This is a genomic window from Pseudomonas sp. TWR2-1-1 (assembly GCF_049897045.1).
GTDB classification, from domain to species: Bacteria; Pseudomonadota; Gammaproteobacteria; order Pseudomonadales; family Pseudomonadaceae; genus Aquipseudomonas; species Aquipseudomonas versuta.
In genome coordinates this window covers 740,447-968,947 of sequence record NZ_JAFCVM010000001.1, presented here as the reverse complement: position 1 = coordinate 968,947, position 228,501 = coordinate 740,447, and the positions used below count along the sequence as shown (strand labels likewise).

The following is a 228,501-nucleotide window of genomic DNA, read 5'->3' as shown; positions in this document are numbered from 1 at the left end:
GATGGCGATTACCAGTCCAGATGTATCCGGCTTTCAAAGTAGCGCTCCTGCCCCGTCAACGGGTCAGCGAAGCGCAAGCTATGGGCCAGCAGCTTCAGCGGGTTGGCATAGTCATCAAGCGCATCCTTGATCACGTCGGGGTAGAACGGGTCATTGCAGATACCCGCCCCCAGAGCCGCCATGTGTACCCGTAGCTGGTGCTTCTTGCCCGTAACCGGATACAGCGCATACCGCCACAAATCAGCGTTTTTCTCACACACTTCGACCCGGGTTTCGGTATTGCTGGCACCGGGGCCTTCTTGCATGCGGAAAAACGGCTCGCCCGCAACCAGACGGCTTTTGTGCACAAGCGGCAGATCAAGGTCAGGTAAGGCTCGTGCAATGGCTTCGTAGCGTTTTTCGATCTTGCGCGTAGGAAATAACGACTGATACGCGGCACGACTCTCTGGATTGGCCGAGAACAACACCAGGCCAGCCGTATGCCGGTCGATGCGATGCAGCGGGACCAGATGCGGGTTATCCAGCGTGCGAATCAAGCGCCTGAGCAAGGTTTGCTCAACGTACTCACCCGCAGGCGTCACCGGCAGAAAATGCGGTTTGTCCGCCACCACCAAATGTTCATCGGCATAGAGAATGGTTTCCTGCACCGGGATTGGCGCCTCATTGGGCACTTCGCGAAAATAGTGAATGCGCAGGCCTTCCTTGTACCGCAACTGCGCACTGATCGGCGCGCCGTCAGCGTCCAGCACCCGGCCACGAGCGATGCGATCAAGCCATTGCTCGCGGCTGATGGCGCGAAAGTGCTCGCACAAGCAATCGAGCACCGTAATCCAGGCACCGGGAGGCAGGTACAAAGTGCTGGCTTGGTGCTCGGCGGCGTTGAAAGGCTGGGTCGACATAGATAACTCGGACGATAAATGCAGCCGGTGATTATCGCGCAGAGCACCTGCCCAGGGCTATTGGAGAAAATTTACCACTTGGGCTGCATCGAACGGCCAGTCCAGCTCTTCGCCGGTATCGACCCGACGCAGCACCGGAATGCGTAAACCGTAGGCCTCGAACATCGCCTCACTTTCAGCAATATCGACCAGCTCGACCAACAGTCCATGCTCGACCAAAGGCATTAACTCTGCCTCGGCCAATTCACACAAGTGGCAGCCCAGGGTGCCGAACAATTGACATTCGGGAGGCATAATTAATGACCTTGATTAAATAAGCGTCCATTTTAAGAGCCTTGCCCAGAGACGTCGAGGTGCCTGGAAGCGCCCTTGCATTCCCGCGCGAATCCCTGCGAGCAAGAAGAATACAATCGCCCCCCTTGCTTGCGACTACGCTGGACCTGTGCCGGCAAAGCACCCCGCGCTATCTGTGGACTGACAACAAAGCATGATGCACATCAGCGCCCGCACTTGCAGTTTGCTGGATGCTCGCGACTTTTTTACTCGAACTGACAAGGAAGACTTTCGTGTTCGCCAATTTGTTAATCATCCTTGCCTCCTCCCTGGTAGTGATCGCGCTGTTTCGGCGCCTGCAATTACCCCCGGTACTGGGCTATTTATGTGTCGGCCTGCTAGTTGGCCCGACGGCGCTGGACTGGGTCAATGACAGCCCGGACCTGCCTGACCTGGCAGAGTTGGGGGTGGTGTTTTTGCTGTTCTCGCTGGGCCTGGAGTTCTCTCTGCCCAAAATGCTCAAGCTGCGTCACGTGGTGTTTGGTCTGGGCAGCCTGCAAGTACTGCTGAGCACGGTCGTCCTCGGTGGTTTGTTGTATGCGTTCGGGATGAGCGCCAGCACCGCATTTTTGCTGGGCGCAGGCCTCTCTCTGTCATCCACGGCCATCGTGAGCAAGGAACTGACCAGCCTGGGCGAAATTTTCAGTCGCCACGGGCAAAACGCCATAGGCGTATTGCTGTTTCAAGACGTGGTCGCGGTGCTGTTGCTGACGTTGGTACCGGTGTTTGCCGGCAGCAGCGATCAGGCCTGGTATTGGGCATTGCCGGTCACCTTGGGTAAGACCGTTATTTTGTTTGTTGGCCTGCTGTTTGCCAGCCGCTTCGTGCTGCCGCGACTGTTTCATGAAGTGGCCGCCTCCCGATCGGCCGAGCTGTTCGTGCTGCTGGCACTGGTGATCGTATTACTGACCGCCTGGCTAACCCACCTGCTCGGTTTGTCGCCAGCACTGGGCGCCTTCCTGGCAGGCATGCTGCTGGGCGAAAGCCACTACCGGCACCAGATAGAAGCCGACATCCGGCCATTTCGCGACATCTTGCTGGGGTTGTTTTTCGTCAGTATCGGCATGCTGATCGATCTGCAATTGTTCGTTCACGACGGCTTGCTGATTCTGGGCCTGACCCTGGCCTTGATGCTGATCAAGGGCGCAGTCGTCGCAACCCTGGTCAAGCTGCGCAGCAGCGATGGCGAAACGGCCTGGCGCAGTGGCCTGGCGCTGGCCCAGGGCGGTGAATTCTGCTTCGCCCTGATGGCACAAATGCAACTCAACTCGCTGATCCCGCCCGATATTGCTGCCTATCTGCTGGCGGCCACTTTCTGTTCGATGCTGTTAACCCCCCTGCTGCTGCGGGCGGCACCTAAAATTGCCGCAGCCCTGCACCGCAAACCTAATGAAGAAGCCGAGCTGGAAGAAATCGCCGCACAAAGTGCCGAGTTGCATGGCCATGTGGTGATGTGCGGTTACGGTCGTGTTGGCCAGTCCATCGGGCGTTTTCTGCGCAGCGAGAACAAACACTTCGTGGCTCTTGACTACGATCCGGACCGGATTCAGGAGGCGGCCAAAGGAGACAGCAGCGTGCACTACGGCGATGCCCGCCGGGGTGATTTGCTACGCGCAATCGGCCTGGACCGGGCTCGCCTGCTGGTGATCGCGGTGGATAACACGGACGTGGCCATGAGCGTGCTCGAGGAGGCCCGGCTCATTACCCTCGAAGTGCCCATTCTGGTCAGAACCCGCGACGACAGTAAGCTCGCTGAGCTCAAGGCTGCGGGGGCGACAGAAGTGGTACCTGAACTGCTGGAGTCGAGTCTGATGCTCGCCTCCCATGCCCTGATCATGCTTGGGCTGTCAGAAAAAGCCGTACAGCGCCGGGTGGATGAAGTGCGGCACAACCGTTATCACTTGCTTGAAGGCTGCTTCGAAAGCACAGACCCACGGGAAGCTTCGGGTTTCCCCCGCGAAGATGAATAAATTGAGGTAAGGTTTTAAATCGCTCAGTGGGAAATCTCTGACATTTACGTTGGGCAATCCCACAAGGTGTCAGAGAAAAGCAGTGAACCTTCACCGAATGCCTACACTCGAACCATCAACAAGCCACTAACGGAGTTACTCATGGCCCGCATAAAAGCAAAGAATGCTCAAGAAATCCTGTTGGCCGATTTCCAGGCCTTGGTCAACGACACAGAAAGATTGCTGGAGCACTCTGCGACTCTGGCCGGCGATGGCGCTGAGGAAGTGCGCGCCAAAATCCAGGACAGCCTGCTCAAGGCCCGCGAATCCCTGGCTGATACCAAGGAATCGTTACAGGAGCGTGGCCAGGCTGCCGTAGTGGCCACCGAAGATTATGTCCAGTCCAACCCCTGGCAGTCCGTTGGCATCGCGGCGGGCGTAGGCTTTTTGATTGGCCTGCTGGCCACCCGGCGCTGATATGACAACTGAAGAATCCGGCTCCTCCCGTTCCACACCGCGGCGCCTGGGTGCCGCGGTTCTGGGCCTGTTGCATAGCCATGTCGAGTTGCTGGGCATCGAACTGCAAGAGCAGAAAGCGCGCACGGTCAGCCTGTTGTTATTTGCCGGGCTGGCACTGGTGTTCGGTCTGTTGCTGCTGATCGGGCTGTCGGCGCTGGTCTTGATATTGCTCTGGGACAGTTATCGCCTGAGCGGCATTATCGGGCTCTGTGTGTTTTATGCGCTGGCGGCGGTGTTCTGCGGCGTGCGCCTTAAAGCGGCCGTGTTCGATGAGTCTTCTCCTTTCAACGCCACGCTGGAAGAGCTGGCCAAAGACCGCGAGCGATTGATGCCATGAGCCATCCTGAAATGCCACAAAACGCCTCACGGCGCGAGATGCGCAAACTGTTGATCCGTCTGCGCATGGAAATGCACCGCCAGGAGATTCGTCATGAATCGCAACAGCTGCTGCAACCGCTGCAAAAAGTACGCGGCATGGCCAGCAACTGGCAAGAAAACCTGGGGATAAAGCACGGGTCGCTGTGGGCCGTGGGGCTTGTCAGCGTGCTCGGCTTTCTGACGGGCAGAAGTGCAAAAAGCAAAGGCAGTGATGGAACATCACGCTGGATCGGCTTGACCACAGGCTTGTTGCCTCTGATCAAGATGGTCATCCAGGCTGCCTCGCGCAAGCCTTGAGGGGCGCGGTGTCCTCGCAGGAGCGAGCTTGTTTCGCTCCTGCAACTGTATGGCCCCGGACATGCGTAGAACCATCTGCGGCTTGCGCCATCCTGTCTGAAGCGAGAAGCTGAGGCATCAGTCACTGACGGAGCACTGCGCCTTGGATTGGCAAACCCTGCTTAACCGCGAACGCCTCGGAAAACCTCACCACAGCCCCGAAGAACTCGGACGCAGCCCTTTTCACAAGGACCATGACCGGATTATCTTCTCGGGCGCATTCCGCCGCCTGGGCCGCAAAACCCAGGTCCACCCGGTCAATAGTAACGACCATATCCATACCCGGCTTACCCACTCCCTGGAAGTCAGTTGCGTGGGGCGCTCGCTGGGCATGCGCGTCGGTGAAACGATCCGCAGCGCCCTCCCCGAATGGTGCGACCCGGCCGATCTGGGCATGGTGGTACAGTCCGCCTGCCTGGCCCATGACATAGGCAACCCGCCTTTTGGGCACTCGGGTGAAGATGCCATCCGCAACTGGTTCCGGCAGGCCGCAGACCGGGGCTGGCTCGATGACATGAGTGACGCCGAGCGCAATGACTTCCTGAATTTTGAAGGCAATGCCCAAGGTTTCAGGGTGCTGACCCAGCTTGAATACCACCAGTTCGATGGTGGTACCCGCCTGACCTACGCCACTCTGGGCACCTTTCTCAAATACCCGTGGACCGCACGCCATGCGGACGCCTTGGGCTACAAGAAGCACAAGTTCGGCTGCTACCAAAGTGAACTGCATCTGCTCGAAAATATCGCCCACAAGCTCGGTTTGCCACAAATGGAGGACCAGCGCTGGGCACGGCACCCACTGGTCTATCTGATGGAAGCAGCCGATGACATTTGCTATGCCTTGATCGACCTTGAAGATGGCCTTGAGATGGATCTTCTGCAGTATGACGAAGTGGAATCACTGCTATTGGGTCTGGTGGGCGATGACTTGCCAGAAACCTATCGCCTGCTCGGCCCCAAAGACTCTCAACGGCGCAAGCTGGCGATCCTGCGTGGCAAGGCCATTGAGCACCTGACCAACGCAGCCGCACTGGCCTTTGTCGAGCAGCAGGAGCAACTGTTGGCAGGCACCCTGCCAGGTGATCTGGTGGAGCATATGCACGGTCCGGCCAAGCGCTGCGTACTGGATGCCAAAGACATGGCGCGCAAAAAGATCTTCCAGGACAAACGTAAAACCCTGCACGAAATCGGCGCCTACACCACACTCGAGATTCTGTTGAATGCCTTTTGTGGCGCGGCACTGGAACAGCATGGCGGCCGGACACCCTCTTTTAAAAGTCGTCGTATCCTCGATTTGTTGGGCAACAACGCTCCCGACCCGCAATGGCCGTTACATCGTGCGTTTATGCGGATCATCGACTTTATCGCGGGGATGACCGATAGCTATGCCACTGAGATGGCAAGAGAAATGACCGGTCGTTCAAGCCACATCTGACCAATGCCTGCCCTTGTAAAAAGGGCAGGCAAGCCGAGTTTGAGAGCCGCACAGTGCTTAATAAAACCTGTTTCGCTATCCATGTTTAAACACCTGAATCCACCTGCTTAAACATGAGCACACAGAATCTTCTCTGCTGTAGGATTATTTACTAAATACGAAAGAAAACACACGCCACACAAAATCTCACTTCTGCAAATAGTTTTATTCCATGAGCAAACCGCCACAACAGTTCAAGTAAATCGTGAGCCAGTGCCTTATTTAATGTAGGACTATTCCCATACTACCCTTGTAGACCTCTAGCTTCGTGCCCCCGCCCATATAACTGGGATAAGGTGCGCGCACTCTGTGCCGTACTTTATGGAAACTTATATGAACACCGTATTTATTGTTGACGACCATCCGGTGATCCGACTGGCCATTCGCATGCTCTTAGAGCATGAAGGTTATAAAATAGTCGGTGAAACCGATAATGGTGTAGATGCCATACAGATGATCCGCGACTGCATCCCGGACTTGATCGTTCTCGATATCAGCATTCCAAAACTCGATGGCCTTGAAGTGCTGGCGCGCTTTAACGCTATGAACAAAATCTTCAAGACCCTGGTATTTACGGCCCAGCCACCGGCCATTTTCGCCATGCGCTGCTTGCAATCAGGAGCCGCCGGGTATGTTTGCAAACAAGAAGACCTGAGTGAGCTTGTCAGTGCCATCAATGCTGTCGTATCCGGCTACAACTACTTTCCCAGCCAGGCATCGATTTCTGAAAAATATGAAAACGACAACTTGTCCGACATCGAACTGTTCAAACTGGTCAACGACCGGGAACTCATGGTCCTTAAGCTCTTCGCACAAGGAAAAACAAACAAGGAAATAGCCAGCGCCATGTTCATCAGCAACAAGACCGTGAGCACTTACAAAAAACGGCTCATGCAAAAACTCAACGCCAGCTCACTGGTCACCCTTATCGAACTGGCCAAACGCAACGCTTTAGTATGAAAAGACCAACTACCTGGCGGTTAAACAAGTTTCCATCGTTAATTGCGCTCCTGTGCACCTTACTGTTCACTACCCTGGCCCGGGCTGAAAACCTTTTACTGCTCAGCCGTTCGAGCACCTCCCCCATGGAAGTTGCGCTGGATAAACAACAACGCGACTGGCTCCAGCAAAAACGTGAATTGCAGGTCGGTATTTCAACCCCTGACTATCTGCCGTTCGACATGACCGCCAGCGCTCAGGATTACGAAGGTTTGACCGCCGACTATCTCGGTATTCTGGCCAACGCCCTTGACCTGCCAATCAAGATCCAGCGTTTCCATTCCAGGAACGCTGCCATCAAGGCACTTGAAGAAGGCAGGATCGACTTGCTTGGGACCTCTAATGGCTTCGAAGCAGCCAACCCCAAACTGCTGCTGTCCATTCCATATGCAATCGACAAACCGGTCCTGGTAACCCGTGAGGGGGATACTCGTGCGCTCTCCCCTGACCTTGCCGGCATGCGCCTGAGCATGGTGTACCACTACTTGCCTCTGAATGAGATCAAGGCCCTTTACCCCCAGGCCATCATCCATTCATACCCGTCCACCCAAAACGCCCTTAACTCGGTCGCCTTCAATCAGGCAGACGTGTTTATCGGTGACACGGTGTCGACGAATTACATGATCAACAAGGGCTACCTGAAGAACATAAAAATGGTCAGCTTCGGCAAGCAGCAAGCCCATGGCTTCAGCTTTGCCGTACGCCGCGACAACCCGCAGTTGCTCGATATTATCAATGCGACCCTGCGCGCTGTGCCCGCCAGTGAGCGGGACAGCATTACCAGGCGCTGGAGTGCCGGAAGCGATGTTTTACTGAGCGGCCAAAATCTCCATCTGACTGAGCGCGAAGAGCACTGGCTGAGCCAGCACCCGGTTGTCAACGTGGTGGTCAATGAAACGCTGGCACCGCTGACTTTTTTTGACACTGACGGGCATTTCAGAGGCATCACTGCTGACTTGCTGGAGGTCATTGCCCTGCGTACCGGGCTGCGTTTCAAGGTACAGCGTGCGCGCAGCATCGGGACCATGATCCAGATGATCAACAACAACGAAACCGACATTATCTCAGCCATTAGTCCGTCTATTTACCGTGATAACACGCTGAGTTTCAGTCGACCTTATCTTGAGAACTCATTTGTTTTGCTCACAGCAAAAGGCTCGGATAAAAACGCCAGCCTTGATCAACTGGCTGGCAAAAGACTGGCGCTGACCCAAGGGCACTCCCTGATCGACTACTTGCGCACAGAGCATCCGCATATAGACCTGGTCGAAACCGACGACATTTATAAAGCTACGGAACTCCTGGCCGAGGGCAAAGTACAAGGCGCGGTCAATTCGCTGGTCATCGCCAACTATCTGCTTGCTTCAAAAATGTTCCGCAACCGGTTGCAGATCAGCGCCTCACTGGGAACCCGACCCTCAACGTTTTCCCTGGCCACTGCTCGCAATGCAACAGAATTGAACGCCATCCTCAACAAGGCTCTGCTCAGTATTTCACCTGAAGAACTGGGCATTATTAACAGTCGCTGGGGAGGACATGTTCCGGCGTCAGACAGTTACTGGCGCAATTACCGCCGCCTGATTTACCAGATCATCATCGGCAGCAGCGTTTTACTGCTGCTGTCATTAATCTGGAACGCCTGCATGCGGCGGCAAATCCGGCAACGAAAAATAGCCGAGCGCGAACTCAATGATCAGTTCGAGTTCCTGCAGGTTCTGGTCAATGGCACCCCGCATCCAATTTATGTACGAGATCGGGATGGCGTGCTGCAAACATGCAATGACAGCTACCTGGAGGCCTTATCAACCAAACGCGAAGTGGTCATCGGTAAAACCCTGATGCAAACCGCCGGCCTTATAAGCAACCAGTACGAAGCCCAGGATTATCAGGCGGACTGCCTGCGAGTCATGCGAGAGGGAGCACCGCATATCGTCGACCGCACACTGCATATTGGCGACAAAACGCTCACCCTCTATCACTGGATTCTTCCCTTCCGCAATTCCTTGGGCAAAGTACAAGGCATCATCGGGGGCTGGATCGATATCAGCGAACGCCTTCAGCTTCTGGATGAACTGCGTAGCGCCAAAGAGCAGGCCGATGATGCCAACCGGGCGAAAAGTACATTCCTGGCAACCATGAGCCATGAGATCCGCACGCCGATGAATGCCGTCATCGGCATGCTTGAGCTGACCTTGAAGCGCGCTGACCAGGGGCATCTTGATCGGCCCTCGATCGAGGTTGCCTACACCTCGGCCAAAGACCTGCTGGAGTTGATCGGCGACATTCTCGATATCGCCCGCATCGAGTCCGGGCGGATGAGCCTGACCCCGGAGCGGGTCAATCTGCGCGACCTGGCCAACTCGGTAATCCGGGTGTTTGATGGTCTGGCGAGGCAGAAATCCCTGAACCTCTCACTGACGTTCAAACCTGAAGGCAGGGCGCCGGATGTAATGATCGATCCGCTGCGTTTCAAGCAAATCATGACCAATCTGATCAGCAACGCCATCAAGTTCACCGAGCGCGGGCAGGTGACTCTCGAACTCCACTTGCTGGCAAGCGATACCCCGCACCAGATTGAACTGCAGTTGAGCGTAAAGGACACCGGTATCGGTATCAGCCAGCGCGACCAGCAGCGCCTGTTCCAGCCGTTCTCTCAAGTGGAAAACAACGGCAAACAGGCGCTCAACGGTACAGGCCTCGGTCTGGTGATCTGTCGCAGCCTCTGCGAAATGATGGGCGGTACGCTCAACCTCAGTAGCCAGCCCGATGCAGGCACTCAGATTCAAATATCGCTCAAGCTACCCGCCCTGGAGCCGTGTCTGGCTGGCGTTGTGCCGGAACCGCAAATCAGCCCTTCAACTTATCAGTTGAATGTACTGGTGGTGGACGACCACCCGGCCAATCGTCTGTTGATGTGCCAGCAGCTGGGATTTTTAGGCCATCGGTTTAGCAGTGAGAACAATGGGGCAAACGGATTAAAAGCCTGGATAAAAGGATCATTCGATCTGGTCATCGCTGACTGCAACATGCCCGTTATGAACGGATATGAATTGACCCGGGCAATTCGTCAGTATGAGCAGGCAGCCCAGCGTGCGCCTTGCACGATACTGGGGTTCACGGCCAATGCTCAGCCTGAGGAGCGTCTGCGCTGCAAGCAGGCCGGAATGGATGACTGCGTGTTCAAACCCATCAACCTGAGCGTGCTGAGTCAACGCCTGAGCGCGATTGTGCCCAAGTCCACACCAGCCGAAGAGCTCGACATTGATAGCTTTTACTCACTGTCAGGTCGAGACAACTCACGCGTCAGAAAGCTGCTTGAAGAGCTGCAACGCAGCAACCGGGAGGATCTCAAAACATTGCTTGAACTGCACATGGACGATGGCCTGCAATCTTTTGTCCAGATCGCACACCGGATCAAAGGTGCAGCGCGAATTGTGGGAGCCAGCGAACTGATCAAACACTGTGAGGCACTGGAGCAGGCAACCCGCTCGACGCTAGAGCCCTGCCGCAATGCCGTGCAATACGCCATGGAGTCTCTGGAACAGGCGTTGAGCAATGAACTGGCCAAGCGCAACAAGGATGCCTGAGGAGTGATCTTCAATGGTCCTGATAAAAATGCAATCCGGCCCGGATTCACTATGCTTTCAGGCATTCTCGCCCGCGGTGACCCAGCCATGTTTCCAACTGCCCCAGCCATAAAACGTCAGTACCCGCTGCACTTTCATATCAGTGCGGTATTTACACTTTTACTGGTGCTGATGGCTGTTGCTCTTGGAGTGTTCAATTATCTGCAAACTACCCGGATCATTCTCGACAGCAGCCAGAAACTCTTTAGCCGGATCGAACAGGATGTACAACTGGATCTGCTGAACACTTACCAACCCATTCGACAAACATTGAACCTGCTGGCACTCAACCCCAATGCCACTACGGCCGCGTCAGAAAATCAAATGGGACTGCTTCAACCGTTCGTGCAAGCGCTGAAGGATCATCCCGCGTTATCGGCACTGTTCATGGGTGATAATCAGGGTAATTTTTTCCAGGTACGCCCCCTGAACAATCAGGCCATCAAAATCCGGATGAAGGCTCCCGATCAGGCGTCTTATGCCGTTTGGTCCATTCAGAGATCTGCCAACTCCAACGAAATCGAGTCAAAAAAGCTTTTCTTTGATGACTCTCTAACCTTGCTGCAAGAGCGCGTTGTACCCAATGAAACCTATGATCCACGGGAACGCAGCTGGTTTATCCCGGCGCGTGGCAATATCGACCAGACCACCACCAGCCCTTACCTGTTTTTCTCCACACAAGAAACGGGTACTACGCTCTCCAGACGCAGCTCGGCTAAATCCGTCATAGGTGCCGACCTGACCCTTTCGCAACTGTCCAGCACTCTGGCTGAACACCTGGTCACTCCCAATACGCAAATTGTCTTATTCGATACCGATGGCCGAGCGGTGGCGTACCCACACCTTGGCAAACCAGGGGACGGCAAAAACTCAAGGGAGTTGCCCCTCGTTACAGAGCTGAGTCCGGCCCTGAAACTGTTGCTCGACCAAGGTAGTCACGTTGGTCAGAGTCTGAACGACGGCAAGCACAACTGGATCGTTTCGCGAACAGATGTCAATGACGGGGGCGCCAACGGTCTTCAATTGGCCTTGATGGTGCCTGAGGATGAGTTACTGGCTGATGCCTACGAGCTTCGCTGGGAAGGTGCCCTGATGGCACTTGCCATACTTTTGTTATGCCTGCCTGTGGGCTGGCTGACTTCCCGAATACTGGTCAAGCCCTTGAAGGCCTTGGTGGAAGAGGCCGATGCCATTCGCCGCTTCGACTTCAACTACCCGGTCAATCAGCAATCGCCGGTGCTTGAAATTGACCAGCTGGCTATTTCCATGAGGCGAATGAAACAAACCCTCGCGAGTTTTTTCGAAATCACCGCAAGCCTCTCGGCCCACACCCGGTTTGAACCGCTATTACAGTCGGTTCTGGCTGAAACCACCAAAATTGGCCAGGCACAGGCGGGGCTGATCTACCTGACAGAGAGCGAAGGCACGCACCTGGAATTGAAAGGGGTGATTATCAATGAACAGCCTCAGGAGCTGCCCACCCATAGCCCTGTTAACCCGCAAAGCACTGAGTGGCTGCACACGTTGATAGAAGGAGGACATGACAGTGTCGTGCGTACTCTCGACTTCGATCAGGCTGGCGATTTGCAGTTCGTGATGAACGTGCTGGAAAGCACCAGCATCCACCTCATTGGCATCCGCCTGCATAACCGGCACGACGAGACAGTGGGTGTCCTGGCGCTGGTGTTAAATAACAGCGGCAAGAGTACTGATAACGATAATTTGCGATCCGACCGCATTGCGTTTATCCAGGCCGTTTCGGGCGCTGCCGCAGTCTCAATAGAAAGCCAGCGCCTGCAAGAGCGCCAAAAGCAATTGCTCAAGGCCTTTATTGAGCTGCTGGCCGGAGCTATCGACGCTAAAAGCCCTTACACCGGCAACCATTGCCAACGGGTTCCGGCACTCACCTTCATGCTGGCCGAAGCGGCTGCCGCGAGCCAGCAACCGCAATTCAGGCAGTACAACCCCACTGATGATGAATGGGAAGCGCTGCACATTGCCGCCTGGTTACATGACTGCGGAAAAATCACCACCCCCGAATATGTGGTCGATAAAGCCACTAAACTCGAAACCCTGTATGACCGCATTCACGAAATCCGCACCCGCTTTGAAGTCCTGAAACGCGATACCTGGGTTAACTACTGGCAAGCTCGGGCTTTGGGCGGCGATGAGCAACGACTGGCTGAATTGCGCGATACCTGCTTGCAGGAGCTCGATGATGACTTTGCATTTGTCGCCCACTGCAATGTGGGCGGCGAGAGCATGGCCCAGGAAGATTTGCAGCGTTTGACCCGCATTGCACAACGAACCTGGCTCCGTACCCTGGACGATCGGCTGGGCGTGTCCTGGGAAGAAAATAAACGCCAGGCATTGCGCGAAGAACACCCTCTTCCGGTCACGGAGTTGTTGCTCTCGGACAAGCCCGAACATTTATTCGTGCGCGATGAATCCGAAGTCATCACAACTGAAAATCACTGGGGTTTCAAACTTGATATACCGCGCTCCAAGTTCAATCGGGGCGAGTTATACAATCTGAGTATCACCCGCGGCACACTGACTGCCGAGGAACGCTACATCATCAACAATCACATCGTGCAAACCATCCTGATGCTCGACCGCCTGCCTTTCCCGAGCTATTTGGGCGACATCGCCGAATTGGCGGGTGGTCATCATGAAAAAATGGATGGCAGCGGTTATCCAAAACGCCTGAAGCGCGAGGACATGAGCCTGGCGGCCCGAATGATGGCAATTGCCGATATCTTCGAGGCATTGACCGCCTCGGACCGTCCGTACAAACGGGGCAAAACCTTGAGAGAGGCGTTGAACATCATGGCGGGCATGTGCCGCGATGCCCATATTGACCCTCAACTGTTCGAGCTGTTTATGCGCGAACAGGTCTTCATGCATTACGCCCGGCAATTCCTTGAGCCTCAACAGATCGACCAGGTGGATGTCGATGCCTTGCTGCTCAAGGCCGGGCTGACAGGCTAACGATCAGCAATCACTCAAACGCAAGAAGATCGCTGCCAGAGCTTCAACGCCTTGCCGGTCCTGCTCGGAAAACCTGCCGATGCTCGGGCTGTCCAGGTCCAGCACGCCGATCAGGCGACCGTCCTTGATCAAAGGCACCACCAGTTCGCTGTTGGAAGCACTGTCACAGGCAATATGCCCTGCGAATGCGTGTACATCCTCAACCCGCTGGGTTTGTCGGCTGGCGGCAGCAGCCCCGCAAACGCCACGCCCGAATGGAATACGGACGCACGCGATCTGGCCCTGAAATGGCCCCAACACCAACTCTTCGTTGCGGTTCAGGTAAAAACCGGCCCAATTCAAATCGTCCAGCTGGTGGTACAAAAAGGCCGAAAACTGTGCGGCGTTGGCAATAAAATCACGCTCATCCGCCAGTAAGGATTCCAGCTGCGCCTGTAGCAAGCCGTAGCCCTCCAGGCCTGCGCCAGTAGCATTCAAATCAATCATTGTTCTGCTCCAGTAACTTCAATCCAACCCAGTAGCGTGCAAACTGATAAGCGCAGCGACCATTACGGTTGCCACGTCCGGTCGCCCAGCGCACGGCCAGAATGTCCAGCGCTTCGTCACGCTGGCACTTCAAACCGGCTTTACCTGCCAGTACCTCGATCCAGTGTTCGACCACATTCAAGAAGTGCTCCTGGGTAAAGGGGTAGAACGACAACCAGAGGCCGAAACGATCCGACAATGCAATTTTGTCCTCCACCGCCTCGCTGGGGTGAAGCTCGCCATCGACGTTCTTCCAGTTCTCGTTGTCGCTTTCTTTTTCGGACACCAGGTGCCGGCGGTTCGAGGTCGCGTAAAGCAGGACGTTATCCGGAGCTTGTTCCAGCGAGCCGTCGAGCACACTTTTAAGTACCCGGAAGTCGCCTTCACCGGCGTCGAACGACAGATCATCGCAAAACAATATAAAACGCTGTTTCAACCCCTGGATCTGCTCGACCACACGCGGCAAATCGGCCAGGTGATCGCGTTCGATTTCAATCAGGCGCAACCCGGCCGGCGCGTACTCGGCAAGCAAGGCACGGATGATCGAAGACTTGCCCGTTCCGCGCGACCCCCAGAGCAAAGCATGGTTGGCCGGCAAACCGTTGAGAAATTGTTTAGTATTGCGGCCCAACTGATCGCGCTGGGTATCCACCCCGATCAGATCCGTAAGACGCATATCAAGGCTGACTTGCAACGGCATCAGATAACCCGAGCGACCTTCGCGCTGCCAGCGCGCGGCCAGGCAATCGTCCCAGTCAATCGGCTCGCGCTGCGCAGGCAGCAAGGGTTCGAGACGCGCCAGGACCGCTTCGGCCCGCTCCAGAAAGGCATACAGTTTAGAATCCACAACATCTCCTCTGACTGATACACAGTGATAGCGCATTGATATGGAGAGCGCCTTGCGCCCGACCATGAGGTGATTGATACAACCTGCCCGTAAATACTGCAGCTATGCCTGCCTGTTAAGCGGCTAATCGACTACTCTAGCCCGCCGAAGGGAAATGGAATCAGGTGCTGCACCCATGGACATAAAACTCACCCACCGCCTGTCTTTCAAACAGGCCAGGCTGACAGTGCTGGTCGGCTTTGTCCTGGGGACAATACTCAGTCTGCTGCAAATCGGTATGGATTATGCCAGCGAAAACGCAGCCATCAATCGTGAAATCGAATCCCTTTTAGATATCAGCCATAACCCGGCTTCACGCATTGCCTACAACCTGGACTCAGAACTCGCACAAGAGCTGGTTATGGGTCTGCTGCGCGCTCCTGCCATTACCGGCGTTCAAATCAGCGACAACGATAAAAACCTCCTGGCATCAGGCCAGGACCAGCCTGATACCGGCCGTTACCGGGCATTGAGTGATTTCCTGTTCGGCTCCATGCGCACCTTCGACGATCGGCTGTACTTCAGCCACTTGCCCGAACAAAGCGTGGGCGTATTGCACCTGGAGGTGGATACCTACCCGTTTGGCAGTCGCTTCCTGCACCGTGCCGAGCTCACACTGCTCAGTGGTTTTGCCAGAAGCCTGCTGCTGACCTTCATTCTTCTAGCGCTGTTTTACGTCATGCTGACCAAGCCGTTGGTACGGGTGATTGGCGAGCTCAGCAGGAGCAAGCCCGGTACCCCCAACCCATCGCGCATCGAGTGTCCGTGCGGGCATGAAGACGACGAAATCGGTGTATTGGTCAACGCAGCCAATCAGCAGTTTGACGCCGTAGCCCGTGAAATCGAACAGCGGCGCAACGCAGAAAACCGCCTGACCGAGTATTCGTCGCAGCTCGAAGACATGGTCAAGGCGCGCACCCAGGAACTGGAAGCCATCAATTCACGCCTCAGCCAATCCAACCAGGAGTTGGAAGCTGCCCGCAGTACAGCGCTGAAAATGGCCCAGGCGCGGTCGGCGTTTCTGGCCAACATGAGCCACGAAATACGCACGCCCCTAAACGGCCTGCTGGGCATGCTGGAGCTGTGTCTGGACAGCCCGCTCAACGCCGAGCAACTCCAGCAACTGTCCATCGCCCACGACTCGGGCAAGGTCCTGGTCGAACTGCTGAACGACATTCTTGACCTGTCAAAATTCGACGCCGGTAAATTGGAGCTTGAGCATATTGCCTTTGATCTCGGCACGCTGATTGAAGACACCGCCAACCTGTTATCGCAGAACGCAGCGCCCAGTGTAGAACTGACCTGCCTGATTGATCCGCTCTTCCCGACACTGGTTCTGGGGGACCCTACGCGAGTGCGCCAGATCGTCAGCAACCTTATGTCTAACGCGCTCAAGTTCACCCGGTTCGGACGCGTTGATGTTCGTCTCAGCGCGCACAACGACCAGGTAAGAATCGAGGTATGTGACACAGGCATCGGCATTGCCCAGGAAGCTCAGGCACGCATATTCAAGCCCTTCACCCAGGCCGGGGCCGGGATTACCCGGCAGTTTGGCGGCACAGGCCTGGGCCTGGCGCTGACCCGCAGCCTTTGCGAAGCCATGAACGGTCGCCTGACGATCAGTTCAGAAATAGGTTTCGGCAGCCAGTTTTGCGCCGAGTTGCCTTTGCCTTGCCACACGCCTGCTATCAAGCCAAAACCGTTGTCGGGCCGGATCATTGCCGTGAGCCCATCAGGTAGCGGCCTGGCTGAGTTGCTGAGCAGCTTTTTGCCTTTTTGGGGGCTGGAGTACCGGCGTTATTCCCTCGATGAATCACTGGCGGGTGTCAAACCGGATTTACTGATTACAGATTGCCCCGAATGCCTGTTTGGCCTGCGACCCACCATCAGTACCCCGATCTTGTTGGTCACCGCCTATGGCAATTTCATGCCGGGCGATCAGGTCAATGCACTGGCCCCCCTGCAACAAAAAGCCCGGCCTCTATCGCGCCACGCGCTGTATCAAACCTTGCAGCAGCTGCTGCAAAAAGAAGACGACTCTCATCCAAACAATCATTCCAGACGCTCGTTCGTCCCGCATCGCGCGCAGGTCTTGCTGGTTGAAGACAACCCGGTGAACCAGCTGGTTGCCAAGGGGATGCTCGGCAAACTTGGCTGTGACGTAGTGATTGCGGCCCATGGCGGCGAAGCCCTGAGCCAGCTGGAGCGCAGCAACTTTGATCTGGTGTTGATGGACTGCAACATGCCCGTCATGGATGGCTACGAAGCCACCCGGCAGATTCGCCAGAGTGGCCGCTGGCCGCAGTTGCCAATCGTTGCCTTGACCGCCAATGCCATGCCCGAAGAGCGCGAGCGCTGCCGCACGGCGGGGATGAACGACTACCTGGCCAAGCCCTTCCGCCGCGAAGAGCTCGAAGCCCTGCTCGACCTCTGGGTACCGTTGAACGCCTGAGCAGTGCAGGAGATTCAGGCTGTGGCAGTTTTTTGTAGCAGCGCTTCAATATCGGCCTTCAGCGCTTCGGGCTTGGTGGTCGGGGCGTAGCGTTTGACGTGCCCGTCCTGGCCAATCAAGAACTTGGTGAAATTCCACTTGATCCTTTCGGTCCCCAGTACCCCCGGCGCACGCTTTTTAAGCGCTACGAACAGTGGATGAGCCTGGCTGCCATTGACGTCGATCTTCTTGAACAGTGGAAAGCTCACACCGAAGTTCAGCTCGCAAAATTCGGAAATGGCTGCGTCATCACCGGGTTCCTGTTTGCCGAACTGATTGCAGGGAAAACCAAGAATCACCAGCCCCTGATCCTTGTATTGCTGCCACAACGCTTCAAGTCCCTTGTACTGGGGAGTGAATCCGCACTTGCTGGCGGTATTGACCACCAGCACCGCTTTACCCGGGTAGTCCGCCAGCGTCTTTTGCTCACCCCTGAGGGTGGTGCAGGGAATGTTGAGCACGTTGTCAGTCATGACGGAGCCTCTCCAGGTAGATTCAGGTGCGCGGAACCAGATCCAGGCATACCGAGTTGATGCAATAACGCAGCCCGGTCGGTGGCGGGCCATCAGGGAATACATGCCCGAGGTGGGCCTCACACTTGGCGCAAACCACTTCGGTGCGAACCATGCCGTGACTCACATCACGAATCTCGATCATGGCGCTGTCGCCAATCGGTTGATAAAAACTCGGCCAGCCGCAACCCGAATCAAACTTGGCGCTGGAATCAAACAGCGGTTCATTGCAGCAAACGCAGTGATAGACGCCATCGGTTTTGGTGGCGTTGTATTTACCCGAAAATGGCCGCTCCGTACCTTTGAGCCGGCACACGTTGTACTGCTCGGGGTCGAGCATGGCCTTCCACTCGTCGAGCGTTTTGTTCAACTTTTCCATGGTTCTGCCTCTGTAGCTGAAAAACCCTGCCCGGTGGCTTTTACAGGGGTCGGGGGGCACGTATGATTGCGCCTCGTTATTCGCCAGTCTGGCACCCGCTCTATCTGCATTCAAACGGATTCTTGAAGCAATGCGGTGTTTGCAAGGCAGGATTACCCAGTGCCGGGATTTCACGCGGCCTGGATCGTTCATTTTCGGGATCACATCGCCATGCAGGTCAGCAAATCAAACAAGCTCGCCAACGTCTGTTATGACATTCGCGGCCCAGTGCTCAAGCACGCCAAACGACTGGAGGAGGAAGGTCATCGCATCCTCAAGCTGAATATCGGCAACCCGGCGCCCTTTGGTTTTGAAGCGCCGGACGAAATCCTTCAGGACGTGATCCGCAATCTGCCCACTGCACAAGGCTACAGCGACTCCAAGGGTCTGTTCAGCGCGCGCAAGGCGGTCATGCAGTACTACCAGCAGAAACAGGTAGAAGGTGTCGGCATTGAAGACATCTATCTGGGCAACGGCGTCTCCGAACTGATCGTGATGTCACTGCAGGCACTGCTCAACAACGGTGACGAAGTTCTGGTGCCGGCACCGGACTACCCGCTGTGGACTGCGGCCGTGACCCTGGCCGGCGGTCATCCTGTGCACTACCTGTGTGATGAGCAAGCCAACTGGTGGCCTGACCTGGCTGATATCAAAGCCAAAATCACTCCCAACACCAAAGCCATGGTCATCATCAACCCGAACAACCCGACGGGTGCGGTGTATTCCAAGGAAGTGCTGCTGGGCATGCTGGAACTGGCGCGCCAGCACAATCTGGTGGTGTTCTCGGACGAGATTTACGACAAGATCCTGTACGACGACGCCGTGCACATTTGCACTGCCTCCCTGGCACCGGACCTGTTGTGCCTGACCTTCAACGGCTTGTCCAAGTCGTACCGGGTGGCGGGCTTCCGCTCAGGCTGGATCGCCATCTCCGGCCCCAAGCACAACGCACAAAGCTACATCGAAGGCATCGACATGCTGGCGAACATGCGCCTGTGCGCCAACGTGCCCAGCCAACATGCGATCCAGACGGCACTTGGCGGCTATCAGAGCATCAATGATCTGGTATTGCCCAACGGTCGCCTGCTCGAGCAGCGCAACCGCACCTGGGAACTGCTCAATGACATCCCCGGCGTCAGCTGCGTGAAGCCGATGGGCGCCCTGTATGCGTTCCCCCGCATAGACCCAAAAGTGTGCCCGATCCTGAACGACGAGAAATTCGTCCTGGACTTGCTGCTCTCGGAAAAGCTGCTGGTGGTTCAGGGTACCGCCTTCAACTGGCCATGGCCTGACCACTTCCGCGTCGTGACCTTGCCGCGAGTCGATGAACTGGACATGGCTATTGGTCGAATCGGTAATTTCCTGAAGTCCTACCGTCAGTAATGTCCTCACATGCTGTGCGAGCTTTGAAATGTCGCACAGCATGTGTCGAGTTAAATTTTATTCACCTGCGCCTCTCCACTGCCCTCGCACACCGCCCTGTCCACGCCCTGAAAAAACTTGCACCTAGTGTTTGCTGGGGCCCGATTGAATTTATACGCATAAAAAAACTCAATCGGGATTAGGAAATGACTGGCTTGTTACTAGAATCAATCTGCAGGACACAGTTTGAAATAGTCGCCCGGTTGAATAGCCTGTGGCAGCACCTTATATACCCGCATGCGGCAATACCTTTAAGACGAGGAGATTCTTACAACCATGATGCGCATTCTGCTGTTTTTGGCCACTAACCTGGCGGTCGTGCTGATTGCCAGCATTACCTTGAGCCTGTTCGGCTTTAACGGGTTCATGGCGGCCAACGGGGTTGATCTGAACCTCAGTCAGCTGTTGATATTCTGTGCGGTCTTTGGTTTTGCAGGGTCTTTGTTCTCGCTCTTCATCTCCAAATGGATGGCGAAGATGAGCACCAGCACCCAGGTGATCACCCAGCCCCGTACCCGCCATGAACAATGGTTGATGCAAACCGTTGAGCAACTGTCCCGCGAAGCAGGGATCAAGATGCCTGAAGTGGGTATTTTCCCGGCATACGAGGCTAACGCCTTCGCCACTGGCTGGAATAAAAACGATGCGTTGGTCGCTGTCAGCCAGGGTTTGCTGGAGCGCTTCTCGCCCGATGAAGTAAAAGCTGTATTGGCCCACGAGATCGGTCACGTTGCCAATGGCGACATGGTGACTCTGGCACTGGTGCAAGGCGTGGTGAACACCTTCGTCATGTTCTTCGCCCGCATCATCGGCAACTTTGTCGACAAAGTTATATTCAAGAACGATGAAGGCCGCGGTATTGCTTACTACGTCGCGACCATCTTCGCCGAACTGGTACTGGGCTTCCTCGCCAGCGCCATCGTGATGTGGTTCTCGCGCAAGCGTGAATTCCGGGCTGACGAAGCCGGCGCACAACTTGCCGGCACAACGGCCATGATCAGCGCCCTGCAGCGCCTGCGTTCCGAACAAGGCCTGCCAGTTCACATGCCTGACACCCTGGCGGCTTTCGGCATCAACGGCGGGCTCAAGCAAGGTCTGGCGCGGATGTTCATGAGCCATCCGCCTCTGGAAGAACGTATCGATGCACTGCGTCGCCGCGGCTGATAGCACGGCAACGTAAAAAGGGCGACTCCGGTCGCCCTTTTTCATGCCTGCAATTCAGGCGGTCTTGCACAGCCGGTACACCCTCTCCACCAGACGCGACGCCCCGCCTTTAAGGAACTTCCAGTTCTGACCCAGAACGTCCGGCTGCTCAACGATCTGCAGTGACCAGGCAGGCGCCAGCAATTGCTGTACCTCATCATCAGGCACCGAGAACGGAGGGCCTTTCATCTCGTGCTGATCGTAATCCAGGGTGATCAACAACCCCCTGCAGTCCCGGGGCAGGATTTGCGTCAGGTGCAAGGCATAGGCCTTACGCATTTGCGGCGGCAAAGCAATGATCGCCGCACGGTCATAAAGGCCTGCGCACCCGGCAACGTCTGCCGCACTCAAGGCAAAGAAGTCGCCGCACATGATCGTCACCGGGCCCGCCTCATACACCTTGAAGCCGCCTTGCTCACGAACCTGCGGCGTGACCCTCTGTTCGCTAAAGAACTGCTCCACCGCCGTTTGCGACAGCTCTACACCCAAGACCTCAAAGCCACTGGCCGCCAGCCAGCTCAGATCCAGGCTTTTACCGCACAAAGGCACCAGAGCCCGAGCGCCACGAGGCAATTCAAGTTGGGGCCATAGCCGTTCAAGGCAGGGATTGACTTGCTCCTGGTGGAAACCGATCTGATTACGCTGCCACCGGTCGTGCCAAAATTCAGGCTGCATGATTCACCTTTAAATTCGATCAATAAGCACTAAAACTTATATTGGATTTAGATCAATACCGGGTTGAAGATGGCACATCTTAACCCTGAGGCCCCATCCCATGCTGCCCAGCCTGTATATCTCACATGGTTCTCCCATGCTCGCACTTGAGCCCGGCGCCAGTGGCCCGGCACTCAAACGCCTGGCAGCCGAGCTACCCCGGCCAAAAGCCATCGTGCTGGTTTCTGCGCACTGGGAAAGCACCGACCTGCGGGTCGCAGGCAACCCCGAACCCGAGACCTGGCATGACTTTGGCGGCTTCCCGCCCGCTCTGTTTGCCGTGCAATACCCAGCCCCGGGTGATCCTGCCCTGGCCGCGCGCATTGTGGAACTGCTGGCCGAGCATGGCTTGGCGGCCCGTCTGGACGCACAACGGCCCTTTGACCACGGCACCTGGGTGCCCCTCTCGTTGATGTATCCGGCAGCCGACATTCCCGTAGTCCAGGTTTCATTGCCCAGTCAGCTCGGGCCTGCAGGCCTGACTGAAATCGGGCGCGCGCTGACAACCTTGCGTAGCGAAGGGGTCCTGATCATTGGGTCCGGCAGCATCACTCACAACCTGCGCGAGCTGGACTGGCACGCGGGCCCGGAAAGCATAGAGCCCTGGGCCAAAGCCTTTCGCGACTGGATGATCGAAAAACTTGCCGCTGACGACCAACCGGCGCTGCACCAATACCGGCAACTGGCGCCTTTTGCAGTTAAAAATCACCCCAGCGACGAACATCTCTTGCCGCTGTACTTCGCCCGCGGCGCAGGTGGCTCTTTCAGCATTGCCCACCAGGGCTGGACGCTGGGCGCGTTGGGGATGGATATCTACCGGTTCGGGTGACACCACGCACACCTTGCAATAACCGCCTTGCTTGCGGGGGAATCGCGAGCCAGCCCGCTCCCACCGTTTTATGGCGTTCGCCCCTCAAATTGCAGGCAAAAAAAATCCCCGAACCAGTCGGGGATTTTTTTAGCGATCAATCACAGCCAGGCAGTGATTAATCTTCGCGGTAGCGACGCAGCTTGAGCTGCTTGCCGGCAACGCGGGTGTCTTTGAGTTTGGCCAGCAAACTTTCCAGACCGACTTCCGGCAGCTCTACCAGGCTGAAGCTGTCACGCACCTGGATGCGACCGATTGCTTCACGTGCCAGGCCACCCTCGTTGAGGATAGCGCCCAGCAGGTTCTTGGCAGCGATACCATCACGCGCACCCAGCGCGGTACGGCAACGTGCACGGCCTTCGGCCAATGGAACCGGAGCACGACGCTCACGATCACCACGGTCCGGACGGTCGCCAGTACGCTCGGACGAACGCTCACGCGGTGCGCTGTTCGGCACCAGTGGACGGTCGCGTTCGATCGCAGCCAACGTCAGAGCCTGACCGTTGGTAGCTTTGCGCAACAGAGCAGCGGCCAGAGCACGCGGGCTGCAACCGATATCGGCAATCAGGCGATCCAGCAGATCACCGTGAGTCGATTCAGCGTCAGCAACCAGTGGCGTCAGGCTGTTGGTCAACTTCTTGATGCGGGCATCGAGAACAGCTTGGGCATCCGGCAGGCGGACTTCAGCAACCTTTTGACCGGTTACACGCTCGATCACTTGCAGCATGCGGCGCTCACGAGGAGTTACCAGCAACAGCGCGCGACCTTCGCGACCTGCACGGCCAGTACGGCCGATACGGTGAACGTAGGACTCTGGATCGTAAGGCATGTCAACGTTGAACACGTGAGTGATACGTGGAACATCAAGACCACGAGCCGCTACGTCGGTCGCTACAACGATGTCCAGACGGCCATCCTTGAGGGATTCGATAACGCGCTCACGTTGGTTCTGGGCAATGTCACCGTTCAGCGCAGCAGCTTTATAGCCTTTGGCTTCCAGGACACTTGCCAGATCCAGGGTCGCTTGCTTGGTACGTACGAACATGATCAGGGCGTCGAAATCTTCGACTTCCAGCAGGCTCAATACAGCCGAGGTCTTCTGGTCAGCGTGAACCAACAGGTGAGCCTGTTCGATCGCGGTAACGGTCTGAGTCTTGGTCTGGATTTTTACGTGTTGCGGATCGCGCAGATGGCGTTCGGCAATGGCACGGATCGACTGCGGCAGGGTAGCCGAGAACAATACGGTCTGACGGGTAGCAGGCAAAGCCTTGAAGATCGCTTCAAGGTCATCCATGAAGCCCAGCTTGAGCATTTCGTCAGCTTCGTCGAGAACCAGGTGGTTCACGGTTGCCAATACTTTTTCGTCACGACGCAAGTGGTCGCACAGACGGCCCGGAGTGGCGACAACAATCTGTGCGCCATTACGGATTGCTTTCAGTTGTGGACCCATAGGGGCGCCGCCGTAAACGGCCACAACGGTAACGCCAGGCATTTGCTTGGCATAAGTTTCGAAAGCGGTTGCTACTTGCAGCGCCAACTCACGGGTTGGCGCCAGGATCAGGGCTTGCGGCTCGCGCTTAGCAGGATCGATGCGATGCAGGATTGGCAGAGCGAACGCGGCGGTTTTACCCGTACCGGTTTGCGCCTGACCAATCATGTCGTGACCGGCCATAATGATCGGGATCGATTGCTGCTGAATAGCCGAAGGTTCTTCGTAGCCAGTCGCAATGACAGCTGCAAGAATGTTCGGATTAAGATTAAAAGCGGCGAAGCCGCCGGTTTCCTGGGTCATGGGTCTGCCTCTAAGTGCATCCGCAAAGACCCATGCTCCAAAGCTGCGCATGCCGTGTAAGACTCAAGAGTCGCCCTGGCTGCTTTGTCGGCGGGGATTTGCGAAAACGTTAAATGAATGGAGCGTTCAGGGTTGTCCGCGAAACGGACGAGCAGCCGAAGCGTGCTTCGGGAAATGCGACACCTAAACGTGGCCCGGCTAAAGGCCGGCGCGCACTATACCGGATTTATCAAAAAAAAGAAGCGTTTTTTTAAGACAAACTCGTCTGTATGCCTCTGCATACCGGGCTTCGGCGATATTTTCGCCCTTGTGAAATCGTTTCGCGCCTGCCCCTTCTGGGGCAAACGCTAAAACGTTTCATCGCCGGGCCTCAGGTCGCCGGGCGAATCGCCTTGATCAGCGAGTCCAGCGAGTAGCCCAGACGCGGGGCCAGGGCCTGGGCCCGGGCAGTGAGCGCATCGATATCCAGGGTCTGATCCAGATCGGACGGCACCAGCAGGATGACGTTGCCCTCCTTCACCGGCAGCTCCCAGTAATGGCGGTGATACAAACCACGCAGCAAGGCGGCACCCAGAGGCTTGCCGTCATCGGTCGCCCACTGATTGATCACCAGCCAGCCATTGGCGGACAGCTTTTTCTGACAGTCTTCGAGAAACTTCCAGGCCAGGTGCCCGGCTGCCGGCCCCAGGTCATTGTAGAGGTCGACGAAAATCAGGTCCGCAGGCTCCGCGCTATCCAGCAGTTCAAGGGCATCACCGATCCGGATATACAACCGGGGGTCATCGTCCAGCCCCAGGTATTCGATGGCAAGGCGCGGCACATCCGGGCGCAGTTCAATGGCTTCAACATCTTCAAGCGGCAAAAATTTGAGACAGGCTTGAGTCAGGGTTCCGGCGCCAAGCCCTAAAAACAATGCGCTTTCGGGCGCCTCATGACACAGCGCGCCAATCAGCATGGCGCGGGTGTAGTCGTACTCCAGCCAGCAGGGATCAGCGGTGAACACGCAGCTTTGCTCGATCGCATCGCCAAATTCGAGGAAGCGGTAATCAGCCACCTCCAGCACCCGAATCATGCCGAAGTCATCATGAACTTCAGCGAGCAGACGCTCAACGCGCTCCTCAGACATTTCCTCTCCTTGCCGCGCCCCGGCATACCCCGGGCAACGCTCTAAAAAACAACCACTCGGCGCCGAGCAGAAAGCGCCGATTGTCGGCCATTGCGACGCAACAGGTCACGCACTAATTGCTGCTAACATGCGCCATCCCCTTCCAATACTAGAGTCTGCAATGAGCCAACCCTGGAGCCCTGACAGCTGGCGCGCCCTGCCGATCCAGCAACAACCCCATTACCCTGACGCTGCTCACCTGCTACGCGTAGAGCAAAGTCTGGCGAGTTATCCGCCACTGGTGTTTGCCGGTGAAGCCCGCGAGCTGCGGCGCCAGTTTGCCGAGGTCACTGAGGGTCGGGCGTTTCTGTTACAGGGTGGCGATTGCGCTGAAAGCTTTGCCGAGTTTTCGGCTGCCAAGATTCGCGACACCTTCAAAGTGCTGCTGCAAATGGCCATCGTCATGACCTTTGCTGCCGGCTGCCCGGTGGTCAAGGTCGGGCGAATGGCCGGGCAATTCGCCAAGCCGCGCTCAGCCAATGATGAAACCATCAATGGCGTGACCCTGCCGGCCTATCGCGGTGACATCGTCAATGGCATCGGTTTTGATGAAAAAAGCCGCGTACCCGACCCGGAGCGCCTGCTGCAGTCCTACCACCAGTCCACGGCCACCCTGAACCTGCTGCGCGCCTTTGCCCAGGGCGGCTTTGCCGACCTGCACCAGGTCCACAAATGGAACCTGGACTTCATCGCCAACTCGGCGCTGGCAGAAAAATACAGCCAGCTGGCCAACCGCATCGATGAAACCCTGGCCTTTATGCGTGCCTGTGGCATGGACAGCTCGCCGCAACTGCGCGAAACCAGCTTCTTTACTGCCCACGAAGCACTGTTGCTGAACTACGAAGAAGCTTTCGTGCGGCGCGACAGCCTGACCAACGACTACTACGATTGCTCGGCGCATATGCTGTGGATCGGTGACCGCACGCGTCAGCTCGATGGTGCCCACGTCGAGTTCCTGCGCGGGGTCAACAACCCGATCGGGGTCAAGGTCGGTCCAAGCATGAACACCGACGATCTGGTGCGCCTGATCGACATCCTCAACCCTGACAACGACCCGGGCCGTCTCAACCTGATCGTGCGCATGGGCGCCAACAAGGTAGGCGACCATTTGCCACAACTGATCCGTGCGGTTGAAGGCGAAGGTAAGAAAGTGCTGTGGAGCTGCGACCCGATGCACGCCAACACCATCAAGGCCAGCAGCGGCTACAAGACCCGCGACTTTGCGCAGATTCTTGGCGAAGTGAAGCAGTTCTTCCAGGTCCACGAAGCCGAGGGCAGCTATGCCGGCGGGATTCATATCGAGATGACCGGGCAAAATGTCACCGAGTGCATCGGCGGCGCCAAGCCCATCACCGAAGATGGCTTGTCGGACCGCTACCACACCCACTGCGACCCGCGGATGAACGCCGATCAGTCGCTGGAGCTGGCATTCCTGATTGCCGAGACGCTGAAACAGGTCAAGCGCTAATCCACCTCAATTGCACCAAAGCGGTGGGAGCCGGCTTGCCGGCTCCCACAAGAGCAGCCCTTACATGAGCCGGCTCATTTGTTGAACGGATCATCCCAAAAAGCCCGATGGCTTTCAGTTTCGATATCCGCCCTGCTCAGCCCCAGATCTTTAAGCCCCGCATCACTGATCCGTCGCAGATGTGCCCTCTGGCGCGACAGCTGGTACCAGCGGGCAATCTGACCCGCCATGCGTTGTGCCCAGGAATTCTGACTGACTGCCCGGACGACCCGGACAAAACCTTTTTGACCTTTCATCACTTGAGACCTCCGTGGGGATGGCTCAAGTTTCTGCCCGGGCTTAAGATCAATCCAACGAATGTTTCTTATGCGATACATCTGCGAGATTGATCAATGGCCGAATTTCCGAGCATCGATACCGACCTGCTGCGCACCTTTGCCGCGATTGCCGATCACGGTGGTTTTACCCGTGCCGCCGAAGTGGTCAACCGCACGCAGTCGGCCGTCAGCATGCAGATGAAACGGCTCGAAGATGACGTGCTCAAATGCGCACTGTTCCAGCGCGACGGGCGCAATGTCAGCCTTACTCCCGAAGGCCATGTGTTGCTCGGCTATGCGCGGCGCATCCTCAAACTGCACAGTGAAGTGTTCAATACCCTGCGTCAGCCGCATATGGTGGGCACCGTCAAAATCGGTTCGCCGGATGATTACGTCATGCGTTTTCTACCCGGTGTGCTGTCACGGTTTGCTCAGGATTACCCGCTGATCAACGTCGAGGTGCATTGCGAACCGTCGGTGCAATTGCTACAGCGAAATGATCTGGACCTGACCATCGTGACCCGCAAACCCGGCTCTGAAATGGGCCAGGTTTTACGTCAGGAGCGATTCGTGTGGATGGTGGCACAGGGCTTCTCGCCCCATGAACAAACGCCCTTGCCACTGGCGATGTTCAACACTGACTGCTTTTGCCGGACCTGGGCCTGCAATGCGCTGGATATCATGCAGCGCGAATACCGGGTCGCCTATACCAGCGCCAGCCTGGCGGCGATCAATGCCGTGGTCAGCACCGGGCTGGCCGTGACGGCCCAACTGCAAAGCCTTCTGACCCCCGATTTGCGGATTATTGGCGAGGCCGAAAACCTGCCGCTATTGCCCTCCGCCAGCATTGTGCTGTTGCGCAAGCCCAACAACGCGTCCTCGCCCATCATCGAGTGCTTTGCCGAGTACATCGTCGAGGGCTTTAAGCTTTAATTGCCAGCAACCCGGCGCACAGCAGCAAAAAGGCACAATACAGAACGCGCAGCCTGCGCTCTGGCAGGGCGTGGGCGACCTTGACCCCCCAACTGATGCTTAACAGCCCACCGACAGCCATCGGCAAGCCCATGATCCAGTTGACCTCGCCATGCACCGCGTAGGTCAACAGAGTGACCGCGGTACTGGGTGCGGCCAGGGCCAGCGACAACCCCTGGGCCACCACTTGCGAAGTGCCGAAGACACTGGTCAATACCGGCGCCGCCACCACGGCCCCGCCGACACCGAACAGGCCTCCCGTGGTACCCGCTACCGCCCCCAGTACGCCGAACCATGGCCAGCCATAGCGTGAACCGGCTACCGGCCGTGCAGGTGCGCTATACAGTTTGATCAGGTTGTAGAGAGCGATCGCCAGCAAAAAGGCGATAAAGCCCCAACGAATGCTGCGCGCATCCACACCCACGGCGAGCAAGGCGCCCAGCCAGGCGAAACAAAAACTCATCAGCACCAGTGGCAATGCCTGGCGCAGATCGATTTTATTGCGCTGGTGGTAGCGGTACAGCGCGAGAAACACATTGGGCACCGACATGACCAACGCCGTGCCTTGCGCTATCTGTTGATCCAGGCCGAACCACAACCCCAAAACAGGGATCGCAATCAGGCCGCCACCAATCCCGAACAACCCGCCCATCGCCCCTAGAGCGATGCCCAGGGTGGCGTACATTGCAAAATCGATCAGCATTACGCTACCTCTTGATGAGCGCCCATGCTAACCAGTCCCCCGCCCGCGGCAAAGCTCTAAACCGGGGCTTTTTTGACCGGCAAAAAAAAGCCCGACCTTGCGGCCGGGCTTTTTCATCGTGCGATTGACGCCAGGTTTAAACCTTGGCGCGGCCCTTGTAGGAGCCACCGTCACGGGTGTCGATCTCGATCATGTCGCCGATTTCAACGAAATCTGCAACGCTCAGCTCGGTACCGTTTTTCAGTTTGGCAGGCTTCATCACCTTGCCCGAAGTGTCGCCGCGAGCGGAACCTTCGGTGTAGTCAACCTGACGCACGATAGTGGTCGGCAGCTCTACGGAAACCAGACGCTCTTCGAAGAAGATCGCTTCGCAAACGTCGGTCATGCCTTCTTCGATGAACGGCAGAACGGCTTCGATGTCTTCAGCGTTCAGCTCGTACATGGTGTAGTCAGTGGTGTCCATGAACGTGTAGGTGTCGCCGCTGATGAAGGACAGGGTCGCTTCTTTGCGATCCAGGATCACGTCTTCGAGCTTGTCGTCAGCGCTGTATACGATTTCAGTCTTGTAGCCAGTCAGCAGGTTTTTCAGCTTGGTCTTCATGATTGCGCTGTTACGACCGGACTTGGTGAATTCAGCTTTCTGAACCAACCAAGGGTCGTTTTCGAGCTTGATGACTGTACCGGGTTTAAGCTCTTTACCAGTTTTCATTGCGAGTATCCGAATTTGGAATGAGATTTACAAAAATCTAGGCCGCGTATCATATCCAATTTCTATAAAACAGTACTAGCGCTTGCGCAAGATCTGCCTGCAATGACTGTTCCAGACACCACTGCTCAGCGTGCGCAGTGATCTCGGGCCAGTGTTCAAGCAGCAAATTCCAGCTTTGCGCCATGTCTGACCCGGCATTCCAGGCATGCCACAAGCCGGTAAATGCACGAGCAGCGGGCGCAGAGAGACCTTTTACATACAGAGCCAGGAACGCATTGAGTTTGACCCAGTGCGCGTCTTCTTCCTGCTCATAGATGTGCCAAAGCAGCGGCCGCCCGGCCCACTGGGCCCGCACAAACGAGTCTTCGCCGCGCACCGCGTTGAAGTCACAACTCCATAACAGGTAGTCGTAATCCTGTTGGCGCACGAACGGCAAGGCCTGGATGCTCAAGGCTCCCCGCTGCTCGACCTGACCGGGCACAAGCTCATTGACCTCGAGCCAGCGCAGCAAGTCGCCCATGATTCGCCCCTGGGGCACCAGCAGATGGGTCGGCACACTGCCCGAGGCCATGGCGTCCAGCCAACTGGCCAACCCTGCATTTTCATAGGCGAACAACGAAACAAGCCGGGCGTTACCTGCCGCAAACACCCCCAAACCCTGCAAAAACGCCAACCTGGCCTGGGGATCTTGCTCAAAGGCACGCCGACGGGCGAGCAAATCAGCTTCACGCAACAGCCCACCCGTGCCTTGACCAAAGCCCGGGAAAAAGAACATCCGCTTCAGGCCGTCCGCACGCATGGAAGGCAAACCGTGACAGCCACTGACCCAGTCTTCGGCGCTCAAATACTCCAGATTGATCCACAACGCAGGCCTTGGGCGCGCCTTCATGGCCTGCAAATAGCCCTCTGGCAGCTTGCAGGCGAAGGCCTCCACCACCACATCGGCGACGTCCACCGATTGCCATTGCACAGGCCACTGACGCACCTCGACTCCCTGCTGCACTTGTTGCGCCGCCGAAGCATCGGCCTCCGGGCACAACGGCACGAAGGCCTGCAAATCATCGACCCACAAACGCACGGCCTGCTGATGCTCGGCGACCAATTGCCTAGCCAGGCGCCAGGTCACACCAATGTCGCCGTAGTTATCGACCACACTGCAAAAAATATCCCAGGAGGCTTTCATTCCGGGCTCCTACATTCAAAGGGCTGATTGTCCGCATTATTCAGTGCGTACAGAAGGCTTCAGGCGGATTAATCTGCCGGGCACTCGTGCGACAATCGCCGATTGCCGTCATGCCCACGTTGAAAACCCCCGACCTATGAACAAGAACGCTGTGTACCTGTTGATGCTGGAAAAGCTCGCAATCGATCTGGATGTACTCCAGCGGGCAGCACAAACCGCCTATGAAGCGGCCACCCACGCCGAAAACATCGCCGAGAACAAGTACGACACCCTCGGGCTTGAGGCGTCCTATCTGGCCACAGGCCAGGCACGCCGGGTTGAGGAAATCCGCCAGGCGCTGAAAAACTGTCAGGCGATGACCCTCGCGCCCTTCGACCCCGCGCACGGCATTCAAGTGGGGGCACTGGTCCATCTGGAAGCCGGGAGCGGCAGCGGGCAATGGTTATTTCTCGCCCCGGATGCCGCGGGGCTCAAGCTTGTCCATGACGGGCACACCGTGACCGTGATCACCCCGCGTTCCCCGCTGGGCGCGGCGTTGCTGGGCAAGCAGCCGGAGGATGAAGTGCTCATCAATATAGCCGGGGTCGCACAGGGCTTTACTGTCTGCGAGGTCGAGTAAGCAGCTCTGGGCGCTGGGCAAAATCACTGTTGCCACTCGATACCCGGGGGAGATGCGGATGCCCATCACAGGGTGGCCGAGCGGAGGTGCCGGTAGATCTAGATCAAAAGCCGGGCCGGGCGTTACTTGGCGGCCATCAGGCGGTTCACTTCGCTGCGCACCATGTTCGCGTATTCGGGAGGCGACATTGCGTCCAGCTCAGAACGCACCCACTCCGCCCATTTGCCCTTGCGCTTGGCACGCTCACCGAACAAACGCGCAGCATCCCCTTTGGCTTTACCCAGATTGCTCTGCCAAAGGTCATACAGACGGGACTTTTCATCTTCAAGCGCAGCACGCTCAGCGAGGGGTTTGTTGGCGAGATTGAAGCTCATGGGAATTTCCTGCGGCGTAAATTAGAAGACATCTTACACCGTCGAAAGAAGTGTCTTAGTCCGGTTTTTGACTACGCTCTCACCTCAGAAGCACAATCGGCCCCAAAACAGATGCAACTTTTTAGCATTGGGTTGACTCCATTACTCATCTCCCCTTTTCACCTGCAAGGAGTATCGCAATGGCTCGAAAAAATGCCGTACAAGCCGCTGAAGATCAAATCAAGGATCAAGCATTCAGCGAGCTGCAACTATTGATTGCCGAATCTGAAAAGCTGCTCAAGGACAGTGCGTCCTTGGTCGGCGAAGAAGGCGAAACCCTGCGCGCACAGGTAGGCCTCAAGCTCAAGCAGGCCCTCGACTCGGTGAGCAACGTGCGTGAACGCACCAAGCCCGTGGTCGATGCCACCGAAAACTACATCGGTGGCCACCCGTGGCAGACGGTGGCCGTCTCGGCCGGCTTCGGGCTGGTGGTTGGCCTGCTGCTGGGGCGTCGCAACTAACTCCAGCGCGCAATCAAACAAAGCCTCTCGCTGTCATGGCGAGGGGCTTTGTTGTTTAAAAATCAAAATTCCGGACATATTCAGTGACATCCATGACGGGCAGTCCTGATACTTGATCGTCTTCCCCATGCCAACGAGACAGTCAATGTCCGCTTCCACTGCTGCTACAAAACCTTTAAGTACTGCCCTGATTCTGTTGATGGCGACCGCCACCGGCCTGGCCGTCGCCAGCAATTATTACGCCCAGCCCTTGCTGCATACCATCGCCCAGGAACTGGGCCTGAGCATGAGCAGCGCCGGAACCGTGGTGATCACCGCGCAATTGAGCTATGGCGCCGGGTTGTTATTGCTGGTGCCGCTGGGCGACCTGTTCGAGCAACGCCGACTGATCGTCAGCATGACCGTGCTCAGCGCCCTGGGCCTGTTACTAAGCGCATTCTCACCGTCGCTGCCCTGGCTTTTGGTCGGCACGGCGATGACCGGCCTGTTTTCGGTTTCAGCCCAGGTGCTGGTGCCCATGGCTGCCAGCCTGACGGACCCGCAGAGCCGGGGCCGGGTGGTGGGTACGTTGATGAGTGGCCTGCTACTGGGGATTTTGCTGGCCCGAACGGTCGCCGGCGCGCTGTCTTCGGCAGGTGACTGGCGAACCATCTATCTGGTGGCTGCCGCCCTGATGACGATCAGCGCCATCGCCCTGTTTTGCGCACTGCCCAACCATCACCAGAGCGCCGGCCTGAGCTACCCGAAATTGCTGGGGTCGGTGTTCAAACTGTTTGTCGAAGAACCGGTCCTGCGCCTGCGCTCAATCCTGGGCCTGCTGACCTTCTCGCTGTTCGCCCTGTTCTGGACGCCACTGGCTTTTCTGCTGGCCGTACCGCCTTACAGCTACTCCGACGCGATCATCGGCCTGTTCGGCCTGGCGGGTGCCGTAGGAGCGATCGCCGCGAACTGGGCCGGACGTATGGCTGATCGCGGCAAAGGCCAACTGGCAACCACCGTCGGCCTGCTGGCCCTGCTCGCATGCTGGTTGCCCATGGCGTTCGCCGGCCACTCATTGATTGCATTGTTGATCGGCGTTCTGGTGCTCGATTTTGCCGTGCAACTGGTGCACGTGAGTAATCAGAACGCAGTGTTTAAAGTCCGTCCGGCAGCCCGCAATCGCCTGAACGCCGGTTACATCACCTGTTATTTCATTGGCGGGGCACTGGGCTCGCTGGTGGGCGCGCAGACCTATCCGGTCTATGGCTGGAGCGGGATCGTGGTTGTCGGTGCAGTGGTTGCGACTCTGGCACTGGCGGTGTGGGGCTATGCCTTGCAGCAGGAAAGCAGGCTGCAGCCCGTCGCTTAAGCGTGGGTGCAGCACTTTTCATCACCGGGTGAACTCGCTAGGATGCGTATCCCACCTGAAAGCGGCCCGCCCATGCGGGCCGTCTTATTGCTTCGAGACGCCGCATGATCCCTAAAGAATCCCGTAACGAACTGGCCCTGGACACTTTTATCAAGGCGCACCCCGAGCTGCTCGAAGAGATGAAAGAACTGAGCGCCGAAGACCGACAGCAACAAATTCTCTGGGCATTTGAGAGCGCTGCCGACGATCAGGGAATCGAAGCCTGGGAACTGGCGCTGCAACTGATCGCCCGCTCGCCAGAGGAACTCGAAGCCATGCGCCTTGAAGTTCATCAAGAAGTAGCCGAAGCCCTGGACATGAGCTGGGAAGAATACTGCGGCTTGAATGACATCGCGGTCTGAGCCGACCCTACCCGCCAGCGGTGCACGGTTAATCCGCCACCGCTCGTCGTTTGCATCGCACTAATCGCCCGCGCCGGCACACCAATATCAGGTACGACTCCCCATTGTCTGGAGACGCAACCATGATCAGCTCATCGATAAAAACCTTGTCCTTTGCCGCCGTGCTTTGCGTGGTGTCCGCCACCAGCCTGGCCGCCTCCTCTACTGGCCCGACCGTGCCGACACAACCTGCCGACCCGCCTTCCGGCCAGGACGTCAGGTCCACCATAAACTCCGACTCCAAAATCCATAACGATGCCGACATTCCGACCCACCCATCAGTGGATCCCAGAGTGCAGGGCAACGACCCTGGCCGTCAGGGCGGGATGAATACAGACGGTAATGGCCCGATTGGCAGTGATGACGACACTTCTGCACCTGCTACAACACCCGCAATACCCAAACCCTGAAATCAAAAAGGCTGCACCCCATGGGGCGCAGCCTTTTAAGCAGCGCAGTGCTACTAGATGCGATGTTTAACCGGGTGTTGATTACACGCAAGCTCGTCACGCAACTCGCTGATCAACTGGTTAATCGCATGGGCACTGGACAGGTTGCTTGCGCAGATCCCCGTCACCAGCAACTCTACTCTTCCCGTCGATGCGTCAAACACCCGCACGGTTAAACAAGCGTCAGCGGTGACCGTACATTGGCAGGTAAAAGGTGAAAAACTGCCTTCAATAAGGCTGCGTAACTCGAGATTGGAAATCACGGGTATCTCCTGAGTATGTTTAAAGTTGAGCACGCAAACGTCTGTGACCGAACGGCCAGCCTCTACGGGCTGGTGGGGGCATGGAAATAACCGGCGCCATCTAGCTGATGCGCTGAAACCCTCTGCAGGAGCCTGGCTTGCCAGCGATTGCATCACTGCGCAGCAACACACACTCCCTGTTTTTCCCATGCAAAAACCGACATAAAACCTTCATCACTATTCAACAAAACAAGTGTAAGAAAGAATTTCTATACCGGCCAGTGGTCACACCTGTACACCCCACTTACTGGACGACCGGCAATGAGCTTCGACAAACTTTCCCAAGGCCTTGCGAAACGCGCAGGGAGCCCGCGTACCTTTCAGGTTGCCTTGTTTTTGATCGTGTTATGGGCGGCTACAGGGCCGTTCTTCCATTACAACGACACCTGGCAACTAATCATCAACACCTCAACCACCATCATCACTTTCCTGATGGTATTTGTGATCCAGAACACGCAAAACCGCGACAACGATGTGCTTCACATCAAGATCGACGAATTGCTGCGCGCGACAAAAGAGGCACAAAACGCAGTGATCGGCCTGGACCGAATGACGTCGAAGGAGTTAAGGGCTATTCGCAAGCAATATCAGCATATTGGCGAAAATGGGGAAGTCGAGGTAAGTGTGGTAGACACCACTGTCAGCGCCACCGCCAGCAAAACGGACAGTGCGCCGCAGTAATTGTCAGCTCCGCAGTCCGCCTGCGCTAATGGCCGCCGGCGGACTTACAGAGCGCTGCTCAAGACTTGTGATGCGCGTCCACCAGCTTCTTGGCCATCACCAGATGCATCTCGAGTTTCGGCAAATACTTTTCGGCAAAGGCCTTCAACTCGGGAGAACCGGGATCTTTGATCTGCTGTTTAAACAGCTCGATCGCATCTTCATGGGCTTTAACCTGATTGGCGGCATAGGCGGCATCAAATGAGTCGCCCTCTTGCACTTGCAGCATCAGCTTCTTGGCCTTGCTCAGTATTTGCTCATCGGTCGACACTTGCAGATCATGCTTTTGCGCGATCTCTTTCAAGTCTCGATTGGCATCCGTATGGTCCTTGATCATCTCCACGGCGTAACTCTCAATGTCCGTCGAAGAGGTTTTGCCAATCGCCATACGGCTGGTTTCAATCTCGGCTATCCCGGCCGCAGAGGCCTCATCAACAAAGTTGGCCGGACTGGCTGCGACAGCGGCACCCGCCACCACCAGGGCACACGCCAGGGCACATCCTGCGACGAAGCGTTTAGGGCCAATCAGGTGTTTCATAACGTCCTCCAGAAAAAGGCAGGTTTATTCCCTGCAATGAATCTGAAGGCCCATGGCCGCAAAGGTTTAGATAAAGGCTTTTTTTCTGACCGGCGGTGATTTCGGGCATCGAGCAAGATCAGCTCCCCGCCATTTTCCGCCACCATCAGCACCGGGGACAGGTAGGACTAATTAGAGGGGTTCAAAAAGGGCAGAACATCGTTGATATCAGCCATGAGGGTAACAGGCCCTAAAAGGCCAACGTCATCGGCATGGATTCTTGTTCGAACCGTGCAGCCGCCAATTGGATAGGAAGATGCGTAATCAAAGAACCAGCAAAAATGCCCGCCAGAACATGGCGGGCATAAACTGCAACCGCACTCTATATATGGCCGTGATGCCTTAAATGGCATTTACACAACGTCAGAGTGGCAATCATCTGCTGATAGGTATCTGCGCCCAGAAACGCACTGAGCCCCCCTTGCAGACTAAAAACTGGAGACTTGAGTGCCTGTACGGTAAGTATTCTTGCCGCCTTTTGACTGCGCACACCCGCTTGGCAGTACAGCACAATCGGCCGGTCATCCTCACAGCATAACGACCAGGTTCCAACCTCACTCAAGGGAAAATGATCACCACCGATAGACACTTGCTCACGCTCGTGCCCTTCACGCACATCTATCAAGTGGATCGGAGTTTCACCAATTAACGCGGCAAAATCCGCGATACTGATCATGAAATCATTACTGGCACTCGACGCACTGCAGACCTGCGCTACTTCTTCAAGTAACCCCGAGCGCACCGGGTCGCGCAACGGATTATCGTCGATACTCGAATAACCAATTTCCCGACTTGTGGCCTCAAGGGCGTCATAGACCATTAGACGGTTTATCAGTGGCTGCCCGACTCCAGTGATCAGCTTGATTGCTTCGTTGGCCTGAAAGCAGCCAATAATACCGGGCAAAACACCCAACACTCCGGCCTCCGCACAGTTCGGTGCCAAAGCGGCATCCGGCAGGCCATCGTACAGGTCCCGGTAATTAGCGCTGCGTCGCCCCCCAGCGTCCAGCGCGTTAAATACCGTGACGTGCCCTTCAAACTGCATGATTGCTCCGTACACCAAGGGCTTGCCCCCTAAGAAGCAAACGTCATTGATTAAGTATTTGGCCGTAAAGTTATCCGTGCCATCAATGATGATGTCGTATCTGGCAACGAGGGCTTGAGCATTTTCGAGGCTGAATCGCTCAAGATAGGTCTCGATCTCGATATAGGGATTGAGCTTTTGTAGACGCATTTTTGCCACATCCGCCTTGTTTCGTCCTTTATCGGTAATACGAAACAAGACCTGGCGATGCACATTGGAAACATTAATTTGATCGGCGTCGATAATTCCCAGACGGCCCACACCCGCAGCTGCCAGGTAGAGCAAGGCAGGACATCCCAACCCACCAGCACCGACCATCAATACACTGGCATTTTTCAACGCCAACTGCCCCTTCATTCCTATCGACGGGATCAGTAAATGCCGTGAATACAGGCACATTTCTTCGGCTTCAAGCCGGTCATAACGAGTCCTTGCCTCCGTGCTCATCGTATTGCTCCCTTCACATTTCAGGATCGGGTTTACGCGATATTCGATTCAGCAGTGTTAAAACTCTTCAATCACAATGGCCGCAAGGGTATTCGCGCGGGTGATATTGTAAATCTTATGAACAAACACTAGCGCATCAATATGTTTGTAGGCAGTGGTAGTTACGACCCCTTTATCAAGAAGATAGAAAGGGCATCGCCATTCCATCGTGATGGTTTTCAATGGGTACCCAAGAGAACTGCAAAGTTCATGAGGATCATTTTCTAGCGCATCTATCAAACTCTCTCTGCTTTCAGCCCCCAAGGTGGGTAATTCATTAAATGCCCACTGATCAGCCACTTCACAGCGATGACGATACAACGTAAATGGATGCTCAAAAGACGTCAAAATCACGCCTTGCAATTCAATTATTTCGAGCTTTTCAGGCAAAGGTCTCTTCACCCGTGACGGGTTTATTTCCGAGGGTAGAAACTGCTGCAGCAAAGCCTCTCTAACAACACCAGACGTGGCTGATAATGCGTCATCACCGTCCAGCACAACTAGTTTCCAACGAACACTAACCCGTGCGATGTTTATGCCCGCAGCCGTAATAGTGTGCAACATATCAAACACACTATTAGCCTGACGCACATGAAAACGCTCTACCGTAATCGAAAACTCATCGGCATCAAATACTTCAAAGGGTTCTAAATATTCAACCTCGGCACCCACCGCAACCACGGCTTGCGCGTAATCTTTGATCATGCTTGGAAAGGAAACATGTAGACAGTGCTGCCCCCAGGACCACATGGAGCTATAACTCATCTGCATCAACGAGTGCGCGTGAAACTGATAAGGCCCGAATAATACGGATTCAACGGGATGAGTAATGCTAATCGTCCTGTCTTTCATGGCATCAACCTCCTGCTATCGCGGTAAAAACATCGATACAATCCGACTCAGCGATTTTCTCGACATGCGTATTAGGATCTACCCGCTGACCGTTCAATGAAATTAAATATCCATTCTTAACCCGCCCCGCCTTATCAAAAACTATGTCTTTTAAAGCGGGATAGGTTTCTACCAGTTTCAATAATGCATCATGAACGGTATTCAGCCCTGCCGTCGCCAGCGAAAGCTCTTTTTTATAATTTACAAAACGCGCAAGATTTCCAGATAATTTAACTTTCATTGTTCAAACTTCCTTGTATTGATCCCGTTGTTGAATCATGTCCAGTTCATGAACCATTCGTAAACCCAGATCTACTTTAAGTTTCTCTTGCGGGTCGGCACCAGCGATCAACGCCGTAAAGTCCCTGTGCGCGCGACCTATACCAATGCTTTCGGTGTACCCCCACCCTCCCGTCAATTTCAACGACATCGTCGCAATAAAGTTAATCTCTTCGACCGCATGGTATTTAGCAGTAGATGATATGACGTCCCAATAGGGATCGCTTTCTCCACGAGCCTGACGTTCCAAAGAATGAAAAACTACCGTGCGGGCAGTTTCCAGCGCTATATACATTTCACCAATATTTGCCTGTACATGTTGCATGTCTACAAGAGGAACACCGTACCGTACTGTCTTTTTCAAATAACCGATGGTTTCCTCAATGACAGCCCGCGCCCGACCTAGAAAAAGCGTAGTCTGCAAAGAACGACGACAATTAAGAAAATAACGCTGTGCAAAACTTAAACCGTCCGTAGCGACTAACAACCGTTCTTTACCAAGCACGACATCACTCATACTCAACGTCGCCATACCGAATGAGCGTACACCGTGCATAATACGTGGAGCAACCTCTACACCTGGATCATCAGACTTCACCAGAAAAACTTGCATATCACTGGTTTCACTCCTGACAAACACTATAAACAAATCAGCTGTTTCTCCTCCGGTCACTAAATGCTTAACACCATTCAATATATAACTTTCGCCGCCCTGCTCAGGACGCGCATTACTTTTAAAGGAAAAAGCATCGGCATTTTCTGTATAAGCAAATGCCCCCCCTAACGCACCCTGAACCAAGGGATCCACAAATTGATCAACAATACCTTGTCGATCTACTGCAATCAAAAAAGTAATAACGGACATGCGCACAGAAATCAAAAATGGAAATGATGTATCCTGCGACAGGTAACCCAACTCCTCTAACACCTTCCCCCATTGGTAGTAGCCAGCATCCCGCCCACCAAAGCGCCCCGGAAGGTTATATTTATAGAGCCCTAGACGTGCAAATTTCTCTATCACTTCATTGGGAATAACAATTGAATTTTGATCCCGCTCTTTCACATGCGCATTAAGTTCGTCTTCAATCAGCGAGCCAAAAATACTCTGAACATCGCCTGCTCCTTGCCAATCAATATTCATACTTAATCCTTCAAGTATTAAAAGTAGCCGACATCATCCGGACGACGGCGTCGTAGTGCCATGCTCATATAATGTATTTCTATGGATTCAAGAGAGACCGATCTTTCACATAGACGCCCCCCACCTATTACTCAGTAAGTTGGATGTTAAGGAAAGTTAAAAATCTGCCACAGCTACTACGCAATAAAGTGTAACAGGGTGAATTCTGGCTGCACCTGAGAAAAATCATAAAAGAGAAAAAATCTCACTTACATACTAGCCCTCGAGCAGGTCAAAAGCTCCAGGCGCTCACGCCGGAAATGTTGTACCAACACTCCATATTCACTGCGGACAAGCGTTCCACCGTCCTAAGACTGGTAATGCTCTGCCAGATAGTCGACAAAAGCCCTGACCTTGGGCGCCTGATATCGGGATTGGGGATATATCGCGTAGTAGTGGCGCTCGCCCAGGCTGTAGTTGGGAAGAATAGAGACCAGCCGCCCTGTGGCTAGATCGTTGCGCACAGTGGCAAGGGTGAAGCAGGCGATGCCTGCCTCAGCCAGTGTCGCAGCATGCAAGGCAATGATGGTGTTGGTCTTGAACCGGCCCGATGGTGTGACCTTGACCGAAGCTCCCCGACTGGTACTCAATTCCCAGTCCGAGGATGCACCGACAAACGTCAGCAAACGATGTTTACTCAGATCCTCAGCCGTACGCGGCAGCCCGTGGCTGCGAATGTAGCCGGGGGCCGCAACCAGCATCAGCTTTGAGATGGTCAGCGTGCGGGCAACCAGCGTGGTATCGCTTAACGGGCCGGCGATACGGATTGCCACATCCACTCCCTCGGCGACCAGGTCAATGAATTGATCGTCACAACACAGTTCAAGCTCGATATCGGGATAACGCTTCTGAAAACCTGGCAGCCATTGCGGCAAATCAAGGGTGCCGACCACCAAGGGTACGCTGACCCGCAGCAAGCCCTCAGCACGTTGATGCCCTTGTGCAATGGCCTGCGAAGCCGCTTCTACACGCTCAAGAATATCGACACAGGCTGCGTAGTATTGCTCGCCCGGCCCGGTAAGACTGAAGCGGCGGGTGTTGCGGTTGATCAACTGAACACCCAGTTCAACTTCAAGCTGCTGCAGTTGCCGCGAAATCGTCGAATGGGTGGTATCCAGACGCTCTGCGGCGGCAGAGAACCCCCTGGTTTCGACGATGCAACGAAAGGCGCGCATGGCAGACAACTGATTCATGAAACGGGCGGTCCGAAGTCAGGTGAAACATCTGGTTGATCAGTCGACCGTCAAGCCGAGGACCTGTGAGCTGGTGAGAACAGAACCGAAGGTGTCTTCAATTTCAGCCAGGGACGAATTTTGCAGTTCATTACCAGACACCGACTGGCCATTGGCGCGGGTGATGGCACGGGTTGCCGTGGCATCGGATGCTACCACGACGTTATAACCCAGCGGCACCGCGTCACGGGCAGCGCCGGCGACGCAGGCATGGGTCATCAAGCCGGCAATAATCAGAGTGTCGATCTTGGCTTTCTTCAACTGTGCGTCCAGGTCAGTGCTGGCAAATACGCTGACCGACGTCTTCTGTACAACTTTGTCCTGCGCCCGCGGCTTCATCAACGGGTGAAAATCGACCGTCTTGCCATCCACGGCAAACACCGCCGCGCCTGCCGGCGAAACATGCTGTACGTGAATAACCTGGATGTTTGCCTTGTCCGCGAAGTCGATCAGACGCCGGGTGTTGTTCAGTGCGGTCATCCCCTCCGGGATCGGCATGCGACCGGTGAAATATTCATTCTGGAAATCAATCACCAGCAGCGCGGTAGATTTGGCAACCAGATGATCTGCAGGCCCGACACCGGACATTGCACGGATGGTCGGATGGGCATTGGCTGGTGCATCGGCGGCGGTCGCGAACTGGCTACCCACCATCATCAAGCCTACGCCGGCCAACGTGGACTTGAGCACAGCAGGCAAAGTCATTTTAAAGGGCACGAATTTGGACAGAGTGGCGAGTGTTGTCATTAGAAGGCTTCCTGATTGTGAAGTGGGCTTGGGAGGCCAACTTTAGGAGCCTTGCACAAGGGGAACAACGCACTGAGGAACACAATATTTGTTTGGAAAATGCACAGATCACAGCGAAATCCCCGCGCTTGGGGGATACGTAATCCAGGCTTCAAGTCCGGGCATCCGCTATTTTCCAGACGCCAGAAACCACAAACCCCCGACTTTCTCTAGGAAAATCAGGGGTTTGTGTTTACTTAATGTGGCGGTGAAGGAGTCCGCCAAATCAACATCCGTCTACAGCCACGAAAATTCTATAACCCTTTATTTTTAAGGGCTCTAAAGCCTATCATCGTCTCAAGACATCCACCAACGTTCGTCACCTTCCTAGCCTTTGTGGGGGAACAAATGGGGGGACAGAATCGATAAAGGAATACTCACTTGGGAAAGCTGACCGCTAAGCAAGTTGAAAATCTAACGACCGCGGGTACCTACGAAGATGGAGACGGCCTTCGCCTACTCGTCAAACCCAACGGGAAGAAATATTGGGTGCTGCGCTTCCAGCTTGCGGGAAAGCGCAGGGAGATGGGTTTAGGTACCTATCCAGCAACTGGCCTTAAGGAAGCCCGACAAAACAGCAGCGATAAACGCCGTCTACTGCGAGAGGGTATTGACCCCTTACAGGCTCGTGACGATGAACGAGCGGCACAGGTCGCTGCTGAGCAACAACGCAAAAACAAATCCATCACATTCCAGGACGTATCATTCGATTACATAGAGGCTCATCGTGCGGGCTGGAAAAACGTCAAACACGCTCAGCAGTGGACGAACACACTGGTTACTTACGCCGCTCCCATCATCGGCGACCTAGCTACAAATCAAATCACCACGGAGCACATTCTCGAAATCTTGAAGCCCATATGGGGCAGCAAAGCCGAAACAGCTAGCCGGGTGCGCAACAGAATTGAACTGGTCCTTGATGCGGCCAAAGCGCGCGGGCTGCGAGACGGTGAAAACCCGGCACGCTGGCGCGGTCACCTGGACAAACTGTTACCACCGAGTTCCAAGGCGAAGCGCACCCAAAACCACCCAGCATTGCCCTACTCGGCTTTGTCTCGTTTCATGCAGGCACTTAATAGTGTTGAAGGACTCTCTGCCAGCGCCCTCAAAATGACCATTCTCACGGCCTGCCGAACCAGCGAGGTTCTCGACGCCGACTGGAGTGAAGTAGACTTGAAAGCCAAGCTATGGTCGATTCCAGCAGCGCGCATGAAAGCGGGCAAAGGCCATACCGTGCCACTCTCCGATCCCCTTATTGCGCTGCTGGAAGGGCTCCCACGCATCAAAGGCAGCTCACTACTATTCCCAGGCACACGCAAAGGTCGACCGATTAGCAATATGGCCATGCTGATGACCCTGCGTCGCATGGACCAAAAGGATCTTGAAGATGGGGGTAAAGGCTGGCGCGATAGCAACGATAGAGTCATTACAGCTCACGGCTTTCGCAGCACATTCAGAGATTGGGCGGCTGAATGTACTCACCATGCGCGCGAAGTCTGCGAGATGGCTTTGGCTCACGTTGTCGCCAACGGCGCAGAAGCCGCCTACTGGCGCAGTGACTTGTTGGAAAAACGCCGTTCGCTGATGAATGAGTGGGCCAACTTTGTAACCCTCAACGTAAATGGGTCAGCCATTCCTTAGGAACAGGGCGCTGAAGCGTTCTGATGTCGAGGGATGCCTGGTAGGCATGGATGCGCTCAATGGCACCATTCAGAACGATCACGGCGCGGATTCCGAATTGGTCAAAGTGGTACTCGCCCACATCTACAAAGACAAGGTTCGTAGCGCATACAACCGGGCAGACCACATCGGACGCAGGCGACCAATTATGGCTTGGTGGAATGAGCACAGTCATGAAGCGGCTACCGGAAACCTGTCCGTGTCCGTGTCCGCAATCAAAAAACAGGACATGAAAGTCGTTTCGATACGCTGATTAACGCGCAACTAACTCAAAGCAGCCGGTCGTAACAAGCAAAAAGCAACCAGAAACAGCTGCTCGGCAACTTCGCCGCATAGCAGTCATATCACTGGTTTGCCTATTTTAATTGCAAGGCCCGCTTCCATTCGGGCGCCTGCCATTCCCACACATGAATTTCCTCGAACGTCTTAGGTAGCAACATACGACCAATTTCGATGCTCGCCGATAACGGTGTCGCGGGGTAGACGTGCACCACACGAGCACCCGCTCCTGTCAGCCGCTGAAGGAAGCCATCGAATTCACGGCGGAAGTTCAGCAGGTGCATTTCCTTGCGGATGATGCCGCGGTTAGGCAATTCGGCTCGGAACTCGATGACCTCACGGCCGACAGGAAATGCGACCTTACCCGAAATGCTGACAACCACCGATACCTCGCGCGGCAGCACTTTTGGCACGTCGTAGATGTAGCTGGGGTCTGTGCACGTCTCGCGCTTGTCCCATAGCCAGCCCTCGTTGGGTAAGTCCATGACGTTGGCACGGGTTTTGTCGCCAATCAGCGCGCCAAGCTTCATCAGCATCGGTATCGGCGCAAAGCCGGCAATGGTTAAGTGCGCGCTGCCGTTACGGTCGACGAGTTCGGGCTGAATGCGTCGGTCGTAATGGTCGGTCAGCGCCTTCTCCGCACGAAGCCAGAAGTCCGGGTCGTTGTCCTGGAAGTCGAAATCGCTGCGGTTGATGTGGATATGGCTACCCTGAGGAAACAGCTTATAGTCGCTGTTCTCCAGCATCGCAAAATGGATCTGCTCTACGTCGATGTTGGTCACGTGTGGCCCAATGGGGAACGTCATCAGCAGCGGCAAACTCTCCACCACGCCCGTGGCAGAGTAGATGCGCTGGATACGGGCCTCATGCTCGCGCTTCATGGCTTGGAGCTGCGGTGTGGTGAACTTGTTGTTCCTGCCATGCCGGTCGATACGAGCGTGGCAGTCATAGCAAGCCAGCATCAGATTGTTGACGTCCTTGGCTAAGCGCTCCGACTCGCCCTTCACACCCCGTGCGCCTCCAGGACTGTCCGCAATGATGTGCGCGTGCTCACCGGTGAAGGCGCGTTCCTTGGTCAAAAAGTCGCGCCCCACTAGCTTGCAGCAGCCGCGGAATTCGCAGCGCCCGGCAGCCGCCACCCAAAGGTCGCGCCGCACATCGACGGGAATGCGAGCGCGATCCTGCGTTCGAGTTTCTTTCGTCTGAGCGGTAGCTTCTAACGTCGCTTTAGTAGGGGCCATGGTTTTCTTCCTTGTCAATCTTCTTCTCCAGCTTCAATTCTCGAAACGTGCCTCGGCGGCTCAGTGTCCAAATGCGGATGCTACGCGTGCCAATGATGGGAAAAAACAGGCGATCGCCTTCAAACGTGTCCCCGGACACGGCCTGCTCCCAGTCTCGGCGGTCAATACTGCTGGGCGTCGGATCGAGCTCTGGGTGCGTGTGCCACAACCCGAGGTAGGCCGATGTGTGCCCCTGCTCTAGCCAACGCTGGCGCGCGATGTACTCGTGTGTGGACGATCGAAAGAAACTTAACCTACTGCGGCGGTCGCTGCTCTGGGGCGTAGACACCTCGTCGACGACCACATCGTGTGAGTCCAGTAAGTGGCGACCTAGCAGGATTCCTCCGGCCTCGCAGTGCCACCAGCGTCGCTGCGTGAACGCTTGCATCTGCCGTAAAGCGTTCTCGACGATGATGAGTCGCTGGCTCGGCGTGACACGATAAACCAGCCTCATGCCGACTCCTCAGGCGCACGGCAGTGGCGGCACGCGCGACCGAACACCTGCCGCGTCGCGTCTTCGGGAAGCGTTGCTCGTGCGGCCTGGAACCAAGGCGTCGTGCGTAGACCATGTTGGGCAGCTGCACGGCCCTCTCCTACCCAGAACCGATAGGAAGGATCTCGGTCTTGATTACCAGCGGTCACCGCAGTCATCGCCGAAAGGATGTGCTCAGTCGCCAGCAATCCCGTGCGCCTGGCCTGGATGGGGCCGAATGGAACGAAAGCCCCGGCACAGCCCGTGAGATTGCGTGTGACGGGCTGATTAGGTTCCAGAAAGGACGTGCGCGACGCCAGGGATGGCAGCCCCTCATCGTCACGATAGGCACAGTCTAAGCAGCCTTCACCTTTAGTCCACATCAGCACCGAGTGCCCCCCCAAGTCCAAGGCCTCTAGCCAAGTAAAGACGATAGGCAGGTCAAAACGCTTGTCCTTGAGCACCCGCGAAAATGATCGCTCGATTGACGGCACACCGAACGCGAGAACAATGCCGTCATATTTGCTGATATCAGCAGTTTTGAGCCAGTTTTGGGCTGTAGTGCAGACCGGAGTGATGTTTAGGCCTGGGTAACGCCGCTCCAGCGCCAGCTGTAGGCCAGTTGGCTTGCCAATATCGATGTACAGAGGCTGCAGAAGGTGCCGAAAGACGTTGTCCTCCGAATATTCGTCGTGGTCCACCACTGTGATCTTGCCCACTCCCGCCGCTGCCAGAGTATCGACTACGACACAGCCGATGGCACCAGCTCCCAGCACGACCACGTGCTTCCCGAGCAAGTCCAGAGACGCGCCTCCTCGCTCGCGCATATAGCTAGGAGTATGGCGGCGCATGGTCAGCGGTGTGACCGGTGACTTCCCGTCAACGATCCCGCGGTGAGCACCGAAGGCAATACCAACCAGCGAGCGGCCGCCGGCTTGTCGAGGCACCGACACCAGTAGGGCCAGCCGTTTGGGTCCGTTATTAGACGGACCGAACAACTCGCCCCATAACTGCAGTTGGTCAGGCGACAGCCTCTGGTGAACATCCTCGATGAACGATGTCGTCAGCAGATCCGGCCGCGCGGGTGGCAATGCCAGCGAGTCGACGTGTACATATAAGGCCCGTTGCCCCGCGAGCTTGTTGTTATGCACCTCCCAGGGCAACTCAGCGTCGCGCTCCACGAAGTACCACTTCGGTTTGCCAAGTTTCGAATTCACGAACCCCTTGACCATGCGCGAGTTGCCGTCGACCTCGAAGTAGGCGCGGGAGCGCAGTGAGCCCGGCAGGTGCAGCCAGTACCCCTCGAGCTCGTTGAAGAACTCCATGTGGCCAGTGTTTGCATCCGCTGCTGAGTTTTCGAGCAGGTCACATGCTTTGAGGACTGTGTGCGCGACAATGTCAGCGCGACGGCTAGGGTCGATCGACAGTCCCTGGCCGTCGTCAATGCACACCACGCCGGTGTAGCTAACATGTGCGAGCGGCTCCTTCGGGGGTAGAGTCCAAACCTTCGGCAGGCGCAACAGCTCCTCGTCGCAGTCGACGTACACAGGCCAAGTGCGCGTTGCACCTGTGAGCTCGACCCCCAGGCAATTCGGTGCAGGGTCGTCTAGGCGCACAACCTCGATGCCACGCAAGCCGCAAACAGTCATGACAGCCTCGAACGCGGCATCGACCTTCGAGGGGGCGGCCGCCTCGATGGCGGACTCCGTCATGCAGAGTTCCCGGTGCTAATTACTGCGAGGGAGACTGCCCTAGCTGTCTCGGACTTCTCCGGCACCTTGAAGTCGTCGCCGAACTGCTTCTTCAAGTGCTTGCAGGCGTCTTCAGGCAGGTCCTCGTCATACGCCTTCTGCAGGGCATCGCGCAGCGCCTCGAGCTTCTCCTTGAAGTTCGTCATCTGCGTGGCGGTTCGCATTGCCATCAGGTCGGAATACGGCTCCACCGGCAAGGCGACCTTCAGACGTAGGTGCAGGCCATCGTCCTGACTGAGTCCGTAGGTGAATTGGCCCAGCATCGCATTGACCCAATCAAGCATCGCCAACAAGTCCACCGGCTTCCCGGACGTGCCGAAGTTTGGCTTGAACCAGTGAAGTGCAGCCACGGTGAGTGCAATGCTCAGCGGTGCGCCGGCGCCCTGAAACTGAACCTGCCGCCAGCGTTTAAGGTAGCGGATGCAGCGGCGGTACTGGGCCAGCTTGTCGGAGTCCTCGAACGCACCGCAGACACGCTTGGTCAGCTCCTTCGGATCGGCGACCTCCCAAATGCGGTGCTCCTCGGCCGAATTCTCCTTGCCCTTGGCCAGGTAGAGCTTGCCGTCATCGCCCTTGGTGTAGATGGCCAAGTCGACGTGATACGCAATCTCGCCACCGCTCATGTAGTTGACGGTCACGCAGGGCCGACGGATGAGCACGGTGCGGAAGTTCGAGTTCACCGCATCACGCACCTTCTTCTTCAGTGTCACCGGGTCACGGTACTTATCCTTTGTGCAGTCGAAGATGAGGCCAATGTCAATGTCGAAGTTGCCATCCAGCGGTACTACACCTGTGTGCATGGAGTAGCTGCCCTGATTGAAGTTGACGAACGACGGCACGTCGGCGTCGAGTTTCTCCCTCAGCGCCTTAACGATGGTATCGCGCTTCTCGCGGAGGGTCGCCTTTTCATCGTCCTCGTCGAAACAGATGGCGCTGTGAAAATTTTCGAACTGTTTTTGCACTGACGGCATGCGCCCTCCTGGATCCATGGTTTGTGACCGCCTTGAAAACTGGCTTCTGCGGCTTACCTGTATGTGAAGACTTATCCCGGTATTTCAAGGGCTACTAATTGAGCATCTGCTTACAGCTGCAGAGTTCTCCGTTGGCTTTGCCCTATATAGGGTCAATTGCAGCCGAATTTGGCGCGGGATAAACCGCTCGCAACACAACCATTCGATTCGATTCGATTCGATTCGAAAAAATCTCAACCACACATAACTGCAATGACATCACCACCAAAGAGGTTCGCCCCATGTCATTGCAGTGCCCCCGCTGTAACTCACCCAAAATCGCCTCTTTCCACCAAGCCATGAAAATTGCAGCTGCCATCGGCACGGTCGGCGGTGCAGCACGTGGCGTCAGTGCTGCATTGGCAGGCGGCCAGTTCGGAGCCACTGTTGGCGCTCTCGCTGGCCCACTCGGAATAACTCTCGGAACTGTTTCTGGCGCCATTCTCGGTGGCCTTGTAGGTGGCGCTGGTGGCTGTGCACTGGGCGCTCAACTCGGCGACAAACTTGACCGCCATGTCCTCGCCCACAATCTCTGCCTGATCTGTGGGCATCGGTTCAATCTGCCTGCTTAAACCGTCCTCCCCTTCTCTCTTTTAGTACGTCCGGACAGTGCCGCGCGATGCGTGGCATTTATGCCGGCTTGCACCCTAAGGAATCGTAATCATGGCTCATCAAATCGAACAAATGGCTTACGTTGGCGCGACACCGTGGCATGGCCTCGGCAGTCAACTGACTCAAAAACAACCTATTGAAATCTGGCAGCGTGAGGCAGGTATGGACTGGAAGATCCAGGAAAGCCCCGTTCACTTCAAAGCCGACGCTATCGGCCATCTGGGTAGCATTCACTCGTTCCCGGAGCAAAAGGTGCTTTACCGCTCTGACACCAAAGCGCCGCTGTCAGTGGTTTCCAACCGCTATCAAATTGTCCAACCGCGTGAGGTGATGGAGTTCTATCGAGATCTGACCGAGGTGTCCGGCTATGAGCTGGAAACGGCTGGCGTGCTCAAGGGCGGTCGTAAGTTCTGGGCGTTAGCGCGAACCGGTCAGAACACGGCGTTGAAGGGCAATGATCAGGTCAACGGTTATTTGTTGCTAGCAACCTCTTGCGACGGCACGCTCGCCACCACCGCCACGCCGACCACCGTTCGCGTGGTCTGCAACAATACCTTGACCATTGCACTGGATGGCGCCACTCGCGCCATCAAGGTGCCGCACAGCACCCGCTTCGACCCTCAGGTCGTCAAAAAGCAATTGGGTGTGGCCGTCTCGCAATGGGACGAGTTTATGTATCGCATGCGGGTGCTGGCCGAGCGCAAAGTCCAGTGGCATGAGGCCATGGGGTTCTTCATGAACGTGTTGTGTGACGTAACTCCCAATAGCAAATTACCTGAAGTCCTTCCCAACGAACGCGCCCTACGCAAGGTACAAAGCCTGTACGAGGGACGCGGCCGTGGTGCAACGCTTGAGTCGGCGCAAGGCACTGCCTGGGGTCTCCTCAACGCCGTGACCGAGTACGTCGACCACGAGCGCAGAGCGCGTAGTAACGAGTACCGCATGGACTCCGCCTGGTTCGGTCAAGGGGCGCAGATCAAGCAACGTGCGCTGGACACCGCACTGCAACTTGTAGCCTAACCAGTTACTTCCTCCCCCCATAACGCCCGATCCTCCTGGTTGCTGATCGGGCGTTTCTATTTCTGCAAGGTAAACGCTATGAACGCTACTCCATTGCGCAACACTAGCAAGGCTCGTCCAGCGCTGCGCCTGATCAGCACCAAGGAACTGCCTCGTGAAGATTGGCTGGCGGTACGCAAGCAAGGTATCGGCAGCTCGGATGCCGGTGCTGCGGTAGGCCTAAATCCCTACAAATCGCAGTTGGAGCTGTGGCTGGAGAAAACCGGTCGCGACACCACACTGCCAAAAGCCGACCCACATGATGAAGAAAGCCCAATGTACTGGGGCAACGTTCTGGAACCAGTCGTGGCCTGGCATTACAGCAAACGGACGAAAACAAGGTGCGGCGCATCAACGCTGTATTGCAACACCCTGATCCTGAGCTGCCCTGGATGCTGGCCAACATCGACCGCGAGGTGATCGGTGCTGACGATGTGCAGATCCTCGAATGCAAGACCGCCGGCATAAATGGGGCACGCCTCTGGAAGGAAGGCGTGCCCGAGTACGTGCAACTGCAGGTGATGCACCAACTCGCTGTCACCGGCAAACAGGCTGCGGATGTGGCGGTACTGCTCGGTGGTCAGACGCTGGAGATCCACCGCATGGAGCGTGACGAGCAGATGATTGCTCGCCTGATCGAGTTGGAGCGCAAGTTCTGGTACTACGTCGAGACCGACACGCCACCACCTGCCGATGGCTCAGTCTCGGCTGAAATGGCGCTGCGCGCACTCTACCCGGAGGACAACGGCCAGACCGTCGACTTCAGCGGCCATGCAGGATTGGCGGCAGCCTACTTAGAGCTCAAGGCCGTGCGCCAATCCATCGGCGAGAAAGAAACGCGCGAGGCCCAACTTAAACAGTTGCTGCAGCAAGCCATCGGCGAGGCCACACGAGCGGAGTTCTCCAGCGGATATATCAGCTGGAAGAAATCCAAGGGTTGCACCGTGCTCGATGTCGAACGCCTACTGAAAGAGAAGTCTTACCTGCAGGTTCGCTACGCTAAAACCAAGGAAGGTAGTCGCCGCTTCCTGATCAACTGACTCAGCTATTCCTAACCTCCCTCCCCTTGGCCAGTACCCGCAGTTCGCGCTGCGTGGCTGGCTTTTTTCATTTCCAGGAGAACCATCATGTTGAAAGGCTTAGCCCTGACCCCCCCAGTGCTTGGACGCATCTCCATCGGCAAAATCGTCGAGAGAAATGGTAAGCGCCTGCCGGAGAAAGATGATCAGTTCACCATTACATCCCAGGTGCAAAGTAGGGATGGCTGGCTACTACACCCACTCAATGACGAACTGCGCCAGAGCAAGGAAGACAAGCTGCGCAGTATTCCTGTGCGCCTTTTGTTCAACGAGCCTGAGCTGAATTTCCGCGCCGACTACACCCTGTTCGACCGGCAGTCTGGCAGGCCGTTGTGCGTGGGCAATGGCGAGACCTGCAAGCGTGCCACTCAAGACGGCATGCAGTCACTGCCCTGCCCCTCGCCGGATGCGTGTCCATTGGCCAAAGGGGGGGCCTGCAAGCCTTATGGTCGGCTGAACGTACTCATCGGTGATGACGATCCGCTGGGCAGCTTCGTGTTCCGTACTACCGGCTTCAATAGCATCCGCACTCTGGCCGCTCGGCTGCATTACTTCCAAGCCATCTCGGGCAACCGCCTGGCCTGCCTGCCGCTGGAACTGCGTTTGCGCGGCAAGTCCACCCGGCAAAGCCACGGTACGCCGATCTTCTACGTCGATATCACCGTGCGCAGCGGCATGAGCGTGGAGGAAACGTTGCTCGGCGCTCGGCAGCTCGATGAAGCCCGGCAATCTGCGGGCTTCGATCAGGCCTCATTGGACTGCGCAGCGAAGCACGGGCTCGGCAACGGGGCGTTCGAGGACAGCGAGGAAGACGGTGGCGCCGTGATCGAGAAGTTTTATTCGAGCACGGATGCCGCCACCGGCGCTGCCGAGAGTGACGAACCGCAACCAGCACCCAACTCACTCGCGGGCAAGCTGGAAGCGCTCGCCTCGCACGCCATCTGATACCACTCCTGCCTGGACTGAATGCATCGGCCAGGCAGCCTCTTTCGGAGAGCCGTCATGACCCTGCTTCGATTTCTATTCTGCCTATTAATTTTCATCGGGGCGCTGGCTGCAGCAGGCGTACTGGTGCTGAGCATTCTGCTAATGCTGCGTTTCCCGCCGCTGCTGGTCGCCGTAGTCCTTGCGTGCTGGATTCTGAACCGCCTGTGCAAGCTGCTGCGCGCATCCGGCCAAGACAATCCCACGAGAAATCCCGCATCGCAGGGGTGACCTCAGCAACCTTTATGAGCGGGGCATAGCGGCCCTGAATGCGATGCAACTCGTGGATGGCCTTGGTGACGATGATCACCCCGGTGGCACCAACCGGATGACCGAGGGAGATGCCCGAGCCATTCGGATTGACCTTGGCCGGGTCGAAGTCGAGCGCGCGGGCCACGGCGCAGGCCTGGGCGGCAAAGGCTTCGTTGGACTCGATCACATCCAGGTCGGAGACCTTCAGGCCGGAGCGTTGCAGGGCCAGGCGGGTTGCCGGGATCGGCCCCAAGCCCATCAACACCGGATCGACACCGGCATGCGCGTAGCTGACCAGACGGGCCAGAGGGCGCAGGTTATCGGCCTGCACCGCCTCCCCCGTGGCCAGGACTACCGCCGCCGCGCCGTCGTTGAGCCCCGAGGCGTTGCCGGCTGTGACCATGCCGTCCTGCTTGAATGCGGTCTTCATGCTCGCCAGTTGCTCGATCGAGGTATCGCCACGCACATACTCATCGACCTCGAACAGTTGCGTGCCTTTACGCGCTTTGATTTCAACCGGCACGATCTGGCCGGCGAAACGTCCTTCGGTAATCGCACGCGCCGCACGCTGCTGACTGACCAGCGCCAGGGTGTCCTGCTCTGCGCGGTTGATGCCATGCAGTTCGGCAATATTCTCGGCGGTAATGCCCATATGAATCCGTTGGAACGGGTCGTGGAGGGTACCGAGCATGTAGTCCACGGCCTGCATATCACCCATGCGGCCACCCCAGCGCGCGCCGGGCAGCAGATAAGGGCCGCGGCTCATGGATTCGGCACCGCCACCGATAGCGATGTCGCAGTCACCCAGCAGCAGGCTCTGCGCCGCCGAGATGATCGCCTGCAGACCGGAGCCGCAGAGGCGGTTGACGTTGAATGCGGGGGCTTCCTGGGGGATACCGGCATTCATCGCGGCCACCCGGGAAATGTAGGCATCTCGCGTCTCAGTGGGAATGACATTGCCCATCACCACATGACCGATACGCTCGGCGTCACAACCACTGCGCTGCAGGGCGGCCCTGACCGCAGTCGTGGCCAGTTCGCACGGCGGGGTATCCTTGAGCGTACCGCCGAAGGAACCGATTGCAGTTCTGACAGCGCTGACGATATAGACTTCGGGATTAGGCATAGGAGACTCCGGTGGCATTGAGATCCAACTGATGCGTAGACGGCGTACGCTATGGCGGCGTACAGGTCAGGCGTGGGGTAGTCTAGGGAGACGATGAACACTGGCCTATGCCGAAATTTACTGATTTGACTGATACTTTTTGCAACCCCCAGGCTACTGCCCCCCAGCGAGCGAGCGTTATGCAAGAGAAGGATTCAGTGGCCGTGTATTTTGTCCGTGCAGCGCTTTACGGGCTGCACGGGCAACCCGAGCGGATTGCGGTGGTACTGGCCGCGGCGGGTATTCCCGAACAGCAACTGAGCGACAAATCGGTACGCATTGCCGCCTCGGCCTTTGCCAGACTCTGGCTGGCCGTCGCCCGGGAGCTCGACGACGAGTTCCTCGGTTTCGACTCGCACGGGATGCCGACCGGCAGCTTCGCCCTGATCTGTCGGGGCCTGATCCAGGCCGACAACCTCGGCCAGGCGCTGCGCCAGTGCCTGAGCGGCCTCGGCCTGTTCTTGCGGGATATCCACAGCAGTCTGTCGGTACGAGGCGACCGTGCCGTGATCCGCCTGCACAACCGCCAGCCAGACCCGCAGGCGCGCAGCGTCGCCGAGGAAACCTACCTAACCGTGGTGCTTGGCCTGCTGTGCTGGCTGGCGGGCCGGCGCATCCCCATCGACAGCTCGCAATTCACCCACCCGCGACCGGAGCATGGGGACGACCACCTGTTCTGGGGACCCAACCTGACCTTCGAGGCCACCCATAGCGAAATCGAGTTCGCCGCCAGTTATCTGGAGCTGCCGCTGGTACAGAACCTGGCGACGCTGAAGACCTTCCTGCGCACCTCGCCGCAATGGCTGATCGTGCGTTTCAGCAATCGCCAGGGACTGAGCGCCGAAGTCTACAAACAGCTGCGCAATTGTCGCTACGAACATTGGCCGACCCTGGCCGACATGGCCGAGGAGCGCGCCCTGAGCATCGCCAGCTTCCGCCGCCAGCTGCAGCGAGAAGGTTTCTCCTTCCAGGAACTCAAAGACGAGGTACGCCGCGCCATCGCCTTTGAGTGCCTGCGCAACACCGAGCTGAGCATCACCGCGATCACCGAGAAGGCCGGCTTCTGCGAGGCCAGTGCGCTTCACCGGGCGTTCAAGCAGTGGACCGGAGAGAGCCCCGGCCATTACCGGAAGAAGTGGCACAGCAGCGAATAATCCCCAAGGGATTCGTCGAGCATGAAGCTGGGAATTCGCACCAAGGGTAAAGCAGAGTTATGCGCCATGTTCATTACCCTCTGTTAAAACTGTTGCTGGCTCGCGGACACTAGCAGCCGCTCGCGCGGAATCCGACAGGGCGAATAGACTCGGACGGCGTTGACTAAGGATGGTCTGAAGTAGACCTGTATTTTTGGGTGACTTCAGCCCCTGCCGATTTTGAAAGCGGAAAATCGATCAAAAACGATCAGATCACCCGCTCATTTCTGTGTTTTTAGCCGCCGCGAGCACCTCGCGGCAGCCATTTCCCACATTACAGACGTACCTCTCCTGCATTCGAGAATAAATGTCGGCGTGCCATCCACAGGTTCGACAGTGCGAACAGCATTATCAGTTGCGCCGTGTTCTTCGCCAGACCACGGAAGTGCGTCTTCACATACCCGTTCATCCCTAGCACCTCTCCGCCTTGATGCTGGCAGATTCAGTCTGGCCTCGCGGTGCGACCTACCGAAATATCGGCGGTTACATTGTCCCCAGAGCTTCAGACCCGGCTGTTACCGGCCACGCCTGCCTGGGTAGGGAACGAGTGGTGGAACAGTCGGTTCCGTCGGGCGTTAACCTGCGGAACAGAAACCCATGCGACTTTCAGGTCGCACTGCCGAAGTAATACTGGTTGCCCTTCTTGGTCTGGTGCATCTCTAGGCCGCGTTTGCGGTCCTTGTTCTTGGTTGAGCCCGGTGCGTTGATCAGCGTGGCATCGACAATCGTGCCTTGGCGCAGCGACAGACCTCGGTCGCCCAGGTAGCCGTTGGTGACAACCAGAATTCCGGCAGCCAGTTCGTGTTTCTCCAGCAGTCGACGGAAGTTGAGGATGGTGGTTTCATCGGGGATGCGCTCCAGGCTCGGTCCGGCAAACTGGCGCAGGATGGTGGTCTCGTATAGAGACTATTCCATCGCTGGATCGCTGTAACCGAACCAGTTCTGCATCAGATGAACGCGCAGCATCGCCATCAGCGGATACGCCGGACGACCACCATCACCCTTCAGGTAACCCGCGCCACTTGCGCAGGAGGATCCACCATGAAAAACAGCGTGATTGGAATGGACATTGCGAAGCTGGTGTTCCAACTGCACACCGTTAATCGGAGCAGCGGAGCCATCAAGCGCATCAAACTACGGCGTGCGGAAGTCCTGCCGTTCTTTGCGAACTATCCGACCAGCTTGGTGGCCATAGAAGCCTGCGGCAGTTAGACCATGAGGTGCGCTTACTGGCCCCGCGCTCGGTTCGGCCCTTTGTGCTCCGAAACAAGACCGATGCGGCTGACGCCCAAGCCATCTGGACAGCCGTGCAGCAGCCTGGTGCATGCACGGCCGCGATCAAGCATCCTGATCAACAGGCGATCCTCTCGTTGCATCGTCTTCGCGCCCAACTGCTGAATTTTCTCATCATGCAAAGCAATGCGTTGCGCGGTTTGTTCTATGAGTTCGGCATAGTTTTGCCAGAGGGTTACGCCACGCTGGTCAAGGATATGCCGGATGCTTTTGTGCAAGCCGAGAACCAGGTGCCCGATCTGCTGCTAGAGAGTCTGCGTGAGCAGTGGCAACGCGTGCTCAGGCTGCCCTACACCAGCGCCCATCTGGAGGGCGCCCAGTCAGAAAAGATCATCCCTTCGTGGCACAGCGTCCAGGAAACACCAGAGGCAATCCTCGAGATTCGCCGCATTCTCCATCAACATCTACTCGAGAAGAACGCACCATGAAGCGCTCGCATCCAATACTGCGGCTGGCGGCGAGACTGATACTCTGCCCGGCCTTCCTACTAGTCACTGCCTAGGGAGCCCTCGCCCTGCTCTTCCGGCTGGACTTGCCAGCCCCTATGGGTAATGCCCTGATCGTATTCTGGTGCGTACTCGGCTGCGGCCTACTGGCTCTATTGTGGCTACGCCCGCCGTTGTGGGCGCTAACCGGTCAGGTGCTAGCATTCGCCACCCTACTGAGCTGGTGGCATACCCTACAACCTTCCAACTTGCGCACCTGGGCCGACGACGTTGCACACATGACCCAAGGCCAAGTGATCGACGAACGCTTGCAGCTGGATAATGTGCGTAATTTCCGCTGGCGCAGCGACCAGGACTATGACATCAGTTGGGAACGTCGGGACTATGACTTGCGCCATCTTCAATCCGTCGACCTGCTGACCTCTTATTGGGGGATGCCGGCCATTGCCCACATCCTAGTCTCCTTCGGATTTGAGGATGGTCGGCAACTAGTCTTCACAGTGGAGACCCGCAAGGAAAAAGGCGAGACATACTCAATGCTTGGTGGCTTCTTCAAGGAATACGAGCTCAGCATCGTGGCTGCCGACGAGCTGGATGCTGTACGGGTACGGACCAACGTGCGTGACGAAGACATCTACCTGTACCGCATCGACATGCCTCAGCCAGTCATGCGTGAGCTCTTGCTGACCTACGTGAAACAGGCTAATACCCTGGTAGAGCGACCACGCTTCTACAACACTCTGACTGCCAACTGCACGACCATCGTATTCGACATGGCCCAAAGCATCATTGGCGGACTACCCGTCGATCAGCGCCTACTATTAACGGGTTACCTACCAGGCTATGTGCATGATGTCGGCGGCCTACAGAAAGGGTATAGCCTGGGCGAATTGCGCAACCGAGGACGTATCACCGAACGTGCTAAACAGGCGGATGACGCACCTGACTTCTCCCTGAGGATCCGTCAGGGTGTGCCGGTTGGATAATAGCAACCAAGACCCATAACAATTGATGACTGAAAACCCAGCCAGCCGGACCACAACCTGACCCACAAGCTTAAGGAGGCACTGGAACCGGCTCGGAGTGCTTGCGCTGGGGCACATCGTAGTTAATCGTCCGGGCCAGCCTAACGCTGACAGAACAGGGCTAATGGTCTTTCAAAACGTCGCCTTGACCTGTAACCCTACCGCCAACGCATTACCCCTTTTCGTGCCAAAGAACGCACCAGGCTCAATGTAGTACTGCAGGTCGGGACGCAGCAGCAGCCAGGGTGTGACTTGAGCGCCATAGTTGAGCTCCAGCATCTGCTCTGCATTGTCCAGGCCCGCGACCATGTTGTATTCGCCCGGGTTGCTTGCAGCCGCTTCCTGCACCTCTCGCGTGCGCGAGTTAAGCACTGCACGGCCATAGCCAAACGAGATGGAGTCTTTCGGGCGACTCGCAAAAGGCTTTTGCTTGACCAGTCCTACCGAATACCAGCGGCGCATCGGCGAGGTTGCTGCATTGCTGGTGGCCGCCTGACCAAAGAGGCGCAGCACGCTTTCAGGGTCTTGCTCATCTTTCCAGATTGCCTGGTCCATTAGCACATAGGCGCCTGTGCGGTTGCTGCTTTTTTCCGTGCTGCCAATTTTGGGAGCATCGGAGGTGTCGTAGTACCAACCCACCTTGTACTGGCCATCAAGAAAATCGTCGCTATTGAAGATCGCCTCCAGGGGCAAAATTGCACCGGTGGTGCCGTTGCTGGGCATGGAGAAGGCTTTGGAGGAGCGCATGTTGTACTCCGGGTTGACCTGGAATACAGCCGTTTGCAGCGTCAATGATGGGTTGACGTTGTAGCGCAACTCACCCCCCCAATGTGCCGTCGGATAGTTGCCCCAGCCACTGCCGCTGCCCATGGTCAATGGATGCGCACAGAAGCCGGCGCTGACAAAGTTGGCCAGGATTGGCATGCCGCCAAAGTCGGTGCCCATTACCATAAAGCCGACCTTGGTCGACAGGTCTGGCGAGAACAGATTGCGTTGATAGCTGAACTCGGTCAGGCGGGTGTACTGGCCACCGTAGTTCTCCTGCGCTGAAAGGCGATTGCCGAGCAAGTCTTCCGTGGCGCTGTGACCGCGACGATCATTGACGATGATCTGCATTACCCCCGCATCAGGCGTGTCCAGCAGTTTGCTCAGATCTAACTGGGCGCCGATGCGAATTTGTTGGGCGTAGCGAGTGCCGCGTTTGATCCCACCGTGCAGGTTGGAAATGGTTTCAGAACTGTAGTCCCCCGTGAGCTTGACCCCCGCGTCGGCCAGTTTCTGGCGTTCGCCCCCCCAGTCGCCGGTGAGTGTCGAACGACTCATCAGATCGGAGGCGTCAGCCTGTGCTGAGGACAGAGGCAAGATGCATAGCGACAGACCGCTGCACAGGCTGCTGGTCAGCAGTGCGCGGAAAGAAAAAGACATCCCAGATGTGCTCCGTTTCAAAGATGTGGGTGCTGCAAAAATAATCCCCGTAAACGGAGATTATTTTTCAACAACGTCAGCCGAGGAGTTACTTGCTAACGCTGTCGGGCAGCGCGTAGGCGATGATGTAGTCGCCCACATCCGGCGAATGGCTCATGCCACCGGCGGAGATGACCACGTACTGTTTGCCTGTGGCGGGTGACTTATAGATCAACGGAGCCGCCACTGCGCCAACCGGCAGGCGCGCTTTCCACACCTCTTTACCTGTTGCCGAATCGAGCGCCCGCAGGTAGTAGTCCTGGGTACCGGCGAAGAACACCAGGCCGGACGCGGTTGAGGTTGGGCCGCCGAGTGTCGGCATACCCAGAGGGATCGGCATCTTCGTCTTGATACCCAGAGGCCCGGTGTCCTGGACGGTTCCCAGTGGAACCTGCCAGACCAACTTCTGCGTGTTCAGATCGATAGCGCTCATGCTGCCGAAAGGCGGGTTGTTGCATGGCACGCCCAGCGGCGACTGCAGAATGTCGATTCTGATCCCACCATAGATACCGGCAACTTGCGGACGAATTGTGCCCATGAAGCCTGGCACTTCATCAGTCGAAACTTTGAATTTCTTGGTGTTCTCCTTGGTAACCAAGGACATTCGCAGCGGCACACGCATGTCATTGACGAACATCATGCCGGTGTTTTCGTCGATGGAAATGCCGCCCCAGTTCATGCCACCCAACAAGCCAGGCCATTCGATGTATGGCTTTTCAGTTGGCGGCGTGAAGGGTCCAACGTAGACCGAGTCCTTGAACATGATTCGGCAATAGAGTTGGTCGAAGGTACTCACACCCCACATGGACTTTTCAGTCAGGGGCTCGGCACCAATGACCGGCATGCCAACCGAGTACGGCTGCGTAGGCGAGAGGTGCTCGCCTTCTGCCGCCGGCGAGGTGGGTACCGGGCGCTCCTGAACTTCGGTAACCGGCTTGCCGGTACGCCGGTCCAGCACAAAGATATGACCCGTTTTGGTGGTCTGGATCAGGACCGGGGTTTTCTCGCCCTGGGCGTTCTTCATGTCATAAAGAACAGGCTGCGAAGGCAGATCATAGTCCCACACATCGTGGTGAACGATCTGGTAAACCCATTTGGCCTTACCTGTCGAAGCGTCGACGGCGACGACTGCCGAGCCGTACTTTTCCTTGGCCTGGTTACGATCACCACCCCAATAGTCGGGTGGACCGTTGCCGGTAGGCAGATAGACCAGGTTCAACGCTTTATCGTAGGTAGGAATCGTCCATACGTTCGGCGTTTCGAGCGAGAACTGATGATCGGCGGCGGCAGCATCCGTGTGCTCAGGCGCGCCTACATCCCAGGCCCACACCAACGCACCTGTGAGCACGTCGAAGGCCCGGACAGCACCAGAAGGCTCGTTTGCGACAATATCGCGTACCCAGCCACCCACGACAGTCAGGTGGCCCATGACCACCGGCAGCGAGGTTGGGTGATAGCGCTTGCTGTTCTCTGTCGGGCCCATGCCTCTCTTGAGGTCGACATAACCGTTGTCACCAAAGCTTGGACACAGTTCGCCGGTATGGGCATCGAGCGCTAACAAACGAGCATCCACCGACGACACCAGAATGCGCTGACGGCATTGCTGGTCATTGCTGTACGAGGCTTTGACCTCGGCCGTGAGACTGTCGTCCTTGTCGATATCGTAGTAACCGACGCCGCGACAGGTCACGTGCTCTTCACTTTTGGCATGCGGATCGAACTTCCAGATCGGCTTGCCTGTATCACCATCGAGCGCAGTAATCAGGTTTTCCGGGGTGCAGGAGTACAGAACACTGCCAATTTGCAGTGGGGTGTTTTCGTCCACACCCGCGCCCGCGCCAGTGGTTCTGCGACCTGTTCTGTAAGTCCAGGCAACCTGCAGCTCATTGACGTTTGCCGGAGTGATTTGCGTGTAGGGTGCAAACCGGGTGCCCGACGCATTACGGCCAAAGAACTCCCAGTTTTCCGGGGCCGATTGGGACGCCTTGGAAGCAGGCGCAGCCGTCGTTGCCACTGGGTTGGAGATGGCACCATGCGGAAAAAACGCCGCAACAAATGTCGCGATCAGTCCCAGGAACACGGCAAAACCAAAACGATTAGCCAAACGCTGCGTGCGCAAGGAAGTACCAGCAAGCGCTGCACTTACCCACAGACTAAGCGTGAGGATAACGGCCGGAACGACCAGGCGCGGAAGCAGTTGCCAATAACTGAACTGGCGCACTTCGTAAAAAGCCCAGACACACGTTGCCAGGAATATAACCACAGAAAGTGCAAGGCCAAGTCGCTTGCGAAGTAGATAAAGTGCAGCCAACAGCAAATAAGCCAGGCCTGCTATCAAGTAATAACTTGATCCGCCCAAGGCAAGCAATTTGATCCCGCCGTAGATCAATGCAAGCGCCACGATAAAAGCCAGCAAGGAAAACAGCACCCTTGCGACGTCACTGATTGAGCGTCTTCCCGTGTGGGAAAGATTGTCGTCCGTCATATGTAAATATGCCTATTGGTGAATAAAGAACGGCTCCCACAGAAGGTGAGCAAATCGGCCGAATGATTGGACCGCCCTGTATTTGGCTACGCGTGGTTAGTTCAAAGTCCCTATGCACTACCCTGCCGAAGCAAGTAAGCACGGAAGATCAGTGGTGCCGAGTGTCGCCAATACGTTTTTGGTCCGCAGGTACTGCCGTTTTTAGCCGCAACCCGGCAGTTTGAAAGCGAAGCGCCACCGAGTTCATTGTGCAATGATAGCGCCAACGAAACCTGTATCAGTTAGTGCTGTGCAGAGGCGGCAGAATGCTGGGGGGTAGTTTATCGCGATGTTTTTTTCGGATATGCCTAAAAGTTTGTAAAACAACTTTGACAAAACAGTAACAATCGAAAGCTATTTTCAACCACCAAATGCACGATCGATATTTTTGCAGAATTGATACTCGGGCTTGCACCTCACTTGGGCATCAGTCTGGCCGATCTTTACATCGTTCGAGGACGATCTCGAAGAACGTATTGAGGATACGTTGTAAGCGCTACGCGCGCAGGCAGACGAAGGTTTCAGTGAAGCGGACTTCACAACGGCTGATTGGCAACGCCCGTACTGAGAGATCAAAACTAAGCTCCGTAGCCGACTCCACACCTAAATCAATCTCGAAGGCAACCGTCTCACGCGCCGCTTCGCGCCCTTCCACTTCGGTTACTTTGCGAATACACAGACCAGTTCGCGCCGCCTGCTCCAGGGTCTAGCGGGTGACCAGACCCTGTTCACGCAGTACCAAGTGTATATCTGCCAGATAGCTAAGACGTATCAACCCACATCCGCTCCTTGGCTTTATTGCTGCAGGACGGTGTCTTCATACTCAGCGCAGCAGCTACGTGGCTCAAATCAGTTGCTTGATGGTTTCTATCTGCTGAACCGATTGCATTACTTCCCCAGCTTTGGGAACCAGTGGAGATACGTCAGTGAGCGGGATGCCGGTTGTAAACCGTCGATGCCAGCTGAGTCTGACAGTAACTACTAGACGGCGCCGTGGGTGCGCTGGTCATTTCGAACACGCTGAGACAGCCTGTCAATGTATCGAGCGTGCCCGACAGAGCGATCACTTGGGACCCTGCGGTAGCGGCGACCAAGATAACGGACTGCAGGGGGAGGTCGGCAGATGAAGCATGTAAATCCGTGAACCCGGTGATTTCATGAGTACCGGATTGCGCAACAATGCTGCCGAAAACTAAGCCAAGCCGACTGTCGCGAACCGCATCCACCCGCAACGTGAGACTGCTGCCAGCAGCCAACCACCGACCCACGAGGGCATTTTCCGCTGTTTCGTGGTGGCGATTGAGCAACTGATCGAACGCTGGGGCTGGCACTCGTTTATACGTCAGTTTATCGAGGTAGGTTCCCACCCCTGCCACGCTGGGAAAATCGCTTGAGGCCACCAGAGCGTGCGCCAACACCATGACTTCCTCTCCATTTTGATAGCTGATCTGGCCGCACAAGGCAGAACCCCAATGCCAGCTTGGGTCTGGGAGTGCATCATCGATGGCGTGCCAGCAAATAGACAAGGCCAGCGGTTGGCCTAGCGAGGGTGTCGCGGCACATCCGACCTGTATGCCGAGCACTTCATAAGTACCTGTTGAGCCAGTCGACGACTGATAGGTGCCCCTTAGCCGGTCATCCTCATTCACTAACGTCATGATCGAGCCGTATTCGTTTACCCAGGTGCCTGCAGCAGACATGCATTTCTCCTTGAATGTGGGAGGGTCGCTACAGCTGGCAGCGACCCGGAAAGATTGCCCTGAGCACAATCAATGCAGCGGTTTACCCTCGGTCTCAGGGATCAACAGCGCCAGTAAGACACTTGCCAGCATGAAGCCGTTTATCAGCGTGGTAGTCATGTTGAAGGAGGTGCCGAGGGCCACCATCACCCCGATCAGGCTTGGCGCCAGGATGTTGGCCAGCCGCTGAGAGAACACCGCCCAGCTGTAGCCCAGCAGTCGCAGGCGGGTGGGATACAGCTCTCCGATCCAGGTGTCCCACACCCCCCAGGCGCCCATGCTGAAAAACGCCAGCGCAAAATTGCTGATATAGAGCATTTCCAGCGTCTGGGCATTGGCGAAGCCATACCCCGCCAGCACCGCAGCACCGATGAAAGACACCACGACCTTTTTGCGACCTAGGCGGCTGGTGAGAAAGGACGCCACCATGTAGCCGGGGATCATGCACAGCGCCGAGAACGCAATGAATCCATAGCTTTGCGGCAAGCTCAACCCGCGCTGCTGGAGCAACGTCGGCAACCAGGTCTGCAGCCCCCAGTAACCCCAGGCAAAGGTGAAGTTGACTGCGATTTGCAGCAGGCTGACTTTGCCCATGCCCCCAGCGAATATTTCTCGGTGCGTGCCCCGCAACGTTTTTTCGACCGCCAGCTCGTATCCCTTGGGCAACTGGATCGCCCCTCGACTGAGCCTGGCGATGACCGCGCGCGCCTCGGCCTGGCGGCCCACCGAAGCCAGCCAGTAAGGCGACTCTGGCACCCAGTAGGCGACTGCAATGGCCCACAAGCTGCCCAATGAACTGACGGCAATGATGGTGCGCCAACCCAGCGGCATCAGCCACACCGTTGCGCCCAAGGCCAGTAGCACACCAATCGGCCAACCTGAGGCCAGGTACACCGTACAGGCGCCGCGTACTTTGACAGGCAATAGCTCTTCGAAATGCGCAAAGGTCACCACCAGCATCCCGACGGCGGCCACCCCACTGAGTAACCGCAGCAGATAGAACACCGCATAATTGGGGGCAAAGGCGCTGATCAGGGAAATGACTCCATACGCCAGCATGCTCAAGATAATCGAACGCTTGCGCCCCAGTCGCTCGGAGAGCTTGCCCCATACCAGCGAGCCAACCAGCATGCCGACAAAAATGGCGCCGATGAGGTTTCCGATCGCCAGTGAGTCAAGTTGAAAATCCTTGCCGATCAAAGGCGCTGTGTAGACGATGATCATCATCTCCCAGGCTTCAATGGCGAACACAAAGAACAATCCCAGGCAGCTTTTCAGGTGCTCCCGGGTCAGCGGGAAATTCTCGAACACCTGGCCGACGGTCAATCCCCGTTGAGGGTTTACCTCGTTAGTGGTCGTGGAGTCTGTAGCAGTAGCTGACGATAGTTGGCTCATGAACGGTCATCCTAGAAAGCGGCAGAGCCGGCAGTTGGCCAAGCTCTGCTCGCGGTAGTGGATCAGGCCTTGACGCGATTGCCGATGGGCACTGGGCCCTGGAACAAACCGAACGCTTTGATCTCGGCTTCCGGCGGCGGCTCGCAGCTGCCCACCCGACTCGGTGTCCAGCCAAATCGACGCTTCATCCCCGCCAGCGACTCAGCCACCTTGAACGCGGCTACCACTGGATCGATGACCGGGACGCCGATCTCGGCTTGCACCTGTTCGAAAAAGCCAAACTCGATAGTGCAACCCAGAATGATGGCTTCTGCGCCGTCTTCTTCCACCGCACGCCTGGCCTGCTCGATGATGCGTCGTCGGGTCAGCGCGTGATCACGCTGAAACTCATCAACTCCCATCCCTAGCGCACGCATCGACGCCAGCCGGTCACCGGCACCACAGGCCCGAACACGCGCGCTCATCTGCTCGATCCACTTGTTGCGACCGACGATGATCGAATAACGATTGGCCAGGTTAGCTGCCACCTGCAGGCTCGCTTGGCAGGGGCCAACCACAACGGTTTGTCCGGAGATTTCGCGGGCGTCATCCAGGACCGGATCGTAGAAACAACCCAGTACCAAGGCATCAATGTTTTGCTCGGCACAGTCGCGCGCGATACGCACGCTGCGTTCATAGATCAAGGCTTCGTAGCTGCGGTACTCCAGGTGCGTGGGACTTGGGTGCATATCGAGGGAGATCACCTCGACCTGGGTCGAGGGTTGCTTGATCGAGCGCAGCAATTGCGCGATAGGTTCATCGAACGCGGCGCTGCCGATAGGGTTCAGCCAGCGTACGGAAACCGCTACGTCCTGCGGCTCGGCAGAGGTCAAGAAGTTGCTCATATCTTCGATTCCTTCAGGGGCTAGAAGCTCTTGACCAATGCCATGGTCAACGAGTTGGAGTACGGCAGGTTGTCGGTGTGGTAGTAGTCAAAGTTCAGGTTGGCGGAGACAAACACCCCCTGCTTGGACCAGCCGGTGTACGTCATGGAAGGGCCGATCTTGCCCTCTCGCGACTCCTCAAAATCTGAGGCCGTGCGATTGTTGATGTTGTAGACGTGGTGCACGCCAAGCCATAGCTTGTCGGTCACCAGATAGCCCGCGGCGATATCCCCCAGCCACACGCTCACACCGCCGCGCAGGTGCTTGGGATCACCCTCCCCCATGTCGGTGGTGTTGCGATTTTTCTCGGCGTAGTAGATGCCGACCGGGGTGAAGGTCACGCCGAATTTTCCGATCTGCAGATAGTTGGCAATGCTGAAGCTATAGGCATAACGGTTGTAGCCGGCGCCGTATCCCTGGGTGTCATGATTGCCGTTAGGGAACTCGATCATCAGAGTGGGGCTGGTCCATAACGTCACATAATCCGGCGATCCCCAAGGTGCGGTGGGCTCTACGATGTTGTAGTAGTACTCGATGCCGATGTTGGGCGCGGCAATGTCCCAGCCACTCTTGCCGCCGCCCGCGTCGGTGTCGGTGTAGCCGGGTATGGCGCCCACCCAGAACTCCCACTGGTCCCTTTGAGTGCCGGTCAGCCCGGTCTCGGTAAAGTAAGCCAGCACGGTGTTGGAGGAGACGCGAACATCGCCTTCGGCGGTGCGGTTAACCACCGGGAAGGATTCAAGCGCCCAGGAGCCGGGGACGCCTGGTTGGGCGAAACCGATGAACTGATCGGCCTGCACGGATGTGACCAGCCCCAACGTCAGGCCGAGCGGAACCAGCGCGCTTGAGCACGACAAATTGCGAAGTTTCATCACTTTTTCTCTTGTTGTTGTTCTAGTAATGGGGCGGCCGCGAGGGCCGCCTTCACTCACGACATGGCGGTTTCGATATCGTCCGCCTGCTTGGGCGTTTGCGGTCCAAGTACCCTGGCCGAGCTTGCACCGACCGTCACCACGTCTTCGACGCGCATGCCGCCAAAATTGCTATAGGCCTTGAAGCGTTCAAAACAGATGAGCCCTGCGTGGCGCTTTTCTGCTTGCCATTGCTCGATCAGGCCCGGGATAAAGTAAATCCCGGGCTCCACCGTCAGGACCATGCCCGCTTGCAAGCGCTTGCCCATGCGCAGGTTGCCCAGACCGAAAAGAGGGCTACGCGTTATCTCCCTGTCGTAACCCACGCGGTCTTCGCCCAATGCTTCCATGTCATGGACATCCAGGCCCAGTTGATGCCCCAACCCATGGGGGAAACACAGGGCGTAGGCGCCGGACTCGACAACCTGCGCTGCATCGCCTTGGAAGAATCCCAACTCGGTCATGCCCTCGACCATGCGCAGTGCTGCAAGCCGATGCACCTCTGCAAATGCCAGCCCCGGTCGTATCGCCGCAATGGCTTCTTCCTGAACCCGTACCAGCAGCGTGTACAACTCGCGCTGGTGTGCGAGAAACCGTCCACCCACCGGCAGCGTGCGGGTCACGTCGCTGGCGTAGCCCTGCACACTGGATGCCCCGGCATCGTTGACCACCAGGTCGCCGACTTCCAGGCGGTTGCCATACTCAAGGTTGTGCAGAATCTCTCCACGCCGACTGAACACTGGCTGGTAGGCTTCCTGCAATCCATGACGCCCCAGCACACCACGCATTGCCGCGACGACATCTCGCTCCAGCACACCCGGACGGGTCGCTTTCATTGCCGCCAGATGCATTTCATTGGCGACCACCAGGGCTTGCTCGATCTGCTCGATCTCGCCGGCATCCTTGATCTCGCGTAGCGCCACCGCCGCCGCGATCAATGCTGGGGATGCGTTGTCAATGACGTTTTCGGCCGGTAGCTCAAGCAGCCGTGCTAGCAACAGGGTGGTGTCAGCACGGTAAGGCGGCAGGTAATGAACCTTGCGTCCTTGCTTGAGTGCCTTGGCGATCACCGCCTGCAACTGCGCTGCGGGCTGCAAGGTGGTGCAACCCGCCGCTGCACATTGCTGCGCAAGGGGGATGCGATTGCCGACCCAGATGCTGTCGTCAAGGCTGATCTCGTCGGCAAATACGCTTTCACCGCCGTCATCAAGGTCAATTAGTGCATTGAGCCCCGGACTGCTGACGCCAAAAAAGTAAGAAAAGCTGCTGTCCTGGCGAAACGGATAGACGTTATGAGCGAAGTTGATCGGCGCATCGAGGTTGCCGGGCAGCAGTACAAGGCCGCCCGCCAACCGCTCGCGTAATGCTTGCCGACGCTCAATGTAGGTTTTGTTCGAGAACATGGTTCAGGTCTCCTGGCGCACGCCTGTTCAAACCCGCACGCCGTAAACGGCATTGGCAGTCTCGGCGCTGAGGTAACCGTTCTTCAGATCCTCGATAACTGCCTCGCGGCAACGCAATGCAGGATCACCATAGCCCCCGCCTGCCCCGGTGCGGACGCGCACGATGTCACCGGCGTTCAACATCACCCCGCTGGCCATTGCGTGACGCTCGCTGCCGCCGTCTTTACGGATCACTTCGATATAGTTTGGCGAGCCGTCGGCGCCCCCCTCGAGTCCCCAAGGGGTGACGACGGAACGGGTGTAACCACAGGTGAGGAAAGTCCCGTTTGAACGTACCCTGTAATCGATGCGTATACCCTGGCCGCCACGGTATTGACCGTAGCCTCCTGGTTCGTCGTTGAGCGCCATGCACTCGACATACAAGCCATAGCGCGCTTCGCAGACTTCGACTGGACAGTTATAGGTTTCGCCGTGCAGGCCCGAATAGACCGCGTTGTTGCCATCACGCCCCTGCTCTGCGCCCCAGCCGCCGATCTCGGGTTCGACCAGGGTGAACATGCGTCCGGTGTCGGGGTGTACGCCGCCAATGATGGTTGCGCAGACCGAAGCGAAATTGCCCGCCGGCAACCGATCAGGCATCTGCTGGGCCAGGCAGCGCAAGATCAAATCATGCACCCGGATCAGGTTCTCGAAGTAGAAACCTTCGGCCGCGGGGGCCTGGGCATCGAACAGTGTGCCTGCTAGGGTCAACACCTGCAGAGGGCGGAATGTACCGCCGTTCGTCACGCCCTGCGGTGCCGTCACCGCCTTGAAGGCCATCTGCGCCGCAACTACGGTGCCGTCGCGACTCAGGTTGGTAGGGCCAAGCGCCTGTGCCGGATTGTCACGCAGGTCGACGATCATCTGCGTCTGAGTAATCTCTACCACCACCTTGAATACCTGGCCGTCGTCCTGGATTTCTTCCATGCTGAAGCGACCACGTGGTGCGTCCTGCAACGCCCTGAGCGAGACCTTTTCGCCCAGCGTCATGAAGTCTTCGACCGCAGAGATGAACAACTGCGCGCCGTACTTTTTGCTCAACTCGACAATCCGCGCGGCACCACCACGGGCTGCGGCGATGGCCGCCCACAAGTCACCTTCCATAAAGTCCGGCATGCGCGTGTTGGCTCGCAGAATCTGCAGGACCGATCGGATAGGCTTGCCTTTTCCAATCAGTTTGACCGACGCGAGGCGCAAGCCCTCCTGGAAAATGTCCGTCGCCTCGGTGGACAGCGACCCCGGCACCATGCCGCCGACATCGTTCCAGTGCGCGATGTTCGCAGTCCAGGCGATGATTTGGCCGTCGATGAATACCGGCATTGCCAGGACCACATCGTTCAGGTGCGTCACCCCACCGCTATGTGGATCGTTGGTGATAAATATGTCTCCGTCCTCGATATCACCTGGTTGAGCGTGTTCTACGAGGATTTGCCGCACCGCCTTGTCGAGCACCCCGACGAAAGCCGGAATGCCAGCGCCGGAACTGGCGATATTGCCATGGGCGTCGGTGATGCCGGTGCCCATGTCGAGCACTTCATAGATCACCGGGCTCATGGCGGCCTTGCGCATTGCCGCAAACATCTCATCGGCAATCGCCTGGAGCGAGTTCTGGATGATTTCCAAGGTAAAAATATCAACGCTGCTCATCGCCCTGCTCCTTTACTGGCCAATTGTGATGTGGATGTTGCCGAGCTGATCTACGCGCACACGGTTACGTGGGTGCACGACAATCGTGGTCCCCGCATCCTCGATCACTGCCGGTCCGTCAAAGGTCATGCCCGGCTCCAATTTGGCGTTGTCATAGATGCACGCTTCGTGGCGGCCTTCCAATGCGTAATCCACCAGGCGTCGGCCTTTGAGGGCGGCTGTCAGCGTTGCCCCGGTTACCGGCATTTCACCCAGGTCGAGCTTGCCGATCTGAGCCACGGCGACGACATGAAAGCCGACAATTTCCAACGGCGCATCGAGGCGGTAGCTGTAGTGCTGCTCGTACAACGCATGGAATCGCCCGGAAATTGCTTCCCAGTGATCTACAACACATTCGTTAGCCAGCAGCGGCACTTCGACCGAATGCTCCTGATTCTGGTAACGCAGTTTGCAGTGAGCCGTGAGCTCGACTTGATGCGAATCAACCGCTGGGTCTTCAAATTCTTCACGCGCAGTCAACAGCAACTGGTCAAGGAAGCCTTGGGCTTCGGCCAGCGCACCTTCGCGGTCACAGTCAAAGAAGCGATTGACGAACATGTCCCGGCGCAAATCCGACATGGTCATGCCCCAAGCAGAGAAAACCGGAGCACCTCGCGGGATGATTACCTTCTTCACACCCAGTTCCTGGCCAAGCGCCACAGCGTGCATGGCACCTCCGCCACCAAATGCGATCAGGGTGAATTCGCGTGGGTCATAGCCGCGGTTGAGGGAAACCAGTTTCAGGGCATTGACCATGTTGTCGTTGGCGATACGCACGATGCCACGGGCGATCTCGACGCTCGATAAACCCAGCTCTGCGCCCAGTAAACCGAGCGCACGCTCCACCGCTGGCATATCGGCTTGCAGCTCACCACCACAGAAGTAGTCCTTGTTGATCCGGCCCAGCACCAGGTTGGCGTCGGTGGTGGTAGCGCATGTGCCGCCATTGCCATAAGCGGCCGGACCGGGCTGCGCGCCCGCCGATTGCGGGCCGACGTGCAGCTTGTCGAATTCGTCGACCCAGGCGATCGAACCACCGCCGTTGCCGATTTCCACCAGGTCCACCACTGGCACCATGATCGGATAACCGGCGCTGATTCGATCGCGCTCGATCCAATAGTCGGTTTTGATGGTTACCTGGCCATCGCGGATCAGCGAGCACTTGGCCGTTGTGCCGCCGATGTCCAAGGCGAGCAAGTTGGGTTCATCAATCAACCGGCCCAATTCGGCGGCGGCCCAAAAACCACTGGCAGGACCGGACTCGACCATGGTGATCGGTGTTTCACGGGCGTGCGCTACCGTGTCGACGCCGCAGTTCGATTGCATGACGTAGAGCGGAGCCTTGTAGCCCCCTGCTCGCAGCCCACGTTCAAGGTCACTCAAGTAGCGCGCGGCAATGGGCTGCACGTAGGCCGACAACACCGTTGTGCTGGTGCGCTCATACTCTCGCCATTCGCGGGTAATCTGGTGCGAAGCCACGACCGAAACTTCGGGCCACAGGCGCTGCACTTCAGCCAGGACCGCCAGTTCATGGGCAGGGTTGGCATAAGAATGCAGAAGACACACCGCGATCGCCTCAACTTCTTCTCGGCGCAAGTCTTCGAGCAGCAGGGCAAGCCCGCTCAAATCCAGTGGCTCACGTTCCTGCCCATCCCAATGCATGCGACCGGCAATTTCGCGACGCAGGTGACGCGGGACAAAAGGCTGGGGTTTTACCCATTTGAGATTGAAAAAATCCGGGCGGTTGGCGCGGGCGATCTCGAGGATGTCGCGAAAGCCTTGGGTGGTGATCAAGGCGGTGCGAACACCGCGACGCTCGGTCAAGGCGTTGATGACGACGGTGGTGCCATGGGCAAGGAAGTCCACCTCATCCAGGCGAACATCCGCCTTGTCCAGCACATTGAGAATGCCCTGTTCGAAATTGGGCGGCGTTGTGTCTGATTTTACCGTGCGGATCGTTTGCCGGCCACTGACCGAATCTGTCTCGAAATAGACCAGGTCGGTAAAGGTTCCCCCGACGTCGGTCGCTACGCGCACGGTCTTGCCGTTCATACCCACAGTACATCTCCTAGCATGATTGTTTTTATTGGCAACAGGAGTCTGAAATCCCTTGCCGTTCAGGCAATGAATCGCTGTTGCAATCGATGCTAAGAACCCGTTGGGCAGACTTCAACGCTGCCGGTGGGTAGGCACGAGACGGGTAGCGAGGTTACCTACCCAAATGGGTAGGACGGTCACGCGCGGGGGTCGAGCAGTCCTTCACGCAGGGCGGTGCTGATGGCCGCAGAACGGTTCTCGACCTCAAGTTTGCGAAAAATCTGCTTGAGGTGAAACTTCACGGTGTTTTCAGAAATGTCCAATGCCAACGCGATGGCCTTGTTTGACTGACCGCCAGCCAACAACGTCAACAACTGCATCTCCTTGGCGCTGATATGAGCTCGTGGACGTACAGGATGCGCCCGCCAACCGCGTAACCGGGTGATCACCGAGGACATGCCGGGGAATGCGTCGGGTAACACATCGAGCATAGGCAGCAACGCCGGTCCCACCTCCAGCAGCAGTCCCATCAAGCCTTGGCCTACAACCGGTAAAAGCGTGCCGCTCACCTCTTCGGCGTCCAGCTCGCCACGGACTTTGTAACGGACCAGCATCGCCATAATGCGTAAACGCCAAACCGGCAAAATCAGGCCCTTTTGCAGCAACGCTTCAATGTCACGCTCCAGGCGAGCAAGGGCAGCCGCCGAGGCACCGCTGGCCAACAATAGCCGTGCGAGGGCCAAACCGACTGCCTCGCGATTACGCCAGTCCAATTCGTCGGCAGGCAGGGTGTCGAATCGATGAAGCTGCAGTTCCTGGCGGGCCTGGGAAACCAGGCCCGATTGCGCCAACAAGTCGATCCGCCATGCATGAACCAGGCGTGTTAGCCGATCAAGCTGCCTGTCATTAGCGATTCGGGCGATTTTCTCCAGTTCGGCCAGTGCCGGTTGTACACCCAGTGCGCGCAAGGCTGTACGCCAGGAGACTTCCGCGGTAGCGGCAAACACGTCGAGCCAGCCATCGGTATGCTCGAGCGAGTCCCAGCCTTCGCGGATCAAAGGTTGCACCTCAGCCCATGCACCTTGCCAATAGAGGTGTTGAGCCTTGAAACAGCCCACCACAGCCTTGAGCGAGCTTTCGCTGCCAAAGTTCTCCTGCGCCATGCACAAGGCTTCGTCGATCAGCACCCCGGCGCCTGATACCTCCCCTGTCAGCGACAAGGCTTGCGCTTCATGAATAAGGCAATAGTTCTCACCCAGGGGACTTGCCACCATCCGCATCTGCAACCTCGCCGCACGGGCCACACGCAAGGCTTCGGGCAGGTTGGGATACGCCAGGCAACTCATCGCCCGCACACATTGCAAGGTCGCCAGGGCCAAAGCACTTCCGGCCCAGTCTGCGCCGCTCAGCGCCCCCTGTTCATTATCGAACTGATCGAAATAGGCCTGGGTCAACCCCTGGATCACGGCGAAATCACGTTCCATACGCTCATCACCGCGCACTGCAACCTTGGCCAGACGCAACAGCTCGGTCGACAGTGCCCGGTTACCCAACTTGGCGTGAAGATATGCCTGCATCAACAACAGATCCGGCTCGCTGCTACGCGCTTGCTCGTCGAACTGTTGCAACAGGCTTTGCGCGTAACTGATGCCTTTGCGCAACACCAGCTCCCAGCCCCCGGCGCGCACCACCAGGTTTACCGCCAACACGGTATCTTTAGCACGCAACGCATGGGAGACCGCCAGTACCCAGTCGGTTTGCACTGCCAGCCAATGCGCAGCGGCCTGGTGAATGCGCTGGGACCGTGGAATATCCAGACGAGGACGCAGGAAGTCGGCCAGCAGCATGTGATATCGGAACCAACTGCGATGGGAATCCAATGGCACCAGCAACGCGTCGAATGCCGATAGTTGCGCCAGCAACTGTGCACTGTCCTCGCGCCCCCGCACTACATCGGCCAGTTCAGCGTTGAAGCGCTCCAGCAAGGACGTTTCCAGCAGAAAGGCGCGACATTCTTCAGATAGGTTCTCGAAGATTTGCTCCGTCAAATACTCTGCGACGTCAGCAACACGACCGGAGAACGACTGCAGGCCAAACAGCGAGCCATTGGCACCCGCAAGCCAATGGTGCGCCAACTGCACAGCTACCGCCCAGCCTTCAGTCTTCTCGTGCAGACTTGCCAATGCTGGTTCGCCAAGATGCACGCCAAAAATCTGTGCCGCCTCAGCGGGTGACAGCATGAGATCACTGGCCCCAAGTTCATGAACCAGACCTTGCGACTTGAGTCGGGCCAAGGGCCAGGCGGGGCGCATACGGCTCGCGACAACAAGATGCAGCCATTGACTGCCCCGTTCGAGCAACGTCAACACCACCTCATCGACCGCACTGTTGGACGCGCGATGATAATCATCCATCATCAGCGTCACTCGGCGTCCATCGCTCGCAAGTAGTTGCAATAACGCCGTCACCGTACGCTGCGGCCGAACATCTAGCGTCTGAGATTGCGCCAGCGCTGCCAGGCCACCGACATCCAGCCCTGCCGCTTGCAGCGCGCAGATTAGATAAGCAAGAAAACGGTTTACCTCGGCATCGGCTTCGTCGAACGACAACCACGCCGTCGGCGAGGCAGCGTGCTCTTGCAGCAGGCGAACCCGCCATTGCGCTAACAAGGTCGTCTTGCCGAAGCCCGCAGCAGAGACGACAAGCGTTAAAGGTTTGTGCTGGTTGCGCTGTAACGCAGCCAGTAATTCCTTACGAGGCACCGCCTCCAGCTGGGCTTGGGGCGGCGCAACCTTACCCATCCACATCCAGGCACTAGGGAACTCTGAATCGTCCATACTGCAAAAGCCGAGTCGAATATGACTGTGAAGATGTTGAATGCCCCAAACAAAGTCAAGAGACACCAAGACTTTGTTACGCCTCTGCCCGTTGTTGTTTGCGCAGACTGTGCACACGATAATCGCGCGACAGCCAGCCGTAGAAGTGGGGGAACACGAACAAGGTACCGACCAGAATTCAACAGCCGTTCTCCTGCTTTATTGCTGAATTCAACGGCGTAAAAAAGGCCATCTACACCGATGACGATCGGTTGCTCTGCTCACGTAATTACAAGGTTCTTTAACACTCGGAATCCAGGAACTGATGTTCAGACAACTTCACCCTCGACGAGGACGCTTCAGTTGTCCCATCCGTAGGCATCGAGCTCCTTCGGGCCTCAAGCGCAAGTGCTGGACATCTTTCACACGATACTTCACCATCTTGTGAATATGGCGCCGAATGGCTCGATCACTTCTCAGTGATACGACCGATACCGCACGCATCACGGTATCGCTCCTTGTCGTGGTTGCAACTGTGCATGTAGCCTTGGCCGTGCGTGATCTCACTCCACAACTTGCCTACCTAAATGGCCTTGTAGACATCTCCGCGTACCTCATTACCGTTGAAGAAGAACGCCGCATAGATGTGGTATGCCACGATCATCGCCCTGCTCCACCGCATAGATAACCAAGGAGGTGATCAAACATAGGGTTACGCTCATGCTGAGCAGTCAACCGGTCAAGATCATCGAAGACTTGTTCAACTCGCAGCCTGACCTGAACCGTTGGGTAGTAATACAGATCGAGCGATTATCCTCTGCTGGTATCGAAGCCCCGCAGGCGATCCCCATAAGACTTCGTAGCCGCCTTACAGAGGTAGCTAGCGCGATGGAACAACGCAGGTAATTCGTCCTCATCACCAGGACGGGCATACCGGTCTATTCGGTATTCAGGATTCTCCGGGATATGGACCAGCCCCCTTACGTGATCCACTGACAGACCCAGAGCACTCGCCCACGCCTCCTCCATGCGACTGATATTGTTGGCCCTCTCAGAGCGTAGGCGTCCCACCGTGTAGTAGGCATCCCGGTTGAGCAGAATAAGCAGGTGGTAGTGCGGCCTCCCTCCCTGACCGACCTCCCTAGCCCAAACATAGCGAACCTTGCAGTCACGGGCGTAATGATTCCGCTCACGTGCCTTGTCTCGGTTGTGCTCGATCTTGGCGTTGAAGGAGGCGGTGAACCTACTGATGACCTGATTCGTACAAGCATGGATAGGGAGATCAATACCCTCGGGCAGCCTAAGATCCACCCTGAAGGCCAGCATCCGCGGGTACTGAGCTAGTGCCATGCCTATGGTACGTTTTAACCGGGAAAGGTACTCCCTAACGAAAGGTCCCTTATCGCCCATCACGGGCTGACCTTCAAAGGTGTCGCTGTAATGCAGGTGGAGGTTGGTGTTGCCGGGATGACGAAGAGGGTAGTGGCGGGGGGTGCTAGGATTGCTATTCATGTTATGACGCCTCAGTTGGTGAGTTCCATAACCTGAGCCTGTTGTTTATTTTTTTACCGTTACTTCGTACCTGCCCCCTACCCTCTTCAGGATGTGCTTGTCGATGCTGCAATGAATCTGCCCACGAACCCTATGGGTAGTAAGTATCAGTAAAAGCATACTACCCGCACCGCGAATGGCTCTCTCGGCCACACCGGGATTGTGGGAGGAGTTTTCAAAGTTACACCGTGAATTTCTTCAGGGCGTCTACTCTGGAGATAAACCATCGATCTGCGCCCTTGATAGCCATCAACCCGAATTCCGACCTCCCAACGATCCGAGCAATAAGGAGAAACATTACTCGGTCTGCTGGGGACGTCCGATGAGGGGTTCTGCCCTATCCAGCATAAGCGCCATGACCGGCTTCCAACCGGTCATGGCGCACAGGGTCGTTTTTAGCTGGCCATGCTCAAGCGGGCAGACCGAACTGAAACGGTCTCAGCTAAATCCCGCTCCTCGATCCGTGCCAAGATCCAATCGTCTATTTCGCTCTCAACCCAGCCGACGCAGCGTTCGCCGAGTGAGACCGGTTGAGGGAAGGTACCTTCTGCGATGTATTTGTAGATGGTCGACCGGGCAAGACCTGTCGAATCGATGACTTGTTTCAGGCGGATGATTCGCATGAGTGGGCTCCTCTGCTTGGCTCAGAGGAATGGCGGGGTTAGTAAAAAATGACTTACCCCTTCACCAGCCGTCTCGCGGGAGACGAGGCCAGCCCACAGAATTGTCGATTCTGCAGCGACATCTCTGCCTCGGTTTCCCAGGTTTGAGGCTCAACCACGCGATGCCTTGCTTCCCGAAGGACCATGCACTCAGGAGCGCCCAGCGGGGGCGGCTGCAGCACCAGTGTAATGACTTGATAACCCGCGTTCGCCGATGCCGGCAGGATGCTCAGGCATCCTGGTTCAAACCCGAGCCAAGTCACCTGATCAAACCTCACCTTGAACTCCCGGGCTATATCAAACACCAGACGGCAAAAATGCTCTACCACCGCCCCCAACTCGGAGTTCGTTTGCCCTTCTTCGAGTGCCGATGGTTTGCGCAGCGCCGCAGCGATATTTGCCAACAGCCAGCCAGCGTCAATTGGGTGAACACGATCAAGGTCAAGCCAATGCCGAGAAAGCAGATCAGAGGCATGGCGCAACAGCATGTGCTGAAGCAGCTCGAAAACTTCGATTTTTTGCCCTGCTAGAAATCGAATTACCGCGCCGGGTGTTTCAGACTGAGTTTCACCGTGTCTACTTCCGTGGGCCTGCATATCCCGCCGAAGAATTTCCCCGTGATCAATGCGCTTGCCATCCCAGTCCCTGGTCACATGCACCATTACCGCAGTACTGCTTTTCACAGCGAACATCGAATGATTCAGATTGAGGTAATACGTACTGCTGATCTTCCCACCGCTAAACACCGAACTGGATAATCCCGGCACCCACCGACGGACCAAACCCAAGGCGACTAATCGCTGAAGTCGATATCTTAGGCTGTCGGGATCGAGCCCGGTGGTACGGCGTAAAGCGACGTTACCAACCCCTAGTACCATGCCAAAGCGGTCCGCATGCGCCAGCAAAACACCCAGCAACAAACGATTGCAGGCACTCAATTGACCGCGAGCACCACGGGGCGCAGGCTTACCCAGCCTAGTAAGGGCCGCCCTCTCCTTCCGCCCCTCCTGAGGTTCTCCTAACCTCTCCGTCACCATTGCGACTCCAGAGAAGAGCCGCTGCAGGTGTTGGGAGTGGAGCCCGTATGGGCATTGATTGGCCCTCAGCGCAGCGATCGTTCCCGCTGCAAGCAGGTAACTAATTGTCGGCCGGCCACGTCCGGCCACTTGCGACAACCGACACACTAGACCGACTGACACGAGTTCAGCGAGAGCGGCACTGACCAGCGTTTCAGAAAGCTGAAGCTGTTTAGCTAGCACCTTGCCGCTGTAGACAGTGTGCTCGTTGGAATCCTGAAGAACAGCGCATGCCATCGCTTCCAGGAGAAAACGCGCCTCCGCACCACAGGTGGCCAACGCCTCGATCATTCCCTGGATATGCAGAGCCAAACCGAAATCTACCTTAATTAAATATCTGTTTCTACACCTGTAAAATAACTTAATCAAATACTTCATACAAACGCATAACGTTACGGTAACGCCATGCATCGCTATTGAAAAGGTCTTTAAGTCACAGTACAAAAGACATTTAGGAGGAGAGAAAACCAATGGAAAAAGCAGCTAAGAATGACCTTAAGTGGCTGCACCGGGATGAATGGGCATGGGCCGAACGCTACCTCCAGGAACGCGCTAACAGTCTTGGTTCCAGCGCAGCGTTCATACCTCGACGCAGAAATCCGGAATATAGCGGAACAGTCGAGCTCATCCGTTTTTTTGAGCAGCATGCCGCCGGGCTCAAGCTAGTCGAACGCATGAAAAATGCCCTACGACAGCGCAGGTACCGGTCACCGAGCAATGGCAAACAGGCCTGTACCTTTTCCTTACCCAACTCCACCGTTAAGAAGCTCCGTCTTCTGGCTGCCGCTCCCGGCCAGACAGAAACATCAATCGTGACCGAACTCATTGATGACCTGCACAGCTTCACCCAGGAACAGCAGAGGAAAGCTAAACAACTGAAGGAAGCCGCACAAAGTGAGCAGAAAGCGGCCAAGCAAACGAACGCCATGCTCAAACGCCAACTGGACGAGGCGATAAAGCACCTAGAACGCCATGTGGAGCTGCTAGTGATGTGGGAATCGTCGATGGAAACCAATCACCCCCCTTTCAATGGCGACGAGGCTGATGCACGTCGAGAGGTCGAAAAGCGGATGAAGGGGGTGAAGAGATCGCTCAACTTCATTGCGTTTGAGCATGACGTTGTTAGCGAAAGGTTGATTTGAGCGCAAGCAGAGACGCGTGACGAAAAACTACCTGCCAATTGAACCACGGAAGAAAATCCCACACGTCGCAATAATGGGTGACGCCTACGGCGGAAAGCAGGACAGAGTTCACAGAGCGAAAATCACCGAAATCCAGATGGGGGAACAAATGTGGGAACAAAATACAGCGAGCACAAAAAAGCCCCGTAAAACGGGGCCTTTAGGTTTAAATTTGGCGGTGAAGGAGAGATTCGAACTCTCGATACAATTTCTTGTATACACACTTTCCAGGCGTGCTCCTTAAGCCACTCGGACACTTCACCGTATCTCTTCAAACAAGTTCTGTCTGTCGAGGCGCGCTAATGTAGTCGAAAGCTTTCGATATGACAAATGTTTTTTTCAGAATTTTCATGTGCTTACGGGATTCGCTGTTTTTGGGGTCGGGTCATGGCGGGCGAATCTGCCAAATTCCGGTAACCGGCCCTTCCCCTGCCGCGCCTGTTCGGCAGACGCGCCGCCCTCTATATAGAAGGCGCAAGCCATTTGCCTGACTCACCGGTCAGTCACAATGCTTTACCTGCGCCTTGGGGCTGGGTAACGTCTGCCCACTTCAATACAAGGAATTGCGCCATGAGTGACTTGATCTCGTATCACCTGGAAGACGGTATCGCCACCCTGACCTTGAGCAATGGCAAAGTGAACGCTATTTCCCCGGACGTGATCACTGCGTTCAACGCGGCTCTGGATCAGGCCGAGGAGGATCGCGCGGTGGTGATTATTACCGGGCAGCCGGGCATTTTGTCGGCCGGTTATGACTTGAAGGTCATGACCGCTGGCCCTGCCCAGGCGATTGAACTGGTAAGACAGGGGTCGACTCTGGCTCGCCGTTTGCTAGCCCACCCATTTCCGGTGATCGTCGCTTGCCCGGGGCATGCCGTGGCCAAGGGCGCATTTGTGCTGTTGTCGGCGGATTACCGGATCGGCGTCGAAGGCCCGTTCACCATTGGCCTTAACGAAGTTCAAATCGGCATGACCATGCACCATGCCGGGATCGAGTTGGCACGGGACCGGCTACGCAAGTCGGCCTTCCATCGCTCCGTGATCAACGCCGAGATGTTCAACCCGCACAGCGCGGTAGACGCCGGCTTCCTCGATCAGGTGGTCAAGCCCGAAGAACTGCAAGCCGCGGCTCTGGAAATGGCCCGCCAGTTGAAGAAGATCAACATGAAGGCGCACAAGAACACCAAGCTCAAAGTGCGCAAAGAGCTGCTGGAGACACTGGACAAGGCGATCGCAGAAGATCAACTTCACCCTCTCTGACCCTGGCGCCGCTCTCCTGTCCCGATCGCCCCCTGCGGTCGGGATTCTCTCTCCCCACCCTCCCCGACACCTCTAGCCTGCACCTGAACCCTCTCGCTGAAACAAATACTTAAACATCAGCAATCTCCTGTGTGTATCGGGGTAATTGCCGAATACAGTGCACATCCGTACACTGCGCCAAATTTTGTTTTAGCGAGCCTGTAAATGCTACTTTCGATACGTATGTTGTTGATGAGCCTGCATTTTATGATCGCTGGCGTACTCGGCGTATTGCTTGGAATCTGTCGCCCGTTCAACCCGGACAACAGCCGACTGTGTGCGCGGCTTTATGCGTGGCCGTCCAAATGGATCCTGGGCTACAGACTCAAGGCCGAGGTTGGTCCGTTGATGGACAAACCCCAGAGCTGCGTGATTGTGGCCAACCATCAGTCCAACTACGACTTGTTCGTGTTCGGTAATGTGGTGCCGCATCGCACTGTGTGCATTGGCAAGAAAAGCCTGAAGTGGGTGCCCCTGTTTGGCCAGCTGTTCTGGCTGGCGGGCAATGTGTTAATCGATCGGGGCAATGCGCAAAAAGCCCGTCAGTCAATGCTGACCACCACCCGCACCCTGCAAGAAAAAAACACCTCTATCTGGGTGTTTCCGGAGGGCACGCGTAATTTCGGTGAAGCCCTGCTGCCATTCAAAAAAGGCGCATTCCAGATGGCGATCAGTGCCGGTGTGCCGATTGTGCCGGTCTGTGTCAGCACTTATAGCCAGCATTTGAAACTCAACCGCTGGCACAGTGCCGATATACAGATTCGTTCCTTGCCTGCGATTCCAACCGCCGGGCTGACACTGGAGGACATGCCTGCCTTGATGGAACAGTGCCGCGAGCAAATGCGCGAGTGCATCGAGGCGATGGACCGCGAGGTGCTGGCACAGCAAAACCGCCGCTTGCCACCCATGGCCGGGGGTAATGCGCCAGCCTCTAACCCGAACCTCTGAATGTTTCTGGTCTCCAAGTGGGGCATTGCACGCTAAGCTGCATCTTCGTGCCATAACCCTTTGAAGAAGAAGCGATTAGAACTATGGGGAGAGTTGTAGCTGCCGCGGTTTACAGCGCAGGCAAAAAAGTCACCGACATCACTCTGGACGAAGGCAGTGGCTGGGCCCAAAAGCCCGGCCACTTCGTCTGGATCGGCCTGGAACAACCCGACGCCCAAGAGCTGAGCAACTTGCAGCGCCAGTTTCACCTGCATGAACTGGCCATTGAAGACGCCCTGGAACAACACAGTCGACCCAAGCTCGAAACCTTTGGTGATGCGCTGTTCATCGTCATCTACTCGCCAGTCCGCAATGAAGGCAAGCTGGACTTCGTCGAAACCCATATCTTTGCCGGTAATGGCTACATCATTACCTGTCGCAATGGTCACTCCGCCTCTTATAGAGCTGTTCGTCAACGCTGCGAGGCCCGCCCGCTGCTGCTGGATCATGGCGAAGACTTTGTGTTGTACGCCCTGCTCGATTTCGTTACCGAAAGCTATCAGCCCGTCAGCGAGGCCATTCACGCTGAAATCGAGCAACTGGAACGCAATATTTTGGGCAACGCCCTTAATGAAGCCGACATTGTGCATTTGCACGGACTGCGCCGCGATGTTCTGCGCTTGCGGCGGTATGTGGCGCCCATGGTCGAAATCAGCGAAGAGTTGCAGCGCCTGACCTTCCCTTTTATCGACAAGAACATGCGTCCGTATTTCCGCGATGTGCAGATCCACGTCACCCGGCAAATGGAAGACCTGACCACCCTGCGCGACATTGCCACTCAAACGATTGAAATAGTCGTGCTGCTGGAGTCATCACGGCAAAGCATTGTGCAGCGCAAATTTGCCGCCTGGGCAGCCATTCTGGCTTTCCCGACAGCGGTAGCAGGTATTTACGGGATGAACTTCCAGAACATGCCGGAGCTGAGCTGGCACTACGGCTATTTCGGCGTGCTGGGGTTTATCACTCTGGGCGTGACCGGGTTGTGGGCCAGCTTCAAGCGCTCTGGCTGGCTGTAATCACAAGCCTCGCTACCCTTGCCCGCGAGACTGGCACCGCGGCTTCGCGCCGGTGATGCCATCGCGAGCAGGGCCGCGGCTGCGGTGCTTGTGAGTTATGCCGATTCAGCCTGGGGTTTGTGCGAGACAAAACGCATCATCCACTCGGCAACTGTACGACCGTGATGGTCGTGTTCCAGGCTGGTGATCCCGGTGCTGTATATCTGCTCCCCCAGACTCTCCTGACGCAGATTGAGCAAGGCCCGTGAGTAGTCATGAATGAACTCGGGGTGCCCCTGAAAGCACAGCACTTGATCATTGATGTGATAGGCGGCAAACGGGCAAAAGTCGCTGGACGCAATTACCGTGGCGTTCTGCGGCAAGGCGGTCACTTGATCCTGATGGCTGATCAATAATGTGAGGTCTTCGATAGCCGGGCTCATCCACGGCGCACTGGCGGCCAGTTTGTACTGATGAGTACCGACGCCCCAACCCTGGGTAGCGCGCTCACTCTTGCCGCCCAGCAGCAACGCCAACAACTGGTGACCAAAACAGACGCCGAGTAATTTGTCACCACGCTCAAAACGGGTCAGCAAATAGGTTTTCAGCGTCTGGATCCATGGATCAGTGCCGAAAGAGTCCGCTTTGCTGCCGGTAACCAGATACGCATCAAAGCTTTGATCGTCTGACGGGTACTCGCCATTCATTACGTTAAAGATGCTGAATTGCGCAGCAATAGGCTGCTGGGAGAACAGATGTTTGAACATCTGGCCATAACCTTGATATTGATCAACAAACTCTGGACGCAAAATGTCGGTTTCCAGAATGCAGATGCGTAGCGACATAAAAGTACCTGGCACGAAAAAGGCGATAGAGATGATTGCAACTCGACAGAGCCTGCCTTGAAACGGTATTTCAAGGCAAGCACTCAACGCGGGCTTGCCCCATGGCGAGCAATTACTCCACGGCCCGGCACCGGATGCCGCCGGACAGATGGTGCCTTAATCAGGCTCCCTGACGAACGGTAGGGTACTAACAGTTAGCGAGACCTTTGAGCCCACTGCGTCTAGCAATGGCCTGACAGAGCGAGCACAGAAAGTCTAATAGCGTTTTAGAAACCTAATTTATATGGATGATGTAAAAGGGTTCTAAGCCATATGTTATGTGGCCTCTAAGGTTAACTTTGTCGACGGATAAGGCGCTTTCATTAATTGCGCCCTTGTCTTTCCGCATCGCCGCCCAGGAATAACAAAAAAAGGCAGGTCGCCATGCTCAAATATACGAAAGTACGCCAGGCCGGGCTTATTCTCTTCGCCACCACCTTGCTCCTGATTTTGCCCAACCTCACCAAGGTAATAGGCTAAGGTATCGCCTTCAGTTCGGGCCAGTGGTACACGGCCCGTCGATCACAACAGAACAGCATCCCCATTGAAATCACTGACTCTCTTCATCGTTTTCTTACTCAGCCTGCCGGCTTGCGCTGCTCAACTCACAGTCGAGTCCGGCAGCGGCAGCCGCAGTTGGCAAACCGCCGAGCTATTGCAGCATCCGGCGGCGCAAACTCTGCATATAACTGATGATGTTTCTTACAAACGCAACATGACCTATCGCGCTATTCCACTGGCCACCCTGCTTGAAGGCATAAAGCCCGATGACCACCTGCAAGCGGTCGCGCTGGATGGTTTTGCCGCAGAACTCGCCGCTGCCCCATTGCTCAGCCAGAGCGGTGCAAAAGCCTGGCTGGCAATTGAAGACCCCGCTCACCCCTGGCCACCGCTGGGCAAGGGGAAACCCAGTGCGGGGCCTTTTTACCTGGTGTGGACCGACCCTCAAGCCAGCCATATCAGCCCCGAACAATGGCCTTTCCAGGTGGTCAGTTTTAAACGCCAATTGCCGGTTGCCGAACGCTTCCCGGCATTGCGCCCGGACCCCGCCCTGCCCAAGGATTCACCGGTCAATCAGGGCTTTGTGCTGTTTCAAAAGAACTGCCTGGCCTGTCATCGCCTCAATGGTGCCGGCGATGCTCAGTTCGGTCCCGACTTGAACATTCCATACAATCCGACCGAATATTTTGCTGCCGACTTTCTCAAGCACTACATCCGGGACCCACAAAGCCTGCGGCAGTGGCCACAGGCGCGCATGCCCGGGTTTTCGCCAACTGTGTTACCTGACAATGAACTGGAACTGTTGATCCAGTATTTGCAGCACATGGCAACGCGCAAAGTGAGCTCTTGAGAACAAAGACTTGCTCGCGGTCGCGACACAAGCGCAATGCAGACCGCTAAAACCAGAACGGCCAGCCCAGAGGCCAGCCGTTAACTCTTTAAACTTGACTCAATTTAGCAGGCCACGCACCTCCTGCTTGACGCCCCAGCCTTCAATAATCCCGCCCAGGGGTACAACCACCGCTTCGAAGTCCTGTTCAAAATCACCAATACCACCATAGGTGGCGTACATCACTTTGCTCAATTCCAGATTCCAGGCACCGTCATCACGTACGTTGATCTGGGCATTCAGGGATTCACCACAAAATTTTCCTGCTGCTCTGCGCGCCCGCTCCTCGTCCGGGAAGATTGCGTAAAACTCAATGGGATGGATGCGGGAAAAATCAAAACCGCCTTCTTTCATGCGGCGCAGCACATAGCTGCTGAGGTCTTCTTGATGGGCTGTGCTCATGAAACGTCCTCCTCGCAATGGATAGACATTCAGCGCTCCCTGCCGGCAACTGGTTGGCCGTGACAGAGAGTAATAAGCATGTAGCGAACAAGATCAGAGCCAGTCGATTACTTCGCTGGTCCGGTTGAAGAGTAGCCCCGCCGTGCAATGACTGCCAAGAGGGGAAGATTGAAATAGCCGGATTTTTTGACCGTCAAAGACTTGCACGTCCTCGCCCGGCACCTGAACAGATGCGCTGTCCAGGAACCAGGCAACGGGCTCTTTTACTTCTCGGCGCGCTCGCGAAGCGCTTTGAGGGTATTGAAAGGCGCATCTACCACAAACTTGTTGGCCAACCAGGAAGGCACGCTGCCACCCGGCTCGGTATGCACCTGGTAGGTGACTTCTGTGAGGTTGTCGCCTTTAGGGACCATTTTCCAGAACCCGTCGACCTGAGCCACCCGAACGAAGCCTTTTTCTTCCGGGATGTAAGTCGGCAGGCCTTTCAAGGCACGCGTCAGGGTGCCATCGGCCCCAACACTCGAAGTGACCAGCAGTACCGAGTCGCGAGGGGTAACCGGCCAAGGGGTATTGAACTGGGTGTAAGTCCAGCTCTGATCGCCTTCATGCTTGAGCAGCTTTTGCGTTTTGCATTCGTGGATCCAGGCACAGGCGCCCGCCGCGTTTTCTTGCAAAGCACTGATTTTGGCAAGAGGTGCCTTGATGGTGGTCACCCCCTGGTAGGCCTTGTACTGAGACCCGGGAACTTCACTCAACGAGACCTTGATACCGTCCTCATTTTTCGCAACTTTCCAGTCTTCTGCCTGGGCCACACCCACCAGCAGTACACTCAAACCACACGCCAATGCCACTCGATGCAACGAACCCATTGTCTTATTCCTTATTGTTGAAGGTCAGCTCACTGAACAAAAACACACTAAGCCGCAGTCATCCGCTCCCACCAGCCGATCAGCTTGATGGCTTCTGCCTGACTGCTGCCACAAACCTCGATGTCGGCCTGAAAAGCACCACACACGGCCGGACGCTCAGGCTGGCCGAACAAACCGCACAAGTAGTCGACAGAAAGATGCAGGCAGCGTTCCCCGGCAGGTTTGCCATGGGGCATGCCGGGTAGCGGTGTACTGATGGAAGGGGCTATACAGCAAGCGCCACAGCCTTCACGGCAGTTCATGACGTTAGCTCCTCATTCGGGGCAAAGTGCGTTGATGACAAGGGATAGTACTCGCTGGAACGGGCGTTTGAAATTGACCGTTCAGCAGAAATGATCGTGACTGAACAGTCAGTTTTTAAGTTTGCCTCAATAAAATCGAAGACGGTGCATTCGGCGCTTATTGTTTGAATTCAAACTCAAGCGCGGCGCCGTCGATTTCATTCTGGCGTGCTTCATTGCGCAACGGCAGCCCCATCTCATTGCTGAGCAGACGTCCATTCAGTTGAAAAGGACTTTCATGCTCGGGCTTTTCGCCAAACATGTTTGGCAGTAGCGGCTTGTGCGCAGGCATGGGAATGGTACCCAGAGGCCGGAGCTGGCTGACCATGTCGGGTGGCAGGCTCAAATCAAGTTTGGCGGCGGGCAAACGCTTTTGCGCAATTTCATGCGCAGACCTGGATTTGGACGCAATGGGCGCACGCTTTTTTGTCGGGGCTTGCCTGGCAGCCGCAGGCTTTGCTGTGGAACTGGCAGTGTGCGGCTTCGCAGTGGATGTTTGCGGCTGTGCCTGAACGGCAGTTGCCGCGCCCGCGTTGAACGCAGCCAACACGCCCATCAATATAAGCCCCACACTAAATGTCGCTTTCATAACTCCACAGCTTTAACGGTTGAGGTGCATATGCTGGCGCTTTAGTACCAGAGTGACAAGTCCATTGTGACTTAATGGTCATATCGGCAGCTGTATTCACTCATTAATAGAGGCTTGCCGTCTCCATGCAAAGCTGACTTGCCAGCATGCCCAGCGTCATCACGGCCCGCTCGGCCTCGCGGTTCCAGGGTAATGCGCAGTTGAGGCGGATGCAGTGGTTAAACTGTTCGGTATTACTGAAAATAAGCCCCGGCGCGATACTGATACCCTGTTGCAGCGCGCGGACATGCAGCTCCTGGGTATTGACCCGTCCCGGCAAGCTGACCCACAAAATGAAGCCGCCACTGGGGCGCGACATTTGCGTACCTTCCGGAAAGTGCTGCTGAACCGCCAGCTGAAACGCGCTGAGATTCTTGCGGTACTCCTGACGGATAAAGCGCAGATGGCGATCGTATCCGCCGTTTTCAAGGTAGGCCGCTACCCCCATCTGCGTGACACTGCATGCCGAATGAGTGGTGAACGTTTGCAGGCGCTGGATTTCCTGCTGGAATTTACCGGCGATCATCCAGCCGATTCTCACACCCGGCGACAAGGTTTTAGAGAAGCTGGAGCAATAAATCACTCGATCCAGACGGTCATAGGCCTTCAAAGCCTTGGTGCGACCGACTTCGAACATCAGCTCGCCATAAATGTCATCTTCAACAATCTGAATATCAAAGTCCGAGGCCAGGCGCAGCAACTGCTTCTGCCGCTCTTCGGGCATGGTGCCACCCAGAGGGTTGCTCAGGCGGGTGGTCAGGACCAGGGCTTTGATCGACCATTGATTTGCCGCCAGTTGCAAGGCCTCAAGACTCATGCCGGTAGCAGGGTCGCTGGGAATTTCGATCACTTTCAGACCCAGCAGGTCGGCAAGCTGCAGCAGCCCGTAATAGGTAGGTGATTCTGCGGCAATCAGATCGCCCGGGCGGGTCAGCGTGCGCAGCGACATTTGCAGGGCATCGACACAACCGTGAGTGATGATCACCTCTGAGGGATCAACCACAACCCCGGCGTCGCGCATGCGGATCGCAACCTGGCGGCGCAGCGGCTCAAAGCCCGGACTGAACATGTAGCTGAATGCCCGAGGGCTATGGAAGCGCGTGACCTTGGCCAATTGCTGATGCAATGCCCGCACCGGCAAATAGTCGACGCTGGGCACTGCAGCCCCCAGTGGAAACACCCCTTCGCGGCGCGACTCAACCAGCACTTGCTGAATGATACTGCTGCGGGTAACCAGCCCTGGACGTTCTACCCGGGCAATATCGGGGGTAGGTGCCGTCAACGCGGGGGTCTGGTGCACGTAATAACCAGACTGCGGACGCGCCCTGATCAAGCCCTGATCTTCAAGGTTGGCGTAAGCCTGCAACACCGTCGCGTGACTGACATTGAGCTGCGAACTCATCTTGCGCACCGAGGGTACCCGTTCGCCCGGCTGATACACACCGCGCCGAATATCTTCAGCCAACTGCTGAGCGATACGTTGATAGAGCAAGAGGTTGGTCATGTCGCAGCACTCGATGTTCAGGCATTATTTTTATGAAGAGCATGTTCTTGAGAGCAATAACCGGAACAGTTTAGAAGTGTACGGGCACAGTTGTCACCCACATCAGCGGTACAGTGCGCAGAAGGTTTAACTGTATGGGTACAGCTGAGGATAGCGAGTGAACTTATGCAGGAGCGAGCGGGCCTCGCGATGCTGTCGACCCGGCCTGGATTAAAACCGGGTTGATACGTTCGCGAGGCCCCCCTTGAGAGGTGTATTAACGAGCCGCGCCGAGTTGACCTTTTTCGTCAGAGAAGACGATTTCAACGCGACGATTTTGTGCACGACCACGCTCGGTGGCGTTCACATCTACCGGATACTGATCGCCGTAACCTTCCACCTGGATACGCTTTTCATCGATACCCAGATCGATCAGCACATCCGCCACCGCCTGTGCCCGCGCAAGGGACAGCTTGAGGTTGTCATCCCTGCCGCCAGTGCTGTCGGTGTAACCCTCAATTCGTACAACACGCTTTGGATTCAGTTGCAGAAACTGCACCAGCTTGAGCACCGTACGGTTGGCAGAGTTTTTCAGGTCGGCTTCGCCGGTATCAAACAACACGTCGCCCAGGGTCATCACCAAGCCACGGTCAGTCTGAGTCGTGGCCAGGCTGACGATCTGTTCTTCCAGCCATTGGCCCTGCTGCTGAACGCTCAACAATTTGGCTTCACGCAGTGCCAATTGCAGACGCTGGCGCTCCAGTTCAAGCTTGGCGGCCCGCTCTTCGTTCAGTACCTGCTGGGTGTGTTCACGGGCGATTTCGCTGTAGCGCTGGCTCAGATAAGCGTAATGCTCCACATCGTTGCCACTGCCCCAGTAGGAGGACAAACGATCAGCCCGCGCCAGCGACTCGCCGGCGCGAATCACATCCTTGGGCGCAATGCGCAGCACGTTGCTGTCTTCTTTGACCGCCTGAAAATCGCTGGTGGCCTGTTGCAGGACCTGATCACTGTTGTGATGCCCCGCACAGCCGGCCAGGCTCATGCAACCGGACAACAGCGCACCACTGAAAACTGCAGATTTAAGGCTCATTGCGCCTCCGCCAGCTGCTTGCGCAAACGCGCAATGCGGGTATTGAGCACGTTCAATTGCTCCTGGCTTTTTTGCGTCAGTACCCGGGCCTCGGCCAGTCGGGCATCCAGTTCGGCCTGTTCAGCCTGCATGCGCGCATCCTTGTAGGACTCATCGAGCATGTCTGCCTGCGCCTGAGCCAACTTGCTTTCGGCTTGCTTGAGTTCAGCCGTATCGTCGGTACTTGCGCCTACCGCCCTGGCTTGTTCCAGAGCTTGCTCGCTCAAACGCAATTGTTCATTGGGCGCCGGATCGGCTGCACAACCCGCCAAAGCCAAAACGGCCAGGGCGACGAAAAAAGGTCGCAATGTCACTAAGAATTCCTACTGTTTTGGGGCGCTGAGCGGTTGTTGCAGCTGGGCTTTCCACCGCTCCAGATTGCGTTGCACTGCTGCCTCGGCCAGGCCGGAGGCGGGCAATTCTGTCATCTTTTTGGCAAGCTGTCCGCGCAACCAGGGCTCATTGCAGGCCGAGTCATGGGAAATCGCCAAAAACAGCCCCGGTTGATCAATTGGCTGTGAATGCGCCAGCACGTCGTCGGCAATGCCCAGGGTTTGAGCCGTGGCCATGCCCGCGTAGCGGCCAGCCACTACATAGTCGACTTGCCCCAGCAGCAATTTCTGGAAAGCTTGAGTCAGGCCCGGCTGAGGCTTGAGCGTTAACTGATGCCGGGCAAATGTATCGAAGGCCTCTGTGGGTCGGGCTTTTTCCGAGATAGCCCCTACATGCCCGCTTAGATCGGCCGGCGTTTCGTAGGCCAGCGTTGAATCTTTAAGGGTCCAGACCAAATAGTCGTTACGCACCAGAGGCGGATGAATGTAATCCAGTGAAGAGAGCCCGGCCACTGTCAGTGGCGCATCCAGCAGCATGTCCATGCGCCCGGTCCGGACTTCGTCCTGAGCCTGGGAACGCTTGCCGCCATAAAGCACTTCAACCTTGATACCCAACTCCTGACCCGCTTGCTGCATCAGGTCAGCACTGGCACCCATCAAATGCTCCGGATTACCGGGGTCACGCCACAGATAAGGCGGCGCATCCGGGCTACCGGTCACGATCAGGCGCTCACACTTGCCCGCGGCCTCAGACAGCAGGGGCAAAAACACCAACCCCACAAGCAGCCTGCTCATCTGACGCATATCCATAACCCTACACTCCACACACCCGATTCAGACGCATAAAAAAACCCGATCACCCGGCTGCAAGGAGCAGGCAAAACACAGAGTGTTTCGCCCTTCCCCGCAGCCCGCGTGACCGGGCTCTTTATAAGTGAAGCAACTGGATTAAACCAGCTTCTCCAGCTCGGGTACTGCTTCGAACAAGTCCGCCACCAGACCGTAATCGGCCACCTGGAAGATCGGTGCTTCTTCGTCCTTGTTGATCGCAACGATCACTTTGGAGTCTTTCATGCCGGCCAGATGCTGGATCGCGCCGGAGATACCGACCGCGATGTACAGCTGTGGCGCGACAATTTTGCCGGTCTGGCCGACCTGCATGTCGTTCGGTACGAAACCTGCGTCAACCGCCGCGCGGGAGGCGCCCACTGCAGCACCCAGCTTGTCAGCCAGGGTGTACAGCAGTTTGAAGTTATCGCCGTTCTGCATGCCGCGACCGCCGGAAACGACGATTTTGGCAGCGGTCAGTTCGGGACGGTCCGACTTGGCCAGTTCTTCGCCAACAAACGACGAAGTGCCTGCATCGTGAACCGCTGCAACCGCTTCAACCGCTGCCGAACCACCTTGTGCGGCAACCGGGTCGAAACCGGTGGCGCGGACGGTGATCACTTTGACTGGCGCAGTGGACTGTACGGTAGCAATGGCGTTACCGGCATAGATCGGACGCGTGAAGGTGTCAGCGCTTTCAACCGAGATGATCTCGGATATCTGGTCGACGTCCAACTGCGCAGCAACACGCGGCAGGATGTTTTTACCGTTGGAGGTGGCGGCAGCCAGGATGTGGCTATAGCCCTTACCCAACTCAGCTACCAGCGGAGCAACGTTTTCCGGCAGCTGGTGGGCGTAAGCCGCGTTGTCAGCAACCAGTACTTTAGCCACTCCGGCGATTTGCGCGGCCGCTTCAGCCACAGCACCAATGCCCTGGCCTGCAACCAGAACGTTGATATCGCCACCGATTTTTGCGGCAGCGGCTACGGTGTTCAGCGTAGCCGGAGCCAGCGTCTTGCCGTCGTGTTCTGCGATTACCAAGATAGTCATGATTAGATTACCTTCGCTTCGTTTTTCAGTTTCTCGACCAGTTCAGCCACCGACTTGACCTTGATGCCGGCGCTGCGTGCAGCCGGCGCTTCAACTTTCAGGGTCTTGTTGGTCGAAGCGGTCGAAACACCCAACGCGTCTGGCGTCAGCACTTCGAGCGGCTTCTTCTTGGCCTTCATGATGTTTGGCAGAGACGCATAACGCGGCTCGTTCAAACGCAGGTCGGTGGTGATGATGGCCGGCAAGCTCAGCGAAACAGTTTGCGCGCCGCCGTCGACTTCACGGGTCACGGCAACCTTGTCGCCCGCAACGATAACTTTCGAAGCGAAGGTGCCCTGACCGTAACCGGTCAGCGCAGCCAGCATCTGGCCAGTCTGGTTGTTGTCGCTGTCGATGGCCTGTTTGCCCAGGATCACCAGTTGCGGCTGTTCCTTGTCGACCACGGCCTTGAGCAGCTTGGCCACGGCCAGCGAGGTCAGGTCTTCGGCGGATTCGACGAGGATGGCGCGATCGGCACCCAGAGCCAGCGCGGTACGCAGCTGTTCCTGAGCCGTGGTCGGGCCGATGGAGACGACGACGATTTCAGTCGCAACACCTTTTTCTTTCAGGCGTACGGCTTCTTCCACAGCGATTTCGCAGAAGGGGTTCATCGACATCTTGACGTTGGCGAGGTCAACGCCGGAGTTGTCCGCTTTGACGCGAACCTTAACGTTGTAATCGACCACTCGTTTGACAGCTACAAGAACCTTCATGGATTCCTCGTTACTCTCCGGTGAAAAGAAAGTCGCCTAGGCGAACCTGGCGGTTGATGCTCATCGGCACAAGGGCACCTCCAAAGATCGTTGCTGTGCCCTTCTTATAGAAAGAATGACGAGCGCCAAATACTTCCCTTGCGACCGTCTATCAGGTGTGACTACCAAGTCATCCACCAAAAGGACGTGTAAACTCCGCTCAAAAAATGGCAGGCTCCTACAGGCTCGTGCCTGTGCCCTGTCTTTAGAGGTGCTCTTGAAACCAATAATCAGCCTACGGCGAGCGCAAAACCGACCGTATCTTGACCGGAACGCCTTTTGCGGTCAATACAGCAAATCCGCCACTTTTAAGCCGTGCATCTTTGATTTGTCTGGGCTGCAGCAGATTCAAACAAACGTTTGTATTGGACGCTGCTAGTGGTGTAGATATAATGCCGCCCCTAGAGAGAACGGCGCGTCATCCATTGCGTCTTCAGGCTGCTGCTGAGGGATTAATGGATGAAGTGCCAAACCTCCAATTAGAAAAATACCGTTGAGCCTTGAGTAGGAGAGAACCTGTGGAACGCGAATACATGGAATTCGACGTGGTCATCGTCGGCGCCGGCCCTGCCGGTTTGTCCGCCGCCTGCCGTTTGAAGCAGAAGGCCGCCGAAGCCGGTAAAGAAATAAGCGTCTGCGTGGTTGAAAAAGGCTCCGAAGTCGGTGCTCACATTCTGTCCGGCGCCGTGTTCGAACCCCGCGCCCTGAACGAATTGTTCCCGGACTGGAAAGAACTGGGCGCTCCTCTCAACACTCCCGTTACCCGCGACGATATTTATGTACTGCGCAGCGACAGCACCGCAACCAAGGTGCCTGATCTGTTTGTGCCCAAAACCATGCACAACGAAGGCAACTACATTATCTCGCTGGGCAACCTGTGCCGCTGGCTGGCGCAACAGGCCGAGAACCTGGGTGTAGAAATCTACCCGGGCTTCGCCGCCCAGGAAGTGCTGTTCGACGAAAACAACGTGGTTCGCGGGATCATCACCGGTGATCTGGGGGTTGACCGTGAAGGCACCCCGAAAGAAGGCCTGTACACCCCCGGCATGGAACTGCGCGGCAAGTACACCTTGTTCGCGGAAGGCTGCCGCGGCCATCTGGGCAAGCAACTGATCGAACGCTACAAGCTCGACAGCGAAGCCGATAGCCAGCACTACGGCATCGGCCTCAAGGAAATCTGGGAAATCGACCCGGCCAAGCACCAACCGGGCCTGGTGGTTCACACTGCCGGCTGGCCGCTGGACATCATCAGCAGTGAAAATACCGGCGGTTCGTTCCTGTACCACCTGGAAAACAACCAGGTGGTTGTCGGCCTGATCGTCGATCTGTCCTACAGCAACACCTTCCTGTCGCCATTTGATGAGTTCCAGCGCCTCAAGCATCACCCGGTACTCAAACAATACCTCGAGGGCGGCAAGCGCATCAGCTACGGGGCGCGGGCACTGGCCAAAGGCGGTTTGAACTCGCTGCCAAAAATGGTTTTCAACGGTGGCGCACTGATCGGTTGCGACCTGGGCACCATGAACGTGGCCAAGATCAAAGGCAGCCACACGGCAATGAAGTCCGGCATGCTCGCCGCCGAGTCGGTGGCTGAGGCGCTGCTTGGCGGCTCGGAGGGCGGTGATACGCTCAACACTTATGTTGAAGCCTTCAAAGCCAGCTGGCTGTTCGACGAACTGTTCGCCAGCCGCAACTTCGGCCCGGCGATGCACAAGTTCGGCCCGATCATGGGCGCCGGTTTCAACTGGCTCGATCAGAACATCTTTGGTGGCAAACTGCCGTTCACCCTGCATGACACCAAGCCAGACTATGCGTGCCTGAAGCTGGCCAAAGACTGCAAGCAGATCAGCTATCCGAAACCGGACGGCAAACTCAGCTTCGACAAGCTCAGCTCGGTGTTTATCTCCAGCACCAACCATGAAGAAGAGCAGCCGTGTCACCTCAAGCTGCGCGACGCGAGCATTCCGATCAACGTCAACCTGCCGCTCTACGACGAGCCGGCCCAGCGTTACTGCCCGGCTGGCGTGTATGAAGTGATCACCCAGGAAAGCGGCGAGAAGCGGTTCCAGATCAACGCGCAAAACTGTGTGCACTGCAAAACCTGCGACATCAAAGACCCGTCGCAGAACATCACCTGGGTCACCCCGGAAGGTGGCGGCGGCCCGACTTACCCGAACATGTAAGTCGTTTCGCGCCCACTAAAAAGGCTCCCTCGGGAGCCTTTTTTAATCGGTGCGAAATAACAAAAGCCCCGTAGGAGCGAGCTTGCTCGCGAGCTTTGAAGGCGCTGAAGAGCTCGCGAGCAAGCTCGCTCCTACAGAGGAATATGCAGATGCCTTTAGCGCCCCACACCTTCATACCCGCTCGACCAACTGCACCACCATACAAATCAAAAAACCGACACAAACCTGTAGGAGCGAGCTTGCTCGCGAGCTTTGAAAGCGCTGAAGAGCTCGCGAGCAAGCTCGCTCCTACAGAAGAATATGCAGATGCGCGTCAGCAGCCTGCGCCTTCATGGCCCGGGCTACGCTCGAAGTAGCGTTTGTACTCGCGGCTGAACTGCGAGGTGCTTTGATAACCCACCCGCTCCGCCACTTGCGCCACCCCCAGCCCTTCGCTCAGCAACAATTGCTGGGCGCGCAGCAGGCGCAGGCGCTTGAGGTACTGCACCGGCGACAGCAAGGTACTGCGCTTGAAATGCTCATGAAAGGTCGACGCACTCATGTTGGCGCAGCGGGCCAGTGTCTCGACATTCAGCGGTTCGGCAAAGTGCTCGTGCAAGTGGCTCAACGAAGCAGCTACCCGCGCGAATTGCCCTTGTTGCTCGACCAACGCCCTTAACACACTCGCCTGTGGTCCGCGCAGGGCGGCAAACAGCACCTCGCGCAAACGGGCCCGGCCCATGATCCGGCACTCCAGCGGGTCATGCAGACACCGCAACAAGCGTTCAACGGCCTGGCGCATTTCGTCATCCAGCACTGCCGAGGTCATGGACTCCGGTGTCTGTGCCACCGCGCTGCGCTCAGGGTCCAGCCCCATGGCCAGCACCAGCTCGCCCAACACTGCACGATCAATGCTGATCGCAACCCCCAGCAATGGCATGTCTTCAGAGGCGAAGGTTTCGCACTCAAAAGGCACCGAAAGCGCTTGCACCAGGTAATGTCCGGCACCGTATTCCAGGGTGCGCTGCCCCAGATAGGCCAACTTACTGCCTTGGGCGATCACCATTAGGCTAGGCTCATAGATCTGCGGCATCCGGGCCACGGTATTACACGCCGAGACCACCCTCACTTCAGGCATCAAGGTATGGACAAAACCCAGCTGAGTAGCCAGAGGCTTGATAAGCGACACCAGCACGGCATTCTCATCACGGTGACGAGTCAGAAACATGAAGTAAGTTCACAAGAGGAATAGACAGCCGCATCTTCGCAGAACTGGTCATTAAAGCGACAGTTCATCCGCGTCGCCGGAGGAATAGGCATGACAGGCGGAGGAATCGTCATAGTCCTGCAAGATTTGTAAGCGCAAAATTGCCCCCTGTTCACTGTTAACGCTTTTCGAGGTTCCCCACATGTACAACGCCATCGGTTATGCCACACAGACATCTACCGCTCCCCTGACGCCCATGAAGTTCACCCGCCGCGATCCGCGACCGGATGATGTGGCCATCGAAATTCTGTACTGCGGCGTTTGTCACTCCGACATTCACCAGGCTCGCAATGAGTGGGGCTTTGCTGTTTACCCGGTAATGCCGGGCCATGAAATCGTCGGCAAGGTTACGGCTGTCGGCGACAAGGTCACCAAGCACAAAGTCGGCGATCTGGTTGGCGTGGGCTGCATGGTCGATTCGTGCCGCGAGTGTTCCGCGTGCAAGGAAGACCTGGAGCAATACTGCCTTGAAGGCGCGACCATGACCTACTGCACCCCGGACCGGGTGGATGGCAGCAACACCATGGGCGGTTACTCCGACAGCATCGTGGTCAGCGAGCACTTCGTGGTACGTATCCCGGAAAAACTCGACCTGGCCAGCGCAGCTCCCCTGTTGTGCGCCGGTATCACCACCTACTCGCCGCTGCAGCACTACGGTGTTGAGGCGGGCGATAAAGTCGGGATTCTGGGCATGGGCGGCCTGGGCCACATGGGCATCAAGTTCGCCAAAGCCATGGGCGCCGAAGTCACCCTGTTCACCCGCTCTGAAGCCAAGGCTGCAGAAGCCTACCGTCAGGGCGCCGACCACGTGATCGTGTCTACCGACCCGCAGCAGATGAAAGCCGCAGCTGACAGCTTCGACTTCCTGCTGGACACCATTCCGGTGCCGCACGATCTGAACCCGTACCTGGAAACCCTGCGCTTTGACGGCGTACACATTCTGGTCGGCCTGATCGAACCGGTAGAACCTGCACTGAATGCGTTCAACCTGGTGTTCAAGCGTCGCGTACTGGCCGGTTCCTTGATCGGCGGCATTGCCGAAACCCAGGAAATGCTCGACTTCAGTGCCGAACACGGCATCACCTGCGACATCGAAATGCTCGACATCAAAAACATCAACGAAGCCTTTGAACGCGTAGTCAAAGGCGACGTGAAATACCGTTTTGTAATCGACATGAAAACCCTGAAGGCCTAAAGCTCACCCTCCTCGCTCTGTAGGAGCCTGGCTTGCCAGCGATGCCGACAAGCCAGCTCCTGCAGTGGGGGTCGCGTTAGCTGGCGGCACCCAGCTCAGCCGATATCTGCTGCGCTGCGTGAGTGACGACCGGTATCAAGCCGGTCATTTTCTCCAGTGACATGTACGGCACGGTGCTGGCGATACTGATGGCAGCCACGATTTTGCGGCTGGCATCGCGTATCGGTGCGGCCACACAACGGATCGAAGGTTCGTTGTCTTCCAGGTCAAACGCGTAGCCACCCGCCACATAACTGCGCATACGCTGCTCAAACTGTTCCCACGACACTTCCTGATGCTCCGGCCACAACGGGTTCTTGCCATCGGCAGGATGGCTGGCTTCGTACAGCCGTCGCCACTCTCCCGGCGGCGCATCCAGCAACATCGCCTTGCCGATCCCGGTCCGTGCCAGCGGCATGCGATGCCCTACCCGAGAGCGCATCTCCGGGCCATTGCGCCCCGGGTTTTTGTGCAGGTACAGCACCTCGTCGCCTTCGCGCACCGCCAAATGGATGGTATCGCCGGTCAACAACGACAACTCATCCAGATACGGCCCGGCCAGCGTCACCAGCGGCACCTCTTCTCGCGCCTGAAACCCCAGCTCGATCAGCTTTGGCCCGAGCAAGTACCCCACCTGCGGCAAGACCCGCAGGTAACGCTCGTCCACCAGGCAACTGGCCAGGCGATGGGTCGTGCTGCGCGTAGTGCCGATCGCCCGGGCGATGTCTTTAAGGTCGCGCGCGCCATTGGCCACAGCGTGTACCACCGCCAGTCCGCGAAGTAGGGTTTGAGTGCCGGTGGGTGCGATTTTCGGGGAGTCGTCCTGCATAGCCAGCCTTTGCATTTAGGAGGTGAACCGGGCGGCATTATGGTCGCCCGGTCGACTGACGGCTAGGGTCTGTTGAGGTTTGCCTCTGGCCCCACCCCTAGAGCTCGATACGTTCCACTTTGCCTACCAGCAGGATGTAGGACAGCGCACCCAGCAACGCCAGCACCGAGATGTAGGTGATGGCCGGGGCGAACGAGTCCCCGGTGGCCAGAAAGCCGATCACGATCGGGGTGGTGATCGCCGACAGGTTGCCGATGAAATTGAACACCCCGCCGGTCAGCCCCAGCAGCCGGGCCGGTGCCAGGGTTGAAACCAGCGACCAGGTAATCGACGCCAGGCCGTTACCGAAAAACGCCAGCGCCAGAAATGCAATCACCAGCGGCGTCGAGTCGACAAAGTTGGCGCCGATGATCGAGGTCGAGATCAGCAGCCCGCCAATGATCGGCAGCTTGCGGGCAAAGCCCACCGAGTAGCCGCGCCGAATCAGCCAGTCGGAGAAGAACCCCGAACACAGCACGCCCACGAATGCGGCCAGAAACGGCAACGAAGCCAGCAGGCCGGACTTGATAAAGTCCATGCCGCGATATTTCACCAGGTAGGTAGGAAACCAGGTCAGGAAAAACCACAGTGTGGAGTTCAGGCAAAACTGCCCCAGATAAATACCCCACAGCTTGCGCTTGCTGAGCACGATGCCCAGGTCCAGCCAACTGAACGGTGCTTTGCGCTTGGCGGTCTGGCTCTGAATATCCACCAGCGCGCCGCCCTCACTGATCAGGTCGATCTCTGCCTGATTGGCGCCCTTGAAATCCCGCGGCTCGCGGTACACCGCATACCAGATCACGGCCCAGATAATCCCGACAATACCGGTACTGACAAACACCATGTGCCAACCCCACTGGTGCTGCAGCCAGGCCAGTACCGGCGTCAGGAACGCCAGCCCGACAAATTGCCCCGAGGTGTAGAAGCCAATGGCAGTGGCACGTTCGCGCTCGGGGAACCAGGTGGTCACCACCCGGCTGTTGATCGGATACGCCGGCGCTTCCAGGGCGCCAACGGCCATGCGCAACACGAACAGGGCGATGAAGCTGGCAGCGAAACCGAGCATTACCGTGGCCACTGACCACAGCAGCAGGGCCACGCTGTACAGAATGCGTGGCGGCACGCGGTCCACCAGCCAGCCACCGGGAATTTGCATGGCCGCATAGGTCCAGCCGAAGGCCGAAAAAATCAGTCCGACATGAACCGGGTCAAGCCCCAGGTCAGTAGTCAGTGCCGGCGCTGCAATCGACAGGTTGCTGCGGTCCAGGTAGTTGATCACCACCGTGATAAACAGCAGGACCATGATAAAAAAACGCTTGCGGCTCGGCGTCACCAAAGACGCAGGCGCGACGATGCTTGAAGATGACATGGGCATGCCTCTTTTTTATGGTTATTGAGGTCGTTTCAAATACAGGGTCCGACACCCCTGTGGGAGCTGGCTTGCCAGCGATGCGTCTCAACCCGAAGCGCATTGACCCCATCGCCGGCAAGCCGGCTCCCACAGGTCTTGCATCAGATCAGGGACTCACCACTCGGCAAAGCTGCCATCGGCATGACGCCAGATCGGGTTGCGCCAGCGGTGGCCAACCAGCGCGCGCTCGCGCACGTACTCTTCGTTGATCTCGATACCCAGGCCCGGCCCATTGGGGATTTTGACGAAGCCTTTGTCGTAGTCGAACACCGCCGGATCCTTGACGTAATCCAGCAGGTCGTTGCTTTCGTTGTAGTGAATGCCCAGGCTTTGCTCCTGGATAAACGCGTTGTAGCAAACCGCATCCAGTTGCAGGCACGCAGCCAGCGCAATCGGCCCCAGCGGGCAATGCAAGGCCAGCGCTACATCGTAGGCTTCGGCCATGTTGGCGATTTTACGGGTTTCAGTAATGCCGCCGGCGTGGGAGGCATCGGGCTGGATGATGTCGACGTAGCCTTCACTGAGTACGCGCTTGAAGTCCCAGCGCGAGAACAGCCGCTCGCCCAGGGCAATCGGGGTGCTGGTCAACGGCGCCAGCTCTTTGAGGGCCTCGTAGTTTTCGCTGAGCACCGGCTCTTCGATAAACATCAGTTTGTACGGGTCCAGTTCCTTCATCAGCACTTTGGCCATTGGCTTGTGCACCCGGCCATGGAAGTCCACGCCGATTCCCACGTTGGGGCCCACGGCGTCACGCACTGCGGCCACGTTGGCCAGCGCCAGGTCGACCTTTTCAAAGCTGTCGACAAATTGCAGCTCTTCGGTGCCGTTCATCTTTATCGCAGTAAAGCCGCGGCTGACCGCTTCTTTGGCCGCCCTGGCCGTATCGGCCGGACGGTCGCCGCCGATCCACGAATACACCCGGATCTTGTCCCGCACCTGGCCGCCCAGCAGGTCGCTGACCGACACCCCCAGCGCCTTGCCCTTGATGTCCCATAGCGCCTGGTCGATACCGGCCAGTGCGCTCATGTGCACCGCGCCGCCACGGTAAAAACCGCCGCGATAGAGCACGGTCCAGATATCTTCGATATTGCGCGGATCTTTGCCGATCAGGTAATCCGACAATTCATCCACGGCAGTCGCCACGGTGTGGGCACGGCCTTCGACTACGGGCTCGCCCCAGCCGGTGACGCCCTCGTCGGTTTCGATTTTCAGGAACAGCCAGCGCGGCGGGACCAGATAGGTTGTCAGTTTGGTAATTTTCATCGCGTTGTCTCTCTTGTTCGATGGGGCGCGAGCGCCTTTCAGTCAGCCTTGCGCCGGGCGTTCCAGGCCTGCATATACGCTTTGGCGGTAACCGCCACGTCCTCGGCACTCATGCCGGGCTTGAACAGCCCCGAACCCAGCCCGAAACCGGACACCCCGGCGTCGACAAACACCTGCATGTTGTCCGGGGTAATCCCGCCGACCGGGATCAGCAAGGTTCCTGCAGGCAATATCGCCAGCCAGGCCTTGACCACAGCCGGGCCCATTTGCTCGGCCGGGAACATCTTCAATACATCGGCACCTTCGGCCAGCGCAGCAAAGGCTTCGGTCGGTGTCGCGACCCCCGGTGACAGGTACAGGCCGGCCGCCTTGGCGGCACGTAACACTTTCGGGTCGCTGTGGGGCATCACAATCACCTGCCCGCCTGCAGCCTTGACCAGTTCGACCTGCTCCGGAGTCAGTACCGTGCCGGCACCGACCAGGCAGTCGGCGGGCAACGTATTGCGCAATATGCGGATGCTTTCGTACGGCTCGGGGGAATTAAGCGGTACTTCGAGGGTACGAAAACCCGCGTCGTACAGCACCTTGCCGATGGCCTGCGCCTCTTGTGGACGCAGCCCACGAAGAATGGCGATCAGTCCGTTTTTTGCCAGTGCTTGCTTGAGCATCTCAGCCCTCCAGTTGCATGTGTCGGAGTAACCCGGCAGCTTGGGCCAGGTGCCATAAACCTTGCTCGGTGGCCTGTTCTGCCAGGCGCACATCTGCGAACCCGCAGGCAGCCAGTGCCCGTTGGTAGCGTTCACACAGTAGGGAATTGCCAATCAGGATGATCGCGGGCATCGGCGCTTCAGCTCGGCGTTCACGCAATGCGCCGCCCAACGCTGACAGCTCGTGACCAATCAACAGGCCCGACACGTAGTCCGGTTGCTGGGTGGGACTCAACTGCCCGGTCAGTCCCAGCGTGCGGGCACTGAACAGCGTCGACAGCGGCCCGAGCCGACCGTCGGACGAGAGCGCCACCTGCACACCGCGATCAAAGGCTGCGGGATCAAACTGCGCGGAGCGCTGCTGGGTGCGCCCCAGAATCGTGTGTTCACAGACGGCCGCGTACAACTCGCCGGTCATGAAGGTATCGAAGTGCACCAGATTGCCGTCCTGCACCTGCACCCATTTGGAGTGGCTGCCGGGCAAACCGATCAAGCAATCATCGAGCTGAGGGAAACTCTGCAGCACCCCCAGCACCTGGGTTTCTTCGCCGCGCATCACATTGGGCAAGGCGCAACGCTGGATCACACCCGGCACAATATGCAGGTCGACCCCACGCACGCTACGGACTGTCTGCAAGGCCGTGCTCAAAGCATCTAGGCTGGCCGGGGTTTGCCGGTAAGGCGCTTCGCACCAGCCCTGGGCACTGCCCACCATGCCGCAGGCAATCACCGGAACACCCGGGTTGGCATCCAGCCAGTCGCCGCAGGCATCGTCGAACGCCAGCTCAAAGCCGTCGGCGCACCACTGGCCAGCAACCAGCCGGGGAGTGCCGGGCAACTGCATGATCCCGCAGGCCAGCGTGCGCACTTTCAGCACCTGGCCAGCGGATCCGAGTAAATAAGCACGAAGGGAAGTTGTCCCCCAATCGAGGGCGATCAATTGCGCCTGCATCGCTTCACCTGTTTTGTTTTTAGCAGTGAATGCTGTGAATCAGTGCAGGCGACTATAAACCTTGGCGCGGCAAAATCTCAATATATAAATTGCTCTCCCACATATAGGGATATTTGTATGTGAGTAAAATCCTTGTGGGAGCCGGCTTGCCGGCGATGCAAACAGTGCGCAGGTCTGGTTCACCGCGCACAGGCAATCGCCGGCAAGCCGGCTCCCATAGAGTGTCAGCGGGGTGCTGGCAGGATTCAGGCCGGCTCGGGGCCGATGGGGAAGAACACGCCGCTGCTCCATACGCCCAGCCAGCTCTGGCCGTCGATGGGCCGGGCAACCGCCAGCTCGATCAGTTGATAGAACACGTTGCGGTGGATCAGCGCTTCAAGATTGCGCCGCACCAGCAGGTAGGGCGCAGGCTCCTGGGTATCGGGATCAATCACTATGCGCAGCGGATGTTCGCTGCCGGCCGTGATCTGCTCCTCAACATTGGTGGTGAAGCGCAGTACCTGCTGCTCGCCCTGCCCTAGAACCTCTAGCGTGACCGCCACAAATGGCGCGTCATCAACCTTGATCCCGACCTTTTCCACCGGGGTGATCAGGAAATAATCATCGCCGTCGCGGCGGATGATGGTCGAGAACAGTTTGACCATGGGCTTGCGGCCAATCGGCGTACCCATGTAGTACCAGGTGCCGTCACGGGCGATGCGCATGTCGATATCGCCGCAGAATGCCGTATTCCAGAGGTGAACAGGTGGCAGGCCTTTGTCGGCTTTGGGGATTTGCGCCAACAGGTTACTGACGTCTACCGGCTCACTCATGTTGCTCTCCTGGTTTTATTGGTCGCTCAAGCCTATCAAGCTGCGCGCGTACTTGGCGAGCGGCGGGCCGATGAGGTCCGCCGGCTTGTTGTCATGGAACGTCAGCAACCCGCCGCGACTGCGAATGGTCGCGGTATCGATCAGGTACTGGGTGCTGGTCTCGATCAGCATCACCTGGATGACGCCGCTATCAATTCCCAAACGGCTGATTTCTTCCTGATCCAGCCATTCATCGCTGTTCCCGATACGGTCGTCAGCCCGTGCAAAGCGGGTGTACAGCAAGTAATGCGCACCAAAGCCACGGGCTTCGGTCATGGCCTGGTCAAGCCCCAGCGGCGCTTTGGCGCGGCGCACCATAGGGAAGTATTCGATAAAGCCGTTATAGGCTTCTTCGGCCACCACATTGGGTCGCACATAAGGGTCGCCCACGGGTGCAAATGCCCCCTGGGCTATGTAGATAAAGGAGTCCGGCTGGATGCGCAACGAATTGCTGCGTCGCGTATTGCTGTGATCGAGCAGACCGGCATCGCTCATTTGATAGCGCGCGCCCTCCCCCAGGTCGCTGACCGTCATACAGCCACCCAGCGCCAGAACCGACAGCACCACAAACAGACTACGCATTGCGCTCTCCCGAGGGCCGGCGACAGAAAACCGGCGAATAGTCGCGTAATGCAGTTTGCGCGCCAGTTTGCAGGGGCCTCATACATCCGTAGCAGCTGCCGAAGGCTGCGTCCGATTGCGAAGCGATCGTAGTGGCTGATCATGCAGCTTGCCTGACACACCGCACAGGCTGATTTTACGAAGGCTGCGCCCTCGGACGCAGCCTTCGGCAGCTGCTACGGGTTATCTACGGTTTGGCCTCATCAGCGCTGCTTCAAGCGGTCGATCACCACCGCCAGCAACAGGATCGAGCCGCGAATCACGTACTGGTAGAAGGTGTCGATGTTCTTGAGGTTCATCGCGTTTTCAATAATCGCCAGAATCAACACCCCGGCGATCACATGCCGGATCATCCCCACCCCACCGCTCAGCGATACCCCGCCCAGCACACAGGCCGAGATCACGGTCAGCTCGAAGCCCTGCCCGATCATGGGCTGGCCCGAGGTCATGCGCGAAGCCAGGATCACCCCGGCCAGCGCGCCAATCAGCCCGTGTACGGCGAAGATAATGATTTTGGTACGGTCGACATTGACCCCTGCCAGCAGCGCCGCCTCCTGGTTGCCACCAATGGCCATGGTGTTGCGGCCATAGGTGGTGTAGTTGAGCAGCCAGCCAAAGAACAGGAAGCAGACGATGGTGATCAGGATCGGTACCGGTACGCCAAACACCTGGCCGTTACCAAAGACGTAAAACGCCTCCTGGGACACCCCTACTGCCTTGCCATTGGCAAAGATATACGCCAGCCCGCGCACGATCTGCATGGTTGCCAGGGTGGTGATCAGCGCATTGACCCGCAGCTTGGCGATGACGATGCCGTTGATCAGGCCGACAATCAGGCCCATGCCCAGTGCCGCGCTGACACCCAGAAAAACGCTGTCGGTGTCGCGCATGACCACCGCCGCCACCACGCCGGAGCAGGCAATCACCGACCCTACGGACAGATCGAAATGCCCCGACGCCAGGCAATAGAGCATGGTGCAGGCAGCAATCCCGGTGGTGGAGATGGCCAGGCCCAGGCCACGCATGTTGAGCGGCGACAGGAAGTTGTCGATCAGCAAGGTGCAGAGCAGAAAAATCGCAAACGCCGCCAGCAACATGACCCAGTCGTCGAGAAAGCGGCGCATGTCGAGTTTTTTGCGGGGTGTCGGCAGTGTCGAATCTTGGGTTGTCATACAAACCTCTCAGTGGGTCACGCCGTTAGCCGCGCTGGCGGGGCAAGGCCATTTGCAACAGGTTCGATTCATTGGCCCGGGCTCGCGGCAGTTCACCGCTGACCGCGCCTTCGCACAAAACCAGAATGCGGTCGCTGATCCCCAGCACCTCCATCAGGTCGCTGGACACCACGATCACCGCAATGCCGCTGGCTGCCAGGCTGTGGATGATCTGGTAGATCTCCGCTTTGGCGCCGATATCGATGCCCCGGGTCGGCTCGTCAAGCAGCAGCACTTTCATCGGCATCGACAGCCAGCGCCCGAGGATGGCTTTTTGCTGATTGCCCCCGGACAGGTACATGATTTTCTGCGACGCGGCCGGGGTCTTCACATTCAGGGCACGGATCTGCCGGTCGGCATTGCTGCGCTCCCACTCGCTGTGCAACAGGCAACCCAGGGTGGAATGGGCGCCACGGGCACTGATGTTGATGTTCTCCGCGACGCTGGCCAAAGGAATGATGCCTTCCTTTTTACGGTCCTCCGGGCATAGCAGCACCCCGGCAGCAATTGCATCCCGGGGCGAACGCAGCTTGAGTGCAACGCCTTGCAGCTCTACCTGGCCGCCGCTGTGACGGGCCAGCCCGCCGAGCAGGCGTAGCAGTTCGGTACGCCCGGCGCCCACCAGCCCGAACAGGCCGAGAATCTCGCCTTTGTGCACCTCAAAACTCACCGGCTCGCGCAGCCCCGGCCCGAGCAAGCGGTCGACCTTGAGCGCCACTTCGCCAGACTCACGGGGGCGATAGTCATAAATATCCTGAATGTCGCGACCGACCATGCAGGTCACCAACTGGTCATGGCTCAGCTCACTCATGTGCTCGAAGGTGCGCACATAGCGACCATCCTTGAACACAGTGACCGCGTTGCAGATGCGGAATACTTCTTCCATGCGGTGAGAGACATAGAGCACCACTTTGCCTTCGTCACGCAGGCGCTCGATGATGGTCATCAGGCGGTCGATTTCCCGCGCCGAGAGGCTGCTGGTGGGTTCATCGAAGGCAATGACATGGGCCCCGCGGGACAGTGCCTTGGCGATTTCCACCAGTTGGCGCTGGCCCAGCGACAAGCGGGCAACCTTCTCCTGCGGGTCGATTTCATCCGCCAGGCCCTTGAGCAACTGCAGGGCATTGCGCCGCAATTCCCCGCGTTTGATCAGGCCAAAACGCGCCGGCAGGTGGCCGAGAAACAGGTTCTCGGCCACGCTCATTTCCGGCACCAGGTGCAGCTCCTGATGGATCACCGCGACCCGATTGGCGATGCTTTCGGCGGTAGATTTGAAGACCAGCAATTGCTCGCCGATCTGCAAGTTGCCGCTGCTTGGGGTGTAGGCACCGCCAAGAATTTTCAACAGGGTGGATTTACCGGCACCGTTCTCGCCCATCAGCGCATGCACCTGGCCGGGATGGGCGACAAAGCTGATATTGGCCAGCGCCTGGACCCCGGGGAAATGCTTGCCGATGCCATTGAAGCGCAGGCTGTCGGTGTTGCTCGTCAGTGCTGAAGTGGCTAATGGCTGCTGCATAGTGACCTCGACTCAATTCCACAAACCGATCTTGGTCAGCTCTTCCTGAAAGTTGTCCCGGGTAATCAGCGTTACTTCGTCCATGGCGGTGTACAGCGGCGGTTCTTTGCCTTCGGTAATCCACTCAAACATCATGGTCGCCGTCTTGTAGCCTTCGATATGCGGGCTCGGCAGCATGGAGCCGTAGAAACCGCTGTTGGCCTTTTTCAGTTCGCCAATGGCGTCGGTGCCGTTGATGCCGATCCCGATGACGTTGGCAGCGGCGAAACCGGCGCTTTCCGTGGCCCGCACCCCGCCGAGCACGGTGCTGTCGTTCATGCCGCCAATAATCAGGTTTTTCGCGCCGCCGGGCAGTTTGACCAATGCCGAGTTGGTGGCATCCATGCTGCCGGGGACGTCGAGGGTTTTAAGCGCCGAGTACAGAATGTGATCATCCGCCAGGCCCGCGTCCTTGAGGGATTTGACCGAGCCGTCGGTGCGTTTTTTACCGGTGTCCAGTTCATTGAAGGTGTTGATTACGGCGTAGGTATCGTTCCAGTCCCAGTTGCGTTTTTTCGCTTCGGCGACCATCGCATTGCCCTGTTTCTGGCCGACTTCGAACGCCGCCATGCCCAGGTACGGCACCTCTTGCATAAACTTGCCGTTGGCATCGACAAAGCGGTCATCGACAGCGATCACTTTCAAACCGTTGGCCTTGGCCTTGGCCATGATCGCCGGGCCCAGGCCGACATCCGGCGGGCAGATGACAAAGCCCTGGGCGCCGTTGGCCGCCAGGCTGTCGATGGCCGACAGGGTCTTCTCACCATCGGGCACGGCGATTTTGATCAGCTCGAAGCCTTTGTCCTTGGCGGCCTTTTCTGCGAACACCCACTCGGTCTGGAACCAGGGCTCTTCTGCCTGTTTGACCAGAAAGCCGATCTTGACCGGGTCGCCAGCCAGCAAAGCACTGCTCAGACTCAATGCAGTAGCCGCCAGGGCTGCGCAGCACAGGCTACGAATGATGGGACGACGGTTCATGGCAAACTCCTTGTTGTTATTTTTAAAGTGTTTGAAAACCTGACAGGTCGGGCCATTGCCTCAATCGTGGTAAAGCACCGAGCGCCCGCCATCGATGGTGATGCAGGACGCATTGATGAACGGCGCCTCATCGCTGGCCAGGAACACCGCGGTCATGGCCACTTCCAGCGGCTGGCCGATACGCCGTGGCGGATGCAGATCAAGGGCCCGTTGGCGCTCGGCATGGGGATCGGCGAAACCGTTCCAGTAATCGACGTTGAGCTGGGTCTCGATGTAGCCGGGGGCGATGGCGTTGACGCGGATGCCTTTGGGCGCGTACTCGATGCCCAGCGCGCGGGTGAGCCCCAGCAGGCCGTGCTTGGCCACCGGGTACGGGAAGCAGCCCGGAATGATGTGGCTGGAGTGGGTGGAGGCAATGTTGATGATGCTACCGACGCCCTGCTCGATCATCTGTGGCAATACCGCCTTGCAGCCATACCAGGCGCCATCCAGATCGATGGCGAAACAGCGGCGCCAGTCGTCCTCGGTCATTTCCAGCGGATCGCGAAACACATTGACCCCGGCGCAATTGACCAGCACATCGACCCGGCCATGCAACTCCATGGCCAGCGCGACCATGGCATGCAGATCAGCCTGGCGCGACACGTCGGCCTTGATGGCCTGCACATCGCCCCCTTGCTCACGCCAATGGGCGGCGACTTTCTCGACCTTTTCGGCCTGGATATCGCTGATGACCATTTTCGCCTGTTGCGAGACGAAGCTGGCAACGATCGCCTCGCCGATGCCCTGAGCGGCGCCGGTGAGCACCACTACCTTGTTTTTCAGGCGCTCACCACGGGGCGGCGCAGGTACCGGCGGCAAGGAAAGGGCTTCAGCCATGGATCAAAACTCCAAAAAAAAGGCACGACGAAAACCGGACATCTGTCGATGGCCGGCCTAGAAACCTGGGGTATGGGGGAGTCACACGGGCGCGCAGGGGAATCCTGGGATATCTGGGCATCACTTCACCTGTTTTATTTTTTTAGTGTGAGTGCGTGGAGCTGATGCCGACTATAAACCCGGAAACGGGAAAGTCTCAATATATAATTTTGCGTCCCATATACAGGGATTAAGCATAAATATCTGTAGGAGCGAGCTTGCTCGCGAGCCTTTTAAGAGCTCGCGAGCAAGCTCGCTCTTTCAATAAGGAAGGGTTAGCCGCCGATGATTTTCATCACAGTGGCGCCGCCCGAGAAGGCGACGTCCTGCTTGTCACCCAGGGCTTTGACCAGCAGGCTTTGCAGCGCTGGCAGGGCCTGGTGGCGGGGCTTGTTCAGGAGATCGCCGACATAGTGGCGATTGCTCGACGACAGGCAGCCGTGCAGCCACCCGGTGGACGACAGCCGCAGCCGCGAGCAGGTGCGGCAGAACGGGACGCTTTCGTTGGCAATCACACCAAAGTGACCGAACCCCGGGATCTGATAACGCACCGCCGTGGCATCGACCGGTGCATCGGCCTGCAGGTATTCGTAGCGCTCGCCAATCAGCGACAACAGTTGTTGCAGGCTGACGAACTGTTGCAGGAAGGCGTTGCCATCACTGGCCAGATGCCCCATGCGCATCAATTCGATAAAGCGCAACTCGTAGCCGCGCTCAAGGCAGTAGTCCAGCAGCGGCATTACCTGGTCCAGGTTCTGCCCGCGCAACGGCACCATGTTGACCTTGATTTTGATCCCCGCGGCGCTGGCCTGTTGCATGCCGTCGAGTACTGTCGGCAAGTCGCCGCCCCGGGCAATGCTGCGGAACGCAACAGGGTCCAGGGTATCGAGGGAGACGTTAAGACGGCGTATCCCGGCGTCCACCAGCAGCGGCAATTTTCGCGCAAGCAATTGGCCGTTGGTGGTCAGGCTGATATCACTCAAGCCCAACTGGCCCACTGCACGCATAAAGGTTTCGAGTTTGGGACTGACCAGCGGTTCGCCGCCAGTGATGCGCAAGCGCTCGATGCCTGCGGCTTCGATCAGGTAGGCCACGCCGCGCACCATGGCCTCGGCCGACAGTTCATCCTGCGCTGCTACCAGCCGCTTGCCGTTGGGCACGCAGTAGGTACAGGCATAGTTGCAGGCAGACGTCAGACTGATACGCAAATTGCGAAAACGTCTGCCTTGGCGATCAACAATCATGGATGACTCCGGCACGGGGAATATAAAGCGCGCCAAAACTTGACTCAGAACTCAAGTTTTGGCAAGCCCCAGAACCGAGTATAGGCCTGACAGGGTTACTCGACAGCCGGGGTATCCGTATCACGTTTGCGCTTGTTGCCCATGCGCACGCCGATATCCATCAGGAACTGAAAGAACCCTTCCTGGTCTTCCAGCACATTGCTCCAGAACGGCGAGTGATACAGCGCTACCGCGCCGTGCACCAGCGCCCAGGCCGCGCAATAGTGGAAGTACGGTGGCACGTCTTCGAGCTTGCCTTCGCTGATGCGGCCCTTGATCAACAGGGTCAGGCGCTCAAAGTTTGAAGCGCGGATCTTGTGCAGCTCTTCCACCAGCTCAGGCACCTGATTGCCTTTGACGACCTTTTCTTCAAGGCGGTCAAACAACCGGTAGCGCTGAGGGTCACGCATGCGAAATTCGAAGTAGGCACGCGACAGCGCCTCTTTGTCTTTATCAACGTCAGCGGAATGCAGCAGCTCATTCAAATCACGCTCGTAGTCGAGCATCAGGCGCAGATAGATCTCGGCCTTGGACTTGAAATGCTTGTAAATCGTGCCTTTGCCGATACCTACGGCATCAGCAATCATCTCGACGGTGACGCTGTCTTCACCAAGTTCGAGGAACAGCTTGAGCGCGGTATCGAGAATTTCTTGCTCGCGGCGACGAAACTCACGGACCTTACGGGGTTCTTTATGCATAAGAAAAGGTCTGTTCGGGTCAAAATCGAAGCGCAGTATTATGCATTAGTCACGCTAAATTGCACGGACCATCCTGCGGATAACGTTTGACGATGAATTCATATAAACAATATGAGCACTCAAACGAATTACGAGTATTCCAAATCTGTTTAAAAAATGATCAATCGCGACTGGACGTTAAACAAACCTGACCAATACTTAGGGTGTCGGCGCGACATCCCCCCCAAGTGTTTCGCCGACCAAGGCAACAATGGAGTGTAGGCCTTTGTTTTACTCCTAATGGTCTTAACCCGGATTCCCCAGAGTCCGGGTTTTTTTTTGCCACTCACTGCAGGAGCGAGCTTGCTCGCGAGCTTTTGTTTCACATTGAACAGCTCGCGAGCAAGCCCGCTCCTGCAGTGTGTTGGGGCTAGCCCTGAACCCGGGCCAGGGGGAACAGGCGCTTGAAGTTTTCGGTGGTCTGCTCGGCAAAACGCTCGTAGGACTCACCGCGCAACATGGCCAGGAACTCGGCGACTTCACGTACGTATTGCGGCAGGTTCGGCTTGCCACGATAGGGAATCGGCGCCAGATAAGGCGAGTCGGTCTCAACCAGCAGACGATCAGCCGGCACTTTGCTGGCCACATCACGCAGGGCGTCGGCATTACGGAAGGTCACAATGCCCGACAATGAAATGTAATACCCCATGTCCAGGGCGGCTTTAGCCATATCCCAGTCTTCAGTGAAGCAATGCAACACGCCAGCATTGGGCAGCGCCGCTTCACGCAGCATGGCCAAGGTATCGGCGCGTGCTCCGCGGGTATGGATCACTACCGGCTTGCCGGTCTGCTGCGCCGCTTCCAGGTGGACCCGGAACGACAGTTGCTGTAATTGCGCGGCCTCTGGCTCGTAGTGGTAATCCAGGCCGGTTTCGCCAATGGCTACCACGCGCGGGTGATTCAGCTCGTTCAACAGCCAGTCCAGCGCCGGCGCAGCACCTGGCTGCACATCCAGCGGGTGGACACCTACCGAGCAATCGACATCGGCATAGCGATCCGCCAGGGCTTTGACATCACCGGCGTTATCGGCACTCACGCCGATGCACAGAAAATGCCCGACCCCGCGCTGGCGGGCGGCTTCAAGGGCTGCATCCAGCGAGCCGTCGTGGGCGCTCAGATCAAGGCGATCGAGGTGGCAATGGGAGTCTACGAGCATACAAAAATTACCTGCTTAACCATTCAATCAAATCAACGCTGGCCGGGCAGACTCGCCCACTGCACCAGTAATGCCTCAAGCAACAACACCCGGTTGAGGTTGGCTTTGCTCAGCACTTTTTGCCGTTGCGCAAGAATCCAGTCCTGAATATTCAGCACCTTGTCCTGCGGGGTTTTCTGCGCCAGGTATTGCAACACTTTGCGCATGTCTTCCAGACCAAGGCCAGACTCGTCCTGGGTCAATTGATAACGCAGGATCAAACTCGACCAGTCGCAAAACCAGTCAAACAGCAGCAGCAACGGTATGGCATTCCAGCTTTCAGCCAATTGCGTCGCTGACAGCTCGCGCTTCAACAGTTTTTTTACCCCGGCCACTACCGTAGCCCGCTGTTCACGCACACCTTGTGCCTGCAGCTTGACAGCGGCCAGGGGTGAACCCGCGGCCAGGGTCAGCAATTCAACCCGCTCTTCGCTGCTGCACTGGGGCAACGCCCCGGCCAGCCACTCAAGGCTCATGGCTTGGCCCGGCAGTGGACAGGCCTGCTGCACGCAACGACTGCGGATGGTCGGCAACAGGCGACTGGACTGGTGGCTGACCAACAACAGAATGGTGTTGCCGGACGGCTCTTCAAGACTTTTGAGCAAGGCGTTGGCGGCGTTGATGTTCATCGCCTCGACCGGCTCGACCAATACCACTTTGCGCCCGCCCAGCTGTGCGGTTTGCACCACAAAACTGACCAGATCCCGCACCTGGTCGACCTTGATTGCCTTGTCGGCCTCTTCGGGTTCCAGGATGTAGTTGTCGGGATGGCTGCCCGCCGCCAGTAACGAGCAAGACTTGCACGCCCCGCAGGCTTCAAGCCCGACCGGCTGCTTGCACAGCAGGCTGGCCATCAGCCGCTCGGCCAGCGCGCGCTTGCCGATGCCCGCAGGCCCGTGCAGCAGGTAGGCGTGAGCATGCTGGGCACGCCCGGCCATTTGCTGCCACAGGCTGTCTTGCCACGGATAGGCCTCAGCCACGGTGCAAATCCAGCAGTTCCGGCAGCAAGGCATCCAGCTGCAGTTGAACGTTTTCCAGTGACTGGGCGGCATCTACCAGGCGATAACGCGCGGGTTCTGCCTCGGCGCGTTTGAGGTAAGTGCTGCGCACCGCGTCAAAGAACGTGCGGCCTTCCTGCTCGAAGCGGTCAAGCCGGCCACGGGCGCTGGCCCGGGCCATGCCGACTTCAATCGGCAGATCAAAGATCAGGGTCAGGTCCGGGCGCAATGAACCTTGCACGAAGGTTTCGAGGCTGGCGATGCGCTCTTGTGACAAACCGCGGCCGCCACCTTGATAAGCGTAGGTGGCGTCGGTGAAGCGATCGCACAGCACCACGGCGCCGCGGGCCAGTGCCGGGCGAATCACTTCGGCCAGATGCTGGGCACGGGCGGCGAACACCAGCAGCAGCTCGGTGTCGGCACACATGGCTTCATCGCTGGGTGCCAGCAGCAGCTCGCGAATCCGCTCGGCCAGTGGCGTGCCGCCGGGCTCGCGGGTCAGTACCACGTCGATACCGGCGTTGCGCAGGCGCTCGGCCAGGTATTCGCGATTGGTGCTTTTGCCCGCGCCTTCGGGACCTTCCAGGGTAATAAACAAGCCAGTCACAGGCAGCAATCCTTAATCAGTGTCATTGCGGGCTTTGCGGCTCGACCGCAGGGCTCGCCGGTTCGGCAGCAGGTGTCGGTGCAGGACTTGAACGGTAGTCGGCCCGACGCTTGATCTGGAACTCGCGCACGGCATTGTTGTGCGCATCCAGATCATCGGAAAATGTGTGGCTACCATCGCCCTTGGCGACAAAGTACAGGCTGCTGCCGTCGACCGGATGCAAGGCGGCATGAATCGCTTCACGCCCGACCATGGCAATCGGCGTCGGCGGCAAACCGGGAATGGTATAGGTGTTGTACGGCGTGGGCTCTCGCAGATGGCTGCGAGTGAGCTTGCCGTTGTAGCGCTCGCCCAACCCGTAGATGACGGTCGGATCAGTTTGCAGCGGCATGCCGATTTTCATGCGGCGCACAAATACCCCGGCAATCTGCCCGCGTTCCTGGGGAACACCGGTTTCTTTCTCTACCAGCGAGGCCATGATCAGCGCCTGGTACGGGTCGGCATAGGGCACGGCAGGGTCACGCTGCTCCCACTCTTGTGCCAGCACTTTCTCCAGACGGTTGTAGGACTTCTCGAGAAGTTGCGCGTCGGTCATGCCTCGCACGAAGCGATAGGTGTCCGGAAAGAACCGGCCTTCCGGAAATTCCCCGGGGTGCCCGAGTTTGGCCATGACTTCGCTGTCGCTTAAACCGTCGAGGGTCTGCTCGATTTTTTCATGCTTTGCCAGGGCACTGCGTACCTGGCGAAAGTTCCAGCCTTCGACCAGGGTCAGGCTGTATTGCACCACTTCGCCACGCTGCCACACACCAATCAGGTCCTGGGCGGTCATGCCGGGGGTCATGCGGTATTCGCCGCTGTGCAGGGGCTGGCCCTCAAGATTGAAGCGCCAGTACAGACGCAGCCAGAAAGCATCGTCCAGTGTGCCCTCGGCTTCCAGACGATTGAAGGTGCCGGTCGGGGTCGCGCCTGGCGGTACGTCGAGCAATTGCTCTTGTGTCAGGTTGAGCGGTTGGTCCAGCGCCGAATTGAGCTTCCAGGCGCTTGCGCCCAGCAGTAATCCGGCCAGCACCAGACCTGTCTCCAGCAGCACCAAGAATTTACGTTTCACGAATCAAACATCCAATAGGGTGCGAGCAATGCCTTGCAGTTTACGGGTGAGCGGCCCCACCGGCCAGCTCAGGTCTGCAAACGCGCGAACAGGCCAGATGCCATATACGCTGTTGCAGAGAAAGAGTTCATCGGCCTGCTGCAACTGCGCCAGGCTGATGTCAGTGACATGACAAGGGATGCCCAGCTGCCCGGCTTCAGCCAGCAGCGCAGCACGCATTACACCGGCCACACCGCAGCGTTGCAGGTCGGCGGTCAGCAAGGCCCCGTTGCGAACCAGAAACAGGTTGCTGAACACGCCTTCGATGACCCGCCCTGACGTGTCGCGCATCAAGCCCTCGGCATAGGCCGGGTCTTGCCATTCAGAGCGCGCGATCACCTGTTCCAGACGGTTGAGGTGTTTGAGCCCCGCCAACAGCGGCTGCTCGGCCAGACGGGTGGCACAGTCAAACAGCTGAACGCCCTGCTCGGCATGCGCCTGCGGGTAAGCAGCAGCCGGACTGGCTTGCAGAATTCTTCGAGGATGAGCCTCGGGGCAGGCGCCGTAACCGCGCAGACTGTCGCCACGGGTCAGGATGAACTTGAGGACGCCCTCGCCCATTGCTTTTGCATAGGCCAGCAATTCGCTGCGGATCAATGACATGTCCGCAGCAATTACCAGTCGGGTACAACCGAGTGCCAGACGCTGCAGGTGCAGGTCCAGCAGCAGCGGTTTGCCAGCCTTGACGGCGATGGTCTCGAACAGACCATCGCCGTAGGCCAGCCCACGGTCCTTGAGCGACGCCAAAGCGTTCGCCGGCCGACCGTCGACCCAGCTCTGCATCAGTCGGTGAACCGGCGGAACACCAACGAGCCGTTGGTACCGCCAAAGCCGAATGAGTTGGACAGCACCACGTCGATCGGCATTTCGCGCGCCTTGTGCGGCACGAAGTCGAGGTCGCAGCCTTCATCCGGTTCGTCGAGGTTGATGGTTGGCGGGGCAATCTGGCTGTTGATCGCCAGCACGCTGAAGATAGCCTCTACCGCGCCGGCAGCACCCAGCAAGTGACCGGTCATGGACTTGGTCGAACTTACTGCCATGTTGTAGGCGTGTTCGCCAAACACCGACTTGATCGCCGACACTTCTGCCAGGTCACCCGCAGGGGTCGACGTGCCATGGGCGTTGATGTATTGCACTTGATCGCCGTTTATTTTGGCGTCGCGCAAGGCGTTGGTGATGCAGCGTGCAGCACCCGCACCGTCAGCCGGAGGCGAGGTCATGTGATACGCGTCACCACTCATGCCAAAGCCGATCAGCTCAGCGTAAATGGTCGCACCACGAGCCTTGGCATGCTCAAGCTCTTCAAGCACCAGCGCACCGGCACCATCAGAAAGCACAAAGCCGTCACGGCCTTTGTCCCAGGGACGGCTGGCTCGCGCCGGGTCGTCGTTGCGGGTCGACAGCGCACGCGAGGCGCCAAAGCCACCCATGCCCAGACCACAAGCGGCCATTTCGGCGCCGCCGGCAATCATCACGTCGGCTTCGCCGTAAGCAATATTGCGCGCCGCCATGCCGATGCAGTGCGTACCCGTGGTACACGCTGTAGAAATGGCGTAGTTGGGGCCCTGCGTACCCAAATGGATAGACAGAAACCCGGAAATCATATTGATGATCGAACCTGGCACAAAAAACGGAGAAATCCGTCGCGGGCCTTGCTCGTGCAGGGTACGACTGGTCTCTTCGATATTAGTCAAACCACCAATACCGGACCCCATTGCCACACCGATGCGCTCACGATTGGCATCTGTGACTTCCAGGCCGGAATTACGCACAGCCTGAAACCCGGCGGCCAGACCGTATTGAATAAACAGGTCAAGTTTTCGGGACTCTTTGACGGAGAGGTAATCCTCAACGTTAAAACCCTGTACCGAGCCGCCAAAACGGGTGGAATAGGCAGAAAGATCCGTGTGTTCGATCAGACCAATGCCACTTCGGCCTGCCAGAATGCCTTGCCAGGAGCTTGGTACATCTGCACCCAGTGGCGACAACATCCCCATACCGGTGACTACGACGCGTCTACGCGACACAGCACTCTCCTTTATTCTATTGACGACACTTTGCCTCACACCTAAAGAAAAAACCGCACGCCAGAGCGGCAGTGCGGTTTTTCCATAACAGCGAGCAACGATTACAAGCAATTAAGCCTGGTGGTTAGTCACGTAATCGATAGCAGCTTGTACGGTCGTGATCTTTTCAGCTTCTTCGTCAGGAATTTCAGTCTCGAATTCCTCTTCAAGAGCCATCACAAGCTCAACGGTGTCAAGGGAGTCGGCACCCAGGTCTTCAACGAAGGAAGCAGTGTTTACTACTTCTTCTTCTTTAACGCCCAGTTGCTCGGCTACGATTTTCTTGACGCGCTCTTCGATGGTGCTCATACCTTGTTTTCACTCCTAATGGACAAATTCAGGCAGCTGGCCAGCGGGCAAGTGTATCGAAAGACTTTTCAGTTTTTCAACTGAAAGCTTTGCACTCATCCCTCAACGACCCTCTGCCTATAAATAGATTGCAGCTTTATAACGGATTTTAGACAGCTCGTATGACATTTTTTTGAAGCAATCCGTCACATTTAACTCATGTACATCCCGCCGTTGACCGGGATTGTAGCTCCGGTCACGTAGGCTGCACCGTCAGAAGCCAGGAAAGAGACCACGTTTGCAATCTCTTGGGCCTGGCCCAAACGGCCCAGCGGAATCTGTGTCAGCAAGGCTTCACGCTGTGCTTCTGGCAACTCACGGGTCATATCGGTGTCGATAAACCCTGGTGCTACCGAGTTGACAGTAATCGAGCGCGAACCCACTTCACGTGCCAGCGCACGACTGAAACCTTCCAGGCCAGCCTTGGCGGCGGCATAGTTTACTTGGCCTGCGTTGCCCATGGCACCCACAACAGAGCCAATACTGATAATTCGTCCCCAACGGGCCTTGGTCATGCCGCGCAAAACACCCTTGGACAGGCGAAACAGACTGTTCAAGTTGGTGTCGACGACGTCATGCCATTCGTCATTTTTCATCCGCATCATCAGGTTATCGCGGGTGATACCGGCATTATTGACCAGGATTGCCGGCGCACCGAACTGCTCCTGGATGCTGTTCAGCACCGCAGCAACTGATTCATCGCTGGTAACATCAAGTTCCATGCCTGTGCCCTGAACACCGTGTTCTTTCAGGGTGGCAGCAATGCGCTCGGCACCGGCTTGCGACGTAGCAGTGCCGATTACAACGGCGCCCTGACGACCCAATTCCAGAGCAATAGCCTGGCCAATACCACGGCTGGCACCTGTTACCAGTGCGACTTTACCTTGCAAGCTCATGCAGGCTTCTCCTAATTCAGGCCAGTGCCGAACGCGCGGCGGCGAAGGCATCTGGGGTATTCAAGTTGTGAGTGGTTACGCCTTCAGCGCAACGTTTGCTGATGCCAACCAGGACCTTGCCCGGACCGCACTCAACCAAATCAACCGGACCGCTGGCTGCAAGCGCCTGTACCGACTCAACCCAGCGCACAGGCTTGTACAACTGCTCAAGCAGATCGCGCTTAAGGGTTTCCAGATCTTTCACTACCGCAGCGCTGACGTTCTGCACCAGCGGAGTCTGCGGCGCTTGCCAGTCAATGGCTTGAATCGACTCGGCGAAGCGCTCTGCAGCTGGACGCATCAGCTCACAGTGCGAAGGTACGCTGACCGGTAACGGCAGCGCACGCTTGGCTCCAGCAGCCTTGCACAGCTCCATGGCGCGCTCGACAGCAGCCTTGGAACCGGCAATTACGACCTGGCCCGGCGAGTTGAAGTTAACAGCACTGACTACTTCGCCCTGCGCAGCCTCTGCGCAGGCCTGCAGCACAACGGCGTCTTCGAGCCCCAGAATCGCCGCCATGGCGCCCTGACCAGCCGGAACAGCCTCTTGCATCAGCTGCCCACGACGCTCAACGAGTTTTACCGCATCCGCCAGGCTCAGGCAGCCGGCAGCAACCAGCGCGCTGTATTCGCCCAGGCTGTGACCTGCAACAAAATCCGGATGCTTGCCGCCTTCGGCCAGCCACAGACGCCATAAGGCAATCGAGGCGGTCAAAATGGCTGGCTGGGTAATATCTGTTTGATTGAGCTTCTCAGCCGGACCCTCTTGGGTCACTGCCCACAGGTCGTAACCCAGAGCATCGGAAGCTTCTTTAAAGGTATCAATGACCAGCGGATGAGCCGCGCCCAGCTCGGCCAACATGCCGAGGGACTGCGAACCCTGCCCTGGAAAGACAAATGCGAGGGATGTAGACATGTAACAAGCCCCTAATGATCTTGTCGTCGGAGAATTGACGTCCTGCCGTGGCGGACGCAAGAAACTGACAGTTGGATGGCAGATTAGACCGAGCAGTCACATTTAAGCGCCCGGCCGGCAAAACGCCTACGGCAACAACCCTTCAAGGCGTCCATACAAACGCTTTGGCAGGTCTTCATGGATTTCAATCAGTGCGCGCTCTATTGCACTCTGAAAGCCCTGAGCACCTGCCGAACCGTGACTTTTGATAACAATGCCCTGCAACCCGAGAAAACTGGCCCCATTGTGCCGGGCGGGTGCCAGATCAGCCTGCAAACGCCGCATTAGCGGCAATGCCAGCGCACCGATAAAGCGACTGAACAGCGTGCGTTTGAAGACGGCCTGTATACGGCTCGAAATCATTGTCGCCAGGCCTTCGCTGGACTTGAGCAAAATATTGCCGACAAACCCATCGCACACCACCACATCCGCCTCACCCCGATACACGCCGTCACCTTCAACAAAGCCGATGTAATTGAGCCCCGGTGCCGCCTGCAACAATGCTGCGGCCTCCTTGACCTGCTGGTTGCCCTTAACGTCCTCGGTGCCGATATTGAGCAAGGCAACCCGCGGACGGAGAATACCCAGCGCCTGCGCCGCCACCGAGCCCATCACCGCAAACTGAAACAGCTGTGCGGCAGTGCAATCGACATTGGCCCCCAAATCCAGCAACTGACAGTAGCCGGTTTGAGTCGGGACCGCCGCCACCATTGCCGGACGATCAATCCCCGGCAAGGTCTTGAGCACATGCCGTGACAGCGCCATCAGCGCCCCGGTATTACCGGAGCTCACGCACGCCTGCACCTTGCCGTCACGCAACAACTCCAGCGCCACACGCATCGAAGAATCCGGCTTGCTGCGCAAAGCTTGCGAAGGCCGTTCATTCATGGCGATAACTTCTGAGGCAGGGGTAATAGTCAGGCGCGTACGATCTACAGCCGAATAGCTGGCAATCAGGTTTTCAAGTTCGGAGGGTTGACCGACGAGGGTCAGGTGTAACGAGGGAGTAGCAGACAGGCAAGCAATACATGCCTGAACAATGCTGCGGGGACCGAAGTCCCCGCCCATTGCGTCGATCGCGATGACCTGAACGGACAAGTGATTACTCGTCAGCGCCCTTGTCGATCACTTTACGACCACGGTATACGCCTTCTGGCGATACGTGGTGACGCAGGTGAATTTCACCGGTGGTTTTTTCTACAGATAGAGTGCTAGCCGAAAGAGCATCGTGCGAACGACGCATGTCACGGGCAGAGCGGGATTTTTTGTTCTGCTGAACAGCCATAATTAATTAACTCCTAAACGTTTGGGTCACGCTTTAACTGCGCCAATACACTGAACGGGTTGGACCGCGTTACCTCGTCCTCGCCTGGATCGGGCTCATCGAGACCCGCCGGCTGCTGGCATTCTTCCGGATGATGAGCAGGCACAATGGGCAAGGCGAGCAAAAGCTCTTCCTCGATCAGTGCCAGCAGATCCAAAGGATCCTCGCCCAGCTCCAGCACGTCATAACCTTGCGGTAACGACTGGGTGTTCGCACCCTCTTTCACCACAGCATAACTGCACTCGCTGTGGATCGGCAGGGTGACCAGCTCAAGACAACGCTGGCAAACCATTTTGACTTCGGTGTCGATAGAGCTGTGGATGACCACAGACCTACGTTCATCTCGTTCAAAAACAAATTTCGCCTGGACCGTTCCGAGAGTATCGGAAAGCGGGTCGCAGAGTCTCTCCAAATCAGCCAGCAGCACTTCACCTTGGAGGGTAGTGCCACGATCAGCTAATTTGCGCGGGTCAACGTGAGGTGGAATCGGGTCATTCAACATAGGCGCAGCATTCTAGGGACGACCCCTTCACCTGTCAAAGGAAATTGTGCCTGTGCGACATCCTGTACGATCGTTAGAATCCCTGACCGCCCACAGGAGACGCGCATGCTGCCTTTATTACTCGCTTCAAGCTCGGTTTATCGCCGTGATCTACTGGCTCGCCTGCGCCTGCCTTTCAGTTGCAGCTCACCCGACATTGACGAAAGCCACCGCCCCGGGGAATCAGCCGTCGAACTGGTTAAACGCCTGTCCCTGCAAAAAGCCCGGGCACTTGCCACCCTCCATCCCGAACACCTGATCATCGGCTCCGACCAGGTGGCAGCGCTCAACGGACAGATCATCGGCAAACCTCACACTTTTGACAAGGCGCGCCAGCAACTTCTTGACGCCAGCGGCGCCAGCGTAACCTTTCTCACCGGCCTGACCCTGCTCAACAGCCAGACAGGCCGCTATCAGACAGACTGCGTACCCTTCACCGTCCACATGCGCGCCCTCACCCCGGAACAAGTCGAACGCTACCTGCTCGCCGAGGAGCCCTACGATTGCGCTGGCAGCTTTAAAGCAGAAGGCCTGGGAGTCAGCCTCTTCCAGCGCACCGAAGGCGACGACGCCACCAGCCTGGTCGGCCTGCCGCTTATTCGTCTGGTCGACATGCTGCTCGCCGAAGGCGTAGCCACTCCCTAAACAAAAAAACCGGCCATCTCAGGCCGGTTTCTTTAAATACCTACCGATCAGCGCAGCGTTGGACCCTGAAACCCCATCCACATCGCCAATTGCTCAGCGACACTGGCGCCGAGCTTTTTAGAGAAGCGATCGAAAGCCGATTCTTGCACCGTGAAATCAACCAGCTCTTTTTCACCGATCACATCACGCGCAACCGAACTGGCATTGCCCAGCCCATCGATCAAACCCAGCGGCAAAGCCTGCTGGCCAGTCCAGACCAGCCCCGAGAACAACTCAGGATGATCCTTGTCCTTGAGACGATCGCCACGGCCTTGCTTGACGCTGGCAATAAACTGCTCATGGGTGACATTCAACACGCCCTGCCAGAACTTGGTCTCGTCCGGCTTTTCAGGCTCGAACGGATCAAGAAAGGCTTTGTGCTCGCCAGAAGTGTAGGCACGACGCTGAATACCCAGCTTGTCCATTGCCCCGACAAAACCAAAACCAGCAGCCGTGACCCCGATCGAGCCGACCAGACTGGCTTTGTCGGCGTAAATTTCATCGGCCGCACTGGCAATATAATAAGCACCCGAAGCACCCAGATCTGAAATCACCGCATACACCTTGATATCAGGGTGCAGGCCGCGCAGACGGCGAATCTCATCGTAGACATAACCTGACTGCACCGGACTGCCCCCCGGGCTGTTGATGCGCAGCACTACACCCTTGACCTTGGGGTCATCGAACGCAGCTTGCAGGCTGGTGACCAGATTGTCGGCACTCGCAGCCTCTTTATCCGCGATCACTCCGCGCACGTCGATCAAGGCGGTGTACGCACTGCTGGTGGCACTGCGCTCCATATCCATCAATGGAGAAAACAGAAACAGCACCATGATCAGGTAACAGAAAGTAAGGACCTTGAACAAAATGCCCCAGCGACGCGCCCGGCGCTGCTCCTGGATACCCGCCAACAAGGTTTTTTCCAGCAATTTCCAGCTCTTGTCATCACCGGTAGCCGGTTCAGACTCTGCAGGTGCCTTCCATTGATCAACCATGCTCTACCCCAGCAAAAATCTTAATTAACCCGGCGATTCAGCCAGGTGCGCAATTCTGGAAAACTATCAATCGCCAACCGGGGCTCAAATTCAAGCAAACGCGCGACCGACTGAGCACCATAGCTCACCGCTACAGAGTCAATACCTGCGTTGCGCGCCATCAGCAAATCAAAAGAAGCATCTCCCACCATCAAGGCCTGACCGGGCTGCACGGCACAATGGGCCAGGATTTGATTCAGCATCAATGGGTCAGGCTTGCTGGCCGTCTCATCCGCCGCGCGGGTGATATCGAAAAAATCTTCCCAGCCATGGGCTTTAAGCACCCGATCAAGCCCTCGACGAGCCTTGCCCGTAGCAACTGCCAGCCGGTAACCCTCGGCACGAAAGGCCTCCAGCGACTCGGCAACCCCCGCAAACAGCGGTGACGGCTCGGTATCCATGGCCATATAGACATCAGCATAATGCTGGCGAAAGGCAATCACCTGCGCTTCTGTCATGTCTGGATAAAGCGTCAGGATGGCCTCAGGCAAGCCCAGGCCAATAATCCCCTTAACTGCCTCTTCATCACGCTCAGGACGGCCTGCACGCTGCGCCGCAACATGCATCGCAGCGACAATTCGACCAACCGAGTCGGCCAGCGTCCCGTCCCAGTCAAAAATCAGCAGCTTGTACTCATTCGGCACTCAGCAGGCGCTCCACGGTTTTGGCCCACATTTCATCAACAGGGGCCTGCAGTTTCAACTCGCCACCCTCCGGCAGAGGCACCGTCAACATGTAGGCATGCAAGAACAGGCGCTTGCCACCCAGGTCGCGAATTTCTTTAGAGAAGCCTTCATCGCCATACTTGGTGTCACCGGCAATACAGTGACCTGCATGCAATGTGTGCACACGAATCTGGTGTGTACGCCCGGTAATCGGCTTGGCCTCGATCATGGTTGCGAAATCGCCGAAGCGACGCAGCACCTTGAACACGGTGACCGACTCCTTGCCTTCTTCGTTGACCTCAACCATGCGCTCCCCGGAACGCAGATTGCTCTTCATCAGCGGCGCACGCACCTGCTTGATCGAGGCAGCCCAGTTACCGCGCACCAGCGCCATGTAGCGCTTGTCGACACCATCACCGCGCAAAGCGGCATGCAAGTGACGCAACATGCTGCGCTTCTTGGCGATCATCAACAGACCGGAAGTATCACGGTCCAGGCGATGCACCAGTTCCAGCTCCTTGGCATCTGGACGCATCTGACGGAAGGCTTCAATTACGCCAAAAGTCAGACCGCTACCGCCATGAACAGCGATACCGGCCGGCTTGTTCAGCACAATCAGCGCCTTGTCTTCATAGACGATGGCAGCTTCGAGTCGCTGCAACAAACCCTGTGCCACAGGTACCGGCTCGTCACGCTCCGGCACGCGAACCGGCGGCACGCGCACGATATCGCCCGCCTGCAGCTTGTACTCGGGCTTGATCCGCCCCTTGTTCACACGCACTTCGCCTTTACGCAAAATGCGGTAAATCAAGGTCTTGGGAACACCCTTGAGCCGTGCAAGTAAAAAGTTGTCGATGCGTTGGCCGGCATATTCCGGCGAGACCTCAAGCAGCTGAACGCTGGGGGTCGGGGGGGTAGTGGTCGTCATGTCGCGGATGATAACAATTTTTTATGGAATTGAAGCACTTAATCATTGCTGCTATAGTCGCGAACGCCGCCAAAAGCGGCCTGGACAGCGGATTAACGGTGAATAACCGGCCCTGCTCAACGCTCTTAATCAGGACGCGAGGCCGTCCTACGGGGCTTTTGCTGCATACGGAACACCTGGAGTTGTAACAAGCGCAGGTGACATGAGGCCTGAAGCGAGCCTGGAAAGCAGAGTGCAAACTCGCCTTTTACGCCGATATTCACGGCCAGTTCACAAAGTGCAGTCAGCTTCGGGCATTTCAAGCGAATGCTTCGGAAACATCGCCTTTATTAGCCATGATGCGTGAACTCCCCTTTTGGAGGACACGGTAAATGCCAACCCGCTGCGGATTCTGCGCGCGGCAGCACCCGAATTATCAGGGATACGTGTAGGGTGGAGATGCACAACCGCCGGACTGTGTAGCATTAGGCTTTATCAAGACGCTTCATCTCGTCCACAGCCGATGGTTGATTCCTCCTCCTGACTGAGTGCTTAAGTCACCACAGCAAGCAGGAAGCGTAAGTCGCGACTTCGCCCCCATTGGTCGAACCTCGCTGGACACAGGAGTGGCCAACTGCTCCTGACGCACCTGACACCGACCATGAGAAGTCGTGTGTGCCGAACGCCGTTTCCGGTAGCCCGGAAACCGACGGTACAACATGAAAAGAATGCTGATTAACGCAACTCAACCTGAAGAGTTGCGTGTTGCACTGGTAGATGGCCAACGCCTCTACGACCTGGACATCGAGTCGGGTGCGCGCGAGCAGAAGAAAGCCAATATCTACAAAGGCCGTATTACTCGCATCGAACCGAGCCTTGAGGCTGCCTTTGTCGATTTTGGCTCTGAGCGCCACGGCTTCCTGCCACTTAAAGAAATCTCCCGCGAGTACTTCAAGAAAGCCCCCGAAGGCCGCGTCAACATCAAGGACGTCCTGAGCGAAGGCCAGGAAGTTATCGTGCAGGTCGAGAAAGAAGAGCGTGGCAACAAGGGCGCAGCCCTGACCACCTTCATCAGCCTCGCTGGCCGCTATCTGGTTCTGATGCCTAACAACCCGCGTGCCGGCGGTATCTCCCGTCGCATCGAAGGTGAAGAGCGCAACGAACTGCGTGAAGCACTGAACGGCCTGATCGCCCCTGCCGACATGGGCCTGATCGTGCGCACTGCCGGCCTGGGCCGCAGCAGCGAAGAAATGCAGTGGGACCTCGATTACCTGCTGCAACTCTGGACCGCCATTAAAGAAGCCTCCCTGGATCGCTCCGCGCCATTCCTGATCTATCAGGAAAGCAACGTGATCATCCGCGCCATCCGCGACTACCTGCGTCAGGATATCGGCGAAGTACTGATCGACAGCGTTGAAGCCCAGGACGAAGCCCTGACCTTCATCCGCCAGGTCATGCCGCAGTACGCCAGCAAAATCAAACTCTACGAAGACAGCGTTCCGCTGTTCAATCGTTTCCAGATCGAAAGCCAGATCGAGACCGCCTTCCAGCGCGTCGTTGAACTGCCTTCCGGTGGCTCCATCGTTATCGACCCGACCGAAGCCCTGGTGTCCATCGACATCAACTCGGCGCGCGCCACCAAAGGCAGCGATATCGAAGAAACCGCACTGCAAACCAACCTTGAAGCGGCTGAAGAAATCGCCCGTCAGTTGCGCCTGCGCGACATCGGCGGCCTGATCGTCATCGACTTCATTGACATGACCCCCGCCAAAAACCAGCGCGCAGTGGAAGAAAAAGTCCGCGAGTGCCTGGAAGCAGACCGTGCCCGCGTACAAGTCGGCCGCATCTCGCGCTTTGGCTTGCTGGAAATGTCCCGTCAGCGCCTGCGTCCATCGCTGGGCGAAAGCAGCGGCATCGTTTGCCCACGCTGCAATGGCACCGGCATCATCCGTGACGTTGAATCGCTGTCGCTGGCCATTCTGCGCCTGATCGAAGAAGAAGCCCTGAAAGACCGCACTGCCGAAGTGCGCGCCCAGGTGCCAATCCCGGTGGCCGCGTTCCTGCTCAACGAGAAACGCAACTCGATTACCAAAATCGAACTGCGTACCCGTGCACGCATCATCATCCTGCCGAACGATCACCTCGAAACGCCGCACTTCGAAGTTCAGCGCCTGCGTGATGACAGCCCGGAAGCCCACACCAACCAGTCCAGCTACGAAATTGCTGCCGCTGCTGCTGAAGTGGAAGAAGTTCAGCCGGCTGCCGCCACTCGCACTCTGGTTCGCCAGGAAGCTGCAGTTAAAACAGCACCGCCGCGCACATCGGCACCGGTTCCGACCGAAGCTGCTGCCGCACCGGCTCCAGCTGCTGCACCAGCCGCCACCATCGCCGAACCAAGCCTGTTCAAAGGCCTGGTCAAATCGCTGGTAAGCCTGTTCGCCTCCAAAGAAGAGCCTGCTGCTCCAACCGTGGTTGAGAAGCCGGTAACTCCTGAACGTCCTGCGCGCAATGAAGAGCGCCGCAATGGTCGCCAGCAAAGCCGCAATCGCAATGGCCGTCGCGATGAAGAGCGTAAGCCACGCGAAGAGCGTGCACCGCGGGAAGAACGCGCACCACGCGAAGTTCGCGAGCCGCGTGAAGAAACTCCGGTAGTTGCAGTTGCCCGCGAAGAACGCGCACCGCGTCCTCCACGCGAAGAACGTGCTCCACGCGCACCTCGTGAAGAGCGCAAGCCACGTGGCGAAGCCCGTGAAGAGCGTGTTCGGGAATTGCGCGAGCCTCTGGATGCAGCTCCTGTAGCAGCCGTTGCTGCAGTGGCCGCCGAAGAAGAGCGCGCACCGCGTCCACCGCGCGAAGAACGCCAGCCGCGCGCTCCCCGCGAAGAACGTGCACCACGCGAAGTACAGCCTGTAGCCGCCACCGAAGACGAAGAAGTTCTGTCGAACGAAGAGCAATCGCAGGACGAGTCGCAGGACAACGCCGAAGGCGATCGTCCACGCCGCCGCTCCCGTGGCCAGCGTCGCCGCAGCAACCGTCGTGAGCGTCAACGCGATGCCAACGGCAACGTGATTGAAGGTTCGGAAGAAAACAGCGAAGAAGGCAACGGCGAAAACGCTCCGTCCGCCACTGAACTGGCTGCCGGCCTGGCCGTCACTGAAGCTGTTGCCAGCTCGGTCATCAGCGCTCCTGCTGAAGCCCAAGCCAATCAGCAGGCAGAACGTGCCACCCAAACCGTTCAGGAATCGGCTCCGGCAGAAACCGTGGTTGCAGAAAAAGCTCAAACAACTGAAGTAGCCATAGTGCCAACCCCGGTTGTTCAAGCCCCTGCAGTTGAAGTGCCAGTGGTTGAAGCGCCGAGTGTTGAAGCAACAACCCCGGTCGAAGCAGTCAAGGCGCCGGAAGTCGAAGTCGTTGCAGCGCCGCAAGCACAGCCTGAAGTTCAGGTAGCTGTCGAGCAGCCTGCCCCTGCAGTCGAAGCGCCAGTAGTAGCTGCGCCAGAGCCTGTGATTGAAGCTGTAGTCGAAGCACCGGCAGTAGAAGCGCCAAGCGTGGAAGCACCGGTTGTTGAGGCACCAGCCATCGAGAAAGCGCCTGAGCATGTCAAGGAAGCCCGCTTTGTACGCGAGCCAATTGCCGAGCCGGCTATTGTTGAGGCTGCTCCGGCTCCTGTTGCAGAACCGGTTGCTGTTGAAGCCGTAGTGACTGAAGCCGCCGTGATCGAGACAGTCGTGGTTGCACAGCCTGCTCCGGCAGAAGTCGTTGTAGCGACTGAAGTGACTGAAGTAGTGGTTGCAGCTCCGGTTGCCAGCACTGCGCCAAGCAACGGTCGCGCTCCTAACGACCCGCGCGAAGTACGTCGCCGCAAGCGTGAAGCAGCCGCCGCTGCTGCCGCTCAAGCAGCTGCTGGCGAAACCGTAGCCGAAGGCAATGAACACGAGCACAAACCGCTCGTCTAATCCTGCAGGCCACTAAAAAGCCCCGCCAGTTCTGAACTGGCGGGGCTTTTTTTATTTCCGCTATCTACCGTATCAACTGTAGGAGCGAGCTTGCTCGCGAGCTGTTTACAAGCGCGCTGAAAAGCTCGCGAGCAAGCTCGCTCCTACAATGAATTGCGGGGAGCTAGAAGAACCAGAACGAACGCCTGTTACTTTCCAGCTCTCCACGGCACTGATTAAGTTGCGCACCATAGGTTTCGACTGTTGCTCAACCTTGCGGGCCACCTGCATCAGCCAGGGCTTGGCGCGATAGGTATTACGACTGAACCCTCCCCTGCCCTCGTGATACGCCAGATACTGGTTGTAGGCATCCCATTTGGAAATGCCCAGTTGCTGCTGCGTACCGGCGGCATACCAGCCGATAAACATGATGGCGTCGGCGAAGTTGTCGCGTGAACCGCTACTGCCCATGCTCCGCTCAAAATCCTTCCAGGCAGGCGGCTGAGCTTGCGCATAGCCGTATGACGGGCTGACCCTGCCCCACGGGATTACCCACAGAAGATAAGCTCGGGGCGGAAGCGCGTCGGCGACAAAGCTGCTTTCCTGTTTCATGATTGCCATCGCCACATGAGGAGGCGTTCCCCAGCGGCTCTGCATCGCGACAGAGTCCTTGTACCAGGCAGGGTACTGACGATAGATATTGCACAGATTGCTCTGGTCTTTGGGCGGAGCGGTCGTACACCCGGTTAACGTCACCAGGGTCAACGCTATCGCCCATGCCGGTATTTGCTTCATTAATCACCCAGATGAGGAAACAGGGGCGCGCAACCCCACCGGCTCACTGCAGCCATTAATACAGGTTCGGTTCCATCTCCAGCTGCACTGCGAAGCGCTGCTCGATATCTTCCTGAATGCGCCGGGCAAGGGCCAGCAACTGCAAACCGGTAGCCGAGCCATAGTTGACCAAAACCAGCGATTGCAAGCGATGCACGCCGGCATCAGCCTCACGAAAGCCCTTCCAGCCCGCCGCTTCGATCAACCAGCCGGCCGCCAGCTTCACCCGCCCGTCCGCTTGTGGATAACCGATCATGCCGGGGTGCGCCAGCTTCAGCTCAGCAGCCAGCGCTGCCGACACCAGCGGATTTTTAAAGAAGCTGCCCGCGTTACCCAGTACCGCCGGGTCCGGAAGCTTCTCGCTACGAATACTGCTGATTGCGCGGCTCACGTCCGTTGCCGTCGGCTGTTCGATACCCTGCTCACTCAGGCGCTGGCGTACAGGCCCGTACTCAAGGTGCAGGCTTGCGGCACGACTCAAGGCAAACCTGACCCGCAGAATTACCCAGCGACCCGGCTGTTGCTTGAACACGCTGTCACGGTAGCCAAAATCGCATTCAGCCAGGGTGAAATCGCGTATTGCGCCGGATTGCCGGTCAAGCGCGGTAAGCCCCGCAAACACGTCTTTGATCTCAACCCCATAAGCGCCAATGTTCTGTACCGGCGCAGCCCCCACTGTTCCCGGGATCAAACTGAGGTTTTCCAGCCCTGACAGGCCTTGCTCGAGTGTCCACAGCACAAAGGCATGCCACACCTCGCCCGCTTCGGCCTCGACCACCACACGCTGACCATCGTCTTCGACCACACGAATCCCACGGGTGGCCATGCGCAGAACCAGGGCAGGTACATCCTTGGTGAGCAGCAAATTGCTACCGCCACCGATTACCAGCAAAGGTAAATTGTGCTGCTGCGAACACTGCAATGCCTCATGCACATCGTCATCGCTACGGGCCTCGGCATACAGGCTCGCGCGCACATCCACACCAAAGCTATTGAACGGCTTGAGCGACTCATCAACCTGCAACAGCAAACTCATAAACGTCCCTTCAACTCAATCACCAGCAAATCGCAGGCAGACTCAACCAGATCCAGTACCTCTTCAAAGCCGTCCTCGCCATCGTAATAAGGGTCGGGCACTTCGTCTTTAACACCATCGAAACGGCGCAGGAACAAATCAAGCTCAGCCTTGCCATGAGCGGGCTGCAAGGCTTTAAGGTCCCGCAGGTTGCTCAGGTCCATGGCCAGTATCAGATCATAGTGATTGAAGTCGGGGGCTACGACCTGTTGCGCACGCTGTGCCGACAAGTCGTAGCCGCGCAGCAGGGCCGCACGCTGAGTACGCTTGTCGGGAGCTGCACCCACATGCCAGTTGCCTGTTCCTGCAGAAGCCACTTCAACGCGCCCTGCCAGACCCGCCACCTGCAACTTGTGACGCAGAACGCCTTCGGCCGTAGGGGAGCGGCAGATATTACCCAGACAAACGAACAGGACGCGCATCAAGCCTCCAGCAAACGCCGAACGCGCTCGAGGTCTTCAATCGTATCGACACCGGCAGGAGGCGCTTCGAGGACGTCAGCCACATGGATTCGCACACCGTGCCAAAGTGCCCGCAATTGCTCCAGACGCTCGGTGTTTTCGAGCCAGCAAGGGCCCCAGCTCACGAAGTCATGCAAGAAGCCGGCACGATAGGCGTAGATGCCGATATGGCGGCGATAAGGCACACCCGCAGGCAACTGATCGGGGTGCAGAGCGAAATCATCACGGGCCCAGGGCAAGGTCGCACGGCTGAACGTCAGCGCCAGCCCGTTGATATCACTGACCACCTTGACCACATTCGGGTTGAACAGGGTCTCGACGTCCATGATCGGCTCAGCCAGGGTCGCCATGCTTGCCTCACTGTGGGCAGCCAGGTTGACCGCGACCTGATCAATCACTTGCGGCGGAATCAGCGGTTCGTCGCCCTGCACATTGACCACGATGGCATCACTGGCCAGCCCCAGCTGGGTTGCCACTTCAGCCAGCCGGTCGGTACCGGACTCGTGATCGGCGCGGGTCAGCAGAACTTCGGCACCAAACGCCTTGCAAGCCTCGACAATGCGCGCATCGTCAGTGGCAACCACCACCCGTTGCGCGCTGCTTTTGCAGGCCTGTTCCCAGACGTGCTGAACCATCGGCTTGCCGGCAATCATTTGCAGCGGCTTGCCGGGCAAACGGGTCGATGCGAAGCGCGAGGGAATCACAACGGTAAAAACCGGAATCATTTATCCAGACGCTCATCAGTGCTAAGGGTACGGGCTTCGGTTTCCAGCATCACCGGAATGCCGTCACGGATCGGGTAGGCCAGACCTGCACCCTTGCTGATCAGCTCGGTTTTATCGGCGCTGAGCTTGAGCGGGCCTTTGCAAACAGGGCACGCGAGGATATCGAGCAGTTTGGTGTCCATAAAATGTTCCCCTGAAAAAGATCGGTTAGGGCAAAAGACGATTGGGTAAAAGACGCAATAACTGTCGGTCAATCCACAGCACGAAGGCGGCGGACGGTACAGCGTCAACCGCCAGATACCACCAGTCAGGCGACGCAAAGTCGCGGCACTTTACCGCGTCCTTTTCAGTCATGACCAACGGCAGTGGCGGCATAAAATTCAAGACCTCGGCACTATAGGGCGCGTGGTCTGCGAAAGCATGGGCGATTGGCCGCCAGTGTAGCGTTTCGAGGGTAGTGAAGAAACGCTGCGGATTACCGATCCCGGCCACGGCATGCATTGCCTGTTCCGGCGGGAAAAAGTCCAGCGACTTACGCTCGCCACTGAGCAGATTGATCAGCGCCGTCGGCTGCAACTGAAACGCAAATCCGCCCGGCGGGTCGCTGGCGGCACCGTTGTACAACACCGCGTCCACACTCTGTAAACGCTCGGCCGGCTCACGTAACGGGCCGACAGGCAGGCAATGGCCGTTGCCCAGGCCCCGGGCGTTATCGATCAGCACCAGCTCCAGATCCCGCGCCAACCGGTAGTGCTGCAAACCATCGTCAGAAAGAATCAGGTCCAGCGGCTCGCTTGCCAGCAAGGCTTTGACTGCCCGGCTGCGATCAGGGTCGATCATCAACGGCACGCCAGTACGCTGCACGATCAGCAAGGGCTCATCACCCGCTATTTTGGCACTGTGCTCGGCGCTGACACGCCAGGGCAATTGAGGTGGCCTGGCGCCATAACCACGGCTCACCACCCCGACCCGAAGGCCTCTGCGCTGACAATGCTCGATCAACCACAATATAAGCGGTGTTTTACCGGTACCGCCGACGGTGATGTTACCCACTACCACCAACGGCACCGGCGCACGATAAATCTCGCCTTGACCCGCGACAAAGCGCGCGCGCTTGCGCTCTACCACTTTGCGGTACAGGCATTCCAGCGGGCTCAACAGCTTGAGCAGCGGATGCCCGGCATACCAGGCACGCAGCAAACGATCAGACATGGCCATCAGTGAGGCGCCTGCGCCTCAACAGTGGTCATGCGCAAATGGCTGAAACCGAGCTTGCCGGCCGCATCCATTGCTGTAATAACCGCCTGATGCTGGGTTTTACCATCGGCACTGATCGACAATGGCAAGCTGGTATCGCCGCCGGACTCCTTCTGCAGGGCCTCGATCAGGCTCGCCAGATCGTTTTTTGGCAGCAATTGGTCGTTCACCGAAAAAACCCCGTCTGCGCTGATGGCGATATCCAGCTGTTTGGCGTTCTGCTCGTCACTGGGCGAGCCGGTGACGGCCTCCGGCAGATCCACCCGCAACTGGGTTTCGCGGGTAAAGGTGGTGGTCACGACAAAGAACAGCAGCAGGATAAACACCACGTCAATCAACGACGCGAGGTTTATATCGACGGTTTCCCGTGGCTTGCGGCGAAACTTCACGCTCTGCTCCCGACCATGTCGACTTCACGGTCGCCTTGCACCACTTCGACCAGTTTGATCGCTTCCTGCTCCATGCCGACCACCAACTCATCAACCCGACGCTGCAGGAAGCGATGGAAGAACACGGCCGGAATACCGACCATAAGGCCCGCAGCGGTGGTAATCAGCGCTTTGGAAATACCGCCCGCGAGCACGGCAGCATTGGTGGTCATGCCAGACCCCATGAATGAACTGAAGATATCGATCATGCCCAGAACCGTACCCAACAGGCCCAGCAGCGGAGCCATTGCAGCAATGGTACCCAGGGCGTTGAGGTAACGCTCAAGCTCGTGGATGACCCTGGCAGCGGCCTCTTCGATGCACTCTTTCATGATCTCGCGACCATGTCTGGAGTTGGCCAGGCCCGCAGCCAGAATTTCGCCCAGCGGGGAGTCGGCGCGCAATTGCTTGAGTTTTTCCTTGTCCAGCTGCTTGTCCTTGATCCAGACCCAGACCTGCCCGAGCAGATGAGGCGGAGTCACGCGACTGGCACGCAGGGTCCACAGGCGCTCGACAATAATGCCCAGCGCGGCAACAGAGCTCAGAATGATCGGCAGCATCATCCAGCCGCCGGATTTGACCAGTTCCCACACAGTGAAAATCCCCTCGAAAAAGTGCGCCACTTTACCACAGGATTGACGTCGCCCTCGTGTAGCCGCCGAGCCTGTCTTCCAAGGCAAGCGTGAGGCCCGGCCTGGCCTGGTTAAAGCTTCAATCACGCCAGAAACGGCGCTGATCACGCAGAGGCTCTGCGTTGCCAAAAGTGCCTAATCGAAACCGCACTGCCCCCCGTTCGGCACTGTCCAGGGCTTGCATGCCCAACGCCTGATAGCGCGCCAGCACTTGAGGATGGGGATGGCCAAAACTGTTGCCATGACCACGGGAGATCAACACCACCTGCGATGCCAGCGCCTTGAGGAAATCCGCCGACGATGAAGTGCGGCTTCCGTGGTGCGGGGCCTGCAACCAGCGGGTGGGAACTGCCAGCGGGCTTTGCAACAAGGCACGCTCAGCCTGGGCATCAATATCCCCCGTCAGCAGAAGCCGCTCGTCGCTGGCTTCGACCTGCAGCACGCAGGATCTCTGATTGCTGTCACTCGCCCCGGACCACTGCCAGAGTGAAAACCTCACCCCGTCCCACTCCCAGCTCTGGCCGCTGATACAAGGCTGCGCCCGTAATTGCTCAGGCAGCCCTGACACCTCGCCGCTGATTACCCGCATCACACCGATTTCCCGCTGCACCGCCAATGCTCCGCCGGCGTGATCCAGATGCGCATGACTGACAAGCATCAGGTCCAGCTCGCCTACCCCCAGGGAACGCAGCACCGGAACCACCACCCGCTCGCCCTGATCAAAATCCCTGACCTTGGGTCCAGCGTCATACAGCAGCGTGTGATTGCGGGTGCGCAGCACTATAGCCAGCCCTTGCCCGACATCCAGCTGCCACACCTCAACCTGCCCCCGGGGGATCGGTTCACGGGGTGTAAAAACTGCGAGCAGCACCAACGGCCAGCCAAGCGGGCGGAGAATCACGCCTGCCGGCAACAACAGAAGCAGCACTCCAAAAGCGCTCAAAAGCCATACACCAAACGGCACTGCTGCAGCCAGCCAGGGAGATAAATGCCCGGCCAGCAAAGCCAGCCCCCGAATTAACCCGTCAAGCAAGCCGCCTGAAACCCATAACAGGGTTTCGCCAAGCCAGGGCACCGGCAACAGCAATGTGCCTAAAAGGGCTGTCGGCAGCACCAGCAGGCTGATCCACGGCACAGCCACCAGATTGGCCAGCGGACCGCTCAGGCTGACGGGCAAGCCAAGTATCCACAGCATCGGAAACAGGCCCAGAGCAATCAATATGTGCGGCCGGGTCCACGCCACACGCCAGCCCCACGGCCCCAACCGCCCGCCAAAGGTAAACATCAGCACCGCCACAGCGGTAAAGGACAGCCAAAAACCCGGCATCAGACTGGCCAGCGGCTCAATGATCAGCACCGCATTGAGCGCCACCAAAAATGGCATCCAGCCTCCCAGATGCCGAAACCGCAGACGCCATATCAGCACCAGCCCCAGCATTACGCACGCGCGCTGCACCGGGACCCCGAAGCCCGCGAGCAAGCCATAGGCCAGCGCACCGACAAATGCCAGGCCACAGGCCCAGGGCAGCCATGCCAATCGACGCGGCCACCACCCATAACGTGCCAACAAGGCGATCAGGCCGTAAATCAGTCCGGCCAACAGCCCAATATGCTGCCCGGAGATCACCAGCAAATGCACAGTCCCGGTCGCTTGCAGCAGCTTCCAGTCGTCGCTGCTTAGCCCCGAACTGTCGCCCATAACCAGCGCCGCAAGCCACGGCGCACGTTCATTGGCATCAGTGCGTAACAGACGCTTACGCAGGCCGTCGCGCCAGGCGTTAGTGGCCGGCTCAAGTAACTGGCCGGTTTTGACAGTGCCGGTTGCACCAATCCGCTGCGCCAGCAACCAGGCCTGATAATCAAACCCCTGGGGGTTAAGTAACCCGCGGGGTTGCTTGAGCTTGACTGCCAGCCGCCAACGCTCGCCACTGTTGAGCGGCGGCCCGCCATACCAGCTCAACCGAATGGTTGCAGGCAACGTTGCATGGCGCGACTGCGCATCCTGCAATTCAAAACGCAGCGAGGCACCGGACTTTTGAGGCAACCCGACCACCCGCCCCTCGACCCAGAGCGTGCGACCATCCAGCGCAGCGGACAATCGATCATCCAGGGCGGCTTGCCCCTGAAAGCAGGCCCACGTCAGTCCAATCAGGAAGAGCCCGGGCGGATAGAGGCGAAACACTACCAGCAGCAGCCCCGCAACCAGCATTGACAACATCCACCCGCCCAATGGCAGCCCCGGTAAAAAGCGCAACGCAATCAAGCCCGACGCCAGTGCCAGCATTCCTGTGTGCATAACCAGATCCCGTGAATTCCTTCCATCGGATTAGTCGGAATCTGCGTTACAGGTTTTAAGATTTGTCACAAAGTCTAAACGGGCGGATCCCCGAACTTGGGCATACTGCCCCCTTGCTCCGAGCGAGAAGCCTATGCCACGGCGAATTTTCAAACGTTACATGCCGGATCCGGCCAGCATCAGGGAACACAAGTCCTTACGCTTTTTGGGCACCTTGCTGCACGACCCCAATCTCTGGCACCTCAATCGGCATTCCGTCTCTCGCGCAATGGCGGTGGGGATCTTTGCCGCGTTTATCCCCATCCCCTTCCAGATGCTGCTGGCGGCTTTTCTGGCGATCACGGTTCGCAGCAACATGCCGATATCGGTGAGTCTGGTGTGGCTGACCAACCCGATCACCATGCCGCCCGTTTTCTATTGCACATACAAGACGGGGGCATGGCTGATGAACGTCCCTGCCCGCTCGCTGCCCGACAAACTGACCTGGGAGTGGATCAGCAGCCAGTTGAGCACGCTATGGCAGCCCTTTTTGCTGGGGTCCGTGGTCTGCGGCGTTGTGCTGGGCGCACTGGCCTACTGCCTGACCCAGCTGTATTGGCGTTGGTGGGTGAGCCGCCAATGGAAGCGGCGCAAAAACAAGCACCCATGAAAAAGGCCCCGTAAAGGGTAATGCCGTTCACTTAAACGACTGCTATCTCAACTGTAGGAGCGAGCTTGTCTCGCGATGGCCTCGGGAACGCCGTGTTTAATCTGCAAACACACATTCTCGTTAACAATCATCGCGAGGCAAGCTCGCTCCTACAACGCAGGGTTTACTTATATGAACAGCACTACCGTTACAGGGCCTTTTGCATGCTGCAGGGCGACTACTGGCGCATGCCACGCCCACTGACCAGCAAGCGGGCGCAGGCGATGTACAGCACGATCGTCGCCACCACCATAAAGGTCAGGGCCACGCTGATCTTGATGTCCGAAACGCCAAGAATGCCGTAACGGAAGGCGTTCACCATGTGCAGCACCGGGTTGGCCAGCGACACGGTCTGCCAGAACGGCGGCAGCAGGCTAATCGAATAAAACACCCCGCCCAGGTAGGTCAGCGGTGTCAGCACGAACGTCGGGATTATCGAGATATCGTCGAAGTTACGTGCAAATACTGCGTTGATAAACCCCAGCAGCGAGAAGATCGTCGCCGTCAGCACCACCACCACAATGGTCAGGCCCAGGTGATGCACCTGCAAATGGGTGAAGAACAGCGACAGCAGGGTCACGATCACACCGACCATCAACCCGCGCAGAATGCCGCCCACGGTAAAGCCGATCAAAATAGTGTGCGGTGATACCGGCGAGACCATCAACTCTTCAATCGACCGCTGAAACTTGGCACCAAAGAAGCTCGATACCACGTTGCCGTAGGAGTTGGTGATCACCGACATCATGATCAGACCCGGCACGATGTACTCCATATAGGTGAAACCACCCATATCACCGATTTGCCGACCAATCAGGTTACCGAAGATCACAAAGTACAAAACCATGGTGATCGCAGGCGGCAGCAAGGTTTGCGGCCAGATGCGGGTAAAACGCCGCACCTCACGATAAATAATGGTGTTCAACGCAATCAGGTTGGGGCGCAGCTCCGAGCTCATATCGCCACCTTTGCCAGGTTTTTCTCGACCAGCGACACGAATAACTCCTCAAGACGATTGGTTTTATTACGCAGGCTGACCACTTCAACATTTTGAGCGGCCAACTGAGTGAACAAACCGGTAATACCCACCGCTTTATCCACCTGTACTTCCAGGGTGTGATCATCGAGCAGCTGGCTCGGATAACCGATCAGTTGCACCGGCACGGTCTGGGGGTTCTTCAGATCAAGCAAAAAGGTCTCGACGTGCAGCTGGCCCAGCAATTGACGCATGCTGGTGTTCTCGACAATGGTGCCGTGATCGATGATCCCGATGTTGCGGCACAGCTGCTCAGCCTCTTCCAGATAGTGGGTGGTGAGGATGATGGTGGTGCCCTGCTCATTCAATTCGGTGAGGAAGGTCCACATCGAACGGCGCAGCTCGATGTCCACCCCCGCAGTCGGCTCGTCGAGAATCAACAGGCGCGGCTCGTGCACCAGTGCCCGGGCGATCATCAGGCGACGCTTCATACCACCCGACAACGAGCGCGAAGGGGTTTCGCGCTTGTCCCAGAGCCCCAGTTGCGTCAGGTACTTCTCGGCGCGTTCCTTGGCGATTTTCGGCGGGATGCCGTAATAGCCGGCCTGCGTCACCACGATATCGAAGGTCTTTTCAAACTGGTTGAAGTTGAACTCCTGCGGCACCACGCCAATACAGCGCTTGAGCGCGGCAGGTTCCCGATCGAGATCATGGCCGAAGATATTCACGGTGCCGCTGGTCTTGTTGACCAGGGTAGAGAGAATGCCAATGGTGGTGGATTTGCCGGCGCCGTTGGGGCCCAGCAAGGCAAAAAAGTCACCTTCAGCAACATCCAGATCGATACCACTCAGGGCCTGGAAACCGTTGCCGTAGGTTTTGGTTAGCTGCCGTATGGACAGAGCGGAACTCATATCGGATTACGCACCAAGATGGAGGAAAGGGAGATGGCCAAACAAGGACTGACTGTCTGTAAGACGAGTCCGGCAAGGCCTTTGAACACCACGTATGGTGCTTGGCCCGGCCGCACAAGTACAGTCGCTCGTATTAATAGTGGCTATCAGGTCAACGCAGTCATGACTGCACTGCGGTAGGCGGGACGCAGCTTCAAACGTTCATACCAGTCACTTAAGTGCGGCAGGGACGCACGCTCGATGGGCATTTCAAACCAGGCATAGATGAACGAACCCAGCGGAATATCGCCCATACCGATTTCATCCCCCGACAAGTAGGGGGTTTCAGACAGGGCCTGATCCACAATCTGCAGTAATTGCGCGCAGGCCGTGATGGCGGCATTGATTGCCACCCAGTCCTGCTGCTCGGCCGGCGTGCGCAAGACACCCCAAAATAACGGGCGGAAGGCCCCGGCAAACGATGTGCTCGTCCAGTCCATCCATTTATCGGCTTGAGCGCGCACCCGGGGATCGGTTGGATACCAGGAAGTATCCGCTCCATATTGGGCAGCCAGATAACGCACGATGGTGTTCGATTCCCACAATACAAAGCCGTCATCGTCAATCGTCGGCACCTGGCCATTTGGGTTCAACGCCCTGTATTCCGGACTGTTGACCACTCCAAACGCTCCCCCCGCCTCTTCCCGGCTGTAGGGCAATGCCAGCTCTTCAATACACCACAATGCCTTTCTGACATTTGACGAATTCTTGCGACCCCACACTTTCAGCATGACTCGACTCCTGATTGATAGACGCCACAGGAGTCTACGCCGTGACGTCGAACTCCGTCTCCCGCACGAGGTCACTAATGCAACTACCTTGATCAGGAGTTGCGACTAAGCTCACAAGGGTGTCTGACTCTGGTTTCACGGGGGATTGAATATGCTGTTGTTGTGGATACTGGTTTTGATCGTTGGCGTAGCCTGGTTGGCCCATCGCCGTGTTGCGCCCCTGACGGCAATGGCCGTGGTGGCGGTTTATCTGCTGGCCATGGGCGTCATCGGCCATGTACCAGGCTGGTTGCTGGCTATTCTGTGGGTGTTACTGGCGGCTCCCGCAGCTCTGCTGCTGTTGCCCGACCTGCGTCGCAAGGTGTTCACCGCACCGCTGTTCAACTGGTTTCAAAAAACCCTGCCGCCCATGTCGCAAACCGAACGCGATGCCATCGATGCCGGGACCGTATGGTGGGATGGCGAGCTGTTCAGTGGCCGCCCCGACTGGGAACAACTGCTGGCCTACCCCAAAGCGCAACTGACTGAAGAAGAACAGGCCTTCATCGATGGCCCGACCGAAGAACTGTGTGCAATGGTCAGCGACTGGGAAATCGGTCAGGCCATGGATTTGCCGCCCGAGGCCTGGGCCCATATCAAAACCCATGGCTTCTTTGCCCTGATCATTCCCAAAGAGTTCGGCGGCAAAGGCTTCTCGGCCTATGCCCACTCCCAGGTGGCGATGAAACTTGCCACCCGCAGCGGTGATCTCGCGTCGACAGTAATGGTGCCCAATTCACTGGGCCCGGCTGAACTGCTGCTGCATTACGGCACCGACGAGCAGCGCAACCATTACCTGCCGCGCCTAGCCCGCGGCGATGACATCCCCTGCTTTGCCCTGACCGGCCCCCTCGCAGGCTCCGATGCGGGCGCCATGCCCGATACCGGGATAATTTGCAAAGGCCAGTGGCAGGGCGAAGAAGTTCTTGGCCTGCGCCTGAACTGGGAAAAGCGCTACATCACCCTGGGCCCTGTCGCCACGCTGCTGGGGCTGGCGTTCAAGGCCCACGACCCGGAGCACCTGCTGGGTGACAAAGAGGACCTGGGCATCAGCCTGGCATTGATCCCCACTGACACCCCGGGGGTTGAGATCGGGCGCCGGCACTTGCCATTGGGCGCAGCATTCATGAATGGCCCGAACTCGGGTAAAGACGTGTTCATCCCGCTGGACTACCTGATCGGTGGCCAGGACATGCTCGGCAAAGGTTGGATGATGCTGATGAACTGCCTGTCGGTCGGGCGCTCGATTTCACTGCCGGCCGTAGGCACTGGCGCTGCCAAGTTCACCAGCCTGGTGACCGGTCAGTACGCTCAGGTGCGCGAACAGTTCAATGTCCCCCTGGCCGCTTTTGAGGGTATTCAGGAAGCTCTGGCCCGGATTGGCGGCAATGCCTGGCTGATGGACAGCGCGCGCATGCTGACAGCCAATGCCGTTGATCTGGGCGAGAAACCTTCGGTGCTGTCGGCCATTCTCAAGTACCACCTCACCGAACGCGGGCGTGAATGTATCGGCCACGCCATGGACGTGCACGGCGGCAAGGGCATCATCATGGGGCCCAACAACTATCTGGGTCGCAACTGGCAGGGCGCACCGATCTTCATCACCGTGGAGGGTGCGAACATTCTGTCGCGCAACCTGATGATTTTTGGTCAGGGTGCAATTCGCTGCCATCCCTTCGTACTCAAGGAAATGGCGCTGGCCGGACGCGAAGACAAACATCAGGCCTTACTGGAGTTTGATGACCTGCTGCTCAAGCACATCGGTTTTGCCGTCAGTAATGCCGCCAGCACCCTGGTGCTGAACCTGGGCTTTGGCCGCTTTGAACACGCCCCCGGCAATGCCCTGAGCCAGGGCTACTTCCGTGCACTGAACCGCCAGGCTGCAGCCTTCGCGATGCTGGCCGACCTGAGCATGATGCTGCTCGGCGGCGAACTTAAACGTCGCGAACGCTTGTCGGCGCGTCTGGGTGATGTGCTCAGCCATATGTATCTGGCCTCGGCTGCCCTGAAGCGCTATCACGACCTGGATTCCCCCGAGTACCTCAGCCCGCTGTTCAGATGGGCCATGGAAGAAAGTCTGGGTCACGCCGAGCGCGCGCTGGACGAACTGCTGAAAAACTTCCCGAACCCTGTGCTGGGCTGTGCGTTGCGCGTCGTGGTGTTCCCGTTTGGCCGTCGCCATACCGGGCCATCGGACGCACTGGATGCTGAAGTGGCCGCCGTGCTGGGCCGTACTAAAGGCGATCCGGCCCTGGAAGCAGTGCTGGCCGGTTGTTATCGCCCGCAGTCACCGGATGATGCGGTAGGCGCCCTGCAACACGCCTGCGACCTGCTCAACGCCGCACATCCGCTGCACAAAAAACTCCACGATGCGTTGAAAAGCGGTCAGGTCAAACCGGCAGCCGGTGAACCGTCCATCGATTCGGCATTGCAGGCAGGCGTGCTGCAACCGGCTGAAGCCCAGACCCTGCGTGAGGCTGAAGCCGCACGGCGCAAGGTGATTGATGTGGATGATTTCAGCAAAGAGCAGCTCACTCACAGCGAAGGAAAAATTCGCTAGCAGGACAGCGGGCGCCGGGGGCTTTATACTCCGGCGCCCGTTTTGCTCTAGAGGACACCACAATGGCCACCAACGATCTCAACCACAACCTGGCCCTGCTCGATATGTTGCGCAGCATTCTGGTTGCTGTCGGTGATGCCGAACAGATCCCGGAAGAAAGCCATGCCCTGTTCCTGGAACGCTTCGATGAAATGAAAAGCGGCCTGCTGACTGATTTTGACAGCAGCCAGTATCTGGGCCAGGACATCCTGTGCCAAGTGATCGAACGCTACCCGCAAATCGCCCACCTGGTGCCACGTGATTTGCTGTGGTTCTTCGGCGGCGCGTGCTTTAACTTCTTGTCCGATGAAGAACTGGATATGTACGAAGCGCTGGAAGAACGTCGCTTCGAAGCCGAACAAAACGGCGAGCCATTCGACTGGAACCAGGAAAAACAATTTATGGCGCTGCCGACCAACGAAGACAGCCCACAACACTGATTAACGCGCCAGACGCCCGATTCAAAAAGCCCGCCCGGTTTACCTGGCGGGCTTTTTTGTACCCGGCCCGCTGTTCGCGCAGCTTGAGCCTGCCTCTTACAGTGGCCGCACCGGCTCTTGCGCCAGTCGATCCACTAGATAATCGATAAACACCCGCAACTTGGGTGGCATGTAGCGCGAAGGGGTATGCAACAGCCAGGCAGCGCCGTGGTAGGAGGCGATGAAATTCCACGCCGGCAGCACTTGCACGATCAACCCCTGCTCCAGCGCCTGACACGCCGTGAAATACGGCAGGCTGCCAATCCCGATATGCTGCAGCACCGCGTCCAGCCTTACGCCCGTGTGGTTGGCCGCATAACGGCCACGCACTCCGACTGTCACTGACTTGCTGCCTTGCCTGAACTTCCAGCGCGCATCCGCGGGGGTTTCCCCCAGATAAATGCAACTGTGATCAAGCAAGTCCTCCGGTTGTAGCGGCACTCCATGCTCGGCCAGATACTGCGGGGTGGCACACAGCAAGTGTTCAATCACAAACAACTGACGCCCCACCAGCCCCGGGGGCGGCTGGTCGGTAATGCGCAGGCTCAGGTCAACGTTGTCATCGATCAGGTCAACATAGCGATCTTCCAGAATCAGTTGCACATCAACCCCGGGATAGCGCCGCAAAAACTCGGGCATATGCGGGTGAATCACATAGCGGCCCACCGCTTTGGGCACGCTGACCCGGATCAGCCCTTCGGCCTCCTGGGTAAAGCGCCCGCTCAAATCCATCACCGACTGCGCTGCGCCCGTCACCTCAAGGCAGCGCTTGAACACTTCTTCGCCCCCCTCGCTCAGGCGCAACTTGCGCGTGGTGCGCTGCAGCAAACGGATGGCAAGGGCTTTTTCCAGCCGAGAAATACTGCGGCTTACCGCTGAGGGCGACATCGTCAGTTGGCGCGCCGCGCCGGAGAAACTCCCGGCCTCGACCACCTTTACGAAAATCACCATCTCAGCCAACAACGACAGCGGAAGATTTATGCTCACGGCGCACAGGTCCATTGAAATTTGCATGGATTATCACACCCAGGCGCCATCCCTATACTGGAAAAAAGTACCCCCCTGGATATAGCCATGACCGAACGCCTGTTTTTTACCGACGACGCACTGACCGCAGAGGTCGACGTCATCAGCTGTACGCCTCATGAAGACGGCTTTGCAGTGGTTCTCAATGCCACCCCCTTCCATCCCCAGGGCGGCGGGCAGCCCTGCGATACAGGCTGGATTGCAGACAGTGAAGTGGTGAAAGTGCTGCAAGAACAGGACGGCATCGTGCATTACGTTAAACAGCCGGTTTTACCCGGCCGGGCACGGGCAGCGGTTGACGCCACACGCCGCCATCTAAACGCGCGCCTGCACTCGGCCGGGCACTTGATTGGCGTACTGGGTGAGCAGTCTGGCTGGGTACCTACCAAAGCCCACCACTGGCCGGGCGAATGCCGGGTGAGTTTTACCCCCGGCGATAACGCGCAACCACTGGAGCCCGAAACCATCGAGCAGCACCTTGAGCAATGGATCAGAGCCGACTTGCCAAGGCACATGCAGCACGATAGCGGGCAACGGGTTGTGCGCTTTGGCGACTTGCCGGGTTATCCGTGTGGCGGCACTCATGTCCGCTCACTGGCCGCGCTACATGCCGTCAGCGTGCTATCGATCAGCCAGAAAAAGGGCGTGCTGTCCGTTCGCTACGAGGTCAAATAAGCCTGGCCCGGTGACGCTGCACAAAACGGTCAACGTAGTCATCCGCAGGCGTCAGCAGGATTTCCTGCGGCGTGCCTACCTGAATCAACTGCCCGTCCTTGAGCATGGCGATGCGATTACCAATGCGCAGCGCTTCGTCCAGATCGTGGGTAATAAAGACAATGGTTTTTTGCAGAGTTCGTTGTAGCTCCATCAGTTGATCCTGCATTTCTGCACGGATCAACGGATCGAGCGCGCTGAACGCCTCGTCCATCAGGATGATGTCCGTGTCCGCCGCCAATGCCCGCGCCAGACCTACCCGCTGGCGCATCCCCCCCGACAGCTGCGGCACAAAAGCCTGCTCATACCCCTGCAGCCCAACCACCGAGATCCAGTGTCGTGCCCGCTCATCGCACTGCGCCTTGCTCTCGCCGCGCACCTTGAGGCCGTATGCAACGTTTTCCAGCACATTGCGATGGGGCAGCAGGCCAAAACTCTGAAACACCATGCTGATTTTGTGCCGTCGAAACTGGCGCAAGGCAGGCATGTCGTAATCCAGGATGTTTTCACCGTCCACCAGGATCTGGCCGCTGGTGGGATCGATCAGGCGATTCAAGTGCCGCACCAGCGTCGACTTGCCCGAGCCGGACAAGCCCATAATGACGAACACTTCTGCCGCACGGATCGTCAGGGACAGATCATTGACCCCCACCACACAACCGGTTTGTGCCAGCACTTGATCCTTGCTTTTACCTTCACGAATCAGCGCCATGACTTCTTTTTCGCGGTGACCAAACACCTTGAAAACGTTGCGCAACTCGATCTTGTCATGCACCGCCAGCGTCATTTTTGCTCCCCTTGCCGAGGGCGGCCATAGGCCTGGGTGATGCGATCGATGACCACAGCCAGAATGACAATCGCCAGTCCGGCTTCCAGCCCCTTGCCCACATTGAGGGTCTGAATGCCCACCAGTACATCTTCACCCAGCCCCCGGGCACCGATCATTGAGGCGATTACCACCATCGACAGCGCCATCATGGTGGTCTGGTTAACCCCCGCCATGATGCTGGGCATCGCCAGCGGCAATTGCACGCCGAACAATTGTTGCCACGGGTTGGCACCAAAGGCGTTGATCGCCTCCATCACCTCACGGTCAACCTGGCGCAGGCCCAGATCCGTCAGGCGGATCAGGGGTGGCACGGCATAAATCACCGTGGCAAAAATCGCCGGCACCTTGCCCAGCCCGAACAGCATCAGCACGGGTATCAGGTACACAAAGCTGGGCATGGTTTGCATGATGTCCAGCAGCGGCATCATCACCGCGCGCAAGCGGTTGTTACGGGCCGCCAGAATCCCCAGCGGAATACCCAGCAACACGGAAATAACCGTGGCCACCATCATCAGCGCCAGGGTTTGCATGAGCTTGTCCCACAGGCCGACAGCCCCCACCAGAAACAGCAGGCCGACAATCAGCAACGTACTGAGGATTTTACGGGTGGCGTGCCAGCCGATGGCGCCGACAATGACCAGCATCAACCACCACGGGGTCAGGCGCAGCAGGTTTTCGAGGTTGATAATGGCCCAGAGCAAGGTGTCGGAGATGTGCCGGAACACATCCCCGTAATTGCTCACCAGGGCATCAACGCCGTCATTGACCCAGCCTGCGATGGAAAACGTCAAATTTTCAGGGAACATTCAGTGCTCTTGATTGAACGCGTTAATCCGCTTTGAGGGCCGCATCGACCTTGGCCGCAGCGTCGGGGGTGACCCAGGCATGCCAGATCTGCGGCTGGTCACGTAAAAAGGCTTCAGCCGCCTTACGTGGCTCGGTACGTTTTTCGCTCATCCCGGCCAGGGTGGTATTCAACAGGTCGATTGGGAAATCGACCTTTTCGTAGAACTCCACTAACTGCGGGTATTGCGCTTTAAAGGGGGCCGATACGCCAATGGCCAGTTTTGCCGGCAAAGAGCGCGTGCCTTTGGGATTGGGGTTGTTGGCGTCAGCCAGGGTTTTCCAGGCCTCGGCATCAAACGCAGGCTCTTCCAGCTTGATCAGTTTGTAGCGCCCGATCAGCGGGGTTGGCGACCAGTAGTAAAACAACACGGGCTTGCCACGCCGGATCGAGGAGCTGACTTCTGCATCCAGAGCAGCACCGGAGCCGGTGCGGAAGTTCACATAGTCTTTGTCCAGACCGTAAGCCTTGAGCTTTTGGCTGTTGACGATTTCAGAGGTCCAGCCGGTCGGGCTATTGAGAAAGCGCCCGCGGCTCGGGTCTTCCTGATCGCGAAACACGTCTTTATAGCGCGCCAGGTCGCTCACCGACTTCAAGTCGGGAGCCACGGCCTTGATACCTTTTTCAGGGTCGCCCTTGACCACATACTCCGGCACCCACCAGCCTTCACTCGCGTTTTTGACGATGTCGCCCAAACCGAACACTTTGCCTTCTGCTTGCGCCTTGAGCCACACAGGGCTGCGCCCCGCCCATTCTTCGCCAATCACCTGAATATCATTTTTGGCCAGCGCGGCCTCAAGGCTAACGGTACTGCCAGGCAGGGTGTCCGTTTCAACGCCGTAGCCTTTTTCGGTAATCAAACGCAGTACTTCCGTGATAAGGCTACCGCTTTCCCAAGTGATATCACCGAAGTGCACAGGTGCAGCCGCAGGTGCGGCCAATACCGGTTGCGTTGCGATCCCCAGTGCCAGCAGCGTGCCGCCGAGCCATTGTTTAAGGTTGTTCATAGCGAGTCTCTTGTTATGGAGGGGCTTTTTTTCGGCAGTACAGCGTCGTTTATCAAGCAGCGGCCAAGCGCAAGGCTCATGTAATCGCTGACGGAGCGCCGGGAAATACCCAACTGCGCCGCTATTTCTGGATACGTAAGACCATTGACCCTGGAGAGCAGGAAAGTGTTCCGAACCTTTTGCGGCAAACCCTGGAGCTGCGCTTCAACCACCTGCAAGGCCTGATCAACCTGAGTCAGCGCCTCAGGAGATGGCGAGTACGCGGGAGCCTCATGCTGCATCTTCATTAGATACGCCTGTTCCACATCTCGGCGGCGCCAGCGCTGATAAATCAAACGTCGGGCAATGGTGGTCAAAAGGGCACGGGGTTCGCGGATCGACATCCCCTGCCCGGCGGTCAAAAGCTGGGTAAAGGTATCGGCCGCAATGTCTTCAGCGTAGCTGCTGGAACCAGGGTAGCGGCGCAAACGCGCCTGCAGCCAGGCATGGTGGGTGCGATAAAGCAGACCCACATAGTCTCGGTGAGAGGTGTCGGCGCCGGACATAAAGGCTCCAAAAGAAGTAAAAACGGTATGTCCGGTGATCCGGTGCGGCGATCCTACCAAAGGCCTTTATTCAATTTAAATATTAAAAACACATTTAGTTATTCGTTATTGAACTAACAAAATTCTAAGCCAGCACTTCATACCCACAATCAGTGGCGACTCGCTGAAGATCGAGCACAGGTTGATAATCCGCTTCGCTGACCGGCAATACTTCCTGCACGCCCAATACAGCCCTGACCTGCGGCAATTGCTGCAAAGCCTGATTCATTGCCCGGCGAATCTGCTCTGCCCCGACGCCCCCAGTGTCGAGCGCGGTGATGTAAGGCAAGGTCGGGCTGGTCGCGGTACGTGCCACCAGGCGTAGCCCGGCGACTTCAGCCGGGGCGTAGCGGGCCAGACAGTCAAAGGTGACACTGTCGATGCAAGCCAGGTCAGCCCATCCTTCACGCACATAGCGCAGGCTTTGTTGATGTGCACCGCTGACCGCCACACTGGCAAAGAATCGCCCGCCCTGCTGCAACGGTGCCAGACGGTGACGAAACAGGTTCATACCGCTGTTGGAATGCCGGTCGTTGATCACCCCGCGGCTGCCCTTGAACTCAGCCAAATCGATACGCGGGTCGGTAGCGCGACTGACGATCAAACTGCAGTGGTTGCCCGCGCTACTGTCGTTCAGCTCATAGCGCGGGCGACCTACCAACTGCACCTGACCGCGCAACAGGGTCATCAGCGGGTAACCACAGGTCTGGGTCAGCAACAGATCCGGGGACCGGAACAACTCAAGCAACTCCAGCCCCCGTCCATCACGACGCGGTGCATCCAGTAACGCCACAATTCGAGTCAGCCACTGCTCACTGGCGACCTGTACCGGTTGCGGCGCAACGTACATCGCGAGTTCTGCATAACGTCCCGGCATCGGGTGCTCCCTGTGAATTCAACTGAATGGGTGCTGCGGGCTATCAATCGGCTGCAGGCCGTGACCACGAATCAATTCGCCATACCCCCGCACCAGAAAGCCGCCACTGCGCTGCTGCCATTGGGCACGCCGCGCTTGATAGATTACGGGCAAGTAAAACCATGGCAAACCCGGCAAATCATGGTGCACCAGATGCAGGTTCAGATTCAGGAACAGCCAGGTCCAGGGCCAGCCTGCCTCGTTCAGCACCGTGCGCTGCTCGGGACGTAAAGCGGGCCGATGTTCATAAAAGGAGCGAATGGCGCCCACCGACAGCGCTGGCACACTGACAAAAAACACATACTGCCAAACTGTCACTTCACTGTAGCGGGCAATAAAAGCAAACATCAGCAACGTCACGAAGCCATGGGTCAGCCACATGCACCAGGCCTGGGCATCCCCCCTGCGCAAGCGCTGCAGTTCTTGCCCGGCCAGACCGGCCAAGGATAGCGGCGCCCCCAGCAGCAGTCGTCCAAGCACGGTTTTGTTCAACCAGAGCACGCCGCGCAGCACTTTAGAGCTGCCTTGCCAGCGCGCCCGGCTCAAATAGCGGCTTTCGGGATCAACCCCCGGCACGGTCAAGTCATGGTCGCGGTGATGCAACAAATGGCTGTCGCGGTACAAGGTGTACGGGTACCACACGGCAAATGGGGCATAGCCCAGCAGCTTGTTGAACCACTCAAAGCGGGTGGGATGACCGTGCAGCAACTCGTGCTGTAGCGACATCCACAGCACCACTACCGGAATCAACAAACCGGTCGTCCACCACGGTCCTGTGACCGGGCTGCCGAGCATCAAGGCAAACCATGCGCCGGGCACGGCAATCAACAGTAACCACGTGGGCCATTGGGTGCGGCCGGTGAATGTGCGGGACAAGGCCAGAATGTCCCGGCGCTGGGCGCTATCGAAGTAATGCGACATCTGAAGAACTCAACACGGGTTTGAATCCATCTGTGGCGCGAGTCGTACTTTTCTTGCAGATCGTTTGGTTATGGGCTTAGAGCGTTTGGCGGGGATACCGGGGGATTAAAACGCTGAAACGCAAAAAGCAGCCCTAAGGCTGCTTTCTGGTGTTTTTTGCAACTGCGTAGCTCCAAAAAACAAAATTTGGAGCGGGAAACGAGACTCGAACTCGCGACCCCGACCTTGGCAAGGTCGTGCTCTACCAACTGAGCTATTCCCGCAATAATGGCGTCCCCTAGGGGACTCGAACCCCTGTTACCGCCGTGAAAGGGCGGTGTCCTAGGCCACTAGACGAAGGGGACGTTGCCCGAAACATACAGTGTACATTTCAGTGTCAGCCGCATTAACCGGAGTTATCGCTCTGACTTTTCACTCAACCTTGTCGAAACAAAGTTGCTGGGTGAAGCAAAAAAAAACAGCCAATGGCTGATTTTTCATGTTTTCTGGACTATGCGTAGCTCCAAAAAACAAAATTTGGAGCGGGAAACGAGACTCGAACTCGCGACCCCGACCTTGGCAAGGTCGTGCTCTACCAACTGAGCTATTCCCGCAATAATGGCGTCCCCTAGGGGACTCGAACCCCTGTTACCGCCGTGAAAGGGCGGTGTCCTAGGCCACTAGACGAAGGGGACGTTGCCCGAAACATACACTGTATATTTCAGTGCCAACCGCATTTACCGAAGTTAATGCTTTGGCTTTCACTCAACCCCGCCCTAGAGCGTGATTGCTTAAAAATGGAGCGGGAAACGAGACTCGAACTCGCGACCCCGACCTTGGCAAGGTCGTGCTCTACCAACTGAGCTATTCCCGCAATGGCGTCCCCTAGGGGACTCGAACCCCTGTTACCGCCGTGAAAGGGCGGTGTCCTAGGCCACTAGACGAAGGGGACACGCTACAACTTCACTGGTCACATGCGTTTGGCTGTTCGCTTTACGCTGCAATTGGCGCGCATTCTAGGGATGGATTGGGAAGTCGTCAACCCCATTCTTAAAATATATTGAAATCAATGACTTCCCTCTTCTTTCGGCTTTTTCATGCGCTGTATGTCGCCGAACCTCTGACGTCTATATTCCGTCATCCTGCAAGGCGTTATGATTGGTCGGCCTGAGTGATGGCAATTTGCACCTATCGATTCCCAGCTTCTTTCTTATAGAGCCGGCAGACCACCCCGAAGAGGTTCTAACGTTGACTCCTTCCATGATCACCCTGCTTGTCATAGCCGGGATCGTACTATTGATCGCCATTGGTTACATCAACCATGTGGTGGAAAACAACAAACTGGAAAAAGCCCGTCTCAAGGTCGAGTTCAATGATCGTATCCGGCGCTGCAGCGAGGTAAACGAGACATTTCCAGGGCAAATGATGTCACCCGGCCTCAAACTTCTGCTGACCCGGCTGGAGCTCAACGCTACACAGCGTCTATTACTCCTGAACAAATCCAGTGTCCCGCTGAAAGCGCGGGTGGCCGAGCTTGAAGCCCTGGTTGCCAAAGGCGACTCGATACCGGTCAACAACCCTCCCCGCCCGATTCTCACTGAAGCCAAAGCCAAAGACGCGCGCTTTCTGCTAGAAACCTTGCACGGTCAGGTGACCCGCGCAGCCAAGGATCGGGTACTGGCGAGCAACGAGGCCAAGCAGTGGCTCAAAGAAATTCGTCACCTGCTAGTGATTTTGCATATCGAGTTCTTCAACAACCTTGGCCAGCTGGCGCTGCAGCAGAACCAGCCTGGCCAGGCACGGCTTGCCTTTGAGCGTGGCGCGCAATACCTGCGCAAACAGCCTGACGCGCTCTACAGCAGCCAGTTAAAGGCTTTTGAAGCACAGCTGGCCCGAGCTAACGCGATATTGCAGAACAACCTTGAGCCGTCGACCCAGGAGGTCAATGAACTGACCGAGGGGCTTCGAACAGACGAGATTGAAGGGGACTGGAAGAAGAAAGCCATTTACGACTGAGGGTCGACGCATCAACCCATGTCAAACCCCGCAGGAGCCTGTATTGCCTGGCAATACAGGCAAGGCGGTGTTTCAGTCAAACCGCCCTTCCCACTCCTACAGACTGCGCGTCAAACCTGGGGCCAAAACGCCCGAATCCCCGCAACACCTTGCGCACCAATGGCCCAAGCTTGCTGGCGATCATCCGGCCCCAGACCGCCCAGCAAAAATACCGGCTTGCTGAAGCCAGCAATCAATTGCTGCACCTGTTCCCAACCCAAAGGCTGCGCATCAGGGTGCGTCTGAGTGGGAAGCACCGGTGACAGGGTCACGAAATCCACGTCCATTTGCTCAGCCAGCGCCAATTCTTCTGCGTTATGGCATGACGCTGCAAGCCAGCGATCTTTCGATAGAGGCCTGCCTTTAGCGGCGTACTTACGCAATTGCGCAGCCGTTAAATGCCAACCTGCCGAAGGAAAATCCCCCAGCCACTCCAGTGGCCCCTTGAGCATCAGCTGCGCCTTGCCCGCGCACAGGCCTGTAGCATCAACCGCCAGATCCCGGTATTTGGGGTCATAACCATTGGGGGCACGCAGCTGCACCAGCTTGATGCCGTCGGCAACTGCCTTCTTCAGGCCACGTAACAGTTGCGGGGTTTCAAGCCCGTCCGGAGTAATCAGGTACTGATCAGGCAAGCGGGCGGCTGCAACTATCGGCTCGTTAGCCGCCGGGAACTCGTAGTCCGCCAGTTCACGCTGAGTGACCCAGGCCAGTGGCTGGCCTTCTGCTCCATGGGGCTGGCCCGTGAACGAAGACACCTCCCAGACATCCAGCAAAACCTGCTTGTCTGGATAGTCATGCTGAACCTTGATCAAGGGGCGCGCGGACTCGACCGTAATCCCCAGCTCTTCCTGCAACTCGCGCCCCAGAGCCATCTCGACAGACTCGCCAGCCTCAACCTTGCCGCCGGGAAACTCCCATAGCCCGCCTTGATGCTGGGAATCGGCCCGACGAGCGATCAGGATTTTACCGTCTGTACCCCGAATAACGGCCGCAGCCACATGAACTCGTTTCACCCTTGCACTTCCTCTAATCCGGCCTGTTGCCAGGCTTTAAACGCGGGCCATTGATAAATGGCTTCAACATAAGCGGCATCTTCAGCCGACAGTGCAACACGATAAGTACGAAGGCGCACGGCCACCGGCGCAAAAAATGCGTCCGCCAGGCTCAAACGCCCGAACAGGTACGGCCCGCTTTCAGTGGCCACTGCGCGACACTCTGCCCACAACGCGCTCATTCTTTCGAGATCGACCTGAGCTTGCTCCGGCATCGGCTGGAGTGCCTGGTCACGGGACAAGTCGAAGGGCAAATTTGCGCGCAAACCAACAAAGCCGCTGTGCATTTGCGCACAGGCCGACCGGGCCTGTGCTCGCGCAGCGATATCCGCGGGCCACAATTGAGCGGCCGGGAATTGTTCATTCAGGTACTCGGCAATCGCCAAAGAGTCGGCAATAGTGCCGTGCGCGGTCTGCAACAGCGGTACTTTACCCGTTGCCGAGTACTGCAGGATCAACGCCCGAGTGTCAGGCTGACCCAGCCTGATCAGGTGCTCGGTATAGGGAACACCGGCAAGATCAAGCGCCAGCGCACCGCGCAGGGACCTGGATGAGTGCAACTTGTCGCCAATGATCAGATGAAAGCTCATGAAGGGCCGTCCTTTGCGAATACAAAACCCCTGACTGCAGGATCGCACTGGCCCGGCAAGGCCGCCCGATCCTGCACAAACGTACTCAGGTACGGTATTCGGCGTTGATTTTCACGTATTCGTGAGACAAGTCAGTGGTCCAGATCGTCTCGCTGCAGACACCGCGGCCAAGCTCGATACGGATGGTGATTTCTTCACGGGCCATCACTGCCGAACCCTGCGCCTCGGTATAAGTGCCGGCACGCGCACCACCGCTTGCAATGCACACTTCACCCAGAAACACGTCGATTTTGCGCACATCCAGATTGGGAACCCCTGCACGCCCGACGGCGGCCAGAATGCGACCCCAGTTAGGATCTGAAGCAAACAGCGCAGTTTTGATCAGCGGCGAATGAGCAACGGTGTAACCCACGTCCAGACATTCCTGATGATTGGCGCCGCCATTCACTTCAACGGTGACGAACTTGGTCGCACCTTCGCCGTCGCGAACAATGGCTTGTGCCACTTCCATGCAAACCTCAAACACGGCCTGCTTCAAAGCGGCGAACAGCGGGCCGTTGGCTTCGGTGATTTCAGGAAGATCGGCTTTGCCGGTGGCAATCAGCATGCAGCAATCGTTGGTGGAAGTATCACCGTCGATGGTGATGCGGTTGAACGACTTGTTTGCACCGTCCAGCAGCAGGTTTTGCAGCACTTCACGGGAAACCTTGGCGTCGGTCGCGATGTAACCCAGCATGGTGGCCATGTTCGGGCGAATCATGCCCGCGCCTTTGCTGATGCCGGTCACGGTGATGGTGACCCCCTCATGCTCGAACTGACGGCTGGCACCTTTAGGCAAGGTGTCGGTGGTCATGATGCCCGTGGCCGCTTGTGCCCAGTTGTCCTCGCTGAGGTCATCCAGTGCGGCTTGCAGCGCACCTTCGATTTTCTCGACCGGCAGCGGCTCGCCGATGACACCTGTGGAATACGGCAGGACGGCGCTGGCATCGACGCCTGCTAACTCAGCCAGCCGGGAGCAGGTACGGGCGGCCGCGATCAGGCCCGGATCACCGGTCCCCGCATTGGCATTACCGGTGTTGGTCAGCAAGTAGCGAATGCTGCCCTGGACCCGTTGTTTGGCCAGGATTACCGGCGCTGCGCAAAACGCATTCAACGTGAACACACCCGCCACAGTGGAACCTTCGGCGCAGCGCATAACCACTACGTCCTTGCGCCCCACACGCTTGATACCGGCAGAAGCGATACCCAGTTCAAAACCGGCAACCGGGTGCAATGTAGGCAAAGGACCAAGACCAACAGCCATGACGCGCTCCTAAATAAGTTCTGTGCGTCGCCGCGAAAGCACGCAAATTCAATGGTAAAACGCCGCGACGGCTAATGCCGGTCGCGGCGCAGGTACTTCAGCAGTTGGAACGGGTTTTAATTGATTTGCCCGTGGCAATGCTTGTATTTCTTGCCCGAGCCGCAGTAGCACAGCTCATTGCGGCCCAGCTTCTGCTCATTACGAACAGGCTCGGTCGCCTGCACGACGTCTTCGACATCGGCACCCTCAAGTACTTCAGCCAGCGCTTCAGGCTGATCAAGGCCCGGTGCTTCGGCATGCTGGAACTGCATACGCGAAGCCAGGTCTTCGGCTTCCTGACGCAGACGAGCCTCTTCTGCTTCCGGGTCTTCGCGACGAACCTGTACATGGGACAGCACACGGATCGAATCGCGCTTGATCGAATCAAGCAGCTCGGAGAACAGGTTGAACGACTCGCGCTTGTACTCCTGCTTCGGGTTCTTCTGCGCATAGCCGCGCAAATGGATACCGTGGCGCAGGTGATCCATGGTCGACAGGTGGTCTTTCCACAAGTCATCCAGTACACGCAGCACAATTTGTTTCTCGAAGGTGCGCAGCGCTTCCGGGCTCGCCTGCTCTTCTTTCTCGTTGTAAGCCGCCAGCAACTCGTTCAGCAGCTTCTCACGCAGGGTTTCTTCGTACAGGTGGTCGTCTTCATCGAGCCATTGCTGGATCGGAAGTTTCACCCCAAAACCGGTTTCGATAGCCGATTCCAGACCTTTGACGTCCCATTGTTCCGGCAACGACTGCGGTGGAATATGCGCGCTGACAGTGCTTTCGAGAACGTCCTTGCGGAAGTCGGCGATGGTTTCACCGATATTGTCCGCAGCAAGCAACGTGTTACGCATGTGATAAATCACTTTACGCTGTTCGTTGTTGACGTCATCGAACTCCAGCAATTGCTTACGGATGTCGAAGTTGCGACCTTCAACCTTGCGCTGAGCCTTTTCGATAGCGTTGGTCACCATACGGTGCTCAATCGCTTCGCCAGACTGCATGCCCAGGGCCTTCATGAAGTTTTTTACACGGTCAGAAGCGAAGATGCGCATCAGGCTGTCTTCAAGCGACAGGTAGAAACGGCTGGAACCCGCATCCCCCTGACGACCGGCACGACCACGCAGCTGGTTGTCGATACGGCGCGACTCGTGACGCTCGGAAGCGATCACGTGCAGGCCGCCCGATTCCAGCACTTGCTGGTGACGTTTCTGCCAGTCGGCCTTGATCTGTGCGATCTGCTCCGGAGTCGGGTTTTCAAGGGAAGCCACTTCCACTTCCCAGTTGCCGCCCAACAGGATGTCAGTACCGCGACCCGCCATGTTGGTAGCAATGGTCAGTGCACCCGGACGACCGGCCTGGGCAATGATTTCAGCTTCTTTTTCGTGGAACTTGGCGTTCAGAACCTTGTGCTCAATACCTTCCTGCTTCAACAGGTTGGACATGTGCTCGGAGGTTTCGATGGTCGCTGTACCGACCAGCACCGGACGGCCCTTGGCCATGCAGTCCTTGATGTCAGCCACAATCGCCGCGTACTTCTCGTCAGCGGTGAGGAACACCAGGTCATTGAAGTCTTTACGTGCCAGCGGCTTGTTCGGCGGGATCACCATCACCGACAGACCGTAGATCTGGTGGAATTCGAACGCTTCGGTGTCAGCCGTACCGGTCATGCCGGACAGCTTGTTATACAGACGGAAGTAGTTCTGGAAGGTGGTCGAAGCCAGGGTCTGGCTCTCGGCCTGAATGTTCAGACCTTCTTTTGCCTCGATCGCCTGGTGCAAGCCTTCGGACAGACGACGGCCCGGCATGGTGCGGCCGGTATGTTCGTCGACCAGCAATACCTGGCCGTCTTCAACGATGTATTCAACGTTGCGATTGAACAGCTTGTGAGCACGCAGAGCCGCATAAACATGAGTCAACAAGCCCAGGTTGTGCGCGGAGTACAGGCTTTCGCCTTCTGCGAGCAGACCGATCTGGGTCAGCATGTCTTCAACAAACTGGTGACCGGCTTCGTTCAACTCAACCTGACGGGTCTTTTCATCGATAGTGAAATGACCTGCTTTGGTCACCTCGCCCTCGACTTCCTCGACATGCAACTCAAGGCGCGGGATGAGCTTGTTGATTTCGGTGTACAGCTTGGAGCTGTCTTCAGCCTGGCCGGAGATAATCAGCGGGGTACGGGCTTCATCGATCAGGATCGAGTCGACTTCGTCGATTACGGCGAAATTAAGCTCGCGCTGGAATTTTTCTTCCATGCTGAAAGCCATGTTGTCGCGCAGGTAATCGAAACCGAACTCGTTGTTGGTGCCGTAAGTGATGTCGGCAGCATAGGCTTCACGTTTTTCCTGAGGCGGCTGGAACGGTGTAACAACACCGACCGTCAGGCCCAGGAATTCGTAGAGCGGACGCATCCAGTTGGCATCCCGACGGGCCAGGTAGTCGTTCACGGTTACAACGTGCACGCCCTTGCCGGACAACGCGTTGAGGTAAACACCCAGGGTTGCTACCAGGGTCTTGCCTTCACCGGTGCGCATTTCTGCAATCATGCCTTCGTGCAAGGTCATGCCGCCGATCAGCTGGACGTCAAAGTGACGCATGCCCATGACACGCTTGCCCGCCTCGCGGCAGACCGCAAAAGCTTCCGGCAACAGTTGATCGAGGGTCTCACCTTTGGCTATGCGGGCCTTGAACTCTTCGGTCTTGGCGCGCAATTGCTCATCGGTCAGGGCAACCATCTGCTCTTCGAAGGAATTGACGACCTGTACTGTCTTGAGCATGCGTTTAACTTCGCGCTCGTTCTTGCTTCCAAAAAGTTTCTTTAACAAAGGCGCAAACATATCGGCAGGATCTTCCACACATAGGGATGGAGGGCGGCCCCGAGAGTCGCCCGAGCAGCCCTGATGGCCGCATGCGAGCGAGCATTCTACCCGGAAACGTCGGTGAGGAAAGTGGCGTTATTCCACGATACTGGTGCAGCGTTGTGACGGGGCCTCATTAAAATAAGGGCTTTTTACTGAACTTCAACCCTTGATGAGCAGAAGTTACTCATTGATTTTGCAAATAAAGTTTTGCAAATCAGGATCATATCGAGTGAAACAGGCTGTTTCTGCTAATATTGCGGCTCTGTTTTCTCAGGTGTCTGAACATGGCATTTCGCCCACACCCAGCACGGGCACCCTCCGTTCTGCTCCGCGAGGCCAAGCCCCTAAAAGCCATTTTTGGCCATGCCAAGCGCCTGGCGCATTTGCAACGCCTTCTTGAAAGCCAGCTGCAACCGGCGGCGCGTGAGCACTGCCACGTAGCGTCATGGCGCGAAGGCAGCCTGTTGTTGATCGTGACGGATGGCCATTGGGCCACTCGCCTGCGTTATCAGCAAAAGCGTCTGCAACGCCAATTGCAGGCGTTTGATGAGTTCGCCAGCCTGACCCGGATTCTGTTCAAGGTGCAGCCGCCCACGGTATTGGCCAAAGTGGCCGGACATACGCTCGACCTTTCGGTCAATGCAGCACAAACCATCCAGGCAACGGCCGACGGGATCAGCGACCCGGCTCTGCGTGCCGCCCTTGAGCGATTGGCGAGTCACGCCAAGCCAAAGCCTCAGTAACCGATACAAAATATTTGCCGCGCCCCCCCTTCGCAGCCTTCGGCAGCGACTACTTGCGTTTGCTGCCACCCAGCAACGAGCCCAGCAATCCGCGAACCAACTGACGCCCCATCTGGCTCGCCGCCTGCCGCGCCATTGATTGCAATGCCTTGCCTGCCGTAGTCCCCAGGAAGTCCCCGGCCTGATCCAGAAGGCCCGGCTCGTGGGGCGCGGCCTGCTCCTGCGGCGCTACGCCCTTGCGGGCCATCAACACTTCGTAGGCAGACTCCCGGTCAATCGGTTTGTCATAGCGCCCCAGTAAAGGTGAGCTGGCGATCAAGGCCGCCCGCTCAGCCTCGGTCAGCGGGCCGATCCGCGATTGCGGCGGTGCAATCAATACTCGCTGAACCATGGCCGGCGTACCTTTATCTTCAAGCATCCCCACCAACGCCTCGCCTGTGCCCAGCTCAGTCAGCACTGCCAGCGCGTCGAACTGCGGGTTGGGCCGGAATCCATCCGCAACGGCCCGTAATGATCTCTGCTCTTTAGAGGTAAAGGCCCGCAGTCCATGCTGAATTCTCAGCCCCAATTGTGCGAGCACTGTGTCGGGCAAGTCCGCTGGCGACTGTGTGACAAAGTACACACCGACACCTTTGGAACGAATCAGACGCACCACCTGCTCAAGCCGGTCCTGCAATGCCTTGGGCGTGTCGGCAAACAGCAAGTGCGCCTCATCGAAAAACAGCGCCAGCAACGGCTTGTCAGCATCGCCACGCTCCGGCAACTGCTCAAAAAGCTCCGCCAACAACCATAAAAGGAATGTTGCGTAAACCTTGGGCGCTTCATGCACCAGGCGGCTGGCATCAAGCAGGTGGATCCGGCCGCGACCATCGGCGGTCGGCTGCAGAATGTCTTCAAGTTGCAGCGCAGGCTCACCGAACAAAGCCTCGGCACCCTGCTGCTCAAGCGTTGCCAGACGACGCAGCAATGCCTGGCTGGAACCGGTGGTCATCAGAGCCGCGTCATCCCCCAGCACTTGCGGGTTGTCACGCAAATGATTGAGCAAGGCTTTCAGGTCTTTCAGATCCAGCAACAACAACCCCTCGCGATCCGCCACCTTGAAAGCGGCATACAGGGCCGACTGCTGACTGTCAGTCAGCTCCAGCAGACTGCCCAGCAGCAACGGCCCCATTTCACTCAATGTTGTGCGTAATGGATGACCTGTCTTGCCCTGTATGTCCCACAAAGTAACCGGATAAGCCTTGGGCTGATAATTGAGCCAGGGCATGCCGGCAATCCGTTCCGCGATTTTGCCTTGAGGGTTGCCGACCGCACCCAGGCCGCAAAGATCGCCCTTGATATCAGCCGCAAACACGGCTACGCCAGCATCGCTGAACTGTTCGGCCAAGCGCTGAAGGGTGACGGTTTTACCTGTCCCCGTGGCGCCTGCCACCAGGCCATGGCGATTGGCCAGGCGCAAAGACTGGGCGATGGGCTGACCGGCAAGGTCGGCACCGAGAACAAGAGCAGAAGTGTCAGGCATTTTTCCACCATTCATTAATCTTTCGCGATTACGAGTCGATACATCGTTAATGCTAGACCAGATAAAACCGGATTTAGCGTAGGAAACCGCCCAGACAAATATAGAACTCGTTCAGGTTCTGACCGTTATTTGTAGAGTGCGCGTTTTCTACAGAGTAGGCCTCAAACTTTTAGACCTTAGCGGACCCTTCAAGCCATGAATAAAAACCTGCGTTTCAGTCATAAAATCCTGCTTGCCGCGTCCCTGATCGTAATAGCCGCCTTCTCGCTATTTACGCTGTACAACGATTACTTGCAGCGCAATGCCATTCGCAACGATCTGGATAACTACCTGCACGAAATGGGTAGCGTCACAGCCAATAACATTCAAACCTGGCTGGGAGGCCGGATACTGCTCACTGAAAACCTTGCAGAGTCGGTCGCTATTGCCTCAGATCCCTCTCAAGTGGCCAGCCTGCTGGAACAAAAAGCCCTGAGCAGCACGTTTATGGCGGTCTACTTTGGCGATAGCCAGGGCAGCTTTACCATTCGACCCGACAGCAAGATGCCTGAGGGCTTCGATGCCCGCACGCGGCCCTGGTACAAGGATGCACTCAATAGCAGCGGCGCAAGCCTGACCGAACCTTATATAGACGCTGTCACCGGCCAGATGATTATCTCCATCGGCACCGTCGTGAAAAAGGCCGGGCAAACCCTGGGGGTTGTCGGTTCTGACCTGACCCTGAAAACCATCGCTGACAGCATCAACACCTTGAATTTTGACGGTATGGGCTACGCCTTTCTGGTCAGCGCGGACGGTAAAATCCTGGTCCATCCGGACAAAAATCTGGTGTCCAAGAACCTGAAGGACATTTACCCGCAAAATACGCCGTCGATCAGCACAGACATCAGCGAAACCGAAGCCGATGGCAAAACACGCGTCGTGACATTCAGTCCGGTCAAAGGGCTGGGCTCAGTGAATTGGTATATCGGTCTGTCGATAGATAAAGAACAAGCCTTCGCGATGCTCAGCACTTTCCGCACTTCGGCGATCATTGCTACCAGCATTGCGGTGGTCTCGATCATCGCCCTGCTCGGGCTGTTGATTCGCCTGCTGTTACAACCGCTGCATGTTATGACACGTGCCATGCAGGACATCGCCGAGGGTGAAGGTGACTTGACCCGTCGCCTGGTGGTTGAGTCCAACGACGAATTCGGCACCCTGGGCAGCGCTTTCAACCGCTTTGTTCAGCGAATTCACACCTCCATGAGCGAAGTATCGTCGGCTACCGAACAGGTCAACGAGGTCGCCCTGCGGGTGGTCAGCGCTTCCAACTCATCGATGCTCAACTCCGATGAACAGGCAAGCCGTACCAACAGCGTCGCAGCCGCGATCAACGAACTGGGCGCAGCAGCCCAGGAAATCGCCCGCAACGCAGCCCAGGCGTCACATCAGGCCAGCGACGCTCGCGGCCTGGCCGAAGAGGGCCAGCAAGTGGTTGAGCGCAGCATCGGTTCGATGCAGCAACTGTCGCAAATGCTCGGCACGTCCAGCGGTCATATCGAATCACTGAACAACAAGACAGTGAATATAGGCCAGATTCTTGAAGTGATCACCAGCATTTCCCGGCAAACCAACCTGCTGGCACTCAACGCCGCGATTGAGGCCGCCCGTGCCGGTGAAGCCGGCCGCGGTTTTGCCGTGGTTGCAGATGAAGTGCGCAACCTGGCTCACCGCACCCAGGAGTCGGCGCAACAAGTACAGAAAATGATCGAGGAATTGCAGATCAGCGCACGCGAATCGGTGAGCACCATGGAAGAGAGCCAGCGTCACAGCCAGGACAGCGTACAAATCGCTAACCAGGCAGGCGAACGCCTGATCAGCGTCACCGAGCGCATTGGCGAAATCGACGGCATGAACCAGTCCGTTGCGACAGCCACCGAGGAGCAGACTTCGGTGGTCGAGTCGATCAACATGGACATCACCGAGATCAACACCCTGAACCAGGAAGGTGTAGAAAACCTTCAGTCAACCCTGCGCGCCTGTGCAGACCTTGAACAGCAAGCCGCGCGCCTCAAGCAACTGGTGGGCAGTTTCCGCATCTGAGCACCCTGCTCTCACCGCGTAACCCCCACTTGAGGATTACGCGGTGTTTTGCCCGGCTCAATTCCTGCGAACATCTATCATCCATTAGGGTCAACCCCATGGACGATAGACATTTAAAGGGCTCAAGGCCGTGCATATTGCTGACATCACCATGTTTTATGCACCCGCCAGTGGCGGCGTGCGCACTTATCTGGATGCCAAACACCGACGTCTGAGCCGTTTGCCGGATACCCGTCACAGTCTATTGGTGCCCGGCAGTAACCGGACGGAACACGACGGCATTTACCAGGTCCCCTCTCCAGCCCTACCGTTTGGTGGCGGCTTTCGTTTCCCGATCCGCCTGGCGCCCTGGTGCAATATTTTGCAAGAACTGCAACCGGACCTGATCGAAGTCGGCGACCCCTACCTCACTGCCTGGGCCGCACTCGATGCCCGACGCCAACTTGATGTTCCGGTCATCGGCTTTTATCACTCCGATCTGCCACTGCTGGTGCGCAACCGTATGGGTAAATGGCTAACACCCAATGTAGAAGCGTATGTCAGCCGGCTGTACCGGCATTTCGACCGGGTCCTGGCCCCGAGCCAGATCATGGCGAACAAACTCATTGGCCTGGGCGTGGACAATGTATTCGTACAACCCCTGGGCGTCGATTTACAGACCTTCAGCCCTCAGCATCGCGATCCCGATCTACGCGCAGAGCTGCAGATAGAGCCTGACGCCCATCTACTGATTTTTGCCGGGCGCGGCTCCAAAGAAAAAAACCTCCCCGTTCTGCTCGATTGCATGCGCGATTTGGGTGATGCCTGGCACCTGTTGCTGGTGGGCTCACAAATGCCAACACTGGTACCGGATAACGTCACCGTCATCGACGACTTTTGCCCGGCGACTCAGCTGGCCCGCCTCATGGCCAGTGCCGATGCGCTGGTGCATGCCGGTGATCAGGAAACCTTTGGCCTGGTCATTCTCGAAGCCATGGCCAGCGGCATTCCGGTGGTGGCCGTGGACGCCGGGGCGTTCAGGGAAATCGTGCACGATGAAGTGGGCCTGCTGTGCCAACCGAACAACCCTAAGGCGATGGCCAACGCCGTACGTGAGCTGTTTGCCAATAACCCGGCCCAACTGGGGCGTCAGGCACGTCAACGAGCCGAACTGCACTATTCATGGGATCGCGTCGTACAGGACTTGCTGGTTCATTATCACGCCTTGACCGGCACCCACCAGGCGGTGCCTGCCCATGTCTGATCGGGGCGTGGCTCTGGTACTGCATGATGTGGCCCCGCAAACCTGGCCCGACTATCAGCCCTTTGTCGAGGCCGTGGATGCAATCGGCTCCATCCCGATCACCTGGCTGGTGGTTCCGGACTTTCATCATTGCAACTCATTGGCCGGTGCCGACGCCTTGCGCAAAATGCTCGACGCCCGCGTCGCCAAGGGTGACGAACTGGTACTCCACGGTTATTTCCACAGCGACGACATGCCTGCGCCGCGCACTCCAAAAGAGTGGTTCATGCGCAGGGTGTATACCTGGGAGGGCGAGTTTTACCAGCTGTCCCAAGCGCAGGCGCTGAGCAGGCTACAAAGTGGTCTTGAGGTTTTTGAGCGCTATCAATGGCCGGTGCGCGGCTTTGTCGCCCCCGCCTGGTTAATGAGCGAAGGTACACGCCAGGCCCTGCGCCAATTTCCCTTGAGTTACACCAGTGATACGCAGCACCTTTACCGCCTGCCCGGGTTTACAGCCATTGATGCGCCGGGGCTGGTCTGGAGTGCTGGCAGTGCATGGCGCCGGGGGCTGTCAAAAGTGGTGTGCGATCTGCGCGAGCGGCATTGGCAAAATGCACCGTTGATACGACTGGGGCTGCATCCTGTCGATATGCGCCATCGCTTTTCCCGCGATTACTGGCTTGAAACCCTCAAGCGCCTGATTGACGACGGCCGCAGGCCCGTTACCAAAAGCGCATGGCTCGACTCTTTAGCTGCGCCCGCAAGCACGTCGCCAGCATGAATTGATCTCAGGTATCCGTTGGCGAGCTCGTATCCGGCGAGGGTTCTGCTGGAAGTTGCGGGTGCAACGCCAGCCACAAGGCGCGCGCATCAGAAAATTCTGTGCCGTCCTGCGGGCTCAACGCTTGTGGGTCGTAGCGGCTTAAACAGCCTTCACCCAAGGTTGCAGGGGCGGTGGAAGTGGCTTTATCGAACGGATCGGTCATGGCAAAAATCCTTTGAAAGGCTTTGTGTTGCGCTAACCGTCCGGTAATCGCTGCTGCTGAATGAAGACTGCGATACAGGAGCCGGCTTACCGGCCCCTGTAATCCATTGCGGCATCAGAACACTACGGTTTTATTGCCGTGCACCAGCACCCGATCTTCGAGGTGATAGCGCAAGCCACGGGCCAGCACCATCTTCTCGACATCACGACCGAAACGCACCATGTCTTCAATACTGTCGCTGTGGCTGACACGCACCACGTCCTGCTCGATGATAGGTCCTGCGTCCAGCTCTTCGGTCACATAGTGGCAGGTTGCGCCAATCAGCTTTACACCACGCAGGGAAGCCTGGTGATACGGCTTGGCACCCACAAACGAAGGCAGGAAGCTGTGGTGAATATTGATGACCTGGCCAGCATATTCGCGGCACAGATCGGGCGGCAGGATTTGCATGTAGCGCGCCAGTACAACGACCTCGGCATCATGATGTTTGACCAGACGCGAGACTTCGGCGAACGCGGGTTCTTTATCTTTCGGGTCAACCGGCACATGGTAAAAAGGAATGCCGTGCCACTCGACCATACTGCGCAAGTCATTGTGGTTGGAAATGACACACGAGATATCACAGTCCAGTTCATCGCTGTGCCAGCGGTGCAGCAAGTCTGCGAGACAATGGGATTCGCGACTGGCCATCAATACCACGCGCTTTTTTTGTGCTGTATCGGTAATGCGCCACACCATTGAAAACTCTTCGGCGATCGGGGCAAATGCCTCACGAAAAGCTTCAAGTCCAAATGGCAGGGAATCGGCACGAATCTCGTGACGCATAAAGAACCAGCCGCTTTGATCATCCGAGTGGTGGCTCGCTTCAGTGATCCAGCCGTTGTGTGAGGCCAGGAAATTACTGACCTTGGCAACAATGCCAACGCCGTCGGGGCAGGCGATCACCAACCGAAAAGTGCGCATCAGGGTAAAACTCCAGAACTTTACTAAGGCCGCCATTCTAGCGAGTGCGCAGCAAAACGACAGTCTTCCTTGAGGCTTATTGTGCGTGTCCATAGGTCGCATAGCCTGCCAGGACCGCCCTCCATAGCAAGGGTTCCAGGGTTTTTATTGGTGAACCCAGACATTTATTAATCATTTTTAACATTCACCTGACATCGCCTTATTTAATAGCGTTCATATAGGAACGTCAGAATGTTATTAATTAAATTTTAGAATTAATCGGGGCTGGCATATTTACTTGCTGTAACTGTCTGACTATTATTGCGCCACTGTATCCCTGTAAACCCTTTCCAACATAAGGTTATCCTCATGTCCCTGATCAACGAATACCGTGCAACAGAAGAAGCTATCAAAGAACTGCAAGCTCGCCTGAAAAACCTGTCGGAAGACGACAAACTTCAAACTGAGCTGGAATTCGAAGGCAAACTGCGTACGCTGATGGGCGAATACCAAAAATCGCTGCGCGATATTATCGCCCTTCTGGATCCGGAAGCCAAAGTAAGCAAAGCACCCCGCGGTGTTGTTAAAACCACCGGCACCAAACGTGCCCGTAAGGTTAAACAATACAAAAACCCACATAACGGCGAAGTGATTGAAACCAAAGGTGGCAACCACAAGACGCTGAAAGAGTGGAAAGCCAAGTGGGGCGGCGATGTAGTTGAAGGCTGGGCAACTCTGCTCGACTAAATACCCCCGCGCGTGCGCTGCTGTGCACCGCCAATAAAAAACGCCAGCTTGCTGGCGTTTTTTATTGGCTTCTATTTACCGTCAACTATCGGTCTGCGCATCCATCCCCACACGCCGACGCAGGCTCTGGGCATAGTGTTGCCATTCATTGAGCAGCTTCAACTGGGCGGGCTTGGCACTGCGAGAAAGCTCTTGAGCGGCACGGCTGAAATCATCCAGGGTCAGGGGAGCGCCCATGGCCGGATCGGTCAAACGCTGCTGACAGAATAATTGCCAACGCTCTTGTTCTTGCACACTCAAGGTATGGGGAAAGTTTCGGGCACGGTAGCGAAAGAGTAATTCAGGTAACCGCTCGTCATCAAAAGGCCAAGTATCGCGCCCTAATTGCTCTGGATCGCTGAGCCGCACTTGCTCACACAGCCGACGGTCACGCTCGCCCAGAAAACCGTCATACAACTGTTGCTCGGGGTCGTCACTGGGGGTGAAGTCTTCCTTGCCATAAATAGTGGATAACTTATCCTGCCAAACTTCCTGAGCCTCTATAAGCGTGGCGGCGCGTGATTGATATAGCGCCATGTCCATTTGCAAGCGCTCTTGATCCTGCGCCCGCACTACATTCAAGGGCGCCACCACCGGACAACGATTAATGTGTATCAATTTGAGCGCAATTGGCTGCTGACCTTCAGCCAGATCTTCGCGGCGTGTATAGAGCATCTGGCGCAAAGACTCTGCATCCATGTCCAGTAATTGCTGAGGATCAAAATGCAGATCGTAGACAATCAGCGCATTGCGGTTTTGCGGATGCCATGCCAGCGGCAATACCACACCCGCATAATGCCTGGCCGCCGAAAAACGCCCCGAGATATGCAGCATCGGTTGCAATAACCGAACTTGATCAAGCACCCGTTGTTTGGTGCGCAGCTTGAATAACCACTCATACAACTTGGGCTGTTTGTCGCGAATCAGCCGCGCCAGTGCAATCGTGGCCCGAACATCGGACAAAGCGTCATGGGCCTGGCCATGATCAATGCCATTGGCCGCCGTCAGCCGCTCGAGCTTGAGGGTCACTCGCCCGTCTTCTTCAGGCCAGACGATACCTTGCGGACGCAGGGCATAAGCGGCTCGCACGACATCAATCAAATCCCAGCGACTGTTACCGCCCTGCCACTCCCGTGCGTAAGGATCGAAGAAGTTGCGGTACAGGCTGTATCGTGTGACCTCGTCATCGAAACGCAAAGAGTTGTAGCCCGCGCCACAGGTACCGGGCATCGCCAGTTGAGCGTGGGTGCGGGTCATGAATTCAGCCTCGCCCAGGCCCTTGTCTTCCAGGCGACCAGGCGTGATGCCGGTGATCAGGCAAGCCATGGGGTGAGGGAGAATATCGTCGCTGGGCTGGCAATACAGATTGAGCGGCTGATCAATCTCATTGAGGTCGACATCAGTGCGGATACCGGCAACCTGCACCGCTCGATCGCAGCGCGGGTTAATACCGGTGGTTTCGTAGTCGTACCAAAAAATAGAGGTCACGGGGTGTTCCTGAGCAGTAGACCCCGCAAGTCTAGGCGTTCAAACCCGGGCAAGACCAGCCCTGCGAAGTCTGCGGCGCGCATTGGAGGTCATGCAGATGCCTCTAACGGGTGAAAGCTGAAGTATTGGCGCAAGGCACTGACCAGCGCCCCGTACTCCTCTGGCGGTTGATACAGAATAAAACCGGTGTCAAAGAAGGACGGCGTGGTGTCTTCGTGAGACCACAGGCAACGCGCCCTCAGATCAATGACTTGCCGGCAACCATTAGAGTCAGGAAGCTTGAGCCGAAGTTCAAAATCGGCCCCCACCAAAATTGGCAAACGGCTGATCAGCATCAACCCGCCTTCGGACACATTGCCCAGATAGCCAATGGGCTTGTCCGTGAACCGATTGAACACACTCAAGAAATACGCCAATTGATGACGCTCGATGCGGCGCTCAGTAACCATGATGAATATCACTATGAAAAGTCATTAAGCATGACCCCGCTACTGCTTGAAATGCCCTCGGACTTCAATTGTTCGCCGATAAACAGCGCTGCAAAAAGTTTGGGCCCCGGTTAAGCAAAAATAGTTAAACACGCTCAGATAATAGTAAATAGATGGCAGATAGCCATCTGCCATTTCACGCATCATTGAATAGTTGCCGGTAACGCCGGAACAAAGCCGGAGCTTGGGATGAACTTCAGAATGCGCAAGGTCTCAATCCGCGCCTTGGCCCGATAGGCATACTCGCTCTTGGGGAACTCGTTGATGATGTATTGGTAAGTCTGTGCGGCGTCCAGATAGAACTTCGTCCGCTCCAGACACAGCCCGCGCAACATGGCGGTCTGCGGCCAGATGTACGGGCGACTGCGGCTTTCGCGGTCAACCTCGGACAATTCCAGCATCACCGCCTCGCAGTTGCCCCGGTCATAAGCACGGTAGGCACTATTGAGGTGGTGATTCATCGACCAGCGGGTGCAGCCGGACACACTCCCGACCATCAACAAAACCAGTAAAAATCGCATGGGCATCTCCTGTCCTGAACAGTGTATCGGCCCAGCGGGTAAATTCTTGACGTTTGCCATGCACCACAACTTAAGTCGAAAGTAGTGCAGAGGAACAATGACTACAGCCAAAGACCATAGTAGCCTTTGGCTGCGCTTGAACTCAGGAGTCTTTGCATGTCCGTTCGTCGAACTAAAATCGTTGCCACACTTGGCCCTGCCAGCAATTCACCGGAGATGCTGGAACAGCTGATCCTCGCTGGCCTGGACGTCGCCCGTCTGAACTTTTCCCACGGCACCCCGGATGAGCATAAGGCTCGTGCCAAGCTGGTGCGTGAAATCGCTGCCAAGCATGGCCGCTTTGTTGCCCTGCTGGGTGACCTGCAAGGCCCGAAAATTCGCATCGCCAAATTCGCCAACAAGAAGATCGAGCTGAAGGTCGGTGATCAATTCACCTTCTCCACCAGCCATCCGTTGACCGAAGGCAACCAGCAAGTAGTCGGGATCGACTACCCGGATCTGGTCAAAGACTGCGGCGTCGGCGACGAGCTGCTGCTCGATGACGGCCGTGTCGTGATGCGCGTAGACACCGCTACCGATGACGCTCTGCACTGCACCGTGCTGATCGGTGGCCCCCTGTCTGACCACAAAGGCATCAACCGTCGTGGTGGCGGTCTGACCGCACCGGCCCTGACTGAAAAAGACAAGGCTGACATCAAGCTGGCTGCCGAAATGGAAGTCGACTACCTGGCCGTGTCGTTCCCACGCGACGCCGCCGATATGGAATACGCCCGTCAACTGCGTGACGAAGCGGGCGGTACTGCCTGGCTGGTCGCGAAAATTGAACGCGCTGAAGCCGTAGCGGATGACGAAACCCTCGACGGTCTGATCAAGGCCAGTGACGCAGTCATGGTTGCCCGTGGCGACCTGGGCGTTGAAATCGGCGATGCCGAGCTGGTGGGCATTCAGAAGAAAATCATTCTGCATGCACGTCGCCACAACAAAGCGGTAATCGTAGCGACCCAGATGATGGAGTCGATGATCCAGAACCCGATGCCGACTCGCGCCGAAGTGTCCGACGTTGCCAACGCCGTTCTCGACTACACCGACGCCGTGATGCTCTCGGCTGAAAGTGCTGCCGGTGCTTACCCGCTGGAAGCGGTACAAGCCATGGCACGGATCTGTGTCGGCGCTGAAAAGCACCCGACCAGCAAAACCTCCAGCCACCGCATCGGTAAAGTCTTCGAAAGCTGTGACCAGAGCATTGCGCTGGCGGCCATGTACACCGCCAACCACTTCCCTGGCGTCAAGGCGATCATCGCTCTGACCGAAAGCGGTTACACGCCGTTGATCATGTCGCGCATCCGTTCCTCGGTGCCGATCTACGCGTTCTCCCCGCACCGTGAAACCCAGGCCCGTGCCGCCATGTTCCGTGGCGTTTACACCGTGCCGTTCGACCCGGCTTCACTGCCGCCAGAACAAGTCAGCCAGGCTGCTATCGACGAACTGCTCAAGCGTGGCGTCGTAGAAAATGGCGACTGGGTCATCCTGACCAAGGGCGACAGCTACCACACCATCGGTGGCACCAACGGCATGAAGATTCTGCATGTCGGCGACAAAATGGTTTAAGTCCCACAGGACTTGAACTAAAAAACCCCGCAGCGATGCGCAAAGCTGTTCACAGAAGTAAACCCTGCCTTTGCAGGAGCGAGCTTGTCTCGCGATGATTGTTAATGAAAACGCCGTGTTTACAGGTTAAACACGGCGTTTTCGAGACCATCGCGAGGCAAGCTCGCTCCTACAGTTGAAATAGCAGCCGTTTAGGTGAACAGCATTGCGCAGCGATGCGGGGTTTTTTATGCCTGCCGTTTCAGCAACGGCCGTTAAAAGGCATCGCCCGGCACCCGCACCCAACCTTCCATCAAGACTCGCGCGCTGCGGCTCATGATGGCTTTGGTGACGGTCCATTCACCATTGACTTGCTGCGCTTGCGCGCCGACCCGCAAGGTGCCCGATGGATGCCCAAAACGCACGGCGCTGCGCAACTCGCCACCCGCCGCAAGGTTAACCAGAGTGCCCGGGATCGCGGCTGCAGTGCCGATCGCGACCGCTGCAGTCCCCATCATCGCGTGGTGCAACTTGCCCATCGACAATGCCCGCACCAGCAAATCGACGCTCTGTGCAGGCACCGGCTTGCCGCTGGATGACACGTAATCGGTCGGCCCGGCAACAAAGGCCACCTTGGGCGTGTGCTGACGTTTGGCAGCCTCTTCGAGCCTGTCGATCAACCCCATGCGCAGCGCACCATGGGCTCGAATGGTTTCGAACATGGCCAGTGCTTTCGGGTCGCTGTTGATGTCGTTTTGCAATTCCGTACCGGTATAACCGATGGCCTGTGCATTGACGAATATGGTCGGGATACCTGCGTTGATCAGGGTGACTTTCAAGGTGCCGACCCCCGGTACTTCGAGGTCATCAACCAGGTTGCCGGTAGGGAACATCGAACCGCCTGCGCCCTCCTCGTCTGCAGCCGGGTCAAGGAACTCCAGCTGAACCTCGGCGGCAGGAAAGGTCACGCCATCAAGTTCAAAGTCGCCGGTTTCCTGAACCGCGCCGTCGGTGATCGGCACATGGGCAATGATGGTCTTGCCAATGTTGGCTTGCCAGATACGCACCACGGCCGTGCCGTTGTGCGGGAGACGCGCCGCATCCACCAGACCGCTGCTGATCGCAAACGAACCGACGGCCGCCGACAGGTTGCCGCAGTTACCGCTCCAGTCTACGAACGGCTTGTCGATCGACACCTGGCCAAACAGGTAGTCGACATCATGATCGTCTTGCAGGCTTTTGCTGACAATCACGGTTTTGCTGGTGCTGGAAGTCGCCGCGCCCATGCCGTCAATTTGCTTTTCGTACGGGTCCGGGCTGCCAATCACCCGCAACAACAGGGCATCACGGGCCGCGCCCGGCACCTGAGCCACGACGGGCAAGTCGAGCAGACTGAAAAACACGCCTTTACTGGTACCACCGCGCATGTAAGTCGCAGGGATTTTGATTTGCGCTGCATAGGCCATAACACTGTTCCCCTTAGGGCCGGGGCTCGGGGCCCCGGCACTGTAATTAAGCCGTGGCCGACTCCAGGAAGTCCTGGGCAAAGCGCTGCAACACGCCGCCGGCTTCATAGATGGAAACCTCTTCGGCAGTGTCCAGACGGCACATCACCGGCACCTCGACGCGTTCGCCGTTTTTGCGGGTAATCACCAGCGTCAACGTGGCGCGCGGGGTGCGCTCGCCGATCACGTCGTAAGTCTCGCTACCGTCGATCTGCAGGGTTTTGCGATTGGTACCCGGCATAAATTCCAGCGGCAACACGCCCATCCCTACCAGGTTGGTGCGGTGAATCCGCTCAAAGCCCTCTGCCGCAATGGCTTCGACCCCGGCCAGACGCACGCCCTTGGCAGCCCAGTCACGGGACGAGCCCTGACCGTAATCGGCACCGGCAATGATGATCAGCGGCTGCTTGCGATCCATATAGGTTTCGATGGCTTCCCACATGCGCATCACCTGGCCTTCGGGCTCAAGACGGGTCAACGAACCCTGCTTGACCTTGCCGTCCTCGATCACCATTTCGTTGAACAGTTTCGGGTTGGCGAAAGTGGCGCGCTGGGCGGTCAGGTGGTCGCCCCTGTGCGTGGCATAGGAGTTGAAGTCGACTTCCGGCAGGCCCATTTTTGCCAGGTACTCACCGGCGGCGCTGTCGAGCATGATTGCGTTGGACGGCGACAGGTGATCGGTGGTGATGTTGTCCGGCAGCACTGCCAGCGGACGCATGCCCTTGAGCGGACGCGCACCGGCCAGAGCGCCTTCCCAATACGGCGGACGACGAATGTAAGTGCTTTGCGGGCGCCAGTTATAAAGCGGCTCGACTTTAGGACCGGTGTCTTCATGAATGGCAAACATCGGAATGTAAACCTGACGGAACTGCTCCGGCTTGACCGAGCGCTTGACCACGGCGTCGATTTCTTCGTCGCTCGGCCAGATATCTTTCAGGCGTACTTCGTTCCCGTCGGCATCCAGCCCCAACACGTCTTTTTCGATATCGAAACGGATGGTCCCGGCGATCGCATAGGCCACCACCAACGGCGGCGAAGCCAGAAATGCCTGCTTGGCGTACGGGTGAATCCGCCCGTCAAAGTTGCGGTTGCCCGACAGCACGGCCGTCGCGTAGAGATCACGGTCGATGATTTCCTGCTGGATTTCAGGGTCGAGCGCCCCGGACATGCCATTGCAGGTGGTGCAGGCAAACGCGACCACACCAAAGCCCAACTGCTCCAGCTCCTCGGTCAAACCGGCTTCGTCCAGATACAGCGCAACCGTTTTCGAGCCGGGTGCCAGTGACGACTTGACCCATGGCTTACGGGTCAGACCGAGTCTGTTGGCGTTGCGGGCGATCAGGCCTGCCGCAATCACGTTGCGCGGGTTGCTGGTGTTGGTGCAGCTGGTGATGGCGGCAATGATCACCGCGCCGTCAGGCATTTGCCCCGGCACGTCATCCCACTGACCGGCAATCCCCTTGGCCGCAAGGTCGCTGGTGGCGACGCGGGCGTGGGGGTTGCTCGGGCCTGCCATGTTGCGCACAACACTGGACAGGTCAAAACTCAGGCCGCGCTCGTATTGCGCCTGTTTAAGGCTGTCACCCCACAGGCCGGTGAGCCTGGCGTAGCTTTCGACCAACTGCACTTGCTGGTCTTCGCGACCGGTCAGCTTGAGGTAGTCGATGGTTTGCTGGTCGATGTAGAACATCGCAGCCGTGGCCCCGTACTCCGGAGCCATGTTGGAGATGGTGGCGCGATCCCCCAGGGTCAGCGCCGCAGCACCTTCGCCGAAAAACTCCAGCCAGGCGCCGACGACTTTTTGCTTGCGCAGGTACTCGGTCAGTGCCAGCACCATATCGGTCGCCGTGATGCCCGGCTGCAGCTTGCCGGTCAACTCAACACCGACGATTTCCGGCAGGCGCATCCACGAAGCACGGCCGAGCATCACGCTCTCGGCTTCAAGACCACCCACACCAATGGCGATAACGCCCAGGGAATCAACGTGCGGGGTATGGCTGTCGGTGCCGACGCAGGTATCCGGAAATGCCACACCGTCACGCACCTGGATCACCGGAGACATTTTCTCCAGGTTGATCTGGTGCATGATGCCGTTTCCCGGCGGAATGACGTCGACGTTTTTGAAAGCTTTTTTCGTCCACTCAATAAAGTGGAAGCGGTCTTCGTTGCGACGGTCCTCAATAGCGCGGTTCTTTTCAAACGCCTCGGGATCGTTACCGTCACGCTCCACCGCCAACGAGTGGTCGACAATCAATTGGGTTGGAACCACCGGGTTCACTTGCGCCGGATCACCGCCTTGCAGGGCAATGGCGTCGCGCAAACCGGCGAGATCGACCAGCGCGGTCTGCCCGAGAATGTCATGGCACACCACACGCGCCGGAAACCAGGGAAAGTCGAGGTCGCGCTTGCGCTCGATCAACTGGCTCAATGAGGCGTTCAGGGTCGCAGGGTCACAGCGACGTACCAGGTTTTCGGCCAGTACCCGGGAGGTGTAAGGCAGGGTGTCGTAAGCACCGGGCTTGATCGCATCGACCGCCGCGCGGGTGTCGAAATAATCCAGCCGGGTGCCCGGTAGTGTTTTGCGAAATTCAGTATTCATGGCGTGGGACTCGATCACGGTTAGGTCATCTCCACCTCCTGTAGGAGCGAGCTTGCTCGCGAGCTGTTTAAAGAGCTCGCGAGCAAGCTCGCTCCTACAGTGGGTGAGGTACAGGCAGCCTGCTGGTCAGCGGCGTTCGATTGGCACGAACTTGCGCTGTTCGACGCCGATGTACTCGGCACTCGGGCGGATGATGCGGTTGTTGGCACGCTGTTCGAACACGTGCGCAGCCCAGCCGGTCAGACGTGAGCAGACAAAGATCGGGGTAAACAGCTTGGTGGGAATGCCCATGAAGTGATACGCCGAGGCATGGTAGAAGTCGGCGTTGGGGAACAGCTTCTTTTGCTCCCACATGGTTTTGTCGATGGCTTCGGAAACCGGGAACAACGTGGTGTCACCCACTTCGTCAGCCAGTTTTTTCGACCAGCCCTTGATCACTTCGTTACGCGGATCGCTGTCTTTATAAATCGCGTGGCCAAAGCCCATGATCTTGTCTTTGCGCGCCAGCATCTCGAGGGTGCCCTGGACTGCTTCTTCTGCCGAACCGAAGCGTTCGATCATTTCCATTGCCGCTTCGTTGGCGCCACCGTGCAGTGGGCCGCGCAGCGCACCGATAGCGGCCGTGATGCACGAGTACAGGTCGGACAGGGTCGAAGCACAGACCCGCGCCGTGAACGTCGAGGCGTTGAATTCGTGCTCGGCATACAGAATCAGAGACACGTTCATCACCTTGACGTGCAGCTCGCTCGGTTTTTTGTCGTGCAACAGGTGCAGGAAGTGACCGCCAATGGACTCTTCGTCGGTCACGCAGTTGATGCGCAGGCCGTCATGGCTGAAGCGATACCAGTAGCACATGATGGCCGGGAAAGCGGCCAGCAGCCGATCGGTTACGTCGCGCTCACGGGCGAAGTCCAGTTCGGGTTCAAGGTTGCCCAGAAATGAACAGCCGGTACGCATCACATCCATCGGATGGGCGTCGGCGGGGATGCGCTCCAGCACTTCCTTCAGGGTTTGCGGCAAGTCGCGCAGGGTTTTGAGCTTGCCCATATAGGCCGCCAGCTCGGTTTTGTTCGGCAGCTCGCCGTACAGCAGCAGATAGGCCACTTCTTCAAAGCGGGCTTCGGCTGCCAGCTCACGTACGTCATAACCACGGTAAGTGAGGCCCGCGCCTTCCTGGCCAACGGTGGACAAGGCTGTTTGCCCGGCCACCTGGCCGCGTAATCCGGCGCCACTCAATACTTTTGCTTCGGCCATTGCGCTCTCCAATCTTGAATTTGTTAGGGATTCGGCAAGTTCTAAAACGTAATCACGGGGTGATCGTAAACTCTGTAGTCGCTGCCGAGCCATGCGAGGCTGCGATCGGCTGCGAAGCAGTCGTAGACCTTAAAACACACTATGTCTGACTGATCGCGTCGTCTGGTTTGCGACCGCTTCGCGCTCGATCACAGCCTCGCATGGCTCGACAGCGACTACGGGTATTGCGCCTACTTATTGGCGGCAAACACGGCGTCGAGTTTTTGCTCGAAGGAGTGGTAGTTGATGGCGTCGTACAGCTCCATACGGGTTTGCATGGTGTCGATCACGTTCTGCTGGGTACCGTCGCGGCGGATGGCGCCGTAGACGTTTTCAGCCGCCTTGTTCATCGCCCGGAATGCCGACAGCGGGTACAGCACCAGCGATACATCGGCACTGGCCAGTTGCTCGGTGGTGTACAGCGGCGTGGCACCGAACTCGGTGATGTTGGCCAGAATCGGCGCTTTCACCCGGTTGGCGAACAGTTTGTACATCTCAAGCTCGGTAATGGCTTCCGGGAACACCATATCGGCACCGGCTTCAACACAGGCGGCGGCACGTTCCAGCGCCGACTCCAGGCCCTCGACCGCCAAGGCATCGGTGCGCGCCATAATCACGAAGCTGTCATCGGTCCGGGCATCAACGGCCGCTTTGATACGGTCGACCATCTCTTGCAGCGAGACGATTTCCTTGTTCGGACGATGGCCACAACGCTTGGCACCGACCTGGTCTTCGATGTGAATCGCCGCCGCGCCAAACTTGATCATCGATTTGACGGTGCGCGACACGTTGAAGAACGAGGAGCCGAAGCCCGTGTCCACGTCCACCAGCAGCGGCAGGTCGCACACGTCGGTGATGCGCCGGACATCGGTCAGTACATCGTCCAGGCCGGTAATGCCCAGGTCCGGCACGCCCAGAGAGCCTGCAGCGACACCGCCACCCGACAGATAAATCGCCTTGAAACCGGCACGTTTGGCCAGCAATGCATGGTTGGCATTGATCGCACCCACAACCTGCAAAGGATGTTCACTGGCGACTGCATCACGGAAACGCTGGCCTGGACTGTTTTTATTGCTCATGACTCACCTCGTGGAGTGGCTGTCTGCTGGGCGCTGTCTTGGTAGTGACGCGCAATATTGCGTTTCGAGGCGCCGATATGGCGGCGCATCAACAATTCGGCCAATTCGCCGTCGCGATCGGCAATGGCATCGAGAATGCGGTGGTGCTCGGCAAATGCCTGATGCGGGCGATTGGGCGTGGTGGAAAACTGGATGCGGTACATGCGCACCAGCTGGTAAAGCTCGCCGCAGAGCATTTGGGTCAGCGTGCGATTGCCGCTGCCTTGAATGATCTTGTAGTGAAAATCGAAGTCGCCTTCCTGCTGGTAGTAGCCGACACCTGCTTGAAACGCCTCATCGCGCTCATGGGTTTCGAGCACCCGACGCAGCTCGGCGATGTCTTCATCGCTCATGCGTTCGGCAGCCAGGCGGCAGGCCATGCCTTCGAGGGACTCGCGAATTTCGTAGAGCTCAATCAGTTCGGCGTGACTTAACGACACTACCCGGGCGCCCACATGAGGGATTCGCACCAGCAGACGCTGACCTTCCAGACGGTGAATCGCTTCACGCAATGGCCCGCGGCTGATGCCATAGGTGCGAGCCAGTTCAGGTTCGGAGATCTTGCTGCCGGGAGCGATTTCACCTTTGACAATAGCTGCCTGAATACGCCGGAAGACGTTCTCGGAAAGGGTTTCCGAATCGGCCGCAGCGATGACGGCGGGATCTAGTGCTTGCAGCATATTGTCGACACCTTGCAAATCAATAGCCCTGAAATTAGCGATTTGAGCGCTAACAGTCAAAGGATAAATAAAGATTGTCGACAATCACCCCGTACGACCTTAGTTGAATCGACAGCCCGGAGGCCCCGGTCAAAGTGCCTCAACGCTGGCGCCATGTAACCTTCATGTTAGAATGCCGCCCGCATCCGCCCTGCCCTCATCCGGGGGCAGCCGCACGAGGAAACTTGCTCTGTACTGCCAGTGCCTTGAACTGAAGATTGCAAGAGACCGCGCCCCGATTTATGAAATTTTTCCCCCTCTATACCCTCCTTTGTCTGCTGTGCGTACCGGGCTTGAGCCTTGGTGGCGAAAAGACCGTGTACGGCCTCAATGAATACGCCGAACTGGCGGGCATTGATCTGCAAGTGGCCGCCAAACTCGACACCGGCGCCAAAACCGCGTCCCTCAGTGCCCGTGACATAAAGCGCTTCAAACGTGACGGAGAGAGCTGGGTACGCTTCTATCTGGCCATTGATGATGCCCATTCGCACCCCATCGAACGCCCACTGGCGCGGGTCAGCAAGATCAAGCGCCGCTCGGGGGACTACGATCCCCAGGCTGACAAGAACTACACCTCGCGCCCTGTGATTGCCCTGGAAATTTGCATGGGCAAGGCTTTACGCACCATAGAAGTGAACTTGACTGATAGAAGTGCGTTCCAATACCCGTTGTTGATCGGCTCCGAAGCACTCAAGCGCTTTGATGCGCTGGTCGACCCAAGTCTTAAATACGCTGCTGGCAAACCTGCCTGTGTCGCTAACGCTCAAACCGCAGAGTAATTGAAATGCGCGCCCTTACCCTTCACCTGAAAATCTTGATCACCATCCTTGTGGTGCTGGGCATTTCGATTACTGCCTATCAGATTTTTGCTCTCGGCATTCCTGTGACCGAAGACGCAACCGACGACCTGTGGAACATCGATGCCAAAGTCGAGTTCGTTGCCAGCTCAAAAGACCCGGTCAAGATTCAGATGTTCGTGCCGCCCCTCAACCGCGACTACGTCAGCCTGAACGAAAGCTTTATTTCCAATAACTACGGGGTGAGCGTCAACCGGGTTGATGGCAACCGCAAGGTGACCTGGTCCGCACGCCGTGTGAGCGGCAAGCAAACCCTTTACTACCGCCTGGTATTGACCAAGCGCTATTCGGGTGACAAGTCCAAGGTCAAAGGCCCGGTCTTCCGCGACAGCATTGCCGTTGAAGGCCCGGAAAAGATTGCTGCCGAAGCATTGCTGGCGCCGATTCGCCAGCACTCTGCCGACGTCGAAACCTTTATCAGCGAAACCATCAAGCGGGTGAACAACCCCAATGATGACAACGTCAAACTGCTGCTGGCCGGCGACCCGTCCACCGCGCATAAAGCCCAGGTCATCGAACTGTTGCTGTCGATTGCCCACGTACCGATGGAAAAAGTCCACACCATCCGCCTGGTAGCCGATCAGCCGCAGAACCCTGAACTGTGGCTGCGCAGTTTCAACGGCAATGACTGGCTGTATTTCAATCCGGAAACCGGCGAGCAAGGCCTGCCGTCCGACCGTCTGCTTTGGTGGATCGGTGACGAACCCATGGTCACCGTGGATGGTGGCAAGAAGCCGAACGTCACGTTCAGCCTGAACAACAGTGAAATGAACGCCATCCGCCTGGCCAAGCTGACGGACGAGAACACCGACGCCAACTTCCTTGAGTACTCGTTGTACGGCCTGCCACTGCAAACCCAGCAAACGTTCATGATCATGGTGATGATCCCGATTGGCGTGCTGGTGATTCTGGTCCTGCGCAACCTGATCGGCCTGCAGACCCTGGGGACGTTCACCCCGGTACTGATTGCCCTGGCGTTCCGCGAAACCCAGCTGGAGTTCGGCATCATCCTGTTTACGGTGATAACGGCACTCGGATTGATGTTGCGCTCCTATCTGGAGCACCTGAAGCTGCAAATGCTGCCGCGACTGTCCGTGGTACTGACCTTCGTGGTGATACTGATCGCGGCCATCAGCCTGTTCAGTCACAAACTGGGCCTGGAGCGCGGACTGTCAGTGGCACTGTTCCCGATGGTAATTCTGACCATGACTATCGAGCGCCTGTCGATCACGTGGGAAGAACGTGGTGGCGGTCATGCAATGAAAGTCGCAATTGGAACGCTGTTCGCCGCGACGCTGGCGTACCTGGTCATGAGCATCCCGGAACTGGTGTACTTCGTGTTTACGTTCCCGGCCGTTCTGCTGATTCTGGTGGGCTTCATGCTGGCCATGGGTCGCTATCGCGGCTACCGCCTGACCGAGCTGATCCGTTTCAAGGCCTTCATGAAGGCTGACTCCTGATGTTTGGCTTCTGGAAGACCTGGAAGGCCCTGGAAGCCAGAGGCATCATGGGCATCAATCGGCGCAATGCGGACTACGTACTCAAGTACAACAAGCGCAGCCTGTATCCGATTGTGGATGACAAGATCATTACCAAGGAGCGCGCCATCAAGGCGGGGATCCACGTACCGGAAATGTACGGGGTGATCTCCACCGAGAAAGAAATCGAAAAACTCGACGACATCATTGGTGGCCGTAACGACTTCGTGATCAAGCCCGCACAAGGTGCGGGCGGCGACGGCATTCTGGTGATCGCCGACCGTTTCGAAGATCGTTTTCGTACAGTGTCGGGCAAGATCATCAGTCACGATGAAATCGAACATCAGATTTCAAGCATTCTGACCGGCCTTTATTCCCTGGGCGGCCACCGCGACCGGGCACTGATCGAGTACCGGGTTATCCCGGACCAGATCTTCAAAAGCATCAGCTATGAAGGTGTGCCGGACATTCGCATCATCGTTTTGATGGGCTACCCGGTGATGGCCATGCTGCGCTTGCCGACCCGCCAATCGGGCGGCAAGGCCAACCTGCACCAGGGCGCGATCGGGGTCGGCGTCGATCTGGCGACCGGCCTGACCCTGCGCGGCACCTGGTTGAACAACATCATCAGCAAACACCCCGACACCACCAATGCGGTAGACGGCGTGCAACTGCCCAATTGGGACGGTTTCATGAAACTGGCTGCCGGCTGCTATGAGCTGTGCGGGCTGGGCTACATCGGCGTCGACATGGTGCTCGACCAGGAGAAAGGCCCGCTGATTCTGGAGCTCAATGCCCGCCCGGGCCTGAACATCCAGATTGCCAACGATTGCGGTCTGACGCTGCGCACCCACGCAGTAGAAGCCCACCTTGAAGAGCTGGCCGCCAAAGGCATTCAGGAAACTGCGGAAGAACGCGTGCGCTTTGCCCAGGAGTTGTTCGGGCATATCCACTCCACCGAATAAAGCCCAGGCAACACTTGTGGGAGCGGGCTTGCCCGCGATGGCATCAATGCGGTTTATCAAAACATCGCTGGCAAGCCGGCTCCCACAAGGCTCTTGCCATCCGCTCCCTCAAGGCTTGGTTGCTGCCTTGCACAGGATTACAATCGCCACCCCGCTCCGATGGCTGATTGGCTTCGCATGTTGACCTGCTCTGTACATCCCCTGCCTTACCAGGCCAATCCCGCCGAGTATTTTGCGGCGATTCGCCATGCGCCCGGCGCCGTGCTGCTGGACAGCGGTCGCCCTGCAGCCGAACGTGGCCGTTACGACCTGCTCAGCGCCTGGCCGCTGGCAGAGTTGTGCGTGCAACCGGAGGAATCGGGACGCCATTTTTTACAGCGCCTGCGCGACAGTCTGAAGCAACTCGGTAACGCCAGCCTGCCGGACCCCTACGAACTGCCGTTTGCCGGCGGGCTGATCGGCTATTTGAGTTACGACTTCGGGCGCCGTCTTGAGCAACTGCCCGCGCAGTCCAGCGATGATCTGCAATTGCCGGATGCACAACTGGGCCTGTATGCCTGGGCATTGATCAGCGATCACCAGCAACTCACCAGCCAACTGGTGTTTCATCCCGCGCTGGCGGCCAGCGAACGCGAACGTTTGCTGCTGCTGTTCAGCCAACCGGCGCCAGCACTGAACCAGGCATTCTCGCTAAAACGACCCATGCAGCCGGACATCAGCGCCCGCCAGTATGAGCAGGCACTGGAGCAGGTTCAGCGCTACATCCAGGCCGGCGACTGCTATCAGGTCAATTACACCCAGCGTTTCAGCGCACCGTGCCAGGGCGACAGCTGGACTGCCTATTGCGCACTGCGCGCCGCCTGCCCGACGCCGTTCTCAGGTTTTATGAGCCTGACGCAAAACAACGCTATTTTGAGCCTGTCACCGGAGCGCTTTGTGCGGGTCAGCCACAACCAGGTGGAAACCCGCCCGATCAAAGGCACCCGCCCGCGAGGCAAAGACAGCGCCGAAGATGCGGCAAACGCCGCCGAACTACTGGCAAGCCCAAAGGATCGTGCAGAGAACCTGATGATCGTTGACCTGCTGCGCAATGATCTGGGCCGCACCTGTCGCACCGGCTCGGTAAGCGTCCCCCAACTATTCACCCTGGAAAGCTACCCCAATGTTCACCACCTGGTGAGCAGCGTCACCGGGCAACTGGCCGAAGGCAAAGACGCGCTGGATTTGATTGGCGACAGCTTCCCGGGCGGCTCGATTACCGGCGCCCCGAAAATCCGCGCAATGCAGATCATTGATCAGCTGGAACCGACCAGGCGTAGCATTTACTGCGGCTCGCTCATGTATCTCGACGTGCGTGGCGAGATGGACAGCTCCATCGCCATTCGCAGCCTGCTGATCAAGGACGGACAAGTGAACTGCTGGGGCGGCGGCGGGATTGTGGCCGACTCGCATTGGCAGGACGAATATCAGGAATCGATCACCAAGGTCAAAGTGCTGCTTGATACGCTGCAAACCCTGTAGCCCGCGGTTTTTGCTAACATCGCCACCACTAGAGAGCGCCCAGCGCCATTCACTGTAGGAAGCCGCCTGATGAGCCATCCGTTCGACGTCGCCGAACTCGCCGCGACATACGCCAGCAAGTCCCCGCAGGACATTCTCAAACTAGCCTTTGAACATTTTGGTGACGAACTCTGGATCTCATTCAGCGGCGCCGAAGATGTCGTGCTGGTGGACATGGCCTGGAAGCTGAACAAGAACGTCAAGGTTTTCAGCCTCGACACCGGCCGCCTACACCCTGAGACCTACCGGTTTATCGAGCAGGTGCGCGAGCACTACAAGATCCAGATCGAGCTGATCTCGCCGGATCAAAGCAGGCTTGAGCCGTTCGTCAAAGAAAAAGGCCTGTTCAGCTTCTATAAAGATGGCCACGGCGAGTGCTGCGGCGTGCGTAAAATCGAGCCGCTGCGCCGCAAACTGTCGACCGTCAAGGCCTGGGCCACCGGTCAGCGCCGCGACCAAAGCCCGGGCACCCGCAGCCAGGTGGCGGCCCTGGAAATTGATGGCGCATTCTCCACACCCGAGCGAGCGCTGTACAAATTCAACCCGCTGGCGCAAATGACCAGCGAGGAAGTCTGGGGCTACATCCGCATGCTGGAGTTGCCGTACAACAGCCTGCACGAGCGTGGTTTTATCAGCATTGGCTGCGAGCCCTGCACCCGCCCGGTGCTGCCAAACCAGCACGAGCGCGAAGGTCGCTGGTGGTGGGAAGAGGCAACGCAAAAAGAATGTGGCCTGCACGCAGGCAACCTGATCGCCAAAAACTGACCTGCCCCCCCTTTGCTCGCGAGCTCTTGAAAAGCCCGCGAGCAAGCTCGCTCCTGCACATAAGCCCGCGCCTGCAGACAGCGCGCTCCTGCAATCATTCGCAGTTGCGTTTACCCCGGACTTGCATTCAGAATTAGTAATAGTTCTCAATAACGTCTGAGCCATAACCTATGTCTACGGGTGAACCTGCGTTCCAGGCTGCGATTTCCAATCTGTACTGCGAGCATCACGGCTGGCTGTTTGGCTGGCTGCGAAGAAAACTCGGCTGCGCCCGGAATGCCGAAGACCTGGCACAAGACACCTTTACCCGAATTCTCAACGCCCGCGAGTCGGTCGCCACCCTGCGCGAGCCCCGGGCGTTTTTGAGCACGACCGCACGCCGCCTGATCATTGATCAGGTGCGGCGCAAACACATCGAAAACGCCTACCTGCAAGAACTTGCGCTGACCGCACAAGCCCTCGAAGGCTATCAATCACCCGAGCAGATCCTCACCACGCTGGAAGCACTCGAACACATCGCGTTCATTCTGGAAGGTATGCAGGACAAGGTTCGCCAGGCCTTTGTCCTGTATTACCTCGATGGCTTGAAACAGAGCGAGATCGCCCGGCAACTGGCGCTGTCTGATCGTACGGTGCGCAAGTACCTGATCCAGGCCTTGCTGCACTGCAGCCATAGCCTGGATACCTGACCATGCCCGTGCCGCACCTGACCATTGACGAGCAAGCCGCCGAGTGGATTCTTCAACTGCATGAAGAAAGCACCAATGATGCGCTGCGCCTGCAATTCGAGTGCTGGAAGCGACAAAGTCCGCAGCACGCTGCCGCTGCCCTGCGCATGCAAGATGTGATCAGCCGCCTGCAGTCATTGCGCGGGCAATCCGCCCCGGCCAATGCCGCACTCACCGCCGCCTTTAGCAGAGGCAAGCCTGCTGGCCGAGGCAAGCGGGTATTGCGCGCACTACTGATTGCCGGCTGCCTGGGATTACCGAGCGCACTGATATTGCAAAGCCAGTATCCAAAGCAGTGGATGGCCGATATCAGGACCGGCCCCAATGACTGGAAAACCCTGCGTCTGGCCGACAACTCAACGATCACCCTCAGCGGTACCAGTGCAGTGAATGTGCATTTCAACGACCAGGAACGGCGCATCGAGTTACTGCAAGGAGAAGTACTGGTGGACGTTGCTCATGACAGCGCCCGCCCCTTTATCGTGCAGACCGACGAGGGCAGCATGCGCGCGCTGGGCACCCGCTTCGTGGTCAAACATCTGCCCGACACCACTGTTTTGAGCATGCTGCAGTCGCGGGTAGCCGCACAGAGCGCTGACGAGCAACAGACACTGGAGGTCGGTACTGGCTCCCGGGCGCTGATCCGCCGCGACTCGGTAGAACTGTCAGGTACGTTCGACCCCGCCAGCATTGATGAGGCATGGCGGCGTCACCAAATGGTGGTCGATAACCAGCCTCTGACTCTGGTGCTTGATGAAATCTCCCGGCATCGTCGCGGCCATCTTCAATTTGACCGCCAGGCCCTGGCCAATTTGCGCGTATCGGCCGTATTGCCGCTGGATAACACCGATCGGGCTCTGCAATTGATTGCTGAAACCCTGCCTGTGACGATTAAAACCTACAGCCCGTGGCTGGTGGTGATCAGTCAGCCACAGCAATCTAAAAAATAATTATTCGCATTAGTTCCGCTTTTTTCGAGCCAGCCGTCAAGGTAGATACATAGAACCCTAAAGGACTGCGCTTCCCATGCTGACTTCCTCCCACCCTCGCGGACGTTTTAGCCCGCGGGCTTGCACCCCGCTGGCCCTGGCCATTCACTTGATTGTCGCTTCGGCGAGTGGCGTGCTGTGCAGCACCGTCGCTCAGGCGCAGTCGGCATCGAAAACCTATGACATTCCATCCGGCCCGCTGAGCAGCGCCCTGAATCGCTTTGCACAACAGGCCGGGGTAGCGATTATTTTTCAGTCCGCCAGCCTGGACGGACTGACGACTCCTGGGCTGCACGGCACCTACAACGAGCATTCCGGATTCGAAGCTTTGTTGCGCGACAGCGGCTATACCGCCGTTAAAAGTGCCAATGGCTACACGCTCGATGCATTGCCTGCGGCGGGCGGCAGTCTGGAACTGGGCGCCACGCAAGTCAGCGCCAACCAGCTGGGCACCATCACAGAAGGTTCGGGCTCCTACACCCCCGGCAGCATCGCTACTGCCACGCGCATGGTGCTGACGCCGCGCGAAACCCCACAGTCGATATCCGTGGTCACGCGCCAGGCAATGGACGATTTCGGTCTCAACTCGATCGATGATGTGATGCGTCATACCCCCGGCATCACCGTTGCAACCTATGACAGTGATCGCACCAGCTACTATTCGCGCGGTTTTGCGATCAAGAACTTTCAGTACGACGGCATTCCGATCCTGCAAGACCCGCAATACTCTGCCGGGCACACCCTGACCGACACTGCCATTTACGACCGGGTCGAAATTCTCAAGGGTGCAACCGGGTTGCTCACCGGCGCAGGCGGCCCCGGCGGCACCATCAATATGGTGCGCAAAAAACCGACCCGCGAGTTCAAGGCCCATGTGGATGTGGGCGCAGGGTCCTGGGACAACTACCGCTCCGGGATCGACGTCAGCGGGCCGCTGACCGAAAGCGGCAATGTGCGGGGCCGGGCCGTGGCGGCCTATCAGGACAAACACTCGTTCATGGACCACTACAAGCGCGACAGCGAGGTTTACTACGGCATTCTGGAAGTGGACCTGACGCCGGACACCCTGCTGACTCTCGGCGCCGATTATCAGAACAACCACCCAAAAGGCTCCAGCTGGTCGGGCAGTGCCTCACTGTTCAACTCCGCCGGCGAGCGCATCAGCACCCCTCGCTCATTCAACAACGGTGCGAAATGGAGCAGCTGGGAGCAATACACGCGCACGGTGTTTTCAACCCTGGAACACAGCTTTGATAACGGCTGGGTAGTCAAAGGCCAGTACAACCACCAGGTCAACGGCTATAACGCACCGCTTGGCGCGCTGCTGGACCCGGACGTGAACACCGGACTGGCGCCAATGCTGGCCCGCAAGTACACCGGCGAATACGTCAGCGACAGTGGTGACCTGTTTGCCAGCGGTCCATTCAGCTTGCTGGGGCGCGAACATCAATTGGTGATCGGCGGCTCGGTAGCGAAGTCGCATTGGACCGGCAAGGACTACACCAACGCCAAAATGGTCGACAACGCCTATGACTACTACAACTGGGATGGCGACAGCCTCGAACCGGACTGGGGCAACGTAACCTCCTACAACGATGAAACAACGCGCCAGACCGGTACTTACATGACCGGGCGCTTCAGTCTCACCGATGATCTGACGCTAATGCTCGGTACGCGCGTGGCCGATTACACCCTGACGGGCACCAGTCATGCCAAAGACACCGGCAAGGTGCTGCCCTATGCCGGGGTGATCTACGACATCAACGAAAATATTTCCGCCTACGCCAGCTATACCGAAATTTTTTTGCCGCAGTCCTATTACCGCGATCGCGACAACAAGATGCTTGAGCCCGATGAAGGCACCAACTATGAGCTGGGCTTGAAAGGCGAGTTCTTTGATGGCCGCCTGAATTCAAGCCTGGCCTACTTCGAGGTTCATCAGGACAACCGGCCAGAAGCAGACACTGTCTATAACGCCCATCCGACCAATCCGGACATTGAGTACGCCTATAAAGGCATCAAAGCCAAAACCAGAGGCTATGAAGCAGAAATTTCTGGCGAGCTTATGCCCGGCTGGCAGTTGCAGGCGGGCTACACGCACAAGATCAGCCGTGATCAGAGCGGTAAAAAGGTATCGACGTGGGAGCCCGAGGATCAAATCAATCTGTACACCAGCTACAAGCTGACCGGCGACCTCGACAAGCTGACTCTGGGCGGCGGGGTTCGCTGGCAGGGTACGGGCTGGCAAATGCTGACCAACTGGAATAAAGGCGGGGTCGAAGAGAAGTTTTCACAAGATCCGTACTGGCTGGTTGACCTGATGGCTCGCTACCAGCTTACGAAAAACCTCTCGGCCACCGTCAATCTGAATAACGTGTTCGACAAGTCGTACTACACCAATATCGGTTTCTATAACTCGTCGTACTACGGTGACCCGCGCAATGTCATGGTCAGTACGCGCTGGGATTTCTAACACAGGCTGAACTGAATTTTTTGGAATACAAACCCTGTAGGAGCGAGCTTGCTCGCGAGCTCTTCGTTGCTGCGTTGAAATGCTCGCCAGCAAGCTCACTCCTACCGGATCTACAAAAAACACACGCGCACAAAAAAGCCTGCACAAGGCAGGCTTTATTGCGTGTCACAAGCGTTCAAGGGGCTTGTGACTCTAATATGGCGCAGCGGACGGGACTCGAACCCGCGACCCCCGGCGTGACAGGCCGGTATTCTAACCGACTGAACTACCGCTGCGCGTAACACTGAAAGCGAATGGTGGGTGATGACGGGATCGAACCGCCGACCCTCTGCTTGTAAGGCAGATGCTCTCCCAGCTGAGCTAATCACCCTTTCACTTCACTCTCGTTGCGGGGCGCATTCTCTCACACTTTTTGTGTAAGTGGTTGTTTTTATTAAAGTTTTTTTCAAAACTCGGTAAAAACTTCCGTTTCCAACGCCCTGCTCTTTGATCCTGCAGCGAACTGCAAAATCGAAGCCTTTCAAGAAAAAGCCCGCATTCAGCGGGCTTCCCCTGACCACAAGCGTTCAAGGGCTTGTGGTTAAAATATGGCGCAGCGGACGGGACTCGAACCCGCGACCCCCGGCGTGACAGGCCGGTATTCTAACCGACTGAACTACCGCTGCGCGTAACACTGTGAGCGAATGGTGGGTGATGACGGGATCGAACCGCCGACCCTCTGCTTGTAAGGCAGATGCTCTCCCAGCTGAGCTAATCACCCTTTCACTCTCGGTGTGGCGCGCATTCTACGTAGCGACCTATAGTCTGGCAAGCACTTTTTAAAATAATTTTTCTAAGCCTGCCAAAGGGTTAGCGCAGGGTTGGCCTATGGCTCCATGAAGCGAATAATGCCTGCTTTGTATATAGGAGTGATTCACCCCATGTGGTTCAAAAACCTGCTTATCTATCGCCTGACCCAAGATCTGCCTTTTGATGCGCAGGTGCTGGAAACTGCACTGGCCACCAAACCGGCCCGCTCGTGTTCAAGCCAGGAATTAGCCACCTACGGTTTCGTTGCCCCTTTCGGCAAAGGTGAGGACGCACCGCTGGTTCACGTCAGCCAGGACTTCCTGCTGATCGCGGCCCGTAAAGAAGAACGCATTCTGCCAGGCAGCGTTGTACGTGATGCATTAAAGGACAAGGTCGAAGAGATCGAAGCCGAACAGATGCGCAAGGTCTATAAGAAGGAACGCGATCAGCTCAAGGATGAAATCATCCAGGCCTTCTTGCCCCGCGCCTTTATTCGTCGCTCGGCAACCTTTGCGGCCATCGCACCTAAACAGGGCCTGATCCTGGTCAATGCGTCCAGCCCTAAACGCGCCGAAGACTTGCTGTCGACCCTGCGTGAAGTCATCGGCTCGCTGCCGGTTCGCCCTCTGGCTGTGAAAATGGCTCCAAGCGCGGTCATGACTGAATGGGTCAAAACCCAAAAAGCTGCCGACAACTTCTTTGTCCTTGATGAATGCGAGTTGCGCGATACCCACGAAGACGGCGGCATCATCCGCTGCAAGCGTCAGGACCTGACCAGCGACGAAATTCAGCTGCACCTGAGCACCGGCAAGGTTGTGACTCAGCTGTCACTGGCCTGGCAAGACAAGCTGTCGTTCGTACTGGACGACAAACTGGTAGTCAAACGCCTCAAGTTTGAAGACCTGCTGCAAGATCAGGCAGAACAGGACGGCGGAGACGACGATCTGGGCCAGCAGGACGCCAGCTTCACCCTGATGATGCTGACTTTTGGCGAGTTCTTGCCACAGCTGTTCGAAGCACTGGGTGGTGAAGAGATTCCGCAGGGAATCTGATCCATCCATATCTGCTGCAGGAGCGAGCTTTTTCAATGCTGCAACGAAGATCTCGCGAACAAGCTCGCTCCTGCAGAGGGATATCTAATAATCACAATAAAGGAACACCATGCGTGCACTTGCTGCTTTAAGCCGCTTTGTCGGTAATACCTTCGCTTATTGGGTACTGATATTCGCCGTACTGGCGTTTCTTGAACCGGCCTGGTTCATCGGCCTTAAAGGCTTCATCGTGCCCCTGCTGGGCCTGGTGATGTTCGGCATGGGCCTGACCCTCAAACTCGAAGATTTCGCCGAGGTCGCCCGCCACCCATGGCGCGTGGCACTGGGCGTCATCGCTCATTTCGTGATCATGCCCGGCGTGGCGTGGTTGCTTTGCCAGGTTTTCCACCTGCCAGCGGAAATTGCCGTTGGCGTGATTCTCGTCGGCTGCTGCCCAAGCGGCACCTCTTCCAATGTCATGACCTGGCTGGCACGGGGCGATCTGGCCCTGTCCGTAGCCATTGCCGCTGTCACCACCCTGCTCGCTCCGCTGCTGACGCCGGCGCTGATCTGGTTGCTGGCATCGGCGTGGCTACCGGTTTCCTTCATGGAACTGTTCTGGTCGATTCTGCAGGTAGTGCTGCTGCCGATCGTGCTGGGCGTTCTGGCTCAGCGATTGCTGGGGGCACGGGTGCGCTTCGCGGTTGACGTACTGCCGCTGGTCTCGGTGATCAGTATTGTGATTATCGTCGCCGCCGTGGTCGCGGCCAGTCAGGCGCAGATCGCCAAGTCAGGCTTGCTGATCATGGCCGTGGTAATCCTGCACAACAGCTTCGGCTATTTGCTGGGTTACTTTACCGGTCGCCTGTTCAAGCTGCCCCTGGCCCAGCGTAAATCCCTGGCACTGGAAGTCGGCATGCAGAACTCGGGCCTGGGGGCCGCATTGGCCAGTGCGCACTTCTCGCCCCTGGCGGCAGTACCCAGCGCACTGTTTAGCGTGTGGCACAACATCTCCGGGGCACTGCTTTCGACGTATTTCCGGCGCATGAGCGAGAAGGAAGACCGCATCGCGGCACAAAAAGCGGCTACAGAATGACACTTCGGGGTTGTCTGGCAGATTAATCATGTGCAATATACTGCGCACTGCGAGGACGACCTCGCGACTCATCGAGTGATTACTCCGGGGACGACCCCATCAGTTGATGGAGATTGCAATGTCCTGGATTATTCTGTTTTTTGCCGGCCTGTTTGAAGTTGGCTGGGCCGTCGGCCTGAAATACACAGACGGCTTCAGTCGCCCGCTCCCTACGGCGCTGACTGTAGGCGCCATGATTATCAGCCTCGGCTTGCTCGGGCTGGCCATGAAAGAGCTGCCACTGGGCACTGCCTATGCAATCTGGACCGGGGTTGGCGCAGTCGGCACCGTGATCGCCGGGATCATCCTGTTTGGCGAATCCATGGCGCTGTTCCGACTGGCCAGTGTTGCGCTGATCATTGCCGGCCTGGTCGGCCTCAAAATGAGCGCTTAAGCAGGCACCCTTTGCACGCGATGGCATCGACCCGCTCAATGCCATCGCTGGCAAGCCAGCTCCCACCCCGAGCAGGCAATATCTACCTCTTCTGTGCCCGCAACTCACTGACCCTTTCTCTCAAGACCTGCTGCGTGGCCTCCCTGGCCGGTATCGGCGCACCCGCCACCAGCGTCACCCGCGACCAGAGTCGATGGAACAACCCCTTGTGCGGATCCCGGCTGAAGAAGCTGCCCCACAACCCTTGCAACGCCATCGGAATCACCGGCACCGGCGTACGCTCCAGAATCCGCGTCACCCCCGCCTTGAACTCGCCAATCTCGCCGTCGGTGGTCAGCTTGCCCTCGGGAAAGATGCACACCAGCTCGCCATCTTCCAGATACCGGGCAATGCGGCTGAACGCTTTTTCATAAATCGCTTCATCTTCAGCACGCCCGGCAATCGGAATCGTGCCCGCAGTACGAAAGATAAAGTTGAGTACCGGCAGATCGTAGATTTTGTAATACATCACAAAGCGAATTGGCCGACGTACAGCACCACCAATCAATAGCGCATCGACAAACGAAACGTGGTTGCACACCAGCAACGCGGCGCCTTCGTCCGGAATCAGCTGCAGATTCTTGTGCTCCACGCGATACATGGAATGGCTGAGCAGCCAGATCATGAAGCGCATGCTGAATTCAGGAACGATTTTGAAAATGTAAGTGTTGACCGCGATATTCATCACCGAGACCACCAGGAACAACTCGGGAATCGTCAGCTTGGCCACGCTCAGCAGCAGGATGGTGACTATTGCAGACACCACCATAAACAGTGCATTGAGGATGTTGTTGGCAGCGATCACCCGCGCCCGCTCGTTTTCGGCCGTGCGCGACTGGATCAGCGCATACAGCGGCACAATGTAGAAACCGCCAAACACGCCCAACCCGAGAATATCGAACAACACCCACCAGGCCTGGCTGAAGCCCAGAACGCCCAGCCAGTCATTGGCTTGAATGTTTTGCGGCATGTGCCCCGAATGCCACCACAGCAACAGGCCAAACAGGGTCAGACCAAACGAGCCAAAGGGCACCAGGCCAATCTCGACCTTACGCCCCGAGAGCTTTTCACACAGCATCGAGCCCAGTGCAATACCCACCGAAAACACCGTCAGAATCAGGGTCACTACGGTTTCATCGCCATACAGCCAGTCTTTGGCGTAGGCCGGGATTTGCGTCAGGTAAATCGCACCTACAAACCAGAACCATGAGTTTCCGACGACAGAACGCGACACTGCAGGAGTCTGGTTTAACCCCATTCGCAGGGTAGCCCAGGACTCGCGGAAGATATTCCAGTTCAACTTCAGATCCGGCGTATCAGCCGCAGCCCGCGGAATTGCGCGGCTGGCCAGATAGCCGAGCACCGCAACCGAAACGATCACCACGGACACAACCACCGTGTAGTGACTGGATGAGAGCATGATCCCGGCGCCAATGGTGCCGGCCAGAATCGAGAGGAAGGTCCCCATCTCGACCAGACCATTACCCCCCACCAGTTCATCCTCATGCAGGGTCTGGGGCAGGATCGAATACTTCACCGGCCCAAACAGTGCCGAGTGAGTCCCCATCGCGAACAGCGCGACCAGCATCAACGCCAGGTGATCGAAGGCAAAACCGATTGCGCCTACGACCATGATCGCAATTTCACCCAGCTTGATCAGCCGGATCAGACGATCCTTCGGGTACTTCTCGCCAAACTGTCCGGCCAGTGCCGAGAACAAAAAGAAAGGCACTATAAAGAGCAGCGCACACAGGTTGATCCAGATCCCGCGATCACCTTCGATGTTCAACTTATAAAGGATGGCCAGAATCAGCGACTGTTTAAACAGGTTGTCATTGAGTGCACCCAAGGACTGGGTCACGAAGAACGGCAGGAAGCGGCGCTTCCTCAGCAAACTGAACTGCGAGGGGTGACTCATCATCCATGTACTCACGTTGCGCCGAACGGCTTTCTCATTGGAGAGCCGTTGTATCACTCAGGGCACAACCTTGCTCAGGTTCTGTAGCAAAAACAGCCTGTTCAGCCGTTTGGTGCAGAACCTGAGCGCCAGACCTACTTCTTCAGCCCGGCAATGCAGGGCGACACAAACAACTCGCCACGGTAGGCCCCCTGCACGGTTCGCGTGCCCACGATCAACCACATCAGCGCCAACAACATCACCAGCACGCAACCGGCCACATCAAAGAAGGCAAGGTGCAGAACACTGCCCAGACGCAGGGTGGCCAATGAGTACACGCCCAGCGGGAAGGTAAAGCCCCACCACCCCAGGTTGAACGGGATGCCTGCACGGAAATAGCGTGCCGTGATCATTAATGCCATCACGATCCACCACAAGCCAACGCCCCACAGAATCACCCCGGAGATAAGGCCCAGGCCCTCGACTATTTCACCGATCCGCCCCAGGCCATTGGCCGCAAAGATCGCAGGAGCATCGGCCCCCAACAGCAGCAAACCCAGGGCGCCGGTGCCAATTGGTCCCAAAGCCAGCCAGCTTGAGGCGGCCATGCTTTCGTGGGGCAATTTATGCAGCGCCATGCGCAGAATCAAAATAGTCAGAATACTGAATGCCACCGGCACCGAGAATGCCCACAGCACATAGCTGGTAATCAACACATGAAACTGCGCGAGGGTGTCGCTCAAATGGGGCGCCAGCAGCCCGCCGCTGGCCGCGGCTACCTCCGCCGCCACCACTGGCAACAACCACACCGCGGTCATTTGATCGATGCTGTGGTCCTGCCGGGTAAACATCAGGTAAGGAATCAGCACCCCGAAACCCAGGGCCATGGCGACATCAATCCACCACAACAGCTCGGCCACCTGCACCATGTCGCTGCCCCAACGCGGCACTCCAAACACCAGAAAACCATTGATGATGGTCGCAAGCCCCATGGGAATGGTGCCGAAAAACATCGACACAGTGGAATGCCCGAAAATACGCCGCGCTTCGTCGAAGTACAGCACCCAGCGCGCGCCATAAAGCACGCTGAACAGAATGAACAAGACAATATTGAACAGCCATAACCCTTCAGCAAACACATGTATGCCAGGGATATGCACCGGCAGCTGGGCCAATGCCAACGCCAGGACTCCCGTCCCCATGGTCGCTGCAAACCAGTTAGGCGTGAACTGGCGGATCACCTCACGGGGGTGCTGCAACTGGCTGAACGGCCTCAAACCGGGCTTGGCTTTATTTGGGCAAATCATGGATTCCTCCTGTTCCTCGTATGAGGTGACCCTAGAGTAGAACCAAATCGAATATCTATATAACGGGTAATTTCTCTAACTGTTATCTGTTTTATAGATAATCACTTAATCCCTGGGTTTAACCACCGCGACACATGGCCACGCTCAGACCATAGTCGACACTGACGGGCTTCAGACATCATGCGAGACTAGCCTGCCGCAGCCGGATTGCTGCGGCCTTACACCTCCAGGAGTCACCATGTCGCTGTCCAGCGGGCTCATTGCCGCCGTCGCCCTGGCCTATATGGCCATCATGTTTGCCATTGCCTTTTATGGTGACCGGCGCAGCAAACCGCTGCCGCCGCGGGTTCGCGCATGGGTCTATAGCTTGTCGCTGGCGGTGTACTGCACCAGCTGGACGTTCTTCGGCGCTGTAGGCCAGGCCGCCGAGCAGCTTTGGGCGTTTTTGCCTATCTACCTGGGGCCGGTGCTGCTACTGGTGTGCGCGCCCTGGGTCCTGCAAAAGATGGTGCTGATCAGCAAGCAGGAGAACATCACCTCGATTGCAGACTTTATTGCCGCCCGCTACGGCAAGTCCCAGTCATTGGCGATTGTGGTGGCGCTGATCTGTCTGGTGGGGGTATTGCCCTACATCGCCCTGCAGCTAAAGGGCATTGTGCTCGGCGTCAATCTGCTGATAGGGGCCGGGGCGGATGCAACAGGGACCAGTGCCCAGGACACCGCACTGATTGTGTCCTTGGTGCTGGCGCTGTTTACCATTGTATTTGGCACGCGCAACCTCGATGCCACCGAACACCACCGCGGCATGGTGCTGGCGATTGCCTTCGAGTCGCTGGTCAAACTGTTCGCCTTTCTCGCCGTCGGCGCCTTTGTAACCTACGGCCTGTATGACGGTTTCGACGACTTGTTCAATCAGGCGATGCTCGCGCCGCGCCTGGAGCAGTACTGGCAAGAAACCATCAACTGGCCTTCGATGGTGGTGCAGACCGGTGTGGCCATGATGGCAATCATCTGCCTACCCCGGCAGTTTCACGTCACTGTGGTTGAAAACATCGAGCCACGCGACTTGCAACTGGCCAAATGGGTGTTCCCGGCCTACCTGATTCTGGCGGGCCTGTTCGTGGTACCGATTGCGCTGGCCGGGCAGATGCTGCTGCCCAGTTCGGTACTGCCTGACTCGTTCGTGATCAGCCTGCCACTGGCCCAGGCTCATCCGGCACTGGCATTGCTGGCATTCATTGGCGGCGCATCGGCCGCCACCGGCATGGTGATTGTGGCCAGCGTCGCGCTGTCGACCATGGTTTCCAACGACATGCTGCTGCCCTGGCTGCTGCGGCATAAAAACGCCGAACGGCCGTTCGAAGTGTTCCGCCACTGGATGCTTTCGGTGCGCCGCGTGTCGATTGTAGTGATTCTGCTGCTGGCTTATGTCAGCTACCGCCTGCTGGGTTCGACCGCCAGCCTCGCTACCATCGGCCAGATTGCCTTTGCTGCAGTCACCCAGCTGGCCCCTGCCATGCTCGGCGCCCTGTACTGGAAGCAAGCCAACCGCCGGGGGGTATTTGCCGGCCTGGCTACCGGGACCTTCATCTGGTTCTACACCCTGGTGCTGCCTCTTATCGCCCACAGCGTCGGCTGGAATTTAAGCCATTTCCCGGGCCTGGCCTGGCTTCACAGCAACCCGCTGGGGCTGTCGATCACGCCACTGACCCAAGGCGTGGTGTTATCGCTGGCCGGTAACTTCACCCTGTTTGCCTGGGTCTCGGTGGTGTCTCGCACCCGCGTTTCGGAGCACTGGCAAGCCGGGCGCTTTATTGGCCAGGAACTGAGCAGCCACCCGGGCGGGCGCTCCATGCTCGCGGTACAGATCAACGACTTGCTGACACTGGCCGCACGTTTTGTCGGTGAGGAGCGGGCCCACCAGAGCTTTATTCGTTTCGCTTATCGCCAGGGCAAAGGCTTTAACCCTAATCAAAACGCCAATGGCGAGTGGATCGCCCATACGGAACGCCTGCTGGCCGGGGTGCTCGGCGCTTCCTCGACCCGCGCAGTGGTCAAGGCGGCCATTGAAGGTCGGGAAATGCAGCTTGAAGATGTGGTGCGCATTGCCGACGAAGCATCGGAAGTATTGCAGTTCAACCGTGCACTACTGCAGGGCGCGATTGAAAACATCACCCAGGGGATTAGCGTGGTCGATCAGTCGCTCAAGCTGGTGGCCTGGAATCGTCGCTATCTGGAGCTCTTCAACTACCCGGACGGACTGATCAGCGTAGGACGCCCGATTGCCGACATCATTCGTCACAATGCTGAACGCGGCCTGTGCGGCCCCGGAGAAGCCGAAGTGCATGTGGCCCGTCGCCTGCACTGGATGCGCCAGGGCCGGGCGCATACCTCCGAACGCCTGTTCCCCAATGGCCGGGTTATCGAACTGATCGGCAACCCCATGCCGGGGGGCGGTTTTGTCATGAGTTTCACTGACATTACCGCGTTCCGCGAAGCCGAACAGGCACTGACCGAGGCCAACGAAGGGCTTGAACAGCGGGTGGCCGAGCGAACCCATGAGTTGTCGCAGCTCAATCAGGCACTGACGGATGCCAAAGGGGTGGCCGAATCGGCCAACCAGTCGAAAACCCGCTTCCTGGCAGCTGTCAGTCATGACCTGATGCAACCCATGAACGCCGCACGCCTATTCTCCGCAGCCCTGTCACATCAAGAAGAGGGGCTTAACCCGGAAGCGCAAAAACTGGTACAGCACCTGGACAGTTCCTTGCGTTCAGCCGAAGACCTGATCAGTGACCTGCTGGATATTTCACGCCTGGAAAACGGAAAGATAACCCCGGACATCAAGCCTTTTGCCCTTAATGACCTGTTTGACACCTTGGGAAATGAGTTCACCGCCCAGGCTCAGGAACAAGGTTTGAGCTTCAGAGTGCGCGGCAGCCGTTTGCGGGTCAGTAGCGACATCAAACTGCTGCGACGCATTCTGCAGAACTTCCTGACCAATGCCTTCCGCTACGCCAAAGGACCGGTGCTGTTGGGTGTGCGTCGCCGAGGTGGCGAGCTGTGCCTTGAGGTGTGGGATCGGGGCCCGGGTATTCCCGCCGACAAGCTGCAAGTCATTTTTGAAGAGTTCAAACGCCTGGATAGCCACCAGACCCGTGCCGAAAAAGGCCTGGGCCTGGGCCTGGCGATTGCAGACGGCTTGTGTCACGTGCTCGGGCATACCCTGCAAGTGCGCTCGTGGCAGGGTAAAGGCAGCGTATTCAGCGTCAGCGTGCCACTGGCCAAAACCCAGGCGGCGCCTCAGCCCGTGGTTGCCGAACAAAACGGCCAGCCTATCAATGGCGCCCAAGTGCTGTGCATCGATAACGAAGACAGCATTCTGATCGGCATGCAGAGCTTACTGACACGCTGGGGCTGCCGGGTCTGGACCGCACGCAATCGCGACGAATGCGCAGCCCTGCTCAACGAGGGCGTGCGTCCGCAACTGGTGCTGGTTGATTACCATCTGGATGGCGGCGAAGTCGGCACCGATCTGATGCGCTGGCTGCGTGCCCGACTGGGCGAACCGGTGCCTGGCGTGGTAATCAGCGCTGATGGACGGCCGGAGATGATTGCCGAGGTGCATGCAGCAGGCCTGGAATACCTGCCCAAGCCGGTAAAACCTGCGGCTTTGAGGGCTCTGCTGAGCCGGCATGTGCCGCTGTAATCGAGGCAGAAGCGGATCCCGTAGCAGCTGCCGCAGGCTGCGTCCGACGGCGTAGCCGTCGTAAAGTCGGGCGCGGCAGTGTGCCAAACAGATCCAGGTTTCAGAATTAACGATCACTGCGCAATCGGACGCAGCCTGCGGCAGCTGCTACGGGCCTGGCGTGCTTACTCAGCCGGATGCGCTACGCCATCCACATCCGTCATCGCCCGCTCCAGCAGGTCAGCAGGCAAGCTTTTGCTGGCCCTGGCGCCCAGCAGCTTGAGCTGCTCGCTGCGACTGACAAGGTTGCCTCGGCCTTCTGTCAGCTTGTTACGCGCAGCTGCGTAGGCTTTATCCAATTGCTGCAGACGATTACCGACTTCATCCAGGTCCTGAATGAACAGCACAAACTTGTCGTACAGCCAGCCTGCCCGCTCTGCAATTTCCCGCGCGTTTTGACTTTGCCGTTCCTGCTTCCACAGGCTGTCAATTACCCGCAAGGTAGCGAGCAAGGTGGTGGGGCTGACAATCACAATGTTGCGGTCAAAGGCCTCCTGGAACAGGTTAGGCTCGGCTTGCAATGCGGCGGAAAAAGCTGCCTCGATCGGTACAAACAACAACACGAAGTCCAGGCTGTGCAGGCCTTCGAGTCGCTTATAGTCTTTACCGGCCAGGCCTTTTACATGATTGCGTAACGACAGCACATGCTGCTTGAGTGCCGCCTGCCCAATAACATCGTCATCGGCACCTACGTATTGCTGATACGCCGTGAGGCTGACCTTGGAGTCGACCACTACCTGTTTGTCACCCGGCAGCATGATCAGGACATCCGGTTGAAAACGCTCACCGTCCGGCCCCTTGAGGCTGACCTGTGTCTGGTACTCGCGGCCCTTCTCAAGCCCTGCGTGTTCAAGCACCCGCTCCAGAATCAACTCACCCCAGTTACCCTGGGTTTTTTGGCCTTTGAGGGCGCGGGTCAGATTGGTGGCTTCATCACTCAGGCGCAGATTGAGTTGCTGCAGTCGCTCCAGCTCTTTACCCAGCGAAAATCGTTCCCGGGCTTCTTGCTGATAGCTTTCTTCGACACGCTTTTCAAACGACTGAATGCGCTCCTTTAAAGGGTCGAGCAACTGCCCCAGGCGCTCGCTGCTGGTGTCGGCGAAACGCTGCTCACGCTCATCGAAAATCTTGCCGGCAAGCTCTGCAAACTGAGCCCGCAGCTCATCACGCGAGCCTTGCAGGTCGCTTAATCGTTGTTGATGACTGTCTTGTTGCTCGCGCAACTCAGCCGCCAACGCCGCCGCATGAGCGTCCAGGCGACGCAATTCGGCCTCTTTCTGGCTGCGCTCCAGACTCCAGGCATGCGCTGCATCTCGCGCATTGTCGCGTTCGAGTTGCGACAACTCGACCTCTCGCCGCAAGGCCGCCAGCTCTGCCTGCTTGGCAGCATTGGCCTGGCCCAGATCACTGATTTCATCACGACTGGCCTCCAGTTGGGCGCTCAGACCTTCCTGAGCCAACTGCGCCGTATTCAAACGCTCATTGAGCATCGCCAGTTCAGCTTGAAGGGTACTGGCGCGACGCTGCACCTGCCATAAAACTGCCAACAGCGGTATGCCCGCCAATGCCAGGCCCAGCAAAATGCTGCTCAAATCCAGGGCCATAGCCCCTCCGCACTAGATAAAAGAGCAAGGGTAACCAAGCAACAGGAGCGAAGACAGCTCAGTCTTCTATTTTGCTCAGTTCCTGTTGCGCGACGCGATCTCCGGCACGGGCAGCCTGGCGCAAGAGCTCATGACCGATCCGCTGATCCCTGGCACTCCCGCAATCACGGCACATCAATTGCCCAAGCCGGCTCTGGGCCAGAACCACGCCTTGTCGTGCAGGTTGTTTCAGCAAATGGCCGGCAACGTGCTTGACGCTGGGCTTGGCGCCTAATCGAGGGTTATCCAGTAACCAGATGGCCACCCGCAGAGAAAAACGTTTTGGGGGTTCTGATGGCGTATTGGGGCGAGTAACGGAGGAAGTAGCTGTACGAAACTTCATATGACACTGTAGGGCAGAACAGAAGGCGCGCAACTTTACTCCTTTTTTCGTGAGGGTAAAGCCGAAAAACACTACACCCGCGATCTAGAGCAAGTGCACGGGACAATCCACAGATCCTGTGGATAAGTCAGTGGACAACCCGCATTTAACCCCCGCAAACGCCCACCCTGCGGGGCCTCGGGTCAAACTGACGATTTTTTCACCAATTAAAAAAAACGATGTTTTTCATTGACTTAAATTTAGCGAGCAGGCTAGGAGCGCGTGTTCTCTGGCCCGTGCAGTGATTCAATGCGCAGCACCTAAAATGTGCACAAGTTCACACCCGCCCCAGGAAACAGGTCTGATACAGAGCAAAAACTCTAGGCAAGCGCACTTGTATTGAGCAACGGCCAAGCCTCCTCAGAACCCCGATACGCTGTCCATCCAGGTCTGGCATTCCAGTAGAAACGAGCTATATCTCCCACCTGCCCATGCCGTTGCGCACTGGTGCCGATAATCGCTGCAGAGGGCTAAATAACGTATTTTTTGCTAGCACACTTGCGTTTAAATTTTCAACCCGTTAGTATCCGCAGCGTTAGTACCAAGCTGAAAGTCAATTCGGGCCGAACAAATCCCTCAAGCACTCTTCCATAAATGAAGACATGCTGACAAAACGGGATCGACCCCCTCGATGGTTTCCAGGTAAATCTTGCGACGATACTGCCTTTGAAAAGCAAAGGGTACCGCGAAGTTTTTACTCTGACCGAACCAACCTGCAAATTGATCAGGATCTTCACCCGGAGCACGGAACCTTAGCTCCAGTTGTGATTGCCTGCCCTCCTAAGTACCTACCTGCCAGCCCAAGCGCCACATAATTAATGCGCTCCAACTGGCGGCTTTGTTCCAGTCAGGTTCTTCGTCCAGCCAAAGATGGCTCGACGTCACTGGAACGTTTTAACGCTGCACAGCTCTAAGCTGTGTCATTTGTAGGAACACCTAATAACTATGTCTACTCAAATCCATACTCAGGATGCCATTCGCACCCTAACCAACGCCTTTGCTCCAATGAACTGCCTGATTATGGCCGCTCGCAAAGGATGCTTCAGCTTCACTCTGGTCAACGAACACGGTATCGCTCGTCACAGCGAACGCCTGTACCCCGATCAATATTCCAGCGCAGCACCTCTGCAAGCTGTGATCGAGCGTACTCGTCAGGCACTTATTGCCTGATCTGATAAGCGACAACACAACAAGCCCTGCCTGATCCGCAGGGCTTTTTATTGCTAAAAATTTAAGAAATATCCTGCATTGTTTAATTACCTGCGGATATATAGCGCACAACTCGAAGCCACTAATGTTTTAAAAACAGTCCTTTAGAGCAAATATATGACACTACACTTCAACTCAAGCGGCTAATCCGCTTCCGGCGAGCCCTACCGACTCACTGCTGCCAAGCAAATGGGCACGCCGGCCATTTCAGCCGTCGAGGACGATATGGGTATCGCTGCCAGAGAGTTGTCTCTTTATGTCATTCGGCCAACATTGAGGTATCTGGGCCAGAACAATCCGGATGCAGAAGCTTTGTTGCTGGGTATTGCTGCCAGCCAGTCAAGCCTGGGCTCTGCCCTGCACGACCGGCGCGGTCATGGCCTGTATTGCATTCGCGAAGCCAGCCACGCAGCTTTGTGGGACCGGTATCTGGCGCAAGACCCCGATCTGGCCAGCCTGATTCGCGGACTGGCCAGTCAGCATGCATTCTTATGCAGCCCCCATTTGGAACTCACAGTTAATTTACGTTACGCAACGGCCATTGCGTGGCTGCTGATTGAACAGCAACAAGTAATCATCCCCGCTGCAGATGACCTGCTCGGTATGGCAAGAGTTTGGCGCCAAGCCTTTGAACCACAAGGACGTTTGCGTGATTTCACTCACGCCTGGAACAACTTTGTTTCTCCTCTCAATCATGTCGCTTGAGATTTCGTCCACACACAATAATATTTAAATGATCGAAAACCGGTCGGATTGTCCTACAAAACAACGTTAACTTCTGCGATTTAGCCTATAGCGCTTAAACAAAAATGTTGGTAGTTTTCGTCCGGTGATCAAAAGGAGTTCTAATAATGAAAAAAGTAATGCTCAAGACCACACTTGGCCTCGCCGTAACCTTGGCTTCCAGCCAGATTTTCGCAAGTGGCTTCGCCCTCAACGAACAAAGCGTTAGCGGTATGGGGACCGGTTTCGCAGGTCGTTCATCTTCAGCCGACGATGCAAGTACCGTATTTGGTAACCCTGCCGGCATGTCCCGCTTGAATGGTCAGCAAGTAACCGGTGGCATCGCTGTTATCGACGCTTCGACCGATATTAAAGATGCGCAAGGTAAATACCCTGGCACCAATAAAGGTGACATGGTTCCATTCACTGGCGTTCCGATGGGTTTCTATACCAACAAGCTCAATGACCAGTGGGCTGTAGGTTTCGGTGTTTATGCACCTTTCGGTCTCGTTACCGATTATGAAGGCGGTTTCCAGGGCCGAGCTTTCGGCAAAAAGAGTGAAGTAAAGGTTATTACGCTGCAACCGACAGTCAGCTATGCCTTTAACGACAAGGTTTCGGTGGGTTTCGGTCCAACCATTAACCGTATCTCCGGCGCACTTGAGTCAGACCTCACGGTCCTCAACCCGGCTTTCGGCGATACCAATGTAAAAGTTAAAGGAACTGATACCGCGTTGGGCTTCAATATCGGCGTTCTGGTGCAAGCGACAGACACCACCCGTATTGGTCTTACCTATCACTCCAAAGTGAGCTACAAGCTTGAAGGCCACACCAATGTGACGGCGGGGGCCAATACCCCGGCTTCATTGATGAAAAGCAATCGCTATGACGCCTCGCTGTCCATCGACACTCCAGAATCCTACGACCTGTCTGTGACTCAAGACCTGTCCGATGCCTGGAAAGTCTATGCAGGTTCGACCTGGACTCGCTGGAGCCGCCTGAAGGACATCACCATCAATAACGACGGTGTTAGCCCTGCAGCTTCGGGGGCGGTAGGTTCGCAACTGTTCGGCTCGATCAAGGAAGAGCAGAACTGGCACGATACCTGGGCCTATGCGATCGGTACTTCATACCAGTTGAACAAGCAGTGGGTACTGCGTACCGGCTTGACGTGGGATCAGTCGCCAACCAACAACGAGAACCGTTCACCACGTATCCCTACCGGCGACCGTACAGTCTTCAGCCTGGGTGCGGGTTATGCAGTTAACGAAAACCTGGCCATTGACGTTGCTTACTCTTACCTGAAAGAAGAATCAGTCAAAGTTAATGACTCGAACGCTCTTAACAGCTACAGCGCCAAATATGAAAACAGCGCTAACGGCTTTGCAGTAGGCGCAACCTACAAGTTCTGATTCATCGCGAACCTGAAGGGCTCGCCGACTGAATTAAAAAATCCCCGTTCTCGTTACCGAGACGGGGATTTTTTAATGAGTGACATTCAGGGTGTTGAAGCAATGGCTTTTTCTATCGCCTCAATCAATTCGGGGCTGTCGGGTTTACTCAGACTCGAAAAGCTGGCAACGACATTGCCTTTGCGATCCACAACATATTTGTAGAAATTCCACTTCGGCGCACTGCTCTGTTCAGCCAGCACTTTAAACAAATGCACAGCGTCAGGACCACGAACATGTTGCGGATCAATCATGGTGAACGTTACACCGTAATTAACGTAACAGACCTTGGCTGTTTCTTCGCCGTCCTTGGCCTCTTGTTTAAAGTCATTGGACGGCACGCCAATCAACTCCAGCCCCTGTCCTTTAAAACGCTGATGCAATGCCTCAAGCCCTTTGAACTGAGGGGCAAAGCCACAAAAGCTCGCAGTATTAACGATCAACAGCGGCTTTGCGGCGAAGCGTTGGCACAGATCGATAGATTCTTTGGCCCGCAACTTTGGCAATGAACCTTCCAGTAGCGGCGGACACTGCGCCGCCCATACAGAACCGGTGCAAACAAACAACAATACGGGCATTGCAATCCAGCGCTTTAGCATTATGAAAGTCCTTTAAATAGAGACAGACACAGAACTTACTCGCCCCGACAACCCGCTAGCAAGCACCCATGCCCAACTGCATCAGTGCCAGCCCGCCTTGATGCCAGCCCCACCACGCCAGGGTCAGCAGTAATAAACCGCCGCCCAAACCCACCCACCATAGCCATGCCGGACTCACGCAATACTCCCCTGCGCCTGCAACCGGGCGACGGGGCGCTCGCGCACCGGCCAGTTCAGGGCAGCCGCCAAAAGACTCAACAAGATCGATACCTGCCAGATCAAATCGTAACTACCGGTTCGATCATAGACCACACCCCCCAGCCAGCCGCCGAGGAATGCACCCAACTGATGGAACAGAAACACGATCCCGCCCAGCATTGACAGGTTACGCACACCAAACATGGTAGCGACCGTGCCATTGGTCAGCGGCACTGTCGACAACCACAAAAAGCCCATGCTCATACCGAACAGGTAGGCACTGAACTGCGTCACCGGCGCCCACAGGAACAACACGATAACCACTGCTCGCGCCAGGTACAGACTGGTCAGCAAGCGCGGCTTTGACATACGGCCGCCCAGCCAGCCGGCAGTGTAGGTGCCGAATATATTGAACAGACCAATCAGCGCCAGCACCGTCGTGCCAACGGTGGCAGGCAAATGCTGATCCACCAGATAGGCCGGCAGGTGAATCCCGATAAACACCACCTGAAACCCGCAGACAAAAAAGCCGAAGGACAACAACCAGAACCCGGAATGCGAGCAGGCCTCACGCAGCGCTTGCTTGAGCGTTTGCTCGCCACCCAGACTCGGCAGGGGACGATCTTTGAGCATGCTCACCAAGGGCACGATCAGCGCCACCAGCAACCCCAACACCAGCAACGCCGACGACCAGCCGAGCCAGCCAATCAGACCCAGCGTGCCGGGCAACATGGCGAACTGACCGAACGAACCCGCCGCACTGGCAATCCCCATGCCCATGCTGCGCTTTTGCGCAGGCAAGGCGCGCCCTACCACACCCAGAATCACCGAGAAGGAAGTGCCGGACAGCCCGATACCGATCAACAAACCTGCACTCAGCGATAAGGTCATCAACGAGTCAGACATGCCCATCAGGATCAAACCTGCGGCATACAAAATGCCACCCACGATCACAACTCTGGCGGCGCCGAAGCGATCAGCCAGTGCACCGGTGAACGGTTGCGCCAAGCCCCAGATCAAGTTCTGCAGAGCAATGGCAAACGCAAAGACCTCGCGCCCCCAACCAAACTGAGCACTCATCGGCGGCAGAAACAGCCCGAATCCATGCCTCACCCCCAAAGACAGCGCCAAAATCAATGCACTGCCCAAAAGCACCCACCCGCTGGTACGCCACACCGATGTCATTTTTATTCTCCTGATGCGGGTATATACCCATTTTTATTCGTGTAAAGGGCCCTTAATCCGGGCCCGCCAAGTCATCCAGAAGCTGCAGCAGTTGCTCGCGCCGGTCTTCCCCCAAACGATCAATCAATCGCTGCTGCGCGGCCTCCCAGGCCGGCAACGCTGCCTCAAGCCGCTCCTCCCCGGCCCTGGTCAGGCATACCAGGCGATTACGGTGGTCCTCGCCCTCAGCCAGCTTCACCAGGCCTGCATTCTCCAGCACCCGCAAGTTGCGCCCTAACGTACTGCGGTCCAACCCCATGGCTTCAGCCAGGCTGGAAATACTCGGTTGATCCAGACGCTTGAGATTGCACAACAAGGAATACTGGGCAACGTTGATTCCGAAGCCATCAAGAGCGCCGTCGTAATGCCTGCTGATGCCACGCGAAGCGCGACGCAGATTGGTGCATAAACACTGGGTTGGTAACATTTTGTATGTATATACCCGCAATAAACTGGAATCAAGATTTAAAAAATACGCCACCGCCGCCCTGGCGGGAGCCAGCTTGCCATCGCGAGCAAGCACGCTCCTGCAGAGCTGGTCACGCTGAAATAAGCGCCAACCCTACCAATACCAGCACCTCAAGCAATTCAAGCAAGGCTCCGGCAGTATCACCTGTGGTGCCGCCCAGGCGGCGCATCATCACTCTGCGCAGCCATACAAACCCAAGGGCAGCCAGCACCAGCGCCCACAAACCTGCATAACCGGCTACCACTACACACGCCAGCGCACTGAGTCCCAGCACCTGCCACCCGGTCTTGCGCGGCAAGTGGTCCGCCAGCGCTTGCCCCAGGCCACCCGCACGCACATAAGGCGTGGTGAGGAACACACCGAGCAATGCACTGCGGCCGATCAGCGGCACAATCAGCAATGCCATCCCCTGTTGCTGCTCAACCAGCGCCAGCAGCGCGCAAAATTTGAGCAATAACACCAAGACCAGCGTCACGACGGCAATCGGTCCGCTGCGCGGGTCTTTCATGATGTTCAGGGTGCGCTCACGATCGCCAAAGCCGCCCAGCCAGGCATCGGCACTGTCAGCCAGACCATCCAGGTGCAACCCGCCACTGAGCAGCACCCATGCCGTCAGCAGCAAGGCCGCATGCAGCATTAAAGGGGCATTGCCCAGCAAGCCATTGAGCCCCCAAAGCAGCAGGCCGAACAGCGCACCCACCAACGGATAGCACAGCAGAGAACGCCCAAGCTCTTGAGGCGCAGGCATACCGGAGAGGCGAATCGGCAAGCTGCTCAAAAATTGCAGGGCGATCCAGAATGGCAGCATGCTCAGCCCTCTTCGCTTACTACGCCGTGGGCTGCAACACGCAACCCGAACAGCGCACCATTGACCACCGGCACCTGCAACAATTGCTCGCGGCGCAAACCCCGGGCCCGGGCCAGCAGCAGCTTGATCACCCCGCCGTGGCACACCACCAGTACCCGTTCCCCGGCAAATTGTTGCTGCAAACGGCTGACTGCAGACAATACCCGCGCCGAGAACTCCGGCACGGGCTCACCTTGCGGCGGAGTAAAGCCGTAGGGGTCAGTCCAGAACAAGCCCAGCGCCTCGGCGTCGGTTTCCATCAGCGCCGCCGGACTGCACCCTTCCCATTCGCCAAAATGCAGTTCCTGCAGGTCCTTATCGAAAGACACCGGTAACGCCAGCTGCTGGCTCAGCTCCCGTGCGAACAGGGCACAACGCTGCAACGGCGAGCTGACGATACGATCCCACGGACCGCGGCCTTTAACCGCTTCACGCATCTGCTCCCAGCCCACGGCCGTCAGCGCATCATCGAGACTGCCCCGCAGTCCGCCACCCAACTCGGTTTCGCCATGGCGCAACAGATCCAGTTGCACCGTCATGCAGGTCGGTCCGCCACGGCGGCCTCGGCAAAAGTCGCCATCTGCCCGTGCAGGTCGCAGGCCAGACGCACCAACGGTACCGCCAGTGCGGCACCGCTGCCCTCGCCCAGGCGCAAGCCGAGGTCGAGCAACGGCTGTGCCTGCAAGCTTTCCAGCACATGGCGATGCCCCTGCTCGGCACCGCGATGGGCGAAAACCAGCCACTCGCGGCACTGCGGGTTCAAACGTACGGCGACCATGGCTGCAACCGTGCAAATAAAGCCATCAACCAACGCCACGATGCCTTGCTGCGCGCAAGCCACATAGGCGCCGGTCAAAGCTGCAATCTCAAAGCCGCCCAGGCGGAACAGGGTCTGCAGCGGGTCATCCAGCAGCCCGTCGTGAAACGCCAGCGCCCGGTCAATGACTTGCGCTTTATGACTTACACCCGCTGGGTCCAGACCGGTTCCCGGCCCGGTCAGGTGCGAGGCCGGGCAATCCAGCAAGGCACAGGCCACGGCACTGGCTGACGTCGTGTTGCCAATGCCCATTTCGCCGCCAATAAATAACTCGCTGCCCGCTGCCAGTGCCCGCAACACACTGTCACGTCCCGCCTGCAGGGCTTTTAAGCCCTGACTGTCGGTCATCGCCGCGCCCGTCGCAAAGTTGGCCGTGCCAGCTCCCAGTTCCAGGTGCCGCACCCCCGGCAGATTGAGCATGGGTGTCACAGTGCCCAGATCTACTACATCCAGTTGCGCGCCCAACTGGCGGGCCAGCACGCTGATCGCCGCGCCGCCGCTGACAAAGTTGTGCAACATTTGCCCGGTGACCGCTTGCGGGTAGGCCGATACGCCCTCTGCCACCACACCGTGATCGCCAGCAAAAATCGCAATCCACAGTTGATCGACACGCGGCTTGAGCCGCCCCTGCAACCCGGCCAGCTGCACGGCCAACGCTTCCAGCTGGCCCAACGAGCCTGCCGGTTTGGTCAATTGCTGCTGACGCGCGGCTGCCGCCATCGATATTTCATGATTAACCGGCTTGCACGGGGTCAGCCACCACGGGGTATTCATAGTGCAGTTCCTTTCAACGTCAGAGGCAGGCCCGCCACCGTCAGCACTACTCGCTGACAGCGCTCGGCCAAGGCTTGATGCAACCAACCGGCTTCATCGACATAGCGGCGAGTCAATTCGCCCAGCGGCACGACACCCATTCCGGTTTCGTTGCTGACAAATACAATTTCACCCGGCAGTTCAGCCAGGCACGCCAGCAGCGCATCACGCTCGGCGTCCAGGCGCTGCGGGTCTTCAAGCATCAGCAGGTTGGTCAGCCATAACGTCAGGCAATCCACCAACAAAAAAGTCTCTGCCCCGGCGCTATCGCGCAGTACCCGGGCCAGCTCCAGCGGTTCTTCTACCAGCGCCCAATGCCCGGGGCGGCGCTCACGATGGTGGCGCACGCGCTCGTTCATCTCACCGTCCAGCGGCTGGCTGGTGGCGATGTAGGTGACGGCGAGAGCGGACTCGGCCGCGAGCTTCTCGGCCAGGCGGCTTTTACCCGACCGCGCGCCACCCAGAATCAGTTGCAGCATGTTTTAAAACCTCTAGAAGGCGGCTTATCTGTGTGGAAGCCGCAAGAGCGGCCCGTATGACAGAGGATCAGAGCCCGCATAATTGACGCAGCAACCCGGTATCAAGATGGTTTTGCACCAGGTCCGCCAGGCGCTCGATGTCCCGCTCACGCAGGGCGTGGTAGTCCACCGATTGCACGTCCTGCAAACCGGCCCAGCGCAGCAAGGCACTGCAGGCCGCAGGTGACTCGAACAAACCATGCAAGTACGTGCCGCAAATTTGCCCGTCTTCACTCTGGGCGCCATCACACCGACCATCTTCCAACTGCACCGCCGGCCGCTCCAGCGCCACGCCGCTAGTCACGCCGGCATGGATTTCGTAGCCACTGACTGCAGCGTTTTCCAGGGTCAGATGCCCGCGTACATTGCGCAGTTGCTTCTCGGCGGCAAGCTCGGTGCTCAATGCCAGCAACCCCAGACCGGGGCTCGACCCCGCCGCACCTTCGAGCCCCAGCGGGTCGTGAACCTGTTCGCCGAGCATCTGCAAACCGCCACAAATCCCCAGCAACTTGCCGCCATAGCGCAAGTGACGGTTGATTGCCGTCTCCCAGCCATTGCCGCGCAAATAGGCCAGATCGCTGCGCACGCTTTTGGAGCCCGGCAGGATAATCAAATCCGCAGCCGGGACAGGCTGGCCCGGCCCGACAAACTGCAAGTCCACTTGCGGGTGCAAACGCAGCGGATCGAAGTCGGTGTGGTTACTGATACGCGGCAGCACCGGTACGACCACCTTGAGCACTTGATCTGCCTTGTCGGTCTGGCGCTGGTCAATGCCGTCTTCAGCCTCAAGATGCAAATCCATCACATACGGCAATACACCGATCACCGGCTTGCCCGTGCGCTGTTCAAGCCAGTCGAGACCAGGCTGGAGCAAGGCAATGTCGCCCCGAAAACGGTTGATGATGAAGCCTTTGACCCTCGCCTGCTCGGTCTCTGACAGCAACTCAAGAGTGCCGACAAGATGCGCAAACACGCCGCCGCGATTGATGTCGGCGATCAGGATTACCGGACAATCCACCGCCTCGGCAAAGCCCATGTTGGCGATGTCGCCGGCACGCAGATTGATCTCGGCAGGCGAGCCCGCGCCCTCGACCATCACCACCGGGTACTCGGCGCTCAAGCGCTGGTGCGAGGCCAGCACCGCCTGCATGGCGATGGCCTTGTAGTCGTGATAAGCCACCGCGTTCATGCTGGTTACGGCACGCCCATGAATAATCACCTGCGCGCCCGTGTCACTGTTGGGCTTGAGCAACACCGGATTCATGTCTGTGTGGGGCGCAAGACCAGCCGCCTGGGCCTGGACTGCCTGGGCCCGACCGATCTCGCCGCCCTCTGCGGTGACGGCACTGTTGAGCGCCATGTTCTGCGGCTTGAACGGCACCACACGCACACCCTCGCGGGTCAGCCAGCGGCACAATGCCGTGACCAGAGTACTTTTACCCGCATCGGATGTAGTGCCCTGCACCATCAGCGTGCTCATGAATTTTCCTTGGTATACGCCAGCAACGCTTGTTCCAGCCGCAGCCAGTCAGCGTCGGTAGCAGGCAGGCCAAAACGTACGCTGCTGTTATGGGCAAACAGACGCAGCAAAATACCGCGGTGGGCCATAAATTCGTAAAGACGGTCGGCGTGGGGGGTAATCAGCCACTGAAACAGCGCGCACCCGCCCTGGGGCGGCAAATCATGCAGGCCCAACAATCGCTCCAGCCGGCCGCTGGCCAATTCGCTGCGCTCGCGCTGAAGCTCCTGGGCGGCGGTGTCGAGCAGACAAGCCTGGCCTACAGCCCGGGTCGGGCCGCTGACGGCCCATGGGCCGACCTGGTCGGCCAACAATTTAAGCAACTTGAGTTCTGCCAGAACAAAGCCAAGGCGCACACCGGCCAGACCAAAGAACTTGCCGAAAGAACGCAGCACAATCAGCCCGGTACGCCAGCTCTGGGCCGACAGGCTCAAATCTGGCGTGTTGTCCATAAAGGCCTCGTCCACCACCAGCCAGCCTCCGCGCGGGGCCAGTCTTGCGTGCCACTCCAGCAGGCGCTCGGCAGTCAGGCTCAAGCCGGTAGGGTTATTGGGGTTAACCACCACCAGCACATCCAGCGTATCGAGGTAGAAATCGACTTCCTGCTCCATGATTTCGCGCACGATGTGCCCACTACGGCGCCACGCCTCGGCGTGCTCGGCGTAGCAGGGCGACAACACACCAACCTTGCCCGCACGCCGCAAGCGCGGCAGCAACTGAATAGCGCACTGCGAACCCGGCACCGGCAACACGTTCGGTGCCCCGTAATAAGCGCAAGCTGCGTGCTCAAGCCCGTCGTCGGTTTCCGGCAAGCGCGCCCAGGCCCGCTCATCAATCGCAGGAATCGCAAACGGCCAGGGCGCCAGGCCACTGGACAAGTCCAGCCAGTCCGCCTCGGCAATGCCGTAGTTCAGAACCGCCTGACGTAAACGTCCGCCGTGCTCAAGCATAGAATTCACTCCCTACACACAGGATCAATAACCACAGCCATACGCCACGCTGCACCAACTGCCAGCCGCGATCAATCGCGTCGGCATCCGCCTGGGGACCTTCGCCCAATTGCGTGCGTTCATGCAGTTCGCCGTGGTAAATCGCCGGGCCGCCCAACTCCACCCCCAGAGCCCCAGCACCCGAGGCCATAACCGGGCCCGCATTGGGGCTGTCCCATTGCGGCGCCTGCTTGCGCCAGCATTTCAAGGCCAGCCGGGTATTACCCAACACGGCGTAGGTCAACGCCACCAACCGTGCCGGAATATAATTCAGTACATCGTCGATCCGCGCAGCTGCCCAGCCAAAACGCTCAAAGCGTTCGTTGCGATAGCCCCACATCGCATCCAGGGTATTACTCAAACGATAGAGCACTACCCCCGGTGCGCCGGCTACGACAAACCAGAACAGGGCGGCGAACACGGCATCACTGCCGTTCTCCAGGACCGATTCCGTGGCCGCGCGGGCCACTTGCGTCGAGTCCAGTTCACTGGTCTGGCGACTGACCAGGTAGCCGACCCGGGTACGGGCCTCTTCCAGATCATTGCTGCGCAGGGCTTGCGCCACCGGCTGCACGTGCTCACCCAGACTGCGCATGCCCAGCGCGCAATACAGCGCCAGAATGTCCACCAGCCAGCCAATATAAGGCAGCCATGACAAGGCTGTTGCCAGAATCGTCAACGGCAGCACTGCCAGCACCCAAGCTGTCACGCCATGGCTGCGCCAGCCACGACCGCCGGAATTGAAACGTTGCTCGATACGGTCAGCCATCCGGCCAAACGCAACCAGCGGATGCCAGCGCTTGGGCTCACCGAACAACGCATCCAGCGCCACCCCGGCAACGCACAGCAACGCCACACTCATGGACTCACTCCCCAATAATTCTCATAAACCAGTTCACTCAGTGGACGCGCTTTCGCCCATCCCTCCATCACCAGCATAGGTGCTGGATAAAAGCGCTCGACCGGGCCCAGACACAACACGGCCAGCGGTTTGGCACCAGCGGGCAAACCCAGCAGGTCGGCCAGCGCCAAAGGATCAAACAGCGACACCCAGCCCATGCCCAGCCCCTCGACCCTGGCGGCCAGCCACAGGTTTTGGATCGCACACGACAACGATGCCATGTCCATTTCCGGCAGCGTCCGGCGACCGAAGATGTGCTTCTCGCGATCGTCCATCAACGCGGCCACCAACACCTCGGCACAATCGTTGATGCCCTCGACCTTGAGGGTCATGAATTCATCGGAACGCTCACCCAGCGCTTGGGCGGTGCGCACCCGCTCCTCTTCGACCAGAGCCTGGACCTTGCCGCGCAACTGGCGGTCGCTGATGCGGATAAACCGCCAGGGTTGCATCAGGCCCACACTGGGCGCCTGATGCGCGGCTTCAAGCAGACGTGATAACAGTTGAGGAGCCACCGTGCCACCGCTGAAGTGACGCATATCGCGTCGCTCGGCTATGGCGCGATAAACAGCAGCTCGCTCATCAGGACTAAATGCGTTGTCGCTCATGGCACCTTCACGGCACAGGGCGCGAACAACGCGGCAATGGCCTGGGGATTGGACGGAAAGTAAAAGTGCACATAAGACGCGGTCATCCGCCCGTCGCGATACACCGCTTCAGCGCCACGTCCGCCATTGGGGCTCAGCCCCCGCGCTATCGGCTCAAGGTCGGTGGTGGTCAGCGAGTGATGATAGGTGTGACCGCGCAGCAAGCCTTCGGGCATCTCGACAGCCTGTAGCGCCAGCGCTGCCAGACGCTTTTGCATGGTTGCTTCACCGGCCAGCAGCCCCACCAGCTCGGCACGCTGGCCTTCAACGTCGGTCAGGGCATCCAGCAAATAGAGCATCCCGCCACACTCGGCGAGCAATGGCTTGCCCGCCCCGTGGTGCGCGCGAATAGCCTCCAGCATCGGCGTATTGCGCGACAACTCAAGGTGATGCAGTTCAGGGTAACCGCCCGGCAAATACAGACTGTCGGCCTCGGGCAAGCGGTCATCGCGAATCGGCGAGAAGAACAGCAGCTCGGCGCCCATGTCACGCAACAGCGCCAGGCTCGCGCCATAGGTGAAGGCGAAAGCCTCATCGCGCGCCACGGCAATGCGCACCCCGGCCAATAACGGCTCGGCTGTTACCAACGGCGGTGCCGCGAACGCCACCGCCGGTGGCAGCGCTACCTCACAGGTGCTGGCCAGGGCATCGGCCGCCGCATCAAGGCGCGCATCCAGATCATTCAACTCGCTGGCCTGGACCAGGCCCAGGTGCCGACTTGGCAGTTCGATGGCGGTTTCACGAGACAGTGCGCCGTACCAGCGCAAGCCTTCAGTCAGGCTCCCCTCCAGCAACTGCGCATGGCGCACGGTGCCGACACGGTTGGCAAGTACGCCGGCAAACGGCAAGTCCGGCTGATAGCGCGCCAGGCCCAATGCCAGCGCGCCAAAGGTCTGGGCCATGGCAGTGCCATCAATCACGCCCAACACCGGCACGCCAAAATGACGTGCCAGGTCAGCGCTGGACGGCGTACCGTCGAACAGGCCCATGACCCCTTCAATCAGAATCAGGTCCGCTTCACCTGCGGCTTCCCACAGCAAGCGGCGACTTTCATCGGCGCCCACCATCCACAAATCCACCTGATATACCGGCGCTCCGCTGGCGCGCTCGAGGATCATGGGATCGAGAAAATCCGGACCACACTTGAATACCCGTACCTTGCGCCCTTGATTGCGATGCAATCGGGCCAGGGCGGCGGTGACGGTGGTCTTGCCCTGGCCCGAGGCCGGTGCGGCGATCAATACCGCCGGGCAATGACGCGACTCTCTCATGCTTGAACACTCACAATTCGATGCCTTTCTGGGCTTTGATACCGGACTGGAAGGCGTGTTTGATCACACCCATTTCAGTCACCGTATCGGCCAGGTCTATCAGTTCGGGTTTAGCGCCGCGTCCGGTGACCAGTACATGCTGCATCGGCGGGCGGGCTTGCAGATCGCTCAGCACTTGCTCCAGGTCGAGATAGCCGTGCTTGAGCGCGATATTTAGTTCATCCAGCACCACCAGACCGATGGACGGGTCGCGCAGCATCTCGCGGGACACTTCCCATGCGGCCTCGGCAGCGGTGATATCACGCTGGCGGTCCTGGGTTTCCCAGGTAAAGCCTTCGCCCATTACGTGGTAGCGCACTTGCTCAGGGAAACGGCGGAAGAAAATTTCTTCGCCGGTGCTGTTGCGACCCTTGATGAACTGCACCACGCCGCACTGCATGCCGTGGCCCATGGCCCGTGCCAGCATGCCAAAGGCCGAACTGCTTTTGCCTTTGCCGTTGCCGGTCAGTACCAGCAGCAGGCCACACTCGTTAGGGGCGCTGGCAATGCGCTCATCCATAACGGCTTTTTTGCGCAGCATGCGCGCCTGATGACGTTCGTCGCGTTCGGGGGATTCATTCATGGCAGCTCTCCGTTGGGGCTCAATCATGCAAACGGGAGGCGGGGGACATTGCAACAAAAAGCACACCATCGCCCGCCGCGAGGTGTTGGATGGATCAGGCCGGTCTCCGGGCTCACAAGCGGGATACTCCTGAACAGAGCAACCCTGACCACGCGCCTTCCCGTGTGCAAACACAGTGACATTGAGCGCAGTTTTTACTCATTTACCGTTGCGGGGGCAGCGCCGGGATCAAAGCGGTTGTGTGGAGCAAACACGCCCTCACCGGCTTCCCTGTTTCACCCTGTCGACCTGTGGCCACAGAGCACCTGAAACAAGCCGCGAAGGTTAGAGGGTTGGGGGTGGAGCGTCAATTAAAGCTGGCTGCAGCGACTTGAACCTTTGAGCAGCTACGCTCCTCTATGACTAACAAGCCCAAGAACCAATGGAGATTTTCATGCTCAAGCGCCAGCACGCTGTTGTCATCGTTCTTGCAGCAGGATTGGCCGCCTGCGGCGAGAGCTCGACCCTGCAAGTGGTCGATGGCACCGGCCCTTCGCCAAAACTGCCGGAGCCGAACAAGACGCTGATTCCGACGGTCAACATCGCGCCAGCCATAGGCTGGGCCGAGGGCGCCACCCCGACTGCCGCCCAGGGCCTGAAAGTTAGCGCCTTCGCCGAAGGCCTCGACCATCCACGCTGGCTCTACGTATTACCTAACGGTGATGTGCTGGTGGCAGAAACCAATGCACCGCCCAAGCCGGATGACAGCAAGGGTATCCGTGGCTGGGTGATGGAGAAAGTCATGGGCCGGGCCGGTGCCGCTGTCCCGAGCGCCAACAGGATCACGCTGCTGCGCGACAGCAACCATGACGGTGTGGCGGACACTCGCACAGTGTTCATCGACAACCTCAACTCACCGTTCGGCATGACCCTGGTGGGTAATGATCTGTATGTCGCTGACGCCGACAAGCTACTGCGCTTCCCGTATAAAGCCGCAGAGCAATCCATCACCGCCCAGCCGGTCAAAGTCGTCGATCTGCCCGGCGGCCCGTTGAACCATCACTGGACCAAGAACGTCATCGCCAGCCGCGACGGCAAAAAACTGTATGTGAGTGTGGGTTCCAACAGCAACGTGGGTGAGAACGGCCTGGACAAGGAAGAAGGTCGCGCCGCGATCTGGGAAGTGGACCCTGCTACCGGCAGTCACCGCATCTTCGCCTCAGGCTTGCGCAACCCCAACGGCATGGACTGGGAGCCCGTGACCGGCAAACTCTGGACCGCGGTTAACGAGCGCGACGAAATCGGCAGCGATCTGGTGCCTGACTACATCACTTCGGTACAGGATGGCGGCTTTTATGGCTGGCCTTACAGCTACTACGGGCAACACGTGGATGCACGGGTCAACCCGCAAAACCCGGAGCTGGTGGCCAAAGCCATTGCACCGGACTATGCCGTAGGTCCGCATACAGCCTCACTGGGGCTCAGCTTTGCTGAAGGCAGCAAACTGCCCGGATTTACGCAAGGCGCATTTATTGGCCAGCACGGATCCTGGAACCGTAAACCGCACAGTGGCTATAAAGTGATCTTCGTACCGTTCGCTGATGGCAAACCCAAAGGCCTGCCGGTGGACGTGCTGACCGGTTTTCTCAATGCCGATGAAAAAGCCATGGGCCGTCCGGTGGGAGTCGTGATTGATAAACAGGGGGATCTGCTGGTAGCCGATGATGTCGGCAACAAGATCTGGCGGGTGTCAGGGAAATAAAACAGCAGGAGCGAGGGTGCTCGCGAGCCAGCTCGCTCCTGCAGGTTCGGCTTTCGATTACGGGTTGTGCGCCAGATGCTGCTCAGTCGGCAGTACGCGCTTGGCGTTCAGATAAGCTTTCTGCCAGTAGGCTTTGTTCAGACTGTCCAGCTTGACCGTGCCGCCTGTTGCAGGCGCATGCACAAAGCGGCCCTCCCCCACATAAATCCCCGCATGACTGACCTGCGAACCACCACTGGTGGCAAAAAACAGCAGGTCACCGGTTTGCAACTTGTCTTTGCCCACACTCTGCGCCCGCATCACGATCATCTCGCGGGTGGTGCGCGGCAAGGAAATTCCGGCGGCGTCGTTGTAGACGTACTTGATCAAACCACTGCAATCAAAACCTGAGTCCGGGGTATTGCCGCCCCAGCGATAGGGCGTGCCCACCAGACCCAAGGCGCGAAACAGTACATCCGCGGCAATCGGCGAAGTGTCTTCAGGGGTGTTGGAGAATACGACCTGCTTTTGAGCCACGGGGGGTGGCGGTGTGTGGCTGGCACAGGCACCAAGCAGTGATGCTAAGGTCAAAAGGGCAACGCGGGCCATGGTCGACATAAACAGAATGTTCCTGATTCTGGATACGGCTACTGGGGCCGCGAAACCCAAAACCGCGAGAGGGGACACCTTCGCGGCTTCAGGAATTTAACTATGCGACCGAATTCTAGACCTTAGAGGCCAAACTTCAAGTAAGACTTTAACTTTACTTGCGCGCTACTACGCTTGTTGGCGCCATCGCCAATGCACGCTTGGCTTCAATAAAGGTCTTGTTCCAGTAGGTATCGCCCAGGCTATCTATCCGGACACCACCGCTGCGGCGGCTGCTGGAGTGGATAAACTGGTCATCGCCCAGGTAAATCCCGGCATGGCTGACCCGGCCACGACCATTGGTGCTGAAGAACAGCAAATCACCCGGCTTAAGGTTATTTCGCGCGACCAGCGGTGCATTTACGTTGATCATTTCGCGGGTAGAACGCGGCAATTGCATGCCCGCTTCTTCCTTGAACAGGTAGCCGATGAACCCGCTGCAATCAAAACCCGCCTCAGAGGTGCCGCCAAAACGGTAACGGGTACCGATCAAGGACATGCCACGCTCAAGAATGCTGTCAGCCAGGGCTGGCAATTCGTAAGGTTTGTTGTTGGCAGAGAACTGGGCCAGTTCTTTTTCAGTCGCCAGCTCTTCCTGATAAATAGCGGAAGACCGGGATGAAGATGACTTTTGAACCTGCTGATCGACAACTTGCTGTGACACTGGCGTGTGAGCAGCGCAGCCAAACAACAGGGTAACGAGTGCGAGAGGCACGAGGGGTGCGAAGCGCTTTAGCATGGGCACGACCGTGGCTTGTAAGAAAAGTAGCCGAGACTATGCCTTCTATGATCCTCATTTGCAAATTCAATCGATCTAAATGTGACTTGGTGGTTTTGTCATGACATCTAAGGCTTTACACCCCTGACAATCGATTTTGCGCGTACAGCCCCTGTACGGCGCGGTTTTCTGGCGCCTGAAAGTTGTCTAAACGCCCTGAAAACAGCGAAAAAACTGCAGGGGCCGTGTTACCAGCCGAGGGTTTCTTTCAAGAAGGGAATGGTCAGCTTGCGTTGCGCTTGCAAAGACGCCTGATCGAGCCGCTCGAGCAGATCAAACAGGGCGCTCATGCTGCGGGTGCCGCGAGTGAGGATAAAATGCCCCACTTCATCCGTCAGGTGCAGCCCCCGGCGCGACGCACGCAATTGCAAGGCGCGCAACTTATCTTCGTCAGACAAAGGGCGCATCTGGAAAACCAGAGCCATAGTGAGACGTGATTTGAGGTCGGCCAGCTTGATCGGCAGTTCACGGGGTGACGCCGAAGCAGCGATCAACAGGCGGCGCCCGCTGTCACGCAGACGATTGAACAGGTGAAACAGCGCTTCTTCCCAGTCGGCACGCCCGGCCACCGCCTGCAGGTCATCCAGGCACACCAGTTCGTACTGTTCAAGGTTGTCGAGGATTTCAATGCCGCGATCCTGCAGCTCGGCCAGCGGCAGATAGACGGCCGGCTCACCCATCTGTTCAAAGCGCAGGCAGGCCGCCTGTAGCAAGTGCGTACGGCCTACGCCCTGCTTGCCCCAAAGATAGATCAGACTTTCTGTCCAGCCGGCGTCGGCTTCGCACAGACGTTCGACATAGCCTAGTGCAGCGGCATTGGCGCCTGGATAGTAGTTTATGAAGGTAGCGTCATCACGCAGACGCACACCTAGGGGCAGCTGAATCGGTTTCATGCTGACTGAACAGTTCAAACGAACCGTTAGTGGCCTCTGTGTAAAGTTTGCAAAGTTTATACCCGTGTAGCCGGGCGCACAATGTAACAGACCACGAACAAAATCAAAGGTTTGCGTTAACGTACTGGATTGCATGAGCTTTTTCTTGAGGGCAGGCAAATTGACGTGCCGATAAAAAAGGCCGGCCCATCGCAAAATGAGCCAGCCTCTCTCAGCCCCTCGTACCGTTACAACTGGGGGTCTTCATCGCCTTTATAGACTTGCGAGTCCTTGTACATCTCGTGCATGTGGCGCACCAGCACCATGATCACGGCAGCTATCGGCAACGCCAGCAGGACCCCGGTAAAACCAAACAATTCACCACCCGCCAGAATTGCAAAGATCACCGCCACCGGATGCAGACCGATTCGGTCCCCCACCAATAATGGTGTGAGTACCATGCCTTCCAGCGCCTGCCCGACCATGAATACCGCAACGATGCCGAGCATCGGATACAGGTCGCCGCCAAACTGGAACAGGCCCGCAGTCAGGGCCGCGCCGATCCCGATGATAAAGCCCATGTAAGGCACGATGGCTGCCAAACCGGCCATCAGCCCGATCAACAGACCCAGTTCCAGACCGACCAGCATCAGCCCCGCCGAGTAGATCACCCCCAGAGCGAGCATCACCAGCAACTGACCACGCACAAACGCACCAAGCACGTCGTGGCACTCTTTGGCCAGCGAGACGATCCGCTCTTCACGATCACGTGGCAGCAAACTGCGGATTTTGGCCAGCATGATGTCCCAGTCGCGCAGCAGATAAAACGCTACCACCGGGATCAGTACCAGATTGGCCAGAAACCCCACCAGCGCCAGACTTGAAGCGGTCGCCTGCGACAGCACCACCCCGACAATGTCGCCTGCCTGCCCCATGTGCTCGGTGATCGCCGCCTTGATCTTGTCAAAATTCCAGAAACCGTCACCCAGGCCGAATTTGGTTTGTACCCACGGCATGGCCGTGTGTTGCAACCAGTCCAGTACCTGGGGTGCCAATTGATAGAGTTTCATCAACTGCTTTGCCAGCAACGGCACCAACACCAGAAGTAACGTCATCAAAATGACGGTGAATACCGCGAAAACCGTTACCACACCCCAGGTTCTTGAAAAGCCGAATCTTTCCAGGCGATCAACAATAGGGTCGAACATGTAGGCCAGGACGATCGCGACCAGGAACGGCGTGAGTATTGGATGCAAAAAGTACACGAACAAAGCCGCTGCTACCGCAACGCCCCACCACACCCATTGCCGCGAATCTGCCATGAACTGCCCATCCTTTATATAGAAGAGAAAAACCTACCAGCGAAAGTGTAGTTGCGCGCCCGATGCAGCAGTTGCGCCAGGCGCCTGGTCAGCTGTCACTTCATGCAACTGGGCCAGGCCAAGCTGCGAGCGTAACTGATCGGCACTACCGTTTACCTGATAAACAATACGATCACCGTCAACGCTTTTAAGCTGCCCGCCAAACGGTTCCAGCAAACGCGTCAACTGCGCATAACGCTCCAGTGTCATGCCCTGCACTTCCAGCAACTGTTCAGTGGAAATACCTGGCTTGACTGCGTAACGCGGGGCCAGCCGCTGACTCACCGCCAGCATGACTGCATCAGCCAGAGCTGCCTGATCGGGCGCTTCAGCACTGCCTTGCTCCTGCTGCTCGCCAACCCACAAACGCCACTTGGCAGTCCACTTACCCTCATCTTCATGGGCATGCACGGCCAGCAAGGCATCTGCGCCGTAACGCTCGGAAGCGTCCTTCAAAGGCGCAGGGTTACTGCCCTCGAGATTTTCCGCAGTGCCCACCAGTTGCTCGCTCAAGTCAGCCAACGGCAGGCGCAACGGCAAGCCACGATGTTGTGCTGCCAGACGCAAAGGCTCGGCGGCAGACTGGCCGTCACCGACCAGGCTCGAGCCGTCCACCGAATCATTCAACCACCAGCCGAGCAGTGCCGGACGGTTGGTACCCCACAACGACAACCCGGCCTGGCGCAGGGCGCGATCAGTGCTCACGGGATCGAAGTCCACTTGCAGACTTTCTGGCGGGCCCGCGTCATAACCGTATTGGCTGATGATTTGCTGCGGGTCTTTGCGGATGGCTTCCAGTGCCGGGCTTTGCACGGCTTTGGCATCACCCGTCAGGCGCAAAACCAGGGTTTCCAGAGCCTTTTGCGTGGCCTGGGTACGCTCCTCCGGGGTTTGGCTACTTACCGGCTCACGCACCTGATACAGACCGGTCAGGATTTCGGCATGACTGGCCAGGCTAAAAAATGACAGACAGCCCACAGCTAAAAATTGGTGAAAACGCATGAAAAATTCCCGACGGCAAAAGGCAGTATGAAAAGCCGTATAAAAATACTCGACAGGGTTTCAGACAGGGCCACGGCCAAATCATTCACCCCCCGCCTTGCAGTTTTATTCGGTGATAAAAAATCAAAACGCAACATCTATACCTTATACAGGCCCGGGCACAGACCCTAGTACGACTAAAAAAGGTTTTTTTCGACAGATATAACCCTGCCTGTCGGCCCGAGGATGGCCGCTGCCCTTCAAGCCTGATAAAATCGCGCGCCTTCGCAGACCGGCAACAGCCGGGCGCCATGTATATGCTCCGTTCCATACCCGAGCACGTGCAAGCCAGCCCTCTGAACTCGGTCGATACCCCCGAATCCCCCCTAAAGGCCTGGATTATGAGCAAGCAACCATCCCTGAGCTACAAAGACGCCGGTGTAGACATCGACGCCGGTGAAGCATTGGTCGAACGCATCAAGAGCGTGGCCAAGCGCACTGCACGCCCGGAAGTGATGGGCGGCCTCGGCGGTTTTGGCGCCCTCTGCGAAATTCCGGCTGGCTACAAGCAGCCTGTTCTGGTTTCCGGCACCGACGGTGTAGGCACCAAACTGCGCCTGGCACTGAACCTGAACAAACACGACAGCATCGGCATCGACCTGGTTGCCATGTGCGTTAACGACCTGATCGTGTGCGGCGCCGAGCCACTGTTCTTCCTCGACTACTACGCCACCGGCAAGCTCAACGTAGAAACCGCGACCCAAGTGGTTACCGGTATCGGCGCTGGCTGTGAACTGTCCGGCTGCTCGCTGGTTGGCGGCGAAACCGCTGAAATGCCTGGCATGTATGAAGGCGAAGACTACGACCTGGCAGGTTTCTGCGTCGGTGTTGTAGAGAAGTCCGAAATCATCGACGGCTCCCGGGTTGCTGCCGGTGACGCCCTGCTCGCCTTGCCGTCTTCGGGCCCGCACTCCAACGGCTACTCGCTGATCCGCAAGATCATCGAAGTGTCCGGTGCCGATATCGAAAACATCCAGCTCGACGGCAAGCCGCTGACCGACCTGCTGATGGCGCCGACCCGTATCTACGTCAAGCCGCTGCTCAAGCTGATCAAAGACACCGGCGTTGTCAAAGCCATGGCCCACATCACCGGTGGCGGCCTGCTCGACAACATCCCGCGCGTCCTGCCCAAGGGTGCTCAAGCGGTGGTTGACGTTGCCAGCTGGCAGCGCCCGGCGGTATTCGACTGGTTGCAGGAAAAAGGCAACGTGGCCGAAACCGAAATGCACCGCGTGCTGAACTGCGGCGTAGGCATGGTGATCTGCGTAGCCCAGGCCGACGTAGAGACCGCCCTGAACGTACTGCGCGAAGCGGGCGAGCAGCCATGGGTGATCGGCCATATCGAAACGGCCGCCGAAGGCGCGCCACAAGTTGAGCTGCAAAACCTCAAGGCGCACTAATGCCTGACACCTGTGATGTAGTGGTGCTGCTTTCCGGCACCGGCAGCAACTTGCAAGCCTTGATCGACAGCAATGACATCAAGGACAGCCCGGCTAAAATCCGCGCGGTAATTTCCAACCGCGCAGATGCCTACGGCCTGCAACGCGCCAAAGACGCAGGTATCGATACCCGCGTACTGGATCACAAAGCATTCGAGGGCCGCGAGGCCTTCGATGCTGCACTGATCGAAGTCATTGACACTTTCAAACCGCACCTGGTGGTTCTGGCCGGATTCATGCGCATTCTCAGTGCAGATTTCGTACGCCACTATCAGGGTCGCCTGCTCAATATCCATCCCTCGTTGCTGCCCAAGTACAAAGGCTTGCATACACATCAGCGCGCGCTGGATGCGGGTGATGGCGAGCATGGCTGCAGCGTGCACTTTGTGACCGAGGAACTCGATGGCGGGCCTCTGGTCGTACAGGCAGTAGTGCCGGTAAAGCCAGACGACTCGCCACACAGTCTGGCGCAACGGGTTCACACCCAGGAACACCGGATTTATCCGCTTGCAGTGCGCTGGTTTGCCGAAGGTCGTTTGTCACTTGACGAGCAAGGCGCATTATTAGACGGTCAATTACTTGCGGCCAGCGGCCACTTGATACGAACCTAGGAGACATTATGCGTCGTGCCCTGCTCCTCGCCCTCAGCCTGCTGACTATTCCAGCAGTGCAGGCGGCCGATCTTCAGCCTTTCAACGCCAGCTACACCGCAGACTGGAAACAGTTGCCAATGAGCGGTTCTGCCGAGCGTAGCCTGACTAAAAACAGCGACGGCAACTGGACCTTGAACTTCAAGGCCTCGATGCTGGTGGCCAGCCTGAACGAAGAAAGCACCCTCAAGCTGGAAAAAGACCAGCCGGTTCCCCTGACCTACCACTTTGAACGTGGCGGTCTGGGCAAGGCTAAAAACGTCGACCTTAAATTCGACTGGTCCGACATGACTGTCACCGGCACCGACAACAAAGATCCGGTGAACGTGAAGCTGCTGACCGGCATGCTCGACAAGTCGACCTACCAGCTGGCTCTGCAGCGTGATGTGGCTGCGGGTAAAAAATCGATGAGCTATCAAGTCGTCGACGGCAACGACGTAGACACCTATGACTTCCGCGTCATTGGCCCGGAAGTAGTCGATACCAAAGCCGGCAAGGTAGATGCGATCAAGGTAGAGCGTGTTCGCGATCCGTCCCAGAACAAGCGCATCACTGAAATGTGGTTCGCCAAGAACTGGGATGGCCTGCTGGTAAAATTGCGTCAGGTTGAAAAAGACGGCAAGGAATACAACATCATGCTGCTGGACGGCACGGTGAATGGCGAAACCGTCAAAGGCAATTGAGTTAGCAACTGGCTTCACGATAAAAACCTCGCTTCGGCGAGGTTTTTTCGCTTCTGAGCGTCATATCTGAGTGCAAAAGCGCTACCCCCGCAGGAGCTGATGCAAGCCTCTCCTGCCATCAAAAAAGCTTTCGAACATGAAACTTTTGTCATAAAACTATCGGCCAATTACCTAAACACCCCGTCGTTAAAGGGCTGCAGCGTTTAGGCGTTTTTAACGACATGACAGCATGACAATTGGCTATTTACTTAGGAAGCTAACAAATTCTATAAAGAAGGCCTGCGACGCCTTGCCGCAGATCCCCATCAGAATTTGGAGCAAGCAGATGACTATCAAAGTAACTGAACGCGACGATTCACGTATGTTCCACCAGCTTGTGGCCCACGGTGTTCACCTGTGGGACGTGCACCAGGAAGACGTGCTGGTTGGTATGTTCCACCGCGAAAGCGACGCTCAAAGCTATAAGGCAGAGCTGGAAAAGCTGGAAGCGCAGAAACTTCAGGCATGAATCACTGAAACTACAGACTTGAAAAACACAAACCCCGCCGAAGCGGGGTTTGTCGTATCTGAGACTGCAAATACTTGCTCGCGAGCATTTGATCTTGAAAGATCGCGAGCAGCTCGCTCCTACAGCCTTACCACATCAGATCGTCAGGGATCTGATAGGCCGCGTACGGATCGTCCTCCTCCGGCGTCTTGACCTCGGTCAGGATGTTGAGCTGGACAATACGACGCGGGTCGCGCTCCTGGATCTTCAATGCCGCCTCACGCGGAATCACTTCATAGCCACCCTGGTGCTGCACAATCGCCAACGCACCATTGGCCAGCTTGTTGCGCATCAAGGTGTTGACCGACAGGCGCTTGACCTTCTTGTCGTCTACAAAGTTGTAGTAATCCTCGGTGGTCAGCTTGGGCAGACGCGAGACTTCGATCAATTGCTTGATCTGTGCTGCACGGGCCTTTTGCTCGACCTTTTCCTGCTGCTGGCGATTGAGCTCCTGGTCGCGCTTGACCTTCTCGGCCTTGGCTTCGGCGGCCAGACGCTGTTGAGTGTCGTCCTGCTCAATCTGGCCTTTGTGTACCAGGCGTTGCTGTTTTTGCTTTTCTTTGCCGGCCTGTTTGGCCTGCTTCTCGTTGACCAGTCCGGCTTTGAGCAACTGGTCGCGTAGGGAAATACTCATCTACTTACTCACTTAGGCAAACTCAGCCGCAGCTGGGTAAATTCTTTTCCTGACGCTTGGCTTCGCCCCACAGGGCGTCCAGGTCTTCAAGGGTGCAATTTTCAATGGGACGCAGGGTATCGCGCAATGCCTGCTCAATAAACCGGAAACGTCGATCAAATTTAGCATTGGCACCGCGCAAGGCCGTTTCGGGGTCAACTTTAAGATGCCGCGCCAGGTTCACTACCGAAAACAGCAGGTCGCCAATTTCATCATGGATCGCCACCGAATCGTTGTCCGCCATGGCCTCGAGCACTTCGTCCAGCTCTTCACGCACCTTGTCCAGTACCGGCAAGGCCGCCGGCCAGTCAAACCCCACCTGCGCCGCGCGCTTTTGTAACTTGGCGGCCCGGGACAAGGCAGGCAAGGCCACAGGCACGTCATCGAGCAAGGACAACTGCTCGGGGGCCGTGGATTTTTCTGCTCGTTCCTCGGCCTTGATCTCATCCCAGCGCACCTTGACCTGCTCTTCGCTCAGGCGAGGCACATCCAGCGGCGCATACAGATCGCCCGTGGGGAATACATGGGGATGACGACGAATCAGCTTGCGGGTAATGCTGTCGATCACTCCGGCGAATTCAAACCGCCCTTCTTCCCGGGCCAGCTGGCTGTAATACACCACCTGGAACAGCAGATCGCCCAATTCGCCCTGTAAATGTTCAAAATCGCTTCGCTCAATGGCATCAGCCACTTCGTAAGCTTCTTCGAGGGTATAGGGCACGATCGTGGCGTAGGTTTGTTTGATATCCCACGGGCAGCCGTACTGCGGGTCGCGCAGACGGGCCATGAGGTTAAGCAGATCATCAAGTGTGTACATCGCAATCTCTATTCCACAATACCCTGCAGGAGCGAGCTTGCTCGCGAGCTCTTCAGGGAAGATCTCGCGAGCCAGCTCGCTCCTACAGGTTGGTGTTGTCTCAGCGTGGCTCGCTGCGCCCTATGCGACGGGTTTCGATGATGTTGGGCAACTGTGAGATCCGCCCCAGCAAACGCCCCAATGCATCCAGCCCCGGAATCTCGATGGTCAGAGACATCAACGCAGTGTTGTTCTCTTTGTTCGAGCGGGTATTGACCGCCAGCACGTTGATCCGCTCGTTGAGCAGCACCTGCGACACGTCACGCAACAGCCCCGAGCGGTCGTAGGCACGGATCTCGATATCGACCGGATAGGTCGAGACCGGGATCGGCCCCCAGTTCACCTGAATGATCCGCTCGGGCTCACGGCTGCCCAGTTGCAGCACCGAGGCGCAGTCCTGACGGTGAATGCTGACGCCACGGCCCAGGGTGATGTAGCCGACAATCGCATCGCCCGGCAATGGCTGGCAGCAACCGGCCATTTGGGTCAGCAGGTTGCCCACGCCCTCGATCTGGATGTCTCCGCGCTTGCCCGGTTTGTAACCGGTGGCCTTGCGCGGGATAAGCTCCATCTGCTCGTTGCCGCGCTCAGGCTCGACCAGCTGTTGCGCCAGGTTGATCAGTTGCGCCAACCGCAGGTCGCCGGCACCGAGCGCCGCGTACATGTCCTCGGCGGTTCGCATGTTGGCTTTGTCGGCGAGCTTCTCGTAGTCCACACCCGGCAAGCCCAAGCGGCTCAACTCGCGCTCAAGCAAGGTTTTACCGGCGGCGACGTTCTGGTCGCGCGCCTGCAATTTGTACCAGTGAACGATCTTGGCCCGCGCCCGGGACGTGGTGATGTAGCCCAGATTCGGGTTCAGCCAGTCGCGGCTCGGCGTACCGTGCTTGCTGGTGATGATCTCAACTTGCTCACCCGTTTGCAGGGTGTAGTTGAGCGGTACGATGCGCCCGTTGATCTTGGCGCCACGGCAGTTATGGCCGATCTCGGTGTGCACCCGGTACGCAAAGTCCAGTGGCGTGGAGCCTTTGGGCAAATCGATCGCATGGCCGTCCGGGGTGAAGATATAAACCCGGTCCGGCTCGATATCGACCCGCAACTGCTCGGCAAGGCCGCCAATGTCACCCAGTTCTTCGTGCCACTCCAGCACCTGGCGCAACCACGAAATTTTCTCTTCGTACTGATTGGACCCGGCCTTGACGTCGGTGCCCTTGTACCGCCAGTGCGCACAAACCCCCAGCTCGGCTTCTTCGTGCATGGCATGGGTGCGAATCTGCACTTCCAGAACCTTGCCTTCAGGCCCGATCACCGCAGTGTGCAGCGAGCGGTAACCGTTTTCCTTGGGGTTGGCGATGTAGTCATCGAATTCTTTGGGGATATGTCGCCACAACGTGTGGACGATACCCAATGCGGTGTAGCAATCGCGCATCTCCGGGACCAGAACCCGAACCGCACGCACATCATAGATCTGGCTGAAGGCCAGGCCCTTGCGCTGCATTTTGCGCCAGATGGAATAGATGTGCTTGGCCCGGCCGCTGATATCGGCATCAACCCCGGTGGCCACCAGTTCAGTACGCAACTGGTTCATCACGTCACTGATAAAGCGCTCACGATCAAGCCGGCGCTCATGCAGCAAAGTGGCAATCTGTTTGTATTGTTCAGGCTCAAGGTAGCGGAAAGACAAGTCTTCCAGCTCCCACTTGATATGGCCGATACCCAGACGGTGCGCCAGCGGCGCATAGATATCGAAGACTTCGCGGGCAACGCGATTGCGCTTTTCATCCGGCGCATTCTTGACCGCACGAATGGCGCAGGTACGTTCGGCCAGCTTGATCAGTGCGACACGCACGTCATCGACCATGGCAACGAGCATCTTGCGCAGATTCTCGACCTGGCCCTGAGTGCCCAACACCATGGATTGACGCGGACTGAGACTGGCGCTGATGGCGGCCATGCGCAGCACGCCATCAATCAGTTTGGCCACCACCGGGCCAAAACGCTGGCTGACGGCAGGCAACAACACCTGCCCTTCGCGAACACAGCGATAAAGAATCGCGGCCACCAGAGAGTCTTGATCCAGCTTGAGATCAGCGAGAATCTCGGCGATTTCCAAACCGGTCCGAAAGCTAGACATGCCTTCGGTCCACAGGTTTTTTGCCGCATTGGCTTGCTGTTCCGCCTCACGCGCAAACTCGCACGCTTCTTTCAAGGCTTCACGGTCCAGCGCCACATCGACACTCACCGCATGATCAAGCCATGCCTCGAGGTTGAGACTGCCGTCGGTGTTGATCGGCTGGTGTGCTCTGACCTGTACCATCTTGCTTACCTTCCCTACGACACAGATTCAATGTGTCAAAATCACCGACCCTAATACCAGCCGCATGCTGCAGAGCTCAGCAGCACGCGGTTGCGAGTCCGTCGAAATAGACAGACGTCCTAGTCTGCTTCAAATAACGCCATCGCCTCGACATGCGCTGTTTGCGGGAACATATCGAGGATTGCGGCACGTTTTAACCGATAACCCTGTTTCATCAACTCAACGGTGTCGCGCGCCAGCGTGGCCGGATTGCACGACACATACACCACACGCCTGGCTCCCAGAGCCGACAGCTGGCGCACTATTTCATAGGCCCCGTCACGCGGCGGGTCGAGGAGCACGGCTGCAAAACCCTCTTTGGTCCATGCTGCGTCAACCAGCGGCTGCGACAAGTCAGCCTGAAAAAACGCTGCATTATGCAGGTTGTTGCTGACCGCGTTTTGCGCGGCGCGTTCGACCATAGTCGCAACGCCTTCGACAGCCACCACTTCGCGCACCTGGCGCGCCAGCGGTAATGCGAAGTTACCCAGCCCACAGAACAAGTCAAGAACCCGTTCGTCAGCTTGCGGATCAAGCCACGCTAATGCTTGAGCCACCATGGCTTCGTTGACGCCGGCGTTGACTTGAACAAAATCACCCGGACGATAGGCCAACTCCAGACCCCACGTTTGCAAACGGTAGCCCAGGCTCTGGCTAGCATCGACCGGCTGCGGCCCCACGTCGCCATGCAGCCACAATTGGGCGTCATGGGTACGGCAAAAATCTTGTAAAACCTGCATATCGGCATCGTTGAGCGGTGCCATATGGCGCAGCAACACGGCAATCGCCGAACCACTGAACAATTCAACATGCCCCAAAGCCTTGGGGTTGCTCAGTTGACGCAACATGGCAGGCAACCCGGCCATGACAGGTTGCAAAGCCTGTACCAGCACCAGACAGTGATCGATGGCCACGATGTCCTGACTGCCGGCAGCGCGGAAGCCGACCTCCAGGTGCTTGGCCCGTGCATCCCAACGCACCGCAATACGGGCCCGGCGGCGATAGCCAAACTCGGGCCCGGTCAGCGGCGGTGCCCACTCCAGTGGTTCGACACCGGCAACACGGGACAGTTGCTCGGCGAGCATGCGCTGTTTCAGTGCGAGCTGCTCTTCATGGGACAAGTGTTGAACGCTGCAACCACCGCATTTGCCCGCATGTACGCAAGGGGCCACGCGTCGTACGTCGCTGGCCTTGAATACGCGTTCGGTACGCGCTTCGACGACCTTAGCGTGCGCACCCAAAACCCGTGCTTCAACTTCCTCACCGGCCAGGGCACCCGACACAAACCAGGTACGGCCTTCAACAAAGGCAATGCCACGACCGTCGTTCGCCAGGCGTTCGATGTTCAATCGCTGTTTCTTGCCCACAGGCACTTGCGGGGCCTTGGTGCCTCCAGCTGGCTGGAAGCGCAGACCTCTTTCTTGCTTAGCCATCAGTTGGGCTCATCGTAAATGCCGGTCGACAGGTAACGATCGCCCCGGTCGCAAATGATCGCGACCATCACCGCATTTTC

The 228,501-nt window shown here is 57.5% G+C and carries 206 protein-coding genes, 11 tRNA genes, 8 pseudogenes and 1 riboswitch (1 of these 226 running past the window's edge); of the genes and pseudogenes, 70 read left to right on the top strand and 155 right to left on the bottom strand.

Annotated features, from left to right (window positions below; all coding sequences use genetic code 11):
- Positions 1-8: 8 nt before the first annotated feature.
- Positions 9-899: a pseudouridine synthase gene (locus ACP7BO_RS04665; protein WP_397456070.1), complete on the bottom strand. Its 891-nt coding sequence runs from the start codon at positions 897-899 to the stop codon at positions 9-11.
- Positions 900-956: 57 nt separating this feature from the next.
- Positions 957-1,193, bottom strand: coding sequence for a glutaredoxin family protein (locus ACP7BO_RS04660; RefSeq protein ID WP_397456069.1), 237 nt, complete (start codon positions 1,191-1,193; stop codon positions 957-959).
- 272 nt (positions 1,194-1,465) lie between these two features.
- Between ACP7BO_RS04660 and ACP7BO_RS04655 the strand changes: the two genes are divergently transcribed.
- The 8 genes from ACP7BO_RS04655 to ACP7BO_RS04620 all read left to right on the top strand — a co-directional run bounded on the left by ACP7BO_RS04655 (position 1,466) and on the right by ACP7BO_RS04620 (position 13,504).
- Positions 1,466-3,202, top strand: a complete 1,737-nt coding sequence (locus ACP7BO_RS04655) for a cation:proton antiporter (protein WP_426208827.1) — start codon at positions 1,466-1,468, stop codon at positions 3,200-3,202.
- Positions 3,203-3,343: 141 nt separating this feature from the next.
- Positions 3,344-3,658, top strand: a complete 315-nt coding sequence (locus ACP7BO_RS04650) for a DUF883 family protein (protein WP_003446596.1) — start codon at positions 3,344-3,346, stop codon at positions 3,656-3,658.
- A gap of 1 nt (position 3,659) precedes the next feature.
- Positions 3,660-4,037 (top strand): phage holin family protein, encoded by a 378-nt coding sequence (locus ACP7BO_RS04645; RefSeq protein WP_060691199.1) that lies wholly within the window; start codon positions 3,660-3,662, stop codon positions 4,035-4,037.
- Positions 4,034-4,375, top strand: coding sequence for a hypothetical protein (locus tag ACP7BO_RS04640; RefSeq protein ID WP_060691198.1), 342 nt, complete (start codon positions 4,034-4,036; stop codon positions 4,373-4,375). The genes ACP7BO_RS04645 and ACP7BO_RS04640 overlap by 4 nt, the downstream gene beginning before the upstream one ends.
- Positions 4,376-4,517: 142 nt before the next feature.
- Positions 4,518-5,849 carry a deoxyguanosinetriphosphate triphosphohydrolase gene (locus ACP7BO_RS04635; protein ID WP_397456067.1) on the top strand — a complete coding sequence of 444 codons (1,332 nt, stop codon included), beginning with the start codon at positions 4,518-4,520 and terminating at the stop codon, positions 5,847-5,849.
- 372 nt (positions 5,850-6,221) lie between these two features.
- A complete protein-coding gene (locus tag ACP7BO_RS04630) occupies positions 6,222-6,848 on the top strand; it encodes a response regulator transcription factor (protein ID WP_060691196.1) in 627 nt (208 codons plus the stop codon).
- The gene (locus ACP7BO_RS04625) at positions 6,845-10,474 is read left to right on the top strand and encodes a transporter substrate-binding domain-containing protein (RefSeq protein WP_426208824.1); all 3,630 of its coding nucleotides are present in this window, start codon (positions 6,845-6,847) and stop codon (positions 10,472-10,474) included. The genes ACP7BO_RS04630 and ACP7BO_RS04625 overlap by 4 nt, the downstream gene beginning before the upstream one ends.
- Positions 10,475-10,561: 87 nt before the next feature.
- On the top strand, positions 10,562-13,504 hold the full coding sequence (locus ACP7BO_RS04620; RefSeq protein ID WP_426208822.1) for an HD domain-containing phosphohydrolase: 2,943 nt from the start codon (positions 10,562-10,564) through the stop codon (positions 13,502-13,504).
- A gap of 3 nt (positions 13,505-13,507) precedes the next feature.
- Here ACP7BO_RS04620 and ACP7BO_RS04615 read toward each other — a convergent pair whose 3' ends face one another.
- Together ACP7BO_RS04615 and ACP7BO_RS04610 are read right to left on the bottom strand one after the other, a co-directional pair.
- Positions 13,508-13,990, bottom strand: coding sequence for a GAF domain-containing protein (locus ACP7BO_RS04615; protein ID WP_426208820.1), 483 nt, complete (start codon positions 13,988-13,990; stop codon positions 13,508-13,510).
- Positions 13,983-14,876 carry an ATP-binding protein gene (locus tag ACP7BO_RS04610; protein WP_060691193.1) on the bottom strand — a complete coding sequence of 298 codons (894 nt, stop codon included), beginning with the start codon at positions 14,874-14,876 and terminating at the stop codon, positions 13,983-13,985. Before ACP7BO_RS04610 ends, ACP7BO_RS04615 begins: the two co-directional genes overlap by 8 nt.
- A 175-nt stretch (positions 14,877-15,051) precedes the next feature.
- Between ACP7BO_RS04610 and ACP7BO_RS04605 the strand changes: the two genes are divergently transcribed.
- On the top strand, positions 15,052-17,367 hold the full coding sequence (locus tag ACP7BO_RS04605) for a response regulator (RefSeq protein ID WP_060691192.1): 2,316 nt from the start codon (positions 15,052-15,054) through the stop codon (positions 17,365-17,367).
- A gap of 14 nt (positions 17,368-17,381) precedes the next feature.
- Here the strand turns inward: ACP7BO_RS04605 and ACP7BO_RS04600 are convergent, their stop codons facing one another.
- Both ACP7BO_RS04600 and msrB read right to left on the bottom strand, forming a co-directional pair.
- On the bottom strand, positions 17,382-17,879 hold the full coding sequence (locus ACP7BO_RS04600; protein WP_397456062.1) for a glutathione peroxidase: 498 nt from the start codon (positions 17,877-17,879) through the stop codon (positions 17,382-17,384).
- A gap of 22 nt (positions 17,880-17,901) precedes the next feature.
- The gene (gene msrB, locus ACP7BO_RS04595) at positions 17,902-18,297 is read right to left on the bottom strand and encodes a peptide-methionine (R)-S-oxide reductase MsrB (protein WP_060691190.1); all 396 of its coding nucleotides are present in this window, start codon (positions 18,295-18,297) and stop codon (positions 17,902-17,904) included.
- Positions 18,298-18,507: 210 nt separating this feature from the next.
- Between msrB and ACP7BO_RS04590 the strand changes: the two genes are divergently transcribed.
- Both ACP7BO_RS04590 and htpX read left to right on the top strand, forming a co-directional pair.
- On the top strand, positions 18,508-19,719 hold the full coding sequence (locus tag ACP7BO_RS04590; RefSeq protein WP_426208924.1) for a pyridoxal phosphate-dependent aminotransferase: 1,212 nt from the start codon (positions 18,508-18,510) through the stop codon (positions 19,717-19,719).
- Positions 19,720-20,034: 315 nt separating this feature from the next.
- Positions 20,035-20,922 (top strand): protease HtpX, encoded by an 888-nt coding sequence (htpX, locus tag ACP7BO_RS04585; RefSeq protein ID WP_060691189.1) that lies wholly within the window; start codon positions 20,035-20,037, stop codon positions 20,920-20,922.
- Between the two features lie 54 nt (positions 20,923-20,976).
- On the opposite strand, the gene ACP7BO_RS04580 is transcribed toward htpX, so the two are convergent.
- Complete coding sequence (locus ACP7BO_RS04580; protein ID WP_426208816.1) at positions 20,977-21,636, bottom strand: thiopurine S-methyltransferase; 660 nt, start codon at positions 21,634-21,636, stop codon at positions 20,977-20,979.
- 100 nt (positions 21,637-21,736) lie between these two features.
- Between ACP7BO_RS04580 and ACP7BO_RS04575 the strand changes: the two genes are divergently transcribed.
- Complete coding sequence (locus ACP7BO_RS04575) at positions 21,737-22,504, top strand: DODA-type extradiol aromatic ring-opening family dioxygenase (protein ID WP_426208814.1); 768 nt, start codon at positions 21,737-21,739, stop codon at positions 22,502-22,504.
- A 157-nt stretch (positions 22,505-22,661) separates the two neighbouring features.
- On the opposite strand, the gene ACP7BO_RS04570 is transcribed toward ACP7BO_RS04575, so the two are convergent.
- Complete coding sequence (locus ACP7BO_RS04570; protein ID WP_426208812.1) at positions 22,662-24,335, bottom strand: DEAD/DEAH box helicase; 1,674 nt, start codon at positions 24,333-24,335, stop codon at positions 22,662-22,664.
- A 370-nt stretch (positions 24,336-24,705) separates the two neighbouring features.
- The gene (locus ACP7BO_RS04565) at positions 24,706-25,461 is read right to left on the bottom strand and encodes a spermidine synthase (RefSeq protein WP_060691186.1); all 756 of its coding nucleotides are present in this window, start codon (positions 25,459-25,461) and stop codon (positions 24,706-24,708) included.
- 160 nt (positions 25,462-25,621) lie between these two features.
- Here ACP7BO_RS04565 and ACP7BO_RS04560 point away from each other — a divergent pair, with 160 nt between their 5' ends.
- On the top strand, positions 25,622-26,968 hold the full coding sequence (locus tag ACP7BO_RS04560; RefSeq protein WP_060691185.1) for a class II 3-deoxy-7-phosphoheptulonate synthase: 1,347 nt from the start codon (positions 25,622-25,624) through the stop codon (positions 26,966-26,968).
- A gap of 74 nt (positions 26,969-27,042) precedes the next feature.
- Here the strand turns inward: ACP7BO_RS04560 and ACP7BO_RS04555 are convergent, their stop codons facing one another.
- The gene (locus ACP7BO_RS04555; protein WP_426208922.1) at positions 27,043-27,264 is read right to left on the bottom strand and encodes a DUF1127 domain-containing protein; all 222 of its coding nucleotides are present in this window, start codon (positions 27,262-27,264) and stop codon (positions 27,043-27,045) included.
- 96 nt (positions 27,265-27,360) lie between these two features.
- Between ACP7BO_RS04555 and ACP7BO_RS04550 the strand changes: the two genes are divergently transcribed.
- Positions 27,361-28,218, top strand: a complete 858-nt coding sequence (locus ACP7BO_RS04550) for a LysR substrate-binding domain-containing protein (protein WP_060691184.1) — start codon at positions 27,361-27,363, stop codon at positions 28,216-28,218.
- On the opposite strand, the gene ACP7BO_RS04545 is transcribed toward ACP7BO_RS04550, so the two are convergent.
- The 3 genes from ACP7BO_RS04545 to earP form a co-directional block, all read right to left on the bottom strand.
- Positions 28,208-28,960: a sulfite exporter TauE/SafE family protein gene (locus ACP7BO_RS04545; protein WP_426208809.1), complete on the bottom strand. Its 753-nt coding sequence runs from the start codon at positions 28,958-28,960 to the stop codon at positions 28,208-28,210. The two genes, ACP7BO_RS04550 and ACP7BO_RS04545, sit on opposite strands and share 11 nt — an antisense overlap.
- Before the next feature lie 136 nt (positions 28,961-29,096).
- A complete protein-coding gene (locus ACP7BO_RS04540) occupies positions 29,097-29,669 on the bottom strand; it encodes an elongation factor P (RefSeq protein ID WP_426208807.1) in 573 nt (190 codons plus the stop codon).
- 49 nt (positions 29,670-29,718) lie between these two features.
- The gene (earP, locus tag ACP7BO_RS04535; protein WP_426208805.1) at positions 29,719-30,852 is read right to left on the bottom strand and encodes an elongation factor P maturation arginine rhamnosyltransferase EarP; all 1,134 of its coding nucleotides are present in this window, start codon (positions 30,850-30,852) and stop codon (positions 29,719-29,721) included.
- Between the two features lie 136 nt (positions 30,853-30,988).
- On the opposite strand from earP, the gene ACP7BO_RS04530 reads away from it, so the two are divergent.
- Positions 30,989-31,471, top strand: coding sequence for a GreA/GreB family elongation factor (locus ACP7BO_RS04530; protein WP_426208803.1), 483 nt, complete (start codon positions 30,989-30,991; stop codon positions 31,469-31,471).
- A 122-nt stretch (positions 31,472-31,593) separates the two neighbouring features.
- Here the strand turns inward: ACP7BO_RS04530 and ACP7BO_RS04525 are convergent, their stop codons facing one another.
- Positions 31,594-31,845, bottom strand: a complete 252-nt coding sequence (locus tag ACP7BO_RS04525; RefSeq protein ID WP_003446553.1) for a hypothetical protein — start codon at positions 31,843-31,845, stop codon at positions 31,594-31,596.
- Between the two features lie 179 nt (positions 31,846-32,024).
- Here ACP7BO_RS04525 and ACP7BO_RS04520 point away from each other — a divergent pair, with 179 nt between their 5' ends.
- From ACP7BO_RS04520 to ACP7BO_RS04505, 4 genes are all read left to right on the top strand, one after another.
- A complete protein-coding gene (locus ACP7BO_RS04520) occupies positions 32,025-32,345 on the top strand; it encodes a DUF883 family protein (RefSeq protein ID WP_060691180.1) in 321 nt (106 codons plus the stop codon).
- Between the two features lie 145 nt (positions 32,346-32,490).
- A complete protein-coding gene (locus tag ACP7BO_RS04515) occupies positions 32,491-33,693 on the top strand; it encodes an MFS transporter (protein WP_397456056.1) in 1,203 nt (400 codons plus the stop codon).
- A gap of 104 nt (positions 33,694-33,797) precedes the next feature.
- A complete protein-coding gene (locus ACP7BO_RS04510) occupies positions 33,798-34,094 on the top strand; it encodes a DUF6388 family protein (RefSeq protein ID WP_060691178.1) in 297 nt (98 codons plus the stop codon).
- Between the two features lie 122 nt (positions 34,095-34,216).
- Positions 34,217-34,543 carry a hypothetical protein gene (locus tag ACP7BO_RS04505; protein ID WP_426208800.1) on the top strand — a complete coding sequence of 109 codons (327 nt, stop codon included), beginning with the start codon at positions 34,217-34,219 and terminating at the stop codon, positions 34,541-34,543.
- A gap of 53 nt (positions 34,544-34,596) precedes the next feature.
- Here the strand turns inward: ACP7BO_RS04505 and ACP7BO_RS04500 are convergent, their stop codons facing one another.
- The gene (locus tag ACP7BO_RS04500) at positions 34,597-34,845 is read right to left on the bottom strand and encodes a DUF1652 domain-containing protein (RefSeq protein ID WP_073509054.1); all 249 of its coding nucleotides are present in this window, start codon (positions 34,843-34,845) and stop codon (positions 34,597-34,599) included.
- Between the two features lie 300 nt (positions 34,846-35,145).
- Here ACP7BO_RS04500 and ACP7BO_RS04495 point away from each other — a divergent pair, with 300 nt between their 5' ends.
- Positions 35,146-35,565, top strand: a complete 420-nt coding sequence (locus ACP7BO_RS04495; RefSeq protein ID WP_060691176.1) for a low affinity iron permease family protein — start codon at positions 35,146-35,148, stop codon at positions 35,563-35,565.
- 58 nt (positions 35,566-35,623) lie between these two features.
- On the opposite strand, the gene ACP7BO_RS04490 is transcribed toward ACP7BO_RS04495, so the two are convergent.
- The 7 genes from ACP7BO_RS04490 to ACP7BO_RS04460 form a co-directional block, all read right to left on the bottom strand.
- Positions 35,624-36,142, bottom strand: coding sequence for a DUF4142 domain-containing protein (locus ACP7BO_RS04490; protein ID WP_397456055.1), 519 nt, complete (start codon positions 36,140-36,142; stop codon positions 35,624-35,626).
- 361 nt (positions 36,143-36,503) lie between these two features.
- A complete protein-coding gene (locus ACP7BO_RS04485; protein WP_426208797.1) occupies positions 36,504-37,712 on the bottom strand; it encodes a ThiF family adenylyltransferase in 1,209 nt (402 codons plus the stop codon).
- Between the two features lie 57 nt (positions 37,713-37,769).
- Positions 37,770-38,603: a hypothetical protein gene (locus tag ACP7BO_RS04480; protein WP_426208795.1), complete on the bottom strand. Its 834-nt coding sequence runs from the start codon at positions 38,601-38,603 to the stop codon at positions 37,770-37,772.
- Between the two features lie 4 nt (positions 38,604-38,607).
- Positions 38,608-38,883, bottom strand: coding sequence for a MoaD/ThiS family protein (locus ACP7BO_RS04475; protein ID WP_397456052.1), 276 nt, complete (start codon positions 38,881-38,883; stop codon positions 38,608-38,610).
- 3 nt (positions 38,884-38,886) lie between these two features.
- Positions 38,887-40,062, bottom strand: coding sequence for an acyl-CoA dehydrogenase family protein (locus ACP7BO_RS04470; protein WP_397456051.1), 1,176 nt, complete (start codon positions 40,060-40,062; stop codon positions 38,887-38,889).
- 347 nt (positions 40,063-40,409) lie between these two features.
- On the bottom strand, positions 40,410-41,294 hold the full coding sequence (locus tag ACP7BO_RS04465; protein ID WP_426208792.1) for a LysR family transcriptional regulator: 885 nt from the start codon (positions 41,292-41,294) through the stop codon (positions 40,410-40,412).
- 39 nt (positions 41,295-41,333) lie between these two features.
- Entirely contained in the window at positions 41,334-42,080 is a 747-nt protein-coding gene (locus tag ACP7BO_RS04460; protein WP_397456049.1) for a cysteine hydrolase family protein, read from the bottom strand.
- Positions 42,081-42,500: 420 nt separating this feature from the next.
- Here ACP7BO_RS04460 and ACP7BO_RS04455 point away from each other — a divergent pair, with 420 nt between their 5' ends.
- A complete protein-coding gene (locus tag ACP7BO_RS04455; RefSeq protein ID WP_193078038.1) occupies positions 42,501-43,760 on the top strand; it encodes a tyrosine-type recombinase/integrase in 1,260 nt (419 codons plus the stop codon).
- Between the two features lies 1 nt (position 43,761).
- Positions 43,762-44,052: pseudogene (locus ACP7BO_RS04450) on the top strand (integrase); the annotation flags it as partial.
- Positions 44,053-44,155: 103 nt separating this feature from the next.
- Here ACP7BO_RS04450 and ACP7BO_RS04445 read toward each other — a convergent pair.
- The 4 genes from ACP7BO_RS04445 to ACP7BO_RS04430 are packed head-to-tail and all read right to left on the bottom strand — an operon-like array spanning position 44,156 to position 48,552.
- Positions 44,156-45,319 carry an SAVED domain-containing protein gene (locus ACP7BO_RS04445; protein ID WP_426208790.1) on the bottom strand — a complete coding sequence of 388 codons (1,164 nt, stop codon included), beginning with the start codon at positions 45,317-45,319 and terminating at the stop codon, positions 44,156-44,158.
- Positions 45,306-45,812 (bottom strand): Mov34/MPN/PAD-1 family protein, encoded by a 507-nt coding sequence (locus tag ACP7BO_RS04440; protein ID WP_426208788.1) that lies wholly within the window; start codon positions 45,810-45,812, stop codon positions 45,306-45,308. The genes ACP7BO_RS04445 and ACP7BO_RS04440 overlap by 14 nt, the downstream gene beginning before the upstream one ends.
- Positions 45,809-47,542 carry a ThiF family adenylyltransferase gene (locus ACP7BO_RS04435; RefSeq protein WP_426208786.1) on the bottom strand — a complete coding sequence of 578 codons (1,734 nt, stop codon included), beginning with the start codon at positions 47,540-47,542 and terminating at the stop codon, positions 45,809-45,811. The genes ACP7BO_RS04440 and ACP7BO_RS04435 overlap by 4 nt, the downstream gene beginning before the upstream one ends.
- Entirely contained in the window at positions 47,539-48,552 is a 1,014-nt protein-coding gene (locus ACP7BO_RS04430; RefSeq protein ID WP_426208784.1) for a nucleotidyltransferase domain-containing protein, read from the bottom strand. Before ACP7BO_RS04430 ends, ACP7BO_RS04435 begins: the two co-directional genes overlap by 4 nt.
- Before the next feature lie 281 nt (positions 48,553-48,833).
- On the opposite strand from ACP7BO_RS04430, the gene ACP7BO_RS04425 reads away from it, so the two are divergent.
- The 4 genes and pseudogenes from ACP7BO_RS04425 to ACP7BO_RS04410 all read left to right on the top strand — a co-directional run bounded on the left by ACP7BO_RS04425 (position 48,834) and on the right by ACP7BO_RS04410 (position 52,286).
- The gene (locus tag ACP7BO_RS04425; RefSeq protein WP_426208782.1) at positions 48,834-49,163 is read left to right on the top strand and encodes a hypothetical protein; all 330 of its coding nucleotides are present in this window, start codon (positions 48,834-48,836) and stop codon (positions 49,161-49,163) included.
- Between the two features lie 91 nt (positions 49,164-49,254).
- Positions 49,255-50,223 carry a DUF932 domain-containing protein gene (locus ACP7BO_RS04420; protein WP_426208780.1) on the top strand — a complete coding sequence of 323 codons (969 nt, stop codon included), beginning with the start codon at positions 49,255-49,257 and terminating at the stop codon, positions 50,221-50,223.
- A 78-nt stretch (positions 50,224-50,301) separates the two neighbouring features.
- A pseudogene (locus ACP7BO_RS04415) lies at positions 50,302-51,302 on the top strand (YqaJ viral recombinase family protein).
- Between the two features lie 87 nt (positions 51,303-51,389).
- The gene (locus ACP7BO_RS04410) at positions 51,390-52,286 is read left to right on the top strand and encodes a hydrolase or metal-binding protein (protein ID WP_426208778.1); all 897 of its coding nucleotides are present in this window, start codon (positions 51,390-51,392) and stop codon (positions 52,284-52,286) included.
- 292 nt (positions 52,287-52,578) lie between these two features.
- On the opposite strand, the pseudogene bktB reads toward ACP7BO_RS04410, so the two are convergent.
- Positions 52,579-53,703 (bottom strand): annotated as a pseudogene (gene bktB, locus ACP7BO_RS04405) (beta-ketothiolase BktB); the annotation flags it as partial.
- Between the two features lie 179 nt (positions 53,704-53,882).
- Here bktB and ACP7BO_RS04400 point away from each other — a divergent pair.
- Positions 53,883-54,896, top strand: coding sequence for an AraC family transcriptional regulator (locus ACP7BO_RS04400; protein WP_426208776.1), 1,014 nt, complete (start codon positions 53,883-53,885; stop codon positions 54,894-54,896).
- A 313-nt stretch (positions 54,897-55,209) separates the two neighbouring features.
- On the opposite strand, the pseudogene ACP7BO_RS04395 reads toward ACP7BO_RS04400, so the two are convergent.
- A pseudogene (locus ACP7BO_RS04395) lies at positions 55,210-55,338 on the bottom strand (IS5/IS1182 family transposase); the annotation flags it as partial.
- Positions 55,339-55,553: 215 nt separating this feature from the next.
- Positions 55,554-55,946 (bottom strand): annotated as a pseudogene (locus tag ACP7BO_RS04390) (IS5 family transposase); the annotation flags it as partial.
- A gap of 30 nt (positions 55,947-55,976) precedes the next feature.
- Between ACP7BO_RS04390 and ACP7BO_RS04385 the strand changes: the two are divergent.
- A pseudogene (locus tag ACP7BO_RS04385) lies at positions 55,977-56,515 on the top strand (IS110 family transposase); the annotation flags it as partial.
- Positions 56,516-56,952: 437 nt separating this feature from the next.
- The gene (locus tag ACP7BO_RS04380; protein WP_426208774.1) at positions 56,953-57,660 is read left to right on the top strand and encodes a DUF4105 domain-containing protein; all 708 of its coding nucleotides are present in this window, start codon (positions 56,953-56,955) and stop codon (positions 57,658-57,660) included.
- Positions 57,661-57,831: 171 nt separating this feature from the next.
- Here ACP7BO_RS04380 and ACP7BO_RS04375 read toward each other — a convergent pair whose 3' ends face one another.
- From ACP7BO_RS04375 to ACP7BO_RS04315, 13 genes are all read right to left on the bottom strand, one after another.
- The gene (locus ACP7BO_RS04375; protein ID WP_193077810.1) at positions 57,832-59,124 is read right to left on the bottom strand and encodes a carbohydrate porin; all 1,293 of its coding nucleotides are present in this window, start codon (positions 59,122-59,124) and stop codon (positions 57,832-57,834) included.
- Positions 59,125-59,212: 88 nt separating this feature from the next.
- Positions 59,213-61,648 (bottom strand): membrane-bound PQQ-dependent dehydrogenase, glucose/quinate/shikimate family, encoded by a 2,436-nt coding sequence (locus tag ACP7BO_RS04370; protein ID WP_426208772.1) that lies wholly within the window; start codon positions 61,646-61,648, stop codon positions 59,213-59,215.
- A 962-nt stretch (positions 61,649-62,610) separates the two neighbouring features.
- Positions 62,611-63,387: an avidin/streptavidin family protein gene (locus ACP7BO_RS04365; protein WP_426208770.1), complete on the bottom strand. Its 777-nt coding sequence runs from the start codon at positions 63,385-63,387 to the stop codon at positions 62,611-62,613.
- A gap of 69 nt (positions 63,388-63,456) precedes the next feature.
- Positions 63,457-64,821: an MFS transporter gene (locus tag ACP7BO_RS04360; RefSeq protein WP_193077813.1), complete on the bottom strand. Its 1,365-nt coding sequence runs from the start codon at positions 64,819-64,821 to the stop codon at positions 63,457-63,459.
- A 62-nt stretch (positions 64,822-64,883) separates the two neighbouring features.
- Positions 64,884-65,705 carry an aspartate/glutamate racemase family protein gene (locus tag ACP7BO_RS04355; protein WP_193077814.1) on the bottom strand — a complete coding sequence of 274 codons (822 nt, stop codon included), beginning with the start codon at positions 65,703-65,705 and terminating at the stop codon, positions 64,884-64,886.
- 20 nt (positions 65,706-65,725) lie between these two features.
- Positions 65,726-66,616 (bottom strand): hypothetical protein, encoded by an 891-nt coding sequence (locus ACP7BO_RS04350; protein WP_426208768.1) that lies wholly within the window; start codon positions 66,614-66,616, stop codon positions 65,726-65,728.
- Between the two features lie 56 nt (positions 66,617-66,672).
- Complete coding sequence (locus ACP7BO_RS04345; RefSeq protein WP_193077816.1) at positions 66,673-68,058, bottom strand: aminopeptidase P family protein; 1,386 nt, start codon at positions 68,056-68,058, stop codon at positions 66,673-66,675.
- A 27-nt stretch (positions 68,059-68,085) separates the two neighbouring features.
- Positions 68,086-69,744, bottom strand: a complete 1,659-nt coding sequence (locus tag ACP7BO_RS04340) for a hydantoinase B/oxoprolinase family protein (protein ID WP_426208765.1) — start codon at positions 69,742-69,744, stop codon at positions 68,086-68,088.
- A gap of 12 nt (positions 69,745-69,756) precedes the next feature.
- Positions 69,757-71,835, bottom strand: coding sequence for a hydantoinase/oxoprolinase family protein (locus ACP7BO_RS04335; RefSeq protein WP_426208763.1), 2,079 nt, complete (start codon positions 71,833-71,835; stop codon positions 69,757-69,759).
- Between the two features lie 182 nt (positions 71,836-72,017).
- The gene (locus ACP7BO_RS04330; RefSeq protein ID WP_426208761.1) at positions 72,018-74,657 is read right to left on the bottom strand and encodes a LuxR C-terminal-related transcriptional regulator; all 2,640 of its coding nucleotides are present in this window, start codon (positions 74,655-74,657) and stop codon (positions 72,018-72,020) included.
- Positions 74,658-75,446: 789 nt separating this feature from the next.
- The gene (locus ACP7BO_RS04325; RefSeq protein ID WP_193077820.1) at positions 75,447-76,148 is read right to left on the bottom strand and encodes an inovirus Gp2 family protein; all 702 of its coding nucleotides are present in this window, start codon (positions 76,146-76,148) and stop codon (positions 75,447-75,449) included.
- Positions 76,149-76,582: 434 nt separating this feature from the next.
- Positions 76,583-76,810, bottom strand: coding sequence for a helix-turn-helix transcriptional regulator (locus tag ACP7BO_RS04320; RefSeq protein WP_426208759.1), 228 nt, complete (start codon positions 76,808-76,810; stop codon positions 76,583-76,585).
- A 53-nt stretch (positions 76,811-76,863) separates the two neighbouring features.
- Positions 76,864-78,303, bottom strand: a complete 1,440-nt coding sequence (locus ACP7BO_RS04315; RefSeq protein ID WP_426208757.1) for a hypothetical protein — start codon at positions 78,301-78,303, stop codon at positions 76,864-76,866.
- Between the two features lie 92 nt (positions 78,304-78,395).
- Between ACP7BO_RS04315 and ACP7BO_RS04310 the strand changes: the two genes are divergently transcribed.
- Complete coding sequence (locus ACP7BO_RS04310) at positions 78,396-79,067, top strand: hypothetical protein (protein WP_193077905.1); 672 nt, start codon at positions 78,396-78,398, stop codon at positions 79,065-79,067.
- Positions 79,068-79,279: 212 nt separating this feature from the next.
- On the opposite strand, the gene ACP7BO_RS04305 is transcribed toward ACP7BO_RS04310, so the two are convergent.
- Positions 79,280-79,369, bottom strand: a tRNA-Ser gene (locus ACP7BO_RS04305).
- A 307-nt stretch (positions 79,370-79,676) separates the two neighbouring features.
- Here ACP7BO_RS04305 and ACP7BO_RS04300 point away from each other — a divergent pair.
- The 3 genes from ACP7BO_RS04300 to ACP7BO_RS04290 all read left to right on the top strand — a co-directional run bounded on the left by ACP7BO_RS04300 (position 79,677) and on the right by ACP7BO_RS04290 (position 82,408).
- The gene (locus tag ACP7BO_RS04300; RefSeq protein WP_426208754.1) at positions 79,677-80,366 is read left to right on the top strand and encodes a crotonase/enoyl-CoA hydratase family protein; all 690 of its coding nucleotides are present in this window, start codon (positions 79,677-79,679) and stop codon (positions 80,364-80,366) included.
- A gap of 204 nt (positions 80,367-80,570) precedes the next feature.
- Entirely contained in the window at positions 80,571-81,353 is a 783-nt protein-coding gene (locus tag ACP7BO_RS04295) for a lysophospholipid acyltransferase family protein (RefSeq protein ID WP_426208752.1), read from the top strand.
- Positions 81,354-81,436: 83 nt separating this feature from the next.
- Positions 81,437-82,408 carry a magnesium and cobalt transport protein CorA gene (locus ACP7BO_RS04290; RefSeq protein WP_060691143.1) on the top strand — a complete coding sequence of 324 codons (972 nt, stop codon included), beginning with the start codon at positions 81,437-81,439 and terminating at the stop codon, positions 82,406-82,408.
- 95 nt (positions 82,409-82,503) lie between these two features.
- Here ACP7BO_RS04290 and ACP7BO_RS04285 read toward each other — a convergent pair whose 3' ends face one another.
- Positions 82,504-83,232: an amidotransferase gene (locus ACP7BO_RS04285; protein WP_397456046.1), complete on the bottom strand. Its 729-nt coding sequence runs from the start codon at positions 83,230-83,232 to the stop codon at positions 82,504-82,506.
- Positions 83,233-83,815: 583 nt separating this feature from the next.
- On the opposite strand from ACP7BO_RS04285, the gene ACP7BO_RS04280 reads away from it, so the two are divergent.
- Positions 83,816-84,622 carry a c-type cytochrome gene (locus ACP7BO_RS04280; RefSeq protein WP_426208750.1) on the top strand — a complete coding sequence of 269 codons (807 nt, stop codon included), beginning with the start codon at positions 83,816-83,818 and terminating at the stop codon, positions 84,620-84,622.
- Between the two features lie 99 nt (positions 84,623-84,721).
- Here ACP7BO_RS04280 and ACP7BO_RS04275 read toward each other — a convergent pair whose 3' ends face one another.
- From ACP7BO_RS04275 to ACP7BO_RS04230, 10 genes are all read right to left on the bottom strand, one after another.
- Positions 84,722-85,063, bottom strand: a complete 342-nt coding sequence (locus ACP7BO_RS04275) for a ribonuclease E inhibitor RraB (RefSeq protein WP_060691140.1) — start codon at positions 85,061-85,063, stop codon at positions 84,722-84,724.
- Between the two features lie 263 nt (positions 85,064-85,326).
- Positions 85,327-85,932: an START domain-containing protein gene (locus ACP7BO_RS04270; RefSeq protein ID WP_060691139.1), complete on the bottom strand. Its 606-nt coding sequence runs from the start codon at positions 85,930-85,932 to the stop codon at positions 85,327-85,329.
- A gap of 47 nt (positions 85,933-85,979) precedes the next feature.
- A complete protein-coding gene (locus tag ACP7BO_RS04265; protein ID WP_060691138.1) occupies positions 85,980-86,234 on the bottom strand; it encodes a YkgJ family cysteine cluster protein in 255 nt (84 codons plus the stop codon).
- Positions 86,235-86,391: 157 nt separating this feature from the next.
- Positions 86,392-86,862 carry a translation initiation factor 2 gene (locus ACP7BO_RS04260; protein WP_272481309.1) on the bottom strand — a complete coding sequence of 157 codons (471 nt, stop codon included), beginning with the start codon at positions 86,860-86,862 and terminating at the stop codon, positions 86,392-86,394.
- 103 nt (positions 86,863-86,965) lie between these two features.
- Positions 86,966-88,405 carry a PLP-dependent aminotransferase family protein gene (locus ACP7BO_RS04255; protein ID WP_060691136.1) on the bottom strand — a complete coding sequence of 480 codons (1,440 nt, stop codon included), beginning with the start codon at positions 88,403-88,405 and terminating at the stop codon, positions 86,966-86,968.
- A 256-nt stretch (positions 88,406-88,661) separates the two neighbouring features.
- Positions 88,662-89,477, bottom strand: coding sequence for an OmpA family protein (locus ACP7BO_RS04250; protein WP_397456042.1), 816 nt, complete (start codon positions 89,475-89,477; stop codon positions 88,662-88,664).
- Positions 89,474-89,830 (bottom strand): DUF4398 domain-containing protein, encoded by a 357-nt coding sequence (locus tag ACP7BO_RS04245; RefSeq protein WP_060691134.1) that lies wholly within the window; start codon positions 89,828-89,830, stop codon positions 89,474-89,476. Before ACP7BO_RS04245 ends, ACP7BO_RS04250 begins: the two co-directional genes overlap by 4 nt.
- Positions 89,831-89,839: 9 nt before the next feature.
- A complete protein-coding gene (locus ACP7BO_RS04240) occupies positions 89,840-90,658 on the bottom strand; it encodes a substrate-binding periplasmic protein (RefSeq protein ID WP_426208746.1) in 819 nt (272 codons plus the stop codon).
- 138 nt (positions 90,659-90,796) lie between these two features.
- Complete coding sequence (locus ACP7BO_RS04235) at positions 90,797-91,726, bottom strand: electron transfer flavoprotein subunit alpha/FixB family protein (protein ID WP_426208744.1); 930 nt, start codon at positions 91,724-91,726, stop codon at positions 90,797-90,799.
- A gap of 2 nt (positions 91,727-91,728) precedes the next feature.
- Positions 91,729-92,478: an electron transfer flavoprotein subunit beta/FixA family protein gene (locus tag ACP7BO_RS04230; protein WP_060691131.1), complete on the bottom strand. Its 750-nt coding sequence runs from the start codon at positions 92,476-92,478 to the stop codon at positions 91,729-91,731.
- Positions 92,479-93,035: 557 nt separating this feature from the next.
- Here ACP7BO_RS04230 and ACP7BO_RS04225 point away from each other — a divergent pair.
- A complete protein-coding gene (locus ACP7BO_RS04225; RefSeq protein ID WP_397456039.1) occupies positions 93,036-94,700 on the top strand; it encodes an electron transfer flavoprotein-ubiquinone oxidoreductase in 1,665 nt (554 codons plus the stop codon).
- A gap of 313 nt (positions 94,701-95,013) precedes the next feature.
- On the opposite strand, the gene ACP7BO_RS04220 is transcribed toward ACP7BO_RS04225, so the two are convergent.
- Positions 95,014-95,907, bottom strand: a complete 894-nt coding sequence (locus ACP7BO_RS04220) for an AraC family transcriptional regulator (RefSeq protein WP_060691129.1) — start codon at positions 95,905-95,907, stop codon at positions 95,014-95,016.
- A gap of 181 nt (positions 95,908-96,088) precedes the next feature.
- On the opposite strand from ACP7BO_RS04220, the gene calA reads away from it, so the two are divergent.
- Positions 96,089-97,141 carry a vanillin reductase gene (gene calA / locus ACP7BO_RS04215; protein WP_426208741.1) on the top strand — a complete coding sequence of 351 codons (1,053 nt, stop codon included), beginning with the start codon at positions 96,089-96,091 and terminating at the stop codon, positions 97,139-97,141.
- A gap of 76 nt (positions 97,142-97,217) precedes the next feature.
- Here calA and ACP7BO_RS04210 read toward each other — a convergent pair whose 3' ends face one another.
- From ACP7BO_RS04210 to ACP7BO_RS04090, 25 genes are all read right to left on the bottom strand, one after another.
- A complete protein-coding gene (locus ACP7BO_RS04210) occupies positions 97,218-98,009 on the bottom strand; it encodes an IclR family transcriptional regulator (RefSeq protein WP_397456037.1) in 792 nt (263 codons plus the stop codon).
- 97 nt (positions 98,010-98,106) lie between these two features.
- The gene (locus tag ACP7BO_RS04205; RefSeq protein WP_397456036.1) at positions 98,107-99,417 is read right to left on the bottom strand and encodes an MFS transporter; all 1,311 of its coding nucleotides are present in this window, start codon (positions 99,415-99,417) and stop codon (positions 98,107-98,109) included.
- Positions 99,418-99,573: 156 nt separating this feature from the next.
- Positions 99,574-100,722, bottom strand: coding sequence for a galactonate dehydratase (gene dgoD, locus ACP7BO_RS04200; protein ID WP_003442443.1), 1,149 nt, complete (start codon positions 100,720-100,722; stop codon positions 99,574-99,576).
- A 38-nt stretch (positions 100,723-100,760) separates the two neighbouring features.
- Positions 100,761-101,390, bottom strand: coding sequence for a 2-dehydro-3-deoxy-6-phosphogalactonate aldolase (locus tag ACP7BO_RS04195; protein ID WP_426208739.1), 630 nt, complete (start codon positions 101,388-101,390; stop codon positions 100,761-100,763).
- A gap of 1 nt (position 101,391) precedes the next feature.
- Positions 101,392-102,381 (bottom strand): 2-dehydro-3-deoxygalactonokinase, encoded by a 990-nt coding sequence (locus tag ACP7BO_RS04190; RefSeq protein WP_397456034.1) that lies wholly within the window; start codon positions 102,379-102,381, stop codon positions 101,392-101,394.
- Positions 102,382-102,626: 245 nt separating this feature from the next.
- Positions 102,627-103,193: a DUF1285 domain-containing protein gene (locus tag ACP7BO_RS04185; protein ID WP_073508809.1), complete on the bottom strand. Its 567-nt coding sequence runs from the start codon at positions 103,191-103,193 to the stop codon at positions 102,627-102,629.
- A gap of 15 nt (positions 103,194-103,208) precedes the next feature.
- Complete coding sequence (locus ACP7BO_RS04180; protein ID WP_060691123.1) at positions 103,209-103,814, bottom strand: DUF4823 domain-containing protein; 606 nt, start codon at positions 103,812-103,814, stop codon at positions 103,209-103,211.
- Between the two features lie 242 nt (positions 103,815-104,056).
- Positions 104,057-105,025, bottom strand: a complete 969-nt coding sequence (gene araH, locus ACP7BO_RS04175; RefSeq protein WP_060691122.1) for an L-arabinose ABC transporter permease AraH — start codon at positions 105,023-105,025, stop codon at positions 104,057-104,059.
- 25 nt (positions 105,026-105,050) lie between these two features.
- Positions 105,051-106,583, bottom strand: coding sequence for an L-arabinose ABC transporter ATP-binding protein AraG (gene araG, locus ACP7BO_RS04170; protein WP_426208736.1), 1,533 nt, complete (start codon positions 106,581-106,583; stop codon positions 105,051-105,053).
- Positions 106,584-106,595: 12 nt separating this feature from the next.
- Positions 106,596-107,600 carry a substrate-binding domain-containing protein gene (locus ACP7BO_RS04165; RefSeq protein ID WP_397456030.1) on the bottom strand — a complete coding sequence of 335 codons (1,005 nt, stop codon included), beginning with the start codon at positions 107,598-107,600 and terminating at the stop codon, positions 106,596-106,598.
- 60 nt (positions 107,601-107,660) lie between these two features.
- On the bottom strand, positions 107,661-108,479 hold the full coding sequence (locus ACP7BO_RS04160; protein WP_060691119.1) for an SDR family oxidoreductase: 819 nt from the start codon (positions 108,477-108,479) through the stop codon (positions 107,661-107,663).
- A gap of 314 nt (positions 108,480-108,793) precedes the next feature.
- The gene (locus ACP7BO_RS04155) at positions 108,794-109,762 is read right to left on the bottom strand and encodes a GTP 3',8-cyclase MoaA (protein WP_397456029.1); all 969 of its coding nucleotides are present in this window, start codon (positions 109,760-109,762) and stop codon (positions 108,794-108,796) included.
- A 95-nt stretch (positions 109,763-109,857) separates the two neighbouring features.
- Positions 109,858-110,499, bottom strand: coding sequence for a TetR/AcrR family transcriptional regulator (locus ACP7BO_RS04150; RefSeq protein WP_060691117.1), 642 nt, complete (start codon positions 110,497-110,499; stop codon positions 109,858-109,860).
- Positions 110,500-110,908: 409 nt separating this feature from the next.
- Positions 110,909-111,694, bottom strand: a complete 786-nt coding sequence (locus ACP7BO_RS04145) for a TatD family hydrolase (protein WP_397456027.1) — start codon at positions 111,692-111,694, stop codon at positions 110,909-110,911.
- A 32-nt stretch (positions 111,695-111,726) separates the two neighbouring features.
- Complete coding sequence (locus ACP7BO_RS04140) at positions 111,727-112,713, bottom strand: DNA polymerase III subunit delta' (RefSeq protein ID WP_060691115.1); 987 nt, start codon at positions 112,711-112,713, stop codon at positions 111,727-111,729.
- Positions 112,706-113,338, bottom strand: coding sequence for a dTMP kinase (tmk, locus tag ACP7BO_RS04135; protein ID WP_426208732.1), 633 nt, complete (start codon positions 113,336-113,338; stop codon positions 112,706-112,708). The genes ACP7BO_RS04140 and tmk overlap by 8 nt, the downstream gene beginning before the upstream one ends.
- Before the next feature lie 22 nt (positions 113,339-113,360).
- Positions 113,361-114,446 (bottom strand): endolytic transglycosylase MltG, encoded by a 1,086-nt coding sequence (gene mltG, locus ACP7BO_RS04130; protein ID WP_397456025.1) that lies wholly within the window; start codon positions 114,444-114,446, stop codon positions 113,361-113,363.
- Between the two features lie 3 nt (positions 114,447-114,449).
- Complete coding sequence (gene pabC / locus ACP7BO_RS04125; protein ID WP_426208730.1) at positions 114,450-115,268, bottom strand: aminodeoxychorismate lyase; 819 nt, start codon at positions 115,266-115,268, stop codon at positions 114,450-114,452.
- Positions 115,268-116,512, bottom strand: coding sequence for a beta-ketoacyl-ACP synthase II (fabF, locus tag ACP7BO_RS04120; RefSeq protein WP_397456024.1), 1,245 nt, complete (start codon positions 116,510-116,512; stop codon positions 115,268-115,270). Before fabF ends, pabC begins: the two co-directional genes overlap by 1 nt.
- 111 nt (positions 116,513-116,623) lie before the next feature.
- Complete coding sequence (gene acpP, locus ACP7BO_RS04115) at positions 116,624-116,860, bottom strand: acyl carrier protein (RefSeq protein ID WP_003442511.1); 237 nt, start codon at positions 116,858-116,860, stop codon at positions 116,624-116,626.
- Between the two features lie 191 nt (positions 116,861-117,051).
- Positions 117,052-117,795 carry a 3-oxoacyl-ACP reductase FabG gene (gene fabG / locus ACP7BO_RS04110; protein WP_426208728.1) on the bottom strand — a complete coding sequence of 248 codons (744 nt, stop codon included), beginning with the start codon at positions 117,793-117,795 and terminating at the stop codon, positions 117,052-117,054.
- A gap of 16 nt (positions 117,796-117,811) precedes the next feature.
- Positions 117,812-118,750 (bottom strand): ACP S-malonyltransferase, encoded by a 939-nt coding sequence (gene fabD, locus ACP7BO_RS04105; protein ID WP_426208726.1) that lies wholly within the window; start codon positions 118,748-118,750, stop codon positions 117,812-117,814.
- Positions 118,751-118,876: 126 nt separating this feature from the next.
- Positions 118,877-119,887 (bottom strand): phosphate acyltransferase PlsX, encoded by a 1,011-nt coding sequence (plsX, locus tag ACP7BO_RS04100; protein ID WP_060691108.1) that lies wholly within the window; start codon positions 119,885-119,887, stop codon positions 118,877-118,879.
- A 4-nt stretch (positions 119,888-119,891) separates the two neighbouring features.
- A complete protein-coding gene (gene rpmF, locus ACP7BO_RS04095) occupies positions 119,892-120,074 on the bottom strand; it encodes a 50S ribosomal protein L32 (protein ID WP_003442519.1) in 183 nt (60 codons plus the stop codon).
- A gap of 13 nt (positions 120,075-120,087) precedes the next feature.
- The gene (locus ACP7BO_RS04090; protein WP_060691107.1) at positions 120,088-120,615 is read right to left on the bottom strand and encodes a YceD family protein; all 528 of its coding nucleotides are present in this window, start codon (positions 120,613-120,615) and stop codon (positions 120,088-120,090) included.
- A gap of 105 nt (positions 120,616-120,720) precedes the next feature.
- Between ACP7BO_RS04090 and ACP7BO_RS04085 the strand changes: the two genes are divergently transcribed.
- The gene (locus ACP7BO_RS04085; RefSeq protein WP_397456021.1) at positions 120,721-121,299 is read left to right on the top strand and encodes a Maf family protein; all 579 of its coding nucleotides are present in this window, start codon (positions 120,721-120,723) and stop codon (positions 121,297-121,299) included.
- A 47-nt stretch (positions 121,300-121,346) separates the two neighbouring features.
- Here ACP7BO_RS04085 and sppA read toward each other — a convergent pair whose 3' ends face one another.
- The 3 genes from sppA to rluC are packed head-to-tail and all read right to left on the bottom strand — an operon-like array spanning position 121,347 to position 123,965.
- Positions 121,347-122,333 carry a signal peptide peptidase SppA gene (gene sppA / locus ACP7BO_RS04080; RefSeq protein ID WP_397456020.1) on the bottom strand — a complete coding sequence of 329 codons (987 nt, stop codon included), beginning with the start codon at positions 122,331-122,333 and terminating at the stop codon, positions 121,347-121,349.
- A gap of 20 nt (positions 122,334-122,353) precedes the next feature.
- Entirely contained in the window at positions 122,354-123,016 is a 663-nt protein-coding gene (locus tag ACP7BO_RS04075) for an HAD-IA family hydrolase (protein ID WP_397456019.1), read from the bottom strand.
- Positions 123,006-123,965 carry a 23S rRNA pseudouridine(955/2504/2580) synthase RluC gene (gene rluC / locus ACP7BO_RS04070; protein WP_073508818.1) on the bottom strand — a complete coding sequence of 320 codons (960 nt, stop codon included), beginning with the start codon at positions 123,963-123,965 and terminating at the stop codon, positions 123,006-123,008. The genes ACP7BO_RS04075 and rluC overlap by 11 nt, the downstream gene beginning before the upstream one ends.
- A 707-nt stretch (positions 123,966-124,672) precedes the next feature.
- On the opposite strand from rluC, the gene rne reads away from it, so the two are divergent.
- Positions 124,673-127,900, top strand: coding sequence for a ribonuclease E (rne, locus tag ACP7BO_RS04065; RefSeq protein ID WP_426208722.1), 3,228 nt, complete (start codon positions 124,673-124,675; stop codon positions 127,898-127,900).
- 163 nt (positions 127,901-128,063) lie between these two features.
- Here rne and ACP7BO_RS04060 read toward each other — a convergent pair.
- The 9 genes and pseudogenes from ACP7BO_RS04060 to ACP7BO_RS04020 form a co-directional block, all read right to left on the bottom strand.
- A pseudogene (locus ACP7BO_RS04060) lies at positions 128,064-128,674 on the bottom strand (hypothetical protein).
- Positions 128,675-128,729: 55 nt separating this feature from the next.
- A complete protein-coding gene (gene murB / locus ACP7BO_RS04055) occupies positions 128,730-129,749 on the bottom strand; it encodes a UDP-N-acetylmuramate dehydrogenase (protein ID WP_397456016.1) in 1,020 nt (339 codons plus the stop codon).
- Positions 129,746-130,210, bottom strand: coding sequence for a low molecular weight protein-tyrosine-phosphatase (locus tag ACP7BO_RS04050; RefSeq protein ID WP_397456015.1), 465 nt, complete (start codon positions 130,208-130,210; stop codon positions 129,746-129,748). The genes murB and ACP7BO_RS04050 overlap by 4 nt, the downstream gene beginning before the upstream one ends.
- Complete coding sequence (gene kdsB, locus ACP7BO_RS04045; RefSeq protein ID WP_073508820.1) at positions 130,210-130,974, bottom strand: 3-deoxy-manno-octulosonate cytidylyltransferase; 765 nt, start codon at positions 130,972-130,974, stop codon at positions 130,210-130,212. The genes ACP7BO_RS04050 and kdsB overlap by 1 nt, the downstream gene beginning before the upstream one ends.
- Positions 130,971-131,156 (bottom strand): Trm112 family protein, encoded by a 186-nt coding sequence (locus ACP7BO_RS04040; protein WP_003442540.1) that lies wholly within the window; start codon positions 131,154-131,156, stop codon positions 130,971-130,973. Before ACP7BO_RS04040 ends, kdsB begins: the two co-directional genes overlap by 4 nt.
- 25 nt (positions 131,157-131,181) lie before the next feature.
- Positions 131,182-132,192, bottom strand: a complete 1,011-nt coding sequence (lpxK, locus tag ACP7BO_RS04035; RefSeq protein ID WP_426208718.1) for a tetraacyldisaccharide 4'-kinase — start codon at positions 132,190-132,192, stop codon at positions 131,182-131,184.
- Entirely contained in the window at positions 132,192-132,620 is a 429-nt protein-coding gene (locus tag ACP7BO_RS04030) for an ExbD/TolR family protein (RefSeq protein WP_397456013.1), read from the bottom strand. The genes lpxK and ACP7BO_RS04030 overlap by 1 nt, the downstream gene beginning before the upstream one ends.
- Positions 132,617-133,252: a MotA/TolQ/ExbB proton channel family protein gene (locus tag ACP7BO_RS04025; protein WP_060696858.1), complete on the bottom strand. Its 636-nt coding sequence runs from the start codon at positions 133,250-133,252 to the stop codon at positions 132,617-132,619. The genes ACP7BO_RS04030 and ACP7BO_RS04025 overlap by 4 nt, the downstream gene beginning before the upstream one ends.
- Positions 133,253-133,370: 118 nt before the next feature.
- Positions 133,371-135,587, bottom strand: a complete 2,217-nt coding sequence (locus ACP7BO_RS04020; protein WP_426208716.1) for a DNA internalization-related competence protein ComEC/Rec2 — start codon at positions 135,585-135,587, stop codon at positions 133,371-133,373.
- Positions 135,588-135,720: 133 nt separating this feature from the next.
- Between ACP7BO_RS04020 and ACP7BO_RS04015 the strand changes: the two genes are divergently transcribed.
- A complete protein-coding gene (locus ACP7BO_RS04015; protein WP_397456010.1) occupies positions 135,721-136,236 on the top strand; it encodes a DUF2062 domain-containing protein in 516 nt (171 codons plus the stop codon).
- A gap of 217 nt (positions 136,237-136,453) precedes the next feature.
- On the opposite strand, the gene ACP7BO_RS04010 is transcribed toward ACP7BO_RS04015, so the two are convergent.
- From ACP7BO_RS04010 to ACP7BO_RS04000, 3 genes are all read right to left on the bottom strand, one after another.
- Positions 136,454-137,233: an ABC transporter permease gene (locus ACP7BO_RS04010; protein WP_060691093.1), complete on the bottom strand. Its 780-nt coding sequence runs from the start codon at positions 137,231-137,233 to the stop codon at positions 136,454-136,456.
- Positions 137,230-138,162 (bottom strand): ABC transporter ATP-binding protein, encoded by a 933-nt coding sequence (locus ACP7BO_RS04005; protein ID WP_060691092.1) that lies wholly within the window; start codon positions 138,160-138,162, stop codon positions 137,230-137,232. The genes ACP7BO_RS04010 and ACP7BO_RS04005 overlap by 4 nt, the downstream gene beginning before the upstream one ends.
- A gap of 146 nt (positions 138,163-138,308) precedes the next feature.
- Positions 138,309-138,932 (bottom strand): glutathione S-transferase family protein, encoded by a 624-nt coding sequence (locus ACP7BO_RS04000; RefSeq protein ID WP_397456008.1) that lies wholly within the window; start codon positions 138,930-138,932, stop codon positions 138,309-138,311.
- A 151-nt stretch (positions 138,933-139,083) separates the two neighbouring features.
- Here ACP7BO_RS04000 and ACP7BO_RS03995 point away from each other — a divergent pair, with 151 nt between their 5' ends.
- Positions 139,084-141,531 carry an acyl-CoA dehydrogenase gene (locus ACP7BO_RS03995; protein WP_397456007.1) on the top strand — a complete coding sequence of 816 codons (2,448 nt, stop codon included), beginning with the start codon at positions 139,084-139,086 and terminating at the stop codon, positions 141,529-141,531.
- A 62-nt stretch (positions 141,532-141,593) separates the two neighbouring features.
- A complete protein-coding gene (locus ACP7BO_RS03990; RefSeq protein ID WP_003442567.1) occupies positions 141,594-142,010 on the top strand; it encodes a PA2817 family protein in 417 nt (138 codons plus the stop codon).
- A 96-nt stretch (positions 142,011-142,106) separates the two neighbouring features.
- Here the strand turns inward: ACP7BO_RS03990 and ACP7BO_RS03985 are convergent, their stop codons facing one another.
- Positions 142,107-143,036, bottom strand: a complete 930-nt coding sequence (locus ACP7BO_RS03985; protein WP_426208712.1) for a LysR substrate-binding domain-containing protein — start codon at positions 143,034-143,036, stop codon at positions 142,107-142,109.
- Between the two features lie 87 nt (positions 143,037-143,123).
- Here ACP7BO_RS03985 and ACP7BO_RS03980 point away from each other — a divergent pair, with 87 nt between their 5' ends.
- Positions 143,124-143,750, top strand: a complete 627-nt coding sequence (locus ACP7BO_RS03980) for a hypothetical protein (protein WP_073508825.1) — start codon at positions 143,124-143,126, stop codon at positions 143,748-143,750.
- Here the strand turns inward: ACP7BO_RS03980 and ACP7BO_RS03975 are convergent.
- From ACP7BO_RS03975 to ACP7BO_RS03920, 12 genes are all read right to left on the bottom strand, one after another.
- Positions 143,743-144,576, bottom strand: a complete 834-nt coding sequence (locus tag ACP7BO_RS03975) for a quaternary amine ABC transporter ATP-binding protein (protein ID WP_426208709.1) — start codon at positions 144,574-144,576, stop codon at positions 143,743-143,745. The two genes, ACP7BO_RS03980 and ACP7BO_RS03975, sit on opposite strands and share 8 nt — an antisense overlap.
- Entirely contained in the window at positions 144,573-145,424 is an 852-nt protein-coding gene (locus tag ACP7BO_RS03970; protein ID WP_426208708.1) for an ABC transporter permease, read from the bottom strand. Before ACP7BO_RS03970 ends, ACP7BO_RS03975 begins: the two co-directional genes overlap by 4 nt.
- A gap of 22 nt (positions 145,425-145,446) precedes the next feature.
- Entirely contained in the window at positions 145,447-146,469 is a 1,023-nt protein-coding gene (locus tag ACP7BO_RS03965; RefSeq protein WP_426208706.1) for an ABC transporter substrate-binding protein, read from the bottom strand.
- On the bottom strand, positions 146,466-147,014 hold the full coding sequence (locus ACP7BO_RS03960) for a sigma-70 family RNA polymerase sigma factor (RefSeq protein WP_426208704.1): 549 nt from the start codon (positions 147,012-147,014) through the stop codon (positions 146,466-146,468). The genes ACP7BO_RS03965 and ACP7BO_RS03960 overlap by 4 nt, the downstream gene beginning before the upstream one ends.
- A gap of 124 nt (positions 147,015-147,138) precedes the next feature.
- Positions 147,139-147,930 (bottom strand): phosphate/phosphite/phosphonate ABC transporter substrate-binding protein, encoded by a 792-nt coding sequence (locus ACP7BO_RS03955; protein ID WP_426208702.1) that lies wholly within the window; start codon positions 147,928-147,930, stop codon positions 147,139-147,141.
- A gap of 18 nt (positions 147,931-147,948) precedes the next feature.
- Positions 147,949-148,890 (bottom strand): fatty acid desaturase, encoded by a 942-nt coding sequence (locus tag ACP7BO_RS03950; protein ID WP_426208700.1) that lies wholly within the window; start codon positions 148,888-148,890, stop codon positions 147,949-147,951.
- Positions 148,891-149,077: 187 nt separating this feature from the next.
- A tRNA-Gly gene (locus tag ACP7BO_RS03945) sits at positions 149,078-149,153 on the bottom strand.
- Positions 149,154-149,158: 5 nt separating this feature from the next.
- Positions 149,159-149,234 (bottom strand) — tRNA-Glu (locus ACP7BO_RS03940).
- Between the two features lie 173 nt (positions 149,235-149,407).
- Positions 149,408-149,483 (bottom strand) — tRNA-Gly (locus tag ACP7BO_RS03935).
- Between the two features lie 5 nt (positions 149,484-149,488).
- A tRNA-Glu gene (locus tag ACP7BO_RS03930) sits at positions 149,489-149,564 on the bottom strand.
- Between the two features lie 103 nt (positions 149,565-149,667).
- Positions 149,668-149,743 (bottom strand) — tRNA-Gly (locus tag ACP7BO_RS03925).
- A 2-nt stretch (positions 149,744-149,745) separates the two neighbouring features.
- Positions 149,746-149,821 (bottom strand) — tRNA-Glu (locus tag ACP7BO_RS03920).
- A 308-nt stretch (positions 149,822-150,129) separates the two neighbouring features.
- Here ACP7BO_RS03920 and ACP7BO_RS03915 point away from each other — a divergent pair.
- The gene (locus tag ACP7BO_RS03915) at positions 150,130-150,885 is read left to right on the top strand and encodes a hypothetical protein (RefSeq protein ID WP_426208698.1); all 756 of its coding nucleotides are present in this window, start codon (positions 150,130-150,132) and stop codon (positions 150,883-150,885) included.
- Positions 150,886-150,995: 110 nt separating this feature from the next.
- Here the strand turns inward: ACP7BO_RS03915 and ACP7BO_RS03910 are convergent, their stop codons facing one another.
- From ACP7BO_RS03910 to secA, 4 genes are all read right to left on the bottom strand, one after another.
- The gene (locus ACP7BO_RS03910) at positions 150,996-151,940 is read right to left on the bottom strand and encodes a Nudix family hydrolase (protein ID WP_397455996.1); all 945 of its coding nucleotides are present in this window, start codon (positions 151,938-151,940) and stop codon (positions 150,996-150,998) included.
- Positions 151,937-152,569 carry a glutathione S-transferase family protein gene (locus ACP7BO_RS03905; protein WP_426208695.1) on the bottom strand — a complete coding sequence of 211 codons (633 nt, stop codon included), beginning with the start codon at positions 152,567-152,569 and terminating at the stop codon, positions 151,937-151,939. Before ACP7BO_RS03905 ends, ACP7BO_RS03910 begins: the two co-directional genes overlap by 4 nt.
- Before the next feature lie 85 nt (positions 152,570-152,654).
- Positions 152,655-153,872 carry a bifunctional glutamate N-acetyltransferase/amino-acid acetyltransferase ArgJ gene (argJ, locus tag ACP7BO_RS03900; protein ID WP_397455994.1) on the bottom strand — a complete coding sequence of 406 codons (1,218 nt, stop codon included), beginning with the start codon at positions 153,870-153,872 and terminating at the stop codon, positions 152,655-152,657.
- A gap of 116 nt (positions 153,873-153,988) precedes the next feature.
- Positions 153,989-156,742: a preprotein translocase subunit SecA gene (gene secA / locus ACP7BO_RS03895; protein WP_060691078.1), complete on the bottom strand. Its 2,754-nt coding sequence runs from the start codon at positions 156,740-156,742 to the stop codon at positions 153,989-153,991.
- A 308-nt stretch (positions 156,743-157,050) separates the two neighbouring features.
- On the opposite strand from secA, the gene ACP7BO_RS03890 reads away from it, so the two are divergent.
- On the top strand, positions 157,051-157,509 hold the full coding sequence (locus tag ACP7BO_RS03890) for a DUF721 domain-containing protein (RefSeq protein ID WP_060691077.1): 459 nt from the start codon (positions 157,051-157,053) through the stop codon (positions 157,507-157,509).
- A 49-nt stretch (positions 157,510-157,558) separates the two neighbouring features.
- Here the strand turns inward: ACP7BO_RS03890 and ACP7BO_RS03885 are convergent, their stop codons facing one another.
- Positions 157,559-159,031, bottom strand: a complete 1,473-nt coding sequence (locus ACP7BO_RS03885) for a helicase HerA-like domain-containing protein (RefSeq protein WP_397455993.1) — start codon at positions 159,029-159,031, stop codon at positions 157,559-157,561.
- A 195-nt stretch (positions 159,032-159,226) separates the two neighbouring features.
- Between ACP7BO_RS03885 and ACP7BO_RS03880 the strand changes: the two are divergent.
- From ACP7BO_RS03880 to ACP7BO_RS03865, 4 genes and pseudogenes are all read left to right on the top strand, one after another.
- Positions 159,227-160,258 (top strand): annotated as a pseudogene (locus ACP7BO_RS03880) (HAMP domain-containing protein); the annotation flags it as partial.
- 18 nt (positions 160,259-160,276) lie between these two features.
- On the top strand, positions 160,277-161,116 hold the full coding sequence (locus ACP7BO_RS03875; RefSeq protein ID WP_397457201.1) for a methyl-accepting chemotaxis protein: 840 nt from the start codon (positions 160,277-160,279) through the stop codon (positions 161,114-161,116).
- Positions 161,117-161,246: 130 nt separating this feature from the next.
- On the top strand, positions 161,247-162,359 hold the full coding sequence (locus ACP7BO_RS03870) for a glycosyltransferase family 4 protein (protein ID WP_397455992.1): 1,113 nt from the start codon (positions 161,247-161,249) through the stop codon (positions 162,357-162,359).
- Complete coding sequence (locus tag ACP7BO_RS03865) at positions 162,352-163,119, top strand: DUF2334 domain-containing protein (RefSeq protein WP_426208692.1); 768 nt, start codon at positions 162,352-162,354, stop codon at positions 163,117-163,119. Before ACP7BO_RS03870 ends, ACP7BO_RS03865 begins: the two co-directional genes overlap by 8 nt.
- A 7-nt stretch (positions 163,120-163,126) precedes the next feature.
- Here the strand turns inward: ACP7BO_RS03865 and ACP7BO_RS03860 are convergent, their stop codons facing one another.
- Positions 163,127-163,324 carry a hypothetical protein gene (locus ACP7BO_RS03860; protein WP_426208690.1) on the bottom strand — a complete coding sequence of 66 codons (198 nt, stop codon included), beginning with the start codon at positions 163,322-163,324 and terminating at the stop codon, positions 163,127-163,129.
- Between the two features lie 114 nt (positions 163,325-163,438).
- Positions 163,439-164,287, bottom strand: a complete 849-nt coding sequence (gene purU, locus ACP7BO_RS03855; RefSeq protein ID WP_060691072.1) for a formyltetrahydrofolate deformylase — start codon at positions 164,285-164,287, stop codon at positions 163,439-163,441.
- 348 nt (positions 164,288-164,635) lie between these two features.
- On the opposite strand from purU, the gene mvaT reads away from it, so the two are divergent.
- Positions 164,636-165,013 carry a histone-like nucleoid-structuring protein MvaT gene (mvaT, locus tag ACP7BO_RS03850; protein WP_003442624.1) on the top strand — a complete coding sequence of 126 codons (378 nt, stop codon included), beginning with the start codon at positions 164,636-164,638 and terminating at the stop codon, positions 165,011-165,013.
- An 81-nt stretch (positions 165,014-165,094) separates the two neighbouring features.
- On the opposite strand, the gene sbcB is transcribed toward mvaT, so the two are convergent.
- From sbcB to ACP7BO_RS03835, 3 genes are all read right to left on the bottom strand, one after another.
- Positions 165,095-166,540 carry an exodeoxyribonuclease I gene (gene sbcB / locus ACP7BO_RS03845; protein WP_397455989.1) on the bottom strand — a complete coding sequence of 482 codons (1,446 nt, stop codon included), beginning with the start codon at positions 166,538-166,540 and terminating at the stop codon, positions 165,095-165,097.
- 89 nt (positions 166,541-166,629) lie between these two features.
- Positions 166,630-166,989 carry a PilZ domain-containing protein gene (locus ACP7BO_RS03840; RefSeq protein ID WP_426208687.1) on the bottom strand — a complete coding sequence of 120 codons (360 nt, stop codon included), beginning with the start codon at positions 166,987-166,989 and terminating at the stop codon, positions 166,630-166,632.
- A 182-nt stretch (positions 166,990-167,171) separates the two neighbouring features.
- Entirely contained in the window at positions 167,172-167,549 is a 378-nt protein-coding gene (locus ACP7BO_RS03835; protein WP_073508836.1) for a tetratricopeptide repeat protein, read from the bottom strand.
- Between the two features lie 156 nt (positions 167,550-167,705).
- Here ACP7BO_RS03835 and pyk point away from each other — a divergent pair, with 156 nt between their 5' ends.
- Positions 167,706-169,157 carry a pyruvate kinase gene (pyk, locus tag ACP7BO_RS03830; protein WP_060691069.1) on the top strand — a complete coding sequence of 484 codons (1,452 nt, stop codon included), beginning with the start codon at positions 167,706-167,708 and terminating at the stop codon, positions 169,155-169,157.
- 254 nt (positions 169,158-169,411) lie between these two features.
- Here the strand turns inward: pyk and prpF are convergent, their stop codons facing one another.
- The 5 genes from prpF to ACP7BO_RS03805 form a co-directional block, all read right to left on the bottom strand.
- Positions 169,412-170,602: a 2-methylaconitate cis-trans isomerase PrpF gene (gene prpF / locus ACP7BO_RS03825; protein WP_426208684.1), complete on the bottom strand. Its 1,191-nt coding sequence runs from the start codon at positions 170,600-170,602 to the stop codon at positions 169,412-169,414.
- A gap of 46 nt (positions 170,603-170,648) precedes the next feature.
- The gene (gene acnD / locus ACP7BO_RS03820) at positions 170,649-173,240 is read right to left on the bottom strand and encodes a Fe/S-dependent 2-methylisocitrate dehydratase AcnD (protein ID WP_397455986.1); all 2,592 of its coding nucleotides are present in this window, start codon (positions 173,238-173,240) and stop codon (positions 170,649-170,651) included.
- Between the two features lie 126 nt (positions 173,241-173,366).
- Positions 173,367-174,494, bottom strand: a complete 1,128-nt coding sequence (gene prpC, locus ACP7BO_RS03815; RefSeq protein WP_426208682.1) for a bifunctional 2-methylcitrate synthase/citrate synthase — start codon at positions 174,492-174,494, stop codon at positions 173,367-173,369.
- Between the two features lie 230 nt (positions 174,495-174,724).
- Complete coding sequence (gene prpB, locus ACP7BO_RS03810) at positions 174,725-175,612, bottom strand: methylisocitrate lyase (RefSeq protein WP_426208680.1); 888 nt, start codon at positions 175,610-175,612, stop codon at positions 174,725-174,727.
- The gene (locus tag ACP7BO_RS03805; RefSeq protein WP_426208678.1) at positions 175,609-176,331 is read right to left on the bottom strand and encodes a GntR family transcriptional regulator; all 723 of its coding nucleotides are present in this window, start codon (positions 176,329-176,331) and stop codon (positions 175,609-175,611) included. The genes prpB and ACP7BO_RS03805 overlap by 4 nt, the downstream gene beginning before the upstream one ends.
- A gap of 281 nt (positions 176,332-176,612) precedes the next feature.
- Here ACP7BO_RS03805 and ACP7BO_RS03800 point away from each other — a divergent pair, with 281 nt between their 5' ends.
- From ACP7BO_RS03800 to ACP7BO_RS03765, 8 genes are all read left to right on the top strand, one after another.
- Positions 176,613-177,149, top strand: a complete 537-nt coding sequence (locus ACP7BO_RS03800; protein ID WP_060691063.1) for an ATP-dependent zinc protease family protein — start codon at positions 176,613-176,615, stop codon at positions 177,147-177,149.
- A 5-nt stretch (positions 177,150-177,154) separates the two neighbouring features.
- A complete protein-coding gene (locus tag ACP7BO_RS03795; protein ID WP_426208676.1) occupies positions 177,155-178,687 on the top strand; it encodes an inactive transglutaminase family protein in 1,533 nt (510 codons plus the stop codon).
- Positions 178,687-179,670 (top strand): alpha-L-glutamate ligase-like protein, encoded by a 984-nt coding sequence (locus tag ACP7BO_RS03790; protein WP_397455984.1) that lies wholly within the window; start codon positions 178,687-178,689, stop codon positions 179,668-179,670. Before ACP7BO_RS03795 ends, ACP7BO_RS03790 begins: the two co-directional genes overlap by 1 nt.
- A 177-nt stretch (positions 179,671-179,847) precedes the next feature.
- The gene (gene pabB / locus ACP7BO_RS03785; RefSeq protein WP_397455983.1) at positions 179,848-181,191 is read left to right on the top strand and encodes an aminodeoxychorismate synthase component I; all 1,344 of its coding nucleotides are present in this window, start codon (positions 179,848-179,850) and stop codon (positions 181,189-181,191) included.
- Positions 181,192-181,260: 69 nt separating this feature from the next.
- Complete coding sequence (locus ACP7BO_RS03780; RefSeq protein ID WP_060691060.1) at positions 181,261-181,995, top strand: phosphoadenylyl-sulfate reductase; 735 nt, start codon at positions 181,261-181,263, stop codon at positions 181,993-181,995.
- Between the two features lie 170 nt (positions 181,996-182,165).
- A complete protein-coding gene (locus ACP7BO_RS03775; RefSeq protein WP_426208673.1) occupies positions 182,166-182,684 on the top strand; it encodes a sigma-70 family RNA polymerase sigma factor in 519 nt (172 codons plus the stop codon).
- A gap of 2 nt (positions 182,685-182,686) precedes the next feature.
- A complete protein-coding gene (locus ACP7BO_RS03770; RefSeq protein ID WP_426208671.1) occupies positions 182,687-183,673 on the top strand; it encodes a FecR family protein in 987 nt (328 codons plus the stop codon).
- Between the two features lie 76 nt (positions 183,674-183,749).
- Positions 183,750-186,185 (top strand): TonB-dependent siderophore receptor, encoded by a 2,436-nt coding sequence (locus ACP7BO_RS03765; protein ID WP_426208669.1) that lies wholly within the window; start codon positions 183,750-183,752, stop codon positions 186,183-186,185.
- 198 nt (positions 186,186-186,383) lie between these two features.
- Here ACP7BO_RS03765 and ACP7BO_RS03760 read toward each other — a convergent pair.
- The 4 genes from ACP7BO_RS03760 to ACP7BO_RS03745 all read right to left on the bottom strand — a co-directional run bounded on the left by ACP7BO_RS03760 (position 186,384) and on the right by ACP7BO_RS03745 (position 186,945).
- Positions 186,384-186,460, bottom strand: a tRNA-Asp gene (locus ACP7BO_RS03760).
- A gap of 19 nt (positions 186,461-186,479) precedes the next feature.
- Positions 186,480-186,555 (bottom strand) — tRNA-Val (locus tag ACP7BO_RS03755).
- A 218-nt stretch (positions 186,556-186,773) separates the two neighbouring features.
- Positions 186,774-186,850 (bottom strand) — tRNA-Asp (locus ACP7BO_RS03750).
- Between the two features lie 19 nt (positions 186,851-186,869).
- Positions 186,870-186,945, bottom strand: a tRNA-Val gene (locus ACP7BO_RS03745).
- A gap of 160 nt (positions 186,946-187,105) precedes the next feature.
- On the opposite strand from ACP7BO_RS03745, the gene rdgC reads away from it, so the two are divergent.
- The 3 genes from rdgC to sugE all read left to right on the top strand — a co-directional run bounded on the left by rdgC (position 187,106) and on the right by sugE (position 189,534).
- Positions 187,106-188,026 (top strand): recombination-associated protein RdgC, encoded by a 921-nt coding sequence (gene rdgC, locus ACP7BO_RS03740; protein ID WP_003442690.1) that lies wholly within the window; start codon positions 187,106-187,108, stop codon positions 188,024-188,026.
- A gap of 109 nt (positions 188,027-188,135) precedes the next feature.
- Positions 188,136-189,101: a bile acid:sodium symporter family protein gene (locus ACP7BO_RS03735; RefSeq protein ID WP_397455979.1), complete on the top strand. Its 966-nt coding sequence runs from the start codon at positions 188,136-188,138 to the stop codon at positions 189,099-189,101.
- 118 nt (positions 189,102-189,219) lie between these two features.
- Positions 189,220-189,534: a quaternary ammonium compound efflux SMR transporter SugE gene (gene sugE, locus ACP7BO_RS03730; RefSeq protein WP_060691055.1), complete on the top strand. Its 315-nt coding sequence runs from the start codon at positions 189,220-189,222 to the stop codon at positions 189,532-189,534.
- Between the two features lie 82 nt (positions 189,535-189,616).
- Here sugE and ACP7BO_RS03725 read toward each other — a convergent pair whose 3' ends face one another.
- Positions 189,617-191,491: an MFS transporter gene (locus ACP7BO_RS03725; RefSeq protein ID WP_426208920.1), complete on the bottom strand. Its 1,875-nt coding sequence runs from the start codon at positions 191,489-191,491 to the stop codon at positions 189,617-189,619.
- Between the two features lie 134 nt (positions 191,492-191,625).
- A complete protein-coding gene (locus ACP7BO_RS03720; RefSeq protein ID WP_073508844.1) occupies positions 191,626-192,777 on the bottom strand; it encodes a TDT family transporter in 1,152 nt (383 codons plus the stop codon).
- 238 nt (positions 192,778-193,015) lie between these two features.
- Between ACP7BO_RS03720 and ACP7BO_RS03715 the strand changes: the two genes are divergently transcribed.
- Positions 193,016-196,486: a PAS domain-containing hybrid sensor histidine kinase/response regulator gene (locus ACP7BO_RS03715; RefSeq protein ID WP_426208665.1), complete on the top strand. Its 3,471-nt coding sequence runs from the start codon at positions 193,016-193,018 to the stop codon at positions 196,484-196,486.
- 164 nt (positions 196,487-196,650) lie between these two features.
- On the opposite strand, the gene rmuC is transcribed toward ACP7BO_RS03715, so the two are convergent.
- A complete protein-coding gene (gene rmuC, locus ACP7BO_RS03710) occupies positions 196,651-198,015 on the bottom strand; it encodes a DNA recombination protein RmuC (RefSeq protein ID WP_167344887.1) in 1,365 nt (454 codons plus the stop codon).
- Positions 198,016-198,187: 172 nt separating this feature from the next.
- Positions 198,188-198,511: a hypothetical protein gene (locus ACP7BO_RS03705; protein WP_073508957.1), complete on the bottom strand. Its 324-nt coding sequence runs from the start codon at positions 198,509-198,511 to the stop codon at positions 198,188-198,190.
- A 984-nt stretch (positions 198,512-199,495) separates the two neighbouring features.
- Here ACP7BO_RS03705 and ACP7BO_RS03700 point away from each other — a divergent pair.
- The 3 genes from ACP7BO_RS03700 to ACP7BO_RS03690 all read left to right on the top strand — a co-directional run bounded on the left by ACP7BO_RS03700 (position 199,496) and on the right by ACP7BO_RS03690 (position 201,894).
- Entirely contained in the window at positions 199,496-199,720 is a 225-nt protein-coding gene (locus ACP7BO_RS03700; protein WP_003442709.1) for a hypothetical protein, read from the top strand.
- A 264-nt stretch (positions 199,721-199,984) separates the two neighbouring features.
- Positions 199,985-200,464 (top strand): hypothetical protein, encoded by a 480-nt coding sequence (locus ACP7BO_RS03695; RefSeq protein ID WP_397455977.1) that lies wholly within the window; start codon positions 199,985-199,987, stop codon positions 200,462-200,464.
- A 146-nt stretch (positions 200,465-200,610) separates the two neighbouring features.
- Positions 200,611-201,894, top strand: a complete 1,284-nt coding sequence (locus ACP7BO_RS03690; protein ID WP_060691051.1) for an OmpP1/FadL family transporter — start codon at positions 200,611-200,613, stop codon at positions 201,892-201,894.
- Positions 201,895-201,980: 86 nt separating this feature from the next.
- On the opposite strand, the gene ACP7BO_RS03685 is transcribed toward ACP7BO_RS03690, so the two are convergent.
- The 14 genes from ACP7BO_RS03685 to cobO all read right to left on the bottom strand — a co-directional run bounded on the left by ACP7BO_RS03685 (position 201,981) and on the right by cobO (position 213,367).
- Entirely contained in the window at positions 201,981-202,532 is a 552-nt protein-coding gene (locus tag ACP7BO_RS03685; protein WP_426208662.1) for a glutathione peroxidase, read from the bottom strand.
- Between the two features lie 55 nt (positions 202,533-202,587).
- Positions 202,588-202,710, bottom strand: coding sequence for a hypothetical protein (locus ACP7BO_RS03680; RefSeq protein WP_257719959.1), 123 nt, complete (start codon positions 202,708-202,710; stop codon positions 202,588-202,590).
- Complete coding sequence (locus ACP7BO_RS03675; RefSeq protein ID WP_397455975.1) at positions 202,707-203,915, bottom strand: MFS transporter; 1,209 nt, start codon at positions 203,913-203,915, stop codon at positions 202,707-202,709. Before ACP7BO_RS03675 ends, ACP7BO_RS03680 begins: the two co-directional genes overlap by 4 nt.
- Before the next feature lie 52 nt (positions 203,916-203,967).
- On the bottom strand, positions 203,968-204,381 hold the full coding sequence (locus ACP7BO_RS03670) for a MarR family winged helix-turn-helix transcriptional regulator (protein WP_397455974.1): 414 nt from the start codon (positions 204,379-204,381) through the stop codon (positions 203,968-203,970).
- Between the two features lie 112 nt (positions 204,382-204,493).
- Positions 204,494-205,231 carry an adenosylcobinamide-GDP ribazoletransferase gene (locus ACP7BO_RS03665; RefSeq protein WP_426208660.1) on the bottom strand — a complete coding sequence of 246 codons (738 nt, stop codon included), beginning with the start codon at positions 205,229-205,231 and terminating at the stop codon, positions 204,494-204,496.
- A gap of 2 nt (positions 205,232-205,233) precedes the next feature.
- A complete protein-coding gene (gene cobC / locus ACP7BO_RS03660) occupies positions 205,234-205,809 on the bottom strand; it encodes an alpha-ribazole phosphatase family protein (protein ID WP_426208658.1) in 576 nt (191 codons plus the stop codon).
- Positions 205,806-206,861, bottom strand: coding sequence for a nicotinate-nucleotide--dimethylbenzimidazole phosphoribosyltransferase (gene cobT / locus ACP7BO_RS03655; RefSeq protein ID WP_426208656.1), 1,056 nt, complete (start codon positions 206,859-206,861; stop codon positions 205,806-205,808). The genes cobC and cobT overlap by 4 nt, the downstream gene beginning before the upstream one ends.
- Complete coding sequence (gene cobU / locus ACP7BO_RS03650) at positions 206,858-207,379, bottom strand: bifunctional adenosylcobinamide kinase/adenosylcobinamide-phosphate guanylyltransferase (protein ID WP_397455970.1); 522 nt, start codon at positions 207,377-207,379, stop codon at positions 206,858-206,860. The genes cobT and cobU overlap by 4 nt, the downstream gene beginning before the upstream one ends.
- Before the next feature lie 67 nt (positions 207,380-207,446).
- A complete protein-coding gene (locus tag ACP7BO_RS03645; RefSeq protein ID WP_397455969.1) occupies positions 207,447-208,898 on the bottom strand; it encodes a cobyric acid synthase in 1,452 nt (483 codons plus the stop codon).
- Positions 208,895-209,887 (bottom strand): threonine-phosphate decarboxylase CobD, encoded by a 993-nt coding sequence (gene cobD / locus ACP7BO_RS03640; RefSeq protein ID WP_397455968.1) that lies wholly within the window; start codon positions 209,885-209,887, stop codon positions 208,895-208,897. The genes ACP7BO_RS03645 and cobD overlap by 4 nt, the downstream gene beginning before the upstream one ends.
- Positions 209,880-210,788, bottom strand: a complete 909-nt coding sequence (gene cbiB, locus ACP7BO_RS03635) for an adenosylcobinamide-phosphate synthase CbiB (protein ID WP_060691042.1) — start codon at positions 210,786-210,788, stop codon at positions 209,880-209,882. The genes cobD and cbiB overlap by 8 nt, the downstream gene beginning before the upstream one ends.
- Positions 210,785-211,435 (bottom strand): 5,6-dimethylbenzimidazole synthase, encoded by a 651-nt coding sequence (bluB, locus tag ACP7BO_RS03630; RefSeq protein ID WP_060691041.1) that lies wholly within the window; start codon positions 211,433-211,435, stop codon positions 210,785-210,787. The genes cbiB and bluB overlap by 4 nt, the downstream gene beginning before the upstream one ends.
- Positions 211,432-212,745: a cobyrinate a,c-diamide synthase gene (locus tag ACP7BO_RS03625; RefSeq protein ID WP_426208652.1), complete on the bottom strand. Its 1,314-nt coding sequence runs from the start codon at positions 212,743-212,745 to the stop codon at positions 211,432-211,434. Before ACP7BO_RS03625 ends, bluB begins: the two co-directional genes overlap by 4 nt.
- Before the next feature lie 10 nt (positions 212,746-212,755).
- Positions 212,756-213,367, bottom strand: a complete 612-nt coding sequence (cobO, locus tag ACP7BO_RS03620) for a cob(I)yrinic acid a,c-diamide adenosyltransferase (RefSeq protein WP_426208650.1) — start codon at positions 213,365-213,367, stop codon at positions 212,756-212,758.
- Positions 213,368-213,447: 80 nt separating this feature from the next.
- A riboswitch (cobalamin riboswitch) is annotated at positions 213,448-213,691 on the bottom strand.
- A gap of 109 nt (positions 213,692-213,800) precedes the next feature.
- On the opposite strand from cobO, the gene ACP7BO_RS03615 reads away from it, so the two are divergent.
- Complete coding sequence (locus ACP7BO_RS03615) at positions 213,801-215,108, top strand: PQQ-dependent sugar dehydrogenase (RefSeq protein WP_426208648.1); 1,308 nt, start codon at positions 213,801-213,803, stop codon at positions 215,106-215,108.
- Between the two features lie 57 nt (positions 215,109-215,165).
- Here ACP7BO_RS03615 and ACP7BO_RS03610 read toward each other — a convergent pair whose 3' ends face one another.
- The 5 genes from ACP7BO_RS03610 to ACP7BO_RS03590 form a co-directional block, all read right to left on the bottom strand.
- On the bottom strand, positions 215,166-215,705 hold the full coding sequence (locus ACP7BO_RS03610) for a C40 family peptidase (RefSeq protein ID WP_397455965.1): 540 nt from the start codon (positions 215,703-215,705) through the stop codon (positions 215,166-215,168).
- 145 nt (positions 215,706-215,850) lie between these two features.
- Positions 215,851-216,474, bottom strand: coding sequence for a C40 family peptidase (locus ACP7BO_RS03605; protein ID WP_397455964.1), 624 nt, complete (start codon positions 216,472-216,474; stop codon positions 215,851-215,853).
- Positions 216,475-216,701: 227 nt separating this feature from the next.
- Positions 216,702-217,406 carry a DnaA regulatory inactivator Hda gene (gene hda / locus ACP7BO_RS03600; protein ID WP_003442781.1) on the bottom strand — a complete coding sequence of 235 codons (705 nt, stop codon included), beginning with the start codon at positions 217,404-217,406 and terminating at the stop codon, positions 216,702-216,704.
- 227 nt (positions 217,407-217,633) lie between these two features.
- The gene (locus ACP7BO_RS03595) at positions 217,634-218,707 is read right to left on the bottom strand and encodes an AI-2E family transporter (RefSeq protein ID WP_397455963.1); all 1,074 of its coding nucleotides are present in this window, start codon (positions 218,705-218,707) and stop codon (positions 217,634-217,636) included.
- Positions 218,708-218,740: 33 nt separating this feature from the next.
- Complete coding sequence (locus tag ACP7BO_RS03590) at positions 218,741-219,748, bottom strand: DUF2066 domain-containing protein (protein ID WP_426208645.1); 1,008 nt, start codon at positions 219,746-219,748, stop codon at positions 218,741-218,743.
- A gap of 380 nt (positions 219,749-220,128) precedes the next feature.
- On the opposite strand from ACP7BO_RS03590, the gene purM reads away from it, so the two are divergent.
- The 4 genes from purM (at position 220,129) to ACP7BO_RS03570 (ending at position 223,067) form a co-directional block, all read left to right on the top strand.
- Entirely contained in the window at positions 220,129-221,187 is a 1,059-nt protein-coding gene (gene purM, locus ACP7BO_RS03585; RefSeq protein ID WP_003442788.1) for a phosphoribosylformylglycinamidine cyclo-ligase, read from the top strand.
- A complete protein-coding gene (gene purN / locus ACP7BO_RS03580; RefSeq protein ID WP_060691034.1) occupies positions 221,187-221,837 on the top strand; it encodes a phosphoribosylglycinamide formyltransferase in 651 nt (216 codons plus the stop codon). Before purM ends, purN begins: the two co-directional genes overlap by 1 nt.
- A gap of 8 nt (positions 221,838-221,845) precedes the next feature.
- A complete protein-coding gene (locus tag ACP7BO_RS03575) occupies positions 221,846-222,559 on the top strand; it encodes a DUF3108 domain-containing protein (protein WP_426208642.1) in 714 nt (237 codons plus the stop codon).
- Between the two features lie 325 nt (positions 222,560-222,884).
- On the top strand, positions 222,885-223,067 hold the full coding sequence (locus tag ACP7BO_RS03570; protein ID WP_060691032.1) for a hypothetical protein: 183 nt from the start codon (positions 222,885-222,887) through the stop codon (positions 223,065-223,067).
- 127 nt (positions 223,068-223,194) lie between these two features.
- Here the strand turns inward: ACP7BO_RS03570 and ACP7BO_RS03565 are convergent, their stop codons facing one another.
- The 5 genes from ACP7BO_RS03565 to cysM all read right to left on the bottom strand — a co-directional run.
- A complete protein-coding gene (locus tag ACP7BO_RS03565) occupies positions 223,195-223,740 on the bottom strand; it encodes a DUF2058 domain-containing protein (RefSeq protein ID WP_060691031.1) in 546 nt (181 codons plus the stop codon).
- 22 nt (positions 223,741-223,762) lie between these two features.
- Positions 223,763-224,596 carry a nucleoside triphosphate pyrophosphohydrolase gene (mazG, locus tag ACP7BO_RS03560; RefSeq protein ID WP_060691030.1) on the bottom strand — a complete coding sequence of 278 codons (834 nt, stop codon included), beginning with the start codon at positions 224,594-224,596 and terminating at the stop codon, positions 223,763-223,765.
- A 100-nt stretch (positions 224,597-224,696) separates the two neighbouring features.
- Positions 224,697-226,949 carry a GTP diphosphokinase gene (gene relA, locus ACP7BO_RS03555; RefSeq protein WP_397455958.1) on the bottom strand — a complete coding sequence of 751 codons (2,253 nt, stop codon included), beginning with the start codon at positions 226,947-226,949 and terminating at the stop codon, positions 224,697-224,699.
- Positions 226,950-227,068: 119 nt separating this feature from the next.
- A complete protein-coding gene (gene rlmD, locus ACP7BO_RS03550) occupies positions 227,069-228,421 on the bottom strand; it encodes a 23S rRNA (uracil(1939)-C(5))-methyltransferase RlmD (protein WP_426208639.1) in 1,353 nt (450 codons plus the stop codon).
- Positions 228,421-228,501: the end of a cysteine synthase CysM gene (gene cysM / locus ACP7BO_RS03545; protein ID WP_060691027.1), read on the bottom strand. The gene runs 822 nt beyond the window's last position; 81 of the gene's 903 nt are visible here — the last part of the coding sequence; its start codon lies off the right edge, out of view; the stop codon is at positions 228,421-228,423. Before cysM ends, rlmD begins: the two co-directional genes overlap by 1 nt.

What these genes read in the sequence shown, in the direction of transcription:
- ACP7BO_RS04665 (WP_397456070.1), bottom strand. Translation starts at nt 899, where the DNA reads ATGTCGACCCAGCCTTTCAACGCCGCCGAGCACCAAGCCAGCACTTTG.
- ACP7BO_RS04660 (WP_397456069.1), bottom strand. Translation starts at nt 1,193, where the DNA reads ATGCCTCCCGAATGTCAATTGTTCGGCACCCTGGGCTGCCACTTGTGT.
- ACP7BO_RS04650 (WP_003446596.1), top strand. Translation starts at nt 3,344, where the DNA reads ATGGCCCGCATAAAAGCAAAGAATGCTCAAGAAATCCTGTTGGCCGAT.
- ACP7BO_RS04645 (WP_060691199.1), top strand. Translation starts at nt 3,660, where the DNA reads ATGACAACTGAAGAATCCGGCTCCTCCCGTTCCACACCGCGGCGCCTG.
- ACP7BO_RS04640 (WP_060691198.1), top strand. Translation starts at nt 4,034, where the DNA reads ATGAGCCATCCTGAAATGCCACAAAACGCCTCACGGCGCGAGATGCGC.
- ACP7BO_RS04630 (WP_060691196.1), top strand. Translation starts at nt 6,222, where the DNA reads ATGAACACCGTATTTATTGTTGACGACCATCCGGTGATCCGACTGGCC.
- ACP7BO_RS04625 (WP_426208824.1), top strand. Translation starts at nt 6,845, where the DNA reads ATGAAAAGACCAACTACCTGGCGGTTAAACAAGTTTCCATCGTTAATT.
- ACP7BO_RS04620 (WP_426208822.1), top strand. Translation starts at nt 10,562, where the DNA reads ATGTTTCCAACTGCCCCAGCCATAAAACGTCAGTACCCGCTGCACTTT.
- ACP7BO_RS04615 (WP_426208820.1), bottom strand. Translation starts at nt 13,990, where the DNA reads ATGATTGATTTGAATGCTACTGGCGCAGGCCTGGAGGGCTACGGCTTG.
- ACP7BO_RS04605 (WP_060691192.1), top strand. Translation starts at nt 15,052, where the DNA reads ATGGACATAAAACTCACCCACCGCCTGTCTTTCAAACAGGCCAGGCTG.
- ACP7BO_RS04600 (WP_397456062.1), bottom strand. Translation starts at nt 17,879, where the DNA reads ATGACTGACAACGTGCTCAACATTCCCTGCACCACCCTCAGGGGTGAG.
- msrB (WP_060691190.1), bottom strand. Translation starts at nt 18,297, where the DNA reads ATGGAAAAGTTGAACAAAACGCTCGACGAGTGGAAGGCCATGCTCGAC.
- ACP7BO_RS04590 (WP_426208924.1), top strand. Translation starts at nt 18,508, where the DNA reads ATGCAGGTCAGCAAATCAAACAAGCTCGCCAACGTCTGTTATGACATT.
- htpX (WP_060691189.1), top strand. Translation starts at nt 20,035, where the DNA reads ATGATGCGCATTCTGCTGTTTTTGGCCACTAACCTGGCGGTCGTGCTG.
- ACP7BO_RS04580 (WP_426208816.1), bottom strand. Translation starts at nt 21,636, where the DNA reads ATGCAGCCTGAATTTTGGCACGACCGGTGGCAGCGTAATCAGATCGGT.
- ACP7BO_RS04575 (WP_426208814.1), top strand. Translation starts at nt 21,737, where the DNA reads ATGCTGCCCAGCCTGTATATCTCACATGGTTCTCCCATGCTCGCACTT.
- ACP7BO_RS04570 (WP_426208812.1), bottom strand. Translation starts at nt 24,335, where the DNA reads ATGACCCAGGAAACCGGCGGCTTCGCCGCTTTTAATCTTAATCCGAAC.
- ACP7BO_RS04565 (WP_060691186.1), bottom strand. Translation starts at nt 25,461, where the DNA reads ATGTCTGAGGAGCGCGTTGAGCGTCTGCTCGCTGAAGTTCATGATGAC.
- ACP7BO_RS04560 (WP_060691185.1), top strand. Translation starts at nt 25,622, where the DNA reads ATGAGCCAACCCTGGAGCCCTGACAGCTGGCGCGCCCTGCCGATCCAG.
- ACP7BO_RS04555 (WP_426208922.1), bottom strand. Translation starts at nt 27,264, where the DNA reads ATGAAAGGTCAAAAAGGTTTTGTCCGGGTCGTCCGGGCAGTCAGTCAG.
- ACP7BO_RS04550 (WP_060691184.1), top strand. Translation starts at nt 27,361, where the DNA reads ATGGCCGAATTTCCGAGCATCGATACCGACCTGCTGCGCACCTTTGCC.
- ACP7BO_RS04545 (WP_426208809.1), bottom strand. Translation starts at nt 28,960, where the DNA reads ATGCTGATCGATTTTGCAATGTACGCCACCCTGGGCATCGCTCTAGGG.
- ACP7BO_RS04540 (WP_426208807.1), bottom strand. Translation starts at nt 29,669, where the DNA reads ATGAAAACTGGTAAAGAGCTTAAACCCGGTACAGTCATCAAGCTCGAA.
- earP (WP_426208805.1), bottom strand. Translation starts at nt 30,852, where the DNA reads ATGAAAGCCTCCTGGGATATTTTTTGCAGTGTGGTCGATAACTACGGC.
- ACP7BO_RS04530 (WP_426208803.1), top strand. Translation starts at nt 30,989, where the DNA reads ATGAACAAGAACGCTGTGTACCTGTTGATGCTGGAAAAGCTCGCAATC.
- ACP7BO_RS04525 (WP_003446553.1), bottom strand. Translation starts at nt 31,845, where the DNA reads ATGAGCTTCAATCTCGCCAACAAACCCCTCGCTGAGCGTGCTGCGCTT.
- ACP7BO_RS04520 (WP_060691180.1), top strand. Translation starts at nt 32,025, where the DNA reads ATGGCTCGAAAAAATGCCGTACAAGCCGCTGAAGATCAAATCAAGGAT.
- ACP7BO_RS04515 (WP_397456056.1), top strand. Translation starts at nt 32,491, where the DNA reads ATGTCCGCTTCCACTGCTGCTACAAAACCTTTAAGTACTGCCCTGATT.
- ACP7BO_RS04510 (WP_060691178.1), top strand. Translation starts at nt 33,798, where the DNA reads ATGATCCCTAAAGAATCCCGTAACGAACTGGCCCTGGACACTTTTATC.
- ACP7BO_RS04505 (WP_426208800.1), top strand. Translation starts at nt 34,217, where the DNA reads ATGATCAGCTCATCGATAAAAACCTTGTCCTTTGCCGCCGTGCTTTGC.
- ACP7BO_RS04495 (WP_060691176.1), top strand. Translation starts at nt 35,146, where the DNA reads ATGAGCTTCGACAAACTTTCCCAAGGCCTTGCGAAACGCGCAGGGAGC.
- ACP7BO_RS04490 (WP_397456055.1), bottom strand. Translation starts at nt 36,142, where the DNA reads ATGAAACACCTGATTGGCCCTAAACGCTTCGTCGCAGGATGTGCCCTG.
- ACP7BO_RS04485 (WP_426208797.1), bottom strand. Translation starts at nt 37,712, where the DNA reads ATGAGCACGGAGGCAAGGACTCGTTATGACCGGCTTGAAGCCGAAGAA.
- ACP7BO_RS04480 (WP_426208795.1), bottom strand. Translation starts at nt 38,603, where the DNA reads ATGAAAGACAGGACGATTAGCATTACTCATCCCGTTGAATCCGTATTA.
- ACP7BO_RS04475 (WP_397456052.1), bottom strand. Translation starts at nt 38,883, where the DNA reads ATGAAAGTTAAATTATCTGGAAATCTTGCGCGTTTTGTAAATTATAAA.
- ACP7BO_RS04470 (WP_397456051.1), bottom strand. Translation starts at nt 40,062, where the DNA reads ATGAATATTGATTGGCAAGGAGCAGGCGATGTTCAGAGTATTTTTGGC.
- ACP7BO_RS04465 (WP_426208792.1), bottom strand. Translation starts at nt 41,294, where the DNA reads ATGAATCAGTTGTCTGCCATGCGCGCCTTTCGTTGCATCGTCGAAACC.
- ACP7BO_RS04460 (WP_397456049.1), bottom strand. Translation starts at nt 42,080, where the DNA reads ATGACAACACTCGCCACTCTGTCCAAATTCGTGCCCTTTAAAATGACT.
- ACP7BO_RS04445 (WP_426208790.1), bottom strand. Translation starts at nt 45,319, where the DNA reads ATGGCCCCTACTAAAGCGACGTTAGAAGCTACCGCTCAGACGAAAGAA.
- ACP7BO_RS04440 (WP_426208788.1), bottom strand. Translation starts at nt 45,812, where the DNA reads ATGAGGCTGGTTTATCGTGTCACGCCGAGCCAGCGACTCATCATCGTC.
- ACP7BO_RS04435 (WP_426208786.1), bottom strand. Translation starts at nt 47,542, where the DNA reads ATGACGGAGTCCGCCATCGAGGCGGCCGCCCCCTCGAAGGTCGATGCC.
- ACP7BO_RS04430 (WP_426208784.1), bottom strand. Translation starts at nt 48,552, where the DNA reads ATGCCGTCAGTGCAAAAACAGTTCGAAAATTTTCACAGCGCCATCTGT.
- ACP7BO_RS04425 (WP_426208782.1), top strand. Translation starts at nt 48,834, where the DNA reads ATGTCATTGCAGTGCCCCCGCTGTAACTCACCCAAAATCGCCTCTTTC.
- ACP7BO_RS04420 (WP_426208780.1), top strand. Translation starts at nt 49,255, where the DNA reads ATGGCTCATCAAATCGAACAAATGGCTTACGTTGGCGCGACACCGTGG.
- ACP7BO_RS04410 (WP_426208778.1), top strand. Translation starts at nt 51,390, where the DNA reads ATGTTGAAAGGCTTAGCCCTGACCCCCCCAGTGCTTGGACGCATCTCC.
- ACP7BO_RS04400 (WP_426208776.1), top strand. Translation starts at nt 53,883, where the DNA reads ATGCAAGAGAAGGATTCAGTGGCCGTGTATTTTGTCCGTGCAGCGCTT.
- ACP7BO_RS04380 (WP_426208774.1), top strand. Translation starts at nt 56,953, where the DNA reads ATGACCCAAGGCCAAGTGATCGACGAACGCTTGCAGCTGGATAATGTG.
- ACP7BO_RS04375 (WP_193077810.1), bottom strand. Translation starts at nt 59,124, where the DNA reads ATGTCTTTTTCTTTCCGCGCACTGCTGACCAGCAGCCTGTGCAGCGGT.
- ACP7BO_RS04370 (WP_426208772.1), bottom strand. Translation starts at nt 61,648, where the DNA reads ATGACGGACGACAATCTTTCCCACACGGGAAGACGCTCAATCAGTGAC.
- ACP7BO_RS04365 (WP_426208770.1), bottom strand. Translation starts at nt 63,387, where the DNA reads ATGTCTGCTGCAGGCACCTGGGTAAACGAATACGGCTCGATCATGACG.
- ACP7BO_RS04360 (WP_193077813.1), bottom strand. Translation starts at nt 64,821, where the DNA reads ATGAGCCAACTATCGTCAGCTACTGCTACAGACTCCACGACCACTAAC.
- ACP7BO_RS04355 (WP_193077814.1), bottom strand. Translation starts at nt 65,705, where the DNA reads ATGAGCAACTTCTTGACCTCTGCCGAGCCGCAGGACGTAGCGGTTTCC.
- ACP7BO_RS04350 (WP_426208768.1), bottom strand. Translation starts at nt 66,616, where the DNA reads ATGAAACTTCGCAATTTGTCGTGCTCAAGCGCGCTGGTTCCGCTCGGC.
- ACP7BO_RS04345 (WP_193077816.1), bottom strand. Translation starts at nt 68,058, where the DNA reads ATGTTCTCGAACAAAACCTACATTGAGCGTCGGCAAGCATTACGCGAG.
- ACP7BO_RS04340 (WP_426208765.1), bottom strand. Translation starts at nt 69,744, where the DNA reads ATGAGCAGCGTTGATATTTTTACCTTGGAAATCATCCAGAACTCGCTC.
- ACP7BO_RS04335 (WP_426208763.1), bottom strand. Translation starts at nt 71,835, where the DNA reads ATGAACGGCAAGACCGTGCGCGTAGCGACCGACGTCGGGGGAACCTTT.
- ACP7BO_RS04330 (WP_426208761.1), bottom strand. Translation starts at nt 74,657, where the DNA reads ATGGACGATTCAGAGTTCCCTAGTGCCTGGATGTGGATGGGTAAGGTT.
- ACP7BO_RS04325 (WP_193077820.1), bottom strand. Translation starts at nt 76,148, where the DNA reads ATGAATAGCAATCCTAGCACCCCCCGCCACTACCCTCTTCGTCATCCC.
- ACP7BO_RS04320 (WP_426208759.1), bottom strand. Translation starts at nt 76,810, where the DNA reads ATGCGAATCATCCGCCTGAAACAAGTCATCGATTCGACAGGTCTTGCC.
- ACP7BO_RS04315 (WP_426208757.1), bottom strand. Translation starts at nt 78,303, where the DNA reads ATGAAGTATTTGATTAAGTTATTTTACAGGTGTAGAAACAGATATTTA.
- ACP7BO_RS04310 (WP_193077905.1), top strand. Translation starts at nt 78,396, where the DNA reads ATGGAAAAAGCAGCTAAGAATGACCTTAAGTGGCTGCACCGGGATGAA.
- ACP7BO_RS04300 (WP_426208754.1), top strand. Translation starts at nt 79,677, where the DNA reads ATGAGTGACTTGATCTCGTATCACCTGGAAGACGGTATCGCCACCCTG.
- ACP7BO_RS04295 (WP_426208752.1), top strand. Translation starts at nt 80,571, where the DNA reads ATGCTACTTTCGATACGTATGTTGTTGATGAGCCTGCATTTTATGATC.
- ACP7BO_RS04290 (WP_060691143.1), top strand. Translation starts at nt 81,437, where the DNA reads ATGGGGAGAGTTGTAGCTGCCGCGGTTTACAGCGCAGGCAAAAAAGTC.
- ACP7BO_RS04285 (WP_397456046.1), bottom strand. Translation starts at nt 83,232, where the DNA reads ATGTCGCTACGCATCTGCATTCTGGAAACCGACATTTTGCGTCCAGAG.
- ACP7BO_RS04275 (WP_060691140.1), bottom strand. Translation starts at nt 85,063, where the DNA reads ATGAGCACAGCCCATCAAGAAGACCTCAGCAGCTATGTGCTGCGCCGC.
- ACP7BO_RS04270 (WP_060691139.1), bottom strand. Translation starts at nt 85,932, where the DNA reads ATGGGTTCGTTGCATCGAGTGGCATTGGCGTGTGGTTTGAGTGTACTG.
- ACP7BO_RS04265 (WP_060691138.1), bottom strand. Translation starts at nt 86,234, where the DNA reads ATGAACTGCCGTGAAGGCTGTGGCGCTTGCTGTATAGCCCCTTCCATC.
- ACP7BO_RS04260 (WP_272481309.1), bottom strand. Translation starts at nt 86,862, where the DNA reads ATGAAAGCGACATTTAGTGTGGGGCTTATATTGATGGGCGTGTTGGCT.
- ACP7BO_RS04255 (WP_060691136.1), bottom strand. Translation starts at nt 88,405, where the DNA reads ATGACCAACCTCTTGCTCTATCAACGTATCGCTCAGCAGTTGGCTGAA.
- ACP7BO_RS04250 (WP_397456042.1), bottom strand. Translation starts at nt 89,477, where the DNA reads ATGAGCCTTAAATCTGCAGTTTTCAGTGGTGCGCTGTTGTCCGGTTGC.
- ACP7BO_RS04240 (WP_426208746.1), bottom strand. Translation starts at nt 90,658, where the DNA reads ATGGATATGCGTCAGATGAGCAGGCTGCTTGTGGGGTTGGTGTTTTTG.
- ACP7BO_RS04235 (WP_426208744.1), bottom strand. Translation starts at nt 91,726, where the DNA reads ATGACTATCTTGGTAATCGCAGAACACGACGGCAAGACGCTGGCTCCG.
- ACP7BO_RS04230 (WP_060691131.1), bottom strand. Translation starts at nt 92,478, where the DNA reads ATGAAGGTTCTTGTAGCTGTCAAACGAGTGGTCGATTACAACGTTAAG.
- ACP7BO_RS04220 (WP_060691129.1), bottom strand. Translation starts at nt 95,907, where the DNA reads ATGTTTCTGACTCGTCACCGTGATGAGAATGCCGTGCTGGTGTCGCTT.
- calA (WP_426208741.1), top strand. Translation starts at nt 96,089, where the DNA reads ATGTACAACGCCATCGGTTATGCCACACAGACATCTACCGCTCCCCTG.
- ACP7BO_RS04210 (WP_397456037.1), bottom strand. Translation starts at nt 98,009, where the DNA reads ATGCAGGACGACTCCCCGAAAATCGCACCCACCGGCACTCAAACCCTA.
- ACP7BO_RS04205 (WP_397456036.1), bottom strand. Translation starts at nt 99,417, where the DNA reads ATGTCATCTTCAAGCATCGTCGCGCCTGCGTCTTTGGTGACGCCGAGC.
- dgoD (WP_003442443.1), bottom strand. Translation starts at nt 100,722, where the DNA reads ATGAAAATTACCAAACTGACAACCTATCTGGTCCCGCCGCGCTGGCTG.
- ACP7BO_RS04195 (WP_426208739.1), bottom strand. Translation starts at nt 101,390, where the DNA reads ATGCTCAAGCAAGCACTGGCAAAAAACGGACTGATCGCCATTCTTCGT.
- ACP7BO_RS04190 (WP_397456034.1), bottom strand. Translation starts at nt 102,381, where the DNA reads ATGCAGGCGCAATTGATCGCCCTCGATTGGGGGACAACTTCCCTTCGT.
- ACP7BO_RS04185 (WP_073508809.1), bottom strand. Translation starts at nt 103,193, where the DNA reads ATGAGTGAGCCGGTAGACGTCAGTAACCTGTTGGCGCAAATCCCCAAA.
- ACP7BO_RS04180 (WP_060691123.1), bottom strand. Translation starts at nt 103,814, where the DNA reads ATGCGTAGTCTGTTTGTGGTGCTGTCGGTTCTGGCGCTGGGTGGCTGT.
- araH (WP_060691122.1), bottom strand. Translation starts at nt 105,025, where the DNA reads ATGACAACCCAAGATTCGACACTGCCGACACCCCGCAAAAAACTCGAC.
- araG (WP_426208736.1), bottom strand. Translation starts at nt 106,583, where the DNA reads ATGCAGCAGCCATTAGCCACTTCAGCACTGACGAGCAACACCGACAGC.
- ACP7BO_RS04165 (WP_397456030.1), bottom strand. Translation starts at nt 107,600, where the DNA reads ATGAACCGTCGTCCCATCATTCGTAGCCTGTGCTGCGCAGCCCTGGCG.
- ACP7BO_RS04160 (WP_060691119.1), bottom strand. Translation starts at nt 108,479, where the DNA reads ATGGCTGAAGCCCTTTCCTTGCCGCCGGTACCTGCGCCGCCCCGTGGT.
- ACP7BO_RS04155 (WP_397456029.1), bottom strand. Translation starts at nt 109,762, where the DNA reads ATGATTGTTGATCGCCAAGGCAGACGTTTTCGCAATTTGCGTATCAGT.
- ACP7BO_RS04150 (WP_060691117.1), bottom strand. Translation starts at nt 110,499, where the DNA reads ATGCATAAAGAACCCCGTAAGGTCCGTGAGTTTCGTCGCCGCGAGCAA.
- ACP7BO_RS04145 (WP_397456027.1), bottom strand. Translation starts at nt 111,694, where the DNA reads ATGCTCGTAGACTCCCATTGCCACCTCGATCGCCTTGATCTGAGCGCC.
- pabC (WP_426208730.1), bottom strand. Translation starts at nt 115,268, where the DNA reads ATGCAGAGCTGGGTCGACGGTCGGCCGGCGAACGCTTTGGCGTCGCTC.
- acpP (WP_003442511.1), bottom strand. Translation starts at nt 116,860, where the DNA reads ATGAGCACCATCGAAGAGCGCGTCAAGAAAATCGTAGCCGAGCAACTG.
- fabG (WP_426208728.1), bottom strand. Translation starts at nt 117,795, where the DNA reads ATGAGCTTGCAAGGTAAAGTCGCACTGGTAACAGGTGCCAGCCGTGGT.
- fabD (WP_426208726.1), bottom strand. Translation starts at nt 118,750, where the DNA reads ATGTCTACATCCCTCGCATTTGTCTTTCCAGGGCAGGGTTCGCAGTCC.
- rpmF (WP_003442519.1), bottom strand. Translation starts at nt 120,074, where the DNA reads ATGGCTGTTCAGCAGAACAAAAAATCCCGCTCTGCCCGTGACATGCGT.
- ACP7BO_RS04090 (WP_060691107.1), bottom strand. Translation starts at nt 120,615, where the DNA reads ATGTTGAATGACCCGATTCCACCTCACGTTGACCCGCGCAAATTAGCT.
- ACP7BO_RS04085 (WP_397456021.1), top strand. Translation starts at nt 120,721, where the DNA reads ATGCTGCCTTTATTACTCGCTTCAAGCTCGGTTTATCGCCGTGATCTA.
- sppA (WP_397456020.1), bottom strand. Translation starts at nt 122,333, where the DNA reads ATGGTTGATCAATGGAAGGCACCTGCAGAGTCTGAACCGGCTACCGGT.
- rluC (WP_073508818.1), bottom strand. Translation starts at nt 123,965, where the DNA reads ATGACGACCACTACCCCCCCGACCCCCAGCGTTCAGCTGCTTGAGGTC.
- rne (WP_426208722.1), top strand. Translation starts at nt 124,673, where the DNA reads ATGCTGATTAACGCAACTCAACCTGAAGAGTTGCGTGTTGCACTGGTA.
- murB (WP_397456016.1), bottom strand. Translation starts at nt 129,749, where the DNA reads ATGAGTTTGCTGTTGCAGGTTGATGAGTCGCTCAAGCCGTTCAATAGC.
- ACP7BO_RS04050 (WP_397456015.1), bottom strand. Translation starts at nt 130,210, where the DNA reads ATGCGCGTCCTGTTCGTTTGTCTGGGTAATATCTGCCGCTCCCCTACG.
- kdsB (WP_073508820.1), bottom strand. Translation starts at nt 130,974, where the DNA reads ATGATTCCGGTTTTTACCGTTGTGATTCCCTCGCGCTTCGCATCGACC.
- ACP7BO_RS04040 (WP_003442540.1), bottom strand. Translation starts at nt 131,156, where the DNA reads ATGGACACCAAACTGCTCGATATCCTCGCGTGCCCTGTTTGCAAAGGC.
- lpxK (WP_426208718.1), bottom strand. Translation starts at nt 132,192, where the DNA reads ATGGCCATGTCTGATCGTTTGCTGCGTGCCTGGTATGCCGGGCATCCG.
- ACP7BO_RS04020 (WP_426208716.1), bottom strand. Translation starts at nt 135,587, where the DNA reads ATGCACACAGGAATGCTGGCACTGGCGTCGGGCTTGATTGCGTTGCGC.
- ACP7BO_RS04015 (WP_397456010.1), top strand. Translation starts at nt 135,721, where the DNA reads ATGCCACGGCGAATTTTCAAACGTTACATGCCGGATCCGGCCAGCATC.
- ACP7BO_RS04010 (WP_060691093.1), bottom strand. Translation starts at nt 137,233, where the DNA reads ATGAGCTCGGAGCTGCGCCCCAACCTGATTGCGTTGAACACCATTATT.
- ACP7BO_RS04005 (WP_060691092.1), bottom strand. Translation starts at nt 138,162, where the DNA reads ATGAGTTCCGCTCTGTCCATACGGCAGCTAACCAAAACCTACGGCAAC.
- ACP7BO_RS04000 (WP_397456008.1), bottom strand. Translation starts at nt 138,932, where the DNA reads ATGCTGAAAGTGTGGGGTCGCAAGAATTCGTCAAATGTCAGAAAGGCA.
- ACP7BO_RS03995 (WP_397456007.1), top strand. Translation starts at nt 139,084, where the DNA reads ATGCTGTTGTTGTGGATACTGGTTTTGATCGTTGGCGTAGCCTGGTTG.
- ACP7BO_RS03990 (WP_003442567.1), top strand. Translation starts at nt 141,594, where the DNA reads ATGGCCACCAACGATCTCAACCACAACCTGGCCCTGCTCGATATGTTG.
- ACP7BO_RS03980 (WP_073508825.1), top strand. Translation starts at nt 143,124, where the DNA reads ATGACCGAACGCCTGTTTTTTACCGACGACGCACTGACCGCAGAGGTC.
- ACP7BO_RS03975 (WP_426208709.1), bottom strand. Translation starts at nt 144,576, where the DNA reads ATGACGCTGGCGGTGCATGACAAGATCGAGTTGCGCAACGTTTTCAAG.
- ACP7BO_RS03970 (WP_426208708.1), bottom strand. Translation starts at nt 145,424, where the DNA reads ATGTTCCCTGAAAATTTGACGTTTTCCATCGCAGGCTGGGTCAATGAC.
- ACP7BO_RS03965 (WP_426208706.1), bottom strand. Translation starts at nt 146,469, where the DNA reads ATGAACAACCTTAAACAATGGCTCGGCGGCACGCTGCTGGCACTGGGG.
- ACP7BO_RS03960 (WP_426208704.1), bottom strand. Translation starts at nt 147,014, where the DNA reads ATGTCCGGCGCCGACACCTCTCACCGAGACTATGTGGGTCTGCTTTAT.
- ACP7BO_RS03955 (WP_426208702.1), bottom strand. Translation starts at nt 147,930, where the DNA reads ATGCCGGGACGTTATGCAGAACTCGCGATGTACGTTGCGCCGCAACCG.
- ACP7BO_RS03950 (WP_426208700.1), bottom strand. Translation starts at nt 148,890, where the DNA reads ATGTCGCATTACTTCGATAGCGCCCAGCGCCGGGACATTCTGGCCTTG.
- ACP7BO_RS03915 (WP_426208698.1), top strand. Translation starts at nt 150,130, where the DNA reads ATGATCACCCTGCTTGTCATAGCCGGGATCGTACTATTGATCGCCATT.
- ACP7BO_RS03905 (WP_426208695.1), bottom strand. Translation starts at nt 152,569, where the DNA reads ATGAGCTTTCATCTGATCATTGGCGACAAGTTGCACTCATCCAGGTCC.
- argJ (WP_397455994.1), bottom strand. Translation starts at nt 153,872, where the DNA reads ATGGCTGTTGGTCTTGGTCCTTTGCCTACATTGCACCCGGTTGCCGGT.
- secA (WP_060691078.1), bottom strand. Translation starts at nt 156,742, where the DNA reads ATGTTTGCGCCTTTGTTAAAGAAACTTTTTGGAAGCAAGAACGAGCGC.
- ACP7BO_RS03890 (WP_060691077.1), top strand. Translation starts at nt 157,051, where the DNA reads ATGGCATTTCGCCCACACCCAGCACGGGCACCCTCCGTTCTGCTCCGC.
- ACP7BO_RS03885 (WP_397455993.1), bottom strand. Translation starts at nt 159,031, where the DNA reads ATGCCTGACACTTCTGCTCTTGTTCTCGGTGCCGACCTTGCCGGTCAG.
- ACP7BO_RS03875 (WP_397457201.1), top strand. Translation starts at nt 160,277, where the DNA reads ATGAGCGAAGTATCGTCGGCTACCGAACAGGTCAACGAGGTCGCCCTG.
- ACP7BO_RS03865 (WP_426208692.1), top strand. Translation starts at nt 162,352, where the DNA reads ATGTCTGATCGGGGCGTGGCTCTGGTACTGCATGATGTGGCCCCGCAA.
- ACP7BO_RS03860 (WP_426208690.1), bottom strand. Translation starts at nt 163,324, where the DNA reads ATGACCGATCCGTTCGATAAAGCCACTTCCACCGCCCCTGCAACCTTG.
- purU (WP_060691072.1), bottom strand. Translation starts at nt 164,287, where the DNA reads ATGCGCACTTTTCGGTTGGTGATCGCCTGCCCCGACGGCGTTGGCATT.
- mvaT (WP_003442624.1), top strand. Translation starts at nt 164,636, where the DNA reads ATGTCCCTGATCAACGAATACCGTGCAACAGAAGAAGCTATCAAAGAA.
- ACP7BO_RS03840 (WP_426208687.1), bottom strand. Translation starts at nt 166,989, where the DNA reads ATGGTTACTGAGCGCCGCATCGAGCGTCATCAATTGGCGTATTTCTTG.
- ACP7BO_RS03835 (WP_073508836.1), bottom strand. Translation starts at nt 167,549, where the DNA reads ATGCGATTTTTACTGGTTTTGTTGATGGTCGGGAGTGTGTCCGGCTGC.
- pyk (WP_060691069.1), top strand. Translation starts at nt 167,706, where the DNA reads ATGTCCGTTCGTCGAACTAAAATCGTTGCCACACTTGGCCCTGCCAGC.
- prpF (WP_426208684.1), bottom strand. Translation starts at nt 170,602, where the DNA reads ATGGCCTATGCAGCGCAAATCAAAATCCCTGCGACTTACATGCGCGGT.
- acnD (WP_397455986.1), bottom strand. Translation starts at nt 173,240, where the DNA reads ATGAATACTGAATTTCGCAAAACACTACCGGGCACCCGGCTGGATTAT.
- prpC (WP_426208682.1), bottom strand. Translation starts at nt 174,494, where the DNA reads ATGGCCGAAGCAAAAGTATTGAGTGGCGCCGGATTACGCGGCCAGGTG.
- prpB (WP_426208680.1), bottom strand. Translation starts at nt 175,612, where the DNA reads ATGAGCAATAAAAACAGTCCAGGCCAGCGTTTCCGTGATGCAGTCGCC.
- ACP7BO_RS03805 (WP_426208678.1), bottom strand. Translation starts at nt 176,331, where the DNA reads ATGCTGCAAGCACTAGATCCCGCCGTCATCGCTGCGGCCGATTCGGAA.
- ACP7BO_RS03800 (WP_060691063.1), top strand. Translation starts at nt 176,613, where the DNA reads ATGAAATTTTTCCCCCTCTATACCCTCCTTTGTCTGCTGTGCGTACCG.
- ACP7BO_RS03795 (WP_426208676.1), top strand. Translation starts at nt 177,155, where the DNA reads ATGCGCGCCCTTACCCTTCACCTGAAAATCTTGATCACCATCCTTGTG.
- ACP7BO_RS03790 (WP_397455984.1), top strand. Translation starts at nt 178,687, where the DNA reads ATGTTTGGCTTCTGGAAGACCTGGAAGGCCCTGGAAGCCAGAGGCATC.
- pabB (WP_397455983.1), top strand. Translation starts at nt 179,848, where the DNA reads ATGTTGACCTGCTCTGTACATCCCCTGCCTTACCAGGCCAATCCCGCC.
- ACP7BO_RS03780 (WP_060691060.1), top strand. Translation starts at nt 181,261, where the DNA reads ATGAGCCATCCGTTCGACGTCGCCGAACTCGCCGCGACATACGCCAGC.
- ACP7BO_RS03775 (WP_426208673.1), top strand. Translation starts at nt 182,166, where the DNA reads ATGTCTACGGGTGAACCTGCGTTCCAGGCTGCGATTTCCAATCTGTAC.
- ACP7BO_RS03770 (WP_426208671.1), top strand. Translation starts at nt 182,687, where the DNA reads ATGCCCGTGCCGCACCTGACCATTGACGAGCAAGCCGCCGAGTGGATT.
- ACP7BO_RS03765 (WP_426208669.1), top strand. Translation starts at nt 183,750, where the DNA reads ATGCTGACTTCCTCCCACCCTCGCGGACGTTTTAGCCCGCGGGCTTGC.
- rdgC (WP_003442690.1), top strand. Translation starts at nt 187,106, where the DNA reads ATGTGGTTCAAAAACCTGCTTATCTATCGCCTGACCCAAGATCTGCCT.
- ACP7BO_RS03735 (WP_397455979.1), top strand. Translation starts at nt 188,136, where the DNA reads ATGCGTGCACTTGCTGCTTTAAGCCGCTTTGTCGGTAATACCTTCGCT.
- sugE (WP_060691055.1), top strand. Translation starts at nt 189,220, where the DNA reads ATGTCCTGGATTATTCTGTTTTTTGCCGGCCTGTTTGAAGTTGGCTGG.
- ACP7BO_RS03725 (WP_426208920.1), bottom strand. Translation starts at nt 191,491, where the DNA reads ATGAGTCACCCCTCGCAGTTCAGTTTGCTGAGGAAGCGCCGCTTCCTG.
- ACP7BO_RS03720 (WP_073508844.1), bottom strand. Translation starts at nt 192,777, where the DNA reads ATGATTTGCCCAAATAAAGCCAAGCCCGGTTTGAGGCCGTTCAGCCAG.
- ACP7BO_RS03715 (WP_426208665.1), top strand. Translation starts at nt 193,016, where the DNA reads ATGTCGCTGTCCAGCGGGCTCATTGCCGCCGTCGCCCTGGCCTATATG.
- rmuC (WP_167344887.1), bottom strand. Translation starts at nt 198,015, where the DNA reads ATGCTCAATGAGCGTTTGAATACGGCGCAGTTGGCTCAGGAAGGTCTG.
- ACP7BO_RS03705 (WP_073508957.1), bottom strand. Translation starts at nt 198,511, where the DNA reads ATGAAGTTTCGTACAGCTACTTCCTCCGTTACTCGCCCCAATACGCCA.
- ACP7BO_RS03700 (WP_003442709.1), top strand. Translation starts at nt 199,496, where the DNA reads ATGTCTACTCAAATCCATACTCAGGATGCCATTCGCACCCTAACCAAC.
- ACP7BO_RS03695 (WP_397455977.1), top strand. Translation starts at nt 199,985, where the DNA reads ATGGGTATCGCTGCCAGAGAGTTGTCTCTTTATGTCATTCGGCCAACA.
- ACP7BO_RS03690 (WP_060691051.1), top strand. Translation starts at nt 200,611, where the DNA reads ATGAAAAAAGTAATGCTCAAGACCACACTTGGCCTCGCCGTAACCTTG.
- ACP7BO_RS03685 (WP_426208662.1), bottom strand. Translation starts at nt 202,532, where the DNA reads ATGCTAAAGCGCTGGATTGCAATGCCCGTATTGTTGTTTGTTTGCACC.
- ACP7BO_RS03675 (WP_397455975.1), bottom strand. Translation starts at nt 203,915, where the DNA reads ATGACATCGGTGTGGCGTACCAGCGGGTGGGTGCTTTTGGGCAGTGCA.
- ACP7BO_RS03670 (WP_397455974.1), bottom strand. Translation starts at nt 204,381, where the DNA reads ATGTTACCAACCCAGTGTTTATGCACCAATCTGCGTCGCGCTTCGCGT.
- ACP7BO_RS03665 (WP_426208660.1), bottom strand. Translation starts at nt 205,231, where the DNA reads ATGCTGCCATTCTGGATCGCCCTGCAATTTTTGAGCAGCTTGCCGATT.
- cobC (WP_426208658.1), bottom strand. Translation starts at nt 205,809, where the DNA reads ATGACGGTGCAACTGGATCTGTTGCGCCATGGCGAAACCGAGTTGGGT.
- cobT (WP_426208656.1), bottom strand. Translation starts at nt 206,861, where the DNA reads ATGAATACCCCGTGGTGGCTGACCCCGTGCAAGCCGGTTAATCATGAA.
- cobU (WP_397455970.1), bottom strand. Translation starts at nt 207,379, where the DNA reads ATGCTGCAACTGATTCTGGGTGGCGCGCGGTCGGGTAAAAGCCGCCTG.
- ACP7BO_RS03645 (WP_397455969.1), bottom strand. Translation starts at nt 208,898, where the DNA reads ATGAGCACGCTGATGGTGCAGGGCACTACATCCGATGCGGGTAAAAGT.
- cobD (WP_397455968.1), bottom strand. Translation starts at nt 209,887, where the DNA reads ATGCTTGAGCACGGCGGACGTTTACGTCAGGCGGTTCTGAACTACGGC.
- cbiB (WP_060691042.1), bottom strand. Translation starts at nt 210,788, where the DNA reads ATGAGTGTGGCGTTGCTGTGCGTTGCCGGGGTGGCGCTGGATGCGTTG.
- bluB (WP_060691041.1), bottom strand. Translation starts at nt 211,435, where the DNA reads ATGAGCGACAACGCATTTAGTCCTGATGAGCGAGCTGCTGTTTATCGC.
- ACP7BO_RS03625 (WP_426208652.1), bottom strand. Translation starts at nt 212,745, where the DNA reads ATGAGAGAGTCGCGTCATTGCCCGGCGGTATTGATCGCCGCACCGGCC.
- cobO (WP_426208650.1), bottom strand. Translation starts at nt 213,367, where the DNA reads ATGAATGAATCCCCCGAACGCGACGAACGTCATCAGGCGCGCATGCTG.
- ACP7BO_RS03615 (WP_426208648.1), top strand. Translation starts at nt 213,801, where the DNA reads ATGCTCAAGCGCCAGCACGCTGTTGTCATCGTTCTTGCAGCAGGATTG.
- ACP7BO_RS03610 (WP_397455965.1), bottom strand. Translation starts at nt 215,705, where the DNA reads ATGTCGACCATGGCCCGCGTTGCCCTTTTGACCTTAGCATCACTGCTT.
- ACP7BO_RS03605 (WP_397455964.1), bottom strand. Translation starts at nt 216,474, where the DNA reads ATGCTAAAGCGCTTCGCACCCCTCGTGCCTCTCGCACTCGTTACCCTG.
- hda (WP_003442781.1), bottom strand. Translation starts at nt 217,406, where the DNA reads ATGAAACCGATTCAGCTGCCCCTAGGTGTGCGTCTGCGTGATGACGCT.
- ACP7BO_RS03595 (WP_397455963.1), bottom strand. Translation starts at nt 218,707, where the DNA reads ATGGCAGATTCGCGGCAATGGGTGTGGTGGGGCGTTGCGGTAGCAGCG.
- ACP7BO_RS03590 (WP_426208645.1), bottom strand. Translation starts at nt 219,748, where the DNA reads ATGCGTTTTCACCAATTTTTAGCTGTGGGCTGTCTGTCATTTTTTAGC.
- purM (WP_003442788.1), top strand. Translation starts at nt 220,129, where the DNA reads ATGAGCAAGCAACCATCCCTGAGCTACAAAGACGCCGGTGTAGACATC.
- purN (WP_060691034.1), top strand. Translation starts at nt 221,187, where the DNA reads ATGCCTGACACCTGTGATGTAGTGGTGCTGCTTTCCGGCACCGGCAGC.
- ACP7BO_RS03575 (WP_426208642.1), top strand. Translation starts at nt 221,846, where the DNA reads ATGCGTCGTGCCCTGCTCCTCGCCCTCAGCCTGCTGACTATTCCAGCA.
- ACP7BO_RS03570 (WP_060691032.1), top strand. Translation starts at nt 222,885, where the DNA reads ATGACTATCAAAGTAACTGAACGCGACGATTCACGTATGTTCCACCAG.
- ACP7BO_RS03565 (WP_060691031.1), bottom strand. Translation starts at nt 223,740, where the DNA reads ATGAGTATTTCCCTACGCGACCAGTTGCTCAAAGCCGGACTGGTCAAC.
- mazG (WP_060691030.1), bottom strand. Translation starts at nt 224,596, where the DNA reads ATGTACACACTTGATGATCTGCTTAACCTCATGGCCCGTCTGCGCGAC.
- relA (WP_397455958.1), bottom strand. Translation starts at nt 226,949, where the DNA reads ATGGTACAGGTCAGAGCACACCAGCCGATCAACACCGACGGCAGTCTC.
- rlmD (WP_426208639.1), bottom strand. Translation starts at nt 228,421, where the DNA reads ATGGCTAAGCAAGAAAGAGGTCTGCGCTTCCAGCCAGCTGGAGGCACC.